Here is a 226,093-nt window from a genome sequence, read left to right as displayed (position 1 = left end):
GCACCAGGGGCGTGGTCACTTCGGACTGCACGCAGATCATCCTCGGCCGGCGCGAGTCCACCAGGCCAAGGGCCTCGAGCTCGTCGAACGCCTTCCACATGCCCAGCACGCCGGTGCCGCCGCCGGTGGGGTAGACGATGGCATCGGGCAGGGACCATCGGGTTTCCCCCGGGGGCGGCTCGGCCATCTCAAGGCCCAGCGTCTTCTTGCCCTCGATGCGCCAGCCCGGCTCCTGGAAGGTGGCGCAGTTGAACCAGCCTTGCGGCCAGTAGTCCGCCTTGAGCTTCGCGGCGGCCTCGCGGATCGTGCCTTTCACCAGCTCGAGCTGGATGCGCCCGGGGTGCAGGCGGGCCATGGCCGCGACCTGGCCCAGGATGGGCATGGGCGTGTCGTCCGGCATCGCCACGACCACCTGCAGGCCGCCGGCCAGGCCGTAGCGGACCAGCGAATCGCCGGCATTGCCCTGGGTCGGCACGGCCAGGCGCTCCAGGCCGGCGCGGCGGGCCATCGCCACGACCATGGCCATGCCGCGGTCCTTGAAGCTGCCGGTCGGATTGGCGCCGAAGCCGGGGTGGGCCTGGCCTTCGTCCTTGAGCTGCAGGCGCAGGCCGGCGGCGGCGGCGACGGGATGGTCGCCATAGTCGAGCAGGGGCGTGTGGCCCTCGCCCAGCGCCACGATGTGCGCAGCCTCGGCCGGGTCGGTGATGTCCAGCGGCATCAGCCCGCCGAAGCGCCACATGTCGCGGCGGCCGGGGTCGTACCAGGTGGCGCCGGGTTTGTCCCGGGCCAGGCGGTCGAGGTCCAGCACCATCTGCACGGGCCGGCCGTCGGCCGGGTCGAGGTTCATCGGCGGCTCGACCGGGTATTCGATGCCCGAACCGATGCCTTTCAGGCAGCGCAGGTAGCCCATGCGGGGGAGGTCCTTCAGTGGGTGCTTTCTTCCGCGTCGCCCAGCAGGTCGATCAGGCGGGACAGGGCGGCGCGGTCTTCGGCGGCGAAATTGGCGAGCAGCCGGCGTTCGTAGGCCAGCGCCGCCGGCGCCACTTCGGCGTAGACGCGCTGGCCTTCGCCGGAGAGTTCCAGCACCGAGCGGCGGCGGTCGGCGCCGTGGGTGTCCCGGGTGATGCGGCCATCGGCCAGCAGGCGGGAGACGGCGCGGCTGACGGCGACCTTGTCCATGGCGGTGCGTTCGGCCAGCTCGCTGGCCGAGAGGCCGGGATAGCGGCCCAGCACGGCCAGGACCCGCCATTCGGTCACGCCCAGGCCGAAGCGGTCGGCGTACAGGCGCGCGATGTCCTGGCTGATGCGGTTCGACAGCACCGACAGCCGGTAAGGCAGGAAATGCTCCAGGTCCAGGATGTCCCGTTCAGGCATTGCGGCGCCGCACCTTGCAAATGGTTTCAAGTGAAACTATAACGGACGTCTTCCCCATGCAAGCGGCATCCCCGGAGGTTCCCCCATGAGCGCACAACCCAACCTGGGCATGCAGCCCACCACCTTCGAAAACCCGATGGGCATCAACGGCTTCGAATTCGTCGAATTCGCCGCGCCGGCCGATCGCGGCGAGGCAATGGCGCAGTACCTGCGCAACCTGGGCTTCACCGCGATTGCGAAGCACACGAGCCGTCCGATCACCCTTTACCGCCAGGGCACCATCAACTTCCTGCTCAACGAATCGCCTGATTCGTTCGCCTCGGATTTCGCCGCCCAGCACGGCCCTTCGGCCTGCGGCTTCGCCATCCGCTTCAAGCAGCCCTCGGGCGAAGTGCTCAAGCACGTGCTGGCCAACGGCGGCGAGCGCCAGGACCACCGTGCCGACACCCGCGCCGTGGACGCGCCGGTGGTCAAGGGCATCGGCGACTGCATGCTGTACCTGGTCGACGACGGCCGCGAGGACCTGTACGCCGACTTCGCGCCGATCCCGGGCGTGGACCAGCACCCGAAGGGCTTCGGCCTGACCTTCATCGACCACCTGACCCACAACCTGTTCATGGGCAACATGCAGAAGTGGTCGGACTACTACGAGAAGTTGTTCAACTTCCGCGAAATCCGCTACTTCGACATCAAGGGCGCCAAGACCGGCCTGCTGTCGAAGGCGATGACCGCGCCCGACGGCGTGGTGCGCATCCCGCTCAACGAGTCGAGCGACGAGAAGAGCCAGATCAACGAATACCTGCGCGAGTACAAGGGCGAGGGCATCCAGCACATCGCGCTGTTCACCGACGACATCTACAGCTCGGTCGAGGCCATGCACCAGGCCGGCGTGAAGTTCCTGGACACCCCGGACACCTATTTCGACGTGATCGACCAGCGCATCCCCGAACACGGCGAAGACGTCGCCCGCCTGCGCAAGAACAGCATCCTGATCGACGCCGACCCGGAGACCAAGCAGCGCAAGCTGCTGCAGATCTTCACCCAGAACGCGTTCGGCCCGATCTTCTTCGAGATCATCCAGCGCAAGGGCAACGAAGGTTTCGGGGAGGGCAACTTCCAGGCCCTTTTCGAATCCATCGAGCGCGACCAGATGCGCCGCGGCGTGCTCTGACCGGAGCCCGCCATGAGCCTGGACTACCAGAGCGGGTTTGGTAACGAGTTCGCGACAGAAGCCTTGCCGGGCGCGCTGCCGGTGGGGCGCAATTCGCCCCAGAAGGCGCCCTACGGCCTCTATGCCGAGCAGGTCAGCGGCACGGCCTTCACCGCGCCGCGCGCCAGCAACCGGCGCAGCTGGCTGTACCGCATCCGGCCGGCGGCGATGCACGGGCCCTTCTCCGAACTGGCCCACGCGGGCTTCCACAACGATTTCGGCCACGGTCCGGTGACGCCGGACCAGCTGCGCTGGAGCCCGCTGCCGATGCCGTCGGCGCCGACCGACTGGCTCGATGGCCTGTTCACCATGGCCGGCAACGGCGGCTGCTGGGCCGGCACGGGCATGGGCGTGCACCTGTACGCGGCCAACAGCGACATGGATGGCCGGTATTTCTACGACGCCGACGGCGAGCTGCTGATCGTTCCCCAGCAGGGCCGGCTGCGCATCGCCACCGAACTGGGCGTGATGGAGGTCGAGCCGCAGGAGATCGCGCTGATCCCGCGCGGCCTGCGCTTCAGCATTTCGCTGCCCGACGGCGAGGCCCGCGGCTACGTCTGCGAAAACTTCGGCGCCATGTTCCGGCTGCCCGACCTGGGCCCGATCGGTAGCAACGGCCTGGCCAACCCGCGCGATTTCCTGGCGCCGGTGGCGGCCTGGGAAGACCGCGAGGGCGACTTCGAACTGGTCGCCAAGTTCCAGGGCAGCCTGTGGCGCGCACACATCGGCCACAGCCCGCTGGACGTGGTGGCCTGGCACGGCAACTACGCGCCGAGCAAATACGACCTGCGCCGCTTCAACACGATTGGTTCGATCAGCTACGACCACCCGGACCCGTCGATCTTCCTGGTGCTGCATTCGCCCAGCGACACCGAGGGCACCAGCAACATCGACTTCGTGATCTTCCCGCCGCGCTGGCTGGTCGCCCAGGACACCTTCCGGCCGCCGTGGTTCCACCGCAACATCGCCAGCGAGTTCATGGGCCTGGTGCATGGCGCCTACGACGCCAAGGCCGAAGGTTTCGTGCCGGGCGGCTGTTCGCTGCACAACGCGATGACCGGGCACGGGCCGGACGCGGCGACGTTCGAGAAGGCGTCGAACGCCGACCTGTCCAAACCCGACGTCATCACCGGCACCATGGCCTTCATGTTCGAATCGCGCCACGTCATCCGGCCCGCCGCGCAGGCGCTGGACGCCGGTCATCGCCAGCGCGATTACCAGGCCTGCTGGCAGGGCCTGCGCAAGCACTTTTCACCGGAGGCACCCTGATGCAGCGACTCCCGTGCAGCACCTTGCTCGCTGCCTGCCTGGTCCTGGCGGCCTGCGCTGGCGACAGGGAAGACGGCGGTGCGAGCGCCATGCCCGCCCCGGACGCGGACCAGGTGGCGGCCACCCCGGATGCGCCAGCGAGCAGCCCCGCGCCGGTCCCCGGCCCGGCGGCGGCTGCCCTGGGTGAGTACGACCGCGAGCAGGTCCACTTCACCGGCTTCGGCGCGGCCAGGTTCGGCGCCGACGAAGCCGCGGTCCGCCAGGCCTGGGGCGGTCGCCTGCTGCCTGAAAGCCTGGCCGGCAGCACCCTGTGTTACTACATTGAACAGGACCCGCGTCCCGCCGGTGGCGGCATCGCCTTCATGTTCGAAGACGCGAAGCTGGTGCGCTACGACGTGTTCGGAACCCCGCCGGGCGTTTCCGCCGCGCCGGGTGGTTTCACCGTCGGCGCCCGCGCCGAGGACATCCTGAAGGCCTTCGGCAGCCGGGTCGAGGTCCAGCCCCACAAATACGTCGAGGGCGGTCGCTACCTGGTGCTGTCGCCGGAGTTCGGCGAACCGGGACGGATCGTTTTCGAAGTGGACCAGGACGGCCTGGTCACGCAGTGGCGCGTCGGCGTGCCGCCGCAGGTTTTTTACGTCGAGGGCTGCAGCTGACGCCGCGGCCCCGCCAACAACAACGGAACTGACATGAAGCTCGGATCACTCAAGGAAGGCGGCCGCGACGGCACGCTGATCGTTGTCTCCCGCGACCTGGCGCGCGCCGTCAAGGCGACCGGCATCGCGCCGACGATGCAGCGGGCCCTGGAAGACTGGTCGAACCTGGCGCCGCGACTGAACGCCGTCTACGAGGCGCTCGAGGCGGGTAAGCCGGAGACGGTGAACGGCGAGCCGGTCTTTGCCCTGGACGCCACCCAGCTGGCCTCGCCGCTGCCGCGTGCCTACGAGTTCGTCGACGGCAGCGCCTACCTGCCGCACGTCGCGCGGGTTCGCAAGGCGCGTGGCGCCGAGGTGCCGGAAAGTTTCTACACCGATCCGCTGATGTACCAGGCGGTCAGCGCCGGCTTCTACGGCCCGCGCGACCCGGTGCTGGTGGCGGACGAGGCCCATGGCATCGACCTCGAGGCCGAGGTGGTCGTGATCACCGACGACGTGCCCCAGGGCGCCTCGCCGGCCGAGGTCGCCGGCCACATCCAGCTGGTGGGCCTGGTCAACGACGTTTCGCTGCGCAACCTGATCCCGGGCGAACTGGCCAAGGGGTTTGGCTTCCTGCAGTCCAAGCCGCGCTCCGCGCTGAGCCCGGTGTTCGTCACGCCCGACGAACTGGGTGACGCCTGGAAGGGCAACAAGCTGCACCTGCCCCTGCTCACCCATGTCAACGGGAAGTGGTTCGGGGCGCCCGAGGCCGGCGTGGACATGCAGTTCGACTTCTCCCAGCTGGTCGCGCACGCGGCGAAAACCCGCCCGCTGTCGGCGGGCACCATCGTCGGCTCCGGCACGGTCGCCAACGAGGACACCTCGCTGGGCGCCAGCTGCTTCGCCGAGCAGCGCACGGTCGAGGCCCTGCGCGACGGCAAGCCCAGCACGCCCTTCATGTCCTTCGGCGACACCGTGCGCATCGAGATGATCGACAAGACCGGCCACAGCATTTTCGGCGCCATCGAGCAGCGCATCCAGAAGGCCTGAGCGGCCAGGGTTGCCACAAATCGCGGGGCCGGGCGTATGCTTGGCCCAGACAGGGCAGGCAAGGGGCAAGCCAGATGACCGCGGGCTCGATCCGGCTTTATTCGTACTGGCGCTCAAGCGCCGCCTACCGGGTGCGCATTGCGCTCAATCTCAAGGGCTTGCCCTACGAGACCGCGGCCGTGCACCTGGTGCGCGACGGCGGCGAGCAGCACAAGGCGCCCTTCAGCGACCTCAACCCCCAGGAACTGGTGCCGGTGCTGCTGCACGGCAACCGCATCCTGCGCCAGTCCCTGGCGATCATGGAATACCTGGACGAAACCTGGCCGACGCCGCCGCTGATGCCGGCCACGGCCCGCGACCGCCAGCGCGTGCGCTCCATCTCCCAGCTGATCGCCAGCGACATGCACCCGCTCAACAACCTGCGGGTGCTGCAGTTCTTCGAAAACACCTGGAACGTGCCCCAGGCCGAGCGCGAGGCCTGGGTGCGGCACTGGGTGAAGGCGGGTTTCGACGCGCTCGAGGACACCCTCTGCGACAACCCGTCCACCGGCGCCTTCTGCGACGGCGACGTGCCGACCATGGCCGACTGCTGCCTGGTGCCGCAGGTCTACAACGCGGAGCGTTTCGGGGTGGACATGGCGCCCTACCGGACCATCCGCCGCATCACCGCCGAATGCCTGGCGCTGGATGAGTTCGACGCGGCCCGGCCGGAAAAGCAGCCGGACGCACCCGCGACCGGCTGATCGGGCTCAGTAGGCCTGGGTTTCGCTGCTCGGGCCGCCGCCGCCGTACATGTCGCCGTAGGGGTCGTGCTCGCCGCTGGCCCCTTCGGACAGGCGGATCTTCAGGGCCAGGCCGTCACGCGAGTCGGCCTTGCGCAGCGCTTCCTCGAGCTCGACCTTGCCTTCCTTGTACATGCGGAAGAGCGACTGGTCGAAGGTCTGCATGCCTTCCTGCAGCGACTTGTCCATCGCGTCCTTGATCTCGTGCACCTCGCCGCGGCGGATGAGGTCGCGGATCATCGGGGTGTTGATGAGGATCTCGGCCGCCGGCAGGCGCTTGCCGTCCTTGCCCACCACCAGGCGCTGGCTGATGATCGCCTTGAGGTTGAGCGAGAGGTTCATCAGGACGTTCTTGTGGGCCGACTCCGGGAAGAAGTTCAGGATGCGGTCCAGGGTCTGGTCGGCATTGTTCGAGTGCAGGGTGGCCATGCACAGGTGGCCGGTCTCGGCGAAGGCGATGGCCGACTCCATGGTGATCGCGTCGAGGATCTCGCCGATCAGGATGACGTCCGGGGCCTCGCGCATGGCGTTCTTGAGCGCGTTGTGGAAGGCGTGGGTGTCCAGGCCGACTTCGCGCTGGTTCACGATCGACTTCTTGTGCTTGTGCAGGAACTCGATCGGGTCCTCGATGGTGAGGATGTGCCCGGTGGTGCTGGCGTTGCGGTGGTCGATCATGGCCGCCAGGGTGGTGGACTTGCCCGAGCCGGTGGAACCGACCACCAGCACCAGCCCGCGCTGCTCCATGACGATGTCCTTGAGCACCGCCGGCAGCTTGAGCTGGTCGATGCCCGGGATCTCGGACTTGATGGCGCGGATGACCATGCCCACTTCGCCGCGCTGCTTGAACACGTTCACGCGGAAGCGGCCGGTGTCCTTCACGGCGATGGCCATGTTGAACTCCAGGTCGCGCTCGAAGGCGGGTACCTGGCCCTCGTCCATCAGCGAGTACGCGATCTTCTTGACCATGCCGGCCGGCAGGCCGGTATTGCCGAGCGGGTAGAGTTTGCCTTCAACCTTGATATAGACGGGCGCGCCGGTAGTCAGGAACATGTCCGACGCGTTCTTTTCCGTCATCAGCTTCAGGAAGTAGCCGATGTCCATGTCAGTATCCTTGCATCCCCTGGTTCGGTCCCGGTGGGTGGCCCGGCGTGGCTACAATGCCCTTGCCGAAACGCCAACCTGCGAGTTCGCCTTATGACACTAATGCCGTTAAAAATCCATCGTGCGCTGCCAATCCTGCTTGCCGTTTCGCTGTTTTGCGCGAACAGCGCGCTTGCCGACGAGGTCGACGCGGCGCTGGCTGCGGCCGAGCGCGCGGTGATCGCCGCCGAGTCCGCCCAGCCGCGCGGTGATGCCGCGCAGGCGCTGGAACAGGCGCGCGGACAATGGTTGGCGGCCCGGGAGGCCAGGCGCAAGACCGACCAGCTGCGGCTGGCCGAGGCCGCCGCGGCCAACGCCGACCTGGCCCACGCCAAGGCGCGGCTGGACACGGCCCGCCAGGCGGTTGAAAGCGCTGCCGCGCGCAACGCCGACCTGCGCCGCCGCCTGCTGATGAACGGGGGAGGCTGACCATGCCCGTCCGACTGCTGACCCTGCTGCTGGCCGCCGGCCTGGCCCTGTCCGGGCCCGCCACCGCCGCCAGCGACCACGAGGACGCCGTGGCGCGCCTGGCGGCCGAGCTGCAGGCGCTGGAGGCCGACCCGTCCCTGGGTGGCCTGGCCCGGCTCGAGCGCCTGCAGGCGCGCCAGGCCATCGCAGATGCCCGTGACGCCCGCCGCCGCGACCGCGAGCACAAGCTCGGCCTGGCCGGGGTGCGCGTGGAAACCGCCCGCCTGGCCGCCGAAGCCGAGTTGCTGGTCGGCCAGGCCGAACAGCTCGACCGCGAGCGCGACCAGATCATGCTCGAGGCCAGCCGCCGGGAGGCCGAACGGGCCCGCCGGGAGTCCGAACGCCTGCGCCTGCAGGCCCTGGCGCGGGAAGAATCCATCCAGCGCGAGCTGGAGCAGGCGGAAACCATGCGCATGGCCGAGGTCGAGGCCGCCGAGGCGGAAACCGCCCAGGCCCGCAAACTGGCCGCCGCACGCGCCCGTGAAGCGGAGCTGGCGCGCCAGGAGGCCGAGCTGGCCGCCGCCATCGCCGCCGACGACATCACCGATGCCAGTCCGCCGCCGCTGAGCCGGGAAGGCGGCCGCGAGGTCTACACCCTCGGTGGCGATGCCTTCGGCAGCGGCAGCGCCAGCCTCACGGCTCCGGCGAGGGCCAGCCTGAGGGCCCTGGCCGGCCTGCTTGGCAGCAGCGGCAGCGTGCGCATCGAGGGCCATACCGACAGCCAGGGCGGCCAGGCCGCCAACCAGGCCCTGTCCCAGCGTCGGGCCGAGGCCGTGATGCGGGTCCTGGTCGAAGCCGGCGTTGACGGCGGGCGCCTCCGGGCCGTCGGCCAGGGCGAATCCAGCCCGGTGGCCGACAACGGCAGTGCCGCCGGGCGGGCCCGCAACCGGCGGGTCGAGATAATCATCAACTGATGTAAAAACAAAGACTTACGAAAGGGGTTGCGACCCCCTGAGAGGGGGAGTAGGTTCAAATTCCCGGTGGCCCGATGCCCCCGGGACCATGAGCCAGGCCGATGAAAGCAGACCTCGCCACCGCCGAACGCGCCGCCTTCCTTCCGGATGTGCGCGCGTCGCGTGGAGGCGCCGCCCGCGAAAGCGACCTGACCTTAATCTCGATCCGCAACGCCCCGGTCTACCCAACCGGGGCGTTCGCGTTTTATGGAGGAGGTCAATCCGATGTTTGAAGGGCAACCGCAACAGGAACTCGAAGCGCTGATGAAGAGCGACCCGGAATTCCGGCAGCTCTACCACCACCACCGGGAACTCGACAAAAAGGTGCTGGATGCCGAACTGGGCGTCCTGCCGCTTGACGACACCACCCTGGGGCGCATGAAAAAAGAAAAACTAAACGCCAAGGACCGGCTGACCCGGATGTTCGACCAACATCGACACTGAGTTACCGCTGCGGCGGCGGCCCACCTCGTCGGGTCGCCGCCGCAGCCCTTGGGCCGGGCCAGCCTGCACGGGCTGGCCGCGGGCGGCGCAAGGGCCCGGGCTGCTAGAATCTGCGCCCTGCGATCCCGCCCAATACCCCCCATTCCCATGACGGTTCAGTCCAGCGTCCTCCAGTTGGTAGGCAATACCCCGATAGTCAAGGCCAGCCATCTTGATACCGGCCCCTGCGAGCTGTTCCTGAAGCTCGAGTGCATGAATCCGGGGGGGTCGATCAAGGACCGCATCGGCCTGAAGATGATCGAGGCGGCCGAGGCCCGGGGCGACCTGAAGCCGGGCGCGCTGATCGTCGAAGGTACCGCCGGCAACACCGGCATCGGCCTGGCCCTGGTGGCCCAGCAGAAGGGCTACCGGCTGCTGCTGGTCGTGCCCGACAAGATGAGCCGCGAGAAGATCTTCAACCTCCGGGCCATGGGTGCCGATGTGGTGTTGACCCGCTCGGACGTGGCCAAGGGCCATCCGGAGTATTACCAGGACATGGCCGCCCGCATCGCCAGCGAAACCCCGGGCGCCTATTTCATCAACCAGTTCGGAAACCCGGACAACCCGGCGGCCCACGAAGAAGGCACCGGCCCGGAGATCTGGGCGCAGATGGACGGCGACATGGACGCCATCGTCTTCGGCTGCGGCAGCTCCGGCACCATGACCGGCCTGTCGCGTTATTTCGCCAAGGTGGCGCCGCACGTCGAGCTGGTGCTGGCCGATCCGGTCGGCTCGATCCTCACCCAGTACATCAACGAAGGCGTTTTGAGCACCAAGTCCGGCAGCTGGCTGGTCGAAGGCATCGGCGAGGACTTCCTGCCCGACATTTCCGACTTCTCGCGCGTGAAGAAGGCCTACGCCATCTCGGACAAGGAAAGTTTCCTGGCCGGGCGCGAACTGCTGGTCAAGGAGGGCGTGCTGGGCGGCAGCTCGAGCGGCACCCTGCTGGCTGCCGCCCTGAAGTACTGCAAGGAACAGACCGAGCCGAAGAAAGTGGTCGTTTTCGTCTGCGACACCGGCAACAAGTACCTGTCGAAGATGTACAACGACTACTGGATGCTCGACAACGGATTCCTCGAGCGTGAAACCCACGGCGACCTGCGCGACCTGATCCTGCGGCCCTATGCCCAGCGCGACACCGTGGTGGTGGGGCCGGACGATACGCTGCACGTCGCCTACCAGCGCATGAAGATGTACGACGTGTCCCAGCTTCCGGTGATGGACGGCGACAGCATCGTCGGCATCGTCGACGAATCGGACGTGCTGATGCACGTGTACGGCAAGGAAGAGCGTTTCAAGGACAGCGTGGCCACCGCCATGGTCACCCAGCTGACGCTGCTGCAGGTCACCGAGCCCATGGAAGCGCTGCTGCCGGTGTTCGACCGCGGCCAGGTGGCGATCGTCGTGGACGGGAGCAAGTTCCTTGGCCTGATCACGCGCATCGACCTGCTCAATTACCTGCGCCGGCGCGTGCCGTGACGATGCGCGGGCGCCAATGCGAATAATTCGCTGACCGCCACGCACCCACCTTCCCAGATAATCCCCATCGAGGCCGGTTAGCCGGCCCAGAGGCGAAAAGAAATGAGCAAAACCCACGGAATCGGCACCCGAGCCATCCACGCCGGCCAGTCACCCGACCCGAGCACCGGTGCGGTGATGACCCCGATCTACGCGACGTCCACCTACGTGCAGGCCAGCCCCGGCCAGCACCAGGGCTTCGAGTACTCGCGCAGCCACAACCCGACGCGTTTCGCCTACGAGCGCTGCGTCGCCGAACTCGAGGGAGGCAGCCGCGGCTACGCCTTCGCCTCGGGCCTTGCGGCCACGTCCACCGTGCTCGAGATGCTCGACAGCGGCGACCACGTTGTCTGCATGGACGACGTCTACGGCGGCACCTACCGCCTGTTCGAGCGCGTGCGCCGCCGCAGCGCCGGCCTGGACTTCAGCTTCGTGGACCTCAACGACATGGCCGCGGTGGAAGCCGCGATCACGCCGAAAACCAAGCTGATCTGGTGCGAAACGCCGACCAACCCGATGCTCAAGCTGGTGGACATCCCGCGCCTGGCCGAGTTCGCGCGCAAGCGGGGCCTGTGGCTGGCCGTCGACAACACCTTCAGCTCGCCGGTGCTGCAGCGCCCGCTGGAGCTGGGTGCGCACCTGGTGATGCATTCCGCCACCAAGTACCTCAATGGCCATTCCGACATGGTCGGCGGCATGGTGGTCGTCGGCGACGACGCCGGCCTGGCCGAGCAGATGACCTTCCTGCAGAATTCGGTGGGCGGCATCCAGGGCCCGTTCGACAGTTTCCTGGCGCTGCGCGGCCTGAAGACCCTGCACCTGCGCATGAAGGCGCACTGCGAAAACGCCATGGAGCTGGCCAACTGGCTCGAGTCCCACCCGGCGATCGACAAGGTGATCTACCCGGGCCTGGCTTCGCACCCGCAGCATGAGTTGGCCAAGCGGCAGATGCACGGCTTCGGCGGCATGATCTCGATCTACGTGAAGGGCGGTGGCGATGCCGCGCGCCGGTTCATGGAGCGCTGCAAGCTGTTCGCCCTGGCCGAGTCGCTCGGCGGCGTCGAAAGCCTGGTCAACCACCCGGCCATCATGACCCATGCCTCTGTGCCGGCCGAGCGCCGCGCGGCGCTGGGCATCACCGACAACCTGGTGCGGCTGAGCGTGGGCGTGGAGGATGTGGCGGACCTGCGGGCGGAACTGGACGCGGCGCTGGGCGCGGCTCAATGAGTAACCGCTACCATTCCCATCGCGGCCAGGGTTTGTTGCCACAGCTCTGGCAGAGCCTGAGGCAACCCGACTATTGGGCGTACTCGAGCTGGCTCGAGATCGCGACCAAGTACCGGCGCACCAGCCTGGGCCTGCTTTGGCTGGTATTGCCCACCCTGGTGTTCGTGGTCGTTCTGGGCAACGTGTATTCGCACCTGATGGGTTACGCCCTGGATGAATACTTGCCCTACCTGGCGACGGGCTACGTGACCTGGCGTTTCCTGGTGCAGGTGGTCAGCGATGCCTCCGGTGCGTTCAGCGTGCACAAGGCCTTCATCATGGAAGGGCGAATCCGACTGACCGATTTCATCCTGGTGTCGTTTTCCAAGGCCGGTTTCCACCTGTTCTTCGGTGCGCTGATCGTCGCGGGCGTGCTGCTGTGGTCGCCGGCCACCAGCCTGACGTCGGCCTGGACCCTGCTCCTGACCCTGCCGATGCTGCTCGCCAACCTGGGCTGGATCGCCGTGTGCATCGCGCTGATCGGCGCCCGCTTCCGCGACACCCATGAATTGATCGGCACGGTGCTGGTGCTGGGCTTCCTGCTGACACCGATCCTGTGGACGGTCGAGCGTTTCCCGCCGGACACCCTGCGTGGCAGCGCGGTCCGGTTCAATCCGGCCTTCCACCTGATCGACATGCTGCGTGCGCCGATCCTGGGCGACATGCCGGAACGGATTTCGATACTGGTTGTCTGCGTGATGGCGCTGGTGGGTTGGCTGTTCACGACATGGCTGTTCCGGCGCTACGCCCGCTACGTGCCCATCTGGGTCTGAGGCCAGGAGCCGAACATGAGCGCACGCATCATCGCAAACAACGTCAGCCTGGATGTCCCCAACTTCGTCCAGGCCGAACGTTCGGCCAAGACATTCCTGTCAACGCTTTTCGCCGCCGCCACGTCGCGGCCCAAGCGTGAGTACCGGACCATCCTCGAAGACGTCAGCCTGGAAGCACGGGAAGGCGACCGCATCGCGCTCCTGGGCCGGAACGGCGCGGGCAAGACCACGCTGCTGCGGGTCCTGTCCGGCGCGTTCCAGCCGACCCGGGGAGAGGTGGAGGTCCATGGTTCGCGGCAGGCGCTGCTGAACCTGGGCCTGGGTTTCCACGTCGAGGCAACGGTCCGCGAGAACATCTTCCTGCGGGCGGCCGCCATGTCGCTGCCGGCGCGCGAAGTCTCGGCGCTGTTGCCGTCGATCCTGGAATTTTCGGGCCTGGAGGAGTGCGCCAACCACCGGCTTGCCACCCTGTCCTCGGGCCAGCGCATGCGTCTTGGTTTCGCGATCTCCACCAGCGTCCAGCACGACATCATGCTGATGGACGAGTGGTTTGGCGCCGGCGACGCCGAGTTCGTCGACAAGGCCCGCATGCGCATGACCGATCGTGTGCAGGGCAGCAAGATCGTGGTGCTGGCCAGCCACAACTTCCAGATGCTGCGGGAAATCTGCAACGTCGGCCTGGTGCTCGACTACGGCAAGGTGGTGCATGCCGGCCCGATCCGCGAGGCGATCGACGCCTACAAGGCCATCTACCAGTCCACGCCCGAATACCTGGCCCGCCGGGCACAGATCGAAGCCAAGGAAACGCCCGAGGCCAAGGCCCGTCGCGAACGCGCCGAACGCCGCGAGCGGCAGGAGCGTGAGGAACGCAGGCTGGCCCGCGAGCGGCGGCTCGCGGCCGAGGGCAAGCAGGCGGGCGCCGAGGAAGGGACCGAACCCCGAGCCGGGCAAGAGGATACGGATGCCCGGTGAGCACGCCAGGCGGATTCTCCTGATCGCCCACGAGTTTCCGCCCAGTCCGTCGCCGCAGTCGTTGCGCTGGGCCTATCTCGTGCGCGAGCTGGCCCTGGCCGGGCACGACGTGCACGTGCTGGCGCCGGAGAACCCCGCGTCGGGTTCGGGCTTGCCGGTAATGCCGCCTTCGGTCACGGTTCACCGGACATTCCCGGGTCCGCTGATGGGCCTGCTGGTATGGCGCGCGCGCCACCGCCCGGACCCCGTGGGCGAGGGCGCGAAACAGGACGCGCCGACACCCGGATTGCCGGCGTCGCGTCCGCAGCTGAACTGGAAGGGTCGTCTCTGGCACACCGGACTCAACTGGAAAGGGCGCCTGTTCAATCGCCTGCAGGCCCTGCTGGCCTGGTTCCTGTTCCCGGACCTGCGCGCGGAGTGGCGGCCCTGGGCGGCCCGCCGCCTGCGCCGCCTTCTGCGTGACCTGACACCGGACGTCGTCATCAGTTCGCACGAGCCGGCAACCACCATCGAACTGGGCCTGCTCGCCAAACGGGCCGGCTTCAACTGGATCGTGGACATGGGTGATCCGGTGCTGGCGCCCTATACGCCCTGGCGCTGGCGCCGCCGCGCCTTGCGGCTTGAGCGCGCAGCCTGCCAGCAGGCCGACCACGTCGTTGTCACCACGGAACCGGCCAGGCAACTGCTCGCCGAGCGCCACGGCCTGGCTGCTGATCGTTGCAGCGTGCTCACCCAGGGCTTCGACCACCGTTTCCAGGCATCGGCTCGCATGGGGCAGGGCACGCCTTTCAGCCACGACCGCCTCGAACTCTTCTACACCGGCAGCTTCTACGGCTTCCGGCGCCACCAGCCGTTGCTGCAGGCCGTGCTGGCGACGCCGGGCGCACGCCTCAACATCGCTTCGATCAGCGTCCCTGCGGACATCGAAGCCGCCAGCCAGCAGGCGCCGGAGTCGGTGCGCCTGCTGGGCTTCATGCAGCACCTCGACGTCCTGGACCTGCAGCGAAAAGCGGACGTGCTGGTCAACCTGGCCAACGACGACCCCTGCCAGGTGCCGGGCAAGATCTACGAATACCTGGGCGCCGGGCGTCCGATCCTGCATGTCGGGGGTGCCGGCGACGACGTCGCCACGCAATTGCTGCGGCAATCCGGGCGCGGCGAGGCCTGCGAAAACGATCCGGATGCGATCGCTGGGCTGCTGGCGCGCCTGGCCGAACGGCGGCGCGAAGACGCCTTGCCGATGGACGACACCATCCTTGCTTATGCCTGGGCGACAGGCGCCGCCCGGCTTGATGCGATAATCCGGCGCTTGACTGCGCCCACCGCGCTTCGGGCCCCCACGCCGGGCCCGCAAAACCATGACCAGACGAGCCAAGAGAATCCAAGATGAATGACACTGCCCGCCCCGCCCAGCCGCTGGCTGCCGCCGACCCCGTCGTGGGCGCCCTTGCGGTCGTTGGCCTGGGTTATATCGGCCTGCCCACGGCCGCGATGTTCGCCGCCAGCGGGCTGCGTGTGCACGGCATCGACATCAGCCAGCGCGCCGTGGACAGCGTCAACCAGGGCCGGGCGCATATCGAGGAAGGCGACCTGGACGACCTGGTCGCGCGCTGCGTGGCCTCGGGTCATTTGTCCGCACACCTCGAGCCGCAGCCCGCGGACGCCTTCATCATCGCCGTGCCGACGCCGGTCGGGCACGACGATGACCATGCCCCCGACCTCTCCTACGTCGAGTCGGCCGGCCGCGCGATCGCACCGGTGCTCAAGCGCGGCGATCTCGTGATCCTGGAGTCGACTTCGCCGGTCGGCACCACGGGCATGCTGGCGCGGGTCATGGCGGAAGTCCGGCCCGACCTCGTCTTCCCGGGCGGCGAAGGCGAACCGGACGTGTCGCTCGCCTACTGCCCTGAGCGCATCATCCCGGGCCAGATGCTGCGGGAGCTGGTCGAGAACGACCGCATCATCGGCGGCATGACGCCCGTGTGCGCGCGTCGCGCGGCGGCCCTGTACAAGCGTTTCGTCAAGGGCGACTGCCTGCTCACCAATGATCGCACCGCGGAAATGGTCAAGCTGACCGAAAATGCGTTCCGCGACGTCAACATCGCCTTCGCCAACGAACTGTCGATGATCTGCGGGCGTTTCGACATCAACGCCTGGGACGTCATCTCGTTCGCCAACCGCCACCCCCGCGTCTCGATCCTCAATCCCGGTCCCGGCGTGGGTGGCCACTGCATCGCGGTGGATCCCTGGTTCATCGTCGCCAGTGCGCCGGACGATGCCCGCCTGATCCGCCAGGCCCGCCTCGTCAACGACGCCAAGCCGCAGTTCGTCATGGCGCAGGTCGAAGAAGCGCTGGCGGGCAAGCCCAATGCGCGTGTTGCCTGCCTGGGCCTGACCTACAAGCCGGACGTGGACGACTTCCGCGAAAGTCCGGCGCTCCAGATCGCCAGCGAGCTCAGCAAGCGCCTGCCGGGCCGCGTGGCCTGCGCCGACCCCTACGAAGCGGCGTTGCCGCATGCCGGCCTGGGCGACCTGGGATTGAGCTTCCTGCCTGCCGAAGAGGCCGTGGCAAAGGCCGACGTGGTGCTGTTGCTGGTTGGCCATTCGGTTTTCCGCGGGCTCGACGTGGCGCCGGGCAAGCAGGTGATCGATACGGTTGGTTTCTGGCGCGCCTGAATCCTCCCCGATGAGCAACAAACGCCAGCCCGAAACCCCGGAAGCCAAGCAGGCCGCTGGCGGCGACGTCCACCCGCCGGGGGGCGGTGGTCCGCGGGCGACCGAGGAAGACCTCGCACGCATGCGCGAGGCGCTGGCGGACCGCGCTTATTCCCTGGGATTGCACGAGACCAGCGTCGCGCGCCAGCTTGGCCTGGCGCAGCTTGAAGCCCTGCGGTCCTGGCGCGGCCTGGTCGCGCTGCCCCGCCGGCTGTGGCAGCTCCTGCGCAGGCTGCGGCGCGGCAATCCGGCGCTGCAGCGCAGCCTGTCCGAACTCGAAACCATGGCGGACGAACTGGCGGCCCGCTTCGCGGCCGAGGGGTTCACCGCCGCCGACGCGGACGCCAGCTCCCGGTTCCTGTCGGTGCCCCAGCGGGCGCATGTCTACACGGAGCTGGCCAAACGCGTCTTCGCGGCCGACCCCACCAGCGCCTGCCGGTTCGGTGCGGTCGCCGAGGCGCTCGACCCACAGCCATTCCGGACGCTCTGGCTGGCCTTCATGCGCTTCGATGCCGGGCAGCTCGATGCCGCCATGGCCACGCTGGCGCGCTATCGCACCGACGCGCCCATGGACCCGTCCGAGCAGGCCAAGGCGGAACAACTGCGTGGCCTGTTCCGGGTGCGGCACCAGCTGCCGGTCGTGCCTGCCGCCCCGGTCGTGCGCGAAAGCGTCGACGGCCCGGTGCTTTACGTGGCGGCGTCGGCGCTGCCGCACCACGTCACCGGCTACACGCTGCGGACCCAGCGGCTGCTCACGGCGCTGCGTGCCCGCCAGGTGGACGTCGCCTGCCTGATGCGGCCGGGTTATCCGGGCGATCGCCCGGACCGGCTCCCCGGCGTACAGCCGGTCGGCGACATCGATGGCGTGCCCTACCTGCGCGCGCCGGGCGACCGCGCCAGGCTGCCGCTCGACAAGTACCTGGCCCAGGCCGCCAAGGCGATCGCCGACGTCGCGAAGGCAAGAAAGGCCGTGCTGGTGCACGCGGCATCGAACTTCGAGAATGGCCTGCCGGCGCTGCTGGCCGCGCGAAAGCTCGGGCTGCCCTTCGTCTACGAAGTCCGCGGCTTGTGGGAGTTCACCGCGGCCTCGCGGGTGCCCGGATGGGAGTCCAGTGAACGCTTCGCGCTCGAGCGCGAGCTCGAGTCCCTGGTGGCCCGGAACGCCGACCAGGTCCTTGTACTCAACGAAGAACTGGCGGTCGAACTGCGGCGTCGCGGCGTTTCGCCCGAGCGCATTTCCATGGCGCCCAATGGCGTCGATCCGGGCATGGCAGCGCCGGTGGATCCGGCGTTGCGCGAGAGCCTGGGCCTGGCCGGCGCGGACTTCGTCGTGGGTTTCGCCGGCTCGCTGGTCGGCTACGAAGGCCTGGACGACCTGCTGCGCGGCATGGCCCTGCTGGCTAATTCGCAGCCGGGCATCCATGCCTTGCTGGTCGGTGACGGCGAATCACGTGCCGCCCTGGAAAAGCTGGCGGGCGAACTCGGGCTGGCCGGGCGCGTGCATTTCGCCGGGCGCGTCGCGCCTGCCGACGTCGCGCGCCACCTGGTCCTGTGCGACTGCGTTGCCCTCCCGCGCAAGCCCGTGCGGGTTTGTGAACTGGTCGAGCCGCTCAAGCCGGTCGAAGCCATGGCACTTGGCTTGCCGCTGCTGGTTTCGAACGTCGCGCCCTTGCGCCGCCTGGTCGAGGACGGCGTCACCGGACGCGTGCATGCAGCAGGGGACCCGGCCTCGCTCGCCCGTTGCCTGGCCGAGATGGCCGGAAATCCCGACGCCACCCGCCGATTGGGCAGCGAAGCCCGCCGTGTCATGGCGGCCGAGCGCAGCTGGGAAGGCGTGGCTGCGAAGGTGGCGGCTGTATACCGGGGACTGCCTGCTTCGGGCTCGTCGGGCGACAGCCACGCCGGCCCGCGGCCCGCAGCTCCGGACCGGCTGCGCGACCTGCGGGTCGTGGCGATCATGGACGAATTCACCCAGGCCTGTTTCGAACCCGAGTGCCAGCTCACGCCGCTGTCGCTGGCGGACTGGCGCGCGCAGGTGGACAGCGTCCGTCCGCACTTGCTGCTGGTGGAGTCGGCCTGGCACGGCTTGCGTTCGGAATGGGAGAAGAAGGTTCCCCAGTGCAGCGACGACCTGCGCGAGCTGGTGTCGTACTGCCGGTCGAAAGGCATTCCCACTGCGTTCTGGAACAAGGAAGACCCGGTCCACTACGCGCTTTTCCTGCGCACGGCGGCGTTGTTCGACGTGGTGTTCACCACCGACATGGATCGCCTGAAGTCGTACCGGCAGGACCTTGGCCACGCCCGCGTGCACCTGCTGCCGTTCGCGGCCCAGCCCCGGGTGCACAACCCGGTTGAACGTTACGATCGCAAGGACGCGTTCTGTTTCGCCGGTTCGTATTACGCCAAGTACCCGGAGCGTCGCGCCGACTTCGACCTGCTGGTCGAGGCCGCGAGCGCCCTGCGGCCGGTCGAGATCTACGACCGCAACCACGGCAAGGACGATCCCGGGCTGGCCTTCCCGGAGAAGTACCAGCCGCTGGTGCAGGGCTCGCTGCCGTTCACGGCGATCGACCGCGCCTACAAGGGCTACCGCTACGCCATCACCATCAACACGGTGAAGCAGTCGCAGAGCATGTTCGCGCGCCGGGCCTTCGAACTGCTGGCCTGCAATACCCTGACCATCAGCAACTACTCGCGTGGCCTGCGGGCGCTGCTGGGCGACCTGGTGCCCTCGGCGGGTGATGCCCGCCGCCTGCGCGAGGTCCTGCAGCCGCTGCTGGACGACGAGTCGGCCATGCGCCGCTTCCGGCTGGCCGGCCTGCGCAAGGTCATGTCCGAGCACACCTATGGCCACCGGTTGGCCTGGCTGGCAAGCCACGCACTGGGCGAAGGCATCGCACCGGCCGCGGCCCGGGTTGTGGTGGTTGCCCGCGTCAGCGACCAGGCCGGGGTTGATGCGGCCCTGGCTGGCCACGATGCCCAGCAATGGCCGGACAAGTCCCTGGTGCTGGTGGCCGCCGAAGGTTTCCTGCCGGCGATGCCGGCCGGCCGCCGCGACCTGAGCGTGCTCGGCGAGGCGCAGTCCCGCACGCTCTTCCCGGCCGAGGCCTGGCCGGGCGCCTGGGTCGCAGTGCTGGATCCGCGCGACCACTACGGGCCGGCCTACCTGACCGACCTGGCCCTGGTGGCGCGCTACGCGGAGGTGGATTTCGCCGCGAAATCCGCCTGCTTCCGCTGGACCGACGGCGGACCGGTGCTGGTCGAGGATGGCAGCCAGTACCGCCCGGCGGCCGCCTGTCCGATGCGCCGCAGCCTGGTGCGAACCGAGGCCCTGGCGGGGCAGGCGCTCGCCTCGCTGCTCGACGGCGACACGCTGGTGCCCGCGGCCAGCGGCCTGGCCATCGACGAATTCAACTACTGCGAAGGCGGTCGGGGCCGGGATGTCGCGGGCGCGGTGGACGACCTGGCCGTGGATGCCGGCCACCCCATGGACGAGCTGCTGGCGCGCAGCGAGATCCGCGGCCATGCCGCGGCGCCCGTCGTGTCAGGCATTGAGGCGCCCGCCTATGGGCTCGAGGCCCTGCGCGTCCTGTTCCCGCCATCCAGCCACGTCGAAGGCAAGCTGAAGGTGGTGCATGCCGGCGATGACGTGGAGGTGCACTCCCGGCTCGACGAAGGCAAACACGGCTACGTCTACGCCTCGCGCTGGTTCAGCGCAGGCGAGCTGGCCAAGGACGGTTTCGCCCGTTTCCACCTCAGGACGTCGGCGGGCCTTTACGTCAACGCCGCGCTCGTCTTTTTCGACGCGGCGCGCGAACGCATCAGTCACGCCATTGTTTCGTCGGACACCAACCAGGCAATCCCGCTGCCGGCCGGCACCGAATGGATCCGCTTCGGCCTGAGGGTGCTGGGCGCGGGTGAAACGCGCCTGCTGTCGCTGGTCCGGGGCGCCGTGGCGCCGCACATCGACCAGATCATGGGTCGCGGCCAGGCGCTGCTGATCACCAAGGACTATCCGCGTTACGACAACCTGTATCGCTACGGTTTCGTGCATCGCCGCGTCCTGGCCTACTCGGCCGAAGGCCTGCGCGTGGATGTCTTCCGCTTCAGCAACCAGGCCCTTTGTTTCGACGAGTTCCAGGGCGTGGACGTCGTGGCCGGGCAGGAGGAACATCTTCGCCTGATGCTCGAGGGCCACGACTACGCCGCGATCCTCGTGCACGCGATGGACGTGCCCACCTGGGAGGCGGTCAAGCCGCTGCTCGACCGCTACCGGGTCATCGTCTGGGTGCATGGCGCCGAGATCCAGCCCTGGTACCGGCGCAGCTTCAACCTGGGCACGGCCGCCGAACAGGACAAGGCGCGGCGCGCCGGCGAGAAGCGTCGCCGGATGTGGATGGACGTGCTCGCCCATCCGCACCCGAACCTGCGGGTGGTTTTCGTGTCCCGCTACCTGGCGCACGAGGCGCTCAAGGACCTGGGCCTGTCGCTGCCCCCGGGCCAGTTCACGCTGATCCCGAACTTCGTCGACGGCGACCTGTTCCAGTGGCGGCCCAAGCCCGCGGCGCAGCGCCTGCGCGTGCTTTCGATTCGTCCGTACGCATCCGCGGTGTATGGCAACGACCTGGCCGTGCAGGCCATCGTTTCCCTGTCGAAGGAGCCGTGGTTCGACGAGCTCGAATTCCTGCTGGTCGGCGACGGGCCGCTGTTCGAAGAGACCGTGGCGCCGCTGCGGGGCCTGGCCAACGTCAGGCTCGAGCAGGGCTTCGTGTCGCAGGCGCGCATCGCCGAGCTCCACCGCGACCATGGCGTGTTCCTGGTGCCCACCCGCATGGACAGCCAGGGCGTGTCGCGTGACGAGGCCATGGCCTCGGGCCTGGTGCCGGTGACCAACCGCGTGGCCGCCGTGCCCGAGTTCGTCGACGAGCAATGCGCCTGGCTGGCCGAAGCCGAGGACGCGGAAGGACTCGCCGAAGGCATCCGGCGCCTGCGTGCGGAACCGGAGATGTTCCTGCGCATGTCCGAGGCCGCGGCGAGGCAGGCACGACGGCTTTCGGGTTACGACGCCACCATCCGGCGCGAACTGGCGCTGGTGCAGGGGCAGCCGTCCGTGCCCGTGGTCCTCGACGTGGGCCCGGTGCATCGCCGCATCGCGATCTACGGCGACGTCAACCTCAACATCACCGATGGCTCGGCGATCTGGGCGGCGTCGCTGGCGCAGGTGCTCGGCGGCGCGCCAGGAGTACGGACGACGCTGTACCTGAAGGCACGGGTGAAGCAGACGCACATCATCGCGCCGCTGCTGCCGATCCAGCACCTGCGCCTGGCCGAACCCGACATCGCCACCAACCAGGCCCTGTCGCCGGATGAAGCACTCGACCGGATCGAGGCCGACCACCAGCACGCGCCCTACGACGCGATCGTGCTGCGCGGTTTCGACCTGTGCGAACGCGCCGCTGCGCGCGGCGCCCTGCGTGGCCGGCTCTGGATCTACATCACCGACCTGCCGCAGCGCCGCGAGGACCTGGGTGACGCGGAGCTCGAGCGCCTGCGACTGATCGCGGACGCGGCGGGCGTCATCCTGTGCCAGACCCGACAGTTCGAAACCTACCTGCTGTCCTTGCTGCCGGAGGCAAAGGGCAAGACCCGCCTGCTGCCCCCGATGATCCCGGACCTTGGTCCGGCCGGGCAGGCGCCGCGGCACGACGGCCCGCTGCGCCTGGGTTACGCGGGCAAGTTCGCGCCCCTGTGGGGCATCCGCGAGATGTTCGCCAGCGTGGCCACGCTGCGGGATGACGGCGTGCCGATTGAACTGCATGCCTTCGGCGACAAGATCCACAACCCGGCCGACGACCCCGCCTTCCGCGACGAGGTGCGCACAGCGCTGTCGGCGGGCGAGGGCGTGAGCTGGCACGGGGCAATGGAACGCGAGGCCCTGCTCGAACAACTGCGTCGGATGGATGTCGGCTGGGCCTGGCGCCATGCCAGCCTCGAAGAGCACACCCACGAGCTGTCCACCAAGTTGCTCGAATACGCCGCCTGCGGCGTGCCGCCGATCATGGTCGCCAACGCCGTCAATCGCGACGTGTTCGGGCCCGATTACCCGCTGTATGCGGGCAGCGAGGACGACGCGCGCGCGCTGCTGCGCCGGTTGGCGACCGAGCCCGATCTGCTTGCCCAGGCCCGCGCCCGCGTCGAAACGGTCGCCGCCGGTTTCACCTTCGATGCGGTGCGCAGCCGCCTGGCCGCACAGGGCCTGCTGGGCCCGGCGGACTTGGATGCAGCGCGTGGCTGATCCGGCCGACCTGGTCCTGCCCAGCGTTCGTGAGCGGCTGGATGCGTTCTGCGCGAATCCGGGCGCGATGCGCCTGGGGCGCCGCCTGGTCCAGGACGGGCTCTACCAGTTCCGGGGCTTCAAGCCGGCGAAGGTGGACCTGTTCGCCGACTGGACCGTCAATCCCTTCGGCCACCGCAGTTGGCAGTGGCAGACGGCTTCGTTCAACTTCATGCCTTGGCTGTTGGCCTTCCATGCCGCCGAAGGCGACCGGTGCGCGCTGGAGCATGGCTTCGCGGCGGTCGACTCATGGCGCGACAAGTACTTCCAGGGCAAGAGCGACTACGAATTCGCCTGGCACGACCACGCGACCTCGTCGCGGGCCCTGAACGTCTTCTGGTTCCTGAGCTACCTGCGCATCCACGGGCTTGAAAGCGAACGCCAGCCAGGACTCGAACAGTTCCTCGCCGTACTCGGCGAAAAACTTGCCGGCAAGGACATCTACAGCCGCCATACCAACCACGGCATCGACCAGTGCCGGGTCCTGGCCCTGCTGGCGGTGAGCCTGCCGTCGGTGCCCGAAGCCAAAGGCTGGCTGAAGATCGCCGTGGAACGCCTGGGCGATGAACTGGCTTTCGCCTTCCGCAACGACGGATGCCACGTCGAGAACAGCCCGGCCTACCACCAGTTCGTGGCCGGCCTGTTTGGCGAAATCGCACGCACCTTCAGTCCTGGCCAGCTTGGCCCGCTCGAGGGCCGCCTGCGCGACATGCTGCCGCGCGCCGCCGAGTTCATGGCCTGGATCGTGCGGCCCGACGGGCAGCTTCCGCCGATAGGCGATACCGAACAGCGCACGGGCATCAACGTGTTCCGCACCCTGGCGGGAAGCCAGGTGCATGCCGAGCTGGAGTGGGTGATCAGCCGCGGCCAGCGCGGGCGGCAGCCCTCGGGCTGGGCGCGCACCTTCGCGCAGGGCGGGTACTTCATCGCCCGCGAAGACTGGAGCGCCGGCCGCACGCCCGGCGAGGCCTTCCACCTGGTGCTGCGCTGCGGGGCGCATTCGCGCTACCACCGCCACGATGACGACCTGTCGCTGGTGTTGAGCTGGGGCGGCGAATGGCTGCTCGACGGCGGCATGCACAACTACGTCGAGGCCGCGCCGGTGCGGCGTTACCTGCGTTCGAAGTGGGCGCACAACCTGCCCCTGCCGCTTGGGTTCGGTCCGGACTGGTCGCGGCCGGCCTCGGAGGCACCCGGCAGCCTGCAGTGCCTGAAGCTCGACGATGAACAGGCCGAGGTGCAGGCCAACACGGCGTCCTACCCGGGCTTCAAGGCCAGCCGCCGGCTGCAGGTTGATCTCCCCGGTCGCCGGTTCACCGTGCACGACGTACTGGTTCCCGAAAGCGACGGAGAAGCCGGGCACCCGGGGTTCCTTTCGCTCTGGCACGTGCCGGCCGACCGCCAGGTGGAGCTGGACGGGCGCCGTGCGCGCATCATCGATCCGGCCACCCGGCGCGAACTGCGTATCGAGGCGCTTGATGACACCTGCGAAGCTGTTTCGTTGCTTGAGCCCGGCATTGACGAAGAACATACCGGCGCAGTCTGGTCGCGCGACGTCAACCGCCTGCTGCCGGCGCAGGTGCTGGCGTTCCGCTATGCCGGAACCTCGCTGGACTCACGACTGAGGTTCACCATGATCGATCCTTCCCCGGCCATTGGCCCGGCGCCCGGCAGCCATGGCCGCCGGCTGTTCGCCAGTTATTGCGCCACGCCCGAAGCCTGGTGGCCGGAGGCCGGCCAGCGACAGGCCCGCAAGATCACCCTCGCCCTGGCGCAGATGGCCGAGCGCGACCAATCCGCGCCCGAGCAGGTGGTCGATGACTGCTTCGCCGCCGCCACCCTGCGGCAGCGCAGCCGGCGGCGCAGCGTTTACCTGGCCAATGCCGGCAGTTCCGGCGCGCATTGGCTCGAATCGCTGCTGGTCGCCGCCGGCGGCATGCTGGCCGCCGGCGAGGTGCACCTGCCCGAAAGCATCAGGCAGCGCCTGCTTGAGCTGGCGCCACGCGACCACGCCTGCTTCGTGGATGCGCTGCACCTGCTGCATGCGCGCGCGCTGCCGTCCCGGTCGCTGGTGGCCAACACCATCAATTCGGCGCATTCGCTCAAGCCCGAGGCTTTCCTGCGCAGCGAGCCCGGGGCGATGCGGGTGCTGCTGCTGCGCGATCCCTATGACGTTTGCCGGGAGCGTGGCCAGGGAGCCCCGGATCCTGCCCACGCCGATGCCGCCATTCGACGCGTCAGGCTGTTCCTGGCCTGGGCGGCCAGACAGAACTTCGACCTGGTGGTGCGTTACGAAGACCTGCTGGCGGACCCGCGGCCGGCCGTGCGCGCCATCTGCGGGAAGGCCGGCGCACCCGTGCACGAGGATCGCCTTGAGCGGGCCATCAAGCGCCTGGCGGCCACCGCGCCCGCGGCGAAAGGCAGTGCCGGACCGGCGCCGGACGCGCTGGAGTCGCGGATCCACGACGCCCTGGGCGAACTGGCGGAAAAATTCGGCTACGCGCGCGGGAAAGATCAATGACCGGCCATCGGGCTATCCCCGGTGGCGGCTCTAGTATCATCCCCGCAGGTTGGGTGGATTGCGTGCCCGACGGAACCAACTGGGGAGAATGATGAGGATTCCGGACATGGCGGAAGGGGCGACCAGCCCCGCAGAGGCCTTCGTTGATGCCGTGCTTGCGCAATCGCAGGTCATGCCCGACTTGCCCTTCGTCCTGAACTACGCGCCGGTGGCGCAGATGAACCCCTTCCAGCGCCTGCTGTACTCGCGGGCCGCGGAAAACGGCTTTGCCGTGGTGCCGGCACTCAGGTTCCAGCACCTGGACGTCGCCAGCTGGGCCGGGCGCTCCGTGATCCATCTGCACTGGCTGGCGACATTGCTCGACGGGGTCAGCACCGAAGCCGCGGCCAGCCAGCGGATCGAAGGCTTCCGGGCCGACCTGGCGCGTTGGAAGCAGGCCGGCCACCGCATCCTGTGGACGATGCACAACGTGCTGCCGCATGACTGCGACATCCCGGAGGCCGAAATCGCCCTGCGCCGCGTGATCGTGGAGGGTGCCGACGTCATCCACCTGCTTTCACGGTCTTCCGCCGACGAGGCGCGCCGCCACTACGCGCTGCCCGAAGAAAAGCTCTTCCATGTGCCGCACCCGTCCTACGAGGGCTGGTACGCCAATGCCGGCGACCGCATCACCGCGCGCCTGGACATCGGCGCGGAAGCACGCGATTTCGTCTTCGTGCTGTTCGGCTCCATCCAGCCCTACAAGGGCGTGCTGGAACTGGTGGACGCCTTCGAAGCCCTGCGCGCCGAGGTGCCGGAACGGTCCCTGAAACTGGTGGTGGCCGGCAAGCCGGTCGACCGTGACTACCTGGCCGCGGTCAGCGCCCGCATGGCCGGCGTGCACGGGGCCCGCCTGGTCCCGAACGCCATGGACGAACGCAACATCCAGTCGCTGTTCAATGGCTGCGATGCCGTGGTGGCGCCCTACCAGCGCACGCTCAATTCCGGCGTCGCCCTGCTGGCGGCGACGTTCCGGCGGCCGCTGGTGGCGCCGCGTGCAGGCGGCGTGCTCGAAACCTATGCCGATGATGCCGCGCTGCTCTACACGGGCGATGCCGGCGACACCCTGCTCGACGCCATGCGCCGCGCGCTGGGCCATCGACCGGACCCCGCCGTCTTCGACACTCTCCTGGCAACGCACCGGCCGACTGCCGTTTCGGACCGATTCTTCGGCGCCCTGAAGCAGCACCTGGCCAAGTGCGATCAAGAAGGATCGATTCACCGATGAGCCAATCCCCAACCAGCCCCGGCGAGGGCAATGCGGCGGCCCTGCAGGGTGAGTTCCCGGTCGTCCCTGGTCGCCATTACGGCGTGCGCATTGATGCCCGGGATGTTGCCGGCAGCGTCGGTCCGAAGGCGCTGATTGCCGCGGTGAGTTTCCACGACGACCAGGGCGCCGCGTTGCCGGGCGTTCCGCCGGGCTGTTCGAAGTCTGATCGTTACGGTGCCTTTGTCTACCTGCCGAGCGTCGTTGACGGCGAGGCGCCGCGCTGGGCGGATGCCGTGGTCGGCGCACCCGAAGGCGCGGCGACCGTGCGCCTGCAGGTGATCCCGTGGAAAGCATCGACCGCGCTGAAGGTGTCGGGCGTGATCGAGTTCACCGATGAGCGTGAACTGGCGCTTGCCTCGGAAGCCTTCGAGGTGGCGGGCGGACATCCCTACCGAGTCTCCGTCGGCCTCGCCGACGAATCCCCGGCCGAACGTGCTGCCGTGATCGCACTCGATTTCTATGACGGCCAGGGGCAGCTATTGCCGGGGCCGTTTGCCGGCACCAGCCAGTCGGCGCGTTTCGGCGCGTTCCGGTATGCCGGCGTGCGCGACACCGGCGATACCGCGGTGGCGTTCAACGTCGCCAGCCCCGATGCAGCGGTTCGCCTGGTCGTCCGGGTGCATCGCTGGCAGGGCAGCAAGGCACTGGCCCTGACGGGCCCGATCGCCGTTGCCGAAGAAGTGATCGAAGGCCTTGATTCCGGGAAGTGGCGGCTGGCCGGGCCCGAGGGCGTGGAGCTCGAGGCCGCCTTGCCGGCCGGCCCCGCCGGACTGGTGGCCCTGGACATCGGTTACCGGGCCCAGGGGCCTGGAAGCACCGCGCGCCTGAGCTTCCTGGATGAAAACGGCCACCCGGTGGTTGCCGAGGAAGGTGGCGATGCCGCCACCCTGGCCCTGCTGTTCGACCTTCGTGAATCGGAGAATGCCGACGTGCGCCGCCTGCTGGCCTGGCGCCCGGAAGGGGCCCGGTCGGTTCGCCTGAAGGCGATGCCGGGCGACCAGCGCAGCGTGCTGGCGCTCGAGCGGCAGTTCCAGGTGGCGATGATCGAACCTTCCGGGACAGCCGCGCGGGCCTGCGAGGTGGCGGCACCGTGTGCCCACTTCGAGAAGCGCGAGCGGGCATTCAACGCCTGGCAGTGCCAGGTCCGGCTGGACGGCTTCCGGCGCGCGATGCCGGGGGCGCCCGCACCGGAACTGACGCTGTTCTTCGGCGACGCCGCTGGCAAGACGGTGGCGCCCGGCGACAGCCTGGTCGACCGGGCCGCCACGCCGCATCGCCTGGCGGGCAACGCCTACCGGGTCGCCTGCCAGCTGCACCCTTCCGGCTCGGCGGCGCTGGACGCCTTCAGCGTGCAGGTGCGGCTGCGGCCGCCGGCAGGGGCCACGACCCTGGTGGCGCGCGTCACCAATGGCGGCAGCCAGGAAGACCTGTTCGTGTCCCTGGTCGTGCAGCCCATGGACACGCTGGTCGCCGAGGCAGTCAACGCGACGACGGCCGCGCAGCTGCTGGCGATGGAAGAGGTGTCGCCAGCCGCCGCGCGCCAGACCTTCGACCTGCTGCTGGAGAAGGTGGGCCATGAGGTGCCGGTGATGGCCGCGGGCATGGACCTGTGCCGCCGGCTGGGCGACGTGACCCGGCTGGAAGAACTTGCCGCCCGCGCCCTTTCGACGCAGGGGGCCGCCGCCGGCAAGCTGCGCATGAAGGCCAAGCACGCGCTGGCCGTGGTGCGCGAGCTCGACACCCACTGGCTGCCAGACCCGGGTGCGATTCCCGCCGGGCAGGCCGTACCGGACGGGGGGCAGGGCCTGCGCGTGGCGCACCTGTTCAAGACCACCTTGCCCTATGAAAACACCGGCGGCGCGATCCGTTGCCTGAACATCGTCAAGTTCCAGAAACAGCTGGGCATGCGGCCGCTGGTGATCACGCCCCTGGCGTACCCCGGCCGAGGCGGCACGGGGGGTGCCTGGGAGCGCGAAGACGTCGAGGGCATCCCGCACTTCCGCCTCAACGGCCTGTCGCGCGAAGACGTGCGCACGGTGCCCTCCACCCGGCAGCTCGATTTCACGGCCCTGCTGACCGCGCACCTGCTGCGCGAGCAGGGCGTGGACATCGTGCAGGCAAGCTCGGGCTACCGCGGCTACGAACAGGCCCTGGTCGGCCTGGCCGTGGCAAGGCGGCTGGGCGTGCCCTTCGTCTACGAGGTGCGCTCCTATCACGAGCACACCTGGCGCCGCATGGCCGACTGGGTGATGGACACCGAGATGACGCGCGGCCGCATGGCGCAGGAAGACCGCTGCATGCGCGAGGCCGATGCCGTGGTGACTATTTGCGAAACCATGAAGGAAGGCCTCGTGGCGCGGGGCATCCCGGCGGAGAAGATCTTCGTGGTGCCCAACAGCGTCGACCTGGACCACTTCAAGCCGCAGGCCCCGGACCCGGCGCTGCGCGAGCAGCTGGGCCTTTCGGCCGCGACCACCGTTGGCTACATCTCGAACGTGTCGGCGCGCGAAGGCCACGCGGTGCTGCTGCGGGCCGTGGCGCAGGCCCGCGCGCAGGGCGCCGACATGGACTGCCTGATCGTCGGCGGCGGACCGGAACTGGACCGCCTCAAGGAACTGGCGACCGCCCTGGGCATCGCCGGGCACGTGGTGTTCACCGGTGAGGTGCCGCATGACGAAGTCGAGAACTACTACGCACTGATAGATATCTTCGTGGTGCCCCGCGTCGCCGATTTCGCCAGTGATTTCGTGACCCCGATGAAACCCTTTGAGGCGATGGCGATGGGGCGGCCGGTGATCATCAGTGACCGGCCGGCGCTGCGCGAGATCGTGGAGCCGGGAGTCCGGGGGCAGATGTTCCCCGCGGGCGATGCCGCTGCGCTTTCGGCCCTGCTGCTGGCTTCGCATGCCGACCCGTCTGCCCTCAGGCGCCAGGCAGAAGCAGGGATGGCGTGGGTCAAGACAGATCGCGAGTGGAGCAAGACGATCCGGATCTACGAGGACATCTACCGCTTAGCAGAAAGCAGCCATGGCGGAAGGAAAGCATGATCCCGACGGCTTCGATGCAGACTGACGGCAAGGCGATTCCGAGGTTCACGGCCATTGAGGGGGCGAGGGCCCTGTTAGCCTGGTGGGTGGTTCTGGCGCACGTGATCGACTTTTCCGGCTTTGATGCAAAGGACTTGCCGGCCGCAGTGATGCCCCTGCGGCAGGGAATACTCCCTGTCTACGTCTTCATGATGATTTCGGGCTTTGTGATCACCCACCTCCTGCTGACCAGGGCTGAACCTTACGGCACCTATATTGTCCGGCGGTACTTCAGGTTATTCCCACTCCATGCGTTTGTGCTGGCTGTCGTTCTGCTGTTGGTGCTGCTTGGCCTGCCTGTAACCAGAGTCGGTACCGATGTTGTCTACGAGCGATTCCTGCTCGAGTTGAGCATGCTCAATGGCGCGGTTCCCCGCTCCATGGATCCGGCGTCATGGGGTTCGCTCAATACGCCGAACTGGTCCATAAGCGTGGAGATGCAGTTCTACCTGATCGCACCCCTGCTCATCATCCCGTTGGTAAGTCGGTCGCGGTGGCGATGGGCTGCGGGTGGCGTCGCGCTGGCGTTGATCATTGCCGCCGGGCTCTCCTATGGACGCTGGCTATGCTTCTTCCCTGGCGTCTCGTGCACACAGTTCCCGCATCCTTCGTTCCTGCCGATCGTCGCAAATTATTTCGCCATCGGAGTCGGCACCTACCTGCTTTGTTTCAGGAGGGAAACTTTGGGGGGATCAGTTCTGGGGTGGTTGTTGGTTCTGCTTCCATTTGCCCTGATCGAGTCGGTGGTAATTCCCGCTGTCATCTGGGCCGGCTTGGTCGCCATCCTTCTCAGTCCCGGAAGCGTGGTGTCGCGGCTGCTCTCTTCAACCCCTCTTTTCAAGCTAGGGTCAGTCAGCTATTCGACCTACATGATTCATTTCCCCATCGTTTATTACGCGGGAAACCTGGCAAGGCAGCAGGGGTTCGGAGGTACAGATATGGAGACCCTGGCTTTTGTGGCTGCCGTCTCCATCCCGCCCGTGCTCCTCCTGTCCTTCCTGGTCTATCGTTTCGTGGAGGTGCCTGGGATTCGGCTGGGTGCGACTTTGGCGCGCAAGCTGGATCAGCGCGAGAAGACTAAAAATGCCGCGTAACCCATTGTTCTACGTGCAAAAATCCTGCCGTTGATGACGCGTCTCCAGCGGTTGGTGACCCTTCGAGGCTTTGAACTGCGTTCTTTGGACTAGCGAGACAACGGTCTTGCCACTGCCTTCGGGTGAAAACTGAAGACAGTGAACAACTTTGGAGAACCTAATATGATCCGCACGAGCCTCACCGCCGCTTCAGTCGCTATTCTCTCGCTCTCGATGATGTCCGCGCCTGCCTCCGCAGCGACGAGCCGTATCATGTACTACGGCGCTACGGAAAGATGCGAGGCGGTCGACCCGGCCAACTTCACCGGATTGCGTTACCGCAATGTCGGCGTCTACAACGCTTCCAATGCGTCAATCCAGATCGCTTGCACGCTCCCCGCCGAATTTGTTGCGGACGTCGGCGCGACCGACATCTGGATCAGGCTCCATAACTTCAAGAACGCGGCGACCAACGTGAACTGCACGGTTTTCGCCGGCAGTCGAGCCACGGGTACGAATAGCTATCCGACCACTGGCAGCATCGACCCACTCGTGAGCACCTGGCGCACTTTCAGCAGCGTTGATCGAGTTGACGGCTCCTATACGCACTATGCACTCGCTTGCGTGCTGCCGCCGGGCGTCGAGCTGAGCATGATCCGTGTGTCTGAAACCGACGCTGGTGATGGCCTCTAAGCACTGCTAGGGCGAGTGGACCAAGGAGTAGCAAGGCGTGAATAATGGATTAAAGTATGTTTTCAGCCTGCTACTTCTTGGGCTTGGCGTGCTCAGCGGTCTTGCGCTCTCCGGCCAGATCGGCCGCAAGGGCGAGGCTGCGGGTAGTGAGGGCAAGGACGCCCTCGACGTCGACGGCCGCGTGTCTCGGCTGGAGGAGCGATTGCAGGGGTTGGAGTTGGCAATTCGCTCTCTTTCCGACAGCCGCGGTTCAACGGTTCAGCAGGCCGGGCAAGGAATCGGCGATCTGGAGGAGATTGAGCGCGCAAACGGTCTGGATGAGGCTGGGCTCCAACTGGCGCGCGAGCAAAAGTTGTCTGAATACCGGAACCGATTCCTTGATGAAACTGTTGATGCCCAGTGGTCAGCGACTGCCATGAAAGAACTTCAGGTCAAGGTTGCCAGCGACCAGATGCTCGCGTCAGCTCCAGGGCTTCCAGATGAGTGGAGCGTCGACTGCAGGTCAACAATGTGCGAGATCACGTTTGAGTTCTCAGACGCAGCGATGGCGGCAGACTGGAGTGAAATCTACCTAACCGATGTAGGCGGAACACTGGGGCACATCTGGACCACGGAGATTCAGCAGCCCGATGGGTCCACGCAGATAGTCATGTACGGAACCCGCGGCAATGGAGGTTGATGGCTGACTGCGTGTCCGGTTCCGGGGTCAATAGTCGCGAATCTCGCCGGCGTGGCTGACACCTGGCATGCAAGCCGAAAGGTTCACTCTGGCCAGTTGCGGAAACTGAGTCTGGGGGAGGGGGCGTTGGACATTCGTGCCAGCCAGGTCCAGCGCCTGGAGGCTCGCAAGATTGCCCCAGTTGGACAGGGTGTCGTCATCGAGACGATTGCGCCCGGCAGCGCAAATGTCAGTAATTGCTGCCTTCATGAGACTCGTGCCCGGTGGCGGCGCCAATGACCGCCCGATACGGTACCGCACGCGCGCAACCGTGCTATCGAGTTCCCACGCCTTTGCACCAGTGATCCAGGCGGAATCCCCTTTCGCCTGCACCTGGAAAGACCCCAACTGTTCAGCAGTCAGGTCGGCTGCCAATTGCCGCCAGCTCAGCGCCTCTGGCAGGCCGGGAAGGGTTTCGCCCGGGAAGCAGTCACATATCGGGTAGCCTTGCTCTTCGATCGCGACCGCCATGACGCTATGCATCGTTCTCTGGAACTTGGGCTCAAGCTCCCGCCATGACTTCGCGATACCCCCTTGATCCAAGTTGCCCTTTTCAAGCCGCTTGCCTTCCGCGCTGCGCAGGTACTCAGGGCTGTTGAGCCAGGAGACCCGGTCAACCAGCTCGCGGGGGGGCTCAATGTCCACGGCGGCAAGGGTCGAAGCCAGGGTGTCCGGGCCACGACTCCGAAACGACTCGTAACTGATTTGGAGATCGGCCTTCTTTGCCAGGTTCGAGTAGCGATCCCAGTAGCTCTGGCTGCGTCGTGCCTTGGATAGCATGTAGCCGAAGTCGTCCAGGCCGGTGGACTCATAGGCGCGGAATTCGGCCTTGCGGAAACTAACCGACATTGTCCGGTCACGCGGATCCCGAACTAGGTGGATCACGCGCGCGTCAGGTCGGAGGGCGCGGTAGAATGCAATCTTCTCGCAGCCGTGCGCTGAGTTGATCATGCGTGCGCCGAGGAAATCGTCCGGAGACAGCCCGTAGAGCAGGCCATGGGCAAGTTCAACGGCGTCCAGAATCCTGGCTCCTTCATTCGGATTACCCTTGAGCAGGTCCCGGTACAGGTTCGGCGGAAGGTAGACTTCGCCGGCATCAGCCAGGTTTCCGGCTTGCGCCATCATCCGGCTCACCCAGTGAGATCCGCAGCCACCCAGGTTGACCAGATAAATCGGCTTGGTCGAATCGACGGGACGTGCTTCTACGGCATCGATCAAAGTCTGTATGAACTGCTCGCGGTCCAGATTGTGACGGGTCCTTGCGGTCGTCAGAACGGACTCAAGCTTGGTTACCTGGCGCTCTCCCGGATTCCCCCAGGCTGTGGCGGGTTCGCGAAAATACTCATTGATCCAGGACTTCCAGTTGATCTGGTCGGTCATTACTTGGGCTTCCGGGCTGATGCGGCGTCGGCCTGCGCAGGCAGTGCCGCGATGGCGAACTGTCGATACGTGGTGATTCGGGGGGCGCGTTCCGGGAGGGTCACGTCAATTTCAACAAACCGGCCTCCCTCTGATCCATTAGAGACCAGGGCGCGGAGAAGCTTTCCGCCGTGCAGCTGATGGACGCGCAGGGTCATGTCTGGATCCGCCGTCAGCAAGGTTGCGATCCAGCCGCCGGTGGCGCGAAACCCCGTGCAGATAATGGGGGCTGGTTCCAAGTGGGCAAGATCACGGGTGACCCATGACCTGGGGAAACCTTCGTTGCCGCCGGGTCCAACATGCCGATCAAGGGCCTTCGCGCCTACCTGGTGGACGAACAGCGTCCTGGTCTGGGAGCGGGCCTCGATCCGGCCGTCGGCTTCCTCTCGCAGGGTGATGGAAGGGGCAAATCTGATCAGGGTGTCGAAGCGATGCCTGCCTTTCGCCTTGACCTCGTCAAGCACCAGATAGGTGCCTTCACCCAGGTCGACAAAACAACGTTGCCAGGCCGCGCCCGAAAGGTCATCGCAGATGATGCGTACACCCCGGCCGAGATCACCAGCAACCTGACTGGCCGTGCGCGTCAGGTACTGGCTGGATTTTTGGTCGACAAGCAGGACGTTGTGGGCTTCGGCCGCCTTGAAGTAGTTGAAGCGAAGCTTCTGGCCATATGCATAGGGCCCACCCGAATCAACGACCATGTCTTCGCCTGCGAGATTGATCGTGAAGCTCCCGCCATCAACATGGGCATGGGCGCCGAGATAGGGCTTGTCGAGCACAACCGCGACGTTCGCATCCTCGGGCTTGCCGTTACCGCCGCCGTGAAAAACATGAAAACCGGTTCGCGGGAACGAGGTCAGGGCTTCCGGCGCCTCGCCTTCGCCGCCTTTGTTCGCAAGGCTGACTGACAGGCTGGTTGGCTCAACCAGCGCCGTGATTTCGTCAAGCATGGGGTTTTCGGAAGTCCGGCCGAAGGTTGTGTCACCAACTGCAGGCAGGCTCCTCATGCCGGGTGCGACACGATGATAGAACTCGATCATGTCCTGCAGCACCTTGCGGTAGCCGGGGATGACGTCAACATCAAACTGCGCCATGTAGCGCGCACTCTGCGCGAGGAGCCATGCGTCGAAAAGGTGGTAGTAGAGAGAATGCTCCCGGCAGACCCCTTCCTCTGCGTCTATCATCTCCCCGTAGACGTTGCGCATGGCTTCAAGCGCAAGCTCGCGCGTCATCTCCGGGTCGATGACGTCCGTGAAGACGTGCGCCATGTCCCAAAGAGCCTCGGCATGGAAGATGCCGTGGTTGTTCGCACGCCAGCGGCCGGATGCAATGAACTCCCTGAGCTTCTGGTCATGCATGCGCACGACGGCAGAAAGCTGGCCTGACTGGGATTCAGTGAGCGTGCCCCGGAAGTACTTTTCATAAAAGTAGGCGAGGGTGGAGGCGCGCCAGGCCGTCGAGTGGTCAAACCAGACCATCTTGTGGAACTCGCTTTCTGGCGTGACTGCAAGGAAGGCAACATATGACGTGAAGAGATCCTTGAGCCGTGCAAGACATTGCTGCCGCTGGGGTTCTGTCGGGGCCTGTTCAGCGCCCATGTCAATGATCGAGAACCAGACCAGTGAGTGGTAATAAAGTCCCCAGGTGTCATCCCGATAGGGGTCTTCATTCCACTGGGGCGACTCCGGAAGCGCCCAGGGCTCGAACGGCCTGCAGATGTCAAGAATTCCCGACTTGAGCCAAAGCTCCAAGCCTCTGGGCGTGCGCTGGCGACCGAAATCCGGCTTGCGTAGCTTGTCGAACAATGGGGGTTGATTCATCTTCTTGGTCTGCTCAGGCTGATTCGGGCGGCGCCGGACAGGCACCTGCGCCCTTTTGGCCGTGCGGCGGGGGTTGGCAATAATAGTTGTTTCAGCGGGTTAGGTCACTTTTACACAGCCTAGCCGCGTCCTGTCGCCTTGGCTGGTCCCTAAGGCCTTATCCAAATAAATATGACGGGCAATCGGTTCGCTGCGACCCGTGAAGCAGTGCCAGGAGAGGGCGATTGGAGTCAACTTCATTCAGGGACGATATTCAGGGCCTGCGCGGCTTGGCCGTTCTGCTTGTGGTCGCCTTCCACATCTGGCCGGCCTGGGTCCCGGGCGGCTACGTCGGGGTCGATGTTTTCTTTGTCATCTCCGGGTATCTGATCACAGGACTTCTTAAGCGCGAGATCGAACAGTCCGGAAAGATTCGATTGGGGCGCTTCTTCGGGAAGAGAGTCCGGCGCCTGCTTCCTGCCGCCACAGTTGTCCTTATGCTTACTGGGCTTGGAACACTATTGCTCCTGCCTGAATTCAGGTGGCGGGACATCGGTCATGACATCGCCGCAGCAGCGCTCTACTTCCACAACTGGCGGCTCGGTTGGCTGTCAATTGATTACCTTGCAGTAGACGAAGCGGCCGGACCACTCAGGCACTTCTGGTCCCTGTCGATAGAAGAGCAGTTTTACCTCGGGTGGCCGCCACTCCTGCTTCTACTGGCAGGAGTTACCAGGGGAAGGTCAACGCCGAGCTCAACGATTCTGGCGGCGTCAATCCTGGTGCTGCTCGCCTCCTTCCTGGCTTCCGTAAGACTGACGGCTGAAAGCCAGGAATTCGCCTATTTCGCAACACATGCCCGCGCGTGGGAGTTTGCACTGGGTGCAGCCTTGGCGGCCATTGGTGGTTCAGGTGGTCACATCAGATCGTCCTCAAGGTGGCTCGAGTTCTGCGGGTTTGCCGGGTTTTCGATGATTGTCGGCAGCGCTGTTTTCTATGATGCCGACACTTCCTTTCCCGGATACGCGGCAGTTGTTCCGACTATTGGCGCCGCACTGTGCTTGTGGTCAGGCGAGAGCAGGAATTCACGCGTGTACGTTTCTGTAATCAGCCTTCCTGTGCTCAATTGGCTAGGCAATATTTCCTATTCACTCTATCTGTGGCATTGGCCGCTGCTGGTCTTTGCATTGCATGTTTCAGGTGGCGAGCTCAGCACGCTGGCTGCCTTCCTGGTGGCATCGACGTCGCTGGTTGTCGGCTATCTTTCGATGCGATGGGTAGAGAATCCATTTCGGGAGAAGAGCTCCGTCAACGACAACGCGCAGTTCGGTGGCCGATTCAATTCCGTCTTGTTGTTGGTGTCCGGTACATCCCTGTCAGTTGCCGTCGCCTACAGCTTGATTGCACTCGCAGGGCGTTCCAGCATGCCTTTGCAGGTCGGCCCGCAGTCGTCCGTATATCCAGGAGCAGCAGCACTTTTCGGTGGGTTGGAAAAGGGTCCAGGTGTCAGCTACGTGCCTGAACTGAAAAGTGCGAGGCGAGACGTTCCGATCGTTTATGGGAACGGCTGCCACCAAGGACACGAAGAATCAGTCCCAAGGTCCTGCGTGGTCGAGAAGGGATCCGGCGAGGGTACGATCGTCCTGGCCGGAGACTCCCATGCCGCACACTGGATCCCCGCACTGCAAGGTGTTGGGGAAATATCCGGCATGGAAGTTGTCTCCTACACCAAGTCCGGCTGCGCCATCACCGCAAAGGATATTGACCTGAGGGGGCGCTCGTACGTCGAGTGCACGGAGTGGTCCCGACAGTTGCTGGAAACCCTGGTCAAGAGCAAGCCGGCGCTTGTGGTTCTTTCCCGCTATCGGGAGCCCCTGCTTTACGCTGCAGCCACGCGGGAAGAAAGCGACCTACTGGCAGTCGAGATGTATTCCGAACTTCTGAGGGAGATGCGCTTGGCTGGCCTGAGAGTTGTCGTCATTCGCGACACGCCAAAAATGACCAGGGACCCGTTGGAGTGCTTGGCGGAGGCCGGGTCATGTAGCGTGTCTCGAACCGAGGCCATGCAGGGAATGGACCCGCTGGCCATTGCGGCCGAGCGCGAAGCATCGGTCATAGACATGACGGACGCCATTTGCCTGCAGGATCGGTGCGACTACGTGGTTGGGAACATCCTGGTGTGGCGGGATACCCACCACCTGACCGCAACGTATTCCCGAACCACCGCTCCGATTCTGGCCCGTCGTCTCGGGCTCGATGCCCGGTAGCCTCCTGGGCCGAGCCCGCCATGCTTGCCCCAAAGTCCAGTGCGTTGTGGCTGGCCCTCAGGGTAAACTTCGACGCCTGCGCAAAGGAGTCCCCATGAGCCCGAAAAACGCTGATAAAAGTTCATCTTCATCGCCCGGTCGAAAGGTCTACCCGGATGTCGGCTCTGCCCTGCGCGACCTCGTCGCCGACAACCAGACCCTCGCCGTGGGCGGCTTCGGCCTCTGCGGCATTCCCGAAGCCCTGATCGCCGCATTGCGCGACTCGGGGGTCAAGGGCCTGACGGTCATTTCCAACAACGCCGGCGTCGACGGCTTCGGCCTCGGCCAGTTGCTGGCCACCCGCCAGATCAAAAGGATGATTTCGTCCTACGTGGGCGAGAACAAGGAGTTCGAGCGCCAGTTCCTGGCCGGCGAACTCGAGCTTGAATTCAACCCGCAGGGCACGCTGGCCGAACGCCTGCGCGCTGGCGGCGCCGGCATCCCGGCCTTCTTCACCGCCACCGGCTACGGCACCGTGGTGGCCGAAGGCAAGGAAACCCGCGAATTCGACGGCAAGCACTACGTGCTCGAAACCGCGCTCACCGCCGACGTGGCCCTGGTCAAGGCGTGGAAGGCCGACACGTCGGGCAACCTGGTTTTCCGCAAGACCGCGCGCAACTTCAACCCGGCCTGCGCCATGGCCGGCAAGGTTTGCGTGGCCGAGGTCGAGGAAATCGTCGAGATCGGCGACATCGACCCCGACCAGGTGCACCTGCCTGGCATCTACGTCGACCGCATCGTGCATAACACCACCCCGGAAAAGCGCATCGAACAGCGCACCGTGCGAGGAGCGAACTGATGGCCTGGACCCGCGATGAAATGGCGCAGCGCGCCGCCGCCGAACTCAGCGACGGCGCCTACGTGAACCTGGGCATCGGCCTGCCGACCCTGGTGGCCAACCACATTCCCGAGGGCATGGACGTCTGGCTGCAGTCCGAGAACGGCCTGCTGGGCATCGGCCCGTTCCCGACCGAAGACGAAGTGGATGCCGACCTGATCAACGCCGGCAAGCAGACGGTCACCGCCCGCGCCGGCGCCAGCTACTTCGGCAGCCACGACAGCTTCGCTATGATCCGCGGCGGCCACATCGACCTGGCGATCCTGGGCGCGATGGAAGTCACCGACCAGGGCGACCTGGCCAACTGGATGGTGCCGGGCAAGATGGTCAAGGGCATGGGCGGCGCCATGGACCTGGTGGCCGGCGTCAAACGCGTGGTGGTGCTGATGGAACACTGCACCAAGACCGGCGAGCCGAAGATCCTGCCCCAGTGCACGCTGCCATTGACCGGCGTTGGCGTGGTGGACCGCATCATCACCGACCTGGCCGTCATGGATGTCACCGCCGATGGCCTGGTGCTGGTGGAAAGCGCCCCGGGCGTGACCGAGGACGAGCTGCGCAGCAAGACCGGCGTCGGCTTCCGCGCGGCGGCCTGAGCCACGATGATCCGCCAGGTCGTCGGCTTCGGCCTGGTCGGCGGCCTGCAGCTGGGGCTGGACTGGGCCTGCTTCGTGGCCCTGACGGCGCTGGGCGTCGCGGTGCCGCCGGCCAACCTGGCCGGCCGGGTCGCGGGCGCCGGCCTGGGGTTCTGGGCCAATGGCCGATTCACCTTCGCAGGGCCCGATGAGCCGCCCCGGCTCGGGCGCCGGCGGCTGCTGCGCTTCGTCCTGTTCTGGCTGGCCACGACGGCCCTGAGCACGCTGGCCGTGACGGCCCTGGACCAGCAGCACAGCCTGCACGCCGCCTGGCTGGGGAAGCCGCTGGTGGACGCCGTGCTGGCGATCCTGGGCTTCGTGGTTTCCAGGGCCTGGATCTACCGGTGATTGCCCGGGGGGCCTTCGGCGCCCCGTCCGCGCACCGGCCCGGCGCCGGGCGCATCGGGGTGGCGGTCAGCTCCCCGCGATGATGTCGGCGATACGGCGGGCGGCTTCGCCGTCGCCGTACGGATTGTGCGCACGCGACATCACGGCATACGCCTCGGCGTCGTCAAGCAGGCGTGCGGCTTCGCCGACGATGCGGTCGCGGTCGGTGCCAACCAGGCGCACGGTTCCGGCCTCGACGGCCTCGGGGCGTTCGGTGGTGTCACGCATCACCAGCACCGGTTTGCCCAGCGACGGGGCTTCTTCCTGGATGCCGCCCGAGTCGGTGAGGATCAGGTGCGCGCGCGACATCAGGAAGACGAAGGGCAGGTAGTCCTGCGGTTCGATCAGGTGCACGTTGCCGACCTCGCCCAGGATCCGGTTCACCGGCTCCTGCACGCGCGGGTTCAGGTGCACCGGGTAAACCACCTGGGTATCACCGCGTTCGGCCAGGTCGCGGATGGCCAGGCACATCTGCTCGAAGCCGTCGCCGAAGTTCTCGCGGCGGTGGCCGGTGACCAGCACCAGGCGCTTGCCGGGGTCCAGGAACGGGAACCGGGTCGCCAGCTCGCCCGCCAGCGACGCATCGGCTTCGAAGCGCGCGACCACCGACAGCAGCGCGTCAATGACGGTATTGCCGGTGACGTGGATGGACTGCGCAGGCAGGCCTTCGGCCAGCAGGTTGTCGCGCGAACGCGGCGTCGGCGCGAAGTGCAGCGAGGAAAGCGGCGCGGTCAGGCGGCGATTGGCCTCTTCCGGCCACGGCGCCTGCAGGTCGCCGGTGCGCAGGCCGGCCTCGACGTGCCCCACCGGCACCTTGGCGTAGAACGCCGCCATCGCCGTGGCCAGCGTGGTCGAGGTGTCGCCGTGCACCAGCACCAGGTCGGGGCGGCGGGCTTCGAGCACGCCGGTCATGCCGGTCAGGATGCGGCCGAACAGGTCCGGAAGCGCCTGGCCCGGCGCCATCACGTCGAGGTCGTCGTCGGGCTTCAGGTCGAACAGCTCGAGGACCTGGTCAAGCATCTGCCGGTGCTGGGCGGTGACTGCCACCAGGGTGTCGATGTCGGACCTGGCCTTCAGGGCCGACACCACCGGCGCCATCTTGATGGCCTCCGGACGCGTGCCGAAGACCACCATCACGCGCTTGTTGCTCAAAGCGCCTTCTCCAGCTCCGGCACGATCTGGAACAGGTCGCCGACCAGGCCGATGTCGGCGATCTCGAAGATCGGCGCTTCCGGATCCTTGTTGATCGCGACGATCGTGCCCGCGTCCTTGATGCCGGTCAGGTGCTGGATGGCACCCGAGATGCCAATGGCGACGTACAGGTCGGGCGCGATGATCTTGCCGGTCTGGCCGACCTGCAGTTCATTGGGCACGTAGCCGGCGTCCACCGCGGCGCGCGAGGCACCGACGGCAGCGCCCATCTTGTCGGCCAGCGAGTAGATGATCTTGAACGCGTCCGGCGAACCCATGGCGCGGCCACCGGAAATCACCTTGTTGGCGCCCTGCAGGTCAGGGCGGTCGGACTTGCCCTGCTTGAGTTCGACGAAGCGGGTGTGGTCGGGCAGGGTGGCGTCGACGCTGGTGGCTTCGACGCCGGCACTGCCGCCTTCGCCGGCCTGCGGCCAGGACGCGGTGCGCACGGTGGCCACCACGGCCATCGAGGACGGCGCCTCGACGGTGATTATGGCGTTGCCGGCGTAGATCGGCCGCTTGAACACGTGCGAGGACTCCACCGCCATGATGTCCGACACCTGGGCCACGCCCAGCAGGGCCGCGACGCAGGGCATCAGGTCCTTGCCGAAGGTGGTGGAGGGGCCGAATACGTGCGAATAACCCTCGGCCAGCTTCGCGACCTGCGGGGCCAGCACCTGGGCGATGGGGTGGGCGTTGGCGGCGTTGGCGACCGCGAGCACCTTGGCGACGCCGTCGATCTTCGCCGCTTCGGCGGCGACGGCGTCGGGCGCGTCCGACAGCACGGCCACGTGGATCTCCGCGCCATCGATGGCCTGGGCGCAGCTGACGCAGCGCGCGGTCGAGGCGTTGAGCTTGCCGTCGAGGTGTTCGGCAACAATCAGGATCTTGCTCATGTCTGGGTCTCCTTAGGCCAGGCCCTTGGCCTTGAGGGCCGAGACCAGCTCGGCGACGTCCTTCACCATCACGCCCTTGCTGCGCTTGGGCGGCGGGGCATACGAGGTGGTCTTGAGGTGGTTGCCGTCCTCGACGCCGAGATCGGCGAAGGGGATGGTTTCCATCGGCTTGGACTTGGCCTTCATGATGTCGGGCAGTTTGATGAACCGCGGCTCGTTCAGGCGCAGGTCGGTGGTGATCACCGCCGGCAGCTGCACTTCCAGGGTTTCCAGGCCGGCATCGACCTCGCGCATCACCACGGCGGTGCTTTCGGTGGCGTCGACCTTGCCGGCGAAGGTGGCCTGGGGGCGGCCCCACAGGGTGGCCAGCATCTGGCCGGTCTGGTTGGCGTCGTCGTCGATGGCCTGCTTGCCCAGCAGCACGATCTGCGGCTGTTCCTTCTCGACCAGCTTGAGCAGGGCGCGGGCCGCGGTGAGCGGCTGCACCGGCTGGTCGGTGACCACGTGGATGGCGCGGTTGGCGCCCATGGCCAGGCCGTTGCGCAGGTGCGCCTGGCAGTCGGCGGGACCCAGGGTGACCACGACCACTTCGGTCGCGATGCCCTTGTCGCGCAGGCGCAGGGCCTCTTCGAGGGCGATGTCGTCGAAGGGGTTGGCGGAGAGCTTCACGCCGTCCGTGACCACGCCCGAGCCGTCGGGCTTGACCTGGATGCGGACGTTGTAGTCCACCACCCGCTTGTAACCGACCAGAATCTTCATAAACGATGCGCTCCGTTCCGGTGGGCGCCCGTGGGGGGACGCCAGCAAGTAGAATCGACAATTCTACCTTGGCCGCTGGTGCCGGGGGTGTGCACGGGCCCCCGGGGCCAGGAAAGGAGCGGTAGTCCGTATGGTGGAAGGCTTGGGCTGGCAGGCATGGCTGACGGTTGGCGTGGTTTTCGCCACCCTGAGCCTGCTGTGGTGGGGCCGCCTGGGCCCGGACAAGGTGCTTGCGGGCGCCGCGGCGGCGCTCATGCTTTCGGGCGTGCTGGGCCCGGCCGAGGCCCTGGCGGGCTTCTGGAACCCGGGCGTGCTGACGGTGGCGGTGCTGTTCGTGCTGGTGGCGGCCCTGCGCAGCACCGGCGCCATCCACTGGATCGGCCGCGGCGTGCTCGGCCCCCCGCGCGGTGAATGGCGGGCGCGGCTGCGGCTGTCGGGCCTGGCCGGCGTGCTCAGCGCCTTCGTGAACAACACCCCGATCGTGGCCACCCTGACTTCGGCGGTCGAACACTGGAGCCGGGCCAGCGGCGTGGCTCCGTCCAAGCTGCTGCTGCCGATGAACTACGCCACCATCATGGGCGGCATGTGCACGCTGCTGGGCACCAGCACCAACCTGATCGTCGCCGGCCTGGTGGTGGCGCACGGCCTGCCGGCCATGGGCATGTTCGACCCGTTCCCGGTCGCGTTCCCGGTGCTGCTGGCCGGCCTGCTGTACCTGGCGGTGGCCAGCCGCTGGCTGCTGCCGGTCCGGCGGTCGGCTTTCGACCAGGCTGCGCAGGACGCCAGGGAATACGCCGTCGAGATGCTGGTCACCGAAGGTGGCGGCCTGGCCGGCAAGACCGTGGCGTCCGCCGGGCTTCGCCACCTCAAGGGCAGCTTCCTGGTCGAGCTCTCACGTGAACGCGACCTGCTGTCGGCGGTGGGACCTACCACCGTGCTGCGTTCGGGCGACCGCCTGATCTTCGTCGGCGGTACCGACGCCGTGCGCGAACTGCGGCGCATTCCCGGCCTTCGCCCGGCCACCGACCAGTGGTTCAAGCTCGATACGGTCAGCGGCAAGCGCCACCTGGCCGAGCTGGTGTTGTCGCGGTTTTCGCCGGCGGTGGGCCACACCCTGCGCGACTCGGCCTTCCGCGACCGCTACGGCGCCGTGGTGATCGCGGTCAACCGCCACGGCCAGCGCCTGCACCAGAAGCCGGGCGACGTGGTGCTCCAGGCCGGTGACACCCTGCTGGTCGAGACCGAGCCGGATTTCACGGCCCGTTTCGCCACCTCCTCGGACTTCCTGATGGTGACCCTGCTCGACGGCGAACGGCCGGTCGACCGTCGCCGCGCGCTGATGACCCTGGGCATCCTGGGCGCGATGGTGCTCGCGAACGTGCTTTTCGGCGTGCCGATCCTGTGGTCGGCCGTCGGTGCCGCACTGGCCGTGGTGCTGGCGCGCTGCGTGGACCTCAAGGAGCTTTGGCGCAGCCTGGACCTGCGCCTGCTGGTGGTGATCGCCTGCTCGTTCGCTCTGGGCGCCGCGGTGGACCGCACCGGCGTGGCCGCCGCCGTGGCTTCGGGCCTGGGTGGCCTGGCCTCGGCCGATCCCTTCACCAGCCTGGTGCTGGTGTACGTGATGGCGGTGGTGTTCACCGAACTGCTGACCAATAATGCCGCGGCGATCCTGGTCTTTCCGATCGCCATGGGCGTCGCCCAGCAGTTGGGCGTGAGTCCGATGCCCTTTGTGATCGCCCTGATGATAGGCGCCTCGGCGGGTTTCATGACGCCAATCGGCTATCAGACGAACCTGATGGTGTATGGCCCCGGCGGCTACCATTTTGGTGACTACGTGCGCCTGGGTGCGCCGCTTTCGGCCGTGGTCGGGCTCGTGTCCCTGTGGCTGATACCGAAGTTTTTCCCGTTCTAGACCCTGCTTGCGACTGTCTATACTTCCCCCTTACGCCAGAAAATGCCCCCAAACATGATTCCTGCCGACCGACTGTCCCACCTCGACCGCCTAGAGGCCGAGTCCATACACATCCTGCGCGAGGTGGCGGCCGAGTTCCGAAACCCGGTGATGATGTATTCGGTGGGCAAGGACAGCTCGGTGTTGCTGCACCTGCTGGTGAAGGCCTTCGCGCCGGCGCGCCCGCCGATCCCGCTGCTGCACGTGGATACCGGATGGAAGTTCCGCGAAATGATCGCCTTCCGCGACCGTCGCGCCGCCGAAACCGGCGTGCAGCTGCACACGCACACCAATCCCGAAGGCAAGGCACAGGGCGTCGGCCCGGTCACCCACGGCGCCACCGTGCATACCGACGTGATGAAGACCCAGGCGCTCAAGCAGGCGCTGGACCAGTGGGCGTTCGATGCGGCCATCGGCGGCGCCCGTCGCGACGAGGAAAAGTCCCGCGCCAAGGAACGCGTTTTCTCCTTCCGCAGCGCCCAACACCGCTGGGACCCCAAGAGCCAGCGCCCCGAGCTGTGGGACCTGTACAACGCCCGCATCCACAAGGGCGAGAGCGTGCGCGTGTTTCCGATCTCGAACTGGACCGAGCTCGACGTCTGGCTCTACATCTTCCGCGAGAACATCCCGGTGCCTTCGCTGTATTTCGCCGCCGAACGCCCGGTGGTCGAACGCGACGGCGCCCTGATCATGGTGGACGACGATCGTTTGCCGCTGCGGGAAGGCGAAACGCCGATGATGCGCAAGGTGCGCTTCCGCACCCTGGGCTGTTACCCGCTGACCGGCGCCATCGAATCCGAGGCCGATACGCTCGAGGCGATCATCGCCGAGATGCTGGTCTCGACCACCTCCGAACGCCAGGGCCGCATGATCGACCACGACCCCTCGGCGTCGATGGAAAAGAAGAAACAAGAGGGTTATTTCTGATGGCCGGCTCCGACCACGCCGCGGCGGTCGCCGCCTACCTGCACCAGCACGAAACCAAGGGCCTGCTGCGCTTCATTACCTGCGGCAGCGTCGACGATGGCAAGTCCACGCTCATCGGGCGCCTGCTGCACGATACCAAGCGCCTGTTCGACGACCAGGTCGCGGCGCTGGAAGCCGACAGCCGCCGCCACGGCACCCAGGGCGACGGCATCGATTTCGCACTGCTGGTGGACGGCCTGTCGGCCGAACGCGAGCAGGGCATCACCATCGACGTGGCCTACCGCTTCTTCGACACCGAACGACGCAAGTTCATCGTCGCCGACTGCCCGGGCCACGAGCAGTACACCCGCAACATGGCTACCGGCGCCTCCACGGCCGACCTGGCGGTGGTGCTGGTGGACGCGCGCAAGGGCCTGCTCACGCAGACCCGCCGGCACAGCTACATCGTTTCGCTGCTGGGCATCCGCCACGTGCTGCTGGCGGTGAACAAGATGGATCTCGTGGACTACGACCAGTCGGTATTCGACGAGATCGTCGAAGGCTATGCCGACCTGGCCAAGCAGCTCGACATCCCGCACGTGCAGGCGATCCCGCTGTCGGCGCTGAAGGGCGACAACATGACCGGCGCGTCGGCGGCGATGCCCTGGTACACCGGCCCCAGCCTGCTTGAACACCTGGAAACCGTGGACGCGCGCCGCGACGGCAGCGAGGTCGGTTTCCGGCTGCCGGTGCAGTGGGTGTGCCGGCCGAACCAGGATTTCCGCGGTTTCGCCGGCAATATCGCCGCGGGCGAAGTGCGCCCGGGTGACGCCGTCGTGGTGCTGCCGTCGGGCCGCCGCTCGAGCGTGGCCCGCATCGTCACCGCCGACGGCGACCTGCCGGTGGCCGGCGCCGGGCAGGCGATCACCCTGGCCCTGGCCGACGAAGTGGACGTCAGCCGCGGCGACGTCATCGCTTCGGCCGACCAGGCCCCTCAGGTGGCCGACCAGTTCGCCGCCCACCTGCTGTGGATGGGCGACGCCCCGCTGCTGCCGGGCCGCCCCTACTGGCTGAAGATCGGGTCGCGCACCGTCAGCGCCCAGGTCACCGAAATCAAGCACAAGGTGGACGTGAACACCCAGGCGCAGCTGGCGGCGAAGTCGCTGGAGCTCAACGAGGTCGCCTACTGCAACCTGGGCCTGGACCAGGCCATTCCGTTCGAGGCCTATCGCGACAACCGCGCGCTGGGCGGCTTCATCCTGGTGGACCGACAGAACAATGCGACGGTGGCCGCGGGAACCCTGGATTTCGCCCTGCGCCGGGCCGCCAACATCCATTGGCAGCCGCTGGAGGTCGACAAGACCGCGCGTGCCGCGGTCAAGGGCCAGGTGCCGCGTTGCCTGTGGTTCACCGGCCTGTCGGGCGCGGGCAAGTCAACGGTCGCCAACCTGGTCGAAAAACAACTTCTGGCCCAGGGTTACCACACGTATTTGCTCGACGGCGACAACGTGCGCCACGGCCTGAACAAGGACCTGGGCTTCACCGACGAGGACCGCGTCGAGAACATCCGCCGCGTTGCCGAAGTCGCCCGCCTGATGACCGATGCCGGACTGATCGTGCTGGTGAGCTTCATCTCGCCGTTCCGGGCCGAACGGCGGATGGCGCGCGAGATGTTCGCCGACGGTGAGTTCCTCGAGGTGTTCGTGGACACGCCCCTCGACGTTGCGGAGAAGCGCGACGTGAAGGGCCTTTACGCGAAGGCGCGCGCGGGCAAGATCAAGAATTTCACCGGCATCGATTCGCCCTACGAAACCCCCGAGTCCCCTGAGATCCACCTGCGGACCACGGAGGCGGACCCCGGCGAAATGGCCACCCGCATCGTCGAGACGCTGTTGCGCCAGCGCGCCTGAACTCGGGCCGGGACGCTCAGCCCCGGCTCAGCAGGCCCTGCAATACTCCCGACTCCCCAGAATCCTCCCCCGGAGCCACCCCATGAAAAAGCTGCTTGTTTCCCTCCTGGCCGTCGCGGCCCTTTCCGCCTGCGGCGAACAGGAAGCGCCCGCGACCCAGACGCCCGAACCGCAGGCGCGCGAAGCCGCACCGCAGCAGCCCGCGGGCCCGCGCGGACGCAAGATCCCGCAGGCCCTTCCCGAAGGCGTGGTGCTGGGCTTCCCGCACCATTTCCGCGGGCAGCAGGTCGCGGTGACCGACAGCGGCCGCACCGAGCGCCGCATGACCGTGGAGTTCCTGTCGGGTGATGTCGACGCCACCGCCCAGGCGCTGCGCGAGAGCATGATCAGCGCCGGCTTCCGGGCCAGCGGCGAGCGCCGCTTCGACGATGGCCGCGTGCGCCTGGTGTTCGGCAAGAAGGGGTTTGGCCGGGTCACGGCCATGGTGGCGCCCATCGGTGGACGCAAGCTGCGAAACCCGGATGCCCGCGGCACGGTGTACATGATCTGGCCGGAGCCGTCGGCCTGACACGCGACGCAATGCGACCAGGCCAGGGGAGGGGGCAGTGAGCACCAGCAGTGTCGGCGAGGGCTATCGGCCCGATATCGACGGACTGCGGGCGCTCGCGGTCCTGAGCGTGGTCGCCTACCACATCGACGCCGCCTGGCTTCCGGGCGGCTACGTCGGGGTGGACATCTTTTTCGTGATCTCGGGCTACCTGATCACTCGCAACATCTGGGGGGAGATGCTGGCGGGTCGGTTCTCGCTCGGCCAGTTCTACCTGCGCCGGATCCGACGGATCGCGCCCGCTTTCCTGGTGATGGCCGCCGTGACCGTGCTGGCTGGCTCTCTGTTGCTGCTGCCCCAGGACCTTGACCGGCTTTCCAGGTCCGCCCTGTGGGGCGTGTTCTCGGCGGCGAACGTCTTCTACTGGTTGCACCTGGACACGGGTTATTTCGCCGAGAGCTCCAGCCAGGAACCCCTGCTGCACACCTGGTCGCTTGGCGTCGAGGAGCAGTTCTACTTCCTCTGGCCCGCGCTGCTGCTGGTGCTTCTGCGCGCTCCGCGCCGGCAGGCGATGGTGCTGGCGGCGGCCGCGCTGGTTTGCGTGGTGTCATTCGCCGCGGCGGAATGGTGGGCGATCAATTCGCCCAAGTTCGCCTACTACATGCTCCCGGCCCGGGCCGGCGAGCTCATGGTGGGCGCGCTGCTGGCGCTGTCGTGGCGGGACCGACGCCCCGTCGCCGGCGGTTGGAAGCCCGAAACCATGGCCGTGGCGGGTCTCGCCCTGGTCGCCTATGCCCTGTTCGCCTTGAATGACGAGTCCAGGTTCCCGGGCATCAACGCGGTTTACCCCTGCCTTGGTGCGGCGCTGCTGATGCTTGCCGGCCAGGGCGGTTCGCGCCTGGTGCGTCTCTTGTTCACCTCGCGGCCCGTGGTCGCCATCGGGCTGGTGTCGTATTCGCTTTACCTGTGGCACTGGCCGATCCTGGCTTACGCCCGTTATTTCCTCGGTGAAATCACTTCCGCGCAGGCGATCGTGGCGGTCGCCGCCATGGCCGTGCTCTCGGTACTGAGCTATCGCTTCGTGGAGCAGCCGGCGCGACGGTGGCGGGCAGCCCCGATGAAGCAGGCGATCGGTCTTTACGGCGTGCCCAGCGCGCTGCTGGCCGGCGTGGCGATCTGGATCATTTCAACCCAGGGCCTCAAGTCCACCATCGAGGACACGACCCGGTTCAGCGAGGCCATGGCGAAGCTGGAGGAATACACCGCGCCTGCCGGTGGCGATCCCGGGGTCTGCCAGCTTTCTCGGCACGACCCGGAGGTTCTCGACCAGGCGCGGTGCGTGCTCGGGGCCGAGGACCTTCGCCGTCGTGGCGAGCAGCCGCAGGTGCTGCTATGGGGCGACTCGAACGCCGCGCACTACGTCGGCGCCCTTTACGTGGTCGCCTACCGCAACGGCTTCCTGTTCCGAAACGCCACCCATTCGTCCTGCCCACCGGTCTTCGGCGGCGACTACGGATTGGGTCGGTTCCGGGAGGGCTGCAACCAGTTCCGCCCGCTGGTGGAAGAGGCGCTGCGTGGCGGCCAGTACCGCACGGTCGTGATGGCGTCCGCCTGGGACAACCACTTCCGCCTGCCCGGTTTCGAGGCGGATTTCGAGCGCACCATCGATGAGCTGGCGGATGCCGGCATCCGCGTTGTCCTGCTGGGGCAGATTCCCAGGATCGCCAACTACGGCCGGCAGTGCGACGTGCGTGCCGCGCGAATCGGGGGCCTGGACTGCCGGACCCGCAACAGCATCCCCGACCGGGGCGAAACCGGCGTCAACAAGCGACTCGCCCGAATGGCTGCGGCCCGCGACGGCGTCGAGTTTCTCGGACTGCATGGCGTGATCTGCCGCCAGGGCCGCTGCGATCCCTATCTCCGGGATCGCCCCGTCTACTACGACGCGGGGCACCTGAGCATGTCCGGATCGGAAGTCATCGGCCGGATCATCGATGACGGGCCGCTGCGCAAGAAATGGCTGCAGGCGATCTCGCCTCCCGGCGTCGGCGAGCGCCCCTGACTCGCAGGGAAGGCGGGACCTAGGCCCGGCGCGCCCTCGACGCCAGGGCCCGGTGCACCGCCCGCCGCGGTACCGACGCCACGTCGTAGCTGACGAAGGCCAGCAGGAACTGCAGGCCGCTGATCACCGCCACCGTGCTGATCATGATCGTGCCCACCGGCGTGGCGACGCCTTCCTGGGCCGAGTTCCACCAGTGAAGGCCGCCGAAGACGGCGCCGAAGCCCAGCAGGCCGATCGCCGCCAGCAGCTCGATCGAACCCACCGACATGTCGCGGAAGAAGTAGTTGTAGAAGATCCGGCGCAGGGCATTGCCCAGGTGGCGCAGCGGGAATTCGAACAGCGCCCGCGCCGGGCTGAGGTGGCTGGTCTGGTCGCCGTAGCGCGCGGCCATGGGCACGTCCACCACGCGGGCCCGCTGCAGGTTCAGGTGGAACAGCAGGTCGGATTCGAAGAAATAGCGTTGGCCGATCCTGTCCATGGGCAGCCGCGCCGCCAGGTCGGCGTGGATGGCGGTGTAGCCGTTGGTGGGGTCGAAGATGTCCCAGTAACCGGTGCTGGCCTTGGCCAGGAAGCTCAGGCCGAGGTTGCCGATGCGGCGCGCCAGCGGCATCTCGCGCACGCGGTCGAGGTCCCAGAAGCGGTTGCCCTTGCTGTAGTCGGCTTCGCCGGCAAGGATCGGGGCAACGAAGGCCAGCAGCAGGGCCGGGTCCATCTGGCCGTCGCCGTCGATCTTGACGATCACGCGGGCGCCATCGGCGATCGCCCGGCGGTATCCGGTCAGGGTGGCGGCCCCGACGCCCTGGTTGTGGTCGTGGCGCAGGACCACCACGCGCGGGTCCCGGTTGCCGGCTTCGATGTGGTCGCCGCTGCCGTCCGGGCAGGCGTCGTCCACGCAGTAGATGCGCCCGACCTCCGGGCCGATCGCGGCCAGCAGGGGCAGCACATGGCGGGTGACCCGGTAACACGGCACCACCACCGCGATGTTGGCGGGCGGGGGCGGCGTACCGGCCATCAGGCCCCGCCCAGCCGGCGTGCCAGCGCCTGGGCGAAACGCGCGGCGCTGCCTTCGCCGTAGGGCAGGAACACCGAGGGCTCGGTGAGCTCGAGCTCCAGCAACTGCGGGCCGGTGGGCGAGGGCAGCAGGTCGACGCGGGCGTACACCAGCGTTTCGAAAGGCAGGCTGGCCAGCACGGCGGCGGCCAGCGCGTGTTCGGCATCGGAGGGATCGCGCGCCTGGATGTGTTCTTCCTTGAACAGCGCCCGCGTCGGGCCCTCGCCTCGGCGCAGCAGCGGCGCCTTGCGGATGGCGTGGCTGAACTGGCCTTCGAAGAACAGCAGGGCGGTTTCGCCGTGTTCGTCCACGGCATGCAGGTAGGGCTGCACCAGCACGTGCCGGCCGGCATCGAGCAGGCGGCGGACATGGGCGATGGCGGCCTCGCGTTCGCTGCGCTGGTAACGCTGGGCATCGCGCGAACCGGCGCCGACGGTGGGCTTGACCACGAACTCCTCGAGGTCGGGCAGGGAGGCCGGGTCGTCGCCTGGCGCCAGGAAGTGGCTTTGAATCACCGGCAGGCCGCGCGCGGCCAGGTCGCCCAGGTAACGTTTGTCGGTGTTCCAGCGCACGACTTCGGGCGGGTTCCACAGGCGCGACAGCGAATGCACACGATCGCACCAGGCCAGGAATTCCGGCAGCCGGTCCATGTAGTCCCAGGTCGAACGCAGCAGCACGGCGTCGAAGCGCGCCCAGCTGACGGTCGGGTCGTCCCAGGCCAGCACCTGCGCGTCGATGCCCGCGGCCAGGCAGGCCGCGTGCAGCGGCTCCAGGTCGCCGTCCAGGTCGCAGGCGGCGATGGCGGTGGCGAGGGCGAGCTTCACAGGTTCTGGTAGTTCGGCCCGGCGCCGCCTTCCGGCGTCACCCAGTTGATGATCTGGTACGGGTCCTTGATGTCGCAGGTCTTGCAGTGCACGCAGTTGGCCGCGTTGATCTGCAGGCGCTTGCCCTTGTCGTCCTCGACGATTTCATACACCCCGGCCGGGCAGAAACGCTGGCAGGGGTTGCCGTATTCCTCGGCGCAGCGGCTGATGCAGACGTCGGGGTCGGTGATCTGCAGGTGCACCGGCTGGTCTTCGTCGTGTTCGGTGGCGGCGAAATAGACGCCGGCCAGGCGGTCGCGCGGGGCGAGGGTCCGATCGACGTAGTCACGCAGGGGCTTTTCGGCCTCGTCGAGTTTCTGCAGCGAACTCCAGTCCGGGCGGCAGCGCCAGGTCCAGGGCGACAGGCCGGCGGTGGCGGTTTCCCAGGCCGAATTGAGCAGGCCGAACCACAGGCCCTTCTTGAAGCCGGGCTTGATGTTGCGGACCTTGCGCAGCTCGGCCATGACCGGCGACGCGCGCAGCCTGGCGTCGAAGCCAGCCGGCGCCGGGGCCTCCTGGCCAGCCAGGTGTTCGGCCGCCAGCATGCCGCTGCGGATCGCCTGGTGGGTGCCCTTGACCTTGGGTACGTTGAGCAGGCCCGCGGTGTCGCCGATGAGCAGGGCGCCGGGCATCTCGACCTTGGGCAGGGACTGCCAGCCGCCGGTGACGATGGCGCGGGCGCCGGCGCTGAGGATTTCACCGCCCTCGAGCAGCGGCTTGACCATCGGATGGTGCTTGAACTGCTGGAAGGCTTCGTAGGGCTTGTAGTCGGGGTCGCGGTAGTCGAGGCCCGAAACGTAGCCGATGGCCACGCGGTCCTTGTCCAGGTGGTAGATGAAGCTGCCGCCGTAGGTCTTGCTGTCCGCCGGCCAGCCGAAGCTGTGGAAGATCTTGCCCGGCTGCGCACGGCCCGCGGGCAGCTGCCAGAGTTCCTTGATGCCGATCGAGTAGTTCTGTGGGTCCGATTCCGCGTCCAGGCCGAACTTGCGGATGAGCTGCTTGGTCAGGTGGCCGCGCGCACCCTCGGCCAGCACGGTCACTTTCGCCCTGATGTCGATGCCCTGGGTGTAGCCGGCCTTGTGCGAGCCGTCCTTGGCCACGCCCATGTCGCCGATGCGCACGCCGCACACGGCGCCGGCCTCGTCGAACAGGGGTTCGGCCGCGGCGAAGCCCGGGTAGATCTCGACGCCCAGGGCCTCGGCCTGCGGCGCCAGCCAGGCGCACATGGCCCCCAGCGAGACGATGAAGTTGCCGTGGTTGGACATGCCCGGCGGGATGACCGGGAACTTGCTGCCGCCGGTCTTGGTGAGGTACCAGAACTCGTCGTCCGTGGCCGGCACGCAGACCGGCGGCGGGTTGTCGCGCCAGCCGGGCAGCAGGTCGTCGAGCGGGCCGGGCTCGATGACCGCGCCGGACAGGATGTGGGCACCGATGGTCGAGGATTTTTCGATGACGCAGACCGACAGCTCCGGTTTGAGCTGCTTGAGCCGGATCGCGAACGACAGGCCGGCCGGGCCCGCGCCCACCGCCACCACGTCGTATTCCATCACGTCACGCTCACTCATCCGGGTAGTCTCCATACGCTCATGGCTGGATTGTCCCGGTTTGCCGACGGGCGGGCAATCAAGGACACTGCGGGGCCAGTCAAGCCACGGAAACATGCGCGCATGACCGCCAGCCCCGACGACCTGCGCCAGGCCCCGCTGTATCGCGTCCTGCACGCCCTGGCCCGCGGCGAAACCACCAGCGAGGCGCTGACCGGCGCCTGCCTGGCGGCGATCGCGCGCGACGGCCACCTCAATGCCTGGACCTGGGTTGATTCCGCCGGGGCCATCGCCGCGGCCCGCGCCAGCGACGACCGCCGCGCCGAGGGCAAACCCCTGGGTCGCCTGGACGGCGTGCCGATCGCGATCACCGATGCCTTCGACATCGCCGGCATGCCCACCGGCCTGGGCCTGCCCGGGCATCCGGGCCTGGCCGCCGAGGACGCCCAGGTGGTGCGCCGGCTGCGTGGCGCCGGCGCCGTGTTCCTGGGCAAGACCAATCTCGACGAGGCCGCCTTCGGCACCGTCGGCCGCAACCCGCATTTCGGCGACGTGCGCAATCCGCGCCTGCCCGATCGCGCCGCCGGCGGCGCCTCGGGCGGTTCGGCTGCAGCACTGGCCGCCGGCCACGCGGTGGTGGCGCTGGGCGTTGATACCCTGGGCGCCACCCGCATCCCGGCCGCGTTCTGCGGCCTGGTCGGGCACAAGCCGACCCTGGGCGAACTCAGCGTCCGCGGCATGGCGTCGGCGCTGCGCCGGCTCGACTGCCCCGGCCTGCTGACGCGCGCGGTCCAGGACGTGGGCCTGGTGCTGCCGGTGCTGGCGGGCTACGACGCCGGCGACCCGCGCTCGCGCAAGCGCCGCGTGCCGCTGGCGCCGCCGGACTGGGTGCCGGGCGAGCTCAAGGCCGGCGTGGTCACGGACCTTTCGGCCATGGGTGCCGATGCCAGGGTGGTGGAGAACTTCAGCGCCCTGATGGCGAAGGTGGCACCCGTGTTCGGCAGCGCGCTGCCGGTGGCGCTGGAAGTGGCGCCGCTGGACGTCGCCGAAACCCGGCGCGCGGCCCTGCTGCTGATGGAGGCGGAGATCCTGGCTGCGCATGAGTCGCGCCTGGGCGGGGCGTCCGACCGGCTCAAGGGCCTGCTGGCGTTTGCCCAACGAAAGTCGGCCGCCGACGCGGCGCGCGCACACCGTCGTCTCGACGGCCACATCGTCAAGGTGCGGCGTTTGTTCGAACAATTCGACGTGCTGTTGCTGCCGACGGTCTCGACCGCGCCGCCCGCCTGGGGCGCGGCGGAGCCAGCGCACCTGGCCGACCTGACCGCCCTGGCCTCGCTGGCCGGCTGCCCCGCGCTCAGCCTGCCGCTACCCGACGGCCTGGGCCTGCAGCTGGTCGGTGCACCCGGCAGCGACCTGCGCCTGCTCGAGCTCGGCGGCGTCCTGGCTTCCGTCGCGGACACCGGTGAATAGCCGCGCAGGCACCGTTCCCGAAACGACGTTTCTCCCCGACTGGCTGCCGGCCGAAGAAGCGGATGAGCTGCTGGCCGCGTTGTTGCGCGACGTACCGTGGGAAGTGCACCGGATCCGGATGTTCGGGCGCTGGGTGGACTCGCCGCGGCTGAGCTGCTGGATCGGCGATCCGCACACGGGTTACGTGTATTCGGGTGCGCGCTTCGAGCCGCGGCCCTGGCCGCCGGCGCTGCAGGCCTTGCGGGCGAGGGTGGACGCCGCGGCCGGCGTGGCGATGAACAGCGTGCTGGCCAACCTCTACCGCGACGGGCGTGATGCCATGGGCTGGCACAGCGACGACGAGCCCGAACTGGGTCCGCGGCCGGTGATCGCCTCCTTGAGCCTGGGCGGCAGCCGTCGCTTCGTCTTCAAGCACCGGCGCGACCCGGCCCGCAAGTTTGAACTGCCGCTCGGACACGGCAGCCTGCTGCTGATGACCGGCGACTGCCAGGCCGACTGGAAACACGCGCTGCCGCGTACCACGCGGCCGGTTCCGGCGCGCATCAACCTTACTTTTCGCCGGATCCTTCCGCGCCCTCGCTGAGCGCGCGTTCGCCCTCGACCAGCGACCAGCCGACGATGTCGGCATTGATGCTGGCCATCGCCTCGCCGAAGGCCGCGACCACCGGCTCGATGCCGGCGCCGGCCGGCGCGACTTCGGTGCGGAAGCGGCGCGCGGCGACCAGGCCACCGTCGGCCCGGAACTTCACCAGCCGGGCCTGGATCTCCACCACCACGCGCGGCTGGCCGTCCACGTAGACGGTCTCGAAGCTGCGCAGGTCGGTGAACAGCCCGAAGTCACCGCGCCCGCCGCCCCAGCGGCTGACGGCTTCGATCCTGCCGGAGTCCTCGAATGCCTCGACCAGCGCGAGCTGCACCAACTCCGGCGCGGTGTCGGCCCAGCGTGCACCCTTGTAGGTCTGCAGCCGGTCCGGTGATGGCCGAACGGCGATGCGCTGGGAATCGAGCAGGGCGTGGGTGTCGGGTGCGCCGACGGTCAGCTGCCAGTCCACCGCGGGCCAGTCCGGGTCGGCCTGGATGCGGGTCTGCGGCGAATAGATGCTGACGTCGGTCTTGGGGCCGCCGATCGCAGTGCAGCCGGCCAGCAGTACCAGCGCGGCGATCGGGGCGAAACGCAGGGAAGCGATCATGGTTCGAACTCCTCGGGTTCTTCGCGGCCCAGCAGGTAGCCGGCCGGATTGTTCTCGAGCTTGTTGGCCAGGTCGTCAATTTCGCGGATCAGGCCGCGCAGCTGGCGCATGGTCGGGCCGACCTGGCCCAGGCCGTCCTGGCTGAATTCGGCCCAGGAGTCGCGGTTCTCGTTGAGGATGCCGTTGGCGTTCTTGCTGGCCGATTCAAGCTGGCTGAGCGTGGCGTCGAGTTTGTCCACCAGGCCGGGAAGTTCCTGCACCAGGCCCTTGTCGAGGTTGTTGATGGTGCGGTCGGCGCTGGCCAGGGTGGCGTCGAGCTTTTCGCTGGCGGCGCGGGCGTTGCGGATGAGCGCCGAGATTTCCTCGCGCTCGGCGGCGATCGAGCCGGTCACCTGGTCGAGCTGGTCCAGCGTGCGGGTGATGCGTTCGACGTTGGCGTCGCTGAGCAGGCGGTTGATGCGCTCGACGATTTCGTTGGCGGTGGCGGCGATGTTCTGCAGGGCCGAAGGCTCGGTCTGGATCACCGGCACCTCGTTGCCCCGGCTGCCTCCCTCGAGGCGCGGTGCGCCCGGGCTGCCGCCGCTGAGCTGGATCACCGCCACGCCGGTCAGGCCGGTCATGGTGAGCTTGGCGCGGGTGTCGGTGCGCACCGGGGTGTCGGCCGACAGGCGCACGCGGGCGACGACCTTGCGCGGGTCGTCCTTCATGAGCGACAGCGCGCGGACTTCACCGACGCTGATGCCCGAATAAAGCACCTGGCTGCCGGTGCTCAGGCCGGTGACGGCCTCCTGGAAGACGACGTCGTATTCGGCATAGGCCTTCTCGGTCGTGTACTTGGCCATCCACAGTGCGAACAGCACCGCGAACAGGCACACGCCGAGCGTGAAGGCGCCGATGAGTACGTGGTTGGCGCGGGTTTCCATCTCAAGCCTCCTTGGCCAGGGCGGCCTGCGCAGCGCGTCCGCGCGGGCCGTGGAAATATTCCTGCACCCACGGGTGGTCGAATTTTTCGACCTCGGCCAGTGGGGCATTCACCAGGACACGCTTGTCGGCCAGTACGGCGACCCGGTCGCAGATGGCGTAGAGGGTGTCGAGGTCGTGGGTGATGAGGAAGACGGTAAGGCCCAGCGCATGCTGCAGGGTCTTGATGAGTTCGTCGAAGGCCGCGGCACCGATCGGGTCGAGGCCGGCCGTGGGTTCGTCCAGGAACAGCAGCGCCGGATCCAGCGCCAGGGCGCGGGCCAGCGCCGCGCGCTTGCGCATGCCGCCGGAAAGCTGGGACGGCAGCTTGGCGCCGGCGTCCTCGCCCAGGCCGGACATGCGGATCTTGAGCATGGCCAGGTCGTGGATCATGTCCTCGGGCAGCTCGGCGTAGTGCTCCTTCAGCGGCACCGAGACGTTTTCGGCCACCGACAGCGACGAGAACAGGGCGCCGTTCTGGTAGAGCACGCCGGTGTTGCGTTCGATCAGGCCGGACTCGCGGGCACGGTCGGACAGCGCGTCCACGCCCAGCACCTCGATCTGGCCGGCCTGCGGCGGGCGCAGGCCCAGGATGGCACGCATGAGCACCGACTTGCCGGTGCCCGAGCCGCCGACCACGCCGATGATCTCGCCGCGTTTCACGTCCAGGTCGAGGTCGTCGTGCACCACCTGTTCGCCAAAGCTGTTGCGCAGGCCGCGCACGCGGATGGCCGGGGCCGAGGTGTCGATGTTTTCGTCGATCACCAGTTCATCTCCATGAAGAACATGGCCGCGAAGGCGTCGAGCAGGATGACCAGCGAGATCGTCTGCACCACCGAGGAGGTCGTTCGTTCGCCGACCGACTCGGCCGTGCCCTGCACCTGGAATCCCTCCAGGCAGCCGATCAATGCAATGACCATCGCGAAGATGGGCGCCTTGGACACACCCACCCAGAAGTGGCGAAGTTCCATGGTGTCCTGGAGGCGCTGCATGAACATGTCCGGGCTCATGCCCAGGCTGGCCACGCTGACCGCCATGCCGCCGGCCATGCCCGAGACCATGGCCAGGAAGGTCAGCAGCGGCAGCATCACCAGCAGCGCGGTGAGCCGCGGCAGCACCAGCAGTTCGATCGGGTCCAGGCCCAGGGTGCGGATGGCGTCGATTTCCTCGCCGCTTTGCATGGCGCCTATCTGGGCGGTGAAGGCGCTGGCGGTGCGACCGGCCAGCAGGATGGCGGTGAGCAGGACCCCGAACTCGCGCAGGAAGGCGATGCCGACCAGTTCGACCACGAAGATCTCGGCGCCGAAGTCACGAAGCACCGTGGCGCCCAGGAAGGCGATGACCGCGCCGACCATGAAACTCAGCAGCAGCACCAGGGGCACGGCGTCGAGGCCGACCTGTTCCATGTGGTGCACGGTGGACGTCAGCCGGAAGCGTGCGGGGCGCAGGATGACGCCCAGGCCGGTCTTGAGCGTCAGGCCCAGGAAACCCACCAGGGCCAGCACTTCGCGCGTGTAGTCGTCGACCGCGAAGCCCATGCGCGCCAGCATCTGCTGGACGCCATAACCCTGGCGCTTCTCCCGCGGCGGGTTCTCGCAGATCGAACGAACGGTTTCGGTCAGCGGCTGGTGCATCGCCTTGACCTCGACCGTGGCCAGGCCCAGGCCCACCTTCACCGCGTAGCGCGAGAGCATCATCGCGCCGGCCGAATCCATGCGGCCGATGTCGCGGCCGTCGATGTCGGCGGCCGATTCGGGCGCCTTGTCGATCAGTGCCAGCATTTCCCCGGCATGCGCCAGGGTCCAGTCGCCGCGGGCGATCAGGATGCCTGGATGGCGTTCGCTGGTTTCAATGCGGGGACCTTGGCTCATCAACTCGTGCGGGCGCGCGGGGAGGGTCTCAGGATAGCCGAAACATGCCATGCTTCCCTGCCATGAACGCCCCGGTCCTCACCAGCCAGGCCCAATACGAGGCCCAGGCCGATTTCGTGGCCGAACTGGCCATGCGCCTGCACGTCTACGGCACCACGGCGCAGCGCCTGGAAGCCGCCGTCGAGGGCGTGGCCAACCGGCTGGGCCTGGACCTGGAGATCTGGTCCAACCCGACCGGCATGATCCTGAGTTTCGCCGACCCGGTGCGTGGCCAGCAGAACGGCATCACGCGCGTGATCCGGCTCGACCCGGGCGAGCAGAACCTGGCCAAGCTGGCGGCCACGGACGCGATCACCGAAGACGTGCTGGGCGACCGCCACGACCTGGCTGCGGGCGTCGCGGCACTGCGGGCCCTGGACCGTCCCGAACCGGCCAGCGCCCAGGTGCTGGCGGCGCTCAGCTTCGGCCTTTCGGCCGGCGCCGTGGCGGCGCTGCTGGGCGCGGCCCTGCCGGGCGTACTGACGGCCGGCGTGATCGGGCTGGTGATGGGCGCCATGGCGGTGCTGGCCAAGGGCCGCCCGCGCCTGAACGAGGCCCTGGAGGCCATCGCGGCGCTGGTGGCGACCCTGCTGGCGGCGGTGGTGGCGACCTTCATCGAACCGATCGCCTTCAAGACCGTCATCGTCGCTTCGCTGATCGTGCTGATGCCGGGCCTGATGCTCACCAACGCCGTCAGCGAACTGTCGGCCCAGCACCTGGTGTCGGGCACGGCGCGTTTCGCCGGGGCGCTGATGATCCTGCTCAAGCTGACCTTCGGCACCGTGGCCGGCATGCAGGTGGTGCAGGTGCTGGGCTGGCTGCCGCAGGACGCCTTGCCGGTGCCGCTGTCGGCCACCGGCGAACTGGCTTCGCTGGCGGTGGCGGCCTTCGCGTTCGCCGTGCTGTTCCAGGCGGCCCGGCGCGACTACCCGCTGGTCATGGCCTCGGTGTTCCTGGGCTACGGCCTGACCCGCCTGGGCGGCGAAGTGCTGGGCCTGGCCTCGGAAAACTTCGCCGGCGGGGCCTTTTTCGCCGGCATGGGCGTGGCCGCGATCAGCAATGCTTACGGCCGCTGGCGCAACCGGCCCGGCGCCCTGATCCGGGTGCCGGGCATCATCCTGCTGGTACCGGGCAGCATGGGATTCCGCAGCCTGAACTTCGTCATGGAACGCGACGTGTTTCTGGGCCTGGATACCACCTTCGCGGTGCTTTCGGCGCTGGTTGCGCTGGTCGCCGGCCTGCTGTTCGGCAACCTGCTGGTGCCGTCGCGCCGGAATATCTGAATCCGGTCAGTTGCCGATCTTGAAGTCTTCGAGCTTCTTGCCGCGGGCCAGTTCGGCCGAGAGCCACTTGGGCGGCATGCCGCGGCCGGCCCAGGTCTGGGAGGGTTCGGCCGGGTTGCGGTACTTCGGCGGCACCTTGGTGCCCTTGGCGCTGGACTGGCGGCTGGAGGCGGACTTCTTCGCCGAGGTGCCGGCCTTTTCCCGGACCTGGCGGCCGGTATTGAAGAGTTCGTCGACGGTATACCCCTCGGCCTTGGCCATCGACACCAGCTTCTTACGCACGGCCGCGACCGGCTTGCGCTTGGCGAGGGTCTTCTTGCGCTTGTTGGCCTTGGCGATCAGGGCCTGGAGTTCCTTGGCCGACAGGCCTTCGAGATTGATGCTCATGGGGTTTCCTCGGTTTGCCTGAAATGGGTGGGCTAAAGCCCTGCAAAGCCCATGCTAAACCTTTCGGCGAGGCCGGATGAAGCCGGGGCAGGTTTTGCCCCGGGTTTCCGACAAGCACCCGGCCGGTTTTCTCAGGCCAGGCCCAGGCGTTCGCGCAGGGCGGCCAGGTCGAGGTTTTCGCTGTCGGCGTCGCGGCGGCCCCGGTACTCGTAGGTGCCCGCCTCCAGGCCGCGGCCCGATACCACCACGCGGTGCGGGATGCCGATCAGTTCGATGTCGCCGAACATCACGCCCGGGCGCAGGCCGCGGTCGTCGAGCACCACTTCAATACCGGCTGACTGCAGCTGTTCGTACAGGGCGACGGCGGCGTCGACCACCGCTGGGTCGTTTTTCGGGTTGATGATGCAAACGGCCACCTGCCAGGGCGCCATCGGCACCGGCCAGATGATGCCGCTGGCGTCGTGGTTCTGTTCGATGGCAGCGGCGACGATGCGCGAAACGCCGATGCCGTAGCAGCCCATGTGCATCACCTGGGCCTTGCCGTCGGCGTCGAGAACGGTTGCCTTCATCGCCTCGGCGTACTTCTGGCCCAGCTGGAAGACGTGGCCGACCTCGATGCCGCGGGCGATGCCCAGGCGGCCCTGGCCGTCGGGCGACGGGTCGCCCTGCACGACGTTGCGGATGTCGGCCACCGCGTCGGGTTCGGGCAGGTCGCGGCCCCAGTTCACGCCGGCCAGGTGATGACCCTTGCGGTTGGCACCGACCACGAAGTCGGCCATGGCGGCGACGCTGCGGTCGGCGACCACGGTGATGGGCTTGGCGGGTTTCACCGGGCCCAGGAAGCCCGGTTCGCTGCCCAGGTGGTCGGCGATCTCGGCTTCGGTGGCCAGGCGGTAGTCGGCCAGGCCGGCCAGTTTGGCCAGCTTGATCTCGTTCACCGAATGGTCGCCGCGCACCAGCGCCAGCACGAAACCCTGCTCGCCCACCAGCGCCACCGACTTGACCGTGCGCACCAGCGGGATATCGAGCAGGGCGGCCACGTCTTCGCAGGTTTTCTGCGTCGGCGTCTCGACCTCGCGCAGGTCTTCGGTGGGGCCGGGTCGCGGGCCGGGCGACACGGCCTCGGCCATTTCCACGTTGGCGGCGTAGTCGCCGAGGTCGGAAAACGCGATCGCGTCCTCGCCCGACTCGGCCAGGACGTGGAATTCATGCGAGGCACTGCCGCCGATGGCGCCGGTGTCGGCGTTCACGGCCCGGAAGTGCAGGCCCAGGCGGGTGAAGATGCGCGCGTAGGCGGCGTACATGGCCTGGTAGGTATCGGCCAGGCTTTCCGCGCCCAGGTGGAAGGAGTAGGCGTCCTTCATCAGGAACTCGCGCGCGCGCATCACGCCGAAACGCGGGCGGATCTCGTCGCGGAACTTGGTCTGGATCTGGTAGACGTTCAGCGGCAGCTGCTTGTAGCTGCGCAGCTCGGCCCGTGCGAAGTCGGTGACGACTTCCTCATGCGTGGGGCCATAGCAGAACTCGCCGTCCTTGCGGTCCTTGATCTTGAGCAGCTGGCCGCCGAACTTCTGCCAGCGGCCGGTTTCTTCCCACAGCTCGCGCGGCTGGATGGACGGCATCAGCATTTCGATGGCGCCGGCGCGGTCCATTTCCTCGCGCACGATGGCCTCGACCTTGCGCAGCACGCGCAGGCCCAGCGGGGTCCAGGTGTAGAGGCCGGCGGCCAGCTTGCGGATCATGCCGGCACGCAGCATCAGCTGGTGGCTGATCACTTCGGCGTCGGCGGGGGTTTCCTTGCTGGTGCTGAGGTGGAACTGGGAAAGGCGCATGCGGGGACCGGGCCACGTATCGGGTCGGCCATTGTAGCGGCCGACCCGTCCCCGTGGCGGCCCTTATTCGGCCTCGGCCTCGCAATAGGCGGTGATCTGGCGCTGGGCCAGCTCCTTTTCGGCCTGGCGTTCTTCGGGCGTCAGGTCCTCGGGCTCGCCGTCGCCATCCTTGTCGCGCTGCAGGCGGTTGTCCGAGCCCAGCAGCTCGAGGTTGGCGCGGGCGCGCTCGCAGGCGATCTGGATCTCGGTCTTGGGCGTCTCGGTTTCGGCGGCGACCTGACCGGTGCCCGCGTCCACGCTCTGGCGCTCGGCGCCGGAGACCTCGAGCTGGGAATAGACGTTTTCGCCGGACGCGCCCTTGGACTTGTAGACGGTGGTCTTTTCGGACGCATGGGCCAGGCCCGCGCACAGCGTGGTGGCGACCAGGAAAGAGAGGGCGAGGCGGTTCATGGCAGGACTCCGGGGGCAATCGTGCGACCGTGATACCACCGCCGCCCGGGCCCCGCAAGGCGAGACTATGGGCAGCCGTGGCTAGCCGCTACACTGCCAGTCATGGACCTGAACGAAGAATCCGGCGCCGCGCGCGGTCGCGGCATCTACCTGCTTCCCAACCTGCTCACCACGGGCGGGCTGTTTGCCGGCTTTTACGCCATCCTGGCCGCGGCCAGCGGCAACTTCGAGAACGCCTGCATCGCGGTCTTCGTGGCCGGCCTGTTCGATGGCATCGACGGCCGGGTGGCCCGCCTGACGGGCACGACCAGCGAATTCGGGGTCCAGTACGACTCGCTGGCCGACCTGGTCAGCTTCGGCATGGCGCCTTCCCTGGTGATGTACCACTGGGCCCTGGTCGGCTTCCAGGCCGACGGCCCGGTGCTGGCCAAGGTCGGCTGGGCAGCCGCCTTCCTCTATGCCGCCTGTGCGGCGCTGCGCCTGGCCCGTTTCAATACCCAGGTGGGTTCGACCGACAAGCGCTGGTTCATCGGCCTGGCCAGCCCGGCGGCGGCGGGTTTCGTGGTGTCCTTCGTCTGGGCGATGAATACCTTCGGTTACGGCGGCCAGGGGCTGCGTTGGCTGGCGCTGGCGGTGACGGTGGTGGCCGGCCTGCTGATGGTCAGCCGCATCCGCTTCTACAGCTTCAAGGGCCTGCCCAAGGGCGACCGGGTGCCCTTCTTCGTGATGGCGCTGGTGGTGGTGACGATCGCGGTGCTGTTCATCGCGCAGGCCAAGGGGCTGTTCGCCCTGGCGCTGCTGTACGTGCTTTCCGGCCCGGCCTGGTGGCTGTGGCTGAAGGCCAGGCGGCGGCAGGCCGCGGCATGAACTGGAGCGCCGACCAGCAGGTCCTGCTGGGTGCGATGGGCTACGTGCTCTATCGCCACGGTGCGGCCGCGCCCGAGGTCCCGGAGGCCGGTGCGGTGCTGCCGGAAGGCCGGCTGCTGCAGGCGCTTCGCCGGGCGGCGCGGCGCGACGACCTGGACGGACTGGCCCTGCCGCCCTTCGAAAAGCTACGCGCCGATGCCTCGGCGAAACGCGCGCTCTGGGCCCGGCTGCGGGCAGCCCGCCGCTCGCGCTGACCCGACGTGAACGCGCGTCCTTCCGACGCCACCCAGGTGCGGCCGATGAAACAGGCCGATGTGGAGGCGGTGTCCGCGATCGAAAAACGCGCCTATCCGTTCCCGTGGTCACCGGGGATCTTCCGCGACTGCCTGCGGGCAGGGCACCACTGCTGGGTGCTTGAGTCGCCGGGGGTGCTGCTCGGCTACGGGGTGCTCAGCGCGGCGGCGGGCGAAGCGCATCTCCTGAACCTGTGCATCGCGCCGGAACACCAGGGGCACGGGCACGGGCGGCGGCTGCTGGCGCGCATGATGGACCTGGCGCGCTGGAACCGGGCGGCGCAGGTCTTCCTGGAAGTGCGCCCGTCGAATCCGCGGGCGATCGCGCTGTACCGCGAATACGGCTTCAACGAGATCGGGCTGCGGCCGAACTATTACCCGGCCTCGAAGGGCCGGGAAGATGCAATCGTGATGGCGATCGAGCTGGTGCCGCCGGAGTTTGACCGCTGAAGTTTAGGCGGAGAAGCGGCGGGTGGCATTCGCGGGTGGAGGCAGTGCGTGTGCACTTTCCCCGACACGCCGTGAATACGTCCCTGTAGGCTCCTCGTCGACATCCATGTCTCCGAGGGTCGGGGAAAGTGCACACGCACTACCTCCCCGACGGGTCGCGGCGCTTGCCACGAAATCAAGAGCAAAGGGCAGATGTCGCCGTCCTGGTGTGTGGCTGCTTACGGCCAGGAGCGGACTTCCGCACGCGAGGACGTGTCCGAAGCCATCGCGCGTGACCATCGCAAATCTTCTCGCAGGGCCCGACGGGCCCCGCGCCAGCATCACTCCGCGGGCGGAGTCTCATCCCCGCTCAGGTCCCGGTACGCCGCCGGCACGTTCAAGCCCGGATGCACCCAACCGAAGATGGCGTAGCCGGCGAACTCCGGCAGCGTCACGCGCGCCACGGTTTGTTCGAGGCTAAGGCCGTCGGCGATCGCCGCCTGCACCTGGTCGCGGACCGCACGCAGGTAGTCGATGTGCCAATCGAGGTCCCGCTTGGCCAGCGGCACGCCGTGGCCGGGAACGATGCGGGCATCGTCGGGCAGGAAGTCGCGGACGCGTTCCAGGGTGCGCAGGGTGTCGAGCAGGCGTCCATCGAGCAGCCAGGGCAGCGCGGGCTTGCCGGCGATCACCGGATTGCCGGACCAGAGCACCTTGGACTGTGCGTCCCACACCCAGAGGTCGCCGCCCGTCTGGGCGAAACCGAAGTCGATGATCTCGACTTCGCGATCGCCCAGGTCGAGCCGCAGCCGGCCGTCCTGCGGCACCAGCAGGTCGGCGGCGCGCGCCTGGATTGGCTCGATGCCGCGATCGCTGCCGAAGTACTGCAGCATGAAGGCCTTGTCGGCCTCGAGATGGCCGGCGATGAAGCGCTGCGTGCGTTCGTGCTGGATCAGCAGTGTGCCGGCCGGCAGGTACATGTTGCCGAAGCTGTGGTCGCCATGGGCGCTGGTATTGAGGGCGTAGCGCAGCGGCTTGCCGGCCAGGTTTCCGGCGAGTTCCTGCACCTGGGCATTCAGGCGCTCGTTGAGCATCGTGTCGATCAGCAGCGCACCCCGGCTGCCCACGATGAGGCCGGCGCTAGTCGCGGCGGGCTCGCCGCGGGCGTTGCGCGCCCCGGCATCGGCGGCATAGAACGCATAGGCCCCCGGAGCCAGGGTTTCGCTGACCATGCGGACCTGGTTGGCATCCCAGATCGGCTCTGCGGCGGCGGCCGGCCCGGCGCCGAGGCCGAGGCCGAGCACGAGCAGGACGGTGCGGGTGAGGGGGTGACGAGCCATGGCGGATCTCCCAGTCGGACGATGTATCCAGCTTGCACCGTCGAAATGTGCAATAACATTCGCAAAACGGGCATGCGGGGTTTGCACGAATGCACAGGTCTGAAGACCTCAACGATCTCCGCCTGGTCGCCCTGGTCGCGGAAACCGGCTCGCTGTCGGGTGCAGCCCGCCTGCTGGGCGTCAATCACGCCACGGTGTTCCGGCGCCTGGGCCGACTGGAAACGCAGCTGGGGGTGCGCCTGTTCGAGCGTGTCGGCGGCCGTTACCACGCCACGGCGGCCGGCGAAGCAGTGGCCCAGGCGGGGATGCGGCTGCAGGCAACCGCCACCGAGGCGCTGCTACGGGTCTCCGGCCAGGACCTGCGGCCGAGCGGCGAGGTGCGCATCACCAGCACCGACAGCCTGGCGCTGGGGCCGCTGCCGAAAGCACTGGCGGTTTGCCGTGCCCGATACCCCGACATCCGACTCTCGGTCGAAGTGGACAACCGCGCCTTCAACCTGTCCCGGCGCGACGCCGACATCGCCTTGCGCCCGACCTCGTCGCCGCCGGATTACCTGATCGGCGCCCGCATCGCCGGCCTTCCTTTCGCCATCTACGGCAGCGCCGACTATCTCGCCGCGGCCGGCGAGCGGCCCTTGCCGGCACATGCGTGGATCGCTCTGGACGACGGCTACACGGCGCACCGCACCTTGCGCTGGCTGGAGCAGCGCCTGCCCCTGGCGAACGTCGGCTACCGCACCAGCAGCTTTGGCTGCATCCGCCAGGCCTGCAGCGACGGTCTCGGTCTGGCCTTGCTGCCGTGCTTCCTGGGCGACGACAGTCCGGCGTTGCGCCGGGTCGGCGAGCCGTTGCCGGACTGTGCCGCCGAGCTTTGGCTGCTGACCCACCCGGACCTGCGCGACACCACCCGCGTCAAGGCGGTGTTCCAGGTGCTGCAGGCCGAACTGTCCGCCGCCCTGGCGGGCACGTCCAGCCAGGGCCAACGCCACGAGCGGTCGTCCTGATGCTGCGAGCGATGCGCCGCCAAGGGCCCCTCAGGCGGAATGTCCGCTTCGGGTCGTCTCCGGACATGCAACGGTCCAGCCGTGCGCTTCTGACTTCGTGACGAGCGCTGCGATCGGTCGGGGAGGTAGTGCGTGTGCACTTTCCCCGACCCTCGGAGACATGGATGTCGACGAGGAGCCTACAGGGATGTATTCACGGCGTGTCGGGGAAAGTGCACACGCACTGCCTCCACCCGCGTATCCAGCCCGGCTCCCTACGACGAAGCCACGTCACCCCAGCTTGGAGCGCTGCGCCTGCAGGCCGGCATGCTGGCGGGCCCAGTCGGCCAGGCGGCCGCGTTCGGTATCCACGACGGTGGCCGGGGCGTTCTGGACGAAGGTGGCGTTGCCCAGTTTGGCTTCGCACTTGGCGATTTCGCCGGCGATGCGCTTGAGTTCCTTGTCCAGGCGCGCGCGTTCGGCGCCCAGGTCGATCAGGCCCTCGAGCGGGATCAGCAGCTTCAGGTCGCCGACCACGGCGGCGGCGGACGCGGGTGCCTCGCCCTCGTGCCAGTCGATCGACTCCAGGCGGGCCAGGAAGCTCAGCGCCTGTGCATGGCGATCGGTGCGCGCGCGGTCCTTGGCGTCGCCGCCCTGCAGCAGCAAAGGCACCGCCTTCGACGGCGCGATGTTCATCTGGCTGCGGATCGAGCGCAGCTGGGTCACGGCGGCCTTCAGCCACTCGATGTCGGCGGCGGCGTCCGGTGCGTCGAAGGCGGGGTTCGCTTCCGGCCAGGCCTGGGTGCTGATGGTGTCGGCGCGGATGCCCAGCTTGGGCGCCACCGCATGCCAGATTTCCTCGGTGACGAAGGGAATCACCGGGTGCAGGGCACGCAGCAGGCCTTCGAGCACGAACAGCAGCGTGTGCCGCGTACTGTCGGCGGCCGCGCCCTTGCCGGCGTGCAGTGCCGGCTTGGCCAGTTCCAGGAACCAGTCGCAGAACTCGTTCCAGGCGAATTCGTACAGGGCCTGCGAGGCCAGGTCGAAACGATAGTCCGCGTAGGCCTTCTCGACCTCGCGCAGGGTTTCATTGAAGCGATGCAGGATCCAGCGTTCGGCGTCGGTGGTGGGTTCCGGGGCCGAGGCCGAACCCACGAATTCCTCGCAGTTCATCAGCGTGAAGCGCGCCGCGTTCCATAGCTTGTTGCAGAAGTTCTTGTAGCCCTCGCAGCGCGCCAGGTCGAACTTGATGTCGCGGCCGTGCGTGGCCAGCGAGGCGAAGGTGAAGCGCAGCGCGTCGGCACCGAAGGCCGGGATGCCGTCGGGGAATTCCTTGCGCGTGGCCTTTTCGATCTTCGGCGCGTCGGTCGGTCTCATCAGGCCGCCGGTGCGCTTGGCCACCAGGTCGTCGAGGCTGATGCCGTCGATCAGGTCGATCGGATCGAGCACGTTGCCCTTGGACTTGGACATCTTCTGGCCGTCCTTGTCGCGCACCAGGCCGGTGATGTAGACGTCCTTGAACGGCACTTCCCCGGTGAAGTGGTCGGTCATCATGATCATCCGGGCCACCCAGAAGAAGATGATGTCGAAGCCGGTCACCAGCACGGAGGTCGGCAGGCGCTTGGCGTAGCCGTAGGTTTCCATGTCGCCGGCGTCGGGCCAGCCCAGGGTGCTGTGCGACCACAGCGCCGACGAGAACCAGGTCTCGAGCACGTCGTTGTCGCGGGTCAGCACCACGTCGGCGCCCAGGCCGTTGCGGGCACGTGCTTCGGCCTCGTCGCGGCCGACGTAGGCCTTGCCGGCGGCGTCGTACCAGGCCGGGATGCGGTGGCCCCACCAGAGCTGGCGGCTGATGCACCAGTCCTGGATGTTGCCCATCCAGTGCCGATAGGTGTTGATCCAGTTTTCCGGCACGAAGCGCACGCTGCCGTTTTCGACCAGTTCCAGGCCGCGCGCGGCCAGGGTGTCCATCTTCACGAACCACTGGTCGGTCAGGTAGGGCTCGATCACCTGGCCGGTGCGGTCGCCGCGCGGCACCTGCAGCTTGTGCTTCTTCTCCTCGACCAGCAGGCCGGCGGCCTCCAGGTCGGCCAGCACGGCCTTGCGCGCGGCATAACGATCAAGCCCGCGGTATTTCTCCGGGGCGTTGTCATTGATCGCCGCCTCGGGCGTGAGGATGTTGATCATCGGCAGGCCGTGGCGCTGGCCGACGGCGTAATCGTTGAAGTCGTGCGCCGGGGTCACCTTCACCACGCCGGTGCCGAACTCGCGGTCCACGTAGTCGTCGGCGATGACCGGGATCTCGCGGTCGCTCAGCGGCAGCTTGACCGTCTTGCCGACGAGGTGGGTGTAGCGCTCGTCTTCCGGATGCACCATCAGAGCGGTGTCGCCGAGCATGGTTTCCGGGCGCGTGGTGGCGACCACGAGGTCGCTGCCGTCGGCGAGCGGGTAGCGGATGGACCAGAGCTTGCCGTCTTCCTCCTCGCTGACCACCTCGAGGTCCGAAATGGCGGTCTTGAGCACCGGGTCCCAGTTGACCAGGCGCTGGCCGCGGTAGATCAGGCCTTCTTCGTGCAGGCGGACGAAGGTTTCGACGACGGCCTTGCTGAGGCCCTCGTCCATGGTGAAACGCTCGCGGCTCCAGTCGCCCGAGGCACCCATGCGGCGCATCTGGCGGGCGATGGTGTCGCCCGATTCCTGCTTCCAGGCCCAGACCTTTTCGATGAACTTGTCGCGGCCGAGCGAGTCGCGGGTTTCGCCCTTGCCTTCGAGCGCGAGGTTGCGCGAGACGACCATTTCGGTGGCGATGCCGGCATGGTCGGCGCCGACCTGCCAGAGGGTGTCGTAGCCCTTCATGCGGTGGTAGCGGACCAGGGCGTCCATGAGGGTGTGCTGGAAGGCGTGTCCCATGTGCAGCGTGCCGGTGACGTTCGGCGGGGGCAGCATGATGGTGTAGGGCTGGCCTTTCCCCGAGGGCTTGAAGCAGCCGGTGGTCTCCCAATGGGCATACCACTTGGTCTCGAAGGTGCTGGGCTCGAAGCTCTTTTCCATGGGGGCGGGTCGCTACCCCGGTGATTTGCCGGGGTTTTTGGGCTGAAAGGACGCGAATTCTATCAAGAATCAGGTAGTTAGTGCCCTGGTGGATCTTCGCGAAAGCCGCCCGCCGCTCTTGGTTGCCGCTAAACGGCCGCGAAGGCATCCCGCGTCAGGTTTTCGGGCGCGCCGTCGGTGCAGTGCACTTCGTCCTCGATGCGCACGCCGCCCCAGGGCAGCAGGCGCTCGACCTTGTCCCAGTTCACCGACTTGCCTTCGGGCCGCGCCCGCAGCTTCGACAGCAGCGTCGGGATGAAATACAGCCCCGGTTCGATCGTCACCACCATGCCCGGCTCCAGTACCCGGGTCATGCGCAGGAAGGGGTGGCCGTCGGGTCGCGGGATCACCGTGCCGTCTTCGTCGGTGAAGCCGGCCACGTCGTGCACCTGCAGCCCGATCGGGTGGCCCAGGCCATGCGGGAAGAACGTGGACGTCAGGCCGCTGGAGAGCATTTGCCCCGGGTCCATGTCCACGATGCCCAGGGTGCGCAGCACCCCGCCCAGGCGCAGGTGGCATTCCAGGTGCAGGTCGCGGTAGTCCGTGCCGGCGCGCACCTTGTCGCACAGGGCCAGCTGCTCGTTGTCCACCGCGTTCACCAGCGCCGCGAAGTCGGCGTCGCCGTCGCCCCAGGTGCGCGTGATGTCGGATGCGTAACCGTCCACTTCGGCGCCGGCGTCGATAAGCAGCGAACGGTTGCGTCCCGGCGCCTGCGCGTCCTTGTACTGGTAGTGCAGCGTGGCGCCGTGCTCGTTGAGCCCGACGATGCTGTTGTAGGGCGCATCCAGGTCGGTGTGGCCGGTGGCGGCGAGGTAAGCGGCGTGGATACGGGCTTCGGAGGCGCCGGCCTGGAAGGCGGCGCGGGCGGCGAGGTGGCCGGGCACGGCGCGGCGCTGGGCGGCGCGCATGCGGTCGAGTTCGTAGGCGGTCTTCCAGGTCCGGTGGAAGTGCAGGTAATTGATGACGGTCTTGGGATTATTGGGCTCGAAGCCGGGCAGGGCGGCATCGGCTTCACCCAGGATCGCGCACTTGCCGGTCGTGGGAAGGTGCTGGGCCGCCTCGGCGGGATCGGTGATCACCCGTATGTCGAAGTCGTCCACCCACACGCCTTCGGGCGCGGTCGGCGGCACGTGCCAGTAGTCGTCGGGCTGGAAATACACCAGCACCGGCTTGCGGCCCGGCGTGTAGGCGATCCAGCAGGACGGGTGCCGGGTCAGCGGCAGCCAGGCCTTGAAGTGGGCATTGGGCTTGAACGGGTAGGGACGGTCGTCGAGGAACTCGAACTTTTCGACCCCCGATGCCACCAGAAGGTGATCGAATCCACCCTTTTCCAGGGCCCTGTCGGCGCGCGCCTTGATTGTCGACAGGTGCGCACGATATAGATGGCCGATGTCCTGGTTGGTCATGGATGGCTTCCTTATGAGGTCAGGACCGGGATTCTGCCGCAAACCGGGGTAGGGACGCAGGAGAGAGGCGTGCACGAGCACCGCAAAGACGGCGGCTTCCTGGGCCAACCCACGTGGTTGTGGAGCTTCGGTGCGCTGCTGGTTGGCCTGGCGCTGAGCGTTCTGGCGGCTACCCTGCACCACGATGCGTTGGAACGTTCGGACCGCCTGCGGCTCGACCGGCTCGCCGAGCGCAGCTTCGAGGCGGTGGATGCCCAGCTGCAAACCTGTGGCCTGCTGGTGCGGGCGGTGCAGGCGCTGTTCCTGGCCTCGGATGAAGTCACCGAGGCCGAGTTCGAGGCCATCTACGCCAACCTGCGGCCGCGCGAGCAATTTCCCAGCCTCCAGGCCATGGCTTTCGCCGAACGCGTGGACCGCCCGGCTCCGGACGCCGAGCCGGATGGCCGTGACCACTATCTGACCAATCTGGTGGCGCCGCGTTCCGGCAACGAATCCCTGGTGGGCCTGGACATCGTCACCCAGCCGGCCAACCTGGCGGCGGCGCGGTTTGCGCGCGATGCCGACCGGCCGGTCATGTCGGCGCCGTTCCAGCTGATCCAGCGTACCGGCATGCCGGGCCCCAACGATGGCGTGACGATCCGGCTGCCGATCTTCAGCGCCGGGCCGCCGCCGCGCGACCTTGCCGAACGGCGCAGCCGGGAGATAGGCACGCTGGCGGCTTCGTTCCGGGTCAGCCGGCTGATCGCCGACGCCTTGCCCAGCGAAACCCAGGAACGTTTCCGGATACGCGTACTGGACGTCACCGATGGCGGCCGGGCGCTTCTTTTCGAGCAGGCCACCCAGGCTGCCGCCCCCGGCACCGTCGCGCCGGCCCGGCCGGCCCCGACCAACTATGTGCACGACCTCGCCTACGGGGGCCGCACCTGGCGCATCGAGGCCGAGCCCTTGCCCGAGGCCGATACGGCGACCTGGCTGCCGGCGTTTACCTTCGGCATCGGCGTGCTGGCCAGCCTGTTGCTGGCCGGCCTGGCCTGGTCGATCGCGGGAACACGATCGCGGGCCTTGGCGCTGGCCAGTGAGATGGCGTCGCAGTACCGCCAGAGCGAGGCACGTTTCCGCGCCCTGAACGAACTGCTGCCGGCCCTTGTGATGCTGGCGCGGGCGGACGACACCTCGCTGGTGTACGCCAACCAGGCCTGCCGCGACCGCTTCGGCGTCGGCGACGACGCCGTGTCCATCCGGCTCGTCGACCTGGTCGACGACCCCGCGTTGCGCGACCGCATCGCCGGGCTGGCCGGTTCGCCGGAGGGCATCATCAACGAGTCGGCGCAGCTGCACGGGCCGCAGCAGTCGCCGTTCTGGGCCACGCTCTCGGTGTCGAACATCGACCTGGGCGACGAACCGCACCTGCTGGCGGTGGCCAATGACATCACCGAGCTGCGCGTACTCAGCGAGGAGCTGAGCTACCAGGCCAAGCACGATTCCCTGACCAGCCTGTACAACCGCCGCGAGTTCGAGCGCCGGCTGGACGCGGCGATCGCCGCGCTCGACGCCGGCGGGCCGCCGTGGGCGCTGCTCTACATGGACCTGGACCAGTTCAAGCTGATCAACGACACCTCGGGCCATTACGCGGGCGACCAGCTGTTGGCGCAGCTCGCGAACCTGCTCCAGGGCATGCTGCCGGAGGAGGCCGTGGTTGCCCGCCTGGGCGGCGACGAGTTCGCGATCCTGGTCGAAGGCGCCAGCGAAAACGACGCGGTCAACCTGGCCGAACGCATCCGCACCGACATCGACGGCTATTCATTCGGCTGGGAACAGCGCAACTACACCATCAGCGCCAGTATCGGCGTGGTGATGCTGCGCGGTGCCGGGCTCAGCCAGCGCACGCTGCTGGCCCACGCCGACACCGCCTGCTACATGGCCAAGGAACGCGGCCGCAATCGCGTGCACCTGTTCTCGGAAGAAGATTCAGAGACCACGCAGCGCCGTAGCGAAATGGAGTGGGCCGGTCGGATCCGCCAGGCGCTGGTCGATGGCCGCTTCCTGCTGCATTTCCAGGAGCTGGTGCCGCTGTGGGAGGGCGAACGCTCCGAAGGCGTGCACATGGAAATGCTCATCCGCCTGCGCGACGAAAAGGGCATGCTGGTGCCGCCGGGCGCCTTCATTCCCGCGGCCGAACGTTTCGGCCTCATGCCGGCGATCGACCGCTGGGTGGTCGAGACCACCCTGGCCAACTTCAGCCGACTGCATCCCTCGGGCCGGCCGATCAGCCTGTGCGCGATCAATCTTTCCGGCCCGACCTTCGAGGACGCGGCGTTCGCCGACTTCGTGCTCGACGCGATCGAACGCCATGGCGTCTCGCCGCGGCACCTGTGCTTCGAGATCACCGAAACCGCGGCCGTGAGCAACATGGCCCGGGCGGTGGAGTTCATGCAGCGGCTGCGTGCGGCGGGCTGCAAGTTCTCGCTCGACGATTTTGGTTCGGGCATGGCCTCGTTCGGCTACCTCAAGAACCTGCCGGTGGACTTCATCAAGATCGACGGCAGCTTCATCCGCAACATCGAAACCGACCCGGTCAGCTATTCGATCGTGCGTGCGGTGACGGACATCGGCCACCAGCTGGGCCTCCAGGTGATCGGCGAATGGGTGGCGGACGAACGCGCGCGCGACCTGCTGCGCGGCCTGAGCGTGGACTACGCCCAGGGGTTCGCCGTGCACAAGCCGGAACCGGCACTTTGCTTCAGGGATGCCCCGCGCGCCTGAGGGTCGGCGTCAATCCTCGGGCGTTGCGACGCAGGAGGGGCCCAGGTCCAACGGCGCTCCCAGCGGCACCGGGTCGCGGGCCAGGGTGACCCGTGCCTTCATCGCGACGGTCACCAGCAGTTCGTTTTCATCGGTCACCATCAGCGCACAGCCCAGCCCCAACCGGCGCGCCAGGTCGGCGAACCCGGACGGACCGGCGACGAACAGGGCCGAGGCCGCGACATCGGCGAGGACCGGGTCGGGATGCAGCACCACCACCGAGGCGGCGCCGCGCGCAGGGTGGCCGGTGCGCGGGTCCAGGATGTGGGCCTGCCTGGCGCCTGCGGCGGAATAGCGGAACTTGTTGTAGTCGCCGGAACTGAAAATGGATTCGGCGTCGCTCAGTTCCACGGTGCCGATCACGCCGCCGAAGGGGTCGCGCAGGGCCACCCGCCAGGGAGGCAAACCCTCGCCCACCAGGGCGGTGACGTCACCGCCCAGGTTCACCAGCGCATCCCGCACGCCGTGGCGTTGCAGGGTCGCCATTGCCTGGCTGGCCGCCACGCCTTCGGCCATGGCCGCGAAGTCGAGCTGGGTGCGCGGGTTGTCGGCGCGCAGCTGGTTGCCCTGAATGTGCACGTCGGTGATGTGCGGACGGTCCTGGCGCCACTGCGCGAGGACTTCATCACGCGGGGCCGGGGTCAGGATGGGGTAGGTGGAGGTGTGGAAGCCCCAGGCCTCGACCAGGCCACCTATCGCGGGGTCGAACAGTCCGTCGGTGGCCACCGACAGCGGCTGGGCCAGCCGGACAAGTTCGAGCACCGATTCCGGCGCCTGCACGGCCTGGCCGGCGGCGAAGGCCTGGTTGATGCGGGTGACGTCGGAGGGCTGCCAGGCATGCCACTCGCGGTGGCGCTGGTTGAGTTCGGCGGAAAGTTCGGCAAGGGCGGCCTGGGCGGCTTGCGGATCGGCGTCGCGCAGGCGGATTTCGGCCGTGGACCCGAACACCAGCAGCTGTTCGACGCGCTCCGGGGGCGGGCTGCAGCCGGCCAGCGCCAGGGCGGCGGCCAGGGCCAGCCAGCGCCGCGGGTCAGACGTACTGGCTGCCCGGGGCATCCACCCACCCGCGGATGAAGGCCACGTCTTCGGGCGCCATGTCGATGAACCGGAAGCCCGTCCAGACCTGCCCCGGCGCGGCGGCTTCGTCCGACCACAGCTCGTGGGAGCCGAGCTCTACCGCGCGGGCATTGCCGGCGCCGTCGGTGAGCGTGAAACGAAGCTGGAAGAGTGCGTCGCTGGTCAGGGCTTCGCCCAGGATCAGCAGCATGCCGGTTTCGGAGAGGTTGCTGAGCTTGCCGATGACGCGGCCGGTCATGGTATCGGTGACATCCACATCGAAACCGACCTTGCGGCGCTTGGCGCGGCGGTATTCGGTGTTCATGGCGCGGGGGCCTCCTTGCCGTTCTTGGGCTGGCCGGCGAAGGAGCGCAGGGCGTTCATCACCGTGCTCCAGGCGCGGTCGATGAGCGTGCCCTTTTCTTCCTCGACGACCTTCACCTGGCCTTGCGCGATGGCCTTGGCGAGGCCTTCGAGGGTGTGCTCGCCGACCTTCTGGCCGCGGTGGTTCACGAACAGGACGTGGCCGGTGACCGTGGAGAACCAGGACAGGCGACGGCGGACCTTCTCCCCCTGCTGGTTGATCGTGAACTCGAACCAGGTGCCGAAAGGCAGGTGCTTGATCTGTTCAAGGCGGGCCTGTTCGTCGGGCGAGAGGCTGACCTTCTTTTTCTTTTTCGCTTCCTGCAGGTCCTCGCCAAGGCGGGCGCGGGCCTTGAGGCGCATGGTGAGCTCGGTGCGGCTGGCGGCGGAATCGTCGTCCGCCGCGGCGGCGCCCTGCGGGTCGACCAGGCGCTGGGCGATCGCGGATGCTTCTTCGTTGTGGTAACCGACCTGGGTGAGCGCCCCCTGGATGTCCTGCTGCAGCGCGGTGGCTTCGTCGGTGGGAAGGCCGGCGGCACCCGGCCCGGCCTTGGCCACGCTGACCAGGCGTTCGGCAATTTCCAGCTGCTGTCGCCAGGCGTCGGAGTCCTCGCCCTGGCGCAGCGCGGTGAGGGCCATCACGTCGGTCCAGGCCTGGCTGAGCAGGGTGTGGGTGAAGCGGGGCAGGTTCTGCTTCTTGAGCATGGCCTCGACCACGGTCGCCGCGCGGTCGCGGGCCAGGGCCAGGCGCTCCTTGCCGCGTGCGGCTTCGACGTGGCGTTTTTCCGCCACTTCGGCTTTGCGCGACACGGTCTGCAGGTGGGAGCTGAGGTCTTCGAGCAGGTTGCTGAAGACGCCCAGGTCGCCGTCGAATTCGCGCACCGTGCGGTCGACGACGGACTGCATCTTGCCCACCAGCTGCTGGTCGGCGTCTTCCTCGCCCAGCCAGTAGGCGCCGGTTTCGGCGATGGCGTTGAGCATCTGGCGCGCCGGGTGCTGCTGGCGGGTGAAAAAGCCCTTGTCCTGCAGGGCCACGCGCAACAGCGGTACCTGCAATTTCGCCAGCAGGTTGGAGGCCGGGCTGCTGGGCCGCACGTCCTTCATGAGGTGGTCGAAAAGCATGCCGACCAGGTCGATCGCGTCGCTGTCCTCTTCCGGCAGCGCCGGTGACTTGCCGTCCGGGGTCGACTGCCTGAGCTGCGCCAGCAAGTCCTGTTTGAGGTGGTTGACGGTACGCACGCTCGGCACGCCGTTGACCATGACCGGTGCCGGCGCCTTTCCCTGCAGCAGTCCGAGGGCTTCCTGGACCCGGCCCGGTTCGACGACAACGGCATTGCCGGGGGGGGTGCGGGTTCCCGTCCCGGCACCGACAAGCTTGCCCAGCAACTGGCGCCGTCCGGCAAGCAGGTGCCGCATCTGCTGGAAACTGTCCTCGCCGGCCGGCACGCCGCCGCCCTGGCCACCGCCGCCACTGGTGCCGCCGGTACCGGTACCCGTACCGTCCCCGGCGCGCGCACCGCCTGCCGTGCCCGCGGCGGATTCCTCGCCCGGGCCGCCCGTGGCCTTGGCCGGCCCGGTGACGGTCGCGGTTGGTCGCGCCCGCACCGGCACATAGTGGAGGTTGGGCAGCACGCCGTTGCGCGCCAGGTAGGTGTTGATCGATTCGATGAACGCGCCGTAGAGCGGCGACAGGTGCCGTTCGAAGGTGCGGTAGAGCAGCGCCCGGTGTTCGGTGCTCAACTCCAGGCATTCGGCCGCGAGTCGCAGCATCCGGCACAGGGCGTGCGGCCCGACCGGAAGGGTTTCGGCGTCGAAGGCGGGTTTGCCCGCAAGTACGCCAAAACGCTGGCCCAACAGGTAAAGCGGCAGGCTGTTGCGAACCTCGATGCGACCCGAGACTTCGGTCAGCACCGACGCTTCGTCCAGTTCGAGGTTGTCGACCAGGGCCAGTTCGTCGCGGTTGAAGCGGAAGCCGCCGATCAGCGTCTTCGGGCCGGCGGCGTCGCGTACGCAGGCCAGTTCGGCCTCGAGTGCGATCAGGAAACGCGGCACCAGGTCGGGGCGGGTGCGTTTGACCAGGCGCTGCGCTTCGAGCCAGCGGGTCTGCACGATGTTGCTTCGCGCCTGCTCGGCGTACTTGAACAGCTGCTGCTCGAATTCATTGAGCATTCCCACCAGGGTGCGTTCGATTTCATCGGACGCATACTCGAGGATGCCGCCCAGCAGGCCGCGTACCCGATCCGGCAATGGCCGCGACGCCAGCGTCGGTGCCGACGCGTGCGGAGGTGGTGCGGATGCGGACATCCGTCTCTCCGATTGATTCCCCAGCGCGATTCTAGGCACACCCGGGCGCCCGCGCCTAGGGCCGGGCCACCCGCGACACTTGTGTCGCGGGTGGCCGGAAGCGCTAGTTCCCGCCGTTCCAGACCAGGCCAAGCACCCCGCTGCGGCCGGGGGTGTTGTAGCCCTGAACGAGGGTGTAGTCGCGATCGGTCAGGTTTTCGATGCGTGCTTCGAGCCGCCATGACGGAGACAGGGACCAGGCCAGGCGCAGGTGGGCGATGGCATATGCGCCGGGGTCTCCCCCGAAGTCGCGACGGGACGAGGCGTAGTCGCCGTCCAGGCCCAGTTCCAGCCCGTTGCCGAAACGGTAGCCGACGTCCACGTGGGCCTTGTGCCGGGCACGGCGCAGCAGCGCCAGCCCCGTGGCCTCGTCCTCGGTGTCCAGCCAGGCCAGGTTGCCGCCGAAGGTCCAGTCATCGCCGTCGAAGCGGTAATCGAGCTCGACGCCGTCCATGCGGGCACGGTTGATGTTGATGGCGTTGTTGGTGCCCGGGGCCGCGAAGGCGATCAGGTCGCGCACGCGGGTGCGGTAGGCGGAGAGCCCAAGCTGGTGCCCAACCGCCGGTGCCAGGGAAAGGCCGGCCTCCCAGGTTTCCGAATGCTCGGGGCGCAGGTCCGGGTTGCCGGCGAAACCAAAACCGCTGTCCGGGTAATAAAGCTCGTTGAAGTTCGGTGCCCGGAAGCCCTCGCCCCAGGACAGGCGCAGAAGCGCGTCGGCGCTGAAGTTCCAGCCCCAGGCCGCGTTGGCCGTGGTGGCGCCACCAAACTGGCTGCTGTGGTCGCGGCGCACCGAGAGGTCCAGCAACTGCTGGCCGAAGCGGCCGCCGTAGCCAGCGAACGCGGCGCGGCTGCTGCGGCTGCGCGAGAAGGTCTGGCCATCGAAGACGTTGGAGGAAATGCCTTCTTCGTCCTGCCAGTTCACGCCCAGGTTGAGCGTGCCCGAGGGGCCCACCGCCAGGCTGTTCACCCAGTCCAGGCTGGTGCGGCGGCTGCGGAAGGCGTTGGAGAAGCCCGACACCGTGTCCAGGTCCTCGCGGGCATGGCCCAGGGAGAGCTGGTGGCTCCAGTTCGCACCCAGGTCGCCGCCCAGGCTCAGGCCGGCGGAGCTGTTGCGGGCCCGGGTGTCGCCCTGGTCGAACTCGACGTCGGCATCGGTGGCCACGGCGCTGAAGGCCAGGCGCTGGTTGCCCAGCTGGGTGCGCCCGCGCAGGCCCAGGTTGACGTTGCGGTAGCCGTCGTCGTCCGGGTCGTAGCCCCAGCTGTCGGAGTTGGTGGCCGAGAAGCCGCGCAGCCGCTGCCAGCCGGCCGTCACGCCGAAGCCGCGATCGTCGTTACCAACGCCGGTGCCGGCGTTGGCGCCAACGCGACCGTAGCTGCCGGCGAAAACGCGGGCCGAGGCCGCCGAGGGATCGCGGGTGATGACGTGGATAACGCCGGCGACGGCGTCCGATCCCCAGATCGCCGCGCGCGGTCCGCGCACGATCTCGATGCGCTCGATCTGCTCCAGCGGCAGGTGGGCGAAGTCGAATACGCCCTGCCCGGTGGACGAAACGCGCACGCCGTCGATCAGCACCAGCGTGTGCGGCGCGTTGCCGCCGCGAAGGAAGACGGTGCTGGCGCTGCCGGGACCACCGGTGCGGGCGATGTCCACGCCGACCTGTCGGCCCAGCAGGTCGATCAGGGACGGCGCCTGGCTGGCTTCGATCTGCTCGCGCGTGATCACCGTGACCGAGGCCAGTGTTTCGGCGACCGGGCGCTCGACGCGGCTGGCGGTGACCTGCACGGCGTCCAGCGTGCGGGCGTCCTGGGCCAGGGCCGGCATGGAAAGGGAAAAAGCGATGGCCGCGCACAGCGCGCGACGTTGGCAAGGGGAAAACATGGTGGTGGAACCTCCTGTGGCGCTCACCCGCGGGTCGGGGCGCGCGCGGGGAAGGAGGGAGAACGCGCAGGGCAGGGGCCATGGCGTCGCCCCGTCGCCCACCGCGACGCGCCGTGTTGGCCGCCGGGCATGCCGACGGCCAGCCCCCGGCCGGTCTCCGGGCTTGCCAGTGGCGCGACGGGCGTCGTGCCGGACCTCCCGCCTTCCCATGCCCGGGGGCACAGTGGCTTGCTGGAAGGGTTGACTGGCCTACCGTTGCGGGGGCAGCGCCGGATTCAGACCGGCTTCCCGAGCACCTGGGGCGGGGGGATTCTAGAGCAAACCCGGGTCAGTCGTCGCGCCCGGCATCGAATCCGTCGAGTCGGCCGTCGCCGCCCACGTGCAGGCGCACGGTGATCGGCCGGCAACAGACGAAGCAGTCCTCGACGTACTCGGCATCGCCGGCCGACGGGTCGGCCAGGGTTTCGAAACGTTCGCCGCAGTGCGGGCAGGTGAGCAGGATGGTGTCGAGCATGGCGCCAGCCTGCCCGGTCGGACCTTAGTGCAGCGTGAGCCACGGGCCGGGTCCCGGGTCAGTCCTTCAGGAACAGGCCGATGACGTCGTTGGTGAAGCGCCGCCCGAGTTCGGTCGGCTGCCAGTGGCTGCCCCTGGCCTCCAGCCAGCCACGTTGCCGGGCCTGCCCGAGCTCGGCGGCGACCTGGTCGCGGCCCAGTCCGGTGCGCGACTCGAAGTCGGCCAGGTCGAAGCCTTCGACCAGGCGAAGGGCGTTGAGCATGTAATCGAAGGGCCGGTTGGCCGGCGCGATCGGGTCGTCACCGCCGATGCCGGCGGGCGTGCCGGCGTGGGCCAGGTAGTCGCGCGGGTTCTTGGGCTTCCAGCGCCGGCGGATCTCGCCGGTGGCGCCCAGGCTGATCTTGCCGTGGGCGCCGGCGCCGATGCCCAGGTAGTCGCCGAAGCGCCAGTAATTGAGGTTGTGCGCGCACTGCCGGCCAGGCCGGGCGTAGGCGCTGACCTCGTACTGGGCGTAGCCCGCGGCGGCCATGGCCTCGATGCAGCGTTCCTGGATGTCCCAGGCGCTGTCTTCGTCCGGCAGGCCTTCGGGCGGGCGGGCGGCGAAAGCGGTGTTGGGCTCCATCGTCAGCTGGTAGTGCGACAGGTGCGCCGGCTGCAGCGCGACCGCGCGCTCGACGTCATGCAGGGCCATCGCCAGGTCCTGGCCGGGCAGGGCGTACATCAGGTCGAGGTTGAGGTTGTCCAGGCCGGCGTCCTGGGCCAGCTTCACCGCGCGCTCGGCTTCGGCACTGTCGTGGATGCGGCCCAGTCGCGCCAGGCAGCCGTCGTCGAAACTCTGGATGCCGAAGCTCACCCGGTTCACGCCGGCGGCGCGGTAACCCTCGAAGCGGCCGAATTCGGCGGTGCCGGGGTTGCATTCCATGGTTACCTCGGCGCCCGGGGTGAAACGCAGGCGGGCGCTGCAGGCGTCGAGGATGTCGCCGATGGCCTCGGGCGGAAACAGGCTGGGCGTGCCGCCGCCGAAAAAAACGCTGTGCACGGGGCGGCCCCAGACCAGGGGCAGGTCCTGCTCGAGGTCGCCCACCAGCGCGGCAACGTAGTCCTTCACCGGCAGCTCGCCGGTTTTCCCGTGCGAATTGAAGTCGCAGTACGGACACTTCTTCACGCACCAGGGGATGTGGATGTACAGCGACAGCGGCGGCGGCACCAGCATCGGCTCAGGCCCCGGCGAGCAGGGCGCGCAGGCGGGCGATGGCCTGGCCGCGGTGGCTGCAGCGGTTCTTGGTGGCGGCGTCGAGTTCGGCCGCCGTCAGCCCATGGCGGGGGTCAAGGAAAACCGGGTCGTAGCCGAAACCCTTTGCCCCGCGCGGCGACAGCAGCACCTGGCCGAACCAACGGCCCTCGGCCACCAGCGGCTCCGGGTCGTCGGCGTGGCGCAGAAGCACCAGCACGCAGGTGAAATGCGCGGCGCGCTGGCTGTCGGGCAGCGTCCGCATCGCCTCGAGCAGTCTGGCGATGTTGGCCGCCGAATCGCCGTGCGTGCCGGCGAAGCGTGCGCTGTGGATGCCTGGCTCGCCGCCCAGCGCCGGGACGACCAGGCCCGAATCGTCGGCCAGCGCCGGCAGGCCGGTGGCGGCGCTGGCATGCCGGGCCTTGATGATCGCGTTCTCGATGAAGCTACGGCCGTCCTCAATCGCGTCGCTGACGCCCAGTTCACCCTGGGTCACCAGCGCATAGTCGAACTCCGCCAGCAGCGGCTTGAGTTCCGCCAGCTTGCCCGGGTTGGACGTCGCGAGGACGAGCTGCTTCACGAGGCCAGCGCAGCCCGCTGCAGGGCGACCAGCTCCGACACGCCCTGTTCGGCCAGGGCCAGCAGGGCGTCGAGTTCGTCGCGGCGGAAAGCATGGCCTTCGGCGGTGCCCTGGACTTCGATGAAGCCGCCGCCGTCGTTCATCACCACGTTCATATCGGTGTCGCAGCCGCTGTCCTCGCGGTAATCAAGGTCTAGCACGGGCGTGCCCTGCCAGATGCCGACCGACACCGCGGCCACCGCGCCGATGACCGGGTCGCGGGTGATGTCGCCGCGGGCCTTGAGCCAGCTGACCGCGTCGCACAGCGCGACGTAGGCGCCGGTGATGGCCGCGCAGCGGGTGCCGCCGTCGGCCTGCAGCACGTCGCAGTCCAGGGTGATGGTGCGCTCGCCGAGCGCGCGACGGTCCACGCAGGCGCGCAGGCTGCGGCCGACCAGGCGCTGGATTTCAAGCGTGCGGCCACCCTGCTTGCCGCGCGCGGCCTCGCGGTCGTTGCGGGTGTTGGTGGCGCGCGGAAGCATGCCGTATTCGGCGGTGACCCAACCTTCGCCCTTGCCGCGCAGGAAGCCCGGGACGCGCGATTCGACGCTGGCGGTGCACAGCACACGGGTGTCGCCGAAGCTGACCAGGACCGAGCCTTCGGCGTGCCGGGTGTAGTTGCGCTCGATGCCGATGGCGCGCAGTTCGTCGTGGGCGCGTCCGCTGGGGCGGTTTGAAACGGTCATCAGGTGTAATCCGGCAATCTTTGGCCGGCTAGATTACCATTCGGGCTGTTTCCCACGGCCGACGCCCATGATCCGCAGCATGACCGCCTTCGCCGCCTGCGAGCGCGCCGCCACCGGCGGCCAGCTGGCCTGCGAGCTGCGCTCCGTCAATCACCGTTTCCACGAACTGACCGTGCGTGCGCCCGAGGAACTGCGGGCCATCGAGCCGGGCCTGCGTGAACGGGTGGCCCAGAAGGTCTCGCGCGGCAAGGTGGACCTGGTCCTGCGCTTCCGCCCGGTGGCCGGCAGCCGCGGCGAGCTCAGGCTCAACCAGGCTCTGCTCGACCAGTTGGCGGAAGCCGCCCAGGGCGCGCAGACCCGCTTCCCGGGACTGCGCACCGAGTTCACCGAACTGCTCCGGTACCCGGGCGTGGTCGAGGAAGAGGCGCTGGACCAGGCCGGGCTGCAGGCCGATGCGCTGGCCCTGCTGGACCAGACCCTGGCCGAATTCGTCGCCGCCCGCGAACGGGAGGGCGCCAAGCTGGCCGCGGTGATGCGCGAACGCATCGACGGCATCGAGCGCATCACGGGCCAGGTCCGCGATTGGCTGCCGGACATCCGTGCTGCCCTGCGCGCCAAGCTCGACGGCAAGCTGGCCGACCTCAAGCTGCCGCTTGACCCGGGCCGCCTGGAGCAGGAAGTGGTCCTGAACCTGCAGAAGATCGACGTCGACGAGGAGCTCGACCGCCTCGCCAGCCACGTTGCCGAGGCCCGCCGCGTGCTCGGCCTGCCCGAAGCCGTCGGCCGCCGGCTGGACTTCCTGATGCAGGAGTTCAACCGCGAGGCCAACACCCTGGGTTCGAAGTCCGTGGACAGTCGGACCACCCAGGCCGCGGTCGAACTCAAGGTGCTGATCGAACAACTCCGCGAACAGGTGCAGAACCTCGAATGAACACCACCCGGGGCACGCTCTTCATCGTCGCCGCGCCCTCGGGGGCCGGCAAGTCGAGCCTGGTCAACGCCGTGCTGGCCAAGGAGCCGGGTATCGCGCTGTCGATCTCGTTCACCTCGCGCGCGCCGCGGCCGGGCGAGCGCCATGCCCAGCACTACCACTTCGTCAGCAAGGAAGAATTCGTGGGCATGGTCGCCGCCGGCGACTTCTTCGAACACGCCCAGGTGCACGGCGACTACAAGGGTACGGCCCGGCAGTCGGTGGAACCCCAGCTGGCTGCAGGCAAGGACGTGCTGCTGGAGATCGACTGGCAGGGCGCCCGCCAGGTGCGCGAGCAGGTGCCCGACTGCGTCAGCGTGTTCATCCTGCCGCCGTCCCGCGACGCCCTGCAGACCCGCATGCGCAACCGCGGCCAGGACAGCGAGGAGACGATCGCCCGCCGGCTGGCGGCCGCCCGCGAGGAAATGAGCCACTACGACGAGTTCGACTACGTCATCGTCAATGAACACTTCGATGCCGCCGCCGCCGAGCTCCGGGCCATTTTTGTCGCCCACCGCCTGCGCCGGTCCGTGCAGGCCCAGCGCCACGCCGGCCTGATCCGCGACCTGCTGGCCTGAACCCGGCCGCGGGGGCCGCCTGGGGCCCCTTGGATTGCACCGAAAGCGGCCCGGGCGTAGAATACCCGGTTCGCGTAACTTATTGATTTTCCGTGGTGCCCTGGCCGGGTGCCGCGGTCGAGGAGATCCCATGGCCCGCATTACCGTGGAAGATTGCCTGTCCGTCGTGGACAACCGCTTCGAGCTGGTCCTGATGGCGTCCAAGCGCGCCCGCCAGCTGGCCAAGGGCGTGGAGCCGGCGCTGGACAACAGCGAAAACGACGACAAGCCCACCGTGCTGGCGCTGCGTGAAATCGCCGCCCGCAAGGTCGACCAGGCCATGATCGACGACGTCGAGCGCGCCGAGCGCGAGCGCGCCGAGCGCGAGGCCCTGGAGTGGGCCGCCGCCGAAGTCGTCGACGACGACCTCGGCAAGGGCGTCGACGACATCTGATCGTCCGGGTCGGCCTTGCCGGCCCCGTGTGAAGGCCTCGCCCGGGTCGCCGGCGAGGCTGCAGCCCCCGGCATTGATGCCTTTCCCGCGCCCGCGTAGGCTGCGGACATGTCCTCGTTTTCCAAGCCAAGACTGGCGGACGCCCCCTGCCCGGACCCCTGTCCGGACGCGGTGGAGGCGCTTGAGCGCCGGCTGACCGAATACCTGCCGATCGAGCAGGTCCGGCAGGTGCGCCGCGCCTATGAAATCGGCGCCCGGGCCCACGAAGGCCAGCTGCGCAAATCCGGCGAGGCCTACATCACCCACCCGGTGGCGGTCGCTTCGCTGCTTGCGGAACTGCGGCTCGACGCCGAAACCCTGTGCGCGGCCATCCTGCACGACGCGCTGGAAGACACGCCGCTGCCGCGCAGCGAAATCGAGCGTGAATTCAGCCCCACCGTGGCCGAGCTGGTGGACGGGGTCACCAAGCTCGACAAGCTGCACTTCCGCGACCGCCAGGAGGCCGCGGCCGAGAGTTTCCGCAAGATGATGCTGGCGATGGCGCGCGACCTGCGCGTCATCCTGATCAAGCTCGCCGACCGCCTGCACAACATGCGCACGCTTGACGCGATGGCCGCCGATTCGCGCCGCCGGATCGCCCGCGAGACGCTCGAGATCTATGCGCCCATCGCCCAGCGCCTGGGCATGAACAAGTTCAAGGCCGAGCTGCAGGACCTGGGGTTCCGTGCCCTGTACCCCAAGCGGCACGCGGTCATTTCAAAACGCGTCGCGTCCCAGCCGGTGATGCGCCGCGAGGCCCTCGCCACCGTCGAGGCCCAGCTGGCCCAGCGCCTGGCCCAGGAACAGCTGCCGCATTCGCTGGTGAGCCGGGTCAAGTCGCCCTGGAGCATCTACACCAAGATGAAGCAGGAGCACAAAAGCCTCGACCAGGTGCTCGACGTCTTCGGCTTTCGCATCGTGGTGCCCGAAGTGATGCAGTGTTACCACGCCCTGGGCGCCGTGCATTCGGTGTACAAGCCGCTCGAGGGCCGGTTCCGCGATTTCATCGCCATTCCCAAGGCCAACGGCTACCAGAGCCTGCACACGGTGCTGTTCGGTCCCTACGGCGCGCCGGTGGAGGTGCAGATCCGGACCGAGGAAATGGACCAGGTGGCCGAACGCGGCGTCGCCGCCCATTGGCTCTACAAGAGCGCCGGCAGCGGCAGCAGCGCCGCGCAGGCGCGTGCGCAGGACTGGATCCGCGACTTGATGGACACCCAGCAGACGGCCGGTTCGTCGCTGGAGTTCCTCGACAACGTCAAGGTGGACCTGTTCCCGGACGAGGTGTACCTGTTCACGCCGCAGGGCGACATCATGGCGCTGCCGCGCAATGCCACGGCGCTCGATTTCGCCTACGCCGTGCACACCGACGTGGGCAACCATGCCGTCGCCGCCCGCGTGGACAAGAAGCTGGTGCCGCTGCGCACCAAGCTCACCAGTGGCCAGAGCGTGGAGATCATCACCGCGCCTTCGGCCTCGCCGGGCCCGCAGTGGCTTGAGTACGTGGTCTCGAGCAAGGCGCGCACCGCCATCCGCCACTTCCTCAAGCGCCTCGAGCACGAGGACGCGGTGGACCTGGGACACCGCATGCTCGATCGCGCGCTCGAGGCCATGGAAAGTTCGCTCGACCGCGTCCCGCCCGACCGCATCGAACAGCTGCTGGCCGACCAGCGCTATCGCCGCCTGGAAGAGTTGCTGGCCGACATCGCCCTGGGCAACCGCATGCCTGCGCAGGTCGCGCGCATGATGGTCAACGGCCAGGACGACCTGCCGCTGACCGATGCCGAACTCCCGGTGACGCCGACCGAACGCATCATGATCAGCGGCACCGAACGCGGCGTGCTCAGCTTCGCCGCCTGCTGCCACCCGATCCCCGGCGACGAGATCATGGGCTACCTGAGTGCCGGCAAGGGCGTGGTGGTGCACCGGTTGGATTGTCCGAACGTCATCGAATACCGCAAGTTCCCCGAACGCTGCGTGCCGATGGCCTGGGACCGCAGCGTGGTCGGCGACTTCCGGGTGATCCTGCGGATCGACGTCGAGAACAAGCCCGGCGTGCTGGCCCAGGTGGCGGCCGCGGTGGCCGAAAGCAATTCCAACATCGACGCGGTTGAATACCGCGAGCGCGACCTGACGGTGTCGGTGATGGAGTTCTCGATCGAGGTGCGCCACCGCAAGCACCTGGCCGACGTGATCCGGCGCATCCGCCGCCTGGGCGTGGTGCACGCCGTGCAGCGCCTCTGAAAGCGGCTGGCGGGTGGCCGGGGGGCGCTTACAATGCTCGTCCACACCCCGCATCGAGGTCCGCCATGCCCCGCCACGCCATCGCCACCGACCAAGCCCCGGCCGCCATCGGCCCGTATTCGCAGGCCGTGCGCGCAGGCGGAACGGTGTACCTGTCGGGGCAGATTCCGCTCGACCCGGCCACGGGGGAGCTGGTGCAGGCCGACATCGGCACCGAAACGCGGCGCGTCTTCGATAATCTCAAGGCGGTCTGCGAGGCGGCGGGCGGCAGCCTCGACGACGTTGCCCGCATCGGCATCTACCTCACGGACCTGTCCGATTTCGCCGCGGTGAATGCGGTGATGGCCGACTATTTCCAGGCGCCATACCCGGCCCGCTCGACCATCCAGGTCGCCGGGCTGCCCAAGGGGGCGCGGGTCGAGGTGGACGCCGTGCTGGTCACCGGCTAAGGCATGAAGCGCGCGCCGCGCCGCGGCGGCACCGACGCCACGAGCCTGGGCCCCGCGGGCGCGCAGCGCGTATCGACGCTGCCCGGAGTCGGCCCGAAGGTGGCGGAGAAACTGGCTGCGCGTGGGATCGAGACGCTGCAGGACCTCTGGCTGCACCTGCCGCTGCGCTACGAAGACCGTACCCGCATCGAGGCCATCGCCATGCTGCGACCCGGCCAGCCGGCGCAGGTGCTGGCGCGCGTGGAAGCGGTGGAGCGCAGCTTCCGGTACCGGCCGATGCTGCGGGTGGCCATCGGCGATGAATCCCACGGCACCCTGGTGCTGCGCTTTTTCCACTTCGGCAAGGCGCAGGTCGCGCAGTTCCTGCCGGGGCGGCGGATCCTCTGTTATGGCGACGTCCGGCCAGGCCAGCACGGGCTGGAGATGGTGCACCCCAGCTACCGGCTGCTGGCCGACGAGGCCGAGGCCGGACCGCGCGATTCGCTGGACCCGGTCTACCCGGCGATCGAGGGCCTGGGACCGCTGTCGGTGGCGCGGATCGTAGGCGAGGCGCTCAAGCGCCTGCCCGGGGCGGCCGAGCTTGAGCTGCTGCCCGCGGGCATGCGCGAACGCCTTGCCCTGCCGACCCTGCGCGAGGCCCTGCTGACGGCCCACCGGCCGCCGCCCGATGCCGACCAGGCGCTGTTCGCCGTCGGCCGCCACCCGGCGCAGCGGCGGCTGGCGCTGGAAGAACTGCTGGCCCACCACCTGAGCCTGCGCCGCCAGCGCATCGCGCTGCGCGCCCACGGTGCGATGCCGGTGCGGCCGCCTGGCAAGCTGGCCAGGTCGCTGCGCCAGCGCCTTGCCTTCACGCTGACGGGGGCCCAGCAACGGGTGCTGGACGAGGTGAGCCATGACATGGCCCGTCCCGAGCCCATGCTGCGCCTGGTGCAGGGCGACGTCGGCAGCGGCAAGACGGTGGTCGCGGCGCTGGCCGCCGCCAACGCCGTCGAGGCCGGTCGCCAGGTGGCGCTGATGGCGCCCACCGAACTGCTGGCCGAGCAGCACCTGGGCAATTTCCGGGCCTGGCTCGAACCCCTGGGCCTGCGCGTGGCCTGGCTGGCCGGCAAGGTCACCGGCAAGGCCCGCGCCGCGGCGCTGGAGGAGATCGCCAGTGGCCGCGCCCAGGTCGTGGTGGGGACGCATGCGCTGATGCAGGACAGCGTGGCTTTTGCCTCCCTGGCCCTGGCGATCGTGGACGAACAGCACCGCTTCGGCGTGCACCAGCGCCTGGCGCTGCGCGACAAGGGGCTTTCCGGCAGCCAGGTGCCGCACCAACTCGTGATGACCGCCACGCCGATCCCGCGGACCCTGGCGATGTCGGCCTACGCCGACCTCGACGTGTCGGTGATCGATGAAATGCCGCCGGGCCGCACGCCCGTCACCACGGTGGCGGTGAGTGGCGAGCGCCGCGCCGAGGTGGTCGAGCGCATCCGCGCCGCCTGCGCGGAGGGGCGCCAGGCCTATTGGGTGTGCACCCTGATCGAGGACAGCGAAGAGGTCGAGGCCCAGGCCGCCCAATCCACCTACGAACAACTGGGCGCGGCCCTGCCGGAACTGCGCCTGGGCCTGCTGCACGGGCGCATGAAGCCGGCTGAAAAGCAGGCCGTCATGGCCCGCTTCAAGGCCGGCGAGCTGAACCTGCTGGTGGCGACCACCGTGATCGAGGTCGGCGTGGACGTGCCCAACGCCAGCCTGATGCTGATCGAAAACGCCGAGCGGCTTGGCCTGGCCCAGCTGCACCAGCTGCGTGGCCGGGTCGGGCGCGGGGCGGCGGCCTCGAGCTGCGTGCTCATGTACAAGCCGCCCTTGTCGGCGCTCGCCCGCGAGCGCCTGGAGGTGATGCGCTCGAGCACCGACGGCTTCCTTATCGCTGAAAAGGACCTCGAGCTGCGCGGTCCCGGTGAACTGCTGGGCACGCGCCAGACTGGCCTGGCCAGTTTCCGGGTCGCCGAACTGGTGCGCGATGCCGACCTGCTGCCGGAGGTGCACCGTGCCGCCGAGGAACTCCTGGCGACGGCACCGGCGCTGGCCGAACGCGTGGTCGCGCGCTGGGTCGGTGGCGCGGCGCGTTTCGCCGGGGCCTGAGCCCGCGTCGTGGGTGATTCGGGGATAATCCCCGGATGGACGAACGCATACCGCTGCTGATCGACACCGACCCGGGCGTGGACGATGCCCTGGCCCTGCTGATGGCCTTTGCCGATCCCCGCCACCGCCTGCTCGGCCTGACCATCACCGCCGGCAATGTCGGCCTTGCGCACACCGTCGCCAATGCCCTGAAGTTGTGCGAGGTCGCCGGCATCGACGTGCCGGTGTTCCCGGGCTGTCCGGTGCCGCTGGTGCACCCGGCCGAGGACGCCGCCTACGTGCATGGACAGGACGGCTTCGGCGACACCGGCTACACCCCGGCCGCGCGCAGCGCGGAGGCCGAACACGGCGCGCTGGCCATCCTGCGCCTTGCGCGTGAACACGAGGGCCGGCTGCTGCTGGTCACCCTGGGTCCGCTGACCAACCTGGCCCTGGCCCTGCGCCTGGACCCGGCGCTGCCGTCCCGGGTGGCCCGCCTGGTGGTGATGGGCGGCGCCGTGACCGGGCAGGGCAATACCTCGATCCCGGCCGAATTCAACATCGCCTTCGACCCCGAGGCCGCCGACGTCGTCTTCCGGGCGTTCCCCCGGGCCGAGGTGGTGGACTGGGAGGCGGTGCTGCGGCATGGGCTGCGCCACGCCGATTTCGAGGCCTGGGCGGCCGCCGGCGATGGCCGGGGTGCGTTCTACGAAGCCATTTCCCGCTTCACCCGGCGCTGGTCGCAGGAGCGCCGGGGTGAGCGCTGGCACAGCGCCGATGCCCTGGCCATGGCCGCGGCCCTGCGGCCGGAGGGCATCGTGCAGGCCGAGGACCGGTATCTGGCGGTCGAGCTGGAGGGGCGCTTGAGCCGGGGCGCCACCCTGGTGGACTGGCAGCAGCGCACCGGCAAGCCGGCCAATGCCCGCATCGTGCTGGCCTACGACCAGGCCTCGTTCGAAGCCCAGGTACGGGCCGCGCTGGGGGCGTGAGGTCCGGACCAGGGGGTGCTTGCCCCGGACGCAAAATCCGGCTTATAATTCCGGTCTTTCCCCACGAATAACCGGCGGAGCACCAGCCATGAAGGCCGACATCCATCCGACCTACAAAGAAGTCGTCTTCCAGGACCTGTCCTCCGACTTCGCGTTCCTCACCCGCAGCACCCTTTCGAGCAAGGAAGTGGTGAAGTGGGAGGACGGCAACGAATACCCGCTCATCAAGATCGACATCAGCTCGGCCTCGCACCCGTTCTACACCGGCAAGCAGAAGGTGATGGACACCGGCGGCCGCGTCGATCGCTTCCGCAAGCGCTACGCCAAGTAAGCGCCTGGCCCGGGCCGCCTGGCGGCCCCAGCCCCCGAAAGGCCACCCTCGCGGGTGGCCTTTTGCGTTGCAGCCATGGGGTCGCGGAACCCCCTCGCGTCACTGACTTCGCCGACGGGCCGTGAGATACTTATGCGAATGGTGACCGCCCCGGCGGCATCTTCGATTTCCTGTAGCGGGCGCCGCGCCAGCACCTTCGTGGATTGCGGCCCGCATATCCCTGAAAGGAGTCTGCCCGTGTCCGACAACAAGAGCGTCGTACTCAACGCCGCCGGCAAGAACGTCGAGCTTCCCGTCCACCAAGGCACCCTCGGCGCGCCCTGCGTCGACATCACGCGGCTGCCGAAGGAAACCGGGATGTTCACCTACGATCCCGGCTTCGTGGCCACGGCCAGCTGCCGCAGCGCGGTGACCTACATCGACGGCGACGAAGGCGTGCTGCTGTACCGCGGCTACCCGATCGAACAGCTCGCCAAGCACTCGTCCTTCCTGGAAACCAGCTACCTGCTGATGAACGGCGACCTGCCGGACAAGGCGCAGTTCGCGAAGTTCGAGCACGAAGTCACCCATCACACGATGATGCACGAGGCCTTCAAGAGCTTCCTGCACGGCTTCCGCCACGACGCCCACCCGATGGCGATGCTCTGCGGCATGGTCGGTTCGCTGGCCGCGTTCTACCACGACGACCTCGATCTCGAGGACCCGGAGCAGCGCCGCCTGGCCGCCATCCGCCTGCTGGCCAAGGTGCCGACGATCGCCGCCGCCTGCTACCGCCATTCCATCGGCTGGCCGATCCGCTACCCGCGCAACAACCTCGAATACGTCGACCGCTTCCTGCACATGATGTTCGAGGTGCCGTCGGGCCCGCTGGAGCTCAAGCCGGTTGCCGCCAGGGCGCTGGACCTGCTGTTCATCCTGCACGCCGACCACGAACAGAACGCATCGACCTCGACCGTGCGCCTGGTCGGTTCCACCGGCGCCAACCCCTACGCCTGCGTCGCCGCCGGCGTGGCTGCGCTCTGGGGCCCCGCCCATGGCGGCGCCAACGAGGCCGTGCTCAAGATGCTCGACGAAATCGGCCGTCCCGAGGACGTGGCCAAGGCCGTCGACCGCGCCAAGGACAAGAACTCGGGCTTCCGCCTGATGGGCTTCGGCCACCGCGTGTACAAGAACTTCGATCCGCGCGCGACCATCATCCGCGAGATGTGCCACCAGGTGCTCGAGGAGCTGGGCGTGGACGACCCGCTGCTCGAGGTCGCCATGCGCCTGGAGGAAGCCGCGCTCAAGGACGACTACTTCGTGCAGCGCAAGCTGTACCCGAACGTGGATTTCTACTCCGGCATCATCTACAAGGCGCTGGGCATCCCGACCGAGATGTTCACGGTGATGTTCGCCATCGCCCGCACCGCCGGCTGGGTGTCGCACTGGCTCGAGCAGCAGACCGACCCGGAAGCCAAGATCGGCCGCCCGCGCCAGATCTACACCGGTGCCGCCAACCGCAACTACGTGGAGCTGGCCAAGCGCTGAGCCCACCCGCTTGCGTGACCCGGACGCCCCGCCCCGTGCGGGGCGTTCGCGTTTCAGGGGCCGGCCGATCCTTCCAGGAGCCGCGCCACGGCCGCCAGTGACGCCCGGGGTAGGGCACCCCCTCCCAAGGGGTCGCGTGGCGCCTGTCGGGCCGCAGAGAGCGGCAGGACCCACAGTTCGAAGGCCTGGCCGTCTGCCACCAGCTCCCAGCAGGGGACGTCGGTGGCGCCGCCGGCGGCAAGATGGATGCGGCGGCGCTGTTGGCGTGCCGGCGCGCCGCTGTCGGCAAGCAGGTGCGCCACGGCATCGGGCTCTTCGGCGTGCAGGTGCAGCAATACGGCGTCATCGGGACCGGCGCTGCCGTCGAGCACCGGACCGGCGAGGCGGGGTTCGAAGCCCGCGAAATGGTCCATCGCGGCAAGGGCGGCCTCGCGTTGGCGCCGCAGCCGGCCCGGGTCCGCGTGACCTGGGGAAAACAGCCGGTGATGGGCCTGCAGGGCTTCGCGGATTTCCTCGGCATCGGGCAGGAAGGCCGGGTCGCGAAGACCCAGGCGATCGGCCGCCTTGCGTCGCGCCGTCGCCATGTCGCCGCCGCCCTGGGCCAGCAGGCGCGCGGCTTCGGCGGCGACCCGCTGGCGGCGCGCCCGCGCCGCCGCCGGGTCAGAAGATGTCGAACGCCTCTTCATTGCTCAGCACCGGCTCGACGTCGAAACCCTGGGCGGTGATGCGGTCGTAATCCTCGCGCTTGAAGTAGTCGCGCACGCTGCCCGGCGTGCCTTCCGGCACCAGGCGGCCCGAGCTGGCGTCCACCGAGGCGGTGACCAGGCCGCTGGGCGGTTCGGGCTCGTAGAGCGGCACGTCCTTGAGCGCGGCGTCCATGTAGTTGATCCAGATCGGCAGCGCCGCCTTGCCGCCGTATTCGCCGCGGCCCAGGCTCGAAAAATCGTCCTTGCCGACCCACACCGTGGTCACCAGGTCGCCGCCGAAGCCCGAGAACCAGGCGTCGCGGTAGTCGTTGGTGGAGCCGGTCTTGCCGCCGATGTCCGGGCGGCCGATGACCTTGGCGGCGGTGCCGGTGCCGCGCTGCACGACGTCGCGCAGGATGGACTGGATCATGAAGGCCGTGCGTGCATCGATGGCACGCGGGGCCAGTGAAACCGGGCCTTCCGGCAGCTCCGGCGCAGCCTCCTCGGCTTCGGTTTCCGGCGCGGCCGGGGGCGGCGCGGCCGCGCCCAGGTTGAAGCCGTCCACCACGGTGTTGTCGCGCCCGCCCGTCGGGCCGTCGCCGGCCCGTCCGGGGCAGGCGAGGCAGGCGCGCAGCGGCACGTGTTCGCTGAGCACACGGCCGTCGCGGTCGAGCACGCGCTCGATGTACCAGGGGTCGACCAGGTGGCCGCCGTTGACGAAGACGGTGTAGCCGCGGGCGATCGACAGCGGCGTCAGCGACGACGTGCCAAGCGACATCGACAGGTTCGGCGGCAGGCTTTCCTGGCTGAAGCCGAACTGGGTGATGTAGCGGCTGGCGAAATCCACGCCGATCGCGTCCAGCAGGCGCACCGACACCAGGTTGCGCGACTGCACCATCGCCTCGCGCAGCCGCATCGGGCCGGCGAAGTTTCCGGCGTCGTTCTGCGGCCGCCAGACGTTGCCGGCGCGGTCACGGAACACCACCGGCGCGTCGAGCACGATGCTTGCCGGCGAGAAGCCACGCTCGAACGAGGCCGCGTAGACGAAGGGCTTGAAGCTCGAGCCCGGCAGGCGCTGGGCCTGGGTGGCGCGGTTGAACTTGTTCAGGCCGAAACTGAAACCGCCCACCAGCGCGCGGATGGCGCCATCCTCGGGCTGCAGCGAGACCAGGGCGGCCTGGGCCTGCGGCAGCTGGGCCAGGCGCAGTTCGGCGGACTCGGGGTCGAGCGTGAGCCGGATGACATCGCCGCGCTTGAACAGCTGGACCGGGGTCTTGCGGGTCCAGCGGGTGGCTTCGGCGCTGAGGGTCAGCGAGGTGCCGGAACTGGTGAGCACGTTGGCGGCGTCGCCCTCGAAACCGGTCACCAGCACGGCCTGCAGGCCGCCCAGGGTGGGGTAGGGGCGCAGGCGTTCGCGCAGATCCTCCGCCGATTCGCGGTCACCGATCTCGAGCTGGGCTTCGGCGCCGCGGTAGCCGTGGCGGCGGTCATATTCGAGCAGGCCGGCCTGCAGCGAACGAACGGCCGCCAGCTGGTCGTCGGAGACCAGCGTCGTGTACACGCTCAGGCCGCTGGTGGTGGCCTCGGCGCCGTAACGCTGCTCCATTTCCGCGCGCACCATTTCGGCGACATAGGGCGCCTCGACCTCGACCTTGGGCTCGTGCGGGCTGGCGTGCATGGTTTCGGCGCGCGCGGCCCGTTCCGTGGCCTCGTCGATCATGCCTTCCTCGCGCATGCGCTGGAGCACGTAGTTCCGGCGTACCAGGGCGCGCTCGGGGTTGATGATCGGATTGCCGGAGGACGGGAACTTCGGGATCGAGGCCAGCGTGGCCGCTTCGGCCAGGGTCAGCTGGTCGAGCGTCTTGCCGTAGTAGAAGTCGGCGGCCGCGGCGATGCCGTAGGCGCGATTCCCGAAGAAACTCTTGTTGAGGTAGAGCTCGAGGATCTCGTCCTTGCTCAGCTCACGCTCCATTTTCAGCGCCAGGAAGATCTCGTGCAGCTTTCGCGTGTACGAATATTCCGTGCTCAGGAAGAACTGCCGGGCGACCTGCTGGGTGATGGTGCTGCCGCCGGGAACGCGCTTGTCGTCGGTCGTGGCGAGCAGCCAGACGGCGCGGGCGATGCCGCGCCAATCGACGCCGGGATGCTCGTAATAACGGGCATCCTCGATGGCGATGAAGGTCTGTTTGACCTGCTCGGGCACGTCCTCGATGTCCACCGGGAAGCGGCGAGTCTCACCGATGACCGAGATCAGGCGGCCGTCCCGCGTGTAGATCGAAAGCGGCACCTGAAGCTGGACATTGCGCAGTTCCTGCACGTCCGGCAGGCGCGGTGCGATCAGCCAATACAGGATGCCCAGGGAAGCCAGGCCAAGCACGGCAAGGCCGGTGAAAAGGATCAATGCCCGCCGTAGCAGGCGTTTGAATCGGGCCATCCAGGGCCCCTCCGAGGTTTACAGCGGCGTGGGTCGGGGAGTATAGAACGAGGCAGGGTCCGGCCGCGTTGTTTGGGGACGGCCGGAATCGGACCCGGAATGCGTCTTGTAGGGGAAGCCAGGGCCGGTCAACGGGGCCTTCGGGGAGATCCGGGCAGGGGGGGCATTGCCATTTGGGAATTTTTCGTTATTTAATGTAATGGCGCACCATTCGTGTGTAAGCGCCCGTCGGAAGGGGAGAAACCGTGGGTCTTTTCGGAAATGCCAAGACACCGCTGGTCGGCCTGGACATCAGTTCCACTGCCGTCAAGCTACTTCAGCTCACCGAGTCCGGCGGGCGGTACCGCGTTGAGCATTACGCGGTGGAACCGCTGCCACCCAACGCTGTGGTCGAGAAAAACATCGTCGAGGTCGAGGCCGTCGGCGAGGCGATCAAGCGTGCGGTGGCCCGGTCCGGCACCAAGGCCCGGCACGCCGCGGCCGCGGTCTCGGGTTCCTCGGTGATCACCAAGATCATCCCGATCCAGGGCGACCTGGACGAGGACGCCCTCGAGGACCAGGTGCAACTCGAAGCCTCCAACTACATCCCGTTCCCGATCGAGGAAGTCAGCCTCGACTTCGAGGTTATCGGCCCCGTGCCGAACAACCCGGAGATGGTGCAGGTGATGTTGGCGGCCTCGCGCACCGAGAACGTCGAGCTGCGCCAGTCGGCGCTCGAACTTGGCGGCCTGACCGCCCAGGTCGTCGACGTCGAGGCCTTCGCCATGGAAAACGCCTTCAAGCTGGTCGCTGACCAGTTGTCGGTGCCCAAGGACGCGATCGTCGCCCTGGTCGACATCGGCGCCACCATGACCACGCTCAACGTGCTGCGCGCGCAGCGCAGCATCTACACCCGCGAGCAGGTCTTCGGCGGCAAGCAGCTCACCGACGAAGTGATGCGGCGCTACGGCCTGAGCTACGACGAGGCGGGCCTGGCCAAGCGCCAGGGCGGCCTGCCGGAAAGCTACGAGGTCGAAGTGCTCGAGCCGTTCAAGGAAGCGCTGGTCCAGCAAGTCAGCCGACTGCTCCAGTTCTTCTACGCCGGCAGCGACTTCAACCGTGTCGACCAGGTGGTCCTGGCCGGCGGCTGCGCCTCGATCGCCGGCATCGCCAACCTGGTCGAGGAACAGCTGGGCGTCCCGACCGTCATCGCTAACCCGCTCGCCAACATGGCGCTCGGCCCCCGCGTCCAGGCTCATTCCCTGGCGCAGGACGCCCCGGCGCTGATGATTGCCTGCGGCCTGGCCCTGAGGAGCTTCGACTGATGGCCAGAATCAATCTGCTTCCCTGGCGCGCCGAGCGACGCAAGCAGCGCCAGAAGGAATTCATGACCATGCTGGGCCTTTCGGCCGCGGCAGGCCTCCTGATCAGTTTCCTGATCGTCGTCTACTACAACGGCCAGATCGAAGGTCAGCAGGCACGCAACCAGTACCTGCGCGACCAGATCGTGCTGGTGGACGAGCAGATCAAGGAAATCGAGGCCCTGGACAAGAAAAAGGCCAACCTGCTTGCCCGCAAGCAGGTGATCGAGGAACTGCAGGCCAGCCGCTCGCAGATGGTGCACCTGTTCGACCAACTGGTCCGCACCATTCCTGAAGGCGTCCGCCTGAACTCGATCAAGCAGGCCGGCCAGCAGCTCACGCTGGAGGGCTCGGCGCAGTCAAACGCCCGGGTCAGCTCCTACATGCGCAACCTGGAAGAGTCCGGCTGGATGGCCAACCCGGATCTCTCGATCATCGAGGCGAAGGGTGACGACAAGGGGCTGCCAAACGCCTTCTCGCTGAAGGTGCAGCTGGTGACGCCCAAGCAGGAAACCGACGACATGGCGGCCGAAAGCAACGCTGTCGCGGGAGGTGCCCAGTGAGCAACAACATCGACCTTCGAAACCTCGATTTCAACAACTCCGGCGCCTGGCCCGTCCAGGTCAAGGCGGGAGCCTGCGTTCTCCTGGTCGGGCTGATCATCGGCCTGGGCTGGTACTTTTTCGTGAGCGACAGGCGCCTGACGCTCCAGGCGGAAGAGGTCACCGAAGTCCAGCTGCGCGAAGAATTCCAGGGCAAGCAGGGCCGCGCGGCGAACCTCGAGCCGCTCAAGCAGCAGCTGGCCCAGATGGAAGTGATGCTGCAGCAGATGCTGCGGCAGCTGCCGAGCAAGAATGAAATGCCGGACCTCATCGTCGACATTTCGCAGACCGCGCTTGCGGCCGGCATCAACAATGAACTCTTCCAGCCTGGTGCTGAAAGCCAGCGTGAGTTCTATGCCGAGAAGCCGATCCAGCTTCGCATGGTGGGCTCCTACCACCAGTTCGGCGCCTTCGTCAGTGGCGTGGCATCGCTGCCGCGCGTGGTCATCATGACCATGCACGACATCTCGCTGCAGCCGCGCGACGGTTCGAACGGCACGCTCGTGCTTTCGGGCACGGTCAAGACCTACCGGTACCTCGATGAAGATGAGGAAGCCGGGGACACCAATACCGCGGGAGGCTCCAAGTGATGGCCCCGTCCATGACCCGTAAAGCCATGAGCGGGCTGCTAGTCGCGGCCATCGCGCTGTCCCTGTCGGCCTGCACCCGTGGCAAGCGTGACCTCGAGGCCTGGGTGGCCGAGGTCAAGGCCCGCCCGGCGCCGCCGCTGGACCCGCTGCCGGTGATGAAGCAGTTCGAAACCTTTGAATATGCCGCGCAGGACCTGCGCGACCCGTTCGCCCAGCCCAGCGCGGACCGCGACAGCAACAACGCGCTGCGGCCTGATCCGAACCGGCGCAAGGAGGTCCTCGAGGCCTTCCCGTTGGACAGCCTGGACATGGTCGGCACGATCGGCGGTGGCGCCGACGTGGTCGGGCTGGTGATGGGACCGGACCGCGTTACGCATCGCGTGCGCGCCGGCAACTACCTGGGTCTCAACGACGGTCGTATCACGGCGGTTTATGAAGACCGCATCGAGATTGTCGAACTCGTACCGGATGGGGCGGGAGACTGGCTGGAACGCCAGGCCCGTATCGCCCTTGAAGACAATTGATTGGGGGAATGCACGATGACCGCGAATAAAACGATCGGCGAGGGGATGGGCACCAAGCGACGCTGGGTGCTGGCCATGGGAGCGCTCGCCGTCGGCATGGCGACGTCGCTTTCCGCGCTGGCAGAAAACGTCCTGCAGGACGTCCGTTACGCCTCCGCGCCCGGAGGCAAGGTGGACATCACCCTGGAGTTCTCCGAACCCGTCGGTGACGTGCAGGCCTTCACCACCGACACGCCCCCGCGTATCGCGATGGACCTGCCCGGGACCAGCAATGGCCTGGACAAGCGCCGCATCGTGATCGGCAGTGGCGCCACGTCGGCCGTGTCCGCCGTCGAGGCAGGCGGCCGTACCCGCGTCGTGGTGGACCTGTTCCGCCCGGCCGGCTACACCACCCGCGCGGCCGGCAACCTGCTGGTCCTGACGGTCGATGCCGGCGCCCAGCCCAACAGCCTGGCGACTGGTCCCGACCCGAGCAAGAAGGTGGCGACCGACCTCCAGGTGGCCAACATCGACTTCCGCCGTGGTGAGAACGGCTCCGGCCGGGTCATCCTGAAGTTCAGCGGAGACGGTGCCGCCGCGGACATGCGCAACGAAGGCAACCGCCTGGTCGTCGACGTCGCCAACGCCAGCATCCCGGAGGCCCTGCGCCGCCGGCTGGACGTGACCGACTTCGCCACCCCGGTGCAGAGCCTGGAACCGAACGCCAATGCCGGCAGCACCCGCCTGGTGATCCACACCAACGGTGCCGTCGATTCCATGGCCTACCAGACCGGCAACGAATACGTCGTTGAGGTCACGCCCAAGCGTGGCGTCGCCGGCGCGGTCGTCGCGGGTGCACCCGGCCGCGCGGCCGGTGCGGTCGCCGCCGATCCCGAGGCCAAGCGCTACAGCGGCCGCCCGGTGACCTTCAACTTCCAGGACGTGCCGGTGCGCACGGTGCTTCAGCTCATCGCGGAAGAGTCCGGCCTCAATGTGGTCGCGGCCGACACCGTGCAGGGCAACGTCACCCTGCGACTGATGAACGTGCCCTGGGACCAGGCGATGGACATCGTGCTGCGCGCCAAGCAGCTCGACAAGCGTCGTGACGGCAACGTCATCTGGGTCGCACCGCAGAAGGAAATCGCCGAGTTCGAGAAGGCGGTTGCCGATGCCCGCATCGCCAACGAAGATCGCGAGCCGCTGGTCACCGAATACATCCCGGTGAACTACGGCATTGCCGAGGACATCGCTGGCCTGCTGACCGACGACAGCAAGCAGGCCCAGACGACCGGTGGCTCGGGTGCCGAGCAGCGTGGCGCCGGCGGTTTCCTGTCGCAGCGAGGCAGCGTGAGCTTTGACTCGCGCACCAACACCCTGCTGGTTGTCGACATCCAGAGCAAGGTGGACGAGATCAAGAACATGCTCGCCACCCTCGACCGCCCGGTCGACCAGGTTCTGATCGAAGCCCGCATCGTGGTGGCCACCGAAGTCTTCGCCCGCGAACTGGGCGTGATGTTCGGTGTCCAGGACCGCACGGGCACGCTGCCCAACAGCAACGAAACCACCACCGACTCCGGCTTTATCGTCGACCTGCCGGTGAACCCGGCGGCCGGCATCCTCAACCTCAGCATCCTGCGCCAGGACATTGCCCTGGACCTGGAGCTGTCGGCGCTCGAGGAAGAAGGCCGCGGCGAAGTGGTTTCCAACCCGCGCGTGATCACCGCCAACCAGCGCGAAGCCATCATCCGCCAGGGTGACGAGGTGGGCTACCTGACGATCCAGCCGGCCACCACGCCGGGTGCCGTCGCGCAGGCGACCGTCGAGTTCAAGGAAGTGCTGCTTGAGCTCAAGGTCACCCCGACCATCACTCAGGACGGCCGCGTCTACCTGAACCTGGCCGTGAAGAAGGACGAGGTCAGCGAGCTTGTCGCGAATCCGTCCGGTGGCTTCGTGCCGCAGATCGCCCGCCGCGAGGTCAGCACCGCCGTGCTGATCGACAATGGCCAGACCGTGGTCGTGGGCGGCGTGTACGAATTCAGCAACCGCGAGGACCTGCGCAAGGTTCCCTTCCTCGGCGACCTGCCGGTGCTGGGCAACCTGTTCAAGAACAAGACCCGCGGCATCGAGAAGGCCGAGCTGCTGATCTTCGTCACCCCGCGCATCCTGCAGGTGGCGCACCGCGGTTCCTGACCGGACCCGGGTGGCTTAATCCAAGGACAGGGCCGCGAAAGCGGCCCTGTCTGTTTCTGGCATCCTGAGACCATGCATCCGTCGCTAAGAACAAGCCTGAAACCCGGTGAGATCCTCTTCCGGGAAGGGGACCCCCCTGATACCGCCTACCTGATCGAAACCGGCGGCATCGAGGTGCGGGCCAGGCAGCGCGGCAAGGACGTCGTGCTGAGCCTGCTTGGCCCCGGCGATCTGGTCGGCGAGATGGCGGTCATCGACGACTCCCCGCGCACGGCAACGGCGATCGCCATCAGCGAAACCGTGCTGTTCCCGATCAACCGCAGCCAGATCGCCGAGCGGCTGGCCGGCACCGATCCGATCGTTCGCTCCCTGCTTGAAGGCCAGCTCAAGCGCTACCGCGGTGCGCTATCGGCGCTCCAGGGCCGGGGGCCTGACCTCGCGTCGGCGCCGATGACTCCCTCCGAACGCCTGGGCGTCAACAAGATCCGCCTGGAGTCCCAGCTGCGCGAAGCCCTGGCGGCACGTGGGCTCGAGCTGAGCCTGCAACCGCTGCTCGATGTCGGCCGGGGCCGGATAGCCGGCTACGAGGCGCTGGTGCGCTGGCACCACCCCGAACGTGGCCCGATCTCACCGGCCGAATTCGTGGCCCTGGCGGAAGAAACCTCGCTGATCGTCCCGGTCGGTGAATACGTGATGGACGCCGCCTGTGAATCCGTCGCGCGCCTGGTGGACGCCGGGCACGGCCAGCCCTTCGTCGCCGTCAATGTATCGGCCCGCCAGATTTCCCACCCCGGGCTGGTCGAACGCATCGTCGCCCGCGCCGATGCCGCCAGCCTGCCGCGTGGCACCATCAAACTGGAAATCACCGAGAGTCAGGTGCTCGACTACGATCTTGTCAGCCAGGTCATCGCCCTGTGCCATGGCCATGGCATCAAGGTGGCCCTGGACGATTTCGGCACAGGCTATTCGCACCTGGCGCACCTGCATCGCCTGGACTTCGACGTGCTCAAGGTCGACCAGGCCTTTTCCCGGCACATGGTCGGCGACCCGCGTGCGATGGCGGTGGTGGAGGCCATCGTGCAGCTGGGCCGGGCCCTGCAGGCCGATATCGTGGTCGAAGGCGTCGAGACGGCCGCGCAGCTGGAGGCGCTGCGGCGGCTCGGCTGCCACTACGCGCAGGGCTACCTGATTGGTCGCCCGCGCACCCTGGTGGAAATCCTCGCGGAACCGCCGCCGGGTCCCTTCGGCGGCTAAGGTAAGCTTCGCCCAGACCCAGGCCGCACGGAGCGCCAGGAATGCCCTCGATGTCATTGCACACCCGCATGTTGCTCGGCTTCATCGCCGGCACCGTGCTGGGGCTCGCCGCCAACCTCTTCGCCGCCGACGCGGGCTGGCTCGCCATCGTCACGACCTATGTCGCAGACCCGGTGGGCCAGGTGTTCCTGCGCCTGCTGTTCATGCTGGTCATTCCGCTGGTGTTCTCGGCGCTGGTCCTGGGCGTGGTGGAAATCGGCGACCCGCAGTCGCTGGGACGCATCGGTGGCAAGACCCTGGTCTGGATCCTTGCCGTCACCACCATCGCCGTCACCATCGGCCTGGTGATGGTGAACGTGATCCGCCCCGGGCAGGGCATCCCGCCGGAGCTGGGTGCCGAGATCATGGCGGGTGCCGGTGAGCGCGCGACGCAGATCGCCGCGGGCCGCGAACAGGTCTCCGGGCTCCAGGTGCTGCTCAACATCGTGCCGCGCAATCCCGTGGCCGCCGCCGCGAACGGTGACCTGATCGCGGTGATGTTCTTCGCGCTGATGTTCGGCATCGCCGCCACCGTCATCCGCAGCGACGGCACCCGATCCTTCGTGTCGGCGGTGCAGGGCGTCTACGACATCTGCCTGAAGCTGATCGACTGGGTCATCCGGCTGGCGCCCTGGGCCGTGGCGGCGCTGCTGTTTTCGATCACCGCCAAGCTCGGTTTCGACGTGCTGGTCCAGCTCGCGCGTTTCGTCGGTACCGTGCTGGCCGCGCTGGCGATCCACTTTTTCATCGTCTTCCCGATCCTGCTGCGCGTCTTCGGCGGCATGTCACCGGTGGCCTTCTTCCGCGGCGCCCAGCCGGCGCTGCTGACGGCGTTCTCCACGTCCTCCTCCAGCGCCACCCTGCCGACCACCCTGAAGGTGACCGAAGAGGCCCTGGGCGTCCCGCGCCGGGTCGCACGTTTCGTCTGCACCCTGGGCGCCACCGCCAACATGAATGGCACGGCCCTGTTCGAGGGCATCACGGTGCTGTTCCTGGCCCAGTTCTTCGGTGTTGATCTGAACCTGTTCCAGCAGGCCATGATCCTGGTGCTGTGCATGCTCGGTTCGATCGGCGCCGCCGGCGTTCCCGGCGGCTCCTTGCCGGTGATCGCCATGATCCTGGCCATGTTCGGCATCCCGCCCGAGGGCATCGGCCTGATCCTGGGCGTCGACCGCCTGCTGGACATGTGCCGCACCGTGGTGAACGTGGGCGGCGACATGGTCGGCTCGGTGGTGATCGGTCGCAGTGAAGAGGGCGTGCGTGAATCCCCGCCCGAATCCCCGGTGGCCGGCTAACATCCCGGCCGGGCTGGTTCAAGCGCGACATCGGCGGCCGGGTCGGCGACAATAGCGCCCCGCTGGCCCGGCCCCGGGCCCCACGCCCTGGACGCCACGATGACCACGCCCTCCCGCCGCGACCTCGCCAACGCCCTGCGTTTCCTCGCCATTGATGCCGTTGAGGCCGCCAAGTCCGGCCATCCCGGCATGCCGATGGGCATGGCCGACATCGCCGAGGTGCTGTGGAACGACTTCCTGAGCCATAGCCCGAACAACCCCAAGTGGTTCAACCGCGACCGCTTCGTGCTGTCAAACGGCCACGGCTCGATGCTGGTCTATGGCCTGCTGCACCTGTCGGGCTACGACCTGCCGATCGAAGAGCTGCGCAACTTCCGCCAGCTGCACAGCAAGACCGCCGGCCATCCGGAGTTCGGCCACACGCCCGGTGTCGAGACCACCACTGGCCCGCTGGGCCAGGGCCTGGCCAACGCGGTCGGCATGGCGCTGGCCGAGCAGCTGCTGGCCCAGCGCTTCAACCGGCCTGAGTTCGACATCGTCGACCACCACACCTGGGTTTTCCTGGGTGACGGCTGCCTGATGGAAGGCATTTCCCACGAAGTGGCCTCGCTGGCCGGCACCTGGGGCCTGGGCAAGCTGATCGCGTTCTGGGACGACAACCGGATCTCGATCGACGGCGACACCGCCGGCTGGTTCACCGACGACACCGCGGCCCGCTTCGAGGCCTATGGTTGGCAGGTCATCCGCAAGGTCGACGGCCATGATCCGGAGGAAATCGCCCAGGCGATCCGCACCGCCCAGGCCGAGACCGGCAAGCCGACCCTGATCTGCTGCCGCACCACCATTGGGTTTGGTTCCCCCGGCAAGGCCGGCAAGGAATCGAGCCACGGTGCGCCGCTGGGCAAGGACGAAGTGGCCGCCACCCGCGAGGCCCTGGGCTGGCCGCACGCGCCCTTCGAGATCCCGGCCGATATCCGCGACGGCTGGCGGGCCGGCAACGCCGGCCTGGTGCGCGAGGAGCAGTGGAACCAGCGCTTCGATGCCTATGCCAAGGCTTATCCGGAGCTGGCGGCCGAGCTCGTGCGCCGCTCGCACGGCGAACTGCCCGAAGATTTCGCCGATGCCGCCCAGGCCTACATCGCCAAGCTGCAGCTCGACGGCCCGGTGGTCGCCTCGCGCAAGGCCTCGCAGATGGCGCTCGACGCCTTCGGTCCGCTCCTGCCGGAGCTGATCGGCGGTTCGGCCGACCTGGCGCATTCGAACCTGACCCTGTGGAAGGGCAGCAAGTCGGTCACCAGCGGCGACCCCAGTGCCAACTACGTGCATTACGGCGTGCGTGAATTCGGCATGTCGGCCATCAGCAACGGCCTGGCCCTGCACGGCGGTTTCATTCCGTACGATGCCACCTTCCTGGTGTTTTCCGACTACTCGCGCAATGCCCTGCGCATGTCGGCGCTGATCCCGACGCGCGCGATCCACGTGTTCACCCACGACTCGATCGGCCTTGGCGAAGATGGCCCGACCCACCAGCCGGTCGAACACCTGGCGTCGCTGCGCTACATCCCCAACAACGACGTCTGGCGTCCCTGCGACGCGGTGGAATCGGCCGTGTCCTGGCAGGCCGCGATCGAACGCACCGATGGCCCCAGCTGCCTGGTGTTCAGTCGCCAGAACCTGGCGCACCAGCCGCGCACGCACCATCAACTGGCCGACATCGCCCGCGGCGGTTATGTGCTGTCCGACCCGGGCGAGGGCAAGTTCGACCTGATCCTGGTCGCCACCGGTTCGGAAGTGGAGCTGGCCATGGAGGCCATGCGTCGCCTGGCCGACAAGGGCGTCAAGGCCCGGGTGGTTTCGATGCCCTGCGCCGAGGTGTTCGCGCGCCAGCCGATCGAATGGCGCGAGGGCGTGCTGCCCGGCTGGTGTCGCAAGCGCGTGGCCGTGGAAGCCGGCGTCACCGGCTACTGGCGCCAGTTCGTTGGCCTGGACGGCGCCGTGGTCGGCATCGACCAGTTTGGTGCCTCGGCGCCGGCCGACAGGCTGTACGCGCACTTCGGCATCACTGCCGATGCCGTGGTGGACGCGGCACTGTCGCTGGCCTGATCGCCTGCCGCGGCCGTGCGGCCGCCCCTCAGCCTTGCACCGGACCGCAAAGGTTCCGGTGCAGCACTTCGATGACATCGTGCACCGTGCCGTCGGCCACGGAGTAGAAGACCGTCTGGGCCTCGCGCCGCGTGGCGACCAGGTTCTTGTCGCGCAGGACCGCCAGGTGCTGCGACAGCGCCGACTGGCTCAGCGGCACCAGGGCGTTGATCTCGCCCACCGACATTTCCCTTTCCACCAGCAGGCACAGCACGCGAAGGCGCTGCGGGTTGGCCATGGCCTTCAGCAGCTCGGCCGCCGCCTCCGATGCCGATTCCATGAGCTCGGCCGACGTAGTGGCGGGATCGAGGGAAGCCTGGCGGGGGGGTGCTTTCATGGGTCTGCCTGCGTGGGGTGTTGACATCATGCCAGAATGCTAATTAAGATTCTACTAAATTAGCACGGCCGGATAGACCGGCCCGGGAGGAAGGCATGGCCAGCATCGTTGTCCTCGGCGCCGGCATCGGCGGAATGAGCGTCGCCTATGAGCTCCGGGCCCTGCTGGGCAAGGACCATCCGATTACCGTGGTGGGCGAGGGCGAACATTTCAGCTTCACCCCGTCCAATCCCTGGGTGGCGGTGGGCTGGCGAAAGCCCTCGGACATCCAGATCGGCGTGCGCCCTTACCTGGCCAAGAAGCATATCGACTTTGAGCCGGCCGGCGCCGCCGAAGTACTGCCGGCTGAAAACAGGCTGCGCCTGCGCGACGGCCGCGAGCTGGGCTACGACTACCTGGTGGTCGCCACCGGCCCGCGACTGGCCTTCGATGAAGTGCCGGGGTTGGGCCCCGAGGCCGGTTTCACGCAGTCCGTCTGCACCACCGCGCATGCGCTCACCGCCTGGGACGCCTACCAGGCATTCCTGAAGGCGCCGGGACCCATCGTCGTAGGTGCCGCGGCCGGCGCCAGCTGCTTCGGGCCGGCCTATGAGTTCGCGATGATCCTCGACGCCGACCTGCGCAAGCGCAAGCTGCGCGACCAGGTGCCGATGACCTACGTCAGCCCCGAGCCCTACATCGGCCACATGGGCCTGGGCGGCGTCGGCGACTCCAAGGGCCTGCTCGAGTCGGAGCTGCGCCAGCGCCACATCAAGTGGATTACCAACGCCAGGATCACCCGGGTTGAACAGGGGTTGATGCACGTCGATGAAACCGACGCGCGCGGCCAGCCGCTGGCCACCCACGAACTGCCATTCGCCTATTCGATGGTGCTGCCGGCCTTCACCGGCGTCGATGCCGTGCGATCGGCCAAGGACATGTGCAATCCGCGCGGCTTCGTCCAGATTGACGCGCACCAGCGCAACCCGACCTACCCGAACGTGTTCTCGGCCGGCGTTTGCGTCGCCATCCCGCCGGTAGAAGTGACCCCGGTACCGACGGGCGCCCCCAAGACCGGCTTCATGATCGAATCCATGGTGACCGCCATTGCCCGGAACATCGCCGCCGACCTGGCCGGCAAGACCGCCGACCACAAGGCCACCTGGAACGCGGTCTGCCTGGCCGACATGGGCGACACGGGCGCGGCCTTCGTGGCCTTGCCGCAAAACCCGCCGCGCAACGTTACCTGGGCCAAGGTCGGCAAATGGGTGCACGTGGCCAAGATCGCCTTCGAGAAGTACTTCCTCTCGAAGATGAAGTCCGGCAACACCGAACCGCTGTACGAAAAATACGTGCTCAAGGCCCTGGGCATCGAGCGCCTGAAGTAAGACCCCCAGTCAACCCAAACCCTGGAGAATCCCATGAACCTCGACCGTGCCGTGATGGCCTTTGCCGGCGTGATGACCCTGATCAGCGTCGCGCTCGTGTACTTCGTTTCGCCCTGGTGGCTGTTGTTCACGACCTTCATTGGCCTGAACATGCTCCAGGCGTCCTTCACCGGCTTCTGCCCGGCGGCCATGATCTTCCGCAAGCTCGGTTTCAATGCCGGCTGTGCCTTCAAGTGAGGTAGACGATGTCCATGCCCCGCGCCCTGGCCACTTCCGCGCTGGCTGCCCTGTTCCTCGCGGCCTGCGCCAGCGAACCGGACCTACCCGCTCCCGCCCCGCCCGTGAACTTCGAGACAGTCACGGTCGCGCCGCGCACTTCTGCGCGCGAGCGCAGCTGGGACGGCGTGGTCGAGGCCGTCAACCAGGCCACGCTGTCCGCGCAGACGCGCGGCCGCGTGCTGGAGCTGCCTTTCGACGTCAACGACTACGTCGAGGCTGGCCAGGTCGTGGTGCGTTTCACCGACGTCGAGCAGGTGTCCGCCCAGCGCCGGGCATCGGCATCGCTCAGCGCCGCCCAGGCCGATTACACCGAGGCCGAGGCGGCATTCCGCCGCACCGAGGAGTTGGTTGCCAAGCAGCTGCTGGCCCGGGCCACTCTCGACCAGGCCCGCGCCCGTCGCGATGCCGCCCGCGCTGCGCTTGAAGCCGCCCGGGCCGGTGTCAGCGAGGCCGGCGAGCAGGTGGACTACACCGTCATCCGCGCGCCGTACTCGGGCATCCTGACCGAGCGCCACGTGGAAGTCGGCGAGTCGGTGCAGCCGGGCCAGCCGCTGGTGTCGGGACTGTCGCTGCAGCAGCTTCGCGTCAACGTCGAGGTGCCGCAGAGCGACGTCGCCGCCCTGCGCGAACACGGCACCGCCACCGTGGTCTTGCCCGGCGGCGGACGCCTGGAGGCCGAGGAGCTGATCGTCTTCCCGTACGCGGACCCGGGCACCCACAGCTTCAAGGTGCGCGTGGAACTGCCGGAGGCCGAAACCGGGCTGCAGCCGGGCATGACCGTCAAGGTCGCCTTCAAGACCGGCGAAGCGCGTCACCTGTGGGTGCCGGCGAGGGCGCTGGTGACCCGCAGCGAAGTGACCGCCGTGTACGTGGTGGGTGCCGACAACCGCGTGGTGCTGCGGCAGGTCCGCCTGGGCCACCGCCGCGAGGACGAGGTCGAAGTGCTGGCCGGCCTGGCCGAGGGCGAACGCATCGCCGCCGATCCGCTGGATGCGCTGGCGCACCTGGCGAACGCGGGCACGGAGCCAGGCAATGACTGAGCCGCGCTTCGGCCTGTCCGGGCGCCTGGCCCGGGCCTTCCAGTCCAATCCGCTGACGCCGGTGCTGGCGGTGGCGGGCCTGCTGCTGGGCCTGTTCGCAACCCTGATCACGCCGCGCGAGGAAGAGCCTCAGATCGACGTGACCATGGCCAACATCATCGTGCCCTTCGCGGGTGCGCCGGCCGCGGACGTCGAAAACCTGGTCAGCGTGCCGCTGGAACAGGTGCTGTCCGAGATCGACGGCGTCAAGCACGTGTACTCCGTCAGCCGCGCCGGTTCGGCGCTGATCACCGTCGAATTCGCGGTCGGCGTGCCGCGCCAGGACGCGCTGGTCCGCCTGTACAACCAGGTGTATTCCAATGCCGACTGGGCGCCGCCGGGCCTGGGCGTCGGCCAGCCGCTGGTGCGGCCGATGGGCATCGACGACGTTCCCGTCATGGCGGTGACGCTGTGGACCGACGACCCCAACCGCGGCGGCGTCGAGCTGGCGGAAGTGGCGCACACGCTCGAGGCCGAGATCAAGCGCGTGCCGGGCACCCGCGACGTCTACACCATCGGCGCGCCGCAGCGCATGGTGGTCGTCGAGCTCGACGCCACCCGCCTGGCGTCCTATGGCATGACTGCCGACGACCTGGCGGGCGCGCTGTCAGCTGCCAATGTGGTGAGCCAGGCCGGCGACCGGGTCACCGCCGAGGGCGTGCTTCCGATGACCGCGGGCCGCTACCTGGCCGACGCCCAGCAGGTCGCCGAACTGGTCATCGGCCTGCGCGATGGCCGCCCGCTTTACTTGTCCGACGTCGCCAGCATCCAGCGCGGCGCCGACCTGCCCAGCCAGTACGCCTGGTACACGGCGCCGCAGGACAAGCTTCGCCCCGAAGGCGTGATCGCCCCGGCGGTGACCATCGCCGTGGCCAAGAAGCCCGGCGCCAATGCCGCCGACATCACCAGCGCGATTGCCAGCCGCCTGAAGGTCCTGGAAGCCACGGTGATTCCCGAAGGCATCCACGCCACCGTCACCCGGGACTACGGCTACACCGCCAACGACAAGGCGATGAAGCTGATCCAGAAGCTGGTGTTCGCCACCGCTGCGGTGGTGCTGCTGGTGCTGTTCGCGCTGGGCTGGCGCGAAGCCATCGTGGTCGGCAGTGCCGTCGTGCTGACCCTGGCCATCACCCTGTTCGCATCCTGGGCGATGGGCTTCACCATCAACCGGGTGTCGCTGTTCGCACTGATCTTCTCGATCGGCATTCTGGTGGACGACGCCATCGTCATCGTCGAAAACATCCACCGGCACATGCGCCTGGGCGGCAAGACCCTGCTCGAAGCCATCCCGCCGGCCGTGGACGAAGTCGGCAGCCCGACCATCCTGGCCACGTTCACCGTCATCGCCGCGCTGCTGCCCATGGCCTTCGTGTCGGGCCTGATGGGCCCGTACATGCGGCCGATCCCGATCAATGCCTCGGTAGGCATGCTGCTTTCGCTGGCGATCGCGCTGACGGTCACGCCCTGGCTTTCGCTCAAGCTGCTCTCGCGGCACGTGCACGCCGAAGGCGGCGACCACGAATCCGCGCTGTCGAAGCGGGTGCGCGGCCTGTTCGAGCGGACCATGCGCCCCTTCCTGGACGACAAACGCGGCAAGGGCCGCCGCCGCATGCTGTTCGCGGGAATCGGTCTTGCGGTGCTGGCCGCCGCCGGCCTGGCGGTGGTGCAGCTGGTGGTGCTGAAGATGCTGCCCTTCGACAACAAGTCGGAGTTCCAGGTGGTCGTTGACCTGCCCGAGGGCACGCCGCTCGAGCGCACCAACGCCCTGTTGCTGGAAATGGCCCAGGCCCTGAACGACGTCCCCGAGGTGCTGGACATCCAGGGTTATGCTGGCACCTCGGCGCCGGTCAACTTCAACGGCCTGGTGCGCCAGTACTACCTGCGCGAGGGCGCCAACCTTGGCGACCTGCAGGTGAACCTGGTCGGCAAGCACGACCGCGACCGCCAGAGCCATGACATCGCCCTGGACGTGCGCCCGGTGCTGGCCAGCATCGGCAACCGCTACGGGGCCTCGGTCAAGGTCGTGGAGGTGCCGCCGGGGCCGCCGGTGATGGCGCCACTGGTGGCCGAGATCTATGGTCCCGACGCCGGCCGCGCCCGTGCGATCGCCCGTGACCTGCAGGCCCGTTTTATCGCTACCGAGGGCATCGTGGACGTGGACAGCACCGTCGAGGCCGACGCAGAGCGCGAGTTGGTGCTGGTGGACCGCGACCGGGCCGCGCGGCTTGGCGTCAGCCAGGCGGCGATCGCGCAGGCACTGCAACTCGGCGTCAGCGGCCGCGACGCCACCTACCTGCGCGACGGTGCCTCGAAGTACCCGGTGCCGGTGCGCCTGCGCCTGCCCGCCGGCGACCAGGCCAGCCTGGAACAGCTGCTGACCCTGCGCGTGCGCGCCGGCGACGGCCGCCTGGTGCCGCTGTCGGAGCTGGTGACGGTGCAGCGCCTGCCCTGGGAGCCGGTCATCCACCGCAAGGACCTGCTGCCAGTGGTGTACGTCACCGGCGACGAGGCCAGCGCCATCGACAGCCCGCTCTACGGCATGTTCGACCTGGTCGGGCAGGTCGGCGACAAGCCGCTGGCGGATACGACCGTGGAACAGCGCTTCCTGTCCGCCCCCACCGACTCGCTTGGTTTTTCGATCAAGTGGGACGGCGAGTGGCAGATCACCTACGAAACCTTCCGTGACATGGGCCTGGCCTATTCGGTCGGCCTGCTGCTCATCTACCTGCTGGTGGTGGCGCAGTTCCGCGACTACCTGGTGCCGCTGGTGATCATGGCGCCGATCCCGCTAACGGTGATCGGCGTGATGCCCGGGCACGCGCTGCTGGGCGCGCAGTTCACCGCCACCAGCATGATCGGCATGATCGCGCTGGCGGGAATCATCGTGCGCAACTCGATCCTGCTGGTGGACTTCATCAACCAATCCATCGCCGAAGGACATGCCCTGGCCGACGCCGTGGTCGAGGCTTGCGCCGTGCGTGCCCAGCCGATCGCGCTGACCGGCCTGGCGGCCATGGCGGGCGCCTTCTTCATCCTGGACGACCCGATCTTCAACGGCCTGGCGATCGCGCTCATCTTCGGCATCCTCGTTTCGACCGTGCTGACGCTGGTGGTCATCCCGCTGCTGTACTTCGTGTTGCTCAGCGCGCGCGCCCGACGGCAGACGTCCCGGGGAGAAACGGCATGAGCCATCCCGTCACCCTGGCCTGTCCGCATTGCCACGGCATGAACCGCGTCCCCGTGTCCCGGCTTGGCGAGCATCCGAAGTGCGGCCATTGCCACGAGCCGCTATTCACAGGACAGCCGCTGGTGCTGGGCGTGGATGACTTTTCCGTTCACGCCGAACGCAGCGAATTGCCGCTGCTGGTGGATTTCTGGGCGCCGTGGTGCGGCCCCTGCCAGATGATGGCGGCGCATTTCGAGCGCGCGGCCGGACAGCTTGAGCCCCGGGTCCGCCTGGCCAAGGTCGACACCCAGGTCGCGCCGACGCTGGCCCAGCGCCACGGCATCCGCAGTATCCCCACGTTGATACTTTTCCGGCAGGGCCGCGAACTGGCCCGCCAGTCCGGCGCGATGGACGCCAACAACATCGTGCGCTGGACCCGCCAGCACCTGGGTGATTGAACCCTTGCCGCTACAGCTGGTCGATCGGCAGCTTCAGGTAACGCACGCCATTGGCCTCGGGTTCGGGCAGTTCGCCGGCGCGGATGTTCACCTGCACCGACGGCAGGATCAGCGTCGGCATCGCCAGGGTGGCGTCGCGTTCGGTGCGCATGCGCACGAACTGGTCCTCGCTGGTGCCGATGCGCACGTGGATGTTCGAACGCTTCTGTTCGCCGATGGTGGTTTCGCAGCGCGGCTCGCGACCGCCCGGGCCGTAGTCGTGGCAGACGAAGACGCGGGTTTCGTCGGGCAGGGAAAACAGGCGGTGGATCGAGTGGTAGAGCGTGGAGGCGTCGCCGCCCGGGAAATCGCAGCGTGCCGTGCCGCCATCGGGCATGAACAGCGAATCACCGGTGAACAGCGCGTCCCCGGCCAGGTAGGCCACCGAGTCGTTGGTGTGCCCCGGCACGGGAATGACCCGGGCGCCGACACCGCCAACGGAGAAAACCTCGTCGTCGGCGAACAGGTGGTCGAATTGCGAGCCGTCCACCGGGAAGTGTTCACCCAGGTTGAAGATCGGCCGGAAGGTCTTTTGCACGGTCCGGATGCCCTGGCCAATGGCCAGCTTCGCGCCGGGCAGCGTTTGCCTGAACCAGTGCCCGGCGCTGAGGTGGTCGGCGTGGGCGTGGGTTTCCAGGATCCAGTCCACCTGGACGCCGGCTTCGCGCACCGAGGCCAGCAGCTTCTCGGCGCTGGTGGTGCCCGTGCGGCCAGCCTTGGGATCGAAGTCGAGCACGGGGTCCACCAGCGCGGCGCGGCCGGTGCCGGGGTCGCTCACCAGGTAACTCCAGGTGCCTGATTCTTCGTGGTAGTGCGGCTTGACGCAGGCTTTGCGCATGGCGGTTCTCCCGAAGGCTGGCTTCACGTCTGGGTGGGCGCGGGCGGGGAAGGATGGACCCGGGATTTCGCCAGGGCGTGGCGAAGCAGGCGTGCCTGCAGGCGTTCGCCCAGTTCACGCGGTGCCTGCAGGTCCATGCGCCGCAGCGCCGCTTCGTCGCTGGCCTGCTCGCCGGCAAGGGCAGACAGCACCGTGGCGATGCGGCCGCCCAGGGTGCCGGTGCGCGCCACCAGCCAGGCCAGGGCCGCCACGAGGCGCTGTTCTTCGGGCGTGAAATCGCTGCCCATCGGATAGTCGGGCAGCACCCCGGCGCGCCGCAGCGGCGCGAGACGCGCTGACAGCGAGGCCAGGGTGTTCGCCGACCAGGCGGCTGGCGCGCTGAAACCATGAGCAAGCTTGCCGGCCTTGCGTGCCGCTTCGAGCAGCGGCTTCTGGTCGTCCGCATGGGCGATGGCGGCCATGGCCAGCACGCATTCGCCGTCGCTGCGCCCGCGCAGGTCGGCAATGCCGTGTTCGGTGATGACGATGTCGCGCAGGTGCCGCGGGATGGTGACGTGGCCGTAGTTCCAGCGAACGTTGGCGGTGGCCTGGCGGCCGTGGCCGCGGCGGGCCCGCAGCATCAGCGCCGAACGCGCGTCGTCGAGCGCGTGCGCCATGGCGACGAAGTTGTACTGTCCGCCCACGCCCGAGACCACGCGTCCGTCCTCGAGGGCATCGGAAACCGCGGCGCCGAGGGCGGTCATCATCATGCAGGTGTTGAAAAAGCGAGCGTCGCGGCGCTGCTCGCGCTCCAGCGGTTCGTCGGCACCGTAGAGCTGGTTGATATGGGAAACGCGGGTCATGCCGATGCCGCGGGCCTGGTCGGCGGGCAGGGCGCGCAGCCAGTCGTAGAGCGCATGCGATCCGAGATAGAAGGCACCATCGAGCCAGCGGCCGTCGCGCGCCAGGCGCTCGCGGTCCCGGTCGGTGGCATCACCGCGATTAATGCGTGCCATAGCGCCGACGTCGTCGAGCACGCGGCGCTTGAGCACCCCGGCCTGCGCGAGCGCCCGGAAGCCGTCGTTGACCATCTCGCTGGCGCCGTACAGCCCTTCGGAGAACGGTGCCGTGCCGCCGACGTCGCGCACGAGCGGCGATTGCGCCAGGCCGGGCGAGAGCGCTTCCAGCGCCGCCAGGTAGTCGTCGTTGCGCGTGTGCCGGAGCACCAGCGCATGGCACAGCGCGTCGGCCAGCGAGCCGATGCCGATCTGCAGCGTGCCGCCATCGCGCACCAGCGTGCTGGCGTACAGGCCGATCGCATGGTCGGCGTCGCCGACCGGCTCGCGCGGCAGCGCGAACAGGCGCGGCGCGGGCGAAGGATGGTCGATCACAAGGTCGAAAAAGCCAGCCGGCACCGCGCAGGGGCCGTCGAGCCAGGGCAGGTTCGGGTCCACTTCGCCGACCAGCATCGGCCGCGGCTTGCCAAGGCGCAGGCATTCGTCGAGCAGGTCGAAGGTGAGATCGGGATTGCAGCTGAGGCTGATGCGGCTGCCGCCGGGTTCGCGCGCCACCTTCTGCACCAGGACATTGACGCCGCGCGCCGCGACCGCGCGGGCGACGTGCGTGTAGTTGAGGCTGACGTAGTCGCGCTGGGCACAGGGCGAGCCGAGCAGGGCGCCCGACTGCATGTAGAACTCCTCGACCCGGATCTTGGCCGGAAGCGCGTCGCGGCGCATGGCGACCGCGTAGTCGAGTACGGGGAAGTCGCTGCCGAAGTGCCGTGCCAGGAAAGGCATCAGGAAACGGCGCTGCAGCCCCTTGCCCGCCGAAGGCGGCGTCAGCGAAAGCGCCGTCAGCAAGTGCAGGGACAGCGAATCGTCTGCCGCCACCCGACGGGTGATTGCATTGAGCAGCCGGTGCGGCTTGCCCAGGCCAAGCGGCGCCGCCAGCACCAGCTGGCCGCCGGCGTGGGCCAGCAGGCGGTCGACGGCGGCGTCCAGTGCAGGGTCGGGCGGGGCGGTCAGGCGTTGGCTCATGGGTGATCCGGAAAGCAGCGAGGGTCAGTATCGCACCCGTCCCATCCCCCTTGACAGCCACGATTACGTGCGTAATCTACGGAAAAGTTTACGGACGTAATCGAAATGCAGATCAGCGACGCCGAATCCGTGGTCATGCAGGCCCTGTGGGACGCCAGCCCCCTGGCGGCCGAAGACGTTTTCGCCGCCGTGGCCACCGGCCAGGGCTGGCAGGAGCCAACGGTGAAAACCCTGCTCAACCGGCTGCTCAAGAAGGGCGCGATCAGCGCCGAACGCGACGGCCGGCGCTTCCTGTATTCGCCGGTGCTGCAGCGGGAGCAGTGGCTGCGCCAGGAGAGCGAGGGCCTGGTTGACCGCCTGTTCGGCGGACGGGTCGCGCCGATGGTTGCCCACTTCACCGAAAACGGCCGGCTGTCGAAAAAGGACCTCGCCGAGCTGCGGCAGCTGCTGGAGGACATCGACGATGGGCATTGAATGGCTGCTTGAACCCACGCTGGCCCTGACCGGCGCGCTGATCGCCGTGTTCTTGCTGCGGCCACTGGTACGCCGCAGCTTCGGCGCCGCCGCGGCCTACGGGCTGTGGGCGCTGGTGCCGGCAAGCCTGGTCGCCGTGCTGCTGCCGGCGGCCGCGGAGCCGGTATTGCCGGCCCTGGTGCGCATGGCGCCGATGGCCATGCCGGGTGCCGCCGGCCCGGGAACGGCGGTCGCCGCCGATCCCCTGCCGTGGCTGTCCTGGCTTTGGGCGGCCGGTGCGCTGGGCGTGCTGGCCTGGCTGCTGGGCCAGCAGCGGCGTTTCCTTGCCGGCCTCGGGCCGGTGTCGCGTCGCCCCGACGGTTTGCACCAGTGCCTGGCCACGCGTGGCCTGCCGGCGGTGGTGGGCCTGCGTCCGCGCATCGTGCTGCCCGGCGATTTCGACCAGCGATACGACCCACTCGAGCGCGAGCTGGTGTTGGCCCACGAAACCGAACACCTGCGCCGCGGCGACCTGCCGGCCTGTTTGCTGGCCGCGGTCCTGCGCGTCCTGTTCTGGTTCAACCCGCTGGTGCATTTCGCGGCGGCGCGTTTCCGCAATGACCAGGAACTGGCCTGCGACGCCGCCGTGCTTCGCCGCTATCCCGGTCAGCGCCGCCGCTACGGCGACGCCATGCTCAAGACCCGCCTGGCCGACCAGCCACTGCCGCTGGGCTGCCACTGGTCCGGCTTTCATCCACTGAAGGAGCGACTCGCCATGCTGAAGAATCCACTGCCGTCCCGTCGCCGTCGTTTCGCCGGCCTCGCCTTGGTCTCACTGCTGGGCCTGGCCGCCGCGGCCGTCGCCTGGGCGGCCCAGCCCGGAACCAGCGTCGAGCTCGCACCGGGCAAGGTGAGGCTGGACATCAGCGCGAAGGTGGACGGCGTGCCGGTTCCCGACATCGTGGCCGTCGTCGAACCCGGTCAGCCGCACCGAGCGCAGTTCGAGCACGCCGGCCAGGACTGGGACACCACCTGGACGGTGACGCCGCTGGCCGACGGCACCTTCGACATCGCGGCGAAGCTCCTGCGCGACGGGCAAGTGGTTGGCGAGCCACGACTGGTTACCCGCGAACAGGCCGCCATCGGCATCGGCCAAAAAGCACCGGACGGCAGCTTCAAGGGCATCGAGATCGAAATGGCGCTGACCCTGGGGCCGCCGGCGCCGGGCATGGCTGCGGTGGGTATCCAGGGCGAGGTGCCGGCCTACCCGAAAGTCGCGGCCGACGCAGGGAAGGGTGGGCTGGTGATGCTGCGGGCGTTCATCGAAGCGGACGGGTCGGTGCGCGAAGTGACGGTGGATGCGGCCGGCAGCACCGTGGCGGCGGATTCCGACTTCGCGCGCAACGCGGTCGCCGCCGCGGCCAAGTGGACGTTCCAGCCGGAGATGAAGGACGGCAAGCCCGTGCCCGGCTGGGTGATGGTGCCCGTGCGCTTCGAGCCGCCGACCAGTCAGGCGGCCGCCGACGAAAGCTGAGCCCTCAGGGCGCCAGCGTCTTTTCCAGCAGCGCCGCCAGGCGCGCCCCGGCAAGCCGCAGGCGCGCATCGGCGACGGGGCGGTGCCGGTCGAGGTAGGCGTCGGTGATCTTGCGGCCGGGCGGGTACAGGCCTTCGCTCCGGATCAGGCGGCAGGATTCGAGGGTCCAGGCCTGGGCGGGGTTTTCAGCGCCGGTCGCGGGATCGGAGGGCAGCTCCAGCGCATGCAGGTGTTCGACGTAAGCCGCGTTGTCCATGCCGGCGCCCTGGACAACCCAATAATCCCAGACCCCGTGCAGGTTGGTGCCTTCGCCTTCGGGCGAGCCCTTGCCGGTGTAGTTGAGCTGGTGCTTGTTGCCGCCGCGGTCATGCGGATAACCCGCATGCATGGGCTGGTGCGCGTCGCCGACGAAATGCACCAGGAACTTCAAGGCCTCGACGCGCGCCTGGCGCGGCTGGGACAGGTCGCCCAGCACCTTGGCCTGGGCGTTGATCGCGCCGATCACGCAGTCGCCGTCCGGGCAGTCGCGGGCCGCGACGTAGTCGCAGTCATCGGCCGGGATATTGACGTAGTGCCAGCGCTGGCTGGCTTCGCCCAGCGGGCTCTTGGCGGCGCGGATCTCGTCGGCCCAGGTCGATACGCCGGCCAGGCTGGGTTCGGGTTCGTCGGCCAGCAGGTCCTGCACCTGGGCGCGGGCGGCCGGCGAGAGCTCGCGCTCGGCCAGTTCGCCGACCAGCTGGTGGCCCTGCCGGCTCCAGGCCAGGGCGGGGGGCGTGGCCAGCGTCAAGGCCAGCGCAAGGACGGTCAGGCTTGGTTTCATGGCCGCGGACTTTACGCCAGCGGCCATGAATCTCGCCATCACGGGGTTCAGAAGGCCCAGACGAAAGCAGCCCCGTAAACCGTCGGGTCGATGTTGACGGTGCCCACGCGGGTGCCGTTCACCTTCACGCTGGTGTCGATGTCCAGGTAGCGGGCATCCACGCGCAGCCACTTGCCGGTGCCGATGGCGAAGTCGACGCCGGCATGCGCGGCCAGGCCCCAGGACGGCCTGAGCGACAGGTCGGTGCCGGCCAGCGGACCGGTGGTTTCCTCGTCGAAGAAGCGCGTGTAGTTCACGCCTGCGCCCACGAACGGGGTGGCGATCGAGTCGTTCCGGAAGTGGTACTGCAGGGTGAAGGTCGGCGGCAGGTGCTTGGTCGAGCCGGCCCTGACGCCATTGAGCTCGATGTCGTGCTCGAACGGCAGGGAGGCCAGCACTTCCAGGCCCCAGTTCGGGCTGAAGAAGTACTCGGCGGTGACGGTGGGGCGCCAGTCGTCGCCGACATCGGCCGCCAGGGCGCCACCGGCCAGGGTACCGTTGCCGGACTTCGGGGCGACCACGTGGGCGCCGACGGAAATCGTCCAGTCGCCCGCCTGCTGGGCAAGGGCCGGGGCGGAAAACGCCAGGGCAAGGGCCAGGGCGATCGGGGTGGTGTGGGAAAGTTGCATGGTCGAACTCCAGTGGGGAATCTGCTGGCGCCAGTTTCCTCCCCGGCCACGGGCCCGGCCTTGAGGGAAGTCAAAGTGCCTCCCGGGGCGCGCGCTCCTTGTCCGGGGTTTGGGCCGGACCGCCCGCGCTTGGTAGAATCCCGGGTTTCCACCCACCTTTCGCCGGCCGGGCCGGTCCAGGAGAACCCATGTCCATCAAGGTCGCCATCAATGGCTACGGCCGCATCGGTCGCAACATCCTGCGGGCGCTGTACGAAGCCAACCGCACCAACGAAATCACCATCGTGGCGATCAACGACCTGGGCGACGCCGAAACCAATGCCCACCTGACCCAGTACGACACCGCCCATGGCAAGTTCCCGGGCACGGTCACGGTGGAAGGCGGCGACCTGGTGGTCAACGGCGACCGCATCAAGGTCTGCGCCGAGCGCGACCCCGCCAAGCTGCCCTGGGGCGCGCTGGGCGTGGACGTGGTGCTCGAGTGCACCGGCCTGTTCACTTCGAAGGCGAAGGCTTCCGCGCACCTCACCGCGGGCGCCAAGAAGGTCATCATCTCGGCCCCGGGCGACAAGGACGTGGACAACACGGTCGTGTTCGGCGTCAACGAAGGCGTGCTGAAGGCCTCCGACACCGTGATCTCGAATGCCTCGTGCACGACCAACTGCCTGGCGCCGCTGGCCAAGGTGCTGCACGAAAAGATCGGCATCGTGCACGGCCTGATGACCACCATCCACGCCTACACCAACGACCAGGTCCTGACCGACGTCTTCCACAAGGACCTGCGCCGCGCCCGTTCGGCCACCCAGAGCCAGATCCCGACCAAGACCGGCGCCGCCGCCGCGGTCGGCCTGGTGCTGCCGGAGCTCAACGGCAAGCTCACCGGTTTCTCGATGCGCGTTCCGACCATCAACGTCTCGGTGGTCGACCTGTCCTTCGTGGCCGCGCGCGAAACCAGCAAGGAAGAGATCGACGCGGTGCTCAAGGCGGCTTCGGAAGGCGCGCTCAAGGGCATCCTGGGCTTCAACACCAAGCCGCTGGTGTCGATCGACTTCAACCACGACCCGCACAGCTCGGTTTACGACAGCACCCTGACCCAGGTCATGGGCGGCACGCTGGTGAAGGTCTGCTCCTGGTACGACAACGAGTGGGGTTTCTCCAACCGCATGCTCGACACCACCCTGGCGCTGATGGCCGCCAAGTAAGCGCTCCGGCGGGAGGGACCTCCGTCCCGATCAGTGCGACACCGAAGACCCCGGCTCCGGCCGGGGTTTTTATTGCCGCGGCGAGACCCTAGGTCGGGTCTCCCTCGAACCCGCCTGCGCCGGCGGCACTGCGGCGCAGGCGGTCGTGGATGGCCAGCCAGGGGTCGCCATCGGGCGGACGCTCGGCGAGCAGCAGGTTGGCGCCGCGGCCGTCGAGTTCGCGCAGGGCGGCATACAGGCCGTGGGCGTAGCTGGCCGGGTCGGCGGCCAGTGCCAGGCCGGGCACCCCTTCGGGCAGTTCGCCCAGGGCCAGCACCTGGACGGCCTTGCCCAGGGCTTCCTGCTCGGCGGCCTCTGTTGCCAGCGCCGCGCGCGGCAGCAGAAGCAGTGGCGTGCGCGGCGCGTAGTGGGCGTCGAGCGTGCCCGACGCGCGCGGGCTGGCCGCGGTGGCGCCGGCTTCGACCGGGCCGACCACCGCTTCGATGCGGTCGCGCCCCAGCATGCCCGGGCGCAGGATGCGCGGCGTGTCGCCGGTGAAATCGACGATGGTGCTTTCGATGCCGATCGTGCAGTCGCCGCCCTCGAGCACGACCGGCACGGCGTCGCCGAACTCGGCGCGCACGTGCGCGGCCGTGGTCGGGCTGACGTGGCCAAAACGGTTGGCCGAAGGCGCCGCCAGGCCGCCGCCGAATTCCCGCAGCAGGGCCAGCGCCACCGGGTGGTCGGGACAGCGCAGGCCGACGGTGTCCTGGTTGCCGGTCACCACGTCCGGCACCCGGGCCTGCTTGCGCAGCACCAGGGTCAGCGGGCCGGGCCAGAAGGCCGCCGCCAGCTGCCGGGCCGTCGCCGGGATGTCGGTCGCCCAGTGATCGAGCGCCTCGACGCCGGCCACGTGCACGATCAGCGGATGGTCGGCCGGCCGGCCCTTGAGGGCGAAGATGCGGCGCACGGCCTCGGCGTTGCCGGCGTCCGCGGCCAGGCCGTACACGGTTTCGGTGGGCAGGCCGATGGCCTCGCCCCGGCGCAGGGCCGCCAGCGCGGCTTGCAGGGCCTGGTTCATGCCGTCCTCCGGTAATCGTCGCGCAGCAGTCCATAGATCCAGGAGTCGGCGAATTCTCCGCCGACCCGCCAGCGATGGCGAAGCAGGCCCTCGCGGTGGAAGCCGAAGTGTTCCAGCAAATGCCAGGAGGGCGCATTGCGGGGATCGACGTCGGCTTCGACGCGTTCGAGGTCCAGGGGCCCGAAGGCGTAGGCCAGCGCCAGGCCCACCCCCTCGCGCGCCAGGCCTTGCCCCTGCCGGGAAGGCAGGAGGGAATACCCCAGTTCGGCCCGGCGATTGGGGCCGCTGAGCGAAAACAGCGTGGTCGTGCCCACCAAGCCATCGTCGTCGCGATCCGCCAGCGCCCAGCCGAACGTCGCCGGCGGCTTCCAGCCCAGGCGCTCGTCCAGCCAGGCCTCGGCCTGGGCCGGTTCGGTCCAGGGTGCGAAGCTCCAGTAGCGGCAGACTTCCGGGTCGGAATAGAGCGTGAAAAGCGCCGCGGCGTCGCTGCGGCGCAGCGGTCGCAGGCGGACACGCTGGCCTTCGATCACGGGCAGGCTGGTGCAGTCGTCCATGCCGGCATTGTCCCACGCGGTCCCGGCGTTTGCCGGCACCGGGCGGCGCGGGGGAAAATGCCGGCTTTCCCGTATCCGGAGCCACCCCATGTCCATCCTCCGCATGGCCGACCTCGACCTGGCCGGCAAGCGCGTCCTGATCCGCGAGGACCTCAACGTGCCGGTCAAGGACGGCCGCATCACCTCCGAACAGCGCATCACCGCCGCCCTGCCGACGATCAAGCTCGCGCTGGAGAAGGGCGCCGCGGTGATGGTCACCTCGCACCTGGGTCGCCCGAAGGAAGGCGTGTGGACGCAGGAGGATTCGCTGGCCCCGGTCGCCGCCCGCCTGGGCGAACTGCTCGGCCGCGAGGTGCCGCTGCTCAAGGACTGGACCGACGGCGTGCAGGTCGAACCCGGCCAGCTGGTGCTGCTGGAAAACTGCCGCATGAACGTCGGCGAGAAGGCCGACGACGAGGCCCTGTCGAAGAAATACGCTGCGCTGTGCGACGTGTACGTCATGGACGCCTTCGGCACCGCCCACCGCGCCCAGGCGTCCACGCATGGCGCCATCCGTTTCGCGAAGGTCGCCTGCGGCGGCCCGCTGCTGATGGCCGAGCTCGACGCCCTGGCCAAGGCCCTGCTGGCGCCGGCGCGGCCCCTGCTGGCCATCGTCGCCGGCTCCAAGGTCAGCACCAAGCTTGAGCTGCTGGGCGCACTGGTGTCCAAGGTCGACCAGCTGATCGTCGGAGGCGGCATCGCCAACACCTTCATCGCCGCGGTCGGCCACCCGGTCGGCAAGTCGCTGTGCGAAGCCGACCTGCTCGACACGGCCCGCAAGATCATGGCCGATGCCAAGGCCCGCGGCGCCGACATCCCGGTGCCGACCGACGTGGTGGTCGCCCCGGCCTTCGCCGCCGATGCGCCGGCGACGGTCAAGCCGGTCTCCGAGGTTGGCCCCGACGACATGATCCTGGACATCGGGCCGGAAACGGCCGCGCGTTACGCCGGCATGATCGCCAAGGCCGGCAGCGTCATCTGGAACGGCCCGGTCGGTGTGTTCGAGTTCGACGCCTTCGGCAAGGGGACCGAGGTCCTGGCCCATGCCATCGCCGATTCCGAGGCCTTCTCGATCGCCGGCGGCGGCGACACCCTGGCCGCGGTCGACAAGTACGGCGTGCAAGCCGGCATCAGCTACATCTCCACCGGCGGCGGCGCCTTCCTGGAATTCTGCGAAGGCAAGGAGCTGCCGGCCGTGGCGGCGCTGAAGGCGCGCGCCAGCTGACGTGGCGACGATCTTCTTCGACCTCGACGGCACCCTGATCGATTCGATCGAAGGCATCACGCGCTGCGTGGTGCACGCCTTCGAGCGGCTGGGTGAACCGGTGCCCGGCGAGCACGAGCTGCGCGGCTGGATCGGTCCGCCTCTGCGGGACAGCTTCGCGCCGAAGCTGGGCGACCCGGCCCGGGTGGAGCGGGCGGTCGAGTTCTACCGCGAACGATTCGAGACCGACGGCTGGCGCGAACACGCCGTTTACGCGGGTATCGGCGACACCGTGGCGGCGCTGGCCGCCGACGGTCACCGCCTAGCGGTGGTTACCGCGAAGAACGAACCGCATGCGCGCCGCATCGTCGAACACCTGCCCTTCGGCGGCCACTTCGAAGACGTCATCGGCGCCACGCCCTGCGGTCGGCTGAGCCACAAGCCCGAACTGATCGGCGAAGCCCTGGCGCGGCTGGGCCTGGCCGCCGACGCGTGCTGGATGATCGGCGACCGGCACATGGACATCCACGGCGCCCGCCATCACGGCATGCCCTCGGTGGGCGTGCTCTGGGGCTTCGGTGGCGAAGCCGAACTGCGCGAGGCAGGCGCCACCCACCTGGCCGAATCCCCCGCGGGTTTGCGCGCTTTGTTCGCCACGGCTGCGTGCTAGCTTAAGTCCATGACCCAGCCCCTTCGCCGAACCAAGATCCTCGCCACCCTCGGCCCGGCCACCGATGCCCCGGGCGTGCTCGACGCCGTCATCCGCGCGGGCGTCAACGTCGTGCGCATGAACTTCTCGCACGGCACGCCGGAGCAGCATGCCGCACGGGTCGCCGCCGTCCGCGAAGCCGCGGCGGGGCAGGGCCGCGAAGTCGGCATCCTCGCCGACCTGCAGGGTCCGAAGATCCGCATCGAAAAATTCGCCGGCGGCAAGGTCTCCCTGTCGGCGGGGGATGAATTCAGCCTGCTTTGCCGCGCCGAGGTGCCGCCGGGCGACGCCAGCCAGGTCGGCGTCAGCTACCTGGGCCTGGTCAATGACGTGCATCCGGGCGACACCCTGCTGCTCGACGATGGCCTGATGGCGGTCGAGGTGCTGGCGATCGAGGGTGATCGCATCCGTACGCGGGTGCTCACCGACGGCGCACTGTCCGACCGCAAGGGCCTCAACCGGCTGGGCGGGGGGCTGTCGCTCGGCGCGCTCACCGAGCAGGACAAGCAGCACATCGACATCGCCGCCGGCCTGGGCGTGGACTTCATCGCCGTCTCGTTCTGCCGCTCGGCCGCCGACATGGACGAAGCCCGGGCGCTGGCGCGGGCCGCCGGCTCCGATGCCTTCATGGTCGCCAAGATCGAACGCGCCGAGGCGATAGACAACCTGGTCGAGATCACCCGCGCCTCTGACGTGGTGATGGTCGCGCGCGGCGACCTGGGCGTGGAGATCGGCGACGCCGAGCTGCCCGGCCTGCAGAAGAAGATCATCCGAACCGCGCTCGAACACAACCGCATCGTCATCACCGCGACCCAGATGCTGCAGTCGATGGTGGACAACCCGATCCCGACGCGCGCCGAGGTGCTGGACGTGGCCAATTCGGTCATCGACGGCACCGATGCGGTGATGCTCTCGGCCGAAACCGCCTCCGGCAGCTACCCGGTGAAGGCGGTCGAGGCCATGGTCCGCATCTGCCTGGGCGCCGAGCGCCAGTTCGACCACGACACCGACTTCGAGAAGGCCCAGCGCGGCCTCGAACGCGCCGACCAGGCCATCGCCATGGCCACCATGTTCCTGGCCGAACACGTCGACGTGCGCGGCATCGTCGCGCTGACCGAGTCCGGCGGCACGGCCCGGTTCCTGTCGCGGTTCCGGTCCAAGGTGCCGATTTTCGGGCTGTCCCGGCACGATGGCGCCCGCCGGCGCATGGCCCTGGTCAGGGACGTGTTTCCGGTGGACTTCGACAGCGCCGGCCAGAGCACCCGCGAAGCCGCCCGCGGCGCGCTGCGGCACCTGTTCGGACTGGGCCTGCTGGCCGAGGGCGACCGCGTCATCATCACCAGCGGCGACCACATGGAGTTGCACGGGGCCACCAATACCCTGCGCCTGCTCAAGGTCGGTCCCGGAGGCGGCGCCGAGGGCCTCGGCGAGCTCTGAACCCGGCCAAAAACCGGGTATAATCAGCGGCTTTCCACCAACCTCCGGAATCCCGCCATGAGTATCGACCAGCTCGCCGAAACCGCCCAGGCCATGGTGGCCCCGGGCAAGGGCATCATCGCCATCGATGAGTCCACCGCCACCATCAAGAAGCGTTTCGACGGCGTCGGCATCGAGTGCACGGAAGAGAACCGCCGCGCCTACCGCGAAATGCTGCTGACCACGCCCAAGCTGGGCGACTACATTTCCGGCGCCATCCTGTACGACGAGACCCTGCGCCAGTCCACCAAGGCCGGCGTGCCTTTCACCAAGGTCATGATGGACGCCGGCATCCTGCCGGGCATCAAGGTCGACATGGGCGCCAAGCCGCTGGCCGGCTTCCCGGGCGAACTGGTCACCGAGGGCCTGGACGGCCTGCGCGACCGCCTGAAGGAATACGCCAAGCTGGGCGCGCGCTTCGCCAAGTGGCGCGCCGTGATCACCATCGGCGAAGACATGCCCTCGGGCACCTGCATCGACGCCAACTGCCACGCACTGGCCCGCTACGCGGCGCTGTGCCAGGAAGCCGGCATCGTGCCGATGGTCGAACCCGAGGTGCTGATGGACGGCGACCACGACATCGACACCTGCTACGAAATCACCGAGGTCACCCTGCGCTCGCTGTTCGGCGCGCTCTACGAGCACAACATCATGCTCGAGGGCACCATCCTCAAGGCCAGCATGGTGGTGTCGGGCAAGGACTGCCCGGACCAGGCCGGCATCGAGGAAGTCGCCGAGCTGACCCTGCGCTGCCTGAAGTCGGCGGTGCCGGCGACCCTGCCGGGCATCGTGTTCCTGTCCGGTGGCCAGAGCGACGAGCATGCCACCGCCCACCTCAATGCCATGAACCAGATGGGCGCCAAGCCCTGGCCGCTGAGCTTCAGCTACGGCCGCGCCATGCAGTCGGCCGCCCTGAAGCTGTGGTCCAAGGACATGGCGGGCAACGTCAAGTCCGCCCAGGACACCGTCTTCGCCCGCGCCCGCGACAACGGCCTGGCCGCGCTGGGGCAGTGGAAGAAGGGCTGAGTCCCTACCGCTGGCGGCGGCCTCCGGGCCGCCTGCCCCGCAGTCATGTAAACGCCGGCCCCGTGCCGGCGTTTTTTTTCCGGCATCATCGCGCCGCCTGCACGCCGGCTTGCCAGCGCGACCGTACAATCGGGCCCTCAAAAAAGGACACCGCCCCGCCATGACGTCTGGCCGATCTTCCCTGCGCGCCCTGTTCGTTTTCCTGCCGCTGCTGGCCCTGCTGGCGGCTTGCGGCGAGGCGGAGGTGGGTGGTCGCACTTCGACGCCGGCCACCGTGACCGCGATGGAGGTGCAGGCCAAACCCTGGCGCGACACCATCCAGGCCCTGGGCACGGCGCGGGCCAACGAATCGCTGATGGTCACGGCCAAGGTGACCGAAACCGTGGTGCGCGTGAACTTCGAGGACGGCGAACTGGTCGAGGCCGGCGACGTGCTGGTGGACTTGTCCGGCCGCGCCGAAGTGGCGGGCCTGGAAGAAGCTGCGGCGGAGTACCGCGAGTCGCAGAAGCAGTACCAGCGCCAGCAGCAGCTGGCCGCGCAGAAACTCATCCCGGCCGGGCAGCTCGACACCCAGCGCGCCGCCATGGAGTCCGCACGTGCCCGCCTGGACGCCACCCGGGCCCGCCTGGCCGACCGCGTGATCACCGCGCCCTTCGCCGGCGTGCTCGGTTTCCGCCAGGTAAGCCCCGGCACCCTGGTGACGCCCGGCACGACCATCGCGAGCCTCGACGACGTGTCGGTGATAAAGCTCGACTTCTCGGTGCCCGAATCCTTCCTCTCGGCGCTTTCGCCGGGGCAGGCCATCCGCGCCACGAGCGTCGCCTACCCGGATCGCGAGTTCACCGGGGAGGTGGCCACCATCGATTCCCGCGTGGACCCGGTGTCGCGCGCGGTCACGGTGCGCGCCGACCTGCCCAATCCCGATCGCCTGCTGCGCCCCGGCATGCTGCTCACCGTCGAGGTCTTCCAGCCCGAACGGCAGGCGCTGGTGGTGCCGGAAATCGCCGTCATCCAGGTCTCGCGCACCGCCCACGTGTTCCGGGTCAAGCCGGACAACACCGTGGAGCAGGCGGACGTGGCGCTGGGCCAGCGCCGTCGCGGCGAGGTGGAGATCCTCGATGGCCTTTCGGCCGGCGACAGGATCGTCGTCGACGGCACGGTGAAGCTGCGTGACGGCAGCGCCATCAGCGACGTGACGCCGGCGCCATGATCCTCTCCGACGTATCCATCAAGCGGCCGGTCTTCGCGGCCGTGATGAGCCTGCTGCTGGTGGTCCTTGGCCTGATCGCCTTCACCCGGCTGACGCTGCGCGAGCTGCCCAACATCGACCCGCCGATCGTGTCGGTGGAGGTCGGTTACCCGGGCGCGTCGGCCGCCGTGGTCGAAACCCGCATCACCCAGATCCTGGAAGACGCCGTCGCCGGCATCGAGGGCATCGAGACCATCGAGTCGCGCAGCCGCAACGGCGAGGCCGACGTCACCCTCGAGTTCTCGCTCAACCGCGACATCGAAGCGGCCGCGAACGACGTGCGCGACGCCATCAGCCGGGTCGGCGACCGCCTGCCGCCCGAAGCCGACCCGCCCGAGATCGAGAAGGTCGAGGCCGACGCCGACGTCATCCTGTGGCTGAACATGAATTCCGAGAAGCTCGACACGCTCGAGCTCAGCGACTACGCCGAACGTTATATCGTCGACCGGCTGTCGAGCATCGATGGCGTCGCCCAGGTGCGGGTGGGTGGCCGCCAGCGTTATTCGATGCGCATCTGGCTCGACCGCGAGGCCCTGGCGGCGCGCAGCCTGACCGTGAACGACGTCGAGAACGCGCTGCGCCGCGAGAACGTCGAGCTTCCCGCCGGCAGCATCGAATCCCGGGACCGCGACTTCACCCTGCGCGTGATGCGCGGATACGAAGACCCGGCCGATTTCGCCCGACTTACGCTCGCCAAGGGCGAGGACGGCTACCTGGTGCGGCTGGGCGACGTGGCCCGGGTCGAGCGCGCTTCGTCCGAGCGTCGCGCCTACTTCCGCGGCAACGGCCAGCCCAACGTCGGCCTGGGCGTGATCAAGACGTCCACCGCCAACAGCCTCGACGTCGCCCGCGAGGTCAAGGCGGCCCTGCCGGCCATCCAGGACACGCTGCCCGAGGGCACCGATATCTTCGTCGCCTTCGACAGCACCATCTTCATCGATGCGGCGGTGAACCGCGTCTACTGGACGCTGTTCGAGGCGATCGCGCTGGTGCTGGTGGTGATCTACCTGTTCCTTGGCAGCGTGCGCGCGGCGATCATCCCGGCGGTGACCGTGCCGGTGTGCCTGGTCGCGGCCTTCATCGCGCTGTGGGCCTTTGGTTTTTCGATCAACCTGCTGACCCTGCTGGCGCTGGTGCTGTGCATCGGGCTGGTGGTCGACGACGCCATCGTGGTGCTGGAGAACGTGCAGCGCCGCGCCGACCTGGGCGAGCCGCCCCTGGTGGCCGCGCGTCGTGGCACCCAGCAGGTCGCCTTCGCCGTCATCGCCACCACGGCGGTGCTCGCGGCGGTGTTCCTGCCGATTGGCTTCATGGAAGGCAACACCGGCCGGCTGTTCCGCGAACTGTCGGTGGCCCTGGCCGGCGCGGTCATCATTTCGGCCTTCGTCGCGCTGACGCTGACGCCGATGATGTGTTCGCTGCTGGTGCGCCCGCATTCCGAACCCAGGGGCCTCAACCGCTGGATCCAGGGCCACCTGGACGACCTGGGCAGGGCTTATCGGCGCGCGGTGGAACGTACCGTCGGCAAGCCGCTGCTGTTCGGCCTGGCGCTGCTGGGCACGCTGGGGCTGTCGGCCTTCCTGGCGCAGGTGATCCCGGCCGAGCTGTCGCCGCCGGAGGACCGCGGCGCGTTTTTCGTCAGCGTGTCCGGCCCCGAGGGCGCGGGCTACGACTACACGGTCGAACAGATGCAGGGCCTGGAAGCCATCCTGTTCAAGTACACCGGCGAGGGCCAGCCCATCGATCGCGTGAATACCGCCGTGCCCGGTGGCTGGGGCGCCGGTGGCACCATGCACACCGGGCGGGCGATCGTGCTGCTCAAACCCTGGGACCAGCGCGATCTCGACACCAGCCAGCTGGTCGAGCAGGTGCGCGGCGAGCTGGCTCGGCTGCCCGGCGTCGTCGCCAGGCCGCAGGTGCGCACGGGACTCGTGCGCAGTGGTGGCCAACCGCTGCAGGTGGTGCTTGGCGGGCCGGACTACGTGGAGCTGGCCGAGTGGCGGGATCGCATGCTGGCGCGCATGGAGCAGAACCCGGGTCTGTACGGCGCCGATTCGGACTACAAGGAAACCCAGCCGCAGCTGCGCGTCGAGATCGACCGCGCCCGGGCCGCCGACCTCGGCGTCTCGGTGCAGGAAATCGGCCGCACGCTCGAGACCATGATGGGGTCGCGGCGGGTCACCACCTACGTGGAGGACGGCGAGGAATACGACGTCATCCTGCAGGCCCAGCGCGAGGACCGCGCCTCGCCGGCCGATCTGGACAACCTGTACGTGCGTTCGATCGGGAGCGGCGAACTGGTGCCGCTGTCGAACCTGGTGAGCCTGACCGAACTGGCCGAGCCGGGCGAATTCAACCGCTTCAACCGCCTGCGCGCGATCAGCCTCTCCGCCGGCCTGGCCCCGGGTTACACCCTGGGCGAAGCCCTGGAATGGGTGCGCCAGACCGCCGATGAAGAACTGCCCGACCGTGCCCAGCTCGACTACAAGGGCGAGTCGCGCGAATACCAGCGCGCCGGCGGCGCGGTCATCTTCACCTTCGCGATGGCGCTGCTGGTGGTGTACCTGGTGCTGGCGGCGCAGTTCGAAAGTTTCCTGCACCCGGTGGCGATCATGCTGACCGTGCCACTGGCGGTGCTGGGCGCGCTGCTGGGGCTGTGGGTGTTCGGCAGCTCGCTCAACCTGTTCAGCCAGATCGGCATCGTCATGCTGGTCGGCCTGGCGGCCAAGAACGGCATCCTGATCGTCGAGTTCGCCAACCAGCTGCGTGACGAAGGCCTGGCCGTGCGCGACGCCATCGTCGAGGCGGCGGCCGTGCGCATGCGGCCGATCCTGATGACCTCGATCGCGACGATGATGGGCGCGGTGCCTTTGGTGGTGGCCGGCGGCCCGGGTTCCGCCAGTCGCGCGACCATCGGCATCGTCATCATCTCGGGCGTGGCGTTCTCGACCCTGCTGTCGCTGTTCGTGGTGCCGGCCTTCTACACCCTCCTGGCCCCGCACACGCGCTCCCCGGAAGCCGTGGCGCGCAGGCTCGAAAAGCTCGAGCGCGAAACCCCGGCCGTCGGCGGCCACGCCTGACGCGGGCCGGGCGGCCCTTCGCCCGGCCCGTCCGTTAGACTGCTGCCATGAACGACACCCGACCCCCGGCCGGCCGCGGCCCCTACCGCGGCCCGCCCTCCCAGCCGCGCGACAAGCGCGAGCGCCAGCGCGACCGCGAAGCCACCGCGTCGCGGCCATCGGCCCCGCGCCCGTCCGCGCCGCGTCCCGAGTCGGCCGAGCCGGCCACGCCGCGCGGCCCGCGCGAGCAGAGGCTGTACGGCCTCAATGCCTGCCTGGCGATGTTCGCGCGCCGCCCCGGCGACCTGCGCAAGGTCTGGCTGCTCGAATCGCGCATCCACAGGCTCAAGGACGTGCTGGCCTACTGCGTCCAGAACCGCCTCGGCTACACCGTGGTCGGCGACGAAGACCTGCAGAAGCTGGCCGCCAGCAGCCACCACGAAGGCGTGGTGTTCGGCGCCATGCCGGCGCCCGAGCTGTCGCTGTCGGGCTGGCTGCGCGAGCTGCCGCCGGGTCCGCAGGTGGCCCTGTGGCTCGACGGCGTCGGCAATCCGCACAACCTCGGCGCGATCCTGCGTTCGGCCGCGCATTTCGGCGTGGCCGGCCTGTTGCTGCCCAAGGACTCCGCGCTGGCGCTGTCCGGGGCGGCGGCGAGGGTGGCCGAAGGCGGCGCCGAAATCGTCCCGCTGGTGCGCCTTGGCCGGGCCGACAACAGCCTGGCCCAGCTAACGTCGGCGGGTTTCGTGGCCGCCGCCACCGTGGTCCGCGGCGGTCAGGCGCTGCACGCCGCGGCCCTGCCGGAACGCCTGCTGCTGGTGATGGGCGCCGAACAGACCGGCGTCGACCCCTTCCTTACGGACGCGGCGACGCTGCGGCTGGCGATCCCGGGCACCGGTGCGGTGGAAAGCCTCAACGTGGCTTCGGCCACCAGCGTGTTCCTGGCCGAATGGTGGCGCCAGCAGCGGGCATGAACCGGAAATTCAGCCCGGCGGCGGCATAATTCAACGGATGGACATCCCAATGCGGCTTCCCAACCTGCTGCGCGGCCTGGCCCTGGCCCTGCTGCTGCTCCCGAGCCTGGCCCTGGCCGAACGCACCGAATACGGCCTCGACTACCTGGTGCGCTTCCTGCCCGACAAGGGCCAGGCCGAAGTGAGCATCCGCCTGACTCCCGGTACCGGCGAAGTCCGGCGCCTGCGCATGCGCATGCCGGAGGACCGTTATTCGAACGTGCGCGGCGACGGCGAGGTCAGCCGCAAGGGCGACATGGTGACCTGGGTGCCGCCGCGCGGGCAGCCGGCGCGGCTGCGATTCCTGCACACGGTCAACCACCAGCGCCGCAATGACGGTTACGACGCCCGCATGACCGCCGACTGGGTCATCCTGCGCGGCGACGACCTGGTGCCGCCGGCGGCGGTGCTTGCGACCAAGGGCGCAGACTCGCGCGCACGACTGCGTTTCCAGCTGCCCAAGGGATGGTCCAACGTGGACACGCCTTTCAAGCTGAGCCGCGATCGCAAGTCCTATGTCGTGGTCAATCCCGAGCGCAACTTCGACCGTCCGACCGGCTGGATCATCGCCGGCGACGTCGGCACCCGCCGCGAACAGTTCGACAACATCGAGGTCAGCGTTGCCGGCCCCAAGGGCGACGAGGTACGGCGCAACGACATGCTGGCCTTCTTCAACGTACTGGTGCCCGAGTTCGAGCAGCTTTACGGCGAGCTGCCGATCAAGGTGCTGATCGTCAGCGCCGGCGATCCGATGTGGCGGGGCGGCCTTTCGGGCCCGCGGTCATTGTTCCTGCACGCCGACCGGCCGCTGATCAGCGAGAACGGAACCAGCACCCTGGTGCACGAGCTCAGCCACGTCTTCACCCGCCTGCGCGGTGCCGACGGCGACGACTGGATCACCGAAGCGGTGGCCGAGTATTACTCGATCGAACTGCTGCGCCGCGCCGGCCTGCTCAGCCAGGGCCGCGCGGACAAGGCCCAGGCGTGGATGGCCAACCACGGCCAGGACGTGGACTCGCTGACCTCGAACCGGTCCCGTGGGCCGCGTACCGCCCGCGGCGTCGCGCTTCTGCGGGAACTCGACGCCGAGATCCGCAAGGCCACCGCCGGCAAGCGCCGCCTCGACGACGTGGTCCGCCATCTGCTCACGCTGCGCGAGGTGTCGCGCGAAGACCTGCGCGAGCAGGCCGAAATCGTGATGGGCCGCCCCTCCCGGGTGCTCCAGTCTCCATTGCTCGACTGATGCGCGGCTGGCTGCGACGCAAACTGCGTGCACCGTGGCTTCCGGTGTCCGACGGCGTGTTCGCCCCGCCGCAGGCCAGCGCGTATTCGGGCCTGGAGGATTGGCGTGCGGTGGCCGGAAGCGAGCGCGAACGGGCCCAACAGCAGATCACTGGCCAGGTGGGGGCCGCCGCCGGCGCCGATGGCTGGTCGGGCTGGTGTGGCCTGTGTCGCGTTCCCGTGGTGTTTTCGCTGCCGTCCGCGGCATCGGGCCAGGTACCGAACCTGCGGGAGGAAATGACCTGCCCGCGCTGCCGGCTGATTGCCCGCAACCGCGCCGCGTTCGCCTTGCTCCTTGACGGGCTGGACCCTGCCCAGGCGCAGGTGTACCTGACCGAACAGGCGTCCGTGGCCTACGTCTGGCTGCAGGCACTGTGCCCCGGCCTGATCGGCAGCGAATTCGGACTGGACGCGGCCAAACGTGCCCGCCTGCAGGGCTGGTACGCCAGCATGGGCGGGCGGGGCGAACTGGCGGAACGGGACGTCACCCGGCTCGACCTTGCCGATGCCGGCCTCGACGCCATCGGCAGCTTCGACGTCCTCGAGCACGTGCCCGATTACCCGGCGGCACTGCGCGAGTTCGCCCGTTGCCTGCGGCCCGGCGGCCGGCTGGTGCTGACCGCCCCGTTCATCGAGTCCGCGGCCGGCAGCGTGCTGCGTGCCCGCATTCGCGAGGACGGCTCGATCGAACACCTGCTGCCGCCGGAAATCCACGGTGACCCGGTGTCCGGCGGCGTGCTGTGTTTCCACCACTTCGGCTGGGACCTGCTGCAGGCCTGCCTGGACGCCGGCTTCCGGCGTGCGCAGTGGGTGCGGACCTGGTCGTCGCGCGAAGGCCTATTCGGGCTGTGGACCCTTGTCGCCCACCGCTGATCGCGGCGGCCGGGCGCCCGGCTTCAGTTTTCCTTCTTGACCGGCAAGCTGCCGAAGTCCACCTCGGATTCCGCCGCCAGGTAGGCCAGCACGGCATACGCCGCGACCTGCTGGTCCAGGGCGCGCGGGTCGATCTTGTCCAGGGTGTCGTTGGCGGTGTGGTGGTAGTCGAAATAATCGATGCCGTCCTGCGCCAGCTGCGCCCAGGGCGCGCCCTTGGCGACGATCGGGCCAACGTCGGGGCCCGGGCTGCCGCCGCGTTCGGTGGTGATGCCCAGCGGGGCCAGGACCTGGCCGATCTGTTCGATCACGGGCCAGGCGGCCGGGTCGACGCCGGCGCGCAGCGCATAGATGCGGCCGGCCCCGAAGTCGCTTTCCGCGCCCAGCTGGTGGTCATCTATTTCGCCTGCGGCGGCGCGCGCTTCGGCGTAGGCCTTGCCGCCGTAGAGGCCCTGTTCTTCGTTGGCGTAGGCGATCACGCGCACGGTGCGGCGCGGTGCACGCTCAAGCTGGCCGATCAGCGCACCGGCGGCGAAAGTGATGCCGATGCCGGCGCCATCGTCTATCGCGCCGGTGCCCAGGTCCCAGGAATCGAGATGGCCACCGATGGTCACGACCTCGCCCGGCAATTCGCGGCCGCGGATCTCGCCGATGACATTGTGCGAGGTGTAGCTGGCCCGCATTTCGGCGCCGATATCCAGGCGCAGGCGCACCGGCTTGCCGCGCGCGACCATGTGTTCGATCAGGTCGGCGTCGGGATTGGACAGCGCGGCGGCCGGGATGCGCGGCACGTCGGCCACGTAACGCATGGCGCCGGTGTGGGCGAATCGGTCGGAACTGGTGCCGATCGACCGGATGAGAATCGCGATGGCGCCCTTGCGTGCCGCCTCGACGGCACCATTGCTGCGTGCGCCGACGGCGGGGCTGTAACCGCGTCCGTCCTTGAAGCGCACCATGCGGTTGGTGATGACCGCGATCTTGCCCTCGAGGCTGCCCTCGGGCGCCGCCTTGAGCGCGTCGAGGTTGGCGAAGGCGACGACCTCGGCCTCGATCGGCGCGTCCCCGGTGCCGACGCTGCCGCCCAGGGCGGTGACGACCAGTGGCTGCGGATAGGGTGCCAGTACCTCGGCACGCTCATGGTGGCGAAGCCAGACCGGGAAGCTCACGGGCTCGAGGTAGACCTTGTCGAAACCCATGGCCTGCATCCTGGCCTTTGCCCACTGCACCGCCTTGGCGTCGGCAGGCGTGCCGGCCATCCGGGGGCCGACCTCGGTCGTCAGCGACTCCACGACGTTCCAGGCCTCGCTGCCGCGCATCGCGCGTTCGCGCAGACCCTCGGCCGCGGCGATGTCGCCGGCATCGAGGCCGGTGCCGGCGAAGGCCGGCGCGGTGGCCAGCAGGGACAGGGCGAGCAGGGTACGGGCAGGGTGCATCCGGTGTCTCCAGCAAGGCGACGCCGGCCCGGAGGCCGGCGTCGGTGTGAAACGTTCGCTATCAGCGCGACTTCAGGCTGTCGCGGATCTCGGTGAGCAACTTAACTTCCTCACTGGGCGCGGGCGGCGGCTCGGGCGAGGCCGCTTCCTTGCGCTTGAGCGAGTTCATCACCTTCACGGCCACGAAGATCGCCAGGGCGATGATCACGAAGTCCACCACGGTCTGGATGAAGGCGCCGTATTTGACCAGCACGGCCGGTATCTCCGTGCCAGCGGCGTCCACGGTGGCGGCCTTGAGCTCGATGGCCAGGTCGCCGAAATCAACGCCGCCGATGGCGTATCCCAGGGCTGGCATGACGATGTCGTTTACCAGCGACGTGACGATCTTGCCGAATGCGGCGCCGATCACCACGCCGACCGCCAGGTCGACGACATTGCCGCGCAGCGCGAATTCCTTGAATTCCTTGGCCATTCCCATGTGTTTGCTCCGGTCGGTGGTTGCTGGTCCGACCGAGAATTTACACCGGACGGCGGATCAGGTGATACGACCTTCCAGCGTCACCAGGCCTTCGATGCCCGCGCGGAAAGAATCGCCGTGCTGCAGCGCCGCGACGCCCGCGGGCGTGCCCATGAAGACCAGGTCGCCGGCCTTGAGCGCGTACAGCTTCGAAAGTTCGTTGATCACCTCGGCGACGCTGAAGACCATGCTTGCCAGCGTGGCCTGCTGGCGACGCTCGCCGTTGACGTCCAGCCACAGCAGGCGCTGGTCGAGGTCGCCTGCCTCGCCCGCGGGCACCAGTTCGCTGGCCGGCGCGGAGTGGTCGAAACCCTTGGCGGTGTCCCAGGGCAGGCCCTTGGCCTTGGCGCGCGCCTGCAGGTCGCGGCGGGTCAGGTCGAGGCCGACGCCGTAGCCGAACACCAGGGCCATCGCGCCGTCCACCGCCACGACGCCCTTGGCATCGTCGCCCAGCGCCACCACCAGCTCGACTTCATGGTGCAGGTCCGAGGTGGCGGACGGGTAGGGCACGTCGCCGCCGCCGGCGACGATGGCGTCGGCAGGTTTATGGAAAAACACCGGATTGCCGCGATCGACGCTGGCGCCCATTTCCGCGGCATGGTCGGCGAAGTTGCGGCCGACGCAATAGATGCGGCGCACGGGAAAAGCGCCGCCGCCGCGCACGGGCAGCAGGGTCGGGGCGGGCAGGGGAATGACGGTTCCGGGCAGGGCCACGCGTTGCCGGATCAGCGCAGGTGAAGCGGCGAATGCGGGTCGCGTACGCGGGTGTACTCGCCTTCGATCACGTCGGCAGGCGCGGCGGCGGCCGGGCGACGCGTGGCGCCGAACAGCCGGCGGGCGCCGGCGAACAGCAGCATGCCCAGGCCAATGACCAGACCGAATCCGACCAGCACCAACAGCAGCGCCAGGCCCAACAGGCCGACGAGCACCTTGAGCAGCGGGTTGCGCGGCTTCGAGGGGCAGTAGCTGAACATGCGATGGAAGAAGAAGGTCATGCGTCGCCGTGGCAAACTCGGGGACGGGAAGTATGGCGAGGCGCCGCGTGGAAAGTGTAAGTGGTTCGTTAATCGAACTGACCGACTGGCCCCCCGAGGGCCTGTCCGAAACCGAGGCCGAGCTTGACGGAGAGCGGCTGTCGCTGGTGCTGCTGCGCCAGGGCGGGGCCCTTAAGGCCTGGCTGAACGTGTGTCCCCACGCCGGGCGCCGGCTGGACTGGGCGCCGGGCAGGTTCCTGGTCGACAAGGGGCGGCTGGTCTGCGCCGCGCACGGCGCCAGCTTCGAGCTTGAACACGGCGAGTGCGTGGCGGGTCCCTGCAAGGGGGCCTCGCTGGTGCCGGTGCGCGTGGCCGTGGCCGGCGCCGCGGGCTAGAACATCAGGTTCACCACCAGCAGCACGATCGCCAGGTAAACCAGCGTGAGCGGCGCACCGGTGCGCCACAGGTCCTTGGCGCGGTAGCCGGCCGGGCCGGACACCATGGCCAGCACCGGGTTGGAGACGCTGAGGAAATTGTTCGACGCCGACAGCGCCACGACCAGCGCGAACGCCATCGGGTTGCCGCCGGCGGCCAGGGCCACGTTGATCGCCATGGGCACCACCACGACGGTGGCGCCGACGTTGCCGATGACAAGTGCAAACGCAGTGGCGAGCAGGCCGAAGGCCGCCTCGAGCACCCAGATCGGCACGTCGCTGCCGATGCGTTCAAGCACCTGCTGGGCAATCCAGCCGGCGGCGCCGGTGGAGTCCATGGCCCAGCCCAGCGGGATCAGGCAGGCCATCAGGAAGACGGTTTTCCAGTTCACCGCCGCGTAGGCCTCGTCCATGTTCAACACGCCGACCAGCATCATCGCGGCGGCGCCGGCCATCAGCGCGATCGGCACCGGCACCAGCGTGGACAGCGCCAGCGCCATCGCGCCGACGAACACCGTGAGCGCCCACCAAAGTTTTTGCGGCCGCTGTTCGCCCTTGGGGTAGTCGGTGACGACGACGAAGTCGCGGCTCTCGCTGGCCTGGGCCAGGTCGGTCCAGATGCTGTGGAAGACCAGCATGTCGCCGGCCTTGAACGACATCTTGCGGATGTCCTCGCGCCAGACCTGGCCGTCGCGGTTGATCGCGAGCAGGCTTATGCCGAACCGCTTGCGCAGCTGCAGCTGCGACTGCGACTTGCCCAGGAAGCTCGAGGTCGGCGGGATCACGGCCTCGGAAATGCCCGACCGGCTGGGATTGAACAGGTCGGCGAAATGCCGCAGTCGGGCCGACATGCGCAGCAGGTTCTTTTGCGCATAGTCCTGGATGGCTTCGCGCGGGCCCATCACGCCGAGCACGCTGCCGACCCAGATCATCTGGTCGGCCGGCGGCGCCAGGCGGGCTTCGTTGCCGCTGAGCAGGGCCAGCAGCAGCGGCGCGTCGCGCTGGGCCTCGGCTTCGCCCACGCTCATGCCCACCAGCGGGCTTTCGGCGGTGACCGTGAGTTCGTAGACATCACCCTCGATGCCGTAGGCGCGGGCGAAATAACTCTGCGTGCGGCTGGGCGCCACGCCCTTGTCCTCGGCCTTGGCGAACCAGCGCTGGCCCAGCCAGCGCCAGTAGCCCAGCCCGACCAGCAGCAGCGCCAGGCCGACCGGCAAGGGCGCGAACATTTCCAGTGGCTCGAGCGTGGCCACGCCCGAGGGCAGGTTGCGGTTGGCAGCGACCAGGAGGTCGTTGAGCAGCATCAGCGGCGAGTTGCCGATCATGGTGAGGCCGCCGCCCATCACGATGGCGGCCGCCACCGGCAGCAGCAGGCGCGACAGGCTCAGTCCGGTACGTCCCGACAGGCGCGAGACCACCGGCAGGAACAGCGCCATCACCGACGGGTTCTGCATGAAGCCCGACATCAGGCCGGCCAGCGCGGAGGTCAGCAGGATAAGCCGCTCCTCCATGCCCTTGGAGACGCGCAGCAGCCACACGGCCACGCGGTTGAGCGCGCCGGTGCGGTCCAGGCCGGCGCCCAGGATCATGGTGGCGATGACGGCGATGACGGCGTTGCCCGAAAAGCCGTCGAAGAGCTGGTTGGCCGGCACCAGGCCGGTGAGCCCCAGCAGCACCAGCACCACCAGCGCGGTGGCGTCGGCGCGGATGCGCTCGATCATGAACATCACGATGGTGAAGCCGACCAGCCCCAGCACGAGCATCATGTCGCGGGTCAGGGTCAGGCTGGTGTCCATGCGTTGGCGGCGTCCTCAGGTGCGGTCGTAGAGCAGGTCCCAGACGCCGTGGCCCAGCTTCAGGCCGCGGGTCTCGAAGTGCGTCTGCCGCCGCCAGTCGGGCCGGGGCGCCGCGCCGCGCGGTCCGGCGCGGTTGCGCAGGCGCGGTTCGGCGTCGAGCACGTCCCACATGTGTTCGGCGTAGTTTTCCCAGTCGGTGGCCAGGTGCAGCAGGCCGCCGGGCTTGAGCCGCTGGCAGAGCAGGTCCACGAACGCCGGCTGCACCAGCCGCCGCTTGTGGTGCCGCTTCTTGTGCCAGGGGTCGGGAAAGTAGATGCGCACCTCGTCCAGGGAGCCGGGCGCCACGTCGTCGCGCAGGACTTCGACGGCGTCATGCTGGTAGACACGCAGGTTGTTCAGGCCAGCGGCCGCGGCGGCGTTGAGCAGGCGGCCGACGCCGGGCCCGTGCACCTCGATGCCGATGAAGTCCCGGCCGGCCTCGCGTTCGCAGGAAAACAGCAGCTGCTCGCCGTTGCCGAAACCGATCTCGAGCACGCGCTCCGCCTTGCGGCCGAAGACCTGGTCGAAGTCGCGGGGCGTGCCGGTGTGTTCCAGGCCGTAGGCCGGCCAGTGCAGTTCGAAGGCGCGCTTCTGGGCCTCGGTCTGGCGACCCTGGCGCAGCACGAAGCTGCGGATGGGGCGGTGCCGATCGGGCTGATCCGGTGTGCCTTCGTCATTCGTGCCGGTCATGCCCTGGTCCACCTCAGAGGAAGTGCCCGTCCAGGGGCGAGGAGGCGCTGGCGTTGCGCTTCTTCGGGATCCGCCCGGCCAGGAAGGCCTCGCGTCCGGCTTCGACCGCCTTGCGCATCGCGCTGGCCATCAGCACCGGATCCTTCGCGCCGGCGATGGCGGTGTTCATCAGCACGCCGTCGCAGCCCAGCTCCATGGCGATGGCCGCGTCCGAGGCAGTGCCGACGCCGGCATCCACCAGCACGGGCACCTTGGCGTTCTCGACGATTTCCAGGATCGACCAGCGGTTCTGCACGCCCAGGCCCGAACCGATCGGCGCAGCCAGCGGCATCACCGCGACGCAGCCGATCTCTTCCAGGCGCTTGGCCAGGATCGGGTCGTCGGAGGTGTAGACCATGACGTCGAAGCCGTCGGCCACCAGGATTTCGGCGGCGGCCAGGGTCTGCACGACGTCGGGGTAGAGGGTTTTCGGGTCGCCCAGGACCTCGAGCTTCACCAGCTTGTGGCCGTCGAGCAGTTCGCGCGCCAGGCGGCAGGTGCGCACGGCGTCGTCGGCGGTGTAGCAGCCGGCGGTGTTGGGCAGGAGGGTGTAGCGGTCCGGCGGCAGCACGTCGAGCAGGTTGGGTTCGCCCGGGTTCTGGCCGATGTTGCTGCGGCGGATCGCGATGGTGACGATCTGCGCACCCGCGGCCTCGGTGGCCAGGCGGGTCTGTTCCAGGTCGGCGAACTTGCCGGTGCCGGTAAGCAGGCGTGAATGGTAGGTCTTGCCGGCGATCACCAGCGGATCGGCGGGCCGGGAGTCGGGGGCGCGGTTCATGCCCCTGATTATGGCCGCTTTTGCCGGTCGGGTTAACCCTTTTTTAAGAACATATTCAGGGAAATCTCACCCGCCGCCGATGGCGTGGATGATCTCGACCCGGTCGCCTTCCGCCAGCAGGTGCTGGTCGTGCCGGCTGCGCGGCACGACTTCCTGGTTGACCTCGATGGCCACCTTGCGCCCGGCCAGGCCGGTTTGTTCCAGCAGCTGGGCGACGGTGGGCGTGCCGGTGAGTTCGGTGGACTGGCCGTTGAGTTGGATGCGCATGGCGCGATTCTATCGCCGGGCACGCATTGCGGGGGCACCGGGCGCTCGTCATAATCGCGTCCGAACGCGGGTGTAGTTCAATGGTAGAACTGCAGCTTCCCAAGCTGCTAACGTGGGTTCGATTCCCATCACCCGCTCCATTTCGACGGCGGCCTCGTGCCGCCGTTCCGCCCCCCGGAGGACGCCGTGCCGAAAACGCTGCCGCTGGGCTGGCGCGAATGGCTGGCGTTGCCCGACCTGGGCATCACGGCCGTGCGTGCCAAGGTGGATACGGGGGCGCGCAGTTCGTCGCTGCATGTCGATTCGCAGGAAACCTTCGACCGCGATGGCGTCGAATGGGTGCGATTCGAGCTCGATACCGGCCGCTACCACGCCCCGCATGCCTACGGCGAAGCGCCGGTGCTGGCGCGCCGCAAGGTCACCGACTCCGGCGGCCACCGCACCGAACGCATCTTCATCCGGACCCGGATGCGCCTGGCCGGCCTTGAGTGGCTGGCCGAAGTGAACCTGGCCCAGCGCCGCAACATGCTCTTCCCGATGCTGCTGGGCCGCACCGCGCTGGCCGGCCGCTTCGTGGTGGACCCCGCCGCCTCCTTCCTTCAGGGCGAGCACGCCCCGGTGCCGACCAAGTGAAACTCGCCATCCTTTCGCGCAATGCCAAGCTCTACTCGACCCAGCGCCTGGTCGAGGCCGCCCGCGAGCGCGGCCACGTGGTGCGCACGCTCGATCCGCTGCGCTGTTACATGTCGATCGCGCCCGGGCGTTTCCAGATGCGCTACAAGGGCAAGGAACTGGCCGGCATCAACGCGGTGGTGCCGCGCATTGGTGCGTCGGTCAGTTTTTATGGCACGGCCGTGCTCCGGCAGTTCGAGCTGATGGGCGCTTACAGCCCGAATCCCTCCGATGCGATCCTGCGCGCGCGCGACAAGCTGCGCTGCCACCAGATGCTGGCCGGCGAGGGCCTGGGGCTGCCGCTTACGGTGTTTGGCGACAACCCCGACGACACCACCGACCTGCTGGGCATGCTGGGCAAGCCCCCGCACGTGATCAAGCTCAACGAAGGCACCCAGGGCAACGGGGTGATCCTGGCCGAGACGGCCAGCGCCTCGCGCGGCGTCATCGAAGCCTTTCGTGGCCTGTACGCCAACTTCCTCGTGCAGGAGTTCGTGGCCGAGGCCAAGGGCGCCGACCTGCGCTGTTTCGTGGTGGGCGACCGGGTGGTCGCCGCCATGCGCCGCCAGGCCGGGGAGGGCGAATTCCGGTCCAACCTGCACCGGGGCGGCAGCGCCAGCCCGGTCGAGCTGAGCCCGCCGGAAATCGACACCGCCCTGCGGGCAGCCCGGGTCATGGGGCTCGGTGTTGCAGGCGTGGACCTTCTGAGGTCGAAATCCGGCCCATTGGTGCTTGAGGTGAACTCATCGCCGGGCCTGGAGGGCATCGAAGGGGCCTCCGGCGTGGACGTGGCCGGCGCAATCATCGACTTCACGGTGGCCGGGGTCGGGACCCCGGTGAGGGCCCCCCGCCGGCGGGCCCGGGGATTAACCAAAGGCTGAAGCAGATTTAACGCGGCCTTAATACCTTCGCGCCTAGGCTTGCTCGGCCAGTAACCCAGTGGTCCTCCTCGTCAGAGTGGTTTCCATGGATTACGGCAATCGGGGCAGTAAGCAACCTTTCGGCCCGGGTCAGTCGCCAAGGCGCCTCCCGGGCCTTTCTTTGTCCGGCTGGCAGGACCTCCGGCCTGTTTACACAGCCTTGACGTGTGGTAACAATCAAACGCTCATCCGCGAAGAAACACGCCCCGAGGACACCACGCCATGAAAAAGACCCTGATAGCCTTCCTGCTGGCTGCGACACCGGCCTTCGCCTTCGCTGCCCAGGAAGCACACCTGGCCCTTGCAGAAGGTGATTTCGCCGAGCAGCGCGCCGAAATCGAAGAAGACCTGGCCGACGGCAAGACCTACGCCGAGATCAACAGCCGCGACCGCGCCGAAGTGCGCGAAGCGCTTGACCGCATCTCCCGCGAACTCGAGGGCGTTGATTCGGTGGCCGAGCTGGCCGAGCCGGCCAAGGTCACCGTGTTCAACGAACAGGAACGCATCAACACCATCCTGACCCAGGCCAAGGCCGACAGCCAGATGGTCTGCGACCACAGCCGCCCGACGGGCAGCCACCGCAGGGTCACCAAGTGCCGCACCGTGGCCGAGCGCCGCCGCCGCATGGAAGAAGACCAGGACCACCTGCAGCGCAGGATCCAGAACGGCATCGGTCCGGCGAACAACTGACCGATGCGCATCCTGGTCGTAGAAGACAACCGCGACATCGCCGCCAACCTCGGGGATTACCTCGAGGACCGTGGCCACACGGTCGATTACGCCGCCGACGGCGTCACCGGCCTGCACCTCGCGGTCGTCAACGACTTCGATGCCATCGTGCTCGACCTCAACCTGCCGGGCATGGACGGCCTGGAGGTCTGCCGCAAGCTGCGGCAGGAAGGGCGCAAGCAGACCCCGGTGCTGATGCTTACGGCCCGGGACTCGCTGGACAACAAGCTCGAGGGGTTTGATTCCGGAGCCGATGACTACCTGGTCAAACCCTTCGCGCTGCAGGAAGTCGAAGCCCGCCTGGCCGTGCTGGCCCGGCGTGGCAAGGCCGCGCAGCCGCGCGTGCTCAACGTCGCCGACCTCGAATACAACCTCGATACGCTCGAGGTCCGCCGTGGTGGCAAGCTGCTTCAGCTCAATCCGACGGCCCTCAAGATCCTGCAGTCGCTGATGGAATCCTCGCCTTCGGTGGTGACCCGCCAGGAGCTGGAAACCCGCGTCTGGGGCGAGGAACTGCCCGACTCCGATTCCCTGCGCGTGCACATCCATGGCCTGCGGGCTGCCGTGGACAAGCCCTTCGACAAGGCGCTCATCCAGACCCGCCACGGCATCGGTTACCGCATCGCCGATCCCGAAGCGGGCTAGGTCATGCGCTACCGGCGGAGACTCCGCAGCCGGATCATCCTTTCCTTCTTCCTGCTCGGCTTCGGGCTGACGGGGCTGTTTGCCGTGGCCACGGTGCTGCTGCGCGAACAGCTGGAGGACCAGCTGATCGGCGAAGCGCTGCTGGAGAACGTGTCCGACTTCGCCAGCAGCTTCTACGAAAACCCCGAGGGCGGGGAGCTGATCGTCTTCGAGAAGATCAAGGGCAACATGTTCAGCGAACGGCGCTTCGGCAATGTGCCCTTCGAGTGGCGGGACCTGACCGACGGCGTGCACGAACTGACCGAGACCGACGACCGCGGCCGGACGCGGACCTACAAGCTGGCGGTCAAGAAGGACGAGGACTACTGGTTCTTCCTCAGCTATGACATCGCCCAGGAAAGGGCCAGCCAGCAGCAGCTGACCTACGCGCTGATCGGCGTGGTGGCGCTGTTCTCGGTGCTCTCGCTGTTCATCGGCATCTGGTCGTCGAAGCGGGTCATCAGCCCGGTGACGGAACTCGCGAGAAGGCTCGAGGGGCTCGCCGGCCGGGACCGCCCCGAAAAACTGGCGCCGCATTTCGCCCAGGACGAGGTTGGCCAGCTGGCGGCGGCGCTGGACGACTACGCCGAACGCATGACCACCCTGGTCAAGCGCGACCGTGAATTCAATTCCGACGTCAGCCACGAGCTGCGCACGCCGCTGGCGGTGATCAGCGGCGCCACCGAACTGCTGCTGGCCAACCCGGACCTGCCGGAAAAAATGCGCCAGCGCCTGCTGCGCATCGACCGCGCCGCGCTGCAGTGCACCGACCTGACCACGGCGCTGCTGATGCTTTCACGCAACGAGCGCGGCACCGGCCACACGCCGCTGCTGAAACTCTGCCAGCAGCTGGCGGACGCCGCACGCACCCAGCTGGGCGGCAAGCCGCTGGAAGTATTGTGCGAGGGCGACGAAAACGCCCTGGTCGAGGCGCCGGAGGCGGTGCTTTCGGTGGCCATCGGCAACCTGCTGGGCAACGCCTGCAAGTACACCGCCGAAGGTGAAGTGCGCCTGGTGGTCGAGGCCAACCAGGTACGCATCGAGGACACCGGCCCGGGCCTGAGCGAAGAAGACGCAGCGCGCCTGTTCGAACGTGGCTACCGCGGCTCGGGCGCCGGCGGCACCGTCGGCGGCGGCATTGGCCTGTCCATCGTGCGCCGCCTGTGCGAGCTCTACGGCTGGGAAGTGAGCATCGCCCCCCGCCCCGAACACGGCGCCGTGGCGATCCTTCGCTTCGGGCCGTAGCAGGTTCTTGCCGCGTGAGTCCGCGGCAAAAAAATCAAACCTTCTCGAGCCAGCCGTGTTTGTCCGGCGTGGCGCCGTCGAAGAGGCCGAAGAACAGATCCTGGATGCGGCGGGTCACCGGGCCGGGTTTGCCGGTGCCGACCGGGCGGCCGTCGACGCTGCGGATGGGCGTGATTTCCGCCGCGGTGCCGCACATGAAAAGTTCGTCGCACAGGTAGAGGTATTCGCGCGGCATGTCGCGTTCGACCACTTCCAGGCCCGCTTCGCGCGCCAGCACCATGATCGAATCGCGGGTGATGCCGTTGAGCAGCGCCGCACTGACCGGCGTCGTGTGCAGCGCGCCCTTGAAGACCAGGAACAGGTTTTCGCCGGCACCTTCGCTGAGCAGGCCGGTCGAGGCCAGCGCAATGCCTTCGCCAAAGCCCAGCCGCCGCGCCTCACGCGCCACCAGCTGGCCCGACAGGTAGTTGCCGCCGGCCTTGGCGCCGGCCGGGATGGTGTTGGGCGCGAAGCGCTGCCAGCTCGACACGCAGGCGTCGATGCCGGCTTCCAGCACGTCCGGACCCAGGTAGGGGCCCATGTGCCAGGCCGCGATGGCGACGTCCACCGGCGTTTCCGCCGACAGGCCAAAACCGCCCAGGCCGCGGTAGGCGATCGGGCGCAGGTAGGCGCGTTCCAGGCCGTTGGCGCGGATGACGTCGCGGCAGCCCTTGGCCAGGGCTTCGATGTCGTAGGGCACCGGCATGTCGTAGATCCTCGCCGAGGCGTACAGGCGCTGCAGGTGGTCGGTGAGCCGGAAGATCGCCTGGCCCTGCGGCGTGGCGTAGCTGCGGATGCCCTCGAACACCGAGCTGCCGTAGTGCAGGCCGTGGGCCATCACGTGCACGGTGGCCTCGGCCCAGGGTTTGACCTGGCCGTTGTGCCAGATGTGTTCGGGGTAGTTCATGCGCGTCGGGCTCCGTGGCGAAGCCGGCATTCTAGCCTTGGCGCGGCGCGGGCGGGATGTGCCTAGAGCTCTATCCACCAGCAGCCGGCATGCCGGCGCAGCAGGAAGTCGGTGCGTGCCGAGCCCGGGTCCGAAGCGCTGCTGGCCTGCTCGACGCGCAGCGCGCTGGGGCGGGTCCGGCGGGAGGGTGCGGGGGTGCGGCCGTCCTCGCTGCCGTCCGCGCGGCTCATCGGGTAGTCGGATTGCCGCGGTGCGGTCGCGGGGTCCTGGGGCAGTGCGGGCACAGGGCCGCCCGACGGACCGTAGTCGAAGTCATCAGGCAGCGTCGGCGCCGGTCCCGGATAGACGAAGTTGATCGCCACCAGCGGTCGCCGGGCGATGGCCTCGAGTTCGTCCATCAGGTAGCGGCCGCCGCGGGCGCTGGTTCCGGTCCAGTGGTAGTGCGTGGCCAGGCGGTTCACGTCGCCCGATTCCAGCGCGCCGCGGACCCCCATCAACAGGGACTCGATGCTGCGGGCACAGCCCGCGCGCACGGTGCCGGTTCCGGTGGTGAACCCCTGGGCGCTGGCCGCCGCCGGCTGGGTGGGCGCCTGGCGCGCCACCGCCCCTTCGGAGTGGCAGGGCTGGTCGCTGTAGACACTGCGGCCGTCCGCACCCACGCAGCGGTTCACCGTCTGTGCGTGCACGCCGGCGGGCAGGACCAGCAGGGTGGCGACAAACAGCAGGAAAGCGGCAACGCGGGACATGCCGCGGAGCCTAGCGCCTTGTCAGCCCAGGCGCGACAACACGGCTTCGGTCGGCCGGGCAAGGTTCAGCGTGTAGAAATGTAGTTCAGGCGCGCCACCGGCGAGCAGCCGTCGGCACATCGCCGCCACGGCGTCGGCGGCGAATTCCCGGATGCTGTCGGCGTCGTCGCCGTAGGCCTGCATGCGCTTGGCCATCCAGCGCGGGATTTCGGCACCGCAGGCTTCTGAGAAGCGCCGCAGCTGGCTGAAGTTCGAGATCGGCATGATGCCGGGGATGATGGGGATGGTGATGCCGGCCGCGCGCATGTCGTCCACGAAGCGGAAGTAGGCGTCGGCATTGAAGAAGTACTGGGTGATCGCCGAATCGGCACCGGCGGCCACCTTGGCCTGGAAGTTGCGCAGGTCGGCCAGTGCATCTTCGGCCTGGGGGTGGGTTTCCGGGTAACAGCCGACCTCGATGCGGAAATGGTCGCCGTGGGTTTCCCGGATGAAGGCAACCAGGTCTGCCGCGTAGCGGAAGTCGCCGGCCCGGGCCATGCCCGAGGGCAGGTCGCCGCGCAGGGCGACGATGCGGGTGCAGCCCATGGCCCTGTAGGTGTCGAGCAGTTCGCCCAGCTCGGCGCGGGTGCCGCCCATGCAGCTCAGGTGGGGCACGGCGTCGAGCCCGTGGTCGGCGCGCAGGCCGCGCACGGTTTCCGGGGTGTAGCTCAGCGTCGAACCGCCGGCGCCGAAGGTGACCGAAACGAACTCCGGCGCCCGCGGCTTGAGCTTGCGCACCGTGCGCTCGAGCTGGGCGCGCTGCTCGTCGTTCTTGGGCGGGTAGAACTCCAGGCTGATCGTGGTCATGCGGGCGGATTCGGAGGGAACTGGCCCGACTATATCCTTTCATCCGGATGAAAGGAAACCTCAACTTGGGCGTGCTTTTCCCCGACAATCCGCGCATGAGCATCGAAATGACCGACTTCGCCCGCCGCCGCCTGTTTCCCGGCGACGGCCGCCGCACCGCCATCCAGGACATCAGCGCCGAAGCCTTCGTGGAACGGCTCAACAGCGAGGCCCCGGAGGCCGTGCTGCCCGGCTACGCGCCCTTCTGCCAGCTGCACGTGTTTCGCAACTGGACCTCGACCCGCTGTTCGGCCATTCCCATCACGCCGGAAAACCGCCAACTGCTGTGCAGCGCCTATGAAGCCCGTACTCCGGCCGAACTGCCGGTGCTGGTGCGCTGGTTCGAAGGCCTGGAGCCGCCGGTGGCCAATTACCTGGTGCCGATCCTCTACGACCGCGAACAGCTGGCGAAGGAGGGCACGGCCATCGAGGCCGACTGGGGCATCGTCGGCTGCCTGTACACCATGGAGCCCGCCGAGATCCCGATGGTGCCCATCACCATGCTGCGCAACGCGCTGGGCGTGGAGGAGGGCGGCAGCGGCGTGCCGATCGACCGGGAGGCCTACAAGCGCGCCGTTGCCTTCTGGGGCGAGCACGCCAACTGGCGCTGACCAAAAAGAAACGGGCGCCCTGCGGCGCCCGTTCCAAAGACCACTGCAGGAGCGCCTTCAGGCGCGAACCCCTTAGTAGCGGTAATGCTCCGGCTTGTACGGACCTTCCTTCGCCACGCCCAGGTAATCGGCCTGTTCGGTGGTCAGGGTGGTCAGCTTCACGCCGATCTTTTCCAGGTGCAGGCGGGCCACTTCCTCGTCCAGCTTCTTGGGCAGGATGTAGACCTTGGCCTCGTAGCTGTCCTTCTTCTCCCACAGGTCGATCTGCGCGAGCGTCTGGTTGGCGAAGGAGTTGGACATGACGAAGCTGGGGTGGCCGGTGGCGCAGCCCAGGTTCACCAGGCGGCCCTCGGCCAGCAGGAAGATCGAGTTGCCGTTGTCGAAGGTGAACTTGTCGACCTGCGGCTTGATGTTGGTCTTCTTGGCGCCCGAGTTGTAGAGGGCGTCGACCTGGATCTCGTTGTCGAAGTGGCCGATGTTGCAGACGATGGCCTGGTCCTTCATGCCCTTCATGTGCTCGAGGGTCAGCACGTCCTTGTTGCCGGTGGTGGTGACGTAGATGTCGCCGCGGCCCAGGGTGGATTCAACCGTGTTGACCTCGAAGCCTTCCATCGACGCCTGCAGGGCGCAGATCGGATCGATCTCGGTGACCACGACGCGGGCGCCGTAGGCACGCAGCGAAGCAGCGGAACCCTTGCCGACGTCGCCGTAACCGCAGACCACGGCGACCTTGCCGGCCAGCATCACGTCCAGCGCGCGCTTGAGGCCGTCGGCCAGCGACTCGCGGCAGCCGTAGAGGTTGTCGAACTTGGACTTGGTGACCGAGTCGTTGACGTTGATCGCCGGGATCAGCAGCTTGCCCTGTTCGGCCAGCTGGTAGAGGCGGTGCACGCCGGTGGTGGTTTCTTCCGAAACACCCTTCCAGTCCTTGACCACGGTGGTCCAGAAACCCGGGCGCTCGCGGGCAACACGCTTGAGCAGGTTCTTGATCACCTGTTCTTCGTGGCTGGCGCCGGGGCTGTTGACCCAGCTGTCGTCACCCTTCTCGAGCTCGTAGCCCTTGTGGATGAGCAGGGTGACGTCGCCGCCGTCGTCCACGACCAGCTGCGGGCCGAGGAAGCCGCCCTTGCCGTCCGGGAAGGACAGGGCCTCGAGCGTGCAGTCCCAATACTCTTCCAGCGTTTCGCCCTTCCAGGCGAAGACCGGGGTGCCGGTCTTGGCGATGGCCGCGGCGGCGTGGTCCTGGGTGGAGAAGATGTTGCAGGACGCCCAGCGCACGTCGGCGCCGATGTCCTTGAGGGTTTCGATCAGCACGGCCGTCTGGATGGTCATGTGCAGCGAGCCGGTGACGCGCACGCCCTTCAGGGGGGCGGCCTTGGCATGCTTGCGGCGGATGGACATCAGGCCCGGCATTTCGTGCTCGGCGATGTCGATTTCCTTGCGGCCCCAATCGGCCAGGGACAGGTCGGCGACCTTGAAGTCGTGCTTGAGGGGAGTGACAGCGTTCATAGGTAAAGCTCCGTCGGTGGGCGACGCCGGCCGGGCAGGGGCCTCGGGGGTCGCTCGTTAACGGGCGCGGTTGAACTTGGAACCTTCGCCGAGCCTGATCCCTTGCCCCCTTGCGGGGCCGGGCTTGCAGCGCCCCTCGGCGGGGTGGGCCCCTGGGGGCCGGCGGGCATTATATCGCTGTCTCGCGATGGGGGGATGAATGCCTGTCCCGCGGAAATGAAAACGGGCCGCTTTCGCGGCCCGTTCCCCTCTCCCAAGCCCTCTCCCGCAAGGAGTGAGGGTACAGAGGCCTTACTTCTTGAGCCCGGCGGACTTGCGCAGCGCATCGGCCCGGTCGGTCTTTTCCCACGAGAACGCCGTGGCGGTGTGCTTCTTGCCCTTGGCGTCGGTGTAGGTGATCTGCTTGGGCTTGCGGCCGAAGTGGCCGTAGGCCGCGGTGAGGCGGTAGATCGGGTGCAGCAGGTCGAGCATCTTCATGATGCCGTAGGGACGCAGGTCGAAGTGCTGGCGGATCAGCTTCTCGATCTTCTCGTCGCTGATCTTGCCGGTGCCGAAGGTGGTGACCGAAATCGAGGTCGGCTCGGCAACACCAATCGCGTAGGAAACCTGCACTTCGCACTTGTCGGCCAGGCCGGCGGCGACCACGTTCTTGGCGACGTAACGCGCGGCGTAGGCGGCCGAACGGTCGACCTTGGACGGGTCCTTTCCGCTGAACGCGCCGCCGCCGTGGCGGGCCATGCCGCCGTAGGTGTCGACGATGATCTTGCGGCCGGTCAGGCCGGCGTCGCCCACCGGGCCGCCGATCTCGAACTTGCCGGTCGGGTTGATGTGGATCTTCGACTTCGGCAGCGCCTTGAGCCACGCCTTGGGCAGCACCGGCTCGAGGATGTGCTTCATCACGCCCGCGACCAGGTCCTTCTGCTTCACGCCCGGGTCGTGCTGGGTGGAAAGCACCACGGCGTCGAGGCCGACGATCTTGTTGCCGTCGTAGCGCAGGGTCACCTGGCTCTTGGCGTCCGGGCGCAGCCACTTGAGCTTGCCGGACTTGCGCACCTTGGCCTGCTGTTCGACCAGGCGGTGGGCGTAGTAGATCGGGGCCGGCATGTATTCCGGCGCCTCGTTGCAGGCGTAGCCGAACATCAGGCCCTGGTCGCCGGCGCCCTGTTCCTCGGGCTTCTTGCGGTCCACGCCCTGGGCGATGTGCGGCGACTGCTTGCCGATCATGTTGACGATGGCGCAGGTGTGGCCGTCGAAGCCGACGTTCGAGTTGTCGTAGCCGATGTCGTTGATCACCTTGCGGGTGATCTCCTCGATGTCCACCCAGGCGTTGGTGGTGATCTCGCCGGCGACGATGGCGGCGCCGGTCTTCACCAGGGTTTCGCAGGCGACGCGCGCGTTCGGATCCTGGGCGAGGATCGCGTCCAGAACCGCATCGGAGATCTGGTCGGCGAGCTTGTCCGGGTGGCCTTCGGAAACCGACTCGGAGGTGAAGAGGTAGCTGGACATTCGGTCTTATATCCTTTGATTGCGATGAAAGGATGGGTGAAGGGGCGAAATAATACACGCCCCGGCCCCGGGGTGCATCCTGCCGCCCGGCCCGTTTCCGCGGCGTTAAGCCCCGGCCCGCGACCAGGCGTTAGGGTCTTAGCTGCCATTTCCGGCCACATGAGGAATCCCCCGCATGCGAATTTCGACCCCGTCCCTGACCCGTTCCCTTCGTCCCCTGGTCGCCGCCTTTGCCGTAGCCGGCCTCGTCGGCTGTGCCAGCTACGTCAAGCGCGACGAATTCGACGCCACCGTCGCCGAGCTGCGCGCCGCCGACCAGGCCCAGAACCAGCGCCTGGACCAGCTGCAGGCCACCATGGAAGAGCGTTTTGGCCAGTACGACGCCCGGTTCGCCCAGTTCGAGGGCCGGCTGCACGTCGAGACCACCGCCCACTTCGCCTACGGCAAGGCCCAGGTCCGCGAGGCCGACAAGCCGATGCTGGCCGACTTCGCCAAGACCCTCGCCGAACACCACGACGGCGTCGTCGTGACGGTGGAAGGCTTCACCGACCCGGCTGGTTCGGCCAGCTACAACCAGCGCCTGGGCCAGCGCCGCGCAGATGCCGTGCGTGACTTCCTGGTCAGCCAGGGCCTGGCCGCCGACCAGGTCCGCGCCGTCAGCTACGGCGAAGCCAACAACCGCCAGATCCGTCCGGGCGCCTGGGGCGACGATGGCCTGGCCAATCGCCGCGTGGCCCTGGTGATCGACTTCGTCGAGGCCGTCGCCGCGCGCTGAGGCCGCATCAACATGCAACACCGACAGGCCGGGCCCCGTGCCCGGCCTGTCCGTTTCCGGGCGGCGGCGCTGTCATGGTCCTGACGCCTACGGGTAACCGCCCTGCAAGCCGGTCGGCCCAAGCTGCGCGGCAATCCTCCCCGCCCCCGGATGCCGCATGCTTGATCTTCAGCGCCAGCTGGCCCAGCGCCACCCCCGCTGGTTCAAGGGCCCGCACGCCCGCCTGGTGAAACCGCTGCTGGGCAAGGTGCACCGGGCCACGCGCCTGGGCGAAGCCCGCGACTTCCTGGAAACCCACGGCCACCTCGGCGGCCTGGCCTTCGTCGAGGCGGCCTTGCGCTACCTGGACGTGCGCTACACCGTCGACCAGGTGGAGCGCGAGCGCATCCCGGAAACCGGCCGCCTGCTGGTGGTCGCCAACCACCCCAGCGGCGCGCTCGACGCGCTGGCGTTGCTGCATCTGGTCGGCAGCGTGCGCCGCGACGTGCGCGTGGTCGCCAACGACCTTCTGGGCGCGGTGTCACCGCTGCGCGACCTGCTGCTGCCGGTGCGCATCGTCGGCGGCCGGCCCACGCCGGAGTCGCTGCGCGCGGTGGAGGCGGCGCTGGAGCAGGAACAGTGCGTCATCGTCTTCCCGGCCGGCGAAGTATCGCGCCTGGGCTGGCGCGGCGTGCGCGACGGCCGCTGGCGCCGGGGCTTCCTGCGTTTCGCCCGCAGCGCCGCCGCGCCGGTGCTGCCGGTGCAGGTGCAGGCGCGCAACTCGATGCTGTTCTACGGTGTGTCGGCGCTGTACCGCCCGGCCGGCATGCTGATGCTGGCACGCGAGGTGTTCGCCCGCCGCGGCAGCCGCATCGGCCTGCGCATCGGCCACGCCCGCCGCATCGCCGCCGACGAACCAGACCGCCGGGTGATCAAGGCCGTGCGCCGGGCGCTGGGCGCCATTGGCTCGCGGCGCGAGGCCCGGCCGGAGGGCCCGCAGCCGCTGGCCCACGCCGTCGACCGCCGCCTGCTGGTGCGCGAACTCTCGCGGCTGCCGCTGCTCGGACGCACGCCCGACGGCAAGCGCATCCACGCAGGCCCGCTGGACGCCGACTCGCCCTTGCTGCGGGAAATCGGCCGCCTGCGCGAACTCACCTTCCGCGCGGCGGGCGAGGGCACCGGCATGCGCCTGGACCTGGACGCCTACGACACCTGGTATGACCACATCGTGCTGTGGGATTCGGTGGCGCTGGAAATCGCCGGTGGTTACCGCGTCGCGCCCTGCGAGCGCGTGTTCGCCGAGCGCGGCCTGGCAGGCCTGTATTCCGCGTCCTTGTTCACCTACCCCTGCCACCTGCTGCCGCGGCTGGTGCAGGGCATGGAGCTGGGCCGCAGTTTCGTCGCGCCGGGTTACCAGGGCAGCCGCAGCCTCGATTACCTGTGGCTGGGCATCGGCGCCTACCTGCGCCACCAGCCTGGCGTGCGTTACCTGTTCGGACCGGTGTCGATGAGCGCCGAGCTGCCGCTGGCGGCGCGCGAGCAGATGGTGGGCTATTACGCGCGCTATTTCGGCGACGATGGCCAGGGTGTGGCGGCGAACAGGCCATTCCGTTTCGCCGCGGCGCCGCCGGACTTCGGAGACCTGGGCATGGACGACGCCTTCCGCCTGCTCAAGGCCAACCTGGGCGCGCTCGGCGCGCGGGTGCCGACGCTGTTCAAGCAGTACACGGAACTTTGCGAACCCGGCGGGGCGCGCTTCCTGGCCTTCGGCGTCGACCCGGACTTCAACCACGCGGTGGACGGGCTGATCGAACTCGACCTCACCCGCGTGCGGCCGCGCAAGCGCGACCGCTACCTGGCTGGCCCCGCGCCGGCCGTGGCCGGGCCGGAGGCGGCGTGAGCGCCGCGACGGCCCAGCGTCACCGGGCCGTCTTCGTTTCCGACGTGCACCTGGGCTCCGCCCACTGCCATGCGGCCGAGCTGGCGGATTTCCTGGAAGCCCTGCACACGCGCAAGCTCTACCTGGTGGGCGACATCGTCGACCTGTGGTGGCTGGCCGAACGACGGGCGGCCTGGGGGCCACACCAGCGCCGGGTGGTCGAAGCCCTGCATGCCCTGGCGCGCGGTGGCACCGAACTGGTGTACGTGCCCGGCAACCACGACCGCCCGATCCGCAATTTCTGCGGCCTGGCGCTGCCCAACATGCGCCTGCGCCGGCGCACCATCCACACCACCGCCGATGGCCGTCGCCTGCTGGTGACCCACGGCGACGACTACGACGCGCTCACCCAGTTCGGCAACCTGCAGGAACGCTTCGGCGACTGGCTGTACGAACGCATCCTGGCCGGCAACCGGCTCACCAACCGGGTGCGCCGCCGCCTGGGCCTGCGCTACTGGTCGCTGGCCGATTTCCTCAAGTCAAAAAGCGGCGCCGCCGAACGCTACATCGCCCGCTTCGTGCAGGCCGGCCTGGATGACGCCGGCCGCCGCGGCCTGGACGGCATCGTCTGCGGGCACATCCACCGCGCCGGCCTGTTCGAATGCCAGGGCCTGGTTTATGCCAACGACGGCGACTGGGTCGAAAGCCTCACCGCGCTGGCTGAAGAACCCGACGGCAGCCTGGTGTTGCTGCGCCACGACGGTGGCGAACTGGTACGGCTGCCGGCGCGTCGCCGGCCGGTGCTTCAGGCCGCACGCCCCAGCCACGCCGCGTAACAGCCCATCGCGGCGTAATGCGCGTGCAGGTAGGCCACCTCGTCGCGGGCCAGGAGCGTGCGCGCGGCGTCCAGCACGTCGGTGCCGGGCGTCAGCGTGGCGCCCAGCAGCCAGCCCCCGGCATTGAAGGCCCTCAAGGACAGCGTGCGGCGGGCCAGGGCCGGCGGCACGGTATTGACGGCATCGAAGGCCTGGTTGGCGGCCAGGCGCACGTAGATGGCGTGGCTGGCGCGGAAGGGCGTGGCGGCGTCCTGGTGCTGGAAGTTGGCCAGCACCACGGTCTCCCCGGGCAACGCGTCGTCCAGGCTGACGCGGCAGGGAAAACCGGGGTGGCTGTCGACCGTGCGCACCGTGGCCAGGCGCTCGGCCTGGTCCTCCGTCGGCAGGTGGGCCAGGGCGTGGAAGGGCGCGGCGTCGAGGCCGCGGATACGGATGTCCATGGCGTTCTCCAGGGTGGGTGGCGGCAAGTTAGGGCGCCGCCGCCCGGCGCGCTATCCGCTTCTTGCACCTCACGTCGCCACGACCCGGCCAGCGGTTAGCATCCGGCCATGGATTCCATCACCCAGATCGTCCTGGGCGCCGCGATCGCCGGCGCCATCGCCCCGGCCCGGCATCGCCGCGCCGCCCTGGCCGCCGGCGCGGCGCTGGGCACCCTGCCGGACCTCGACTCGCTGCCGATGTGGTTCATGGGCCTGGACCCGGTGACCAACATGACCTGGCACCGCGGGCCTTCGCATTCGCTGCTGGTGCTGGTGCCGCTGGCGGCCTTGCTGTGGTGGTTCTTCAAGCGCACGGGCGGCCGCGTGGCCGAGGCGCCGACCCGCTGGTACTGGGCGATCACGCTGGCGCTGGTGACGCACCCGCTGCTGGATGCCTTCACCGTGTATGGCACCCAGCTCTGGTGGCCTTTGCCGTCGTCGCCGGCGATGTGGTCGAGCGTATTCATCATCGACCCGCTGTACACGCTGCCGCTGCTGCTCGGCTGCCTGGTCGCGCTGGTGCGCGGCTGGCGGCCGTCGGCGCAGAAGGCGCTGGTGGTCGCGCTCGCGTTGAGCAGTGTTTACCTGGGCTGGTCGCTGATGGCCAAGGCCATGGTCGATCGCGCAGCCGGGCGCACGCTGGCGACCCAGGGCCTGCAGGATGCGCCGCGGTTTTCGGTGCCCATGCCCTTCAACACGCTGCTGTGGCGCGTGGTGGTGATGACGCCGGATGGTTTCCTCGAAGGCGAGCGTTCGCTGGTCGCGGACGAGGGGCCGATGCTGTTCCGGGCCTATGCCTCGGACACCCAGGCGCTGGAGGAAGCCCGGACGCTGCCGGTGGTGCGTCGGCTGCTGTGGTTCAACCAGGGCTTCATGAAAGCGGAAGTGCGCGGGCAGCGGCTGGTGCTGTCGGACCTGCGCATGGGCGCGGAGCCGGACTACAGCTTCCGTTTCGTGGTGGCCGAACGCGACGGCGCCGGCTGGCGCGCCTACGGGCCCGAGCAGGCGCAGTGGCCCTGGGAGGCGCGGCGGCGCCTGTCTTCCATGTGGGACCGCATCTGGACCCGGCCACCCGGGGAGCTGCAGGACATCTCGGCCGGCGCCAGGGTGATGCCGGCTCAGGCCGCGGCGGCGAATTCCGGCGAGACGCCGGCCACCAGCGCGTCGAAATAGTCGCGGGTCAGGCGCAGCTGGTCGGACGGGGTAGTGGCGCGATTGACCACGCCGCGGAAGGCGGCGTTTTCGGGGCGGTCCTTGGCATACCAGCCAAGGTGCTTGCGTGCGATGCGCACCCCCGATTCTTCCCCGTAGAAGGCGTGCAGGTGTTCGAGGTGCGCAAGCAGGATGTCGCGCACTTCGGCCACGCCCGGCTCGGCCAGCAATTCGCCGGTGGCGAGGTAATGCGCCACCTCGCGGAAGATCCAGGGCCGGCCCTGGGCCGCGCGGCCGATCATCACCGCATCGGCACCGGTATGGCGCAGCACGAAGGCGGCCTTCTGCGGCGAATCGATGTCGCCGTTGGCCAGCACCGGGATGGCCAGCGCGGCCTTCACCGCGGCGATGGTGTCGTACTCGGCGACGCCGGTGTATTGCTGGTCGCGGGTGCGGCCATGCACGGCCAGTGCGGCGATGCCGCTGTCCTGCGCGATGCGGGCGATGGCCAGCGCGTTTTTCTGCTCGGCGGCCCAGCCGGTCCGGATCTTCAGCGTCACCGGCACCGCAACCGCGGCCACCACCGCCGACAGGATGCGACCCACCAGCGCCTCGTCGCGCATCAGCGCCGATCCGGCCCAGGCATTGCAGACCTTCTTGGCCGGGCAACCCATGTTGATGTCGATGATCTGCGCGCCGTTGTCGACGTTGTGGCGGGCCGCTTCGGCCATCACTTCAGGCACGGTGCCGGCGATCTGCACGCTGATCGGGTCGGGTTCGCCGGCGTGGTCGGTGCGGTGCAGCGACTTGGCCGTCTTCCACAGGCGCGGATCGGATGTCGTCATTTCCGACACGCACAGCCCCGCGCCCAGCTGCTTGCAGAGCATCCGGAACGGCTTGTCGGTGACGCCGGCCATCGGGGCCAGCACCACGCGCGGATTCAGGGCGTAGGGGCCAATGTGCATGGGGCGGCATTCTAGCCGCCCGCTGCGGGGCCTGCTCAGCCGGCCAGGTCGTCGCGGCGGGGCATGGCCAGGGCGGCGCCGTGGCGTTCGGTGGATCGGGCGGCGTAGCGCCCGGCAAAGGCGACGCTGTCTCGGAAGGGCGCGTCGGGCTTCGCCGCCAGCGCCGCCGCCAGCGCGCCGCTGAAGGCGTCGCCGGCGCCGGTGGTGTCCACCGGCTGGGCCGGGTGGGCCGGCGCGCGGTAGGCGTGGTCGTGGTCGCCCCGTTGCTTGCCCGGCGGATGGGAGACGAAGGCGCCGTGTCCGCCCAGGGTGATCACCCAGGTGGCGGGATGCAGGGACTGGCACAAGGCGTGCAATGTGTCGTCGGCCAGGGCGTGCAGCGTGTCGGCGTCCACCGTCTTGTCCGCGTGGCGGGAAAGCAGCGCGGCAAACTCCGTCTCGTTCGGGGTGAGGATGTCGGCCAGCGCAACCAGCGCCGGACTGGTCGGCGCATTGGCCGGCGCCGGGTTCAGCACCGTGGTGGCACCGCTGTCGCGCGCGAGCGCAAGGGCCTCGAGCACGGCTTCGGGGGCGACCTCGAGCTGGGCCAGCACCACGTCGGCACCGGCGAACGCAGGACGCGCCGCGCGCACATAGGCCGGCGACAGCGCACCGTTGGCACCGGGGGCAACGGTGATGACGTTCCGGCCCGCCGCATCCACGAAGATGCCGGCGGTGCCCGATGGCAGTGCCGGGTGCACTTCGGCAAGCAGTTCGATGTTTTCGTCGTCGGCAAGTGCGCGTGCGCTGTCCGCGGCGGCGTCTTCACCCAGTGCGGTCAGGAAACCCGTGCGGGCCCCGGCACGTGATGCCGCGACGGCCTGGTTGAAGCCCTTGCCGCCGGGCCCGCTGGCGTAGGTGCCCAGGCGCGTGGCGCCCGGCGCGGGCAGTTGGTCGGCGGTCCAGACGTGGTCCTGGTTGTACGAACCGACCACCAGCACCACGCCCGGCATGGCTCAGGCACCCAGCGAGGTCAGCACGCCGGCGATGGTGGCGGTCATGAAGGTGGCCAGGGTGCCGCCCAGCACGGCGCGCAGGCCGAAGCGGGCCAGGTCCTGGCGGCGTTCCGGGGCCAGGCCGCCGATGCCGCCGATCTGGATGGCGATCGAGCTGAAGTTGGCGAAGCCGCACAGCGCGTAGGTGGCGATCAGCCGGCCCTTCTCGGTGAGCTCCACGCCTTCGACGCGGCCATTGACGATTTCCGCCAGCTGCAGGTAGGCGACGAATTCGTTGATCACGATCTTCTGGCCGATCAGCGAGCCCACGGTGGTGGCGTCCTGCCAGGGCACGCCGATCACCCAGGCGATGGGCGCCAGCAGGTAACCGAACAGCGTGGCCAGGTCGGTCGGCCGACCCAGCGCCTCGGCGGCGCCGGTGACGTCGCCGATCCAGGTCAGTGGCCAGTTGATCATGGCGATGAGCGCGATGAAGGCCAGCAGCATCGCGCCGATGTTGAGCGCCAGGCGCAGGCCGTCGGAGGCGCCCGCCGCGGCGGCGTCGATGATGTTGCTGGTGGTCTTTTCGACCTCCATCTTCACGGTGCCGCGGGTGAGCGGGTTGCCGGTTTCCGGGATCAGCAGCTTGGCGATCACCAGGGTCGCCGGCGCCGCCATGATCGACGCGGCCAGCAGGTGCTTGGCGTAATACGCACCCTGCACGGGGTCGCCGGCGCCCAGCATGCCGACGTAGGCCGCCAGCACGCCGCCGGCGATATGCGCCATGCCGCCGATCATCATCGTGATCAGCTCCGATTCGGTCATGCGCGAAATGTAGGGGCGCACCGTCAGCGGCGCCTCGGTCTGGCCGATGAAGACGCTGGCGCAGACGCTGGTGGTTTCCGCGCCGGAAACGCGCATCACCTTGGTGATGGCCCAGGCCATGATCCGCACGATGAACTGCATCACGCCCAGGTGGTAGAGCACGCCCATCAGCGCGGCGAAGAAGATGATGGTCGGCAGCACCTGGAAGGCGAAGATGAACCCGTAGGTTTCGGTGTCCATCAGGTTGCCGAAGATGAAGGTCGAGCCGGCCTTCACGAATTCGAGCAGGTCGACGAAGCGGTTGCCCAGCCAGTCGAAGACCTCGCGGCCGCCGGGCACCAGCAGCACCAGCGCGGCGAAGGCGATCTGCAGGGTGATGCCGGTCAGTACCAGGCGCCAGTCCACGGCCCGCTTGTTGTTGGAGAAGAGCCAGGCGATGCCGATCAGGACCGACAGCCCGAACAGGCCAAAGAAAATGCTGGATACCATGGGAGGCTAGACCGCAGAAGGATGCGGCAGGGTAGTTCACGCCCCCCGCCCGGGCAAGGAGGCCTAGTCCCCGTCGCGGGCCACCACGCGGTTGCGGCCACCGGCCTTGGCGGCACGAAGGCGCTCGTCGGCCCGTTTCATCAGGCCCGACAGGTCATTGGCGTCCTGCGGGCAGCAGGCCACGCCGGCGCTGAGGGTGAGCCGGCGCGGCTCGGATTCGGGTTCGGGAATGTATGGCGCCGCTTCGAGCTTGCGGCGCAGCACCTCCATGCGCTCCCAGGCGGCACCCACCGGCAGCGGCAGCAGCAGCACGAACTCCTCGCCGCCGACCCGGATCATCGGCTCCTCGCGGCCCAGTTCGCGGCGGATCACCGCCACCGCGTGGCGCAGGGCGCGGTCGCCGGCCAGGTGGCCCAGTTCGGCGTTGATGTGGCGGAAGTTGTCCAGGTCGACCAGGGCCAGGCAAAGGGTCTGGCCCTCGCGGCGCGCGGCCTCGACCCGGGCGGGCACCTGGGAATTGAGGAAGGTGCGGTTGTGCAGGCCGGTCAGGCCGTCGGTCGCCGACCATTGGGCCAGGCGCTGGGCGCGGAACACGATCACCGCGGTCACCAGGGTCGCGACCGCCACCAGTACCAGCCGCTGCAGCTGGGTGGACGTGGACACCGTGCCGTAGTCGGCCGACACCAGCGGGCCATCGGCCGTGGCCACGACCACCAGCCACAGCAGCGCCGACTGAACCATTGCCAGTGCGCCGGCCGCCAGGGTGACGCGCAGGTCGTGGCGCATCGCGGTGGCGAAGATCGCCAGCAGGTAACACGACCACACGACCGTGCTGTTGAGCGTGGCCACCGGCAGGCCCGACAGGCCGAGCAGGGCGAGCACGCCGGTAACCAGGGTGACGTCGAAGCACGAAGAGAACATCGGCAGCCAGGCCAGGCGCCGGGCGCGCAGGGCGAGCCGCAGCCAGGTCACCGAGAGCAGCAACACGCCGACGGCTCCGGTCAGGCCAGCCAGGGATTCATTGGCCTGGCCGCCCAGCCCATAGTTCAGCAACGGCAACAGCAGCAACAGGCACGCGACGAAGACGCGCAGGCGCGCGACCAGCAGTTCGCCGCCGGCACCTATCTCGAGAAGCAGGTCATCGGGACGCTCGCGCAGGGCGGTGGCGAGGTCGTCGAGGGTTTCTCTCAGGGTACTCACGCCGGGGGTCGTGGCCTGTTCGGATCTGGGACCAGCATAACCGGGGCCTGCCCGCACGTCTGCCGCAGTGTCGTCCTCAGCCGGGTATTCCGGTGAAGGCGACCCAAAGGCCGAGTCCTGCGAACAGCGCCGCCGCGGCATACCGGGCGGCCTTGAGCGGCAGCTTTGCCGCGAATCGCGAACCCAGCAGCACCACCGGAGCGTTGGCCAGCACCATGCCCAGGGTCGTGCCGGCCACCACCTGCCACAGCGGCTCGTACTGCGCCGCCAGCACCACGGTGGCGACCTGGGTCTTGTCGCCCATCTCGACCAGGAAGAAGGCGACCAGCGTCGCCAGGAAGGGCCCCAGGCGCGGCGCCCTGGCCTCGTCTTCGTCCAGTTTGTCGGGCACCAGGGCCCAGGCGGCCACGGCCAGGAACGACACGACCACGCCCCAGCGCAGCCACTGCGGGTCGACCCAGCCCGACACCAGTGCGCCGAGCCAGCCGGCCAGCGCATGGTTGAGCACCGTGGCGACCAGGATGCCGGCCACGATCGGCCAGGGCCTGCGGTAGCGGGCCGCCAGCACGAGCGCGAGCAATTGGGTCTTGTCGCCGATTTCCGCGATGGCGACGGCGAGGGTGGAAACGAATAGTGCGTCCAAGGAAATCTCCGGGGCCGGGTGTGGGGCAAGGGAAGGCCGGCGCGCCGCCACCCGGCCGGGGTGCGGAACACCAGCCTTCGGTCTTGCCCGCAAGGCCTTCGCCTTGCCCGCGCACCATGGCTGCTGCCAAGTGTGTTGACGCGCGGAAGCCCCGTGGGGGCCGGGCTACTCCCCGAAGACAGGGAAAGCGGGGACGATTATAGCGCCTTGGGCAGGCTACAGAAGTCGGCGGCGCCCAGCGCCGGTTGCCGGTAAGGGCCCTGTGCCGAAAGTTCGGCGGCGGCGAAGGCCTGGCCGCCGAAACGTTCTTGGTGCAGGTGCCGGGAGTCGTCGCCCCGCCAGGTGTCGAACTGGGATGAACGCAGCTACCCGTAGCTGGCGCCTGAAATCGAAGTGGCGATCCCGATCAGGCCTCCGACCGGGTGCATGCTCATTCTTGGTCCCCGCAAGGCTCGACCTGCCCATCGCGTGCGTGAAAGTAGGGCGGAACGGCCATGGCCCGCATGCTGTCGAAACGTTTGCCGTCGAACAGTTCGGCGTGCAACTGGCGCGCCTGGGCGCGGGCCTGCTCCTGCGCCTGGGGATCCAGCTTGCCGAGCCAGAGAGGCATTTCCCTCATGCCGAACAATCGCGTCGAGAGCAGGTGGTACACCGCCGTTTGGTAGGGGTCGTCGGCGACCAGGGCATTGGGCAAGCCGAAGTTGTCTGCGAACGCCATGTACAGCGAAAATGCGGCCGCCGGATTTCCGGCGCGAAGGGCGCGATGGAGCATATCAGGAGCTTCCCGGACCCAAACGTCGAAGTCGGGGCCGGCGGCCATGCCGCGTCCCGTCGGGTTCAAGTGCTGGCCCTGGCCATAGAGAAGCATCGCGTCCGCATCGCCGGCCCGGGCCGCTGCGCGCAGGTAATGGGCACCCCGCTCGCGCAGTGCTTCAGGCACGAGGCGGCAGTCTCGCTCGAGTTCCAGGTGCCACAGTTTCATTTCGGCCATCTGGTTCGCGGCCGCCAGGTTGCCCTTGGCCTCGTATTCTTCCTCGGCGTCCTTGCCGTCTTCCCCCAGAATCGCCGCGATGTTCAGGAACCGGGCATGCTGGCACCGGAGCAACTGGTAGCCGAGCCGGCAGGCGGCGCGCCGATCGCCGGCATCGGCCCGCGCGTGCAAGGCCGGCAGGGCCGTCACGAACTTGGTGGCTGCCGAGGGCATCGGGGGTAAAGGATTGGATCGCGCTTCATGCGCGTCAGCCGTTGACCGCGCAGGAGGCACGGGCGACTGGGCGGGTAACCCTGACGTATCGGTACCCCTCGACGAAGCCGGCGAACGATCGATTCCAAGCATGAGCCAGGCGCCCCCCCCCAGCGAGAGCAGCGCCAGCACAGCGAGAATCCGTCGCGCACGGCGCTGTTTCATGGTTCCGCTCCCGGATCCGGGTCGCAGGCCGATTTCCATTCCTCGGCCGTGAACATGCTGTCGGCATACGACGGTTGGAACGGATGCCCGTAGTCGAGCACCGATTCACTGATCGCGATCCGCCGGCCTGCAAAGTGTTCCTCGTGCCATCGATCGGCCAATGTGTCTGCCTCCCTCCGCGTCCTCGCGTCCGTAGGGTCGCTTTGCCAGGCATTGGGCAGGTGGAAGTCGCTGAAGAGGCGCTTCGCCAAGCGAAGGTAGGCCAGGTCCATGCGGGGATCCGGCGGGGTGATCATGCCGAGGTTGCTGCCTTGGTGGGAGTGTGCTTCCAACAGGAGCAGGACCGCCTCCGGCCGCCCCTCGCGCAATAGTGACTGCAGCAGGCCAATGGCTTCCTCGCGCCACAGGTGGAACGCCGGGTTGGTGAAGTCGCTGCCGTCAACGGCGCCGAACAGCATGAAGCCGTCACCACGCAGGTAAGCCACCTGGGCCCGGCGGTTCCCGGCGAGGGCCGCCTGTCGCAGGTACGTCGGGGCGCGACGCAAATAGGAGGGCGGCAGGTCCTCGCAGTAGCGCCGGTGGTTTTGCGCCAGCAGAAGCAATCGTGCCGAGTAGTTGGCGGACGTGAGGTCGCCGCTGGCCGTCTGTTCCTTCGCCTGGTGGCGTAGTTGTGCGATCTGTTCGTCGGAGAACCGAATGAGGCTCGTCTGGCGGCAAGTCGACAGCAGGGTTCCAAGCTGGCAGGCGGCGCGGGCGTCACCGGCATCCGCCTGGGCAGCAAGGTCACGAACGAACACGGGAAGCGGACGCGGGGCGATCGCATGATCGGCCGTATCGTCGGCCTCCAATTCGGCGGGCCGGTTGGTCAGCGTCACGTCCGAAGGCGCCACATGGGACGCCGGCTTGTCTGTCACCGCCGCAGCCGGCGGGCGATACGCCAGCCAACCCATGAGGCTCGCCGCCAGGCAAATCAGGAGAGCCAGGCCCAGCCGGGCCCGTCTGGACAATCGCATGCGTTGGCCGTCAGTGGGAGAGCGGGCATTGAACCCCAGCCTCCCACCGGCGGCAAGCCGGATGCGGTCAATCCACCTGCGTCGACCGCGTCGCGATGCGCGTCACCACGCCGTCGGCGAACACCGCGACACCGTCGTCCGCGGGCGGTGCCGGGGGCGCCGGCGGGGCTGGCGGCGTGGGTGCGGTGGGCGGCGAGGGCGGGGCAGGAGGAGCGGGCGGTGCCGGCGGCGCGAACCACTTCATGGTCGGCGCTTCGGGCACCGTGACCTGCACGGTGCGCGACTTGCGATCGCGCAGCAGCTGCACCTGCAGCTTCTTGCCGGCATCCTGGCCGCGCAGGGCGCGCATGGCTTCGCGCGGGGTGGACACGGCGGTGTCGCCGATGCGCTGGATGACGTCGCCGGGTTCAAGCGATTCCAGGCCCTGGCCACCGCTGAGCACGAGCACGCCGCGGTCGGTGCCGAAATAACGTCCCAGCTTCGCATCCACCGACGCCAGGTTCAGGCCGTTCCAGCGGAAGGCCTGGGCCAGCACCGGCAGCTTGCAGTCGGCGTCGCCCGGTGCGCAGGGCGCGGTGGCGATGCGGGCGATCTCCATCTCGATGCCCGGGTGGATGAGCGGCTGGGCGCGCAGCTGCGCGAGCTCGCGCAGCTCCATGGCCTTTTCAAATTCTTCGCCAAAATGGAATTCGAAATCGTCGCCGCTGGTGAACATCATCACCCGCGCGGCGTCGCCGGCGGTCACCGTGGCCGTGGCGGGCTTGCCGTCGCGGCGATAACCCAGGCGGACCTTCTGGTCCTTCTCCAGCTTGCCCAGCAGTTCGCGCGCCTGCTCGACCGCGGCCTCGCCCTTGGCGCTGATGGCCTTGCCGTCGATGCTTTCGAGCTGGTCGCCGCTGCGCAGGCCGGCTTTTGCCGCGGGACCCTCCGGGGTGACGGCGGCGATACGCACGCCGGCGACGCCGGGTTCGGCGCCCATGACGATGCCCAGCCGGGCGCGTCGTGCTTCGCTGCGGATGCGTTCGACGTCGACGATGCGGGCGTGATGCTCGCTGCGGCTGAGTTCGGCGACACGTTTGGCGGCGGCCTGGAGTTCGGCGCGGGCGCGTTCGAGTTCGGCGCGTCGGGCGGCTTCGGCCGCGTCGGTTTCGGGGCTGGCGTGGGCGGTGGCCGCGAGGGCAGCGGCAACCATCAAAGCAACAAGGCGGAGTTTCATGTCGGTTTCCTCGGTGGGGGAGGGTCAGAAGGTGGCGACCAGGGCGCCGTCGAGCTGGTCGCCCTGCACGGCGACCCACTGGGCGGTGCCCTGCAGGCCGGCGTAGTCGCGCAGGGTGTCCACGCGCTGGCGCCACAGGTCGGTGCGTTCGGAGTCGGGCAGGCCGGGGTCGGCCAGCGCAGCGTCGACCCGGGCGATGCGGTCTTCAAGCTCCAGGCCCAGCAGCAGGGTATTGGCCGAAGCGACCTCGTCGCGCGAGACCGTGGCCAGCAGTGCTTCGAGCTGGGCCGATTCGGCCATCAGTTCCTGCAGGTCGGTGGGTTCGGCAGCGATGCTGGCCATCGACGGCGAGCCTTCCGGCGTCGTCGCGGCCTGCTCGCGTGGTATCGGCAAGACCAGGGCCAGGGCCAGCACCGCCGCCGCGGCCGCGGCCAGCGCGAAGGGCCAGCGGGGGCCGCGCGGTCGTTTGCGCACGGCGTCGAAACGTTCGGCCAGCAGCGGCCAGGCGCTGCGGTCGGGGGCTTCGAGCGGCAAACGCGCGATGGCCTCGCCAAGGCTCAGGCCGCGCGGCGGGGTGCGGATGTCGTCAGGCATGGGAATCCACCTCCTGGGTGATCTTCAACAGGTCGCGCAGGCGGCGGGTGCCGCGCGCGAGCTGGGATTTCGAAAAGCTGGCGGTCTTGCCCATCAGGGCGGCGATCTCGTCGTGGGTGTAACCCTCGGCGTGGTAGAGCCAGATCACGCTGCGGGTGGCGTCGGGCAGCTTCTGCAGCGCCTGGCCGAGCAGGGCGGCGTCGGCGGCGGCGGGCGGCAGCAGCACGTCGTGGCCTTCGAGCTCGAGCTCGTCGCTGTCCTCGGTGTGCGGCTGCCGGTTGCGCCGGCGCAGGCGCATCAGCGCTTCGTTCACCGCGATCTGCCGCAGCCAGCCCCAGAACGGGCTGTCGCCGCGGAATTCTCCGATGCGGTCGAACAGCTTGAACATGGTGTCCTGCAAAACATCCTGGGCCTCCTCGCGCTGGCCGGTGAGGCGCAGCGCCAGGGTGAACACCGGCCGCTCGAAGCGCCGGTAGATCTGCTCGAAGGCACTGGCCTCCCCGCGCTGGGCGCGCTGGACCAGGGTGTCGGGCAGGTCGATGGCGAAGGAGGAGGGTGGGCTCACATCGGTCTTGGATGCGCCGGGAGGCAAAAGCGTCGCACATAAAAAAGGCCGGGGTTTCCCCCGGCCCTGTCGTCCCATCCCTGGACGTTGGATCAGAACTTGTAGCGCAGGCCCAGCACGGTGGTCCGGGGCAGGCCCGGGCGCAGGCCGGCCGGGCGGCGGGCGGTGACGTAGGTCTCGTCGGACAGGTTCTCGACCCGGCCGTACAGCTCGAAACGTTCGGTCACCTGGAAGCCCACGGCCAGGTCCCACAGCAGCACCGAATCGATGCGCTGGCCGGCGGGCACGCTGCCCTGGCCGGCGAGCGTGCGCATCTCGCCGATGTAGTTGCCGGCCAGGTCCAGGCGCCAACGCTCGCCGCGCAGGCCGGCGCTGGCGTGCAGCAGCTGCTCGGGCAGGTAGGGCAGGTTGTCGCCCGACTGCACGTCTTCCCACTCCTCGAAGCTGGAGCTGAAGCTGTTGCGGAACTGTGCGTCGGTCCAGGTGTAGGCCAGGGCCACCGGGATGCCGACCGGACCATTGGCGCCGAAGTCGTAGCTCAGGCTGGCCTCGATGCCCTGGATGCGGGCTTCGCCACCGTCGAACTGGTCGCCGATGTTGCAGTTGCCGCCGGTCGAGGCGGTGCAGGTGCCGACCAGGTTGGAGTAGTCGTTGACGAAGCCAACCAGCTCGGCCGACAGCGAATCACGGCCGTAGCGCAGGCCGAACTCGGTGTTCACGCTTTCCTCGGGCTCGGCGTTCGAACCCGGGCCCGGCGGGTTGAAGCCGCGGTGCACGCTGGCGAACACGGCCAGGTTGTCGCCGACCAGGTAGGTGGCGCCGATGCCGGGGATCAGCGCATCGACGTCGCTTTCCACGCGCGAGAGGACGACGTCGCGCTGGCCGGTGGCGGTGGAGTAGTTGGTGCGGGTCAGGTCGACCTGCTCGTAGCGAACGCCCGGGGTGAGGATCCAGTTGCCCCATTCGATGGTGTCCTGCACGTACAGGGCCAGGGCCTCGGCGTCGCCGACGCGGTTGTCCTGGGTGCCCGGGGCGCCGTCGGTGGTCAGCACCAGTTCGCCACCCAGCATCTGGAAGCGGTCGTCGTTCTGGTAGCGGTCTTCCTGGTCGCGGTGCACGCGCAGGCCGATTTCCAGGTCGTGGCTGGCTTCGCCGGTGTCGAAGCCGACGCCCAGCACGCTCTGGATGCCCTGGGCGTAATAGCTGCGGTTGTTGTTGCGCAGGCGCAGGGCGTCGGCCGGGCTGTCCTCGCCGCTGATCCAGGCGTACTGGTCGGCGTAGGTGGCCGGGTCGGCCAGGATCGAGGAGATCGAGACGCCCTGCACGTCGTTGAGCTTGAACCAGTTGCGCTGGAACTCGGTGCGGTAGGCGACGGTGGTGAGGTCGATGCTGTCGGTGAGCTCGATCAGGTGGCGCAGTTCGTAGAGCTTGTGCCGGGTCTGGATGTTGTCCAGCGCCGAGCCGGCGTAGCGGCGGAAGGGCGTGGCCGCGTAGTCGTCCTCGGTCAGGCCCAGGTAGGTTTCGTCGCTGTCCTGGGTATTGCGGCCCAGCTTCAGGTCCACCTGCTGGTAACGCGCGGCGTCGGGCGCGCTGGTCCAGCGCAGCTTGGCGACGAAGTCGTTGAGTTCGTAGCCGGTGTCGCCGCCGCCGTCGAGCGTCTTGAAGCCATCGGTCTGCTGGCGGGTGCCTTCGATCAAACCACCGAAGCGTTCGCCCATGCCGCCCACCCAGCCGTGGCCGAGGAAGCTGCCGTTGCTGCCCATGGCCAGGTCGAGTTCACCGGCGGTTTCCGACGGGATCGGGGTCGACAGCAGGTTCAGCGCGCCGCCGGTGGTACGCGGGCCGGCCTGCACCGAAGCCGCGCCCTTCTTGATCTCGACGGCATGCATGCGCGCCATGGTCGGGAAGTAGTAGGCCGACGGCGCGGCGTAAGGCGCCGGCGCGATGAGCACGCCGTCTTCCATCACGGTGATGCGGTTGTTGCGATCGGTGCCCGAGCCGCGGATGCCGATGTTCGGACGCAGGCCGAAGCCTTCTTCCTCGACCACGTAAACACCGGGGACCTGGCGCAGCACGCGGTTGACGTCGCGGAAGTTGAAGCGCTCCAGGGTGGCCTGGTCGATGTAGTGGGCCGAACCGGCGGTCTTTTCGACCTCGGCGCGGCTGCCGAAGACGTTCACGCGGTCCAGGCGGACCAGGCTCTGGTTGGGGTCGGTGGCGGCATCGGTGGCGGCCAGGACGGGCGCGGCCGGCAGCAGGGCCAGCGCGATGGCGGTGCGGAGCAGGGTGGACATGGGAATTTTGTCTTTATTGGCAGCGGGGACAGGGCCGGCAGCACCGGCGGAGCAAATGGTACTGCGGACGAGAATGATTCGCAATACCGTTGGCCCCGGGTCAGTGGCACCGGTCCGGCTGGCTTGGATTTAGACTGCGGTCCAGGCCACCAGGGGAAGCGGACATGTTGGAGATTCTGGGCATCATCATCCTGCTCGCAGGCGTCGTGCTGCTGTTCAAGGCGGTGCGCATGGTTCCGCAGGGCTTTGAATGGACCGTCGAACGGTTCGGCAAGTACACCCACTCCATGTCCCCCGGCCTGCACCTGCTGGTGCCGGTGGTGCAGACGGTGGGTCGCAAGATCAACATGATGGAGCAGGTGCTGGACGTGCCCAGCCAGGACGTCATCACCAAGGACAACGCGGTGGTGAAGGTGGACGGCGTGGTGTTCTTCCAGGTGCTCGACGCCGCCAAGGCCGCGTACGAAGTGTCCAACCTCGAGATCGCGACGATCGCGCTGGTGCAGACCAACATCCGCACCGTCATCGGTTCGATGGACCTGGACGAATCGCTGAGCCAGCGCGAAACCATCAATGCGCAGCTGCTCAACGTGGTCGACCAGGCCACCAACCCCTGGGGCATCAAGGTCACCCGCATCGAGATCCGCGACATCCAGCCGCCGCGCGACCTGGTCGACGCGATGGCCCGGCAGATGAAGGCCGAGCGCGAGAAGCGCGCCAACATCCTGGAAGCCGAAGGCCATCGTCAGTCCGAGATCCTTCGCGCCGAAGGCGAAAAGCAGGCGGCGATCCTGGAAGCCGAAGGCGAACGCGAAGCCGCCTTCCGCGAAGCCGAAGCCCGCGAACGACTGGCCGAGGCCGAGGCCAACGCCACCCGCATGGTGTCCGAGGCCATCGCCGGTGGAAACCTGCAGGCGATCAACTATTTCGTCGCGCAGAAATACATCGAGGCGTTCAAGGCCCTGGCCGAGGCACCGAACCAGAAGTTCGTGCTGATGCCGATGGAGGCCAGCGGCGTGATCGGTTCGCTGGGCGGCATCGCCGAACTGGCCCGGGCAACCCTGGGCGTCAAGCCGGGCCCGACGCCGCCGGCGACGCCGTCCTCGCGCGCCCAGTTCCCCGGAGGCTGATCCATGCGCATCGAACTGGTGGTCTGGGCGGGCGTGGCGCTGATCCTGATCGCGGCCGAGGCGCTGCTGCCGGGCGTGTTCCTGCTATGGCTGGGATTCGCGGCGGCGGCGATGTTCCTGCTGCTGCTGGTGGTGGACCTGCCGCTGGTCTGGCAGGCCCTGGCCTTCGTGGTGCTGGGTTTCGTGTCCATCGGCGTTTACATCCAGTACTTCCGCGACCGGGAGAAGCCCAGCGACCACCCCACCCTCAACCGCCGCGGCGAACAACTGGTCGGCCAGGTCTTCCCCCTGGACCAGGCCATCGTCGATGGCCGGGGTCGCGTGAAGATCGGCGACGCCTACTGGCCGGTCGAAGGGCCGGATCTGCCCGTGGGCACGCGCGTCCGGGTGCTGTCGGCCCACAGCATGGCGCTGCAGGTCAGGGAAGCGGGCTGAACGGCTCGCCAAGGGAGTACCCCGGCACCTTTGCGTTGGAAGTGAGAACCATTATCATCTGATGGTCCCCACGAGGAGCCGCTGATGTCCCGCACCCTTATTGCCTTGTTGTTGGCCAGCCTGGCCGCGCCCGCCCTGCAGGCGGCCGAGCTGGTGGTCTACACCGAACGCCGCGAACCGCTGGTCACGCCGCTGTTCGACCGTTACGAGGAAGAAACCGGCACCCGCATCCGCGTGCTGTCCGACGGTGCCCCGGTGCTGATCGAACGCCTGGCGGCCGAAGGCGCCAACACCCGCGCCGACATCTTCATGGCCGTTGACGCCGGAAACCTCTGGCAGGCCGCCGAACGGGATCTGTTGGCGCCGACCGAATCGGCTGCGCTCGAGGCCGCCGTGCCCGCGCATCTTCGCGACCCGCAGGGCCGCTGGTTCGCCCTGTCCCAGCGCGCGCGCACCATCGTCTATTCCACCGAACGCGTGCAGCCGTCCGAACTGTCCACCTACGAAGCCCTGGCGGCGCCGGAATGGAAGGGGCGCCTGTGCCTGCGTTCGTCCAAGAAGGTCTACAACCAGTCGCTGGTGGCGACGATGATCGAACGCCTCGGCGCCGGGCGCACCGAAGAAGTGGTGCACGGCTGGGTCGCCAACCTCGCCACCGCGCCCTTCGCCGACGACACCCAGCTGGCCAAGGCGATCGCCGCCGGCCAGTGCGACGTCGGCATCATCAACACCTATTACCTGGGTCGCCTGCAGGCCGAGGAGCCCGACTTCCCGGTGCAGGTGTTCTGGGCCAACCAGGGCGCCGGCGGCGCGCACGTGAACGTCTCGGGCGCCGGCATCGTCGCCGCCTCGAAGAACAAGGGTGCCGCGCGTGACTTCCTGGAGTGGCTGGCCTCGGCGTCGGTGCAGGCCGACTTCGCCAGCATCAACTACGAGATCCCGGCACGCGAAGGCGTGGCCCTTGATCCGGTGGTCGCGGCCTGGGGCCCGTTCAAGCCCGACCCGGTGAACGTCACCGTGGCCGGCAAGCGCCAGGCCGAAGCCGTGCGCCTGATGGACCGGGCGGGCTGGCGCTGAGCGCATGAACCCTGGCGCGACCGGCGGCCTGCGCAGGTCGCGCCTGTTGGCCTGGCTGCTGGCGGCACCGCTGGTGCTGCCGGCGCTGTGGCTGGCTACGTCCTTCGCGGTGCCGCAGCCGGACGTCTGGCCGCACCTGTTCGGGCAGGTGCTGCCGCTGGCGGCGCGCAACACCCTGGGCCTGCTGGTGCTGCTGGCCGCGGTCGCGATGATTCTTGGCGTCGGGTTCGCCTGGGCCAGCGCACGTTATGACTGGCCGGGCCGGCGCTTGTTCGACTGGGCGCTGGTGCTGCCGCTGGCCTTGCCCGCCTACGTGGTGGCTTTTGTTTATGTCGGCCTGGCCGACTACGCCGGCCCGCTGCAGACCGGCTGGCGCGCGCTGGGCCTGCCGCCGGGATCCTTCCCCGAACTTCGCAGCGTTCCGGGTGCGGCGGTGGTGCTCGGTCTGGTCCTGTATCCCTATGTGTTCCTGATCGTACGCGCGGCCTTCCTGCGCCAGGGCAGCGCGGCCATGGACGCGGCACGTTCGCTCGGCCACGGGCCGCTCTCGGCCTTCTTCCGCGCGGCGCTGCCGATGGCCCGGCCAGCCTGGGCGGCCGGCCTGTCGCTGGTGCTGCTTGAAGCATTGGCTGACTTCGGCGCGGTCAGCATCCTGGGCGTGGACACCTTCAGCACCGCCATCTACAAGACCTGGTTCGGCCTGTACTCGCTGCCGGCGGCGGCGCAGCTGGCCTGCGGCGTGATCGGCCTGGTGGTGCTGGTGCTGCTGCTCGAACGCTGGACCCGCGGCCGCGCCCGCCACGCCGGCAGGCAGCTGATGCCGCCGGCGCGGCGACCCCTGCGCGGTTGGCGCGGCTGGGCGGTGACGGCTGCCGCCGCGATGACGGTTGGCCTGGGCTTCGTCGTACCGGTGGCGCAGCTGCTGGCGTGGTCCTGGCAGGTGCGCGGGTCCTTGCCCGACGTCGGCGAAGCCGCCGTCAACACCGCCCTGCTGGCGGCAATGGCCGCGGCGGTCGTGCTTGGCCTGGCCCTGGTATTCGCCGTGCTGTCGCGGCGCAGCGGCAACGACCGCGGCGTGCGCTCGGCGGCCTTCGTTGCCGGCCTGGGCTACGCGGTTCCCGGCACCGTGCTGGCGGTCGGCGCGATGTGGCTGCTGGTCGCAGCCGAAGGCGCCGCGCCCTGGCTCGGCGCGCTGGCGCTGAGTTCCTCGGTGCTGGCGGTGCTGCTGGCGCTGACCGCGCGTTTCTTCCGCGTCGGCAACGAAACCATCGACGCCGCTTTCCTTGCGCTGCGGCCTTCGCTGCTCGATTCGGCGCGCCTGCTCGGCGCCTCGCCCTGGCAGCGCCTGCGCCGGGTGGTGTTGCCCTTGCTTCGCCCCGGCGTGGTCGCGGCCGGCCTGCTGGTGCTGGTGGAGGTGGTCAAGGAGCTGCCCGCCACCCTCATGCTGCGACCCTTCGGCTGGGACACCCTGGCGGTGAAAATCCACGCCTACACCAGTGAAGGCCTGTGGATGCAGGCCGCCTGGCCGGCATTGTGGCTGTGCCTGATCGGGCTGCTTCCGATCTGGTGGCTCGTCAGGCAGCAGCGGTAATCCTCCCGCATTCGCGGCAGGATCACCCCCACGATCTGCTGCGCAGATCGCGGGCTCCGGCTCATTCCTCCCGATCCCCGCGCCTGCCGGCACGCCCCCTTGACCAAGGGGGCTCTTCATCCTGCGATAATGCGGGCTTTACGGTGGGGTAGCGAAGGCTCATGAGCAAGAAGACGGTACTGAACGAGACCCACCGGGCGCTCGGCGCCAAGATGGTGGACTTCGGCGGCTGGGACATGCCGATCAACTACGGCTCGCAGATCGAGGAACACCACAACGTGCGCCGAGACGCCGGCATGTTCGACGTCTCCCACATGACCGTGCTCGACCTGCGCGGCGACCAGGTCCGCGCCTTCCTGCGCAAGCTGGTGGCCAACTCGGTGGACAAGCTCAAGAAGCCGGGCAAGGCGCTCTACGCCTGCATGCTCGACGAAAAGGGCGGCGTCATCGACGACCTCATCGTCTATTACCTGGCCGAGGACTTCTTCCGCCTGGTGGTCAACGCCGGCACCCGCGACAAGGACATCGCCTGGATCACCGCCCAGGCGGCGCCGTTCGGCCTGCACGTCACCGAGCGCCGGGACCTGGCGATCATCGCCGTGCAGGGTCCGAAGGCGCGCGAGAAGGTGCTGGGCCTGCTCTCGCCGGAGGCGGCCGACGCCGCCGGCAAGCTGGGCAAGTTCGTCGCCTGCGAAGCCGACGGCCTGTTCGTCGCCCGCACGGGCTACACCGGCGAAGACGGTTTCGAGGTCATCGTGCCCGAGGCGATGGCCGTGGACTTCTGGAACCGCCTGCTCGACGCCGGGGTGAAGCCGGCCGGCCTGGGTGCACGCGACACCCTGCGCCTGGAGGCGGGTATGGCGCTCTACGGCCAGGACATGGACGAATCGGTGACGCCCTACGAAGCCGGGCTGGACTGGACCGTGGCGCTGGACGAGGGCCGTGACTTCAACGGCCGCGGTGCGCTGGAGGCGCAGAAGGCCGGCGGCGTCCCGCGCCGCATCGTCGGCCTGGTGCTGGACGAAAAGGGCGTGCTGCGCCACGGCCAGGCGGTGGCCACCGCCACCGGCCAGGGCGAGGTGCTCTCGGGTACCTTCTCCCCGACCCTGGGCAAGGCGATCGCGCTGGCGCGGGTGCCGGCCGGCGACCTGGGGGAGGTCACCGTGGACATCCGCGGCCGGCAGCTGCCGGTGCGCGTGGTGAAGTATCCGTTCGTGCGCGACGGCGCCGCCCAGCCCGGCGTGCTCGATTGATCCGACCGGCCGGGTGCCATGTCGCCCCGGCCGCGTTTAAACTAGCGGCCACTACCGCTGCCCCCCGAACCGAGGCCCAGACCATGAGCGAGATTCCCGGCGACCTGAAGTTCCTCAAGTCCCACGAGTGGGCCCGCGTCGAAGACAGCGGCCGCGTCACGGTCGGCATCTCCGACCATGCCCAGGGCCTGCTTGGCGACCTGGTCTACGTCGAGCTGCCCAACGTCGGCGACACCGTCGAGCAGGGCGGCGCCAGCGCGGTGGTCGAGTCGGTCAAGGCCGCCTCCGACGTCTATTCGCCGATCGCCGGCACCATCATCGAGGTCAACTCGGCGCTGTCGGACAAGCCCGAGACGATCAACGAAGACGCCTTCGGCGAAGGCTGGATCTTCGTGGTCGAGCCGTCCGAACCCGAGCAGCTCAAGGAGCTGCTTTCCCCGGACGATTACGCCCAGCTGCTCGAGGACGACGGTCACTGACACCGGCGCCTCGCGTTGCGAAAAAGACGGCCGCCCTCGGGCGGCCGCTTTTTTTTCCGGCGTTCGAACCGGCGCTGGCGGCGCCGGAAATCCGCGCAGTTTTGCTTTTTGCGGTGCGCAATCGGCGGTTCCGGGCGGGCGCGGGAAATGTTTTTTTAAGCCGCCGTTGTGTCGCTTCCGGCGCCGCGCGGACGTGTCGGCAAGACCGGCGCGCGCGCAGGCGCGCACGCCATGCAAATGCATTGGAGGCTTTTTTACCGATGTTTTTTTCAATGCGCGTTTTCCTACGCGACGACGGGCGCGCGTCCACGGGTCGGCGGGGCGATGCCGGCCGGCCGTAACCTGGCTGACACCCCTTGAAAATTTTCGCGCAAAGTTGTTGACATCCCGAAAACCCCTGATTAGCTTTCGCCCAGCAGATGCAAACTGCGGAAGCGAGTGATCAGGAACGTATCGACAACGCGAGCCACCACACCGAACTCCACCCCAGGAATCATCATGGTGGATCAGGGCAAACATCCCTCCGCGAAATCGAATTCGTCCCGCAGCGACATCCCTTTTTCCAACGCCCGGACCGGTTGCGGCCCGGGCGTTTGTGTATCCGGCGCCGCCCCGCGCCGGCAAGAATCCGATCGCCACGGCATGACCGTGGTGGCGGTACGTCCCGGGCCCTGACCCGTGACGGTGCCTTTGAGACTGGGCAGTCCAAAAGCCAACTGACGAGGAGTTGACCATGGCTACGAAGAAAGCTGCGAAAAAACCGGCCAAGAAGGCCGCGAAAGCTAAGAAGACCGTGAAAAAGGCCGCCAAGGCCGTGAAGAAGTCGGTGAAGAAGGTCGCCAAGAAGGCCACCAAGAAGCCGGCCAAGAAGGCTGCGAAGAAGACTGCGCGCAAGCCGGCCAAGAAGGCTGCGAAGAAGAAGGTCGCCAAGAAGGCTGCCAAGAAGAAAGTAGCCAAGAAGGCTGCGAAGAAGACCGCGCGCAAGCCGGCCAAGAAGGCTGCCAAGAAGAAGGTCGCCAAGAAGAAGGTAGCCAAGAAGGCCGCCAAGAAGAAAGTTGCCAAGAAGAAGGTAGCCAAGAAGGCTGCCAAGAAGAAGGTAGCCAAGAAGGCTGCCAGGAAGCCGGCCGCCAAGAAGGCTGCCAAGAAGAAGACTGCGAAGAAGGCGGCCAAGAAGCCGGCTGCCAAGAAGAAGGCCGCGCGCAAGCCGGCTGCCAAGAAGAAGGCGGCGCGCAAGCCCGCCGCCAAGAAGCCGGCTCCGATGCCGGCCGCCCCGGTTGCCCCCGCGCTGTAAGGCGCGAAGAGCATCCAAACGCGGTAAAGCTGGGCTCTCTCCCCGTGTTGCCCAGGCGGGGAGGGAGACTTTCCAAAGGCACGCAGACGCCGGCTCACGCCGGCGTTCGCTTTTATGGGGTTCGGTTGGCGCCTAGCGTCGGCGCCGGCCCGCCGGCGCCATCCAGTCGCGCCCGTGCAGGCCCAGTGCGCGGTCGATGGTGCTGGGGAACAGCCCCGAGGGCATCGCGCTCTCGCTGTTCCAGAGGATCACCACGCCGATGTCTTGTTCGGGCAGGAAGCCAGTGATGGCCCGGTAACCCTGCACGGCGCCCGCGTGGTAGACCAGGGTGTGGCCGGCGTAGTCATAGATGCGCCAGCCCAGCGCATAGTGCGCCTCGCGCAGGCGCTCGCGTCGCCAGCCGCTGCCGCGGATCTCGCCCGGTGTTTCCACCTGGGGGCTGCGGATTTCCGCCAGCAGTTCCTCGGGCAGCACCTCGGGCCGGTGGCCCATCTGGCCGATGAGCCACTGCGCCATGTCGCGCGCCGAGGCGTTGACGCCGGCCGCGGGCGGGATGCGGTAGTAGGTTTCCTTCGGGCGGACAGGCACCCAGGTGCCGCCGCTGCGCACGTGCGGTCGCGCCCAGCTCGAGCTCGCCTCCAGGCCGCTGCGGCCAAAGGTGGCGCCGTACATTCCAAGCGGCTGGAAGATGCGCTTCTCGACCTGGGCGGCATAAAAGTCGCCGGTGGTGGCGAAGACCATGTCGCCGACCAGGCTGAAGGCGATGTTCTGGTAGGCATAACACTCGCCGGGGCTGCAGGTCAGCGGCGCCTCCGCCAGTTTCGCGGCGAGCAGCGGGTAGGGTTCGTTTGCCTCGAGGTCGCGGTCGTAGGTGTTGTAGGCCAGGCCGACCTGGTGGCTGAGCACCTGGCGCACGGTGATCTGCTGGGCCGCCTGCCCGTCGCGCAGGGTGAAGGTGGGCAGCTGGTTGACGATCGGGCTGTCCCAGTCCATCGCGCCTTCGCGCACCAGCATGGCGCTCAGGGTGCCCGCGAAGGCCTTTGACAGCGACGCGACCCGGAACGCGGTGTCGGCTGTCACCGGCTCCTGCAGCTTGCTGTCGACCACGCCGTAGCCGCGGAGCGACACCACCTCGCCGTCGGCGACGATGGCCATGGCCATGCCCGGGATGCGCGCGCGCGCCATCATCTGCTCGGCCAGGACCTCGATTTCCCGCGCCTCGTCATCGAAGTCGGTGGCGGCCCCGGACGGCGCGGGCCAGGCAAGGCCGGCAAGGACGAGCAGCGGCAGGGCGAGCAGGGAGGTGGGGTGGAAACGGGGGCTGTCTTTCTTGCTTGGCATGACCGACGTATGCTTGGCGAACGGACCCAAGTCTATCGCGGCTACCGCACTAGGGTCCCCACCTGGGGGAGGTTGGAAAGATGACGAGCCTGATCGTGCTGGTGGTACTGGCGGCGGTAATGCTGTTCTGGGGCGTGGGTATCTACAACGGCCTGGTGACGGCCCGCAACGCCTTCAAGAACGCATTCGCCCAGATCGACGTGCAGCTGACGCGTCGCTACGACCTGATCCCGAACCTCGTCGAGGTGGCCAAAGGCTATCTGAAGCATGAACGGGAAACCCTGGAAGCGGTCATCCAGGCCCGCGCCGCCGCGGTCAGCGGCCTGGCCGCCGCCAAGGCCCGTCCGGGTGACGACGCCGCCATGGCCCAGCTGGGCAGCGCCGAATCCGGCCTTGCCGGGGCCCTGTCGCGCCTGATGATGGTGGCCGAGGCCTATCCCGACCTGAAGGCCAACCAGAACATGATGCAGCTGACCGAGGAGCTCACCTCCACGGAAAACCGCATCGCCTTCGCGCGCCAGGCCTACAACGACAGCGTGATGGCCTTCAACAACAAGCGCGAGGTGTTCCCCTCGAACATCATCGCCGGCATGTTCAACTTCGCCCACGCCGCCCTGCTCGAGATCACCGAGCCCGAGAAGCGCGAGGCGCCCAAGGTCAGCTTCTAGGCTTGAACTTCTTCGCCCGCCAGGACCTGGCCCGGCGCCGGTCGCGGCGGCTGGTCGTGCTTTTCGTGCTCGCGGTGCTCGCCATCGTGGTGGCGGTCGATGTGCTGTTCCTGCTGTTCTTCGGCGGCATGGGCACGGTGTCCGAGCCCGGTGCGACGGCCGGCGGCATGGTGATGGCGACCCTGCTGACCCTGGGCATCATCGGCGCCGGGTCCCTGTTCCGCATGGCGAGCCTGCGCCAGGGGGGCTCGGCGGTGGCGGTGCAACTGGGCGGCACGCCGGTGCCCGAGGACACCCACGACTTCCACTACCGGCGGCTGCGCAACGTCGTCGAAGAGGTCGCCATCGCTTCGGGCGTGCCGGTGCCGCAGGTGTTCGTGCTTGAACACGAGTCCGGCATCAATGCCTTTGCCGCCGGCTACTCGCCCAGCGATGCCGCCATCGCGGTGACCCGCGGCGCCCTGGACAAGCTCAATCGCGACGAACTCCAGGGCGTTATCGCACACGAGTTCAGCCATGTGCTCAACGGCGACATGCGCCTGAACATCCGGCTGATGGGCGTGCTGTTCGGCATCCTGGTGCTGGCGGTGGTGGGCCGGAAGATCCTGCTTTACGGGCGCGGCGGCCGCAGCAAGGACGGCATGCCGCTGCTGGTGGCGGCCCTGGTGCTGATGGTGGTGGGCTACATCGGCCTGTTCTTCGGCCGGCTGATCAAGGCCGGCGTCAGCCGCCAGCGCGAGTACCTGGCCGACGCGTCGGCGGTGCAGTTCACCCGCCAGACCACCGGCCTTTCCGGTGCCCTCAAGAAGATCGCTGGCCTGCCCGCCGGTTCGAAGCTCGAAAGCGGCGACACCGAGGAAATCTCGCACATGCTGTTTGGCGACGGCGTCGGACTTTCCTCGATGTTCGCCACGCACCCACCGCTGGTCGAGCGCATCCAGGCCCTGGAACCGTCCTTCAAGGCGACGGCGCTGGCCGACCTGGCGGCCCGCTGGCAAATGAATCCCCCCTCGGGGCTGGACGAGGACCTGGCCCTGGGACTGGTGTCGGCCGCGTCGACATTGCCCACCGACCAGGCGGAGCTGTTGGTCGCGCCGCCGGCGGTGGTCGCCCAGGTCGGCGCGCCCCAGTCCGACGATTACGTGCGCGCCGGCGCCCTGGTGGATGCGCTGCCGGATGTACTGCGCCAGGCCGCGCACGAACGTGAGGAAGCCGTGCCGCTGCTGCTGGGCCTGCTGATGGCCGAAGCCGGGCCGGTGCGCGAAGCCCAGCAGTTCGAACTGGCCGCCCGCCACGACGAACGTCTGGCCCGGCAGGCCCTGGACTACGCCGACCGGCTGCAGGACCTGCCGCGGATCCTGCACCTGCCGCTGGCCGCCATGACCATGCCGGCCCTGCGCAAGCGACCGCGGCCCGAGCTGGAAAAGTTCATGGACAGCTGCTTCGCGCTCAGCCATGCCGACGGCCGCATCAGCCTGTTCGAGTATTGCCTGGGCCGGCTGCTGCGGGTGCAGGTGCACGATGCGCTGGATCCGTCCCGCGCCTGGGTCCCCGGCCATCGCCAGCTTTCACGCTGCACACCGCAGGCGATCACCCTGCTGGCGGTGCTCGCGCAGGCCGGCCATGCCGATACGGCGACGGCCATGCGTGCCTACCTCGCCGGACTGCAGCGTGTGTTCCCGCGCCTGGACGCGCCCTACCGGCCGCCGGCCGATCCGCAGCGCGCCATGGACGAGGTCTGGCCGGTGCTCGACGAGGTGGACCTGATCGGCAAGGAGCTTTTGCTCGAGGGGCTGGTCGCCGCGATCAGCCACGATGGCCGCATGAGCGCGTCCGAGGCCGAATTGCTGCGCGTGGTCTGCGCTTCGCTGCACTGCCCGCTGCCGCCGATGCTCGAACAGGCGCGCTGAGCGCGCGTCCGGTCGCGGTGCTCAGGCCGCCAGGCCGCGGATCAGGTCGGCAGCACGTTCGGCGATCATCATGGTCGGGGCATTGGTGTTGCCGCCGACCAGCCGCGGCATCACCGAGGCGTCCACCACGCGCAGGCCGTCCACGCCCTTCACGCGCAGGTGCGGGTCGACCACCGTCGTCGGGTCGTTCTCCCGGCCCATGCGGCAGGTGCCAACCGGGTGGTAGATGGACTCGGCCTTGCGGCGGATGAATTCGACGATGCCGGCTTCGTCACGGACATTGGCCCCGGGCATGATTTCCTCGCCGCGGAAGGGCGCGAAAGCCGGCTGCGCCAGGATTTCGCGCGAGAGGCGCACCGCCTCCACCATCACCTTCAGGTCGAAACCTTCGGCGTCGCTCAGGTAGCCGGCGTCGATCAGCGGCTTGTCGCCGGCCGACGCGCTGGCCAGGCGGATGCGGCCCCGGCTCCGCGGTCGCAGGCCACAGGCGTGCAGGGTGTAGCCATTGCCGGGCAGGCGGTTGCGGCCGTGGTCGTCGAGCTGGGCCGGTACGAAGTGGAACTGCATGTCCGGGCGTTGGTCTTCGGCCAGGTGGCTGCGCAGGAAACCGCCGGTTTCGGCAATGTTGCTTGCGCCCGGACCCTTGCGGCCCATCAGGTAGTACTGGAAGGCCACGGCAGCGTCGCTCAGGCCGTCGTAGCTCAGGCCCTGGGTGCAGCGCTGCAGCGAACAGATGTCCAGGTGGTCGTGCAGGTTGGCGCCCACGCCCTGCAGGTCGGCCTGTACGTCGATGCCCAGGCGCCGCAGTTCGTCGGCCGGGCCGATGCCCGAGAGCATCAGCAGCTGCGGGGAATTGATGGCGCCGCCGCTGAGGATGACTTCGCGCGCGGCACTTGCATGGTGGTCACGGCGACCGACGGTATAGACCACGCCGGTGGCGCGGCCCGCCTCGAAGGTGACCCGGCTGGCATTGGCCCCGGTGATCACCTGCAGGTTCGGGCGCTGGCGCACCGGTTTCAGGAACGCGGCGGCGCTGGAGCTGCGCGCGCCGTCGCGGGTGGTGGTCTGGTACCAGCCGAAGCCGTCCTGCCGCGGGCCGTTGAAATCGTCGGTGAGGGCATGGCCGGCCTGGCCGGCGGCTTGCAGGAATGCTTCGGACAGCGGGTTGCGGTGGCGCGGATCAGACACGCCCAGCGGGCCGTCGCCGCCATGCAGCTCGCTGGCCCCGCGTTCATTGCCTTCGCTGCGTCGGAAGTAGGGCAGGGCATTGTCCCAATGCCAGCCGTCGGCGCCCATCGCCGCCCATTCGTCGTAATCGGCGGCATGGCCGCGGATGTAACACATGGCGTTGATGGAACTGGAGCCACCCAGCACCTTGCCGCGCGGCCACCACAGCCCGCGCCCGTCCAGGTTGTCCTGGGGCGCGGTGGTGTAGTCCCAGTTCACGCCCTTCTTGCCGACCAGCTTGGCCAGTCCGGCGGGCATGTGGATGAAGGGATGCCAGTCGCGTGGGCCGGCCTCGAGCAGGAGCACACGGCAGTCCGGGTCTTCGCTGAGCCGGTTGGCCAGAACGCATCCCGCCGAGCCCGCACCCACGATGATGTAGTCGTACACGCCTAGAGCTTCTTTTCCATGACTTCCGGAGGCTAGGCCCCCCCTCTAGAGCAAACACTCGGTGCGGGTGTCCGGAATCACGAACCGTGCGTAGCGTCACTATGCAGCCGGGTGGCGGGGCCGGCCCGGGTTGGCTATCGTGCGGCGTCCCCGACCGGAAGCACGATGCCCCAGGCCCTGCCCACCGCCGGCCGATTCGACCACCTGCGCGGCGCGCTGCGGGAGTTCCCGCCGCTGCTGTGGTCGTTCCTGTACTTCTTCTTCCTGCTCACGGGCTATTACGTGCTGCGCCCGGTGCGCGACGCCATGGGCGCGGCCAACGACCCGTCGGCGGTTTTCCCGGTGGCGATGGTCGACTGGTTCTCGGCGCGGGGCGTGGCCCTGGGCGACTACCAGGTGCAGGCCCTTTTCACCGGCACCTTCATCGCCATGGTGGTGCTGCAGCCCGTTTACGGCGCCCTGGTGTCGCGCTTTCCGCGCCGCCTGTTCCTGCCGGTGGTCTACCTGGCCTTCATCGCCAGCCTGCTGGGCTTCCGGTTTGCCTTCGAAGCGGGCTTGCCCGGGCGCGGCGGGCTGTTCTTCGTCTGGGTGGCGGTGTTCAACCTGTTCGCGGTGTCGGTGTTCTGGAGCTTCATGGCCGACATCTACACCGACCCGCAGGCCAAGCGCCTGTACGGTTTCATCGCCGCGGGCGGGACCGTGGGCGGGCTGCTCGGCCCGGAGATCACCACCCGGCTGGTTGGCCAGCTGGGGGTCGGCAACCTGCTGCTGGTGTCCGCCGCGTTCCTGGCGCTGTGCCTGGTCTGCATCCTGCGCCTGGCGCCGTGGGCGAGGGCGCGCGAGCAGGCCGCGGGCGCACGCAGCGGCGACGAGGCCATGGGCGGCGGCATCCTGGAAGGCCTGCGCCGCATCGCCACCGACCCGCTGCTGCGCGCCTTCGCGGTGCTGATGTTCTTCGGCGTCGGCGTCGGGACCCTGCTCTACAACGAACAGAACACCATCGTCCGGGCCATGACCCTGGGCAATCCGGCGGCGGCGGAAGAGGCCACCGCCTTCTTCTCGATGATCGACAAGTCGATCAACTGGCTGGTGCTGCTGCTGCAGGTTTTCGTCACCCGCGCGGTGCTGACGCGCTGGGGCGTGGCGCCGCTGCTTGTGGGTCCGGCACTGCTCATCCTGGCCGGCTTTTGCGTGCTCTGGGCCTCGCCGCTGCCGATGCTGGTGGCGGTCGTGCAAGTGGGCACGCGCGCCTCGGAGTTCGCCCTGGCCAAGCCGGCCCGCGAAACGATCTACACCCGGGTCGATCGCGAGGCCCGCTACAAGGCCAAGGCCGCGATCGACACCGTCGTATACCGCGGCGGCGACCTGTCCTTCGCCTGGCTGTACAAGCCGCTGTCGGTGTTCGGCTCGAGCGTGGTCTTTGGTGCCGGCGTGCTGGTCGCCGGTGGGTTCCTCTACGGTGCCTGGCGCCTGGTGCGCGAACAGGCCCGCCTGCCCGCCCAGCCCTAGGCCCGGGACCGGCCTTCGCGCCGTCGAAACACGCGGCGGCTGCGGCGGCGTTACCCTTGTCGGCAATCGCCAGGGAGCCCGCCCCATGAAAGTCAAAGCCGCCGTCGCACACAAGGCCGGTGCACCGCTCACCATCGAAACCGTCGATCTCGAAGGCCCGCGCGCGGGTGAGGTCCTGGTCGAGCTCAAGGCCACCGGCGTTTGCCACACGGACGAGTTCACCCTGTCGGGCGCCGACCCCGAGGGCCTGTTCCCGGCCATCCTGGGCCACGAGGGCGCGGGCATCGTGGTGGACGTGGGCCCGGGCGTCACGACGCTCAAGAAGGGCGACCACGTCATTCCGCTGTACACGCCCGAGTGCCGGACCTGCGAATACTGCCTCAATCCCAAGACCAACCTCTGCCAGGCCATCCGATCGACCCAGGGCCAGGGCCTGATGCCCGACGGTTCCAGCCGCTTCAGCCTGGACGGCAAGCCGGTGCTGCACTACATGGGCACGTCCACCTTCGCCCAATACACGGTGGTTCCCGAGATCGCGCTGGCGAAGATCCGCGAGGACGCCCCGTTCGACAAGGTCTGCTACATCGGCTGCGGCGTCACCACCGGCATCGGCGCGGTCATCTTCACCGCCAAGGTGGAGGTGGGTTCTAAGGTCGTCGTGTTCGGCCTGGGCGGCATCGGCCTGAACGTGATCCAGGGCGCGCGCCTGGCCGGCGCCGACATGATCGTGGGCGTCGACCTCAACCCCGGTCGCGAAGCCATGGCGCGCAAGTTCGGCATGACCCACTTCGTCAACCCGAAGGAGGTCGAGGGCGACCTGGTGCCCTACCTGGTCTCGTTGACCAAGGGCGGCGCCGACTACACCTTCGAATGCATCGGCAACACCCAGGTGATGCGCCAGGCGCTCGAATGCGCGCACAAGGGCTGGGGCACCAGCGTCATCATCGGCGTCGCGCCGGCGGGGGCCGAGATCAGCACGCGGCCCTTCCAGCTGGTCACCGGCCGAAACTGGCGCGGCAGTGCCTTCGGCGGCGCCCGCGGCCGCACCGATGTCCCGAAAATCGTGGACTGGTACATGGACGGCAAGATCGACATCGATTCACTGATCACGCACACGATGCCGCTGGAGAAAATCAACGACGCCTTCGACCTGATGCACCGCGGCGAATCCATCCGCAGCGTGGTGGTCTACTGATGACGCTCGAGCGGCTGTCCGAGCATGCCTGCTTCGGTGGGGTGCAGGGTTTCTACCGGATGGATTCGGCGGCCTGCGGCGGTCCGATGCGGTTTGCGGTGTTCAAGCCGCCGCAGGCGCAGGAGACACGGGTGCCCGTGCTGTATTTCCTGGCCGGCCTGACCTGCACGGAAGAAACCGCGGCGATGAAGGCCGGCGCGCAGCGGGTGGCGGCCGAGCTGGGCCTGATGCTGGTGATGCCCGACACCAGCCCGCGTGACACGGGTTTCGAGGGCGCCACGGGCGACTGGGAGTTCGGCGAGGGCGCGGGTTTCTACCTCGACGCCACCCAGGCGCCATGGTCGTCGCGCTTCCGCATGGAAAGCCACGTGGTTCACGAACTGCCGGCGGTGGTGCGCGAACACTTCCCGGCCGATCCTGGCCGCACGGGCATCACGGGGCACTCGATGGGCGGGCACGGGGCGCTGACGCTGGCGCTCAGGCACCCGCAGCAGTACCGCAGTGTGTCGGCTCTGGCGCCGATCGTGGCGCCGCGCGAGGTGCCCTGGGGCCGGAAGGCCTTCGGCCGCTACCTGGGCGACCACCACGCGGTCTGGGCGGAACACGATGCCTGCGCGCTGGTGCGCCGTCGGCCGCTGGGGCGGCCGATCCTGGTGGACCAGGGGCTGGACGACAAATTCCTGGAAACGCAGCTCCAGCCGGAGCGCTTCGAGGCGGCCTGTGCCGAAGCGGGGCAGTCGCTGACGCTGCGGCGCCACGCGGGTTACGACCACGGGTACTATTTCATCGCCAGTTTCATCGAGGACCACCTGCGGCACCATGCCGCGCAGCTGGCCGACTGAAGGAGGCCACGATGTCCACCCTCGCGATCATTCTGACGACCCTGGTGGCGGTTCTGCACCTGGGATTCATGGTGCTGGAGATGCTGTTCTGGACGCGTCCCCTGGGACGCAGGGTGTTCGGCCTGGACCCGCAGGTGGCCAGGGATTCGGCGAAGCTGGCGATGAACCAGGGGCTGTACAACGGTTTCCTGGCGGCCGGCCTGCTGTGGGGGCTGTGGCGGGACGATCGCGGCATCACGCTGTTCTTCCTGATCTGCGTGGTCATCGCCGGCCTGTTCGGCGCCGCCACCGTCAAGCGCAGCATCCTCTACGTACAGGCAGTGCCCGCCCTGCTGGCTGCCGTCGCCGTCCACTATTTCTGAGTTCCTTTGCCCTGAAAGGGACTCCAGCCCCGGGCTTGGCCTTCGGCCAAGCCCGGGAGCCTCAGCGGCTGGGGCTGACCCACATGGTGATGGTGGCGTTGAAGACCTTTTCGCCGGCCGGGTCGAAGACGTCCACGTTCACCGGGAAGTCGTAGCCCGTGTCCGAGGTGACCAGCGGGATGCCTGGCGTCGCAACGCCGCGCTGCGTGCCAACGGCACGCTTGAGGTACTGCACCGTCATGCCCTTCGGGATCCAGCGCATGCCCTTGGGCAGCGAAGCGTCCGTCATCACACCGCCCACCAGCTCGGCCAGGTTGCACAGCGCGATCGCGTGCACCGTGCCGATGTGGTTCTGCATGCGCCGCTTGTGCGGGATCGTCGCCTCGCAGCGGCCGTTCTCAAGCACCGTGAAGCGTGGCGACACGCTGCCGAAGTAGGGGGCCTTGAAACACACCGCGCGGCTGAAGAGCCAGTGGCCGGCCGGCCAGCGGGTGAGTTTGTTGTACAGGCGAAGAAGCGGCGTCTCGGCCATAACGGGTTCCGGGGGGCGGTGGAAACAGGGGGCGCCGTTCGGCGCCCCCGCGGGTTTCGTCAGGCGGCGCGCGACTTCTCGCCCGACTGGGGCTTGTCCATGTGCAGCGACGCGGCCTGCAGTTCGAACGGGTCGAAGTCGTCGACCATGATCGCGTCGAGCGTCATCACCCGCAGTTCCTCGAGCTGCGTCTTTTCCTCGGCCGTGATCCAGCCCTCGGCCACGCCCTCGGCCAGCTGCGAAGCGAAGTCCAGCGCCTCGATGTCGCTGCTCTTGAGCGCCTTGAGGAACTTGCGCTCCACCGGCTCGGCCAGGATCACCCTGGGCAGGTAGCTGTTGATGCGGCCGGCAGGATTGTTCTCGCAGGGCGTGAGGAAGGTGCCCTCGGCCAGGCGGTCGCGGGCGTCGCAGGGCGACATCAGCAGGGCCGCGGCGCGACGGCCCAGGCGGTCGCTCGGGGCCTGGGCGCGACGGCCCCAGGGGAAGACCAGCAGCCACAGCAGCCAGCCCACCGGGCGGATCGGGAAGTTGCGCAGTGCGCCCGACAGCGCCAGTTCGATCTTGTGCGCCGAATCGTGGAAGGCCCAGGCCAGCAGCGGCTGTTCGGCGGCCGGGCGGCCTTCGTCCTCATAGCGCTTGAGCATCGCGCTGGCGATGTAGAGCTGGCTGAGCACGTCGCCCAGGCGGCCCGACAGCTTTTCCTTGAACTTGAGCTTGCCGCCCAGCAGCAGCATCGACGTGTCGGCCACCAGGGCCAGGTTGGCCGAATAGCGGTTGAGCTTGCGGTAGTAGCGGCGCGTGTAGGCGTCGCCCGGCGCCTTGCCGATGCGCGAGCTGGTGAGGCCGAGCACCCAGCTGCGCACCGCATTGGAGATCGCGAAGCCGATGTGGCCGAACAGGTTGGCGTCGAACTCGCGCACGGCCTGCTCGCGGTCGGGCAGCATCGCCGCCTGCATCTCCTTGAGCACCCACGGGTGGCAGCGGATCGCGCCCTGGCCGAAGATCATCAGCGAGCGGGTCATGATGTTGGCGCCCTCGACGGTGATCGAGATCGGCGCCGCCTGCCAGCCGCGGCCAAGGTAGTTCATGGGGCCCAGGATCACGCCCTTGCCGCCGTGGATGTCCATGGCGTCGGTGGCGCATTCGCGGGCCAGTTCGGTGGTGTGGTACTTGGCGATGGCCGAAGGCACGGCCGGCTTCTCGCCGCGGTCGACGGCGGCGGCGGTGGACTGCGAGAGCGCGGCGCAGGCATAGGCGTGACCGGCCAGGCGCGCCAGGGCTTCCTCGACGCCCTCGAAGCGGCCGATGGACAGGCCGAACTGCTTGCGCACGCGGGCATACGCGCCGGTGACCACGGCCGCCAGCTTGGACGCACCCGACGACGTGGAGGGCAGGGTGATCGCGCGGCCGACGCTGAGGCACTCGACCAGCATGCGCCAGCCGGCGCCGATGTAGTCTTCGCCGCCGATCAGCTGGCTCAGCGGCAGGAAGATTTCCTGGCCGCGCACGGGGCCATTCTGGAAGGCGCAGTTGAGCGGGAAGTGGCGACGGCCGACTTCCAGTCCCGGGGTGTCGCGCGGGATCAGCGCCAGGGTGATGCCGCGGTCGGATTCTTCGCCCAGCAGCTTGTCCGGGTCATGCAGGCGGAAGGCCAGGCCGATCACCGTCGCCACCGGCGCCAGCGTGATGTAACGCTTGTCGAAGGTCAGCTTGACGCCCAGCACCTTGGCGCCGTTCCACTCGCCCTCGCAGACGATGCCGAAGTCGGGCAAGGACGTGGCATCGGAACCGGCGAAGGGACCGGTGAGCGCGAAACACGGGACTTCCCGGCCATCGGCGAGGCGCGGCAGGTAGTGGTTCTTCTGCTCCTCGGTGCCGTAGTGCAGAAGCAGCTCGGCCGGGCCCAGCGAGTTGGGCACGCCGACGGTGGAACTGAGCGTGGCCGAGACCGAGGCCAGCTTCTGGATCACCTTGTGGTGGGCGAGCGCGCTGAACCCGAGGCCGCCGTATTCCTTCGGGATGATCATGCCGAAGAATTTGTTCTTCTTGAGGAACTCCCAGATTTCCGGGGTCAGGTCGGCGTGGACGTGGGTGATTTCCCAGTCATTGGTCATGCGGCAGACGTCTTCCACCGGGCCGTCCAGGAACGCCTGTTCCTCGGCGGTGAGTACCGGCTTGGGCTGCGCCAGCAGTTCGTTCCACTTGGGCATGCCCGAGAACAGTTCGCCTTCGAAGCCGACGGTGCCGGCTTCCAGGGCGGTGCGCTCGGTGTCCGACAGCGGCGGCAGGATCTTCGTGTAGAAGGCCAGCAGCGGCGTGGTGATCAGCTTCTGCCGCAGCGGGGTGATGAGCAGCGGCAGGGTGCCGATGGCCAGCAGCACGGCGGCGACGACCGTCGCGGCGAGGTTGGCGCCGGCCAGGCCGACGGCCACCAGCAGCGTGGCCGAGGTGGCGGTGAAGACCGCCAGGCTTAGCCGGTGGTAGGCGACCACCAGGATCGCCAGCAACAGGGCGAGGAATGGCGCGAGGATGCTCATGAAGATTCTCCGTGGGTGGCCGCGTGGGGGGCGGCCAGTGTGCTCAGGAACTCAAGCAGGGTATCGGTGAAGGCGTCGTTGTCGTCACCGGCCACCATGTGGGTGGCATCGGGCAGGCGGACATGATGCGCGTGCGGCGCCAGTTCGAGGAAATGGCCGACGGTCTGGTCGCTGACCAGATCGCTGCGACCGCCGCTCACCAGCAGCACCGGTACATCCAGGCCGCGGCAGGCGTCTTCGATGGCGCCCTGCAGGTCGCCGGTCGAGGGTATGAATTCGGCCAGCAGGCGTGGATCCCAGTGCCAGCCCAGGCGGCCATCTTCGCGCGGCTTGAGAAGGTGCGCCAGCTGCGCCGGTGATTTGCGCTGGCGGCGGTGCGGCAGGTAGGCGGCGATCTGGTCGGCGGCGTGTTCGAAGGATTCGAAGCCTTCGGGATGGGCGGTCATGAAGCCCAGGATGCGTTCGACGCCCGAGGCTTCCCAGCGCGGCGTGATGTCCACCAGCACCAGCGCCGAGAACACCCGGTCGCGGGCCTGGGCCATCAGGCCGGTCAGGCCGCCCATCGACGCGCCGACCAGCACCGGGCCGACGCCCAGCGCGCCGGCGGCCAGCACCACGTCATCGACGAACTGTTCGCCCCGGTAGGGCAGGTCGGCGGGGTTGCGCCCGGACTGGCCGTGGCCGCGCAGGTCCCAGGCCAGGCTGGCCCGCCCCGATTCGGCCAGGCGGCGCTGCGTGCCGAGCCAGGCCTGGCGGGTCTGGCCAAAGCCATGGGCGAGCAGCAGGCCGGGGCCCGTGCCGTCAGCCGCGCTGGCCTCCAGGCGCACGCCGCCGCTCGCCGCGAGGGAAAGCGGGCGCGAGCCGGGCAGCGTGACGGCGGGGGCGGAATGAACCATACGGCCGAGTATGGGTTGCGGCTTGTTCGCCTGTCAATACCAGCCCGTATGGTGCATGATCGCTCCATCCCGTAAACTTGCCGACCGTATGGTAACTCCCGCCACCAAACTAGACCGCCCGGCTCGCCTCAGCGCAGACGACTGGGCCATGGCCGCACTCGACGTCATCGCCGAGCAAGGGCTGGCGGCCGTCGCCGTCGAACCGCTCGCGCGCCGTCTCGGCGTCACCAAGGGCAGCTTCTACTGGCACTTCCCGTCGCGCGAAGCGCTGCTGATCGCCGCGCTCGAACGCTGGGAAGTGATGGAACAGGAAACCGTGTTCGGCCAGCTCGAGGCCGTGCCCGAGCCGCGCGCCCGCCTCAAGGCGCTGTTCCAGCTGGTGGCGCACGAACTCAAGCCGCACATCATCTACAGCGAACTGCTCAAGGCGCTCGACCACCCGGTCGTGCAGCCGGTGCTCAGCCGCGTCTCGCAGCGCCGGCTGGATTACCTTGCCGCCAGCTTCCGCCAGGCCGGCATGCCGCGCCTCGACGCGCAGAACCGGGCGCGACTCACCTATGCCGCGTACGTGGGCTTCCTGCAGCTGTCGCTGCAGCTGGGCCAGCCGCGGCTGCACCACGACGAATTCGAAGCCTACGTCAGCCACGTCATGGCGACGCTGATTCCCGACTAGCTTCCCACCTTTTCTTTTTCTTCCCTTTCCCTTTTTGGCCCCGACAGGAGCCCTCCCGCACATGACCAGCAAGCTCACCAGCCTCAACCAATGGGTCGATTCGGTCGCCCAGCTCACCCAGGCCGACGCCGTGCACTGGTGCGACGGCAGCGACGCCGAAAACGCCAGGCTCGTCGAGCTGATGCTTTCCACCGGCGACCTGGTCGGGCTCAACGAACAAAGCCATCCCAATTGTTACCTGCATCGCTCCAGCCCCTCGGACGTGGCGCGCGTCGAGCACCTGACCTTCGTCTGCACCCACAATCCCGCCGACGCCGGTCCCAACAACAACTGGATGGCGCCCGACGAGGCCCATGCCGAGATGGACGCCCTGTACAAGGGCTGCATGCGCGGCCGCACCATGTACGTCATTCCCTACTGCATGGGCCCGATCGACTCGCCGCTGTCGCGCTGCGGCGTCGAGATCACCGACAGCCCGTACGTGGTGGCGAACATGCGCCTGATGACCCGCATGGGTGCCCCGGCGCTGGCGCGCATCGAACGCGAGGGCTCCTTCGTGAAGGGCCTGCACTCGATCGGCGAACTCGATCCGAACCGCCGCTTCATCATGCATTTCCCGGAAGAGCTGGCCATCCAGAGCTACGGCTCGGGTTACGGCGGCAATGCCCTGTTGGGCAAGAAGTGCCACGCCTTGCGCATCGCCAGCTACCAGGCGCGCCAGGAAGGCTGGCTGGCCGAACACATGCTGATCGTCGGGATCGAGAATCCGCAGGGTGAAACCCACTACGTCGCGGCCGCATTCCCGTCCGCCTGCGGCAAGACCAACCTGGCCATGCTCATCCCGCCGGAAGGTTACCGCCGCGACGGCTGGAAGGTCTGGACCGTCGGCGACGACATCTGCTGGATGCGCCCGGGCGAAGACGGCCGCCTGTACGCCATCAACCCCGAAGCCGGTTATTTCGGCGTGGCGCCGGGCACCAGCGAAAAGACCAATGCCAATGCCATGGCCATGCTCAACCGCGATGCCATCTTCACCAATGTCGGCGTCACCGCCGACAACCAGCCCTGGTGGGAAGGCATGACCGCCGGTACGCCAGCGAAGGACTGGCAGGGTCGGCCCTACGACAAGGCCGTGTCGCCCGCAGCGCACCCGAACGCACGTTTCACCGTCAGTGCGAAGCAGTGCCCGAGTTACACCGACCAGGCCGAAGCGCCGCAGGGCGTGCCGATCAGCGCCATCGTGTTCGGCGGCCGCCGGGCATCGCTGGTGCCGCTGGTGCTCGAGGCGCGCGACTGGACCCATGGCGTGCTGGTCGGCGCCTCGATGGCATCCGAGACCACCGCCGCGGCCACGGGCGCGGTCGGCGTGGTGCGCCGGGATTCGATGGCGATGAAGCCCTTCGCCGGCTACAACTTCGGCGACTACTTCGCGCACTGGCTTTCGTTCGACCGCGAAGGCGCGAAGCTGCCGAAGATCTTCCAGGTCAACTGGTTCCGCAAGGACGCCGACGGCAAGTTCATGTGGCCCGGTTTCGGCGACAACATGCGCGTGCTCGAATGGATGCTCAAGCGCGTCACCGGCCAGGCGCATGCCGTGGAAACGCCGGTGGGCAACCTGCCGCTGCCGGCCGACATCAATACCGACGGCCTCGAGCTCGATGCCGCCACGCTTGAACAGCTGCTCTCGATCGACCGCGACGGCTGGAAGGCCGAGATGGCATCGATCGCCGAATACCTGGACGAGTACGGCGACCGCACGCCGGCGGCCCTGAAGGCCGAACGGGCCAAGATCGCCGCCCAGCTGGTCTGATCCGGGACCACCGGCGGCATCAGGCAGGGCCGGCCACACGCCGGCCCTGCTCTTATCCGGCGCCTTAAACCCTGCGGCCCGGCCCGGCATCCCAGTGGGTATGCTCAGCCACGCCGTGACCATTGAAGCCGCCGCCGACGCCAGCGTGCCCGACCGCGATGCCGACCATGCCCTGGTCCGCGCCGCCGGCGCCGGCGACATGGGCGCCTTTGAGCAGCTCTATCGCCGCCATTACCGGCGGATATTCGCGCTGCTGCGCAGGCTGTGCGGCCATGAGTCCCGCGCCGAGGACCTGCTCCAGGAAGCCTTCGTCAAAGCCTGGCAGGCCCTGCCGGCCTTTCGCTTCGAGAGCGCCTTCGGCACCTGGCTGCACCGGCTGGCGGTGAATACGGCGCTGATGGACCTGCGCAGCCGTCGCGGCGGCGAGGACCGGGAAACCGACGATTCCGCGCTCGAATGGCAGGGAACCGCTGACAGCGCCGGCCAGCGCACGGCGCTGGGCCTGGACCTGGAGCGTGCCGTCGCGACCCTGCCGCCGCGTGCGCGCGCCGTGCTGGTGCTGTACGACGTGGAAGGCTGGAAACACGAAGAGATCGCCGCCGAGCTGGGCATGGCGGTCGGCAGTTCCAAGGCCCAATTGCATCGCGCGCGCCAGCTGTTGCGTACGCGCCTGGGAGGACACGATGACCGAGCATGAACTTCGCTGGCAGCTGCGGCAGCTGCCCCGGGAACTCGAACCGGGCCGCGACCTGTGGCCGGGACTCGCCGCCCGCCTGCAGCCGCCGGCCGCCAAGCGACGCCGGCCCTGGCTGGCCGGACTCGCCTTGGCCGCCTGCCTGTGCCTCGCCGTGGGCCTGGCCGTGGTGCTGGGACCCGCGGCGGCGCCCACCGCCGACCCGGCGGTCGAACTCGTGCAGCGCGAAGCCCAGGCACTGACCCGCGAATACGAAGCCGCCCTGCTCGAAATGCAGGCGGGCTCGGTACCCGGGGACCTGGCGCCCGCCCTGGCCACCCTGGACGCCAGCGCCGGCGAGATCCGCGAGGCCATGGCCGAACAGCCCGGCTCCGCCCGCCTGCTCGACCAGCTCAAGCGCACCTATTCCCGCCGACTGGCGCTGACCCAGCGCGCCGCGCTCGGTTGAGCCATCCGGACATATATAGATAAGGAGTACGCCATGATCATTCGACCGACCTGTCTCGCCGTTTCGCTGCTGCTGGCCCTGCCGGCCCTGGCGGCCACGCCCATCGACCAGACCCGGCCACTTGCCGCGGACGGCAGCCTGCGCATCGAGAACGTCAAGGGCCAGGTGCTGGTGCGCACCTGGGACCGGCCCGAGGTGCACATCACGGGCAGCCTGGGCGATGGCGTCGAAAAGCTCGAGGTCGGTCCCGGTGGCGACAGCCTGACGATCGAAGTGAAGTACCCCAACAGCGGTGGCTGGTTCGGCGGTGGCAACCGCTCCGAGCCCAGCCGGATCGAGGTGCGCATGCCGGCCGGTGCCTCGCTGGACGTGGACGTGGTCAGTGCCCGGGTCGACGTGGAAGGGCTGGAAGGCGCGAAGCGCCTTGCGGTGGACAGCGTCAGTGGCAGCGTCGAGGTGCGGGCCAGCCGGGCCGGGGAGGCGCGCTTCGACCTGGTCAGCGGCAGTCTCGAGGCCGAGCTCGACAGCGACGACATCTCCGTGGACACCGTCAGCGGGGGTGTCCGGCTGTCGGGCCGGGGTGGCGGCGAACTGGGCGTGGATACCGTTTCCGGCGACGCCGACCTGGCTTTTGAAAGCCTGCGGCGGGTCGTCATGGACAGCGTATCGGGCGACATGACGCTGCGCACCGCCCTGGCCCCGGCCGGGCGCATCAGCGCCGACACGGTCAGCGGTGGCGTGCGCCTGCGGCTGCCGGCGGACACCTCGGCCCGGCTGTCGGTGGAAACCTTCAGCGGCGGTATTTCCAGCCCCGTCGGGGAGGTGAAGACCGAAAAATACGGCCCCGGCAAGACCCTCGAGGCCCGCCTGGGCGGGGGAGAGGGGGAGGTCCGGCTGGCGACTTTTTCGGGTAGCGTCCGGATTACTCTAGACGACAACTGATTGAATTTACAGGTAAAAAATGGCCCGGGACGGCATGCCGCCCCGGGCTTTCTGCTAACGGCCGCACGGTTTTGCCTATACAGGGCCTTAACCCAGTTTGCGGACCGTAAAGATTGCGTTATGCTCCGGGAGCCAAGGCGTCCTTCAATGACGAAAGTCGTCTTTAGGCTTTTTGAGTCCCGAACTCTAGAGTCACCATCACTCTGACGTTGGAGAGAGAGTAAATGTCTAATTTCAATCAGCTGTCCGGCGCGATCCGTTTCGCGCTCCTCGCCGGCGCCGCTTCGACCTTCGCGGCGGTTCCCGCCTTCGCGCAGGAAGAAGAGGACGCCGCCACCCTCGAAACCATCGAGGTCACTGGCTCCCGCCTGAAGCGTGCCGAGATCGAGGGCGCCGTTCCGGTCGTCGTGATCGACCGCGCCGCCATCGATGCCTCGGGTGACGTCTCCGTCGCCGACGTGCTGCGCGACTCGACCTTCGCGTCGTTCGGCAACTTCCGTCCGCAGTCCGGTTCGTCCGCCCAGTCGCTGGCTTCCATCGACCTGCGTGGCCTGGGTTCGGGTCGTACCCTCGTCCTGATCGACGGCCGTCGCGCCCCGACCAGCCCGATGGCTGCCTCCTCGGGCTCCGACCTCAACGCCATCCCGCTGGCTGCCGTTGAGCGCATCGAAATCCTGTCCGACGGCGCCTCCGCCGTGTACGGCTCCGACGCGATCGGTGGCGTGGTCAACGTCATCACCCGTAAGGACTTCAACGGCGCCGAGCTGCGTTACGGCATCGGTTCGACCGAAGTCACCGGCGGCGACCTGGAAGACATGTCCGTCGTGTTCGGCGCGTCCTCCGACCGCACCCGCGTGATCGGTGGCGCCTCCGGCTCCAAGCGCGGCATGGTCTTCACCCGCGACCAGATCGGTGGCGATCGTCCGGGCGTCTCGACCTTCGGCAACAACTACTACAACTGGAACACCCAGTCGATCGAAGCCGTTCCGGGCTTCAGCTGCGACCAGGGCGCGTTCTACTTCCTCGGCAACGGCCTGTGCTCGTTCAACTTCAACTCGGTTGCTGCGAACGAAGCCAAGGTCGGCAACAAGTCCGTCTTCCTGCGCGCTGATCACCAGATCAACGACGACTGGAACATCTACGGCGCCGCCAACGTGACCAAGGTCGAGACCTTCGGTCGTTACGCCCCGGGTCCGGGCGTGCTGGTGGTCGACGACGGTACCCCGTCCGACATCAACAACGGCGTTGCTTGCGGCGCCGGCGGTTGCGCCACGGGCACCACCGACGGCCTGCCGACGTACTACTTCCACCGCTTCGCCGCGGCCGGCAACCGTGACAACTACACGGACGCCACCAACGCTGATTACCTGGTTGGTTTCCAGGGCCAGCTGACCGACACCATCGGTGTTGACTTCGGCCTGCGCCGCACCGACTACAAGTTCATCGAACTGGGTCGTGGCTACATCGTGACCGATCTCGCCGCCGCCGCCGCCAACAGCGGTGCGTACGACCTGGCCGACCCGTTCGGCGCCGACCCGTCGGTGCTCTCCGGTATCCAGGCCACCATCAACCGCGAGTCGCGTTGGCAGACCGACGAAGTCTACGGCCTGGTCAGCTTTGACCTGTTCGAGATGGGCGGTGGTACCTCCAACGGTGTGTTCGGTGCCGAGTACCGTTCGGACACCTTCTCCGACCAGTACGACTCCCTGTCCGAGGCCACCAGCCAGTCCGGCGGCCCGGCGATCATCGGTTCGGCCGGCAACTCGTCGGCTGGTTCGCGTGACGCCAAGGCTGTCTACTTCGAGTGGCTGCTGCCGTTCACCAGCACCTTCGACATCACCCTGGCCGGCCGTTGGGATAACTACAGCGACTACGGCAGCGACTTCTCGCCGAAGGTTGCCCTTCGCTGGCAGCCGCTCGAGACCCTGACCTTCCGTGGTTCCTACGGCCAGGGCTTCCGTGCCCCGGGCCTGGACATCCTGACCCAGAAGACCACCTTCTCGGCGGAACCGGTCAACGATCCGGCGTCTTGCGTTGCGCTCGGCCAGCCGACCAACTGCCAGCTGCAGGTCGACACCTTCTTCCAGGCCAACCCGGACCTGGCGTCGGAAAATTCGACCCAGTTCAGCGTCGGCCTGGTTTGGGACCCGCTGGAATGGCTGGACTTCTCGGTTGACTACTACGACATCGAAGTCGAGAACTCGATCTCGCAGATCGGTGCCCAGGACATCATCAACTCCGACCTGGATCCGGCCACCTTCGGTCCGATCCCGCCGGGCCTGAGCATCACCCGTCGTCCGAACGGCGCCATCGACGAAATCGTCGGCGGTTTCGCCAACCAGGGTACCGTCACCACCTCCGGTGTTGACTTCCGCATGAACACGAACTTCGACATGGGCGGCTGGGGCGAAATGCGCAACCGCCTGACCGTGTCGTACATCGAAAGCTACGAGGTCGATGACGAGCGTGGTTCGGTGACCGAGTTCGCGGGTCGCTTCGGCACCCCGGATATGCGCGCCACCCTGCAGAACAACTGGACCTTCGGTGACTTCAACGCGGCCTGGAACATCAACTACATTGATGGCCAGACCAACAACACCACCGTTGCCTCGACCATTGGCGGCTACGCCACCAATGACCTGCAGCTGTCGTGGAATGCTCCGTGGAACGGCACCATCGCCATCGGTGCCACCAACATCGGCAATCGTTACCCGCCGCTGAAGGCCTACCAGGGTCGTCCGTTCAACTTCTTCCTGTACGACGCCTACGGCCGCACCACCTACTTCCGTTACACCCAGACCTTCTGATTTGGGTTTAATCGGTTGATTCGAAGGGCCCCGGCAACGGGGCCCTTCTTTTTTGCCGGGTCGCCCCGGACAATGGCGGCATGGACCCGACTCAGAACACCGCGGCCGATGCCTCCGCCCGGCGTGCCGCCTGGAGCGCCTACTGGGCCACCGGCGACCTGCACTCCTGCGTGGGCAGCTTCGACGGCAATTACAGCGGTGCCATCGGCGACTTCTGGCGCGGGGTATTCAACGACCTGCCCGAAGGCCCGCTGCGCGCACTCGACCTGGCCACCGGCAATGGGGCCCTGCCACGCCTGCTGTGGGATTGGCGCGGCGACCGTCCCGGCCTGGAAATCGACGCCGTGGACCTGGCCCGGCTCTCGCCAACCTGGTTCGATCCCGACCGCCACGCCGGCCTGCGCTTCCACGCCGACGTGGCGATGGAAAAACTTCCGTTTGAAGACGCCTGCTTCGACCTGGTGGCCAGCCAGTACGGATTCGAATACGCCGACCGCGATGCCGCGCTCGCCGAAGCCCTGCGGGTGTTGAAGCCGGGCGGGCGGCTGGCCCTGGTGATGCACCACGCCGACTCGGTGCTGGTGCGGGTGGGCCGCAGCGAATTGCGGAACCAGGCACTGCTGCTGACGCCCGACGGGCTGCTTGCGGCCACCGCGGCGGTGCTGCCGTGGATAGCGCGCGCGCGCGCCGGACAGGACCCCAGCGGCGAGCCGGAGGCGCTGCGGGCCCGCGAAGCCTACAACGCCGCCATCCGGGCGATCGCCGCCGCCGTCGCCGGTTCCGATGCACCCGACCTGTTGCTTGAAGTGCGCGCCTGGGTGAACCGCCTGCTGGCGGGCACCGGCCCCGATCCGGCGCCGGCCCTGGCGGCCCTGGCGAACTATCGCGACGGCCTGGTCGCCGCGGGCCTGCGGACCGGCGAGCTCATCGGCCATGCGCTGGACGACGCGCAGTTGGCGACCCTGGTCTCGGCGCTGCAGACAGCGCGTCCTTCCGACCGGGTTCGGGTCGAGCAGGTATCGCAGGCCGAGGGTCTGCTGGGCTGGGGCCTGCGCCTGGATCCGGTCTGAGGCCCGATCAGGCGTCGGTGGGCTCGTCGCCCAGTACCGCCAGCAGGGGCGCCAGTTCGTTTTCGTAGTGGCGCCAACGGCCGATCGAACGACTATGCACCGGCTGGCGCACCTGCCAGCGGCTGGGCGTCTGCACGCCGCGTTCGCTGCGGTGGAAGTCCAGGCAGGCCGGATCCCAGTCCAGGCCCAGGAAGTCGAGCGCACGCCGGGCCTGGCCTTCAGTGTCGGCGACCACGTCTTCGTAGCGCACTTCCAGGATCGGCAGCGGCAGCACGGCCTGCCAGTGGCGCATCAAACGCGACTGCAGGCGCACCAGGTGGCCGATGCCGTCCAGGCGCGTGGCCAGGCGCTCGGCCAGCGCGAAGTTTTCGCCATAGATCGAAATGGCGACGTCGCGCGGATCGCGCCGGCACCACAGCACGCGTGCCTTCGGGAACATCAGCGCGACCAGGCCAAGCAGGTAGTAGTTCATCGGGTACTTGTCGACCACCCGCGTGATGCCGGCGGGTGCCTGGCGAAGCGCGGCCGCCAGGTAACGCTTCGCCGCGCCGGGCAGGGGCTCGAGTGCGATGTCTTCGAGGATGTGCGGCCACTGCTGCGGTCGCCCGCGGCGCGAGGGCAGGTCGCGGGCGATCAGCGAGACGTCGGGCAGTTCGCCGGCACCGTGCACCTGCGGGTGCGACGCGAGCATCTGTTCGAGCAGGGTGGTGCCGCTGCGCGGCATGCCGACGATGAAGACCGGTCGTTCGTCCGGACTGCCCAGCCCGGCGCTGCGCTCGAACAGGTCGCGGTTGAACACGGCCAGGCTGGCTTCGACGCGGCTGGCCAGGTCGGCGGGATCGGGTTCGCCCTGGTCGCGCCGGCGCGCGGCATTGGCCGCATGCCAGGCCCGCATGGCGCCAGGAAAGTCGCCGCGGCCGTCGAACACCTTGCCCAGTTCGTAGCCGACCAGCGCGCGTTCGTCGTCGCCGCGCGCGGGGTCATCCAGCAGGGCCTGGGCTTCGGCCACATGGTCCTGCGCCGCCTGACCGCGGCGCAGGCCCAGCAGTCCGGCCAGCGGGAAGGCCCAGCCGGGACGCAGGGCCAGGGCGCGTTCGTAGGCGGCCCCGGCCTGGTCACGCCGGCCGGCGATTTCTTCGGCCTGGGCCCGGGCCATCCACAGGTTCGCCGAGGCGGGGTCGCGCTGCAGCGCCTGTTCGTAAAGCGCACTCGCCGCGTCGGCGTCGCCGAGCCGGCTCAGGGTCTCACCCAGTTTGAGTTCGATGTTTTCATCGCCGGGCCGCAGCGCATGCAGGGCGCGCCATAGCGGCAGGGCGTCGGCGGCATCGCCGACCTCGAACTCCGCCTGGGCAAGGCGTTCGAGTACGCGGACATTGCCGGGCTCGAGGGCGTGCGCCCGCCGCAGCGGCGCCAGGGCGTCGTGCAGGTGGCCCTGGCGGGCCAGGGTGAGCCCGATGAAGTGCCAGGCTTCCGCGAAGCCCGGCTGCAGCCCGACGCAGGCGCGGAACTGTTCCAGCGCGTCGTCCGGGCGACCCAGGTGGGCCAGCAGGCAGCCGAACTCGAAGCGATGCGCCACCGAGTCCGGCGCCAGTTCGCAGGCCCGCTGCATGTGCTGCAGGGCCAGGCCGGTCTGGCCGGACTGCAGCGCGGCCTGGGCCTGCAGCTTGTGTCCGGCGGCGGTGGCGGGGGTGGGCGGGCTCATTCGGGAGGTGCTGGCGTCGGGGCCACAAGTCTAACCGCCCGGCCGGCGCTGCCGCGGCAGTAGACTATGGAGATGTGCCCGGAACCGCGACGCCCATGATCAGCAACCACCTCGACATCGCGCCTTACCGCCAGCGCCTGGCGCAGACCGGCCGCGTGCAGATCCCCGGTTTCCTGCAGACTGATGCCGCCGATCGCCTCGCCGACTGCCTGCGCCGGGAAGTGCCCTGGACCACGGCCGAACGCGGGCTGCCCGACAGCCCGCCCTGGCGCGGCGACACCGCCCGCCAGCGCATGCCCGAGGCCTACCGGCGCGCCGCCGCGGGCTTCCATTTCGTCTACGACCGCTACCTGATGGTCGAGGCCATGCGCGAAGGCCGTGACCCGCAGCTGGTGCTGCACGCGGTGCTGGCTTTCTTCAACAGCCCCGAATACCTGGGTTTCATCCGCGAACTCACCGGCGATGCGTCGCTGGCGATGGTGGGCGCGCAGGCCACGCGTTACCTGCCCGGGCAGTTCCTGCGCGTGCACGACGACCGCCACGACGACGAGGCGCGGCGCTACGCTTACGTGCTGAACCTGTCGCGCAACTGGGAAGTGGACTGGGGCGGCCTGCTGCACTTCGTGGACGAAGACGGCGGCCACCGCGACGCGATGATGCCGCGCTTCAATTCGCTGAGCCTGTTCAAGGTGCCGGCGAAACACTTCGTCGGCGTCGTCGCGCCCTGGGCGCAGGAGCCGCGCCTGGCGATCACCGGCTGGTGGCACGCCCCGCCGGCGGCCTGATCGGCCGCCAGCCAGGGACGCGGCGGGATCAGCAGCAGCCGTGGTCGCCGAACTGGGCGTTGCCGGCCTGGGCCGCGACGCCGCGGGTCAGACCCTTCTCGCTGGCGACGTAGTGTTCGGCGATGACCTTGGCCACGGCCGAGGTGACGCGCTTGCCGGTGGGGATGTGCAGGAATTCGTTGGGGCCGTGCGCGTTCGAATGTGGCCCCAGCACGCCGGTGATCATGAACTGCGCGCCCGGGAATTTTTCCCCCAGCATGCCCATGAACGGAATCGTGCCGCCTTCGCCCATGTACATGGCCGGGGCGCCGAAGTATTCCTGGCTGGCGTGGTCGATGGCGTGTTCAAGCCAGGGCGCAAGCGCCGGCGCGTTCCAGCCGGTGCTGGCCTTTTCCAGCTCGACCTCGACCTTGCAGCCGTGCGGCGGGTTGGCCTCGAACAGGCGCTTGAGCACGTCGCCGGCGCGTTTGGGTTCCAGTGTGGGCGGCAGGCGCAGGCTCAGCTTGATGGCGGTATGCGGGCGCAGCACGTTGCCGGCGCTCGACAGCGGCGGCATGCCGTCCACGCCGGTGACCGACAGCGCCGGGCGCCAGGTGCGGTTTAGCACCAGCTCGGTGAGGTCGGCGTCCATCGGCGTCATGCCCGGCAGGAACGGGAACTTGTCCCAGATTTCCGTGCCCAGGACTTCCGACGCGCGGCGGGCCTGCTGCAGGCGCTCGTCGGGGATGTCCACGAAAAGGTCCTCGACCAGGATCTTGCCGGTGGCTTCATCCTCCAGCCGCGAGAGCAGCTGGCGCAGGATGCGGAAGCTCGAGGGCACGACGCCGCTGGCGTCGCCGCTGTGCACGCCTTCGCTGAGCACGCTGACCTTGAGGTTGCCGCCGGCCAGGCCGCGCAGCGAGGTGGTGCACCAGAGCTGGTCGTAGTTGGCGCAGCCCGAATCCAGGCACACCACCAGCGAAGGCTTGCCGATGCGGTCGGCGAGGTGGTCGACGTAGTGGGGCAGGTCGTAGCTGCCGGATTCTTCGCAGGCTTCGATCAGGATGACGCAGCGGGCGTGCGGCAGGCCCTGTTCCTGCAGCACCCGGATCGCGGTGAGCGAGCCATAGAGCGCGTAGCCGTCGTCGGCGCCGCCGCGACCGTAGAGCTTGTCGCCCTTGATCACCGGCTTCCAGGGACCCAGGTCGTCGGCCCAGCCGGTCATTTCCGGCTGCTTGTCCAGGTGGCCATAAAGCAGAACGCAGTCGTCGCCCTGGCCCGGCACTTCGATGTAGATCAGCGGCGTGCGGCCCTCGAGTTCGACCACCTCGACGCTCATGCCCTTGATCGGCTGCGCCTTCGCCCAGCCGGCGAGCAGCTTGACGGCGTCGTCCATGTATCCGTTTTCGCGCCAGTTCGCGTCGAACATCGGCGACTTGTTGGGGATGCGGATGTACTCGACCAGCTGCGGGACGATGTCGCCGTCCCAGGCGTCGGCGACGAAACGTTCGGTCTTGGCGGTGTCCATGGAGATCCTTGCGGCGGTCATCCCGCGATTTTAGCGCTTCCGGGCCATTGCCGCCGTGAGGGTAGGAAGGCGCCGACGGCGCCGGGCGGCCGGTTCGCAGGCAGTGCAGGGCCGTTTGGCGATGGGGCCGGCCTTGTCGGCCGGGGACACTTTCCCTGCCGACGCCAGCCCGGCGCGGCGAGACCCCAAACCCAAGGAACCGCCATGAACAAGACCGTTTCCCTGCTCTCCTCGCTGCTGCTGTGCGCCTTCCTGTCCGGCGGCGCCCTGGCCGCCGAGAAGGTGGACATCAACCATGCCGACGCCCAGACCCTGGGCCGCGTGCTCGACGGTGTCGGCCCCAGCAAGGCCGAGGCCATCGTCAGCCACCGGGCCAAACACGGCCCCTTCCGCAGCGCCGACGAACTGGTCGAGGTGAAGGGCATCGGCCTGGCGCTGGTCGAAGCCAATCGCGATCGCATCGAGGTCGGTGCCGGCAAGGCACGCGCGCCGGCGCCTGCCACCGAGACCGACTGATTCCCCACCCCGCGTGGAGCCCCCTTGGCCCGGCCCGCGCCGGGCCCTTTTTCCCCTGGAGGACAGCATGCCGACCTCGATGCCGGTGCGTGATGCGCCGGATGCCGCCTTCCGCCGGGTTCGTCTCCTGCGCCGCTCGGTGCCGGGGCGTACCTACCTGCTGTCGGTGGCTACGCTCTACCGGCGGCCAGTTTTCTGTGACGACGAGGCCGCGCGCGCGGTCTGCCGGGTGCACACCGCGCAGTGGCCCTGGCGCGACAGCACGGTGCTGGCCTGGGTCCTGATGCCCGACCACTGGCAGGGCCTGGTGACGCTGGGTGAGCGCGACAGCCTGTCGACCCTGCTCGGGCGTTTCAAGGCGCTGACGTCCCGCGCCGTCGACGACCGGTATCGGGTGAACGGCTGGCTGTGGGGGCGGGGGTTCACCGACCGCGTGCTGGGGCCGGACGAGCCGGCCATGGACGCTGCCCGGCATCTGGTCGGGCTTCCGCTTCGCGCCGGCCTGGTGCGTCGCCTGGGCGACTACGCCTACTGGAACACGGCCTGGCTTGATCACGTCGGCCCCTGAGGCCGCTGCGATAGACTGGGCGGCATGATCCTGCCGCCGTACCGCATCGCTGCCTCGTCCATCCCGGGTGCCGGCAAGGGCCTGTTCCTGTTGGCGCCAGTGGCGCGCGGGCGGGTCATCATCGCGCCCGACGATATCCGCGGCACCCAGCGCTGGGAGCAGGTGCGCGCGCGTCCGGACGCCGATGCGGCCATGGCGGCCAGCGTGCGCTGGTTCGAGGACCAGTGCACGACCAGCCTGGACTGGCCGGACGAATGTTTCGTCAACCACAGCTTCGAACCCAATGGCCTGTGGCACCTGGGTTTCGTCTTCGCAAACCGCGACCTCGCGGCGGGCGAGGAACTGACCGTGGACTACCGCCACCTGCTGCCGGAGGGCGAAGCCGAAGTATTCCGCGACGCAGGCAGCGGCCGGGAGATCATCGGGTTTTCCTGGGCTGAATCCCTGGGCCAGTCCAGCCGCGCCCTGGTGGCGCTACAGGACGCCTGATGCGCCTTCTGCACCTGCCCGCACAGGAATACCGCCGGGAACGATGGCGGAACGAGAGGGGCTGGACGCGCGAGATCCACCGCCATCCCGAGGGCAGCGCCGACTGGACCTGGCGGGCCTCGATCGCCGAGATCGACCAGGACGCGCCGTTCTCCGCCTTCCCGGGTGTCGACCGCGAACTGGTGTTGATGGCCGGCGAGGGCATGCACCTGCATTTCGAGGATGGCGAATCGGTGACCCTGCTGCCACCGCATGGCCGCATCCGTTTCGCCGGTGAGCGCCCCTTGCGCGCCGAGCTGATTGCCGGCCCGACCCACGACTTCAACCTGATGTGGCGACGCGGCGCCGTTGATGCCACGGTCCTGCACCGCCCGCTGGTGGGGCCGATGGTGTTTTTCGCCGAGGCCGGCACCACCTGGCTGGTGCACCTGATCCGCGGCCAGGCCTGGTTCAAGGACCTGGCCCGGCCACTGCGACTGGAGCAGGCCGACAGCGTGCTGCTGCTGCCCGACGCCGAAGGCCCGTCGCGGCTGATCCTCGAAGGCGGTGGCGAACTCCTGCTCGCGAAACTGCAGGCCTGCGCGTCCGCGGCTTCCGACTGACTCAGCGGTCGTCGCGGGTCCAGACGGCGCCGTCTTCCACCTTCACGGGGAAGCGCGGCACCGGCGCGTAGGCCGGTGCGCACAGGGCTTCGCCCGTACGCAGGTCGAAGCGCGCGCCGTGCAGGGTGCATTCCACTTCGCCGCCTTCGATCGACCCGGCGCTGAGCTCGAAGTCCTCGTGCGTGCACTTGTCCTCGACCGCGTAAAGGTCGCCGTCGAGATTGACCACCAGTATTGGCGTGTCGCCGTCCCAGGCGACCCGCGATTCCCCGGGCAGCAGCTCGGACGTGGCGCAGACCCGTACCCAGGCGGTCACAGCGCCTTCTCCAGCACTTCGAAGCGCAGGTCGTCGCGACGGGGCAGGCCGAACCTGACGTCGCCGTAGGGGAAGGGCTTCTTGATGCCCGTGCGGTGGTAGCCGCGGCGTTCGTACCAGGCGATGAGTTCCTCGCGTAGGTCGATGACGGTCATGCGCATGGACTGCATGCCGAATTCATCGCGGGCGATGCGCTCGGCCTCGGCCAGCACCTGGCCGCCGATGCCTGCCCCCTGCAGCCCTGGCCGCACCGAGAACATGCCGAAGTAGCCGGCACCGTGCTCGACCGCGACGTGCGCGCAGGCAAGCAGCTCGCCATCGCGTTCGGCGAGCAGCATCCGGCTTTGTGGCCTGGCCAGTTGTTCCAGGACGTCCTCCGGGCCGGTCCGGCGACCGTCGAGCAGGTCGGCTTCGGTGGTCCAGCCGGCGCGGCTGGCCTCGCCGCGGTAGGCCGACTCGACCAGCGCGACGATGGCGCCCACGTCGGCGGCCGCGGCGGCGCGAAAACGAAGCGCGGGCGATTCGGACTGGAAGGTCATTTCGGCGTTCCGGGTGTCAAAGCAGGAGTTTGCGGACTTTTTCGATGCCGGCAGCGAGCTTCTCGACTTCCGCTTCCGTGTTGTAGAAGGCAAGCGAAGCGCGGCAGGTGGCCGGCACGCCGAAGTGCGCCATCAGCGGATGCGCGCAGTGGTGCCCCGAGCGAACGGCGATGCCCTCGAGGTCGAGCAGGGTGGCCAGGTCGTGGGCGTGCGCGCCTTCGACCAGGAAGCTGATCACCGCCGCCTTGCCCGGGGCCGTGCCCAGGATGCGCAGGCCTTCGATGGCGGACAGGCGCTGGGTGGCCAGGGCCAGCAGGGCCTGTTCGCGGGCTTCGACCTCGGCCATGCCGATCGCCGACAGGTAATCGGCCGCCGCACCCAGGCCAACGACGCCGGCGATGTTGGGCGTGCCGGCCTCGAACTTGTGCGGGGCGTCGTTGAAGGTGGTGCCCTCGAAGCGCACTTCCTTGATCATCTCGCCGCCGCCCAGGAAGGGCGGCATCTCGCGCAGGTGCTGGCGGCGCGCCCACAGGCCGCCGGTGCCGGTGGGGCCGAGCATCTTGTGGCCGGTGAACGCGTAGAAGTCGCAGCCCAGCAGCGGGATGTCGACGGCCCGGTGCGGCAGGGCCTGCGAGCCGTCCACCAGCGTCACCACGCCGAGCTTGCGCGCCAGGCGGCAGATGTCCGCCACCGGGTTCACCGTGCCCAGCACGTTGGAAACATGGGTGAAGGCCAGCAGCTTCACGTCGCCGGTGAGCTTGGCGCGCAGGTCGTCCATGTCCAGCGAACCATCGGGCGCCAGTTCAACCACGCGCAGGCTGGCGCCCGTGCGCTCGCAGACCAGCTGCCAGGGCACGATGTTGGCGTGGTGCTCCATGCGCGTGAGCAGGATGACGTCGCCGGCCTTGAGCCGCGGCAGTGCCCAGCTGTAGGCCACCAGATTGATGCCGAAAGTGGTGCCGGACGTGAGGATGAGTTCGTCGGCCGGCACGTTCACGAAGGCGGCCAGCCTGCGGCGCGCGCCTTCGTAGGCCTCGGTGGCCTCGCTGCCCAGTGCATGCACCGCGCGCGACACGTTGGCGTTGTGCTCGCGATAGAAGGTATCCACGGCCGCGATCACCTGCTGCGGCTTCTGCGAGGTGTTGGCCGAGTCCAGGTACACCAGCGGCTTGCCGTGCACCTGGCGCGCAAGCACCGGGAAATCGGCGCGGACGCGCGACCAGTCCGTGTGCTTGGCACGGGTCATGGCGTGTTCCCGGTGGTGCCCAGGCGGGCGGCAACGGTTTCGCCCAGCAGGCTTGCCAGGTCGGCATCGTCCAGTGCGCGCAGGGGCTCGCGCAGGAAGGCCTGCATCAGCAGCACCCGCGCCTGCGCCGCCGGCAGGCCGCGGCTGCGCAGGTAGAACAGGGCGGTCTCGTCCAGCCGGCCGACGGTGGCGCCGTGCGCCGCCTTCACTTCGTCGGCGTGGATCACCAGCACCGGCTGGCTGTCGATTTCGGCGGATTCGGACAGCAGCAGGTTCTTGTTCGACAGTTCGGCTTCGCTGCCGTCGGCGCCGGCGCGGATCTGGATGCCGCCGTGGAAAACGGCGCGGCCGCGTTCATCGGCCAGCCCGCGCCAGGGCAGGTCGCAGCGGGTGTCGCGGGCCTGGTGGCGGATGCCCAGGCGGGTGTCGAGATGACGCCGGCCATCGGCCAGCAGCACGCCACCGGCGTGCAGGGCCGCGCCTTCGCCCTGCAGGTCGACGTTGAGTTCGTGGCGGGAGAGGCCGGCGCCAAGCTCGAGGTCGACGCGGCGGTACACCGTGTCCGAGGCCAGCACGGCGTCGGTGCGTGCGAACAGCGTCGCACCGCTGTCGTCCTGCTGCAGGCGGGCATGGCGCAGGCGGGCGCCGCCGGCCAGGTGCACGTGCGTGAGGTGGTTGGCGAGGTTGCGGTGGGCGCCGGCGCCCAGGTGGTGTTCGACCAGGGTCAGCGAGGCGCCCTTGCGAAGTTCGACCAGGTGCCGGAGGTGCGCGGCCTGGTCGTCGCCGGCGGGGGCGCCGACGAAGACCAGGTGCAGCGGCCTCGCCACGGTGGCGTCGGCCTGCACGCGCAGCAGCGCGCCTTCGGTCGCGAGCGCGGCGTTGAAGCGCGCGAAGGGTTCGTCGGCGCGTTCATAGCGGCGCGCCAGCACCGACACCGCGCGCGGGTCGTCGCCGGCCAGGGCCTGGGACAGCGGGCGCAGTTCGACGCCGGCGGGCAGGTCGTCGAGCAGGCTGAGGGCGGCGTCAAAGCGTCCGTTGACGAACACCAGCCGCGGCCCCGGAACGGCCGCCAGCAGTGTCGGGTCGATCTGCGCGGATGCCGGCGCCGAGGCGAAGCCACGATTGGCCAGCGCCCGCAGCGAGGTGTACTTCCAGGCTTCGACCCGGGCACCGGGCAGGCCGTCGGCCAGGGCCGCAGCCAGCGCCGCGCGACGGGCGGCGCCCAGGCCCTGCGCGTCAACCAGCGCCGGCGGCAGCGTTTCGAAGCCCTGCCGGAAGGAGTCGACCAGGCTGCTCATGGCGTCGCCGACGCCTGCGGGGCGATCCGGTCCTTGACCCAGGAATAGCCGTGGGCTTCGAGCTCGAGCGCGAGCTCCGGGCCGCCCGACTCGACGATCCGGCCGTCGGCCAGTACGTGCACGACGTCGGGTTTGATGTAGTCGAGCAGGCGCTGGTAGTGCGTGATCACCAGGAAGGCGCGGTCCGGCGAGCGCATCAGGTTGACGCCGTCGGCCACGGCCTTGAGGGCGTCGATGTCCAGGCCCGAATCGGTTTCGTCGAGGATCGCCAGCTTGGGCTCGAGCAGGGCCAGCTGGAAGATTTCGTTGCGCTTCTTCTCGCCGCCGCTGAAACCTTCGTTGACGCCGCGGTGCAGCAGCTCGTCCTTGAGGTCGAGCACCGAAAGCTTTTCGCGCACGCGCTTGAGGAACTGCATGGAGTCGAGCTCTTCCTCGCCGCGCGCCTTGCGCTGGGCATTGAGCGCGGTGCGCAGGAAGTAGGTGTTGTTCACGCCGGGGATTTCGACCGGGTACTGGAAGGCCAGGAACACGCCGGCGGCGGCGCGTTCTTCCGGTTCCAGTGCCAGCAGGTCGCGGCCCTCGAGTTCGATCGAACCCTCGGTGACCTCGTAACCTTCGCGGCCGGCCAGCACGTTGCCCAGCGTGGACTTGCCGGCGCCGTTCGGGCCCATGATGGCGTGCACCTGGCCGGGCGCGAGCTCAAGGCTGAGTCCCTTGAGGATTTCCTTGCCGCCGATGCTTACGTGCAGGTTGTTTATCTTGAGCATGTTCATTCTGATCCTGGTTATCCGACGGCGCCTTCCAGCGACACTTCGAGCAGCTTCTTGGCTTCCACCGCGAATTCCATCGGCAGCTCGCGGAACACCTGCCGGCAGAAGCCATCGACGATCATCGACACCGCGTCCTCCTCGCCGATGCCGCGGCTCAGGCAGTAGAACAGCTGGTCCTCGCTGATCTTCGACGTCGTGGCTTCGTGCTCAACGGTGGCCGTCGGGTGCTTGACCTCGATGTAGGGGAAGGTATGGGCGCCGCACTTCTTGCCGATGAGCAGGCTGTCGCACTGGGTGTAGTTGCGGGCATCGGCGGCGGTTTTTTCGATCTTCACCAGGCCGCGGTAGGTGTTCTGGCCGTGGCCGGCACTGATGCCCTTGGAGATGATCTTGGACTTGGTGTTCTTGCCCAGGTGGATCATCTTGGTGCCGGTGTCGGCCTGCTGGCGATGGTGGGTGAGCGCCACCGAATAGAACTCGCCGACCGAATCGTCTCCGCGCAGCACGCAGCTGGGGTACTTCCAGGTGATCGCCGAACCGGTCTCGACCTGGGTCCAGGAAATCTTCGAGCGTGCGCCGCGACATTCACCGCGCTTGGTGACGAAGTTGTAGATGCCACCCTTGCCGTTTTCGTCGCCCGGGTACCAGTTCTGGACCGTCGAGTACTTGATCTCGGCGTCTTCCAGCGCCACCAGCTCGACCACCGCCGCGTGCAGCTGGTTTTCGTCGCGCTGCGGCGCCGTGCAGCCTTCGAGGTAGGACACGTGGCCCTTGTCCTCGCAGATGATCAGGGTGCGCTCGAACTGGCCGGTGTGGCCGGCGTTGATCCGGAAATAGGTGCTCAACTCCATCGGGCAGCGAACGCCCTTGGGGATGTACACGAAGCTGCCGTCCGAGAAGACCGCGGAGTTGAGCGCGGCGAAGTAGTTGTCGCCGGTGGGGACGACGGTGCCCAGGTACTTGCGCACCAGCTCGGGGTGCTCCTTGATGGCTTCGGACATGGAACAGAAGATCACGCCCTTCTCGGCCAGTTCCTTGCGGAAGGTGGTGCCGACCGACACCGAGTCGAACACCGCGTCCACCGCCACGCCGGCCAGCTTGGCGCGTTCGTGCAGCGGCACGCCAAGCTTCTCGTAGGTGTCGAGCAGCTCCTGCGGCACCTCCGACAGCGACTGGTACTTCGGGCCCTTGGGCGCGCTGAAATAGCTCAGCGACTGCAGGTCGATCGGGGCGATCTCGAGCTTGGCCCACTCGGGCATCGGCATGGTGAGGAAATGCCGGTAGGCGGCCAGGCGCCAGTCGGTCATCCACTCGGGCTCCTCCTTCTTCGCCGACAGGGCACGCACGATGTCCTCGCTCAGGCCGGGCGGGAAGGTGTCCGATTCGATGTCGGTGATGAAGCCGGCGTCGTAGCGACGCGCCAGCCGTTCGTGGATCTGTTGGTTCTCGATGGCCATGTCAGCCTCCTGCCGGCGCCAGGCGTAGGGGAATGGCCCGGCGCGCCGGCGGTGCCGGCAGCATCTGGGCCAGGGTGATGCCGCCGAGGGCTTCGGCGATGACGTCGTTGATGCGGCGCCAGTGGACCTGCACGCCACAGTGCGGCTCGTGTTCGCAGCTGGAGTGTTCGCCCGAACATTCGGTCATGCCCAGCGGGCCTTCGATGGCCTCGACGATGGCGATGAGCGGGATGTCGGCGGCCGGCCGCGCCAGGCGGTAGCCGCCGGCGGCGCCGCGGAAGCTTTCCACCAGCCCGGCGTGGGCGAGTGGCTTGAGCACCTTGGCGACGGTGGGGGCCTCGAGCCGGGCCAGTTCGGCCAGTTCGGCCGAGCTGTGCACGCGGTCGGGCGCCCGGGCCAGGGCGACCAGGATGACGGTGGCGTAGTCGGTTAGCTTGGTGACGCGGAGCATGGCGTCGGCCTGGCGTTCGAATCAGGACCGAAATTGTACGCTTTGCGGCCGCCCGGCTCAATCCACGGGGCGTGAAGCCGCTTTCAGGCCAGTTCCACGCCGATCAGCCGGCCGATGAGGAAGACGGTCGCACCCGCGGCGGCACCGATACCCAGCATGCGCAGGCCACCCAGCCAGGGATTGCGCCCCGAGAACAGGCTCATCGCGGCACCGGTCCCGAACAGGCCGGCGGCGGCCAGGCCCGTGCCCCAGTAGGCCGCTTGTGGAAGCGCGCTGCCGGCGAAGAAGGGCACCAGGGGCACCAGGGCACCAATCGTGAATGCGGCGAAGGAAAAGGCCGCGGCGCCGACCGGCGAGCCCAGGTCGTCGGGGTTGAGGCCCAGTTCTTCCCGGGCCAGCACGTCCAGCGCCTGCTTGGGGTTCTGCACCAGCTGGCGGGCAAAACCGCGGGCCTGGTCCTCGGGCATGCCGCGGGCGATGTAGATCAGCGCCAGTTCCTCCGCCTCGGCGTCCGGGTACTGCCTGAGTTCGTCCGCCTCGAGGCCGATCTGGTACTCGAACAGTTCGCGCTGCGAGCGCACGGACACGTATTCACCGGCGGCCATCGAAAGCGCGCCGGCGAGCAGGCCGGCGATGCCGGTGGCCAGCACCGTGCCGGTGGTGGCCTGGGCGCCGACTACGCCCAGGATGAGGCTGGCATTCGATACCAGGCCGTCATTGACGCCGAAGATGGCCGCGCGCAGGTTGCCGCCGCCCACCGTACGATGGCTGAGCCCGACCTGGGCCAGGTCGGTGGGCAGCAGGTGGCCGCCCAGCGCCGCGGTGTAGGCGGACAGCCCGCGCACCTTCAGCGCGGCCAGCGCCGGCTTGACCCGACGCGGGCCCAGCCGCCGGGCCAGCTTCGCCACCAGGCGTGCGCGCGCGGAAGGCTGGAAATCCACCGGCAGCACCTGGCCGGCCTTGGCCGCGGCCTGTTCCCAGGTCCCGGCCTGGTCGTCGGCGGCGGCAGCCAGGGCGCGAAACAGGTCGGCGATGCGTGGATCGCGCTCGGCATCGGCCAGGGCCCGGTAAAGCCAGGCCGACTGCTTTTCCTCGCTCCAGCTATTGGCCGGGTCCATGAAGAGTCTCCCGCTGGTGCGGGCAGCATAAACCCGGGGCTGCACCCGGCGCGCGGATTGGCGACAATGGCGGCCCACCTGCGCCACGGAATGCACCATGCCCAAGAAGATCGAAGCCCGCCGCTCCGCCATCCACGGCAACGGCGTCTTCGCCACCGACGCGATCGCCAAGGGCGAACGCGTGGTTCGCTACAAGGGCCTGCTGCGGACCCACGACGAGGCCGACGAGGTGTATGCCGACGACCCCGACACCGGCCACACCTTCCTGTTCACGCTCAACGACAAGTACGTCATCGACGCCAACGTCGACGGCAACGACGCGCGCTGGATCAACCACAGCTGCGACCCCAACTGCGAGGCGGTCTGGGAAGAAAGCGACACCGGCAAGAAGCGCAAGGACCGGATCTACATCGAGGCCATGCGCGACATCAGCCCGGGCGAAGAGCTGACCTACAACTACGGCATCACGCTGGTCGAAGCGCACACCGCCAAGCAGAAGGCGATCTGGGCCTGTCGCTGCGGGTCGTCCAGGTGCACGGGTACGATGCTGCAGCCCAAGGCCGGGAAAAAGGGCAAGAAGAAGGGCGGCAAGACGTCCTGATCATCGCGGGGTCCTTGCACCACCTGCCCGCATGACCTTTGGGCCTGCCTGGCCCCTGTCCTGGTGCCCATGCTTCGCCGGCGCCACCACCACGGATTACAGATGCCCTTGTTCCGCCATCCGCTGGCACGCGTGTTCGTGCTGGCCATCGCCAGCCTGCCCTGCGTCGCCGCCGCCGTCACCGTTGACGGCCGCATCGATGCGGACGAGTGGGCGCAGGCGCGACACATCACCGAATTCGTGCGCGTCCAGCCGCTGGACCGTGGCGAGCCCGCGCTGCGCACCGAAGCGTGGCTGCTGGCCACGCCGCAGGGCCTGGCCGTGGCCTTTCGCGCCGAGCAGCCGCCGGGCGTGCCACGCACCACCCAGCGCACCCGCCGCGACCAGGGCGGGGCCCTGGACCGGGTGAACCTGATGGTGGACTTCGACGGCGACGGCCGCACCGGCTACGACTTCATGGTCACGGTGGCCGGCGGCATCAGCGACGAAGTGATCACCAGCGAGCGCAGCTTCAACACCGACTGGGACGGCCACTGGCACCGCGCCGTGCGCCAGGACGAGCAGGGCTGGTCGGTCGAGATGCTCGTGCCCTGGCACGTGGCGCCGATGTCCCGGCCCGACGGTGGCGAGCGCACGATCGGCATCTACCTCGACCGCGTGGTCGGCAGCACCGGCGAACGTTACGGCTGGCCTTCCATCAGCTACCAGAACCCGACCTTCCTGTCCGAATTCCACAAGGTCCGGGTGCCGCACTTCGAGCAGTCCCTGCTGGCGGTGACGCCCTACGTGGTCGGCGTGCACGACGCGGTTGGCGGCGGCAGCGAGTTCGATGCGGGTGCCGACCTGTTCTGGAAGCCCAACGGCCAGTTCCAGCTGTCGGCCACCCTCAACCCCGATTTTGGCCAGGTCGAGAGCGACGACCTGGTGGTGAACTTCGGCGCGGTGGAAACCTTCTTCGGCGACAAGCGGCCCTTCTTCACCGAGAACCAGGGCCTGTTCGACGTGCCATTCGGCGCCGGCAACAGCCGCCTGCTGTACACGCGGCGCATCGGCGGCCCGGCCGACGATGGCAGTGGGTCCGGCGACGTCACCGCCGCGGTGAAGCTCAACGGCAGCCTGGGCCAGGTGCGCTACGGCGTGCTGGCCGCGACCGAAGATGGCGACGGCGGCCGCAATTTCTACACGCTGCGCGCCACCCGGGATTTCGGCGACCAGGACCTGGGCGTGATGCTCAGCCGGGTTGACCGACCGTTCCTGGATCGCGTCGCCACGGTCTATTCGGCCGACCACCTGTGGACGCCGGACCCGGCCTGGGTGGTGCGCACCCAGGCCGTGGCCTCGTCGGTGGACCAGGCCGGCGCGCGCAGCGACGATTTCGGCGGCCAGCTGCGCGTCGACCACGCCCTGGGGAACGGCTGGCGCCAGCAGCTCTACCTGCTGTACCTGGGCGACGGGCTGCAGCTCAACGACATCGGTTACCTGGACCGCAACGACTTCAGCTACCTGCGCTACGAGCTGGCGAAGCGTCGCAACGAGTTTCCCGGGGACTCGGCGTATTCGTCCTGGGAAACGCGCTGGGCCGTGTCCAACCGCCGCAACGTGCAGGGCACCGTGATCGCCGAAGCCGCGGCGATAAGCCGCTCCTCGGAGCGCCGCGACGGCGGCAGCGAGTTCTGGGAGGTCGCCGCCTGGTCCAGCGGCCACGATGACCTGATCACGCGTGGCAATGGCGTGCTGCGGGTGCCGGAAAAGCTTTACGCCAACTGGGAGCGTTCGCGCCCGCGGCAGGGTGCCTGGGCGCTCAAAGGCTGGGTGCGCGTGGCCGGCGACGGCCTGGAGGGCTCCGAAGGCAGCGGCATGGAGCTGGGCGTCGAGCCCACCCTGCATCTGAGCGACAGCCTGGCGCTGCAGGCCAGGGCCTCGATCAAACATGCGCCCGACTGGCTGCTGTGGCGCGGCGGCGACCGCCTGGGCAGCTTCCGCGCCGACACCGCGCGCCTGGCCCTTAACCTGCAGTGGCAACTGGGTCATCGCCAGGAGCTGCGGGTGAAGTTCGAGACCATCGCGCTCGACGCCCGCCTGCGCCAGGCCTGGCAGGTCGGCCCCGGCGGCCGGCCGGTGCGCACCAGCGATCCGATCCCGGACTTCAGCCTGGCCAACCTGGGCTTCCAGGTGCGCTACCGCTACGAGCTGGCGCCGCTGTCCGACCTGTACGTGGTGTACGGGCGCGGCGGGGCGCTGCTGGAGGATGGCAGCCGGCCGCTGGCCGAGCTGCTGGGCGACGCCAGCGACCTGCGCGACGCCGAGCAGCTGCTGGTCAAGCTGAGCTACCGCTTCGCCAACTGACCGCCCCCGTGATGCCTGGCTGAACCGCCATGCCACGTGGCTTGTCTTGCCGCCTTGATCTAGGTCTAATGTTTCAGAAATTTCTGAAACCACAGGTGGCGACATGGACCTCCCCCCGCTCAGCCAGGCCTTCGTGCTGCATTTCGGTGAAATGGGCAGCCGTTGGGGCATCAACCGGACGGTGGGCCAGATCTACGCCCTGCTGTTCATTTCGGCCCGGCCGCTGACCGCGGACGAGATCACCGACCGCCTGGGGGTCAGCCGTTCCAACGTCAGCATGGGCCTGAAGGAGCTCTCGTCCTGGCGCCTGGTGCGCCTGAGCCACCAGCCGGGCGACCGCCGCGACTTCTACACCGCGCCCGAGGACGTCTGGGCCATCTTCAAGACCCTGGCCGAGGAGCGCCAGCGCCGGGAAGTGGATCCGACCCTGTCGATGCTGCGCGACGCCCTGCTGGAAACACCGGACTCGGTCGAAGAGCGCCACGCCCAGGCGCGCATGCGCGAGATGCATGACCTCATCGAGCAGCTGACCGACTGGTTCGCCGAAGTGCGCAAGCTGTCCCCGGCCACGCTGGAAAAGCTGATGGCCCTGGGCACCACCGCGACCAAACTTCTGGACATGAAGGAGCGCCTGCTCGGCGGGTCCGACAAGTCCCTGCCCGCCGAGCCGGCGCCGGAGCCGCGCTGATGGACGCCGGCGGCGCCATGGACGCCCTGATGCTGGCGCGCGTGCAGTTCGCCGCCAACATCAGCTTCCACATCCTGTTCCCGACCATCACGATCGCCCTGGCCTGGGTGCTGCTGTTCTTCAAGCTTCGCTACCTGCGCACCGGGAATGAAAAGTGGCTGTCGGCCTATTTTTTCTGGGTGAAGGTCTTCGCGCTGAGCTTCGGCATGGGCGTGGTCAGCGGCGTCACCATGAGCTTCCAGTTCGGCACCAATTGGCCGGGTTACATGAACACCGTCGGCAACATCGCCGGCCCGCTGCTGGCCTACGAGGTGCTGACCGCGTTTTTCCTGGAAGCGGGTTTCCTGGGAATCATGCTGTTCGGCCGCAAGCGCGTGGGCGAACGGGTGCATACCCTGGCCACCGTGCTGGTGGCGGCCGGCACCACACTGTCGGCGTTCTGGATCCTGGCGCTCAACTCCTGGATGCAGACGCCGGCCGGCTTTGAAATCATCAACGGCGTCGTGCATCCGACCGACTGGTGGGCGGTGGTCTTCAATCCGTCCTTCCCCTACCGGCTGGCCCACATGCTGCTGGCCTCGGGCCTGACGGTGGCCTTCCTGGTGGCCGGCCTGTCGGCCTTTCGCTGGCTGCGCGGCGACCGCGGGCCCGACGTCGCGGCGACGCTGCGCACCGGCGTGCTGATGGCGGCGATCCTTATCCCGGTGCAGATCTTCGCCGGCGACCAGCACGGGCTGAATACGCTGGAACACCAGCCCGCGAAAATCGCCGCGATGGAAGGCATCTGGCAGGACGAACGCGGCGCGCCGGCGCTGCTGTTCGGCTGGCCCAATGAAGCCGAGCGCCGCAACGACTTCGCGATCGGCGTGCCCGGCCTGGCGGCACTCATCCTCACCCACGACCTGGACGGCGAACTCCAGGGCCTGGACAGCTTCGAGGACCACCCGCCGGTGCTGGCGGTGTTCTGGGGCTTCCGCATCATGGTCGGCGTCGGGATGCTGATGCTTGCGGTCTCCTGGCTGTCGGCCTGGCAACTGCGCCGGCGCGGCGAACCCTCACCCTGGCTGGCGCGGGTGCTGGTGGCCATGACCTTCTCGGGTTGGGTGGCAACGCTGGCCGGCTGGTACGTCACCGAAATCGGCCGCCAGCCCTGGCTGGTCACCGGCGTGCTGCGCACCGCCGACGCCGTGTCGGCAACGCCGGCGCCGATCGTGGGGCTCAGCCTCAGCGCGTATCTCGTCATCTACCTGGTGTTGCTGGCCGCCTATGTGTCGGTGCTGTTCCACCTGGCCCGAAAGTCCGGCGCGACGGTCGCGCCACCGATCACCGCCGACCGCGGCGAACCCGATGAAACCTGACCCGGAGGTCCCATGGACGCCTGGCTGCCGCTGATCTTCATGGGCCTGATGGCCCTGGCCATGCTTGTTTACGTCGTGCTCGACGGTTACGACCTGGGCGTCGGCATGCTCGTGCCCTTTGCCGACAACCCGGGCAAGGACCGCATGGTTGCCTCCATCGGGCCGTTCTGGGACGCCAACGAAACCTGGCTGGTGCTGGGCGTCGGGCTGCTGCTGGTGGCCTTCCCGGCGGCGCACGGCATCATCCTGGGCGCGCTGTACCTGCCCGTGCTGGTGATGCTGCTGGGCTTGATCCTGCGCGGCGTCGCCTTCGATTTCCGGGCCAAGGCGCACGACGAACACCGGGTGCTGTGGAACGCCGCCTTCAGCGTCGGCTCGCTGGCCGCGGCGCTGGCCCAGGGTTACATGGTCGGGCGTTATGTCGTGGGCTTCGAACCGGGGCTGGTACCGGTGCTGTTCGCGGCCTTCATCGGCCTGTGCCTGGCCGCGGGTTACACGCTGCTGGGCGCGACCTGGCTGCTGCTGAAGATGGAGGGCCCGCTGGTTCGCCAGGCGGCCGGCTGGGGCTGGTGGGCGCTGTGGCTGACCGGCCTGGGTATCGCCGCGGTGTCGGTGGCGACGCCCTTCGTGTCGCCGCGCATCTTCGAGAAGTGGTTCGCGCTGCCGAATTTCTTCCTGCTGATGCCGGTGCCGCTGCTCACCGCCGGCCTGTTCGCCATGTGCGAGAGCAACCTGCGGCGCATCCGCCGCGGCGGCAAGGGCCGCGACTGGGTGCCGTTCGCGGCGGCCATCGGCATGTTCGTCCTGGCCTTCGCCGGCCTGGCCTACAGCGTCTATCCCTACCTGGTGATCGACCAGCTCGTGTTCTGGGACGCCGCTGCGGCCCCGGGCTCGCTCAAGATCATCCTGGTCGGGGCGTTGGTGACGCTGCCGATGATCATCGGCTACACGGTGTTCGCCTACCGGGTGTTCTGGGGCCGCAGTACCGCGTTGAGCTACGAGTAAGCCGGCCCGCTCAGCGGCATTCCGGCAAGCGGGTTGCGGCCGGGTAGTTGCGGGCGCGGCAGGCCCAGTCCAGGGAGCCGTCGGCAAGCACGGTGGGCACCAGCCGGATCTCGCCGCCACGCGCGACGTGTGGCTTCATCGCGACGGCGACCTCGCCGTCGGGACGCACGCTGATCGCGGCCACCGGGCCGCCGGCATGGCTGTCGGGGTTGCCCAGGCCCAGCTGCGCCAGGTTGCGCGGCCAGGTGCCCTCGGCGACGTAGAACGCATCCACCGCGGCCTGGATCGGGCGCGCGCGTTCCAGTGCGTCGGCGGCCTGGGCCTGTTCCGGGGACAGGGGCGCCTCGGGTGACTCCATCTCCTCCCGCGTCAGCGGCGGCGGGCGCCCCGTGGGCGAAGCGTCCGGCGCGGCCGGCGAATCGGCCACCGGGAAGGTGGCGTAATGCACGGCCACGCGATACGCGACGAGGGCAAGCAATACGCTCAGTACCAGCGCGACGATGAGGGGGGCGACACGTTTCATCCGACACCTGCAAGGCGCGACCAAGGGGCTCGCGCCTGCAGTCTAACCGCCATCACTCATCGTCGTGTCGAGGCCGGTAGGCCTCCATCAGCTGCTTCTGCACGCCCACGGGCACCGGTTCGTAGTGGCTGAACTCGAGTTCGTAGCGGCCGCGCCCGGCGGTGGCGCCCTTGAGTTCGGTGGCGTAGTCGGTCAGCTCGGACAGGGGTACCTGCGCCTTGACCAGCATTTCGCCGCCTCGGCCGGCGTCGGTGCCGTGGATGCGTGCGCGTTTGCCGGCCAGCTGGCCGGTGATGTCGCCCATGTGTTCTTCGGGCACGCTCACCACCAGGTCGACGATGGGCTCGAGCACCTGCGGTCGCGCCTTCAGGATGGCATCGAGGAAGGCGCGCTTGCCCGCCGCCACGAAGGCCACTTCCTTGGAATCGACGCTGTGGTACTTGCCGTCGTAGACGGTGACGCGCACGTCCTGCAGCTGGTAGCCGGCGATGGCGCCGCCATCGAGCACCTGGCGCACCCCTTTCTCCACGGCCGGGATGAACTGCCCGGGGATGGTGCCGCCCTTGACCGCATCGACGAACTCGAAGCCCTTGCCGCGCTCCAGCGGTTCGATGCGCAGGAAAACCTCGCCGAACTGGCCGGCGCCACCGGTCTGCTTCTTGTGGCGGTAGTGGCCCTCGGCGGGTGCGCCGATCGTTTCCCGGTAGGCGATGGAGGGCGGCCGCGTGGTGACGGCGACGCCGTAGCGTTCGCGGATGCGTTCGAGCATCACCCGCAGGTGCAGTTCGCCCAGGCCGCGGATCACGGTTTCATTGAGCTCGGCGTCGTGTTCGACCAGGAATCCCGGGTCTTCTTCGGCCAGCTTGTGCAAGGCGGTGGCGAGCTTCTGTTCCTGGCCGCGGGTGCTGGCCTCGACCGCCAGGCCGAACATGGGTTTTGGGAAGTCCAGCGGCTTGAGCCGGATGTCGTCCTCGTCGTGGCTGTCGTGCAGCACGGCATCGAAGTGGATGTCCTCGACCTTGGCCACGGCGGCGATGTCACCCGGCACCGCCTGGTCGATCTCGACGTGCTCCTTGCCTTGCAGCTTGAACAGGTGGCCGACCTTGAACGGCTTGCGGCCGTCGTCGATGAATAGCTGGCTGTCCCTGCGCACCGTGCCCTGGAAAACGCGGAACACGCTGAGCTTGCCGACGAAGGGATCGTTGACGATCTTGAACACGTCGGCGACCACGTGCGCCTCGGCCTGGGGCAGGGCCTGGAAAGGCTGGCCATTCTTCTCGAAGGGCGGCGGGTTGCCTTCCAGGGGGTTGGGGAACAGTTTTTCGGCCAGGTCCAGCAGTTCGGTCACGCCGACGCCATTGCGTGCGGAAACAAAACACACCGGCACCAGGTGGCCTTCGCGCAGGCACTGTTCGAAGGCGTCGTGCAGCGCCTGGCCGGACAGGCCTTCTTCGCCGTCCTCCAGGTAACGTTCCATGACTTGTTCGTTGATCTCGACCACCTGGTCGACGATGCGCTGGTGCGCGTCGGCCACCGGGCCGAGGTCGGAGTCGCCGGCGGGGTTGAAGAAACAATCCACCACGCGCGTTCCCTTGTCGGCCGGCAGGTTGATCGGCAGGCATTCAGGGCCGAAGGCCTCGCGCAATTCTTCGAGCAGCACCGGCAGGTGGCCGGGGTCGACGTCCATCTTGTTGACCACCAGTACCCGGCACAGGTTGCGCGCCCTGGCGTACTCCATCATGCGGCGGGTGCCGTATTCGACGCCGGTGGCGGCATTGACGACCACCGCGACGGTCTCCACCGCCGAGAACGCCGACAGCGTCGGGCCGCGGAAGTCGGGGTAACCGGGAGTATCGATCAGGTTGACGTGGATGCCGGCGTGGTCGGTGCTGGCGATGGCGGTGTTGAGCGAATGGCCGCGGGCTTTTTCCATCGGGTCGAAGTCCGACACGGTGCTGCCGCGTTCGAGGCTGCCTGCCGCGGGAATCGCGCCGCCGGCAAACAGCAGGGCTTCGAAGAGGGTGGTTTTGCCGGCGCCGGAGTGGCCCGCCAGGGCCACGTTGCGGATCTGTTTCGTGCTGTACGACATGAGGCCGTTCCTCCCGTGCGTGGGTGGTTGGGCCGTCATGGTCGGCGGCGCGATGGCGCTGCCTTATCGGTCGTCGAACGCGACCGCGCGTCGGTCATGGCGGACGCCCGGCCGGGGCCGGGGCGACTAGACTTCCACTCCCGCCGCCCCGGGTCAACCGGCGGCGCGGGCGGCCCGGTCGACGGTGGCCTGGATGGCGGCCAGGCGCGGCTCGATGTCGGCGGCGTGCTTGCGCCACTTGTCCGGGGCCGGCGTGGTGAGGGTGTAGCGCGACAGCGGCAGCACGCCGCCCAGGTCCTTGTCCCAGCCCCAGCCGGCCCAGGCGCCCAGGCGTTCGACGGCGCCCTGCGGGTCGGCCAGGAAGCGGTCGTGGTCGACGCCGGTCCAGAGCGCGCCGTCCAGCGCCTGCAGGTCGTCGAGCAGGATGCGGGTGGCGGTTTCCCACTGCCGGGTGACGACGTCGGCCAGCGGCTGGCCGGACAGCTCGCGCCAGCCGGGTATCAGCAGGAAGGACCAGGGCAGGCCCTGCCAGCCGGGCAGGTTGGGGTACATCACGAAACGCCCGGACTGCCAGCCTTCGATCATGCTGGCCAGCACCTGGCGCGGGTCGCGGTGCAGGTAGATGAAACGCGCGTCCGGAAACACCGCGCGCAGGAACGGAATGCGCAGGGCGTTTTTCGGGGTTTTTTCGAGCAGCCGCACCGCGGCGTCGCCCGGGGCGTGGCCATCGCGGTCGCGCAGGGCGTCGAAGAAACGCTGCTGCAGCTGGGCGGTGACCTCCGGCGTGGCGTCCTGCGCCTGCAGCCGGTTCGAATCGTAATCGCGCTGCGACGGCGCCAGGCCCGGCACGCCTTCGATGAGGCTGTGGCTTTCGTCGCCGATGCTGAAGACGCCAGGCGCCTTGACCAGGGTTTCGAACAGCAGCGTCGACCCCGAACGCGGCGGGCTGACGATGAACACCGGGCGTTCGAAGCGGCCGGCGGCGGTGCGCCGGCTGGCGGCCTTGGGCGCCGTGGCGCCGGGCAGCGCCGGCGCGTCACCGTGCACGTCCTTGCGCAGCGACTGGTTGGCGGTGTTCTGGTCGCCCAGGGCGACGCCGAACACGTACATGTCGAGCATGTACATCAGTCCGACTTCGTTGCGCAGGCCGATCTCGCCGGCGCCGCGCGCCAGGATGTCGGCGCGGGTGGCGTCGAGCAGCTCGCGGTAGCGCGGCCAGCCCGTCTTGGCGTCGCCCAGGGCCGACCAAAGCGCATGCCAGCGCCGGGCGAAATCCAGCAGGCCCTGCTGGACCACGGGCAGGCGCGGGTGCGGCACGGCTTCGCCGAGCAGGAAGACGAAATGGTCGCGGATTTCCCAGGGGGTCATCACCGACGGCAGGTTCACCGACTCGAAGTCGATGTGCACCTTGCCGGTGCCGGGCAGCGGCACCGGCGGCGCCTGCCAACCGGGGATGCTGCGACCCGCGGGCCGGCCGCGCGAGATCAGGTCCCACAGGCCGGCGCCGCCGACGGTGTCGGCGACCAGGTGGATGCGGGTGCTGTCGTTGCCGTTGATCACGCGATGCCGCGACCAGGTGTCGAAGATCCAGCACTCGCCGGCCTTCATGTTGGTTTCCGCGTCGCCGACCTGGAAGCGCACGTCGGGCGTGGTGGTCACCGGCACGTGCACGCGCATGCGTTCGCGCCAGTAGTAGTTGGTGTCCACGTGCGCGGTCACTTCAGCCTGGCCTGAAAGACGCATCAGGCGCGAACGACCCCAGGTGGCGCCGAGCGCGGCCAGCACTTCCTTCACCCGCGGCAGCTGCTCAAGCGCCGCGGTCGGCCGCATGTTCCCGACCAGGTCGTCGTTGTCCGGTTCGCCGTTGGTGGCGATCAGCGTCAGCGCGCTGTTGCCGGGCAGCTTGTTCGGATGCGGGCGCCAGTGCGATTCGTCGACCTGGGCGATTTCATGGGCCAGGGCCTGGGCGTCGAAGGACACCGGGAGCTGGACGAAGGGAACCTGGATTTTCATGGCGCGCCCATGGTACCGGCCGCGTCACGGGCCGGCCAATGCCGGTTGCCGGGGCGGCGTAGACTGCAGGGCACCGGCCGCGCCGCGGCCCGCCGACAGGAGCAGCACCATGGGATTCAAGCGCCACGCCACCGCCCACTGGGAAGGCAATCTGGAAACCGGCCAGGGCCGCATGAGCACGCCGCAGAGCGGACTGTTCGACGGCACCCGTTATTCATTCAAGACCCGTTTCGGCGACGAGAAGGGCAGCAACCCCGAGGAACTGCTGGCCGCCGCCCATGCCGGCTGCTACTCGATGGCGCTGAGCTTCATCCTGCAGAACGCCGGCCATACCGCCGAGCGCATCGATACCCGCGCGGACGTGCAAATGGAAATGGCGCCCGGCCCGCATGCCACCGGCGTGCACCTGACGGTGTCGGCCAAGGTGCCCGGGCTGTCGGCGGATGAGTTCTCGGACTTCGCCAACAACGCCAAGGAGAACTGCGTGATCTCCAAGGTGCTGGGCATTCCGGTCACGATGGACGCCAAACTTGCCTGAACCCCTGGCCGCCGCAGTGTTCGTGCACGGCGCGGGCGCAGGCGGCTGGGAGTGGACGGCCTGGGCGCGGGTGTTTGCCGCAGCCGGCGTCGCGGTGGCCGCGCCCGACCTGCGGCCCGGGCCGGCGGGCCTGGCCGGGACGACGCTGGCCGACTACTCCGCGCAGGTGTCGCGGTGGCTGGACGCCGTGCCGCGGCCGCGCGTCCTGGTCGGTGCGAGCCTGGGTGGCTTGCTGGCGGCGATGAACGCCGCCGACGCCGACGCGCTGGTGCTGGTCAACCCGATGCCGCCGCAGGGCCTGCCGGACGCGCCGCGCCGGCCCGCGGTGGTTCCCTGGGGGCGTTGCGCTTCCTTGGCCGGTACCCGGCGGGCCCTGCCAGGCGCCGACGACGCCGCGGCGCTGTTCGCCTTCCGGCGCTGGCGCGATGAGTCCGGTGCCGTGCTCGACCAGGCCGGCGCCGGCGTCGCACTGGCCAAACCCCCGGTGCCGGTGCTGGTGATCATCTCCGAAGCCGACCCGGACGTGCCGCCCGCCTGTTCCCAGGGCCTGGCAACCGCCTGGAACGCAAGCGCCTGGCGCGTGCCCGGCGGCCACGTCGATCCTCTGCTGGGCCGCGCGGCCCCCGAACTCGCCGAGCGCACCCTGTCCTGGCTCGCGAGCCAGGAAACACGGTCCTGAAACCGGGTCCAGGGTCGGCTTGCCGCCTCGGCCGCAGCGGGCATCGAAGCGTCGACACTGGCCCCGGCCTAAAGCGTTAAGGTTCTCCGACCCCCCTCATGGGTTTGCCTGGGAGAGATTGATGCGCCGGATTTGCCTACTGATCAGCCTGGCTGCGGCCAGCGGCCTGGTCCACGCCGAAGGCGAGCACCTGCTTGTCGCCAAGCGCATCCACACCGGTGATGCCGGGACGCCGGTCGTCGGGGCCATGGCCTGGGACGCAGAGGGCAAGGTGCTGGCCATCGGCTCCGCACAGGCGCTGTCGGCGCGCTACCCGGATGCGATCCGCCACGACGCCGGCGATGCCACCGTCGTGCCCGGGCTGGTCGATGCCCACGCCCACCTGATGAACCTGGGTTTCGCGCTGCTGCGCGCCGACCTGGTGGATGCGACCAGCAAGGCCGACGTCATCCGGCGCCTGCAGGCCTTCGAGGCCACCTTGCCCGAGGGCGCCTGGCTGCTGGGCCGCGGCTGGGACCAGAACGATTGGCCAGGCAAGCAGTTCCCGACCGCAGCCGACCTGGACGCGGCCTTCCCGGACCGTCCGGTCTGGCTCGAGCGCGTGGACGGTCACGCCGGCTGGGCCAACAGCGCTGCGCTGCGCGCCGTCGAAACCGACCTGTCCGGCGACTGGCAGCCCGACGGCGGCCGCATCCTGCGCGACGAAGCCGGCAAGGCGACCGGCGTTTTCATCGACACCGCCGCCGCCCTGGTCGATGCCGTCGTGCCGCAGCCCGATGACGCCCTGCGCGCCGAAGCCCTGGAGCGCGCGCTCGCCGCCGCGGTGGCGAACGGCCTGACCGGCGTGCACGACATGGGCGTGTCGCTGGCCGACCTGCGGCTGATGCGTGGTTTCGCCGACGCCGGCAAGCTGCCGCTGCGCATCCGTGCCTACGCCAACGGCGACGCCGACGCCCTCGACGCCCTGTGCGCGATGGGTCCCTACGAACATGCCTCCGGTCGCCTGGCCATGCGCGGCGTGAAGTTCTACGTCGATGGCGCCCTGGGCAGCCGCGGCGCCGCGCTGATCGAGGACTACAGCGACGAACCCGGCCATCGCGGCCTGCTGGTGACCGAGCCGGCCGCGTATGCCGCGGGTGTCGCCAAGGCCCGTGGCTGCGGCATCCAGCCGGCCAGCCATGCCATCGGCGACCGCGGCAACCGCGTCGTGCTCGACACCTATGCCGCCGTGCTGGGCGAGCAGGCCGGCGGCGACCACCGCTGGCGCATCGAACACGCCCAGGTGGTGCACCGCGACGACCTGCCGCGATTCGCCAGCCTCAAGGTCATCGCCTCGATGCAGCCCACGCACGCCACGTCCGACATGCCCTGGGCCGAGGCCCGCGTCGGCCGCGAGCGCCTTTACGGCGCTTATGCCTGGCAGCGCCTGCGTGCGCTCGGGGTCCCGCTGGCGCTGGGCTCGGATTTCCCGGTGGAGTCGGTGGATCCGCGCCTGGGCCTGTATTCGGCGGTGACCCGGCAGGACCGCGAGGGCAAGCCGCCGGGTGGCTGGCTGGCCGACCAGAAGCTGTCGCCGGAGCAAGCGCTGCGGGGTTTCACCGCCGGCGCCGCATTTGCGTCATTCGACGAAAAAAACACCGGCCGCCTGGCGCCCGGCTTCAGCGCGGATTTCGTCGTGCTCGACGCCGACCCGCTGGCCGTCGATGCCTCGCGCCTGCCGGCACTGACGGTGCGTTCGACGTGGGTGGATGGCCAGGCGGTCTACACCGACGACTGAGGCATGCCGCCCGCGGTCGGGGCTACCAGTCCAGGCTGCCGCGCACGACGGTTTGTACCTGGCCGCCCGACCAGACTTCGCCCTCGGCGTCCACCTGCAGGAACAGGCGGGCGTCGTGGCCGACTTCCCGGCCCTGGCTGACGACGTAGGCGCCGTCGGCGCGGGGCAGGGCGCCGGCGTGGTGCAGCCAGGCCGCCAGGGTGGCGTTGGCGGCGCCGGAGGCGGCGTCCTCCACCTGGGCCGGCTGGCCGACGAAGGCGCGTACGGCCAGATCGTGCGCGCCGCCGGTGCAGCGGGCGTAGACGCACAGGCCCATGGCTTCGGTGTCCGCGGCCAGCGTCGCGATCGCCGCCCAAGGCGGTGACAGCGCACGCAGCGAGGCCTCGTCGCGCAGTTCGGCCAGCCACCAGCGGCGGCCGCCGTCCATCAGTACGGGCGGCAGGGCGCCCAGGGGCAGCCCCGAGAGCACCGGCGCCAGGCGCGGATCGTCGATCCGGCCGGTTTCCAGCACCCGGGCGCGCGGGGCACGCACGGCCAGGCGGCGATCGCTGCCTTCGCCCTGCACCCGGATCGGCAGCAGGCCGACGGCACATTCCTGCACCAGCAGGCCCTCGCGCGGCGCCGCCAGGCCGGCGTCAAGCACGGCGTGGGCACTGCCGATGCTGGGGTGGCCGGCGAAGGGCACCTCCCGGCGCGGGCTGAAGATGCGCAGGCGGTAGCTGGCCTCCGGCGTCGATGGCGGCAGCACGAAGGTGGTTTCCGGCAGCCGGGTCCAGCGGGCGATGGCCTGCATCGCGGTCTCGTCCAGCGACGTGGCGTCGAACACCACCGCCAGCGGATTGCCGTCGCCCGGGCGGGCGGCGAAAACGTCGAGTTGTACGAACGGGTAGCGCATCGGGGGCTTCCTGCCCTGGGAGGCGCGAAGATTAGCAGCCCGGCGGTGAATCACCCCTCCACGCCCTTGGTTTACACTCGACCGGCCCGTGCCCCGCGTACCGGCTTCCCCCAGCCAGAACCCTGACCATGACTCCTGCCGCGCCCGCCGCCGGTGCCGTCGCACCGGATTGGATCGTCCTGAAGTTCGGAGGCACCTCGGTGTCCCGACGCCATCGCTGGGACACCATTGGCGCGCTGATGAAACGGCGCGCTTCCGAAGAGGGCGCGAAGGTGCTGGTGGTGGTGTCGGCGGTGTCGGGCGTCACCAACGAACTGCAGGCGATCTGCGAGGGCCACGCCGACGCACCGGGGTCCGCCGCGCGTTTTGCCGCGCTGGCCTTGCGCCACCGCGACTTCTGCCGCGACGAGCTGGGCCTGGACCCGGACACCGTGCTGGGCGAACGCCTGGCCGCGCTGCAGGCCCTGGCCGACGATCCAAGGCGCATCGCCGGTGATCTCGCCTGGCAGGCCGAGGTGCTGGGCCAGGGCGAACTGCTGTCCTCGACCCTGGGCGTGGCCTACCTGCGCTCGCAGGGCCTGGACGTGGGCTGGACCGATTCGCGTGACTGGCTGGCCGCGCGCGCGCTGCCCAACCAGAACGAATGGGCACGACGCCTGTCGGCCTCCTGCGACTTCGAAGGCGACGCCGGCCTGCGCGCCCGCTTCGACGCCGCCGGCCCGTCCCTGCGCATTGCCCAGGGGTTCATCGCGCGGGCCGAAGACGGCGGCACGGCCATCCTCGGCCGCGGTGGTTCCGATACGTCGGCGGCCTATCTGGGTGCGCTGCTCAAGGCCCGCCGCGTCGAAATCTGGACCGACGTGCCGGGCATGTTCAGCGCCAACCCGCGCCAGGTGCCGGAAGCGCGGCTGCTGTCGCGCCTGGACTACGCCGAAGCCCAGGAAATCGCCACCACCGGCGCCAAGGTGCTGCACCCGCGCTGCATCCATCCCTGCCGCGAGGCGCGCGTGCCGCTGTGGATCCGCGACACCACGCGGCCGGACATGCCGGGCACCGTCATCGACGCCTCGGCCACCA

At 68.5% G+C, this 226,093-nt stretch carries 199 protein-coding genes, 1 tRNA gene, 1 pseudogene and 3 riboswitches (2 of these 204 running past the window's edge); of the genes and pseudogenes, 119 read left to right on the top strand and 82 right to left on the bottom strand.

Annotated features, from left to right (window positions below; genetic code table 11):
• Together ACYVJH_RS08290 and ACYVJH_RS08285 are read right to left on the bottom strand one after the other, a co-directional pair.
• Positions 1-910: the 5' portion of a threonine synthase gene (locus tag ACYVJH_RS08290; RefSeq protein WP_460454139.1), read on the bottom strand. Its footprint begins 344 nt before the window's first position; only the first 910 of its 1,254 coding nucleotides appear in the window; the start codon lies at positions 908-910; the stop codon falls past the left edge of the window.
• A gap of 14 nt (positions 911-924) precedes the next feature.
• Positions 925-1,374 carry a MarR family winged helix-turn-helix transcriptional regulator gene (locus ACYVJH_RS08285; protein ID WP_460454138.1) on the bottom strand — a complete coding sequence of 150 codons (450 nt, stop codon included), beginning with the start codon at positions 1,372-1,374 and terminating at the stop codon, positions 925-927.
• A gap of 85 nt (positions 1,375-1,459) precedes the next feature.
• Here ACYVJH_RS08285 and hppD point away from each other — a divergent pair, with 85 nt between their 5' ends.
• From hppD to maiA, 5 genes are all read left to right on the top strand, one after another.
• On the top strand, positions 1,460-2,545 hold the full coding sequence (gene hppD / locus ACYVJH_RS08280) for a 4-hydroxyphenylpyruvate dioxygenase (RefSeq protein WP_460454137.1): 1,086 nt from the start codon (positions 1,460-1,462) through the stop codon (positions 2,543-2,545).
• Between the two features lie 12 nt (positions 2,546-2,557).
• On the top strand, positions 2,558-3,853 hold the full coding sequence (gene hmgA, locus ACYVJH_RS08275; protein ID WP_460454136.1) for a homogentisate 1,2-dioxygenase: 1,296 nt from the start codon (positions 2,558-2,560) through the stop codon (positions 3,851-3,853).
• Positions 3,853-4,509, top strand: a complete 657-nt coding sequence (locus ACYVJH_RS08270; RefSeq protein ID WP_460454135.1) for a lectin — start codon at positions 3,853-3,855, stop codon at positions 4,507-4,509. The genes hmgA and ACYVJH_RS08270 overlap by 1 nt, the downstream gene beginning before the upstream one ends.
• Before the next feature lie 33 nt (positions 4,510-4,542).
• Complete coding sequence (locus ACYVJH_RS08265; RefSeq protein WP_460454134.1) at positions 4,543-5,538, top strand: fumarylacetoacetate hydrolase family protein; 996 nt, start codon at positions 4,543-4,545, stop codon at positions 5,536-5,538.
• A 74-nt stretch (positions 5,539-5,612) separates the two neighbouring features.
• A complete protein-coding gene (gene maiA, locus ACYVJH_RS08260) occupies positions 5,613-6,281 on the top strand; it encodes a maleylacetoacetate isomerase (RefSeq protein WP_460454133.1) in 669 nt (222 codons plus the stop codon).
• Positions 6,282-6,287: 6 nt separating this feature from the next.
• Here maiA and ACYVJH_RS08255 read toward each other — a convergent pair whose 3' ends face one another.
• The gene (locus ACYVJH_RS08255) at positions 6,288-7,421 is read right to left on the bottom strand and encodes a PilT/PilU family type 4a pilus ATPase (protein ID WP_460454132.1); all 1,134 of its coding nucleotides are present in this window, start codon (positions 7,419-7,421) and stop codon (positions 6,288-6,290) included.
• A gap of 102 nt (positions 7,422-7,523) precedes the next feature.
• On the opposite strand from ACYVJH_RS08255, the gene ACYVJH_RS08250 reads away from it, so the two are divergent.
• The 17 genes from ACYVJH_RS08250 to ACYVJH_RS08170 all read left to right on the top strand — a co-directional run bounded on the left by ACYVJH_RS08250 (position 7,524) and on the right by ACYVJH_RS08170 (position 32,303).
• Positions 7,524-7,889 (top strand): hypothetical protein, encoded by a 366-nt coding sequence (locus ACYVJH_RS08250; RefSeq protein WP_460454131.1) that lies wholly within the window; start codon positions 7,524-7,526, stop codon positions 7,887-7,889.
• Between the two features lie 2 nt (positions 7,890-7,891).
• On the top strand, positions 7,892-8,842 hold the full coding sequence (locus tag ACYVJH_RS08245) for an OmpA family protein (protein ID WP_460454130.1): 951 nt from the start codon (positions 7,892-7,894) through the stop codon (positions 8,840-8,842).
• Positions 8,843-8,943: 101 nt separating this feature from the next.
• Entirely contained in the window at positions 8,944-9,114 is a 171-nt protein-coding gene (locus tag ACYVJH_RS08240; protein WP_460454129.1) for a hypothetical protein, read from the top strand.
• Positions 9,107-9,325 (top strand): YdcH family protein, encoded by a 219-nt coding sequence (locus ACYVJH_RS08235; RefSeq protein WP_188659884.1) that lies wholly within the window; start codon positions 9,107-9,109, stop codon positions 9,323-9,325. Before ACYVJH_RS08240 ends, ACYVJH_RS08235 begins: the two co-directional genes overlap by 8 nt.
• Positions 9,326-9,472: 147 nt before the next feature.
• Entirely contained in the window at positions 9,473-10,843 is a 1,371-nt protein-coding gene (locus tag ACYVJH_RS08230) for a pyridoxal-phosphate dependent enzyme (RefSeq protein ID WP_460454128.1), read from the top strand.
• A 102-nt stretch (positions 10,844-10,945) separates the two neighbouring features.
• Entirely contained in the window at positions 10,946-12,109 is a 1,164-nt protein-coding gene (locus ACYVJH_RS08225) for a cystathionine gamma-synthase (protein WP_460454127.1), read from the top strand.
• Positions 12,106-12,921, top strand: a complete 816-nt coding sequence (locus ACYVJH_RS08220; RefSeq protein WP_460454126.1) for an ABC transporter permease — start codon at positions 12,106-12,108, stop codon at positions 12,919-12,921. Before ACYVJH_RS08225 ends, ACYVJH_RS08220 begins: the two co-directional genes overlap by 4 nt.
• Positions 12,922-12,936: 15 nt before the next feature.
• Positions 12,937-13,893 (top strand): ABC transporter ATP-binding protein, encoded by a 957-nt coding sequence (locus tag ACYVJH_RS08215; protein WP_460454125.1) that lies wholly within the window; start codon positions 12,937-12,939, stop codon positions 13,891-13,893.
• Positions 13,883-15,283 carry a glycosyltransferase gene (locus tag ACYVJH_RS08210; RefSeq protein WP_460454124.1) on the top strand — a complete coding sequence of 467 codons (1,401 nt, stop codon included), beginning with the start codon at positions 13,883-13,885 and terminating at the stop codon, positions 15,281-15,283. The genes ACYVJH_RS08215 and ACYVJH_RS08210 overlap by 11 nt, the downstream gene beginning before the upstream one ends.
• Positions 15,280-16,569: a UDP-N-acetyl-D-mannosamine dehydrogenase gene (gene wecC / locus ACYVJH_RS08205; RefSeq protein WP_460454123.1), complete on the top strand. Its 1,290-nt coding sequence runs from the start codon at positions 15,280-15,282 to the stop codon at positions 16,567-16,569. Before ACYVJH_RS08210 ends, wecC begins: the two co-directional genes overlap by 4 nt.
• A gap of 10 nt (positions 16,570-16,579) precedes the next feature.
• Positions 16,580-22,903, top strand: coding sequence for a glycosyltransferase (locus ACYVJH_RS08200; RefSeq protein WP_460454122.1), 6,324 nt, complete (start codon positions 16,580-16,582; stop codon positions 22,901-22,903).
• Positions 22,896-25,463 (top strand): heparinase II/III domain-containing protein, encoded by a 2,568-nt coding sequence (locus ACYVJH_RS08195; RefSeq protein WP_460454121.1) that lies wholly within the window; start codon positions 22,896-22,898, stop codon positions 25,461-25,463. Before ACYVJH_RS08200 ends, ACYVJH_RS08195 begins: the two co-directional genes overlap by 8 nt.
• Before the next feature lie 106 nt (positions 25,464-25,569).
• Positions 25,570-26,730, top strand: coding sequence for a glycosyltransferase family 4 protein (locus ACYVJH_RS08190; RefSeq protein ID WP_460454120.1), 1,161 nt, complete (start codon positions 25,570-25,572; stop codon positions 26,728-26,730).
• The gene (locus ACYVJH_RS08185; protein WP_460454119.1) at positions 26,727-29,819 is read left to right on the top strand and encodes a glycosyltransferase; all 3,093 of its coding nucleotides are present in this window, start codon (positions 26,727-26,729) and stop codon (positions 29,817-29,819) included. The genes ACYVJH_RS08190 and ACYVJH_RS08185 overlap by 4 nt, the downstream gene beginning before the upstream one ends.
• Positions 29,816-30,952, top strand: coding sequence for an acyltransferase family protein (locus ACYVJH_RS08180; RefSeq protein ID WP_460454118.1), 1,137 nt, complete (start codon positions 29,816-29,818; stop codon positions 30,950-30,952). The genes ACYVJH_RS08185 and ACYVJH_RS08180 overlap by 4 nt, the downstream gene beginning before the upstream one ends.
• 162 nt (positions 30,953-31,114) lie before the next feature.
• Entirely contained in the window at positions 31,115-31,624 is a 510-nt protein-coding gene (locus ACYVJH_RS08175) for a hypothetical protein (RefSeq protein WP_460454117.1), read from the top strand.
• Between the two features lie 37 nt (positions 31,625-31,661).
• Positions 31,662-32,303 carry a hypothetical protein gene (locus ACYVJH_RS08170; protein WP_460454116.1) on the top strand — a complete coding sequence of 214 codons (642 nt, stop codon included), beginning with the start codon at positions 31,662-31,664 and terminating at the stop codon, positions 32,301-32,303.
• Between the two features lie 27 nt (positions 32,304-32,330).
• Here the strand turns inward: ACYVJH_RS08170 and ACYVJH_RS08165 are convergent, their stop codons facing one another.
• Positions 32,331-33,722 carry a sulfotransferase gene (locus tag ACYVJH_RS08165; RefSeq protein WP_460454115.1) on the bottom strand — a complete coding sequence of 464 codons (1,392 nt, stop codon included), beginning with the start codon at positions 33,720-33,722 and terminating at the stop codon, positions 32,331-32,333.
• Positions 33,722-35,581 (bottom strand): heparinase II/III domain-containing protein, encoded by a 1,860-nt coding sequence (locus tag ACYVJH_RS08160; protein ID WP_460454114.1) that lies wholly within the window; start codon positions 35,579-35,581, stop codon positions 33,722-33,724. Before ACYVJH_RS08160 ends, ACYVJH_RS08165 begins: the two co-directional genes overlap by 1 nt.
• A 224-nt stretch (positions 35,582-35,805) precedes the next feature.
• Here ACYVJH_RS08160 and ACYVJH_RS08155 point away from each other — a divergent pair, with 224 nt between their 5' ends.
• The 4 genes from ACYVJH_RS08155 to ACYVJH_RS08140 all read left to right on the top strand — a co-directional run bounded on the left by ACYVJH_RS08155 (position 35,806) and on the right by ACYVJH_RS08140 (position 39,687).
• Positions 35,806-37,827 carry an acyltransferase family protein gene (locus ACYVJH_RS08155; RefSeq protein WP_460454113.1) on the top strand — a complete coding sequence of 674 codons (2,022 nt, stop codon included), beginning with the start codon at positions 35,806-35,808 and terminating at the stop codon, positions 37,825-37,827.
• Positions 37,828-37,921: 94 nt separating this feature from the next.
• Positions 37,922-38,665 carry a CoA transferase subunit A gene (locus tag ACYVJH_RS08150; RefSeq protein ID WP_460454112.1) on the top strand — a complete coding sequence of 248 codons (744 nt, stop codon included), beginning with the start codon at positions 37,922-37,924 and terminating at the stop codon, positions 38,663-38,665.
• Entirely contained in the window at positions 38,665-39,300 is a 636-nt protein-coding gene (locus tag ACYVJH_RS08145) for a CoA transferase subunit B (protein ID WP_460454111.1), read from the top strand. Before ACYVJH_RS08150 ends, ACYVJH_RS08145 begins: the two co-directional genes overlap by 1 nt.
• Before the next feature lie 6 nt (positions 39,301-39,306).
• Positions 39,307-39,687: a GtrA family protein gene (locus tag ACYVJH_RS08140; RefSeq protein WP_460454110.1), complete on the top strand. Its 381-nt coding sequence runs from the start codon at positions 39,307-39,309 to the stop codon at positions 39,685-39,687.
• Positions 39,688-39,753: 66 nt separating this feature from the next.
• Here the strand turns inward: ACYVJH_RS08140 and wecB are convergent, their stop codons facing one another.
• The 3 genes from wecB to ACYVJH_RS08125 are packed head-to-tail and all read right to left on the bottom strand — an operon-like array spanning position 39,754 to position 42,572.
• A complete protein-coding gene (wecB, locus tag ACYVJH_RS08135) occupies positions 39,754-40,878 on the bottom strand; it encodes a non-hydrolyzing UDP-N-acetylglucosamine 2-epimerase (RefSeq protein WP_460454109.1) in 1,125 nt (374 codons plus the stop codon).
• Positions 40,875-41,813, bottom strand: coding sequence for an electron transfer flavoprotein subunit alpha/FixB family protein (locus ACYVJH_RS08130; RefSeq protein ID WP_460454108.1), 939 nt, complete (start codon positions 41,811-41,813; stop codon positions 40,875-40,877). The genes wecB and ACYVJH_RS08130 overlap by 4 nt, the downstream gene beginning before the upstream one ends.
• A gap of 12 nt (positions 41,814-41,825) precedes the next feature.
• Complete coding sequence (locus ACYVJH_RS08125) at positions 41,826-42,572, bottom strand: electron transfer flavoprotein subunit beta/FixA family protein (RefSeq protein ID WP_460454107.1); 747 nt, start codon at positions 42,570-42,572, stop codon at positions 41,826-41,828.
• A 130-nt stretch (positions 42,573-42,702) separates the two neighbouring features.
• Between ACYVJH_RS08125 and ACYVJH_RS08120 the strand changes: the two genes are divergently transcribed.
• From ACYVJH_RS08120 to ACYVJH_RS08100, 5 genes are all read left to right on the top strand, one after another.
• Entirely contained in the window at positions 42,703-44,484 is a 1,782-nt protein-coding gene (locus tag ACYVJH_RS08120) for an SLC13 family permease (RefSeq protein ID WP_460454106.1), read from the top strand.
• Between the two features lie 54 nt (positions 44,485-44,538).
• Positions 44,539-45,450, top strand: coding sequence for a sulfate adenylyltransferase subunit CysD (gene cysD / locus ACYVJH_RS08115; protein WP_460454105.1), 912 nt, complete (start codon positions 44,539-44,541; stop codon positions 45,448-45,450).
• Positions 45,450-47,339, top strand: coding sequence for a sulfate adenylyltransferase subunit CysN (gene cysN / locus ACYVJH_RS08110; RefSeq protein ID WP_460454104.1), 1,890 nt, complete (start codon positions 45,450-45,452; stop codon positions 47,337-47,339). The genes cysD and cysN overlap by 1 nt, the downstream gene beginning before the upstream one ends.
• A gap of 82 nt (positions 47,340-47,421) precedes the next feature.
• Positions 47,422-47,907 carry a hypothetical protein gene (locus ACYVJH_RS08105; RefSeq protein ID WP_460454103.1) on the top strand — a complete coding sequence of 162 codons (486 nt, stop codon included), beginning with the start codon at positions 47,422-47,424 and terminating at the stop codon, positions 47,905-47,907.
• A gap of 37 nt (positions 47,908-47,944) precedes the next feature.
• Complete coding sequence (locus ACYVJH_RS08100; protein WP_460454102.1) at positions 47,945-49,948, top strand: acyltransferase family protein; 2,004 nt, start codon at positions 47,945-47,947, stop codon at positions 49,946-49,948.
• Between the two features lie 19 nt (positions 49,949-49,967).
• On the opposite strand, the gene ACYVJH_RS08095 is transcribed toward ACYVJH_RS08100, so the two are convergent.
• Genes ACYVJH_RS08095 through ACYVJH_RS08085 form a run of 3 tightly spaced genes read right to left on the bottom strand, consistent with a single transcriptional unit; the run spans position 49,968 to position 53,427 of the window.
• Positions 49,968-50,960 (bottom strand): glycosyltransferase, encoded by a 993-nt coding sequence (locus ACYVJH_RS08095; protein ID WP_460454101.1) that lies wholly within the window; start codon positions 50,958-50,960, stop codon positions 49,968-49,970.
• Complete coding sequence (locus tag ACYVJH_RS08090; RefSeq protein ID WP_460454100.1) at positions 50,960-51,823, bottom strand: ATP-grasp domain-containing protein; 864 nt, start codon at positions 51,821-51,823, stop codon at positions 50,960-50,962. The genes ACYVJH_RS08095 and ACYVJH_RS08090 overlap by 1 nt, the downstream gene beginning before the upstream one ends.
• Entirely contained in the window at positions 51,820-53,427 is a 1,608-nt protein-coding gene (locus ACYVJH_RS08085; protein ID WP_460454099.1) for an electron transfer flavoprotein-ubiquinone oxidoreductase, read from the bottom strand. The genes ACYVJH_RS08090 and ACYVJH_RS08085 overlap by 4 nt, the downstream gene beginning before the upstream one ends.
• A gap of 102 nt (positions 53,428-53,529) precedes the next feature.
• On the opposite strand from ACYVJH_RS08085, the gene ACYVJH_RS08080 reads away from it, so the two are divergent.
• Positions 53,530-54,876, top strand: coding sequence for an amidase (locus tag ACYVJH_RS08080; RefSeq protein ID WP_460454098.1), 1,347 nt, complete (start codon positions 53,530-53,532; stop codon positions 54,874-54,876).
• The gene (locus ACYVJH_RS08075) at positions 54,869-55,459 is read left to right on the top strand and encodes an alpha-ketoglutarate-dependent dioxygenase AlkB family protein (protein WP_460454097.1); all 591 of its coding nucleotides are present in this window, start codon (positions 54,869-54,871) and stop codon (positions 55,457-55,459) included. The genes ACYVJH_RS08080 and ACYVJH_RS08075 overlap by 8 nt, the downstream gene beginning before the upstream one ends.
• Here the strand turns inward: ACYVJH_RS08075 and ACYVJH_RS08070 are convergent.
• Genes ACYVJH_RS08070 through ACYVJH_RS08055 form a run of 4 tightly spaced genes read right to left on the bottom strand, consistent with a single transcriptional unit; the run spans position 55,425 to position 58,897 of the window.
• Entirely contained in the window at positions 55,425-56,066 is a 642-nt protein-coding gene (locus ACYVJH_RS08070) for an ABC-type transport auxiliary lipoprotein family protein (protein ID WP_460454096.1), read from the bottom strand. The two genes, ACYVJH_RS08075 and ACYVJH_RS08070, sit on opposite strands and share 35 nt — an antisense overlap.
• Entirely contained in the window at positions 56,063-56,989 is a 927-nt protein-coding gene (locus tag ACYVJH_RS08065; protein ID WP_460454095.1) for an MlaD family protein, read from the bottom strand. The genes ACYVJH_RS08070 and ACYVJH_RS08065 overlap by 4 nt, the downstream gene beginning before the upstream one ends.
• A 1-nt stretch (position 56,990) precedes the next feature.
• Entirely contained in the window at positions 56,991-57,791 is an 801-nt protein-coding gene (locus tag ACYVJH_RS08060) for an ABC transporter ATP-binding protein (RefSeq protein ID WP_460454094.1), read from the bottom strand.
• Positions 57,788-58,897, bottom strand: a complete 1,110-nt coding sequence (locus tag ACYVJH_RS08055) for an MlaE family ABC transporter permease (RefSeq protein WP_460454093.1) — start codon at positions 58,895-58,897, stop codon at positions 57,788-57,790. Before ACYVJH_RS08055 ends, ACYVJH_RS08060 begins: the two co-directional genes overlap by 4 nt.
• A 62-nt stretch (positions 58,898-58,959) precedes the next feature.
• Between ACYVJH_RS08055 and ACYVJH_RS08050 the strand changes: the two genes are divergently transcribed.
• On the top strand, positions 58,960-60,219 hold the full coding sequence (locus ACYVJH_RS08050) for a threonine/serine exporter family protein (protein ID WP_460454092.1): 1,260 nt from the start codon (positions 58,960-58,962) through the stop codon (positions 60,217-60,219).
• 6 nt (positions 60,220-60,225) lie between these two features.
• Here ACYVJH_RS08050 and ACYVJH_RS08045 read toward each other — a convergent pair whose 3' ends face one another.
• The 3 genes from ACYVJH_RS08045 to ACYVJH_RS08035 all read right to left on the bottom strand — a co-directional run bounded on the left by ACYVJH_RS08045 (position 60,226) and on the right by ACYVJH_RS08035 (position 62,888).
• A complete protein-coding gene (locus ACYVJH_RS08045; protein WP_460454091.1) occupies positions 60,226-60,606 on the bottom strand; it encodes an H-NS histone family protein in 381 nt (126 codons plus the stop codon).
• Between the two features lie 131 nt (positions 60,607-60,737).
• Positions 60,738-62,438, bottom strand: coding sequence for a proline--tRNA ligase (locus tag ACYVJH_RS08040; protein WP_460454090.1), 1,701 nt, complete (start codon positions 62,436-62,438; stop codon positions 60,738-60,740).
• 63 nt (positions 62,439-62,501) lie between these two features.
• Positions 62,502-62,888 (bottom strand): DUF4124 domain-containing protein, encoded by a 387-nt coding sequence (locus ACYVJH_RS08035; protein WP_460454089.1) that lies wholly within the window; start codon positions 62,886-62,888, stop codon positions 62,502-62,504.
• Between the two features lie 108 nt (positions 62,889-62,996).
• On the opposite strand from ACYVJH_RS08035, the gene pssA reads away from it, so the two are divergent.
• From pssA to rimI, 3 genes are read left to right on the top strand one after another with little or no spacing between them, the layout of a single operon-like run.
• The gene (pssA, locus tag ACYVJH_RS08030; RefSeq protein WP_460454282.1) at positions 62,997-63,755 is read left to right on the top strand and encodes a CDP-diacylglycerol--serine O-phosphatidyltransferase; all 759 of its coding nucleotides are present in this window, start codon (positions 62,997-62,999) and stop codon (positions 63,753-63,755) included.
• Positions 63,752-64,009 carry a hypothetical protein gene (locus ACYVJH_RS08025; RefSeq protein WP_460454088.1) on the top strand — a complete coding sequence of 86 codons (258 nt, stop codon included), beginning with the start codon at positions 63,752-63,754 and terminating at the stop codon, positions 64,007-64,009. Before pssA ends, ACYVJH_RS08025 begins: the two co-directional genes overlap by 4 nt.
• A gap of 45 nt (positions 64,010-64,054) precedes the next feature.
• Positions 64,055-64,498, top strand: a complete 444-nt coding sequence (gene rimI, locus ACYVJH_RS08020; protein WP_460454087.1) for a ribosomal protein S18-alanine N-acetyltransferase — start codon at positions 64,055-64,057, stop codon at positions 64,496-64,498.
• A gap of 320 nt (positions 64,499-64,818) precedes the next feature.
• Here rimI and ACYVJH_RS08015 read toward each other — a convergent pair whose 3' ends face one another.
• Positions 64,819-65,817 carry an MBL fold metallo-hydrolase gene (locus ACYVJH_RS08015; RefSeq protein ID WP_460454086.1) on the bottom strand — a complete coding sequence of 333 codons (999 nt, stop codon included), beginning with the start codon at positions 65,815-65,817 and terminating at the stop codon, positions 64,819-64,821.
• An 89-nt stretch (positions 65,818-65,906) separates the two neighbouring features.
• Here ACYVJH_RS08015 and ACYVJH_RS08010 point away from each other — a divergent pair, with 89 nt between their 5' ends.
• Positions 65,907-66,821, top strand: a complete 915-nt coding sequence (locus ACYVJH_RS08010) for a LysR family transcriptional regulator (protein WP_460454085.1) — start codon at positions 65,907-65,909, stop codon at positions 66,819-66,821.
• Positions 66,822-67,091: 270 nt separating this feature from the next.
• Here ACYVJH_RS08010 and ACYVJH_RS08005 read toward each other — a convergent pair whose 3' ends face one another.
• Both ACYVJH_RS08005 and pepQ read right to left on the bottom strand, forming a co-directional pair.
• Positions 67,092-69,851, bottom strand: coding sequence for a valine--tRNA ligase (locus ACYVJH_RS08005; RefSeq protein WP_460454084.1), 2,760 nt, complete (start codon positions 69,849-69,851; stop codon positions 67,092-67,094).
• Between the two features lie 128 nt (positions 69,852-69,979).
• A complete protein-coding gene (pepQ, locus tag ACYVJH_RS08000; protein ID WP_460454083.1) occupies positions 69,980-71,296 on the bottom strand; it encodes a Xaa-Pro dipeptidase in 1,317 nt (438 codons plus the stop codon).
• A 69-nt stretch (positions 71,297-71,365) separates the two neighbouring features.
• Between pepQ and ACYVJH_RS07995 the strand changes: the two genes are divergently transcribed.
• Entirely contained in the window at positions 71,366-74,059 is a 2,694-nt protein-coding gene (locus ACYVJH_RS07995) for a bifunctional diguanylate cyclase/phosphodiesterase (RefSeq protein WP_460454082.1), read from the top strand.
• A 9-nt stretch (positions 74,060-74,068) separates the two neighbouring features.
• Here ACYVJH_RS07995 and ACYVJH_RS07990 read toward each other — a convergent pair whose 3' ends face one another.
• The 8 genes from ACYVJH_RS07990 to rph form a co-directional block, all read right to left on the bottom strand.
• Positions 74,069-75,154: an FAD:protein FMN transferase gene (locus ACYVJH_RS07990; protein ID WP_460454081.1), complete on the bottom strand. Its 1,086-nt coding sequence runs from the start codon at positions 75,152-75,154 to the stop codon at positions 74,069-74,071.
• On the bottom strand, positions 75,129-75,479 hold the full coding sequence (locus ACYVJH_RS07985) for a PilZ domain-containing protein (RefSeq protein ID WP_460454080.1): 351 nt from the start codon (positions 75,477-75,479) through the stop codon (positions 75,129-75,131). Before ACYVJH_RS07985 ends, ACYVJH_RS07990 begins: the two co-directional genes overlap by 26 nt.
• Positions 75,476-77,821 (bottom strand): DUF1631 domain-containing protein, encoded by a 2,346-nt coding sequence (locus ACYVJH_RS07980; protein ID WP_460454079.1) that lies wholly within the window; start codon positions 77,819-77,821, stop codon positions 75,476-75,478. Before ACYVJH_RS07980 ends, ACYVJH_RS07985 begins: the two co-directional genes overlap by 4 nt.
• A gap of 103 nt (positions 77,822-77,924) precedes the next feature.
• A complete protein-coding gene (locus tag ACYVJH_RS07975; protein ID WP_460454078.1) occupies positions 77,925-79,739 on the bottom strand; it encodes a TonB-dependent receptor domain-containing protein in 1,815 nt (604 codons plus the stop codon).
• 131 nt (positions 79,740-79,870) lie between these two features.
• A riboswitch (cobalamin riboswitch) is annotated at positions 79,871-80,054 on the bottom strand.
• A gap of 13 nt (positions 80,055-80,067) precedes the next feature.
• Positions 80,068-80,253 carry a CPXCG motif-containing cysteine-rich protein gene (locus ACYVJH_RS07970; protein ID WP_460454077.1) on the bottom strand — a complete coding sequence of 62 codons (186 nt, stop codon included), beginning with the start codon at positions 80,251-80,253 and terminating at the stop codon, positions 80,068-80,070.
• A gap of 58 nt (positions 80,254-80,311) precedes the next feature.
• Positions 80,312-81,466 carry a radical SAM family heme chaperone HemW gene (gene hemW, locus ACYVJH_RS07965; protein WP_460454076.1) on the bottom strand — a complete coding sequence of 385 codons (1,155 nt, stop codon included), beginning with the start codon at positions 81,464-81,466 and terminating at the stop codon, positions 80,312-80,314.
• 4 nt (positions 81,467-81,470) lie between these two features.
• Positions 81,471-82,064, bottom strand: coding sequence for an RdgB/HAM1 family non-canonical purine NTP pyrophosphatase (rdgB, locus tag ACYVJH_RS07960; protein WP_460454075.1), 594 nt, complete (start codon positions 82,062-82,064; stop codon positions 81,471-81,473).
• Complete coding sequence (gene rph, locus ACYVJH_RS07955) at positions 82,061-82,789, bottom strand: ribonuclease PH (protein ID WP_460454074.1); 729 nt, start codon at positions 82,787-82,789, stop codon at positions 82,061-82,063. The genes rdgB and rph overlap by 4 nt, the downstream gene beginning before the upstream one ends.
• Positions 82,790-82,856: 67 nt before the next feature.
• Between rph and ACYVJH_RS07950 the strand changes: the two genes are divergently transcribed.
• The 9 genes from ACYVJH_RS07950 (at position 82,857) to ACYVJH_RS07910 (ending at position 92,455) form a co-directional block, all read left to right on the top strand.
• The gene (locus ACYVJH_RS07950; protein ID WP_460454073.1) at positions 82,857-83,720 is read left to right on the top strand and encodes a YicC/YloC family endoribonuclease; all 864 of its coding nucleotides are present in this window, start codon (positions 82,857-82,859) and stop codon (positions 83,718-83,720) included.
• Positions 83,717-84,337 carry a guanylate kinase gene (gmk, locus tag ACYVJH_RS07945; protein WP_460454072.1) on the top strand — a complete coding sequence of 207 codons (621 nt, stop codon included), beginning with the start codon at positions 83,717-83,719 and terminating at the stop codon, positions 84,335-84,337. The genes ACYVJH_RS07950 and gmk overlap by 4 nt, the downstream gene beginning before the upstream one ends.
• 130 nt (positions 84,338-84,467) lie before the next feature.
• Positions 84,468-84,770, top strand: coding sequence for a DNA-directed RNA polymerase subunit omega (gene rpoZ, locus ACYVJH_RS07940; protein WP_460454071.1), 303 nt, complete (start codon positions 84,468-84,470; stop codon positions 84,768-84,770).
• A 108-nt stretch (positions 84,771-84,878) separates the two neighbouring features.
• Positions 84,879-87,053 carry a RelA/SpoT family protein gene (locus ACYVJH_RS07935; RefSeq protein ID WP_460454070.1) on the top strand — a complete coding sequence of 725 codons (2,175 nt, stop codon included), beginning with the start codon at positions 84,879-84,881 and terminating at the stop codon, positions 87,051-87,053.
• A gap of 65 nt (positions 87,054-87,118) precedes the next feature.
• Positions 87,119-87,502, top strand: a complete 384-nt coding sequence (locus ACYVJH_RS07930; RefSeq protein ID WP_460454069.1) for a RidA family protein — start codon at positions 87,119-87,121, stop codon at positions 87,500-87,502.
• Between the two features lie 3 nt (positions 87,503-87,505).
• Complete coding sequence (recG, locus tag ACYVJH_RS07925; RefSeq protein ID WP_460454068.1) at positions 87,506-89,629, top strand: ATP-dependent DNA helicase RecG; 2,124 nt, start codon at positions 87,506-87,508, stop codon at positions 89,627-89,629.
• A 35-nt stretch (positions 89,630-89,664) separates the two neighbouring features.
• On the top strand, positions 89,665-90,597 hold the full coding sequence (locus ACYVJH_RS07920; protein WP_460454067.1) for a nucleoside hydrolase: 933 nt from the start codon (positions 89,665-89,667) through the stop codon (positions 90,595-90,597).
• 88 nt (positions 90,598-90,685) lie between these two features.
• Entirely contained in the window at positions 90,686-90,928 is a 243-nt protein-coding gene (locus ACYVJH_RS07915) for a type B 50S ribosomal protein L31 (protein ID WP_188660059.1), read from the top strand.
• A gap of 237 nt (positions 90,929-91,165) precedes the next feature.
• Positions 91,166-92,455 (top strand): citrate synthase, encoded by a 1,290-nt coding sequence (locus ACYVJH_RS07910; protein ID WP_460454066.1) that lies wholly within the window; start codon positions 91,166-91,168, stop codon positions 92,453-92,455.
• A gap of 53 nt (positions 92,456-92,508) precedes the next feature.
• Here the strand turns inward: ACYVJH_RS07910 and ACYVJH_RS07905 are convergent, their stop codons facing one another.
• Both ACYVJH_RS07905 and ACYVJH_RS07900 read right to left on the bottom strand, forming a co-directional pair.
• Positions 92,509-93,141, bottom strand: a complete 633-nt coding sequence (locus ACYVJH_RS07905) for a hypothetical protein (RefSeq protein WP_460454065.1) — start codon at positions 93,139-93,141, stop codon at positions 92,509-92,511.
• Positions 93,116-95,575 carry a penicillin-binding protein 1A gene (locus ACYVJH_RS07900; protein WP_460454064.1) on the bottom strand — a complete coding sequence of 820 codons (2,460 nt, stop codon included), beginning with the start codon at positions 95,573-95,575 and terminating at the stop codon, positions 93,116-93,118. The genes ACYVJH_RS07905 and ACYVJH_RS07900 overlap by 26 nt, the downstream gene beginning before the upstream one ends.
• 245 nt (positions 95,576-95,820) lie before the next feature.
• Between ACYVJH_RS07900 and ACYVJH_RS07895 the strand changes: the two genes are divergently transcribed.
• The 8 genes and pseudogenes from ACYVJH_RS07895 to tkt all read left to right on the top strand — a co-directional run bounded on the left by ACYVJH_RS07895 (position 95,821) and on the right by tkt (position 105,491).
• Positions 95,821-96,879, top strand: coding sequence for a pilus assembly protein PilM (locus ACYVJH_RS07895; RefSeq protein WP_460454063.1), 1,059 nt, complete (start codon positions 95,821-95,823; stop codon positions 96,877-96,879).
• Positions 96,879-97,472: pseudogene (locus ACYVJH_RS07890) on the top strand (PilN domain-containing protein); the annotation flags it as partial. The gene ACYVJH_RS07895 and the pseudogene ACYVJH_RS07890, both read left to right, overlap by 1 nt.
• A gap of 2 nt (positions 97,473-97,474) precedes the next feature.
• Positions 97,475-98,107, top strand: a complete 633-nt coding sequence (locus ACYVJH_RS07885) for a type IV pilus inner membrane component PilO (RefSeq protein WP_460454062.1) — start codon at positions 97,475-97,477, stop codon at positions 98,105-98,107.
• Between the two features lie 11 nt (positions 98,108-98,118).
• On the top strand, positions 98,119-98,631 hold the full coding sequence (locus tag ACYVJH_RS07880; protein WP_460454061.1) for a pilus assembly protein PilP: 513 nt from the start codon (positions 98,119-98,121) through the stop codon (positions 98,629-98,631).
• A gap of 15 nt (positions 98,632-98,646) precedes the next feature.
• The gene (gene pilQ / locus ACYVJH_RS07875) at positions 98,647-100,800 is read left to right on the top strand and encodes a type IV pilus secretin PilQ (RefSeq protein ID WP_460454060.1); all 2,154 of its coding nucleotides are present in this window, start codon (positions 98,647-98,649) and stop codon (positions 100,798-100,800) included.
• Positions 100,801-100,872: 72 nt separating this feature from the next.
• Entirely contained in the window at positions 100,873-102,054 is a 1,182-nt protein-coding gene (locus tag ACYVJH_RS07870; protein WP_460454059.1) for an EAL domain-containing protein, read from the top strand.
• Positions 102,055-102,104: 50 nt separating this feature from the next.
• On the top strand, positions 102,105-103,388 hold the full coding sequence (locus ACYVJH_RS07865) for a dicarboxylate/amino acid:cation symporter (protein ID WP_460454058.1): 1,284 nt from the start codon (positions 102,105-102,107) through the stop codon (positions 103,386-103,388).
• 99 nt (positions 103,389-103,487) lie between these two features.
• A complete protein-coding gene (gene tkt, locus ACYVJH_RS07860) occupies positions 103,488-105,491 on the top strand; it encodes a transketolase (RefSeq protein WP_460454057.1) in 2,004 nt (667 codons plus the stop codon).
• Positions 105,492-105,519: 28 nt separating this feature from the next.
• On the opposite strand, the gene ACYVJH_RS07855 is transcribed toward tkt, so the two are convergent.
• Positions 105,520-105,810: an ArsR/SmtB family transcription factor gene (locus tag ACYVJH_RS07855; protein WP_460454281.1), complete on the bottom strand. Its 291-nt coding sequence runs from the start codon at positions 105,808-105,810 to the stop codon at positions 105,520-105,522.
• Positions 105,811-105,962: 152 nt separating this feature from the next.
• On the opposite strand from ACYVJH_RS07855, the gene ACYVJH_RS07850 reads away from it, so the two are divergent.
• From ACYVJH_RS07850 to trxC, 5 genes are read left to right on the top strand one after another with little or no spacing between them, the layout of a single operon-like run.
• A complete protein-coding gene (locus tag ACYVJH_RS07850; RefSeq protein WP_460454056.1) occupies positions 105,963-107,234 on the top strand; it encodes an NAD(P)/FAD-dependent oxidoreductase in 1,272 nt (423 codons plus the stop codon).
• 33 nt (positions 107,235-107,267) lie between these two features.
• Positions 107,268-107,471, top strand: coding sequence for a YgaP family membrane protein (locus ACYVJH_RS07845; protein ID WP_460454055.1), 204 nt, complete (start codon positions 107,268-107,270; stop codon positions 107,469-107,471).
• Positions 107,472-107,485: 14 nt separating this feature from the next.
• The gene (locus tag ACYVJH_RS07840; RefSeq protein WP_460454054.1) at positions 107,486-108,553 is read left to right on the top strand and encodes an efflux RND transporter periplasmic adaptor subunit; all 1,068 of its coding nucleotides are present in this window, start codon (positions 107,486-107,488) and stop codon (positions 108,551-108,553) included.
• Positions 108,546-111,782 carry an efflux RND transporter permease subunit gene (locus ACYVJH_RS07835; protein WP_460454053.1) on the top strand — a complete coding sequence of 1,079 codons (3,237 nt, stop codon included), beginning with the start codon at positions 108,546-108,548 and terminating at the stop codon, positions 111,780-111,782. The genes ACYVJH_RS07840 and ACYVJH_RS07835 overlap by 8 nt, the downstream gene beginning before the upstream one ends.
• The gene (gene trxC, locus ACYVJH_RS07830; protein ID WP_460454052.1) at positions 111,779-112,219 is read left to right on the top strand and encodes a thioredoxin TrxC; all 441 of its coding nucleotides are present in this window, start codon (positions 111,779-111,781) and stop codon (positions 112,217-112,219) included. The genes ACYVJH_RS07835 and trxC overlap by 4 nt, the downstream gene beginning before the upstream one ends.
• 10 nt (positions 112,220-112,229) lie before the next feature.
• On the opposite strand, the gene ACYVJH_RS07825 is transcribed toward trxC, so the two are convergent.
• Both ACYVJH_RS07825 and ACYVJH_RS07820 read right to left on the bottom strand, forming a co-directional pair.
• Positions 112,230-113,096: an MBL fold metallo-hydrolase gene (locus ACYVJH_RS07825; protein ID WP_460454051.1), complete on the bottom strand. Its 867-nt coding sequence runs from the start codon at positions 113,094-113,096 to the stop codon at positions 112,230-112,232.
• 23 nt (positions 113,097-113,119) lie between these two features.
• Positions 113,120-115,111, bottom strand: coding sequence for an acetyl-CoA hydrolase/transferase C-terminal domain-containing protein (locus ACYVJH_RS07820; protein WP_460454050.1), 1,992 nt, complete (start codon positions 115,109-115,111; stop codon positions 113,120-113,122).
• Positions 115,112-115,216: 105 nt separating this feature from the next.
• Between ACYVJH_RS07820 and ACYVJH_RS07815 the strand changes: the two genes are divergently transcribed.
• A complete protein-coding gene (locus ACYVJH_RS07815) occupies positions 115,217-115,585 on the top strand; it encodes a BlaI/MecI/CopY family transcriptional regulator (protein ID WP_460454049.1) in 369 nt (122 codons plus the stop codon).
• Positions 115,575-117,098, top strand: coding sequence for a TonB family protein (locus ACYVJH_RS07810; protein ID WP_460454048.1), 1,524 nt, complete (start codon positions 115,575-115,577; stop codon positions 117,096-117,098). Before ACYVJH_RS07815 ends, ACYVJH_RS07810 begins: the two co-directional genes overlap by 11 nt.
• 4 nt (positions 117,099-117,102) lie before the next feature.
• On the opposite strand, the gene ACYVJH_RS07805 is transcribed toward ACYVJH_RS07810, so the two are convergent.
• Positions 117,103-117,918 (bottom strand): S1/P1 nuclease, encoded by an 816-nt coding sequence (locus tag ACYVJH_RS07805; RefSeq protein ID WP_460454047.1) that lies wholly within the window; start codon positions 117,916-117,918, stop codon positions 117,103-117,105.
• Between the two features lie 47 nt (positions 117,919-117,965).
• Positions 117,966-118,586 carry an OmpW/AlkL family protein gene (locus ACYVJH_RS07800; RefSeq protein ID WP_460454046.1) on the bottom strand — a complete coding sequence of 207 codons (621 nt, stop codon included), beginning with the start codon at positions 118,584-118,586 and terminating at the stop codon, positions 117,966-117,968.
• Positions 118,587-118,774: 188 nt separating this feature from the next.
• Between ACYVJH_RS07800 and gap the strand changes: the two genes are divergently transcribed.
• Positions 118,775-119,788 carry a type I glyceraldehyde-3-phosphate dehydrogenase gene (gene gap, locus ACYVJH_RS07795; RefSeq protein ID WP_460454045.1) on the top strand — a complete coding sequence of 338 codons (1,014 nt, stop codon included), beginning with the start codon at positions 118,775-118,777 and terminating at the stop codon, positions 119,786-119,788.
• 88 nt (positions 119,789-119,876) lie between these two features.
• On the opposite strand, the gene ACYVJH_RS07790 is transcribed toward gap, so the two are convergent.
• Together ACYVJH_RS07790 and ACYVJH_RS07785 are read right to left on the bottom strand one after the other, a co-directional pair.
• Positions 119,877-120,848, bottom strand: coding sequence for an L-threonylcarbamoyladenylate synthase (locus ACYVJH_RS07790; protein WP_460454044.1), 972 nt, complete (start codon positions 120,846-120,848; stop codon positions 119,877-119,879).
• Positions 120,845-121,402 (bottom strand): GNAT family N-acetyltransferase, encoded by a 558-nt coding sequence (locus tag ACYVJH_RS07785; protein WP_460454043.1) that lies wholly within the window; start codon positions 121,400-121,402, stop codon positions 120,845-120,847. Before ACYVJH_RS07785 ends, ACYVJH_RS07790 begins: the two co-directional genes overlap by 4 nt.
• A gap of 88 nt (positions 121,403-121,490) precedes the next feature.
• Here ACYVJH_RS07785 and ACYVJH_RS07780 point away from each other — a divergent pair, with 88 nt between their 5' ends.
• The 9 genes from ACYVJH_RS07780 (at position 121,491) to ACYVJH_RS07740 (ending at position 133,328) form a co-directional block, all read left to right on the top strand.
• Positions 121,491-122,666, top strand: a complete 1,176-nt coding sequence (locus tag ACYVJH_RS07780) for a phosphoglycerate kinase (RefSeq protein ID WP_460454042.1) — start codon at positions 121,491-121,493, stop codon at positions 122,664-122,666.
• A 1-nt stretch (position 122,667) separates the two neighbouring features.
• A complete protein-coding gene (locus ACYVJH_RS07775) occupies positions 122,668-123,315 on the top strand; it encodes an HAD hydrolase-like protein (protein WP_460454041.1) in 648 nt (215 codons plus the stop codon).
• 9 nt (positions 123,316-123,324) lie between these two features.
• Entirely contained in the window at positions 123,325-124,791 is a 1,467-nt protein-coding gene (gene pyk, locus ACYVJH_RS07770; protein WP_460454040.1) for a pyruvate kinase, read from the top strand.
• A 57-nt stretch (positions 124,792-124,848) separates the two neighbouring features.
• Positions 124,849-125,856 (top strand): class I fructose-bisphosphate aldolase, encoded by a 1,008-nt coding sequence (locus ACYVJH_RS07765; protein ID WP_460454039.1) that lies wholly within the window; start codon positions 124,849-124,851, stop codon positions 125,854-125,856.
• A gap of 160 nt (positions 125,857-126,016) precedes the next feature.
• The gene (locus ACYVJH_RS07760) at positions 126,017-127,066 is read left to right on the top strand and encodes an efflux RND transporter periplasmic adaptor subunit (RefSeq protein WP_460454038.1); all 1,050 of its coding nucleotides are present in this window, start codon (positions 126,017-126,019) and stop codon (positions 127,064-127,066) included.
• Complete coding sequence (locus tag ACYVJH_RS07755; protein ID WP_460454037.1) at positions 127,063-130,185, top strand: efflux RND transporter permease subunit; 3,123 nt, start codon at positions 127,063-127,065, stop codon at positions 130,183-130,185. Before ACYVJH_RS07760 ends, ACYVJH_RS07755 begins: the two co-directional genes overlap by 4 nt.
• Positions 130,186-130,232: 47 nt before the next feature.
• Entirely contained in the window at positions 130,233-131,135 is a 903-nt protein-coding gene (locus ACYVJH_RS07750; RefSeq protein WP_460454036.1) for a TrmH family RNA methyltransferase, read from the top strand.
• 49 nt (positions 131,136-131,184) lie between these two features.
• Complete coding sequence (locus ACYVJH_RS07745) at positions 131,185-132,417, top strand: hypothetical protein (RefSeq protein ID WP_460454035.1); 1,233 nt, start codon at positions 131,185-131,187, stop codon at positions 132,415-132,417.
• Positions 132,417-133,328 carry a class I SAM-dependent methyltransferase gene (locus tag ACYVJH_RS07740; RefSeq protein WP_460454034.1) on the top strand — a complete coding sequence of 304 codons (912 nt, stop codon included), beginning with the start codon at positions 132,417-132,419 and terminating at the stop codon, positions 133,326-133,328. The genes ACYVJH_RS07745 and ACYVJH_RS07740 overlap by 1 nt, the downstream gene beginning before the upstream one ends.
• A 23-nt stretch (positions 133,329-133,351) precedes the next feature.
• Here the strand turns inward: ACYVJH_RS07740 and ACYVJH_RS07735 are convergent, their stop codons facing one another.
• The 4 genes from ACYVJH_RS07735 to ACYVJH_RS07720 all read right to left on the bottom strand — a co-directional run bounded on the left by ACYVJH_RS07735 (position 133,352) and on the right by ACYVJH_RS07720 (position 136,273).
• On the bottom strand, positions 133,352-134,761 hold the full coding sequence (locus ACYVJH_RS07735) for a M28 family peptidase (RefSeq protein ID WP_460454033.1): 1,410 nt from the start codon (positions 134,759-134,761) through the stop codon (positions 133,352-133,354).
• 61 nt (positions 134,762-134,822) lie between these two features.
• Positions 134,823-135,239 (bottom strand): large-conductance mechanosensitive channel protein MscL, encoded by a 417-nt coding sequence (gene mscL / locus ACYVJH_RS07730; protein ID WP_229668409.1) that lies wholly within the window; start codon positions 135,237-135,239, stop codon positions 134,823-134,825.
• A 57-nt stretch (positions 135,240-135,296) separates the two neighbouring features.
• Positions 135,297-135,986 carry a fumarylacetoacetate hydrolase family protein gene (locus ACYVJH_RS07725; RefSeq protein ID WP_460454280.1) on the bottom strand — a complete coding sequence of 230 codons (690 nt, stop codon included), beginning with the start codon at positions 135,984-135,986 and terminating at the stop codon, positions 135,297-135,299.
• Between the two features lie 17 nt (positions 135,987-136,003).
• On the bottom strand, positions 136,004-136,273 hold the full coding sequence (locus tag ACYVJH_RS07720) for a hypothetical protein (RefSeq protein ID WP_460454032.1): 270 nt from the start codon (positions 136,271-136,273) through the stop codon (positions 136,004-136,006).
• A 47-nt stretch (positions 136,274-136,320) separates the two neighbouring features.
• Here ACYVJH_RS07720 and ACYVJH_RS07715 point away from each other — a divergent pair, with 47 nt between their 5' ends.
• Positions 136,321-136,647 (top strand): Rieske (2Fe-2S) protein, encoded by a 327-nt coding sequence (locus ACYVJH_RS07715; protein ID WP_460454031.1) that lies wholly within the window; start codon positions 136,321-136,323, stop codon positions 136,645-136,647.
• On the opposite strand, the gene ACYVJH_RS07710 is transcribed toward ACYVJH_RS07715, so the two are convergent.
• From ACYVJH_RS07710 to thiS, 4 genes are all read right to left on the bottom strand, one after another.
• Positions 136,644-138,482 (bottom strand): SLC13 family permease, encoded by a 1,839-nt coding sequence (locus ACYVJH_RS07710; protein WP_460454030.1) that lies wholly within the window; start codon positions 138,480-138,482, stop codon positions 136,644-136,646. The two genes, ACYVJH_RS07715 and ACYVJH_RS07710, sit on opposite strands and share 4 nt — an antisense overlap.
• Positions 138,483-138,497: 15 nt before the next feature.
• Positions 138,498-139,211, bottom strand: a complete 714-nt coding sequence (gene trmB / locus ACYVJH_RS07705) for a tRNA (guanosine(46)-N7)-methyltransferase TrmB (RefSeq protein WP_460454029.1) — start codon at positions 139,209-139,211, stop codon at positions 138,498-138,500.
• A 13-nt stretch (positions 139,212-139,224) separates the two neighbouring features.
• A complete protein-coding gene (locus ACYVJH_RS07700; protein WP_460454028.1) occupies positions 139,225-140,028 on the bottom strand; it encodes a thiazole synthase in 804 nt (267 codons plus the stop codon).
• Positions 140,029-140,094: 66 nt separating this feature from the next.
• Complete coding sequence (thiS, locus tag ACYVJH_RS07695) at positions 140,095-140,295, bottom strand: sulfur carrier protein ThiS (protein ID WP_460454027.1); 201 nt, start codon at positions 140,293-140,295, stop codon at positions 140,095-140,097.
• Between the two features lie 66 nt (positions 140,296-140,361).
• Here thiS and ACYVJH_RS07690 point away from each other — a divergent pair.
• From ACYVJH_RS07690 to ACYVJH_RS07665, 6 genes are all read left to right on the top strand, one after another.
• Positions 140,362-140,435: transfer RNA gene (locus ACYVJH_RS07690), tRNA-Gly, on the top strand.
• A 46-nt stretch (positions 140,436-140,481) separates the two neighbouring features.
• On the top strand, positions 140,482-140,928 hold the full coding sequence (locus ACYVJH_RS07685; protein WP_460454026.1) for an ATP-dependent zinc protease family protein: 447 nt from the start codon (positions 140,482-140,484) through the stop codon (positions 140,926-140,928).
• Positions 140,925-141,848 carry a 30S ribosomal protein S6--L-glutamate ligase gene (gene rimK / locus ACYVJH_RS07680; protein WP_460454025.1) on the top strand — a complete coding sequence of 308 codons (924 nt, stop codon included), beginning with the start codon at positions 140,925-140,927 and terminating at the stop codon, positions 141,846-141,848. Before ACYVJH_RS07685 ends, rimK begins: the two co-directional genes overlap by 4 nt.
• A 261-nt stretch (positions 141,849-142,109) precedes the next feature.
• The gene (locus tag ACYVJH_RS07675; protein ID WP_460454024.1) at positions 142,110-142,577 is read left to right on the top strand and encodes a hypothetical protein; all 468 of its coding nucleotides are present in this window, start codon (positions 142,110-142,112) and stop codon (positions 142,575-142,577) included.
• A gap of 3 nt (positions 142,578-142,580) precedes the next feature.
• Positions 142,581-143,261 carry a response regulator transcription factor gene (locus ACYVJH_RS07670; RefSeq protein WP_460454023.1) on the top strand — a complete coding sequence of 227 codons (681 nt, stop codon included), beginning with the start codon at positions 142,581-142,583 and terminating at the stop codon, positions 143,259-143,261.
• A gap of 3 nt (positions 143,262-143,264) precedes the next feature.
• The gene (locus ACYVJH_RS07665) at positions 143,265-144,545 is read left to right on the top strand and encodes a sensor histidine kinase (RefSeq protein ID WP_460454022.1); all 1,281 of its coding nucleotides are present in this window, start codon (positions 143,265-143,267) and stop codon (positions 144,543-144,545) included.
• A gap of 34 nt (positions 144,546-144,579) precedes the next feature.
• On the opposite strand, the gene ACYVJH_RS07660 is transcribed toward ACYVJH_RS07665, so the two are convergent.
• The 3 genes from ACYVJH_RS07660 to metF form a co-directional block, all read right to left on the bottom strand.
• Positions 144,580-145,491 (bottom strand): branched-chain amino acid transaminase, encoded by a 912-nt coding sequence (locus tag ACYVJH_RS07660; protein ID WP_460454021.1) that lies wholly within the window; start codon positions 145,489-145,491, stop codon positions 144,580-144,582.
• Between the two features lie 62 nt (positions 145,492-145,553).
• Positions 145,554-146,237, bottom strand: coding sequence for a DUF4124 domain-containing protein (locus tag ACYVJH_RS07655; RefSeq protein ID WP_460454020.1), 684 nt, complete (start codon positions 146,235-146,237; stop codon positions 145,554-145,556).
• A gap of 21 nt (positions 146,238-146,258) precedes the next feature.
• The gene (gene metF, locus ACYVJH_RS07650) at positions 146,259-147,083 is read right to left on the bottom strand and encodes a methylenetetrahydrofolate reductase [NAD(P)H] (RefSeq protein ID WP_460454019.1); all 825 of its coding nucleotides are present in this window, start codon (positions 147,081-147,083) and stop codon (positions 146,259-146,261) included.
• A gap of 95 nt (positions 147,084-147,178) precedes the next feature.
• Here metF and ACYVJH_RS07645 point away from each other — a divergent pair, with 95 nt between their 5' ends.
• On the top strand, positions 147,179-147,733 hold the full coding sequence (locus ACYVJH_RS07645; protein ID WP_460454018.1) for a DUF3228 family protein: 555 nt from the start codon (positions 147,179-147,181) through the stop codon (positions 147,731-147,733).
• 72 nt (positions 147,734-147,805) lie between these two features.
• Here ACYVJH_RS07645 and ahcY read toward each other — a convergent pair whose 3' ends face one another.
• The gene (gene ahcY, locus ACYVJH_RS07640; RefSeq protein WP_460454017.1) at positions 147,806-149,242 is read right to left on the bottom strand and encodes an adenosylhomocysteinase; all 1,437 of its coding nucleotides are present in this window, start codon (positions 149,240-149,242) and stop codon (positions 147,806-147,808) included.
• Positions 149,243-149,297: 55 nt separating this feature from the next.
• Positions 149,298-149,386: riboswitch (S-adenosyl-L-homocysteine riboswitch) on the bottom strand.
• 147 nt (positions 149,387-149,533) lie between these two features.
• Positions 149,534-150,748, bottom strand: coding sequence for a methionine adenosyltransferase (gene metK, locus ACYVJH_RS07635; RefSeq protein ID WP_460454016.1), 1,215 nt, complete (start codon positions 150,746-150,748; stop codon positions 149,534-149,536).
• Positions 150,749-150,923: 175 nt separating this feature from the next.
• Between metK and ACYVJH_RS07630 the strand changes: the two genes are divergently transcribed.
• The 3 genes from ACYVJH_RS07630 (at position 150,924) to ACYVJH_RS07620 (ending at position 154,217) form a co-directional block, all read left to right on the top strand.
• On the top strand, positions 150,924-151,523 hold the full coding sequence (locus ACYVJH_RS07630) for an OmpA family protein (protein WP_460454015.1): 600 nt from the start codon (positions 150,924-150,926) through the stop codon (positions 151,521-151,523).
• Between the two features lie 157 nt (positions 151,524-151,680).
• Entirely contained in the window at positions 151,681-153,402 is a 1,722-nt protein-coding gene (gene olsF, locus ACYVJH_RS07625; protein ID WP_460454014.1) for a bifunctional ornithine lipid synthase OlsF, read from the top strand.
• Positions 153,399-154,217 (top strand): UDP-2,3-diacylglucosamine diphosphatase, encoded by an 819-nt coding sequence (locus tag ACYVJH_RS07620; RefSeq protein ID WP_460454013.1) that lies wholly within the window; start codon positions 153,399-153,401, stop codon positions 154,215-154,217. The genes olsF and ACYVJH_RS07620 overlap by 4 nt, the downstream gene beginning before the upstream one ends.
• Here the strand turns inward: ACYVJH_RS07620 and ACYVJH_RS07615 are convergent.
• Positions 154,187-154,657 carry a DUF1203 domain-containing protein gene (locus ACYVJH_RS07615; protein WP_460454012.1) on the bottom strand — a complete coding sequence of 157 codons (471 nt, stop codon included), beginning with the start codon at positions 154,655-154,657 and terminating at the stop codon, positions 154,187-154,189. The genes ACYVJH_RS07620 and ACYVJH_RS07615 overlap by 31 nt on opposite strands.
• A 108-nt stretch (positions 154,658-154,765) precedes the next feature.
• Between ACYVJH_RS07615 and ACYVJH_RS07610 the strand changes: the two genes are divergently transcribed.
• Positions 154,766-155,869: a metal-dependent hydrolase gene (locus ACYVJH_RS07610; protein WP_460454011.1), complete on the top strand. Its 1,104-nt coding sequence runs from the start codon at positions 154,766-154,768 to the stop codon at positions 155,867-155,869.
• Here the strand turns inward: ACYVJH_RS07610 and dusB are convergent.
• From dusB to ACYVJH_RS07555, 11 genes are all read right to left on the bottom strand, one after another.
• Positions 155,815-156,813: a tRNA dihydrouridine synthase DusB gene (gene dusB, locus ACYVJH_RS07605; RefSeq protein WP_460454010.1), complete on the bottom strand. Its 999-nt coding sequence runs from the start codon at positions 156,811-156,813 to the stop codon at positions 155,815-155,817. The two genes, ACYVJH_RS07610 and dusB, sit on opposite strands and share 55 nt — an antisense overlap.
• A 35-nt stretch (positions 156,814-156,848) precedes the next feature.
• Positions 156,849-157,805: a ribokinase gene (locus ACYVJH_RS07600; protein ID WP_460454009.1), complete on the bottom strand. Its 957-nt coding sequence runs from the start codon at positions 157,803-157,805 to the stop codon at positions 156,849-156,851.
• Between the two features lie 3 nt (positions 157,806-157,808).
• A complete protein-coding gene (locus ACYVJH_RS07595) occupies positions 157,809-159,101 on the bottom strand; it encodes a NupC/NupG family nucleoside CNT transporter (RefSeq protein ID WP_460454008.1) in 1,293 nt (430 codons plus the stop codon).
• 63 nt (positions 159,102-159,164) lie between these two features.
• Positions 159,165-160,301, bottom strand: coding sequence for a GGDEF domain-containing protein (locus tag ACYVJH_RS07590; protein WP_460454007.1), 1,137 nt, complete (start codon positions 160,299-160,301; stop codon positions 159,165-159,167).
• 76 nt (positions 160,302-160,377) lie between these two features.
• Positions 160,378-160,944, bottom strand: a complete 567-nt coding sequence (locus ACYVJH_RS07585) for a TMEM165/GDT1 family protein (protein ID WP_460454006.1) — start codon at positions 160,942-160,944, stop codon at positions 160,378-160,380.
• Positions 160,945-161,033: 89 nt separating this feature from the next.
• Positions 161,034-161,130, bottom strand: a riboswitch (yybP-ykoY riboswitch).
• 244 nt (positions 161,131-161,374) lie between these two features.
• Positions 161,375-162,352 carry a hypothetical protein gene (locus tag ACYVJH_RS07580; protein ID WP_460454005.1) on the bottom strand — a complete coding sequence of 326 codons (978 nt, stop codon included), beginning with the start codon at positions 162,350-162,352 and terminating at the stop codon, positions 161,375-161,377.
• Positions 162,349-163,302: a hypothetical protein gene (locus tag ACYVJH_RS07575; RefSeq protein WP_460454004.1), complete on the bottom strand. Its 954-nt coding sequence runs from the start codon at positions 163,300-163,302 to the stop codon at positions 162,349-162,351. The genes ACYVJH_RS07580 and ACYVJH_RS07575 overlap by 4 nt, the downstream gene beginning before the upstream one ends.
• Positions 163,303-163,432: 130 nt before the next feature.
• Positions 163,433-164,581, bottom strand: coding sequence for a PDZ domain-containing protein (locus tag ACYVJH_RS07570; protein ID WP_460454003.1), 1,149 nt, complete (start codon positions 164,579-164,581; stop codon positions 163,433-163,435).
• A gap of 24 nt (positions 164,582-164,605) precedes the next feature.
• Complete coding sequence (locus tag ACYVJH_RS07565) at positions 164,606-165,175, bottom strand: hypothetical protein (RefSeq protein WP_460454002.1); 570 nt, start codon at positions 165,173-165,175, stop codon at positions 164,606-164,608.
• On the bottom strand, positions 165,168-165,740 hold the full coding sequence (locus tag ACYVJH_RS07560; protein ID WP_460454001.1) for an RNA polymerase sigma factor: 573 nt from the start codon (positions 165,738-165,740) through the stop codon (positions 165,168-165,170). The genes ACYVJH_RS07565 and ACYVJH_RS07560 overlap by 8 nt, the downstream gene beginning before the upstream one ends.
• A gap of 92 nt (positions 165,741-165,832) precedes the next feature.
• Positions 165,833-168,034 (bottom strand): TonB-dependent receptor family protein, encoded by a 2,202-nt coding sequence (locus tag ACYVJH_RS07555; RefSeq protein WP_460454000.1) that lies wholly within the window; start codon positions 168,032-168,034, stop codon positions 165,833-165,835.
• 164 nt (positions 168,035-168,198) lie between these two features.
• Here ACYVJH_RS07555 and ACYVJH_RS07550 point away from each other — a divergent pair, with 164 nt between their 5' ends.
• The 7 genes from ACYVJH_RS07550 to ACYVJH_RS07520 all read left to right on the top strand — a co-directional run bounded on the left by ACYVJH_RS07550 (position 168,199) and on the right by ACYVJH_RS07520 (position 175,290).
• On the top strand, positions 168,199-169,164 hold the full coding sequence (locus ACYVJH_RS07550; RefSeq protein ID WP_460453999.1) for an SPFH domain-containing protein: 966 nt from the start codon (positions 168,199-168,201) through the stop codon (positions 169,162-169,164).
• Positions 169,165-169,167: 3 nt separating this feature from the next.
• Positions 169,168-169,599, top strand: coding sequence for an NfeD family protein (locus ACYVJH_RS07545; RefSeq protein ID WP_460453998.1), 432 nt, complete (start codon positions 169,168-169,170; stop codon positions 169,597-169,599).
• Between the two features lie 84 nt (positions 169,600-169,683).
• Positions 169,684-170,676: an extracellular solute-binding protein gene (locus ACYVJH_RS07540; RefSeq protein WP_460453997.1), complete on the top strand. Its 993-nt coding sequence runs from the start codon at positions 169,684-169,686 to the stop codon at positions 170,674-170,676.
• Positions 170,677-170,680: 4 nt separating this feature from the next.
• Positions 170,681-172,267: an ABC transporter permease gene (locus ACYVJH_RS07535; RefSeq protein WP_460453996.1), complete on the top strand. Its 1,587-nt coding sequence runs from the start codon at positions 170,681-170,683 to the stop codon at positions 172,265-172,267.
• Positions 172,268-172,428: 161 nt separating this feature from the next.
• Positions 172,429-173,520, top strand: a complete 1,092-nt coding sequence (gene gcvT / locus ACYVJH_RS07530; RefSeq protein WP_460453995.1) for a glycine cleavage system aminomethyltransferase GcvT — start codon at positions 172,429-172,431, stop codon at positions 173,518-173,520.
• An 83-nt stretch (positions 173,521-173,603) separates the two neighbouring features.
• Positions 173,604-173,999: a glycine cleavage system protein GcvH gene (gene gcvH, locus ACYVJH_RS07525; RefSeq protein WP_460453994.1), complete on the top strand. Its 396-nt coding sequence runs from the start codon at positions 173,604-173,606 to the stop codon at positions 173,997-173,999.
• 733 nt (positions 174,000-174,732) lie between these two features.
• Positions 174,733-175,290, top strand: coding sequence for a hypothetical protein (locus ACYVJH_RS07520; protein WP_460453993.1), 558 nt, complete (start codon positions 174,733-174,735; stop codon positions 175,288-175,290).
• 132 nt (positions 175,291-175,422) lie between these two features.
• Here the strand turns inward: ACYVJH_RS07520 and ACYVJH_RS07515 are convergent, their stop codons facing one another.
• Positions 175,423-176,631, bottom strand: a complete 1,209-nt coding sequence (locus tag ACYVJH_RS07515) for a serine hydrolase domain-containing protein (protein ID WP_460453992.1) — start codon at positions 176,629-176,631, stop codon at positions 175,423-175,425.
• A gap of 80 nt (positions 176,632-176,711) precedes the next feature.
• On the opposite strand from ACYVJH_RS07515, the gene ACYVJH_RS07510 reads away from it, so the two are divergent.
• Both ACYVJH_RS07510 and ACYVJH_RS07505 read left to right on the top strand, forming a co-directional pair.
• On the top strand, positions 176,712-177,299 hold the full coding sequence (locus ACYVJH_RS07510) for a LemA family protein (RefSeq protein WP_460453991.1): 588 nt from the start codon (positions 176,712-176,714) through the stop codon (positions 177,297-177,299).
• Between the two features lie 2 nt (positions 177,300-177,301).
• The gene (locus ACYVJH_RS07505) at positions 177,302-179,209 is read left to right on the top strand and encodes a M48 family metallopeptidase (RefSeq protein ID WP_460453990.1); all 1,908 of its coding nucleotides are present in this window, start codon (positions 177,302-177,304) and stop codon (positions 179,207-179,209) included.
• 21 nt (positions 179,210-179,230) lie between these two features.
• Here the strand turns inward: ACYVJH_RS07505 and ACYVJH_RS07500 are convergent, their stop codons facing one another.
• Positions 179,231-180,823 carry a GMC family oxidoreductase gene (locus ACYVJH_RS07500; protein WP_460453989.1) on the bottom strand — a complete coding sequence of 531 codons (1,593 nt, stop codon included), beginning with the start codon at positions 180,821-180,823 and terminating at the stop codon, positions 179,231-179,233.
• Between the two features lie 165 nt (positions 180,824-180,988).
• Here ACYVJH_RS07500 and ACYVJH_RS07495 point away from each other — a divergent pair, with 165 nt between their 5' ends.
• From ACYVJH_RS07495 to ACYVJH_RS07480, 4 genes are all read left to right on the top strand, one after another.
• Complete coding sequence (locus ACYVJH_RS07495; RefSeq protein ID WP_460453988.1) at positions 180,989-182,332, top strand: NTP/NDP exchange transporter; 1,344 nt, start codon at positions 180,989-180,991, stop codon at positions 182,330-182,332.
• A gap of 85 nt (positions 182,333-182,417) precedes the next feature.
• Positions 182,418-183,527 carry an S-(hydroxymethyl)glutathione dehydrogenase/class III alcohol dehydrogenase gene (locus ACYVJH_RS07490; RefSeq protein WP_460453987.1) on the top strand — a complete coding sequence of 370 codons (1,110 nt, stop codon included), beginning with the start codon at positions 182,418-182,420 and terminating at the stop codon, positions 183,525-183,527.
• Positions 183,527-184,369 (top strand): S-formylglutathione hydrolase, encoded by an 843-nt coding sequence (gene fghA, locus ACYVJH_RS07485; RefSeq protein ID WP_460453986.1) that lies wholly within the window; start codon positions 183,527-183,529, stop codon positions 184,367-184,369. The genes ACYVJH_RS07490 and fghA overlap by 1 nt, the downstream gene beginning before the upstream one ends.
• Before the next feature lie 11 nt (positions 184,370-184,380).
• Positions 184,381-184,731 carry a DUF1304 domain-containing protein gene (locus tag ACYVJH_RS07480; RefSeq protein ID WP_460453985.1) on the top strand — a complete coding sequence of 117 codons (351 nt, stop codon included), beginning with the start codon at positions 184,381-184,383 and terminating at the stop codon, positions 184,729-184,731.
• Between the two features lie 61 nt (positions 184,732-184,792).
• On the opposite strand, the gene ACYVJH_RS07475 is transcribed toward ACYVJH_RS07480, so the two are convergent.
• The 3 genes from ACYVJH_RS07475 to ACYVJH_RS07465 are packed head-to-tail and all read right to left on the bottom strand — an operon-like array spanning position 184,793 to position 188,696.
• On the bottom strand, positions 184,793-185,263 hold the full coding sequence (locus ACYVJH_RS07475; RefSeq protein ID WP_460453984.1) for a hotdog fold domain-containing protein: 471 nt from the start codon (positions 185,261-185,263) through the stop codon (positions 184,793-184,795).
• Between the two features lie 59 nt (positions 185,264-185,322).
• Positions 185,323-187,800 (bottom strand): acyl-CoA dehydrogenase, encoded by a 2,478-nt coding sequence (locus ACYVJH_RS07470; RefSeq protein WP_460453983.1) that lies wholly within the window; start codon positions 187,798-187,800, stop codon positions 185,323-185,325.
• Complete coding sequence (locus ACYVJH_RS07465; RefSeq protein ID WP_460453982.1) at positions 187,797-188,696, bottom strand: alpha/beta fold hydrolase; 900 nt, start codon at positions 188,694-188,696, stop codon at positions 187,797-187,799. The genes ACYVJH_RS07470 and ACYVJH_RS07465 overlap by 4 nt, the downstream gene beginning before the upstream one ends.
• A gap of 88 nt (positions 188,697-188,784) precedes the next feature.
• Here ACYVJH_RS07465 and ACYVJH_RS07460 point away from each other — a divergent pair, with 88 nt between their 5' ends.
• From ACYVJH_RS07460 to ACYVJH_RS07430, 7 genes are all read left to right on the top strand, one after another.
• On the top strand, positions 188,785-189,369 hold the full coding sequence (locus ACYVJH_RS07460; RefSeq protein ID WP_460453981.1) for a TetR/AcrR family transcriptional regulator: 585 nt from the start codon (positions 188,785-188,787) through the stop codon (positions 189,367-189,369).
• Positions 189,370-189,430: 61 nt separating this feature from the next.
• Positions 189,431-191,179 carry a phosphoenolpyruvate carboxykinase (GTP) gene (locus ACYVJH_RS07455; RefSeq protein ID WP_460453980.1) on the top strand — a complete coding sequence of 583 codons (1,749 nt, stop codon included), beginning with the start codon at positions 189,431-189,433 and terminating at the stop codon, positions 191,177-191,179.
• Positions 191,180-191,279: 100 nt separating this feature from the next.
• Positions 191,280-191,876 (top strand): RNA polymerase sigma factor, encoded by a 597-nt coding sequence (locus ACYVJH_RS07450; RefSeq protein ID WP_460453979.1) that lies wholly within the window; start codon positions 191,280-191,282, stop codon positions 191,874-191,876.
• A complete protein-coding gene (locus ACYVJH_RS07445) occupies positions 191,863-192,321 on the top strand; it encodes a hypothetical protein (protein WP_460453978.1) in 459 nt (152 codons plus the stop codon). Before ACYVJH_RS07450 ends, ACYVJH_RS07445 begins: the two co-directional genes overlap by 14 nt.
• Positions 192,322-192,354: 33 nt before the next feature.
• On the top strand, positions 192,355-193,263 hold the full coding sequence (locus ACYVJH_RS07440; RefSeq protein ID WP_460453977.1) for a DUF4097 family beta strand repeat-containing protein: 909 nt from the start codon (positions 192,355-192,357) through the stop codon (positions 193,261-193,263).
• Between the two features lie 224 nt (positions 193,264-193,487).
• Positions 193,488-196,070: a TonB-dependent receptor plug domain-containing protein gene (locus ACYVJH_RS07435; protein WP_460453976.1), complete on the top strand. Its 2,583-nt coding sequence runs from the start codon at positions 193,488-193,490 to the stop codon at positions 196,068-196,070.
• Positions 196,071-196,150: 80 nt separating this feature from the next.
• Positions 196,151-197,140: a class I SAM-dependent methyltransferase gene (locus ACYVJH_RS07430; RefSeq protein WP_460453975.1), complete on the top strand. Its 990-nt coding sequence runs from the start codon at positions 196,151-196,153 to the stop codon at positions 197,138-197,140.
• Between the two features lie 7 nt (positions 197,141-197,147).
• Here the strand turns inward: ACYVJH_RS07430 and ACYVJH_RS07425 are convergent, their stop codons facing one another.
• A complete protein-coding gene (locus ACYVJH_RS07425) occupies positions 197,148-198,842 on the bottom strand; it encodes a tetratricopeptide repeat-containing sulfotransferase family protein (protein ID WP_460453974.1) in 1,695 nt (564 codons plus the stop codon).
• A 95-nt stretch (positions 198,843-198,937) separates the two neighbouring features.
• On the opposite strand from ACYVJH_RS07425, the gene ACYVJH_RS07420 reads away from it, so the two are divergent.
• Positions 198,938-199,627 (top strand): 2OG-Fe(II) oxygenase, encoded by a 690-nt coding sequence (locus ACYVJH_RS07420; RefSeq protein WP_460453973.1) that lies wholly within the window; start codon positions 198,938-198,940, stop codon positions 199,625-199,627.
• A gap of 28 nt (positions 199,628-199,655) precedes the next feature.
• On the opposite strand, the gene ACYVJH_RS07415 is transcribed toward ACYVJH_RS07420, so the two are convergent.
• Positions 199,656-201,134: a M20 family metallopeptidase gene (locus tag ACYVJH_RS07415; RefSeq protein WP_460453972.1), complete on the bottom strand. Its 1,479-nt coding sequence runs from the start codon at positions 201,132-201,134 to the stop codon at positions 199,656-199,658.
• A 204-nt stretch (positions 201,135-201,338) separates the two neighbouring features.
• Here ACYVJH_RS07415 and ACYVJH_RS07410 point away from each other — a divergent pair, with 204 nt between their 5' ends.
• The 4 genes from ACYVJH_RS07410 to ACYVJH_RS07395 all read left to right on the top strand — a co-directional run bounded on the left by ACYVJH_RS07410 (position 201,339) and on the right by ACYVJH_RS07395 (position 203,309).
• Positions 201,339-201,650 carry a ComEA family DNA-binding protein gene (locus ACYVJH_RS07410; RefSeq protein WP_460453971.1) on the top strand — a complete coding sequence of 104 codons (312 nt, stop codon included), beginning with the start codon at positions 201,339-201,341 and terminating at the stop codon, positions 201,648-201,650.
• A gap of 67 nt (positions 201,651-201,717) precedes the next feature.
• Positions 201,718-202,218 (top strand): REP-associated tyrosine transposase, encoded by a 501-nt coding sequence (locus tag ACYVJH_RS07405; RefSeq protein WP_460453970.1) that lies wholly within the window; start codon positions 201,718-201,720, stop codon positions 202,216-202,218.
• A gap of 24 nt (positions 202,219-202,242) precedes the next feature.
• A complete protein-coding gene (locus ACYVJH_RS07400) occupies positions 202,243-202,707 on the top strand; it encodes an SET domain-containing protein-lysine N-methyltransferase (protein WP_460453969.1) in 465 nt (154 codons plus the stop codon).
• The gene (locus ACYVJH_RS07395; RefSeq protein WP_460453968.1) at positions 202,707-203,309 is read left to right on the top strand and encodes a HutD/Ves family protein; all 603 of its coding nucleotides are present in this window, start codon (positions 202,707-202,709) and stop codon (positions 203,307-203,309) included. Before ACYVJH_RS07400 ends, ACYVJH_RS07395 begins: the two co-directional genes overlap by 1 nt.
• Before the next feature lies 1 nt (position 203,310).
• Here ACYVJH_RS07395 and ACYVJH_RS07390 read toward each other — a convergent pair whose 3' ends face one another.
• The 8 genes from ACYVJH_RS07390 to ACYVJH_RS07355 all read right to left on the bottom strand — a co-directional run bounded on the left by ACYVJH_RS07390 (position 203,311) and on the right by ACYVJH_RS07355 (position 210,504).
• A complete protein-coding gene (locus ACYVJH_RS07390; RefSeq protein ID WP_460453967.1) occupies positions 203,311-203,625 on the bottom strand; it encodes a Rieske (2Fe-2S) protein in 315 nt (104 codons plus the stop codon).
• A complete protein-coding gene (locus ACYVJH_RS07385) occupies positions 203,622-204,164 on the bottom strand; it encodes a GNAT family N-acetyltransferase (protein WP_460453966.1) in 543 nt (180 codons plus the stop codon). Before ACYVJH_RS07385 ends, ACYVJH_RS07390 begins: the two co-directional genes overlap by 4 nt.
• A 16-nt stretch (positions 204,165-204,180) precedes the next feature.
• Positions 204,181-205,410: a cysteine desulfurase gene (locus tag ACYVJH_RS07380; protein ID WP_460453965.1), complete on the bottom strand. Its 1,230-nt coding sequence runs from the start codon at positions 205,408-205,410 to the stop codon at positions 204,181-204,183.
• Positions 205,407-206,708 carry a Fe-S cluster assembly protein SufD gene (gene sufD / locus ACYVJH_RS07375; protein ID WP_460453964.1) on the bottom strand — a complete coding sequence of 434 codons (1,302 nt, stop codon included), beginning with the start codon at positions 206,706-206,708 and terminating at the stop codon, positions 205,407-205,409. The genes ACYVJH_RS07380 and sufD overlap by 4 nt, the downstream gene beginning before the upstream one ends.
• Positions 206,705-207,475 carry a Fe-S cluster assembly ATPase SufC gene (gene sufC, locus ACYVJH_RS07370; protein ID WP_460453963.1) on the bottom strand — a complete coding sequence of 257 codons (771 nt, stop codon included), beginning with the start codon at positions 207,473-207,475 and terminating at the stop codon, positions 206,705-206,707. The genes sufD and sufC overlap by 4 nt, the downstream gene beginning before the upstream one ends.
• A gap of 17 nt (positions 207,476-207,492) precedes the next feature.
• Entirely contained in the window at positions 207,493-208,935 is a 1,443-nt protein-coding gene (gene sufB / locus ACYVJH_RS07365; RefSeq protein ID WP_460453962.1) for a Fe-S cluster assembly protein SufB, read from the bottom strand.
• A 1-nt stretch (position 208,936) separates the two neighbouring features.
• Positions 208,937-209,386 (bottom strand): SUF system Fe-S cluster assembly regulator, encoded by a 450-nt coding sequence (locus ACYVJH_RS07360; RefSeq protein WP_460453961.1) that lies wholly within the window; start codon positions 209,384-209,386, stop codon positions 208,937-208,939.
• 83 nt (positions 209,387-209,469) lie between these two features.
• Entirely contained in the window at positions 209,470-210,504 is a 1,035-nt protein-coding gene (locus ACYVJH_RS07355; RefSeq protein WP_460453960.1) for a VIT1/CCC1 transporter family protein, read from the bottom strand.
• A 97-nt stretch (positions 210,505-210,601) separates the two neighbouring features.
• Between ACYVJH_RS07355 and ACYVJH_RS07350 the strand changes: the two genes are divergently transcribed.
• The 5 genes from ACYVJH_RS07350 to ACYVJH_RS07330 all read left to right on the top strand — a co-directional run bounded on the left by ACYVJH_RS07350 (position 210,602) and on the right by ACYVJH_RS07330 (position 216,502).
• Positions 210,602-211,105, top strand: coding sequence for an SET domain-containing protein (locus ACYVJH_RS07350; protein ID WP_460453959.1), 504 nt, complete (start codon positions 210,602-210,604; stop codon positions 211,103-211,105).
• 102 nt (positions 211,106-211,207) lie between these two features.
• Positions 211,208-213,451: a carbohydrate binding family 9 domain-containing protein gene (locus ACYVJH_RS07345; RefSeq protein WP_460453958.1), complete on the top strand. Its 2,244-nt coding sequence runs from the start codon at positions 211,208-211,210 to the stop codon at positions 213,449-213,451.
• Positions 213,452-213,554: 103 nt separating this feature from the next.
• Positions 213,555-214,139, top strand: coding sequence for a GbsR/MarR family transcriptional regulator (locus ACYVJH_RS07340; RefSeq protein WP_460453957.1), 585 nt, complete (start codon positions 213,555-213,557; stop codon positions 214,137-214,139).
• A gap of 17 nt (positions 214,140-214,156) precedes the next feature.
• Positions 214,157-215,497, top strand: a complete 1,341-nt coding sequence (locus ACYVJH_RS07335; RefSeq protein WP_460454279.1) for a cytochrome ubiquinol oxidase subunit I — start codon at positions 214,157-214,159, stop codon at positions 215,495-215,497.
• A 12-nt stretch (positions 215,498-215,509) separates the two neighbouring features.
• Positions 215,510-216,502, top strand: a complete 993-nt coding sequence (locus tag ACYVJH_RS07330; RefSeq protein ID WP_460453956.1) for a cytochrome d ubiquinol oxidase subunit II — start codon at positions 215,510-215,512, stop codon at positions 216,500-216,502.
• Positions 216,503-216,512: 10 nt separating this feature from the next.
• Here ACYVJH_RS07330 and ACYVJH_RS07325 read toward each other — a convergent pair whose 3' ends face one another.
• The 3 genes from ACYVJH_RS07325 to ACYVJH_RS07315 all read right to left on the bottom strand — a co-directional run bounded on the left by ACYVJH_RS07325 (position 216,513) and on the right by ACYVJH_RS07315 (position 221,127).
• A complete protein-coding gene (locus tag ACYVJH_RS07325) occupies positions 216,513-217,025 on the bottom strand; it encodes a pilin (RefSeq protein ID WP_460453955.1) in 513 nt (170 codons plus the stop codon).
• Between the two features lie 52 nt (positions 217,026-217,077).
• Entirely contained in the window at positions 217,078-219,114 is a 2,037-nt protein-coding gene (fusA, locus tag ACYVJH_RS07320) for an elongation factor G (RefSeq protein WP_460453954.1), read from the bottom strand.
• A 153-nt stretch (positions 219,115-219,267) separates the two neighbouring features.
• Positions 219,268-221,127 (bottom strand): sulfotransferase, encoded by a 1,860-nt coding sequence (locus tag ACYVJH_RS07315; RefSeq protein WP_460453953.1) that lies wholly within the window; start codon positions 221,125-221,127, stop codon positions 219,268-219,270.
• 109 nt (positions 221,128-221,236) lie between these two features.
• Here ACYVJH_RS07315 and ACYVJH_RS07310 point away from each other — a divergent pair, with 109 nt between their 5' ends.
• The 3 genes from ACYVJH_RS07310 (at position 221,237) to ACYVJH_RS07300 (ending at position 224,121) form a co-directional block, all read left to right on the top strand.
• Positions 221,237-221,665 (top strand): OsmC family protein, encoded by a 429-nt coding sequence (locus ACYVJH_RS07310; RefSeq protein ID WP_460453952.1) that lies wholly within the window; start codon positions 221,237-221,239, stop codon positions 221,663-221,665.
• Positions 221,658-222,344, top strand: a complete 687-nt coding sequence (locus ACYVJH_RS07305) for an alpha/beta fold hydrolase (RefSeq protein ID WP_460453951.1) — start codon at positions 221,658-221,660, stop codon at positions 222,342-222,344. The genes ACYVJH_RS07310 and ACYVJH_RS07305 overlap by 8 nt, the downstream gene beginning before the upstream one ends.
• A gap of 121 nt (positions 222,345-222,465) precedes the next feature.
• Entirely contained in the window at positions 222,466-224,121 is a 1,656-nt protein-coding gene (locus tag ACYVJH_RS07300; protein ID WP_460453950.1) for an amidohydrolase, read from the top strand.
• A 22-nt stretch (positions 224,122-224,143) separates the two neighbouring features.
• Here the strand turns inward: ACYVJH_RS07300 and ACYVJH_RS07295 are convergent, their stop codons facing one another.
• A complete protein-coding gene (locus tag ACYVJH_RS07295) occupies positions 224,144-225,016 on the bottom strand; it encodes a PhzF family phenazine biosynthesis protein (RefSeq protein ID WP_460453949.1) in 873 nt (290 codons plus the stop codon).
• 128 nt (positions 225,017-225,144) lie between these two features.
• Between ACYVJH_RS07295 and ACYVJH_RS07290 the strand changes: the two genes are divergently transcribed.
• Positions 225,145-226,093 carry the beginning of a bifunctional aspartate kinase/diaminopimelate decarboxylase gene (locus tag ACYVJH_RS07290; RefSeq protein ID WP_460453948.1) on the top strand. 1,676 nt of this gene lie beyond the right edge of the window, so 949 of the gene's 2,625 nt are visible here — the first part of the coding sequence; the start codon lies at positions 225,145-225,147; its stop codon lies off the right edge, out of view.

Source organism: Arenimonas aestuarii, assembly GCF_054781715.1.
This window is presented reverse-complemented; position numbering and strand designations above follow the sequence as displayed.

Bases quoted from the DNA above. Each gene is read 5' to 3' on its own strand.
- ACYVJH_RS08250 (WP_460454131.1), top strand. From the start codon at position 7,524: ATGCCGTTAAAAATCCATCGTGCGCTGCCAATCCTGCTTGCCGTTTCG.
- ACYVJH_RS07645 (WP_460454018.1), top strand. From the start codon at position 147,179: ATGAGCATCGAAATGACCGACTTCGCCCGCCGCCGCCTGTTTCCCGGC.
- ACYVJH_RS07825 (WP_460454051.1), bottom strand. From the start codon at position 113,096: ATGCGCAAAGCCTGCGTCAAGCCGCACTACCACGAAGAATCAGGCACC.
- ACYVJH_RS07655 (WP_460454020.1), bottom strand. From the start codon at position 146,237: ATGTCCCGCGTTGCCGCTTTCCTGCTGTTTGTCGCCACCCTGCTGGTC.
- ACYVJH_RS07510 (WP_460453991.1), top strand. From the start codon at position 176,712: ATGACGAGCCTGATCGTGCTGGTGGTACTGGCGGCGGTAATGCTGTTC.
- ACYVJH_RS08265 (WP_460454134.1), top strand. From the start codon at position 4,543: ATGAAGCTCGGATCACTCAAGGAAGGCGGCCGCGACGGCACGCTGATC.
- ACYVJH_RS08070 (WP_460454096.1), bottom strand. From the start codon at position 56,066: ATGATCGCTTCCCTGCGTTTCGCCCCGATCGCCGCGCTGGTACTGCTG.
- ACYVJH_RS08160 (WP_460454114.1), bottom strand. From the start codon at position 35,581: ATGAATCAACCCCCATTGTTCGACAAGCTACGCAAGCCGGATTTCGGT.
- ACYVJH_RS07455 (WP_460453980.1), top strand. From the start codon at position 189,431: ATGACCAGCAAGCTCACCAGCCTCAACCAATGGGTCGATTCGGTCGCC.
- ACYVJH_RS07450 (WP_460453979.1), top strand. From the start codon at position 191,280: ATGCTCAGCCACGCCGTGACCATTGAAGCCGCCGCCGACGCCAGCGTG.
- ACYVJH_RS07300 (WP_460453950.1), top strand. From the start codon at position 222,466: ATGCGCCGGATTTGCCTACTGATCAGCCTGGCTGCGGCCAGCGGCCTG.
- ACYVJH_RS08245 (WP_460454130.1), top strand. From the start codon at position 7,892: ATGCCCGTCCGACTGCTGACCCTGCTGCTGGCCGCCGGCCTGGCCCTG.
- ACYVJH_RS07480 (WP_460453985.1), top strand. From the start codon at position 184,381: ATGTCCACCCTCGCGATCATTCTGACGACCCTGGTGGCGGTTCTGCAC.
- ACYVJH_RS07800 (WP_460454046.1), bottom strand. From the start codon at position 118,586: ATGCAACTTTCCCACACCACCCCGATCGCCCTGGCCCTTGCCCTGGCG.
- ACYVJH_RS08255 (WP_460454132.1), bottom strand. From the start codon at position 7,421: ATGGACATCGGCTACTTCCTGAAGCTGATGACGGAAAAGAACGCGTCG.
- ACYVJH_RS07575 (WP_460454004.1), bottom strand. From the start codon at position 163,302: ATGGGTTGGCTGGCGTATCGCCCGCCGGCTGCGGCGGTGACAGACAAG.
- ACYVJH_RS07555 (WP_460454000.1), bottom strand. From the start codon at position 168,034: ATGTCCACCCTGCTCCGCACCGCCATCGCGCTGGCCCTGCTGCCGGCC.
- ACYVJH_RS07675 (WP_460454024.1), top strand. From the start codon at position 142,110: ATGAAAAAGACCCTGATAGCCTTCCTGCTGGCTGCGACACCGGCCTTC.
- trxC (WP_460454052.1), top strand. From the start codon at position 111,779: ATGAGCCATCCCGTCACCCTGGCCTGTCCGCATTGCCACGGCATGAAC.
- ACYVJH_RS07475 (WP_460453984.1), bottom strand. From the start codon at position 185,263: ATGGCCGAGACGCCGCTTCTTCGCCTGTACAACAAACTCACCCGCTGG.
- ACYVJH_RS07520 (WP_460453993.1), top strand. From the start codon at position 174,733: ATGGCTACGAAGAAAGCTGCGAAAAAACCGGCCAAGAAGGCCGCGAAA.
- ACYVJH_RS08215 (WP_460454125.1), top strand. From the start codon at position 12,937: ATGAGCGCACGCATCATCGCAAACAACGTCAGCCTGGATGTCCCCAAC.
- ACYVJH_RS07570 (WP_460454003.1), bottom strand. From the start codon at position 164,581: ATGAAACTCCGCCTTGTTGCTTTGATGGTTGCCGCTGCCCTCGCGGCC.
- thiS (WP_460454027.1), bottom strand. From the start codon at position 140,295: ATGCGCATCCAACTCAACGGCCAGTCCACCGAACTCACCGGCACGCCC.
- ACYVJH_RS08145 (WP_460454111.1), top strand. From the start codon at position 38,665: ATGGCCTGGACCCGCGATGAAATGGCGCAGCGCGCCGCCGCCGAACTC.
- ACYVJH_RS07765 (WP_460454039.1), top strand. From the start codon at position 124,849: ATGAGTATCGACCAGCTCGCCGAAACCGCCCAGGCCATGGTGGCCCCG.
- ACYVJH_RS07545 (WP_460453998.1), top strand. From the start codon at position 169,168: ATGCGCATCGAACTGGTGGTCTGGGCGGGCGTGGCGCTGATCCTGATC.
- ACYVJH_RS07670 (WP_460454023.1), top strand. From the start codon at position 142,581: ATGCGCATCCTGGTCGTAGAAGACAACCGCGACATCGCCGCCAACCTC.
- ACYVJH_RS08045 (WP_460454091.1), bottom strand. From the start codon at position 60,606: ATGAGCATCAATCTCGAAGGCCTGTCGGCCAAGGAACTCCAGGCCCTG.
- ACYVJH_RS08150 (WP_460454112.1), top strand. From the start codon at position 37,922: ATGAGCCCGAAAAACGCTGATAAAAGTTCATCTTCATCGCCCGGTCGA.
- ACYVJH_RS07975 (WP_460454078.1), bottom strand. From the start codon at position 79,739: ATGTTTTCCCCTTGCCAACGTCGCGCGCTGTGCGCGGCCATCGCTTTT.
- ACYVJH_RS08225 (WP_460454127.1), top strand. From the start codon at position 10,946: ATGAGCAAAACCCACGGAATCGGCACCCGAGCCATCCACGCCGGCCAG.
- ACYVJH_RS07745 (WP_460454035.1), top strand. From the start codon at position 131,185: ATGCGGCTTCCCAACCTGCTGCGCGGCCTGGCCCTGGCCCTGCTGCTG.
- ACYVJH_RS07435 (WP_460453976.1), top strand. From the start codon at position 193,488: ATGTCTAATTTCAATCAGCTGTCCGGCGCGATCCGTTTCGCGCTCCTC.
- ACYVJH_RS08175 (WP_460454117.1), top strand. From the start codon at position 31,115: ATGATCCGCACGAGCCTCACCGCCGCTTCAGTCGCTATTCTCTCGCTC.
- ACYVJH_RS07985 (WP_460454080.1), bottom strand. From the start codon at position 75,479: ATGAACACCGAATACCGCCGCGCCAAGCGCCGCAAGGTCGGTTTCGAT.
- ACYVJH_RS07325 (WP_460453955.1), bottom strand. From the start codon at position 217,025: ATGAAACGTGTCGCCCCCCTCATCGTCGCGCTGGTACTGAGCGTATTG.
- pyk (WP_460454040.1), top strand. From the start codon at position 123,325: ATGACCCAGCCCCTTCGCCGAACCAAGATCCTCGCCACCCTCGGCCCG.
- ACYVJH_RS07395 (WP_460453968.1), top strand. From the start codon at position 202,707: ATGCGCCTTCTGCACCTGCCCGCACAGGAATACCGCCGGGAACGATGG.
- ACYVJH_RS07610 (WP_460454011.1), top strand. From the start codon at position 154,766: ATGGATTCCATCACCCAGATCGTCCTGGGCGCCGCGATCGCCGGCGCC.
- ACYVJH_RS07820 (WP_460454050.1), bottom strand. From the start codon at position 115,111: ATGAGCCAACGCCTGACCGCCCCGCCCGACCCTGCACTGGACGCCGCC.
- ACYVJH_RS07950 (WP_460454073.1), top strand. From the start codon at position 82,857: ATGATCCGCAGCATGACCGCCTTCGCCGCCTGCGAGCGCGCCGCCACC.
- ACYVJH_RS07535 (WP_460453996.1), top strand. From the start codon at position 170,681: ATGAACCCTGGCGCGACCGGCGGCCTGCGCAGGTCGCGCCTGTTGGCC.
- ACYVJH_RS07845 (WP_460454055.1), top strand. From the start codon at position 107,268: ATGAACCTCGACCGTGCCGTGATGGCCTTTGCCGGCGTGATGACCCTG.
- ahcY (WP_460454017.1), bottom strand. From the start codon at position 149,242: ATGAACGCTGTCACTCCCCTCAAGCACGACTTCAAGGTCGCCGACCTG.
- ACYVJH_RS07740 (WP_460454034.1), top strand. From the start codon at position 132,417: ATGCGCGGCTGGCTGCGACGCAAACTGCGTGCACCGTGGCTTCCGGTG.
- ACYVJH_RS07440 (WP_460453977.1), top strand. From the start codon at position 192,355: ATGATCATTCGACCGACCTGTCTCGCCGTTTCGCTGCTGCTGGCCCTG.
- ACYVJH_RS07750 (WP_460454036.1), top strand. From the start codon at position 130,233: ATGAACGACACCCGACCCCCGGCCGGCCGCGGCCCCTACCGCGGCCCG.
- recG (WP_460454068.1), top strand. From the start codon at position 87,506: ATGAAGCGCGCGCCGCGCCGCGGCGGCACCGACGCCACGAGCCTGGGC.
- ACYVJH_RS07400 (WP_460453969.1), top strand. From the start codon at position 202,243: ATGATCCTGCCGCCGTACCGCATCGCTGCCTCGTCCATCCCGGGTGCC.
- ACYVJH_RS07760 (WP_460454038.1), top strand. From the start codon at position 126,017: ATGACGTCTGGCCGATCTTCCCTGCGCGCCCTGTTCGTTTTCCTGCCG.
- ACYVJH_RS08140 (WP_460454110.1), top strand. From the start codon at position 39,307: ATGATCCGCCAGGTCGTCGGCTTCGGCCTGGTCGGCGGCCTGCAGCTG.
- ACYVJH_RS07415 (WP_460453972.1), bottom strand. From the start codon at position 201,134: ATGGACACCGCCAAGACCGAACGTTTCGTCGCCGACGCCTGGGACGGC.
- rpoZ (WP_460454071.1), top strand. From the start codon at position 84,468: ATGGCCCGCATTACCGTGGAAGATTGCCTGTCCGTCGTGGACAACCGC.
- ACYVJH_RS07665 (WP_460454022.1), top strand. From the start codon at position 143,265: ATGCGCTACCGGCGGAGACTCCGCAGCCGGATCATCCTTTCCTTCTTC.
- metK (WP_460454016.1), bottom strand. From the start codon at position 150,748: ATGTCCAGCTACCTCTTCACCTCCGAGTCGGTTTCCGAAGGCCACCCG.
- ACYVJH_RS07755 (WP_460454037.1), top strand. From the start codon at position 127,063: ATGATCCTCTCCGACGTATCCATCAAGCGGCCGGTCTTCGCGGCCGTG.
- ACYVJH_RS07905 (WP_460454065.1), bottom strand. From the start codon at position 93,141: ATGAAGAGGCGTTCGACATCTTCTGACCCGGCGGCGGCGCGGGCGCGC.
- ACYVJH_RS08190 (WP_460454120.1), top strand. From the start codon at position 25,570: ATGGCGGAAGGGGCGACCAGCCCCGCAGAGGCCTTCGTTGATGCCGTG.
- pepQ (WP_460454083.1), bottom strand. From the start codon at position 71,296: ATGACCAACCAGGACATCGGCCATCTATATCGTGCGCACCTGTCGACA.
- ACYVJH_RS07785 (WP_460454043.1), bottom strand. From the start codon at position 121,402: ATGGACGACTGCACCAGCCTGCCCGTGATCGAAGGCCAGCGTGTCCGC.
- ACYVJH_RS07840 (WP_460454054.1), top strand. From the start codon at position 107,486: ATGCCCCGCGCCCTGGCCACTTCCGCGCTGGCTGCCCTGTTCCTCGCG.
- ACYVJH_RS07360 (WP_460453961.1), bottom strand. From the start codon at position 209,386: ATGCTCCGCGTCACCAAGCTAACCGACTACGCCACCGTCATCCTGGTC.
- ACYVJH_RS08165 (WP_460454115.1), bottom strand. From the start codon at position 33,722: ATGACCGACCAGATCAACTGGAAGTCCTGGATCAATGAGTATTTTCGC.
- ACYVJH_RS07295 (WP_460453949.1), bottom strand. From the start codon at position 225,016: ATGCGCTACCCGTTCGTACAACTCGACGTTTTCGCCGCCCGCCCGGGC.
- rimI (WP_460454087.1), top strand. From the start codon at position 64,055: ATGAAACAGGCCGATGTGGAGGCGGTGTCCGCGATCGAAAAACGCGCC.
- hemW (WP_460454076.1), bottom strand. From the start codon at position 81,466: ATGCTGGTGCCGCCGCCGCTGTCGCTGTACATCCACATCCCCTGGTGC.
- ACYVJH_RS08050 (WP_460454092.1), top strand. From the start codon at position 58,960: ATGAACGCCCCGGTCCTCACCAGCCAGGCCCAATACGAGGCCCAGGCC.
- ACYVJH_RS08105 (WP_460454103.1), top strand. From the start codon at position 47,422: ATGAAAAAGCTGCTTGTTTCCCTCCTGGCCGTCGCGGCCCTTTCCGCC.
- ACYVJH_RS07970 (WP_460454077.1), bottom strand. From the start codon at position 80,253: ATGCTCGACACCATCCTGCTCACCTGCCCGCACTGCGGCGAACGTTTC.
- ACYVJH_RS07790 (WP_460454044.1), bottom strand. From the start codon at position 120,848: ATGAACCAGGCCCTGCAAGCCGCGCTGGCGGCCCTGCGCCGGGGCGAG.
- pilQ (WP_460454060.1), top strand. From the start codon at position 98,647: ATGACCGCGAATAAAACGATCGGCGAGGGGATGGGCACCAAGCGACGC.
- olsF (WP_460454014.1), top strand. From the start codon at position 151,681: ATGCTTGATCTTCAGCGCCAGCTGGCCCAGCGCCACCCCCGCTGGTTC.
- mscL (WP_229668409.1), bottom strand. From the start codon at position 135,239: ATGGGAATGGCCAAGGAATTCAAGGAATTCGCGCTGCGCGGCAATGTC.
- gap (WP_460454045.1), top strand. From the start codon at position 118,775: ATGTCCATCAAGGTCGCCATCAATGGCTACGGCCGCATCGGTCGCAAC.
- ACYVJH_RS07865 (WP_460454058.1), top strand. From the start codon at position 102,105: ATGTCATTGCACACCCGCATGTTGCTCGGCTTCATCGCCGGCACCGTG.
- dusB (WP_460454010.1), bottom strand. From the start codon at position 156,813: ATGCACATTGGCCCCTACGCCCTGAATCCGCGCGTGGTGCTGGCCCCG.
- ACYVJH_RS07540 (WP_460453997.1), top strand. From the start codon at position 169,684: ATGTCCCGCACCCTTATTGCCTTGTTGTTGGCCAGCCTGGCCGCGCCC.
- wecC (WP_460454123.1), top strand. From the start codon at position 15,280: ATGAATGACACTGCCCGCCCCGCCCAGCCGCTGGCTGCCGCCGACCCC.
- ACYVJH_RS08085 (WP_460454099.1), bottom strand. From the start codon at position 53,427: ATGAGTGAGCGTGACGTGATGGAATACGACGTGGTGGCGGTGGGCGCG.
- ACYVJH_RS08025 (WP_460454088.1), top strand. From the start codon at position 63,752: ATGAACTGGAGCGCCGACCAGCAGGTCCTGCTGGGTGCGATGGGCTAC.
- fusA (WP_460453954.1), bottom strand. From the start codon at position 219,114: ATGTCGTACAGCACGAAACAGATCCGCAACGTGGCCCTGGCGGGCCAC.
- ACYVJH_RS07920 (WP_460454067.1), top strand. From the start codon at position 89,665: ATGGACGAACGCATACCGCTGCTGATCGACACCGACCCGGGCGTGGAC.
- ACYVJH_RS07990 (WP_460454081.1), bottom strand. From the start codon at position 75,154: ATGCCCCGGGCAGCCAGTACGTCTGACCCGCGGCGCTGGCTGGCCCTG.
- ACYVJH_RS07345 (WP_460453958.1), top strand. From the start codon at position 211,208: ATGCCCTTGTTCCGCCATCCGCTGGCACGCGTGTTCGTGCTGGCCATC.
- ACYVJH_RS07465 (WP_460453982.1), bottom strand. From the start codon at position 188,696: ATGGTTCATTCCGCCCCCGCCGTCACGCTGCCCGGCTCGCGCCCGCTT.
- ACYVJH_RS07495 (WP_460453988.1), top strand. From the start codon at position 180,989: ATGCCCCAGGCCCTGCCCACCGCCGGCCGATTCGACCACCTGCGCGGC.
- ACYVJH_RS08005 (WP_460454084.1), bottom strand. From the start codon at position 69,851: ATGGAAAAGAGCTTCGAGCCCAGCACCTTCGAGACCAAGTGGTATGCC.
- ACYVJH_RS08065 (WP_460454095.1), bottom strand. From the start codon at position 56,989: ATGGAAACCCGCGCCAACCACGTACTCATCGGCGCCTTCACGCTCGGC.
- ACYVJH_RS07810 (WP_460454048.1), top strand. From the start codon at position 115,575: ATGGGCATTGAATGGCTGCTTGAACCCACGCTGGCCCTGACCGGCGCG.
- ACYVJH_RS07900 (WP_460454064.1), bottom strand. From the start codon at position 95,575: ATGGCCCGATTCAAACGCCTGCTACGGCGGGCATTGATCCTTTTCACC.
- ACYVJH_RS07880 (WP_460454061.1), top strand. From the start codon at position 98,119: ATGACCCGTAAAGCCATGAGCGGGCTGCTAGTCGCGGCCATCGCGCTG.
- ACYVJH_RS08120 (WP_460454106.1), top strand. From the start codon at position 42,703: ATGGTGGAAGGCTTGGGCTGGCAGGCATGGCTGACGGTTGGCGTGGTT.
- ACYVJH_RS07935 (WP_460454070.1), top strand. From the start codon at position 84,879: ATGTCCTCGTTTTCCAAGCCAAGACTGGCGGACGCCCCCTGCCCGGAC.
- ACYVJH_RS07805 (WP_460454047.1), bottom strand. From the start codon at position 117,918: ATGAAACCAAGCCTGACCGTCCTTGCGCTGGCCTTGACGCTGGCCACG.
- ACYVJH_RS07710 (WP_460454030.1), bottom strand. From the start codon at position 138,482: ATGGACACCAGCCTGACCCTGACCCGCGACATGATGCTCGTGCTGGGG.
- cysN (WP_460454104.1), top strand. From the start codon at position 45,450: ATGGCCGGCTCCGACCACGCCGCGGCGGTCGCCGCCTACCTGCACCAG.
- ACYVJH_RS07735 (WP_460454033.1), bottom strand. From the start codon at position 134,761: ATGCACCCTGCCCGTACCCTGCTCGCCCTGTCCCTGCTGGCCACCGCG.
- ACYVJH_RS08010 (WP_460454085.1), top strand. From the start codon at position 65,907: ATGCACAGGTCTGAAGACCTCAACGATCTCCGCCTGGTCGCCCTGGTC.
- ACYVJH_RS07410 (WP_460453971.1), top strand. From the start codon at position 201,339: ATGAACAAGACCGTTTCCCTGCTCTCCTCGCTGCTGCTGTGCGCCTTC.
- ACYVJH_RS07550 (WP_460453999.1), top strand. From the start codon at position 168,199: ATGTTGGAGATTCTGGGCATCATCATCCTGCTCGCAGGCGTCGTGCTG.
- sufB (WP_460453962.1), bottom strand. From the start codon at position 208,935: ATGGCCATCGAGAACCAACAGATCCACGAACGGCTGGCGCGTCGCTAC.
- hppD (WP_460454137.1), top strand. From the start codon at position 1,460: ATGAGCGCACAACCCAACCTGGGCATGCAGCCCACCACCTTCGAAAAC.
- ACYVJH_RS07490 (WP_460453987.1), top strand. From the start codon at position 182,418: ATGAAAGTCAAAGCCGCCGTCGCACACAAGGCCGGTGCACCGCTCACC.
- maiA (WP_460454133.1), top strand. From the start codon at position 5,613: ATGACCGCGGGCTCGATCCGGCTTTATTCGTACTGGCGCTCAAGCGCC.
- ACYVJH_RS08285 (WP_460454138.1), bottom strand. From the start codon at position 1,374: ATGCCTGAACGGGACATCCTGGACCTGGAGCATTTCCTGCCTTACCGG.
- sufD (WP_460453964.1), bottom strand. From the start codon at position 206,708: ATGAGCAGCCTGGTCGACTCCTTCCGGCAGGGCTTCGAAACGCTGCCG.
- ACYVJH_RS07380 (WP_460453965.1), bottom strand. From the start codon at position 205,410: ATGACCCGTGCCAAGCACACGGACTGGTCGCGCGTCCGCGCCGATTTC.
- ACYVJH_RS07385 (WP_460453966.1), bottom strand. From the start codon at position 204,164: ATGACCTTCCAGTCCGAATCGCCCGCGCTTCGTTTTCGCGCCGCCGCG.
- ACYVJH_RS08180 (WP_460454118.1), top strand. From the start codon at position 29,816: ATGATCCCGACGGCTTCGATGCAGACTGACGGCAAGGCGATTCCGAGG.
- ACYVJH_RS08095 (WP_460454101.1), bottom strand. From the start codon at position 50,960: ATGGCCGGTACGCCGCCCCCGCCCGCCAACATCGCGGTGGTGGTGCCG.
- ACYVJH_RS07340 (WP_460453957.1), top strand. From the start codon at position 213,555: ATGGACCTCCCCCCGCTCAGCCAGGCCTTCGTGCTGCATTTCGGTGAA.
- ACYVJH_RS07335 (WP_460454279.1), top strand. From the start codon at position 214,157: ATGGACGCCCTGATGCTGGCGCGCGTGCAGTTCGCCGCCAACATCAGC.
- ACYVJH_RS07780 (WP_460454042.1), top strand. From the start codon at position 121,491: ATGTCCATCCTCCGCATGGCCGACCTCGACCTGGCCGGCAAGCGCGTC.
- ACYVJH_RS07350 (WP_460453959.1), top strand. From the start codon at position 210,602: ATGCCCAAGAAGATCGAAGCCCGCCGCTCCGCCATCCACGGCAACGGC.
- ACYVJH_RS07315 (WP_460453953.1), bottom strand. From the start codon at position 221,127: ATGAAAATCCAGGTTCCCTTCGTCCAGCTCCCGGTGTCCTTCGACGCC.
- ACYVJH_RS08210 (WP_460454124.1), top strand. From the start codon at position 13,883: ATGCCCGGTGAGCACGCCAGGCGGATTCTCCTGATCGCCCACGAGTTT.
- ACYVJH_RS07565 (WP_460454002.1), bottom strand. From the start codon at position 165,175: ATGCCTGACGACATCCGCACCCCGCCGCGCGGCCTGAGCCTTGGCGAG.
- ACYVJH_RS07595 (WP_460454008.1), bottom strand. From the start codon at position 159,101: ATGGTATCCAGCATTTTCTTTGGCCTGTTCGGGCTGTCGGTCCTGATC.
- ACYVJH_RS07405 (WP_460453970.1), top strand. From the start codon at position 201,718: ATGCCGACCTCGATGCCGGTGCGTGATGCGCCGGATGCCGCCTTCCGC.
- ACYVJH_RS08185 (WP_460454119.1), top strand. From the start codon at position 26,727: ATGAGCCAATCCCCAACCAGCCCCGGCGAGGGCAATGCGGCGGCCCTG.
- ACYVJH_RS07630 (WP_460454015.1), top strand. From the start codon at position 150,924: ATGCGAATTTCGACCCCGTCCCTGACCCGTTCCCTTCGTCCCCTGGTC.
- ACYVJH_RS07330 (WP_460453956.1), top strand. From the start codon at position 215,510: ATGGACGCCTGGCTGCCGCTGATCTTCATGGGCCTGATGGCCCTGGCC.
- rph (WP_460454074.1), bottom strand. From the start codon at position 82,789: ATGACCGTTTCAAACCGCCCCAGCGGACGCGCCCACGACGAACTGCGC.
- ACYVJH_RS07470 (WP_460453983.1), bottom strand. From the start codon at position 187,800: ATGAGCATCCTCGCGCCATTCCTCGCCCTGTTGCTGGCGATCCTGGTG.
- ACYVJH_RS08040 (WP_460454090.1), bottom strand. From the start codon at position 62,438: ATGCGCCTTTCCCAGTTCCACCTCAGCACCAGCAAGGAAACCCCCGCC.
- ACYVJH_RS08035 (WP_460454089.1), bottom strand. From the start codon at position 62,888: ATGAACCGCCTCGCCCTCTCTTTCCTGGTCGCCACCACGCTGTGCGCG.
- ACYVJH_RS07445 (WP_460453978.1), top strand. From the start codon at position 191,863: ATGACCGAGCATGAACTTCGCTGGCAGCTGCGGCAGCTGCCCCGGGAA.
- ACYVJH_RS08240 (WP_460454129.1), top strand. From the start codon at position 8,944: ATGAAAGCAGACCTCGCCACCGCCGAACGCGCCGCCTTCCTTCCGGAT.
- gmk (WP_460454072.1), top strand. From the start codon at position 83,717: ATGAACACCACCCGGGGCACGCTCTTCATCGTCGCCGCGCCCTCGGGG.
- ACYVJH_RS07515 (WP_460453992.1), bottom strand. From the start codon at position 176,631: ATGCCAAGCAAGAAAGACAGCCCCCGTTTCCACCCCACCTCCCTGCTC.
- ACYVJH_RS07600 (WP_460454009.1), bottom strand. From the start codon at position 157,805: ATGCCGGGCGTGGTGCTGGTGGTCGGTTCGTACAACCAGGACCACGTC.
- ACYVJH_RS07855 (WP_460454281.1), bottom strand. From the start codon at position 105,810: ATGGAATCGGCATCGGAGGCGGCGGCCGAGCTGCTGAAGGCCATGGCC.
- ACYVJH_RS07980 (WP_460454079.1), bottom strand. From the start codon at position 77,821: ATGTCCGCATCCGCACCACCTCCGCACGCGTCGGCACCGACGCTGGCG.
- ACYVJH_RS08080 (WP_460454098.1), top strand. From the start codon at position 53,530: ATGACCGCCAGCCCCGACGACCTGCGCCAGGCCCCGCTGTATCGCGTC.
- ACYVJH_RS07430 (WP_460453975.1), top strand. From the start codon at position 196,151: ATGGACCCGACTCAGAACACCGCGGCCGATGCCTCCGCCCGGCGTGCC.
- ACYVJH_RS08130 (WP_460454108.1), bottom strand. From the start codon at position 41,813: ATGAGCAAGATCCTGATTGTTGCCGAACACCTCGACGGCAAGCTCAAC.
- ACYVJH_RS08270 (WP_460454135.1), top strand. From the start codon at position 3,853: ATGCAGCGACTCCCGTGCAGCACCTTGCTCGCTGCCTGCCTGGTCCTG.
- ACYVJH_RS07870 (WP_460454059.1), top strand. From the start codon at position 100,873: ATGCATCCGTCGCTAAGAACAAGCCTGAAACCCGGTGAGATCCTCTTC.
- ACYVJH_RS07580 (WP_460454005.1), bottom strand. From the start codon at position 162,352: ATGAAACAGCGCCGTGCGCGACGGATTCTCGCTGTGCTGGCGCTGCTC.
- ACYVJH_RS08125 (WP_460454107.1), bottom strand. From the start codon at position 42,572: ATGAAGATTCTGGTCGGTTACAAGCGGGTGGTGGACTACAACGTCCGC.
- ACYVJH_RS07720 (WP_460454032.1), bottom strand. From the start codon at position 136,273: ATGACCTTCTTCTTCCATCGCATGTTCAGCTACTGCCCCTCGAAGCCG.
- ACYVJH_RS07460 (WP_460453981.1), top strand. From the start codon at position 188,785: ATGGTAACTCCCGCCACCAAACTAGACCGCCCGGCTCGCCTCAGCGCA.
- sufC (WP_460453963.1), bottom strand. From the start codon at position 207,475: ATGCTCAAGATAAACAACCTGCACGTAAGCATCGGCGGCAAGGAAATC.
- ACYVJH_RS07930 (WP_460454069.1), top strand. From the start codon at position 87,119: ATGCCCCGCCACGCCATCGCCACCGACCAAGCCCCGGCCGCCATCGGC.
- trmB (WP_460454029.1), bottom strand. From the start codon at position 139,211: ATGACCGGCACGAATGACGAAGGCACACCGGATCAGCCCGATCGGCAC.
- ACYVJH_RS07425 (WP_460453974.1), bottom strand. From the start codon at position 198,842: ATGAGCCCGCCCACCCCCGCCACCGCCGCCGGACACAAGCTGCAGGCC.
- ACYVJH_RS07815 (WP_460454049.1), top strand. From the start codon at position 115,217: ATGCAGATCAGCGACGCCGAATCCGTGGTCATGCAGGCCCTGTGGGAC.
- ACYVJH_RS08220 (WP_460454126.1), top strand. From the start codon at position 12,106: ATGAGTAACCGCTACCATTCCCATCGCGGCCAGGGTTTGTTGCCACAG.
- fghA (WP_460453986.1), top strand. From the start codon at position 183,527: ATGACGCTCGAGCGGCTGTCCGAGCATGCCTGCTTCGGTGGGGTGCAG.
- hmgA (WP_460454136.1), top strand. From the start codon at position 2,558: ATGAGCCTGGACTACCAGAGCGGGTTTGGTAACGAGTTCGCGACAGAA.
- ACYVJH_RS08230 (WP_460454128.1), top strand. From the start codon at position 9,473: ATGACGGTTCAGTCCAGCGTCCTCCAGTTGGTAGGCAATACCCCGATA.
- tkt (WP_460454057.1), top strand. From the start codon at position 103,488: ATGACCACGCCCTCCCGCCGCGACCTCGCCAACGCCCTGCGTTTCCTC.
- ACYVJH_RS07835 (WP_460454053.1), top strand. From the start codon at position 108,546: ATGACTGAGCCGCGCTTCGGCCTGTCCGGGCGCCTGGCCCGGGCCTTC.
- ACYVJH_RS08055 (WP_460454093.1), bottom strand. From the start codon at position 58,897: ATGAGCCAAGGTCCCCGCATTGAAACCAGCGAACGCCATCCAGGCATC.
- ACYVJH_RS07310 (WP_460453952.1), top strand. From the start codon at position 221,237: ATGGGATTCAAGCGCCACGCCACCGCCCACTGGGAAGGCAATCTGGAA.
- ACYVJH_RS07850 (WP_460454056.1), top strand. From the start codon at position 105,963: ATGGCCAGCATCGTTGTCCTCGGCGCCGGCATCGGCGGAATGAGCGTC.
- gcvT (WP_460453995.1), top strand. From the start codon at position 172,429: ATGAGCAAGAAGACGGTACTGAACGAGACCCACCGGGCGCTCGGCGCC.
- gcvH (WP_460453994.1), top strand. From the start codon at position 173,604: ATGAGCGAGATTCCCGGCGACCTGAAGTTCCTCAAGTCCCACGAGTGG.
- ACYVJH_RS08015 (WP_460454086.1), bottom strand. From the start codon at position 65,817: ATGGCTCGTCACCCCCTCACCCGCACCGTCCTGCTCGTGCTCGGCCTC.
- ACYVJH_RS07915 (WP_188660059.1), top strand. From the start codon at position 90,686: ATGAAGGCCGACATCCATCCGACCTACAAAGAAGTCGTCTTCCAGGAC.
- ACYVJH_RS08235 (WP_188659884.1), top strand. From the start codon at position 9,107: ATGTTTGAAGGGCAACCGCAACAGGAACTCGAAGCGCTGATGAAGAGC.
- ACYVJH_RS07420 (WP_460453973.1), top strand. From the start codon at position 198,938: ATGATCAGCAACCACCTCGACATCGCGCCTTACCGCCAGCGCCTGGCG.
- metF (WP_460454019.1), bottom strand. From the start codon at position 147,083: ATGACCACGATCAGCCTGGAGTTCTACCCGCCCAAGAACGACGAGCAG.
- cysD (WP_460454105.1), top strand. From the start codon at position 44,539: ATGATTCCTGCCGACCGACTGTCCCACCTCGACCGCCTAGAGGCCGAG.
- ACYVJH_RS07700 (WP_460454028.1), bottom strand. From the start codon at position 140,028: ATGAACCGCGCCCCCGACTCCCGGCCCGCCGATCCGCTGGTGATCGCC.
- ACYVJH_RS07615 (WP_460454012.1), bottom strand. From the start codon at position 154,657: ATGGACATCCGTATCCGCGGCCTCGACGCCGCGCCCTTCCACGCCCTG.
- ACYVJH_RS07355 (WP_460453960.1), bottom strand. From the start codon at position 210,504: ATGGACCCGGCCAATAGCTGGAGCGAGGAAAAGCAGTCGGCCTGGCTT.
- ACYVJH_RS08200 (WP_460454122.1), top strand. From the start codon at position 16,580: ATGAGCAACAAACGCCAGCCCGAAACCCCGGAAGCCAAGCAGGCCGCT.
- ACYVJH_RS07660 (WP_460454021.1), bottom strand. From the start codon at position 145,491: ATGAACTACCCCGAACACATCTGGCACAACGGCCAGGTCAAACCCTGG.